This is a genomic window from Paenibacillus amylolyticus, from assembly GCF_050990605.1.
GTDB classification, from domain to species: domain Bacteria; phylum Bacillota; class Bacilli; order Paenibacillales; family Paenibacillaceae; genus Paenibacillus; species Paenibacillus amylolyticus_H.
In genome coordinates this window covers 749731-980416 of record NZ_CP158832.1, presented here as the reverse complement: position 1 = coordinate 980416, position 230686 = coordinate 749731, and the positions used below count along the sequence as shown (strand labels likewise).

The window sequence follows — 230686 nt, the reverse complement described above, 5'->3', positions numbered from 1 at the left end:
AAAACTTTGCCTCAGGATGGTAAAATTAAGATTCAGTCTGAGAACTCCGATTCTTTGCATCACATCAGCAGCTTCCGCGATTACCACCAGTATATCCAAGAGAAAATTCAAACTTTGAACAAGAATAATACTGATTTACACTAATCAGTAATAGCTGCTTACGCAAGTGACTTCAATCGATACAATTGTATGAACGAAGCAACAATAGTTAGATGGGAAGATTTCTTCCTATCTGACTATTTACTTGTGAGCAGATATAGATAATTACTGTATCCTGCTGCGGTTTCTTTGATCTTCTCTGTCTGCTTCCTCCATCTTGCGAATGTATCGCTTCAATTCCTCTTTATGAGCTTCAAGTTCAGTCAGTTTCACAGATGCTCCCTCTACAAAAGACTGCATTTTATACGTTAACTCATCTGCCGATTTTCCTACCCAATCCTGCTGCAGCCTTCCATGAATTGTACGCATCTTCTGTTCCTGTTGTACGAGCCGTTGCTGCAATTGTACGCATCTTCTGTTCCTGTTGTACGAGCCGTTGCTGCAATTGTTCGCATTGTTGAACAGCTCTTCGTAAATCTGACAGGGATACGGATATTCTGCCCATGTCCACTTTCCTCCTGTTAATCTATCTATATAAATTCCATTATTATTATTGCTGATCAGCGATTACAAAATCCTCTCTCTTTCGTTCAATATAATCTGCAATCTCACTTATGGACTCCTGGTACCAACGGTTAATTTGTTGCAAAGTAGCTGTTGCATTATAAGCAATCGGGGTAAAAGACTGACTTTCGCTCGTTGCTATATGGGTCTGGAACATCTGAATCGAAGCTTGTGCATCGTTGGAAAATCCGCTCAAGCTCAGTCTCATTTCCCGGGCAGACTGAGCTAATTCTTCCGGTGTTAATTGAATCTTACCACCACCAGAATTACCTACTCCCGATATAAACGAAGCTACTGCACCAGACATCACATTAGAGAACACAGCCATTGCTTTCTGGTGGGCAGTCCATCTTGGAGAAATATCAAGTGTCTTTCCCGTACTACGATCGATTAACGGACCAATTAAGTTGCCATCCTTATCAAACTCATAGTGCTTCATGGAATGGTAACCCTTGCCTTCGTCCTTCGAGAAGGAATCCAATAATCTAACGATATTTCCAATGTACAGCTTATCCAGATCTACTTCTACTCCAACGTCATGAACCAACATCGGCGAGCCTGCACCGAGAGGTTGAAAAGGGACCTTTAACTGTAATTGAAACTTCCAGTTCTGATACATCGCATTAGCGGTGTCAAAATCCTGTCCCTTGTACACCGTAAGTCCAACGTGCCTGTCATATTCACTTACTCCGCCAGCTCCTACAGAATCACTCGGATGAACCACATTAACCATTTTGTTGTCAAAGTGACCTTCATTCACCTTAGCCAAACTTATATCATCCAACAGATTCATTACACTTGGAGCACTGTATGTCATACCAGATACATCATGACGAGCAGCTACATATTGAGCCAAACCACCGCCAAGAGAATGGCCTGTTAGCGAAATATCTGAATCCGGGTATGCTTTCTGTACTACCTCATACAATTCTTCAGCTTGATGAAACTGATTGTTTTCCCAGCTTGAATTATCCATCATGAGTTTGAATGGACTATTTTTGAAGATATTATGACGCTCTGGATCGGTTATGGAATCTTCAAGCCTTCTCGTTCTGCCCCCTACGACATCCAAAGCATCCGTCTCCCAGTCCGCGATTTTATCTGTCAACTTCCCTTCCGGTTCAGTCCCGCGATAACCGATGACAATCTGATCTGTAAGATCATTCTTTAAAACAACTGCGTCGAACCCAGACTTTCTATGCAATTTTGCTCCATCTGGCTCAATCACTTTCCAATTAGCCGAATCCAATGTATCAGGGTAATCTCCTTCATTCAAATTAAGATAGGCCAGTTCTGAAATTTCCTTATATGTTTTATCAGTTATATAGGTATCCATAAAAACTCCTCTCTGTTTACTGAACTAAAAAGTTAAAGTATATTTATAAAGTGTTAAGTTCACATATATAGGAGGTTGAAGAATATTTTTAAAAATATTCAATTTGTATCTATTTCACTTATAATCTTAGCCCTTATATTGGGAGGATGTAATTCTATGCCGAATCAAAACAAAATTATTGAAGAAGCAACTCAAGTGGGTCATCAATACTTTATTGATCACTATAATACTGAAGTGGAATTCACTGATCATAAATTTATGCCAAAAGATCTTAGTCACAATATCAGTTTGAGTGGTCATGTTAAAAATAATAAAGAAACCGAAATCACCATCCTCATTGATTATGACACGTTTGAAGTCCAAACAGCCGTTGTACCGAAAGAGCTACTTGACCAAAAAATCAAGTAGGTTCCAACAAGGAGTAGTAGATATGCTTATTATTAAATATCGTACACCTCTAACCCTATTAATATTGATTAGTATAAGTATCACTGTATTTTGCGGTTGTATGTCGAACGAGCAAAAAGAAATTGTACAACAAGCCGAAATCGCAAGCATAACTTATTTTAAAGAAACCTATGGAATTGAGGTTGAGTTTACAGGTCACAAGTTCATTCCGTCTGACTTGTCTCATACGGTGTCACTGACAGGGTACGTAAAGGGAAATAAGACCCAAGAAATATTCTCAATGGTTGATTATGATACTTATGAAGTCAAAACAGGCTCAGTGCCCGAAGACATCAAAACTCTTAAGTAGTTTATAAGAAATTTTAACTTTTGAAACTTTAGGGCCTTGTACAGATACATGGCTCTTTCATATGTAATAATAGGGATTTCATAGCCTAATCTCATCCTCTTTTTTCCAAAGAAGTAGAATCATTATAGTCCATCTTCTGTTAATCGTGTATACGACATATAAGAAATGAGCACAAAGTCTTTATAAATTTCAGGCATTAAATCTTACACATTATTAGTTATAGGACGTTGTTACCAGAATAATTTCAGCAATTTGCATAAATATGTGAAAGTAATGTTTTATAACTTTGTCAGGCAGCGACGCTTCATATACATTTTTACACTCGTCACCGCCTCTACACTCATAATGCTAGCTCCTCACTCGAACCAGATACGTGAAATACGAAGCCCTCCTGATTCATGATTGGATTACGAGTAGCAGACACAGTAATTCACCGTACACCACCGCAGTCAGCGATCTTTCTTTCACACTTTTCCCTCTTCGCTACAGCTTCATTCCACCCACAACGATACCCAAATGAACATGCTAAATAATAAGACCGGCGCAAGTGCGCCTGTGGCTAGGATAATCCATAGTGTCGCGGGCTTGATCTTTTGGCAGTATGCATCGACTTTGCGCATCCGATCTTTGCGCCACTTGGCGAACCTGAGCTGTTTGATCATCCGATTGAGAACGATTTTCCGCTGCTCGCCCTCTTCGAATTCATCGATCGCACGCCGCAACTCCTCGTATAATTGAGTCTCTTCCTGACCAGCCATTGTAGGTTTAATCACCTGATCCTTCCTCCCATGAGAACATTATTGAGATACAGCCACTACTTAATTAACACGGTAAGAACATTCAAAGTTTGGAGTTTTATCGAAAATTAAAAAACCAAAAAGCCCGAGCTTAGCCCGGACTTCGTAGAATCATGTTAGAACTATTTAACTGAGTGCCGTTTAGCCAGCGTTAGCGATCAATGCATTCAGACATACGGCACCCTGGGCACGCACATTAACGACAATAATTGGCGTATCCAGCATGTCGTGCATCCAGGACATATACTCTTCTACTTTTTCGTTTGGAAGAATCGTCAGAATAACCCCTGCGAATCCACCACCATGAATACGACAAGCGCCATCACCCAGGTTTTGCAGATAATTCTCGGTCAGTGCCAGCGCGATGCCAATCTCTTGCTCCTTCATAGCACCACTCTGATATACATTCTGCAGCCACTTCCATGACGAGTTACCGGACGCTGTAATCAGTTTCAGGAAATCAGCAAAACGTCCATCACGCAACGCCTGAACCTGACCATCTACACGATTGTTTTCCTCCAGGAAATGAAGCGCACGCAGCACGGCACGATCCCCAGCAGCTTCACGAACCTTCTTGAGGTTGGCATAGATGGCGTCTGCTGTAATTTCCCGAACATACTCACTGCCCAATACCTGAGCAACCGCTCTCATCTCATATGGCACAGCAGCGTAATCTTCCGTCAGATCGGCGTGGTTGCCACCTGTATTCACAATGACCAATGAGTAGCCGTTTTGTTGGAAATCCCATTGAACAGGCTCAATGACAGGCTGTGCAGGACTTTCAAAATCAATAGCAATGAGTCCGCCATACGCACAAGCCATCTGATCCAGCAGACCGGAAGGTTTGTTCCAATAGTGATTCTCTGCATACTGACCGATTTTTGCCAAGGTCACAACATCCAATGCTCCATCATTATAGAAGTGATTCAAAATCGTACAGATCAGCATCTCAAATGACGCCGAGGAACTAACTCCTGATGCCGAGAACACGTTACTTGAGAGGTACGCCTGGAAGCCGCCTACCTTATATCCGAATTCTCCAAATCCCGCAGCCATACCGCGAATCAATGCTGTTGTGCCATCGTCTTCTGTATTTGGCGTGAGGTCCGTGAGATCGATTACATATTTCTTGTCATAACCTTCTGAGTAAAACGTAATAACCGACTCCGCAGTTGGGGCTGCCACTGCAATCGTATCCAGCGTAATGCTGCCCGCCAGCACTTTACCATGGTTATGATCCGTGTGATTGCCGCCAATCTCACTGCGTCCTGACGCGCTGAACAGCTTGCTTCCTTCTTGTGCGCCAAAGTACTCTTCGAACGTTGCGTTCAGCTTCGTGTAACGTGCAGTCTGTTCCGCTACTTGTGATTGTCCATACATCTGGGCTAGCAACGCTTGGCCCTCCGTGGATTGGATCAGATTCAATGGTTGTGTGGTCATTAATAATCCTCCTATGGATATGCAGCTTTTATTTTTGACTGTTGGTGAACATGGTTGTCGCGTCTGTTTCACGCCTTATTCCTCTCCCATTATCTCAGCTTCGCAGCGGAAAAGGTAGGGTAGAATTGAAAGTTTGTAAGCGTTTTGTGAAGTTATTTATTGTAAAAATAGGATTGAAAACCATTTTGTAATAACTTAAATTGGGTTTAAGTGAAAACACATTATTTTCCAAACTCAAAGTTGCTATGCTTTACATCTTATTGGTGGAGGGAACGATGAAAATTAAGTCGAACTATACCAAGTTATTCGGTGCATTTTCGCTGACATTTTTGGGTGATGGACTCACGCTTGCTGCGGTTCCTTGGCTCATATCCACACTTACCAGCGATACGCTGTATGCCTCTGTCACCATGACGGCACTTCGTTTACCCTGGCTTCTCTTCAGTCTGCCCGTGGGTGTTTTCATCGACCGGTACTCACGCAAACATATGCTTATTGGGGCTGGCTTTACACGAATGATCCTTCTGCTCGCTCTGACGTTATGTATCTGGGGAGGATGGGTGAGTATTCCGATTCTGGCTCTGTTCATGTTCGGGATCGGGCTTAGCCGGGTCGTATTCGACAGTACGGTGCAGACGGTGATTCCTCAACTGGTAGATGAGAGTAAGTTGGAAAAAGCCAATGGCCAGTTCACCGCCGGACAGTTAATCACAAGTGATATTCTGGGCGTTGCTCTGGGAGGGTTCATCATAACCCTGCATATTGTTTTTCCTTTTGCCATAGACGCGGTAACGGCTGTTATTGCTCTGCTCTTTTTGATCAGTTTGAAGGGAAACTTCTATCCAGGGGATACCGAAACAACCAAGAAGCAAGTTCGCCCGATGAAAAATTGGAAACGCGAGATGTGGTCCGGTATTCAATATGTCTATCATGATCGTTTTCTCCGCGGATTAGCCATTCTGTCTGTTACCATTACGCTGATGTATTCCATCATTCTGGCTACTCAGATCTTCTTTGTACGAGATGTGCTTCAGTTGGATGCTTTTGCATTCGGTATCCTCATCTCCATCGCAACGATCGGCAGCATAGTGGGGAGCCAGGCTGTTGCATATATGCGCAAGAAATGGAGTACAAAACAATTAATTATCTCCTCCATTCTGTGCATGGGAATCATCTACGGTGTGGTGGGTCTTACAACTAATGCGTACTTGGTAGGCAGTCTGTACTTCTGTGCTGCATTTTTCATCATTGTCTACAATGTTACCCGTTCCTCCATCCTGCAACGTACCGTTCCTAATGAGATGCTTGGCCGGGTTGGAAGTGTGTTTCGCTTTCTTTCCTTTGGCATTAGTGCTATTGGTACGCTTCTCGGCGGATTATTGGTGCGGGTTAGTGAAACGACGTTCGATCGCGTATTCTCGCTGCAACTCCCTTATCTCTTGCTAAGCTTGATCTATATCCTGTCTGGTCTGGTATTTACCATGAAGATGAAGAATCATGCAGAGAGCCAGCAGCGCAACATCAACGCTTGACTGTTACGTTAGGTCATACTTGATAATGGTCTCAAGCGAATAAGAAGGAGAGATCAAGGATGAAGATTACCGCGTTGCGTTCAGATCAAATCTATGAAGAGATCATCCAGGCTGCACCCGATGAGAAATTGGAGTTATACCGTGAGCGTATGATGAGTCCTTTTATGAACAAATGGAACATTCAACAGATCCCGTTTCGCTCTCATGAGCCTCACGGCTTCGACGTGATTATGATGAATAACTTGTTGAATATCGCTCCCGCAGATATTACACCTGAGATTAACGAATCGTTAGCAGCGATTTCGTCTGAAACATTTTGGCAACAGTGTCATGAAGCTGTTCATACGAGTCTATCCACCTTTACAGAGCACGGGATTGAGCTGTCGGTCTCCGAATATCTATACACGATTTTATTAGGCGATAAGAACAGTCCTTCACTCACGATGAACGAAGGCATCAGCGGAGATGGTGGAATCCCGGGTTATATTATTGCGAACCTGATTCCGAGTAGATATAATCTACCTCGTATGCAATCCGTGTTAGCCCATGAATGCAATCATAACGTGAGATATCAATATATCCAGTGGAATCCACAGATTACGCTTGGCGAGATGGTTGTTAGCGAGGGGTTGGCTGAGAGCTTTGCGACATCCCTGTATGGAGAAGAGTTGCTAGGCCCCTGGGTAGCCAAAACGGATATGGAGACTTTGAATAACGTTATCAAACCGAAGATGAAAGAGCAGCTGCATGTCACCGGTTTTGACCAGATTAATCCGTATCTATACGGCGATGAACTTGCCATCATGCAAAACTTCACGCCCGTAGGTATGCCCTATGCGGCTGGTTATGCTTGCGGTTATCACTTAATCCAACATTATCTGAACAAAACAGGTACACCGATTACCGAAGCAACCATTACTCCGGCAAGTGTCATCCTTGCTGAAACAAAGGAATTTTGGAATGAAGACACCCTATTTCACCGTTAAAGATATCATTCAGATTACAGGCGTCACCAAACGCGCATTACATTATTACGATAAAACGGATCTCTTAAAACCGAGTAAAGTCGAGGACAATGGCTATCGGTATTACGATCAAGAGGCACTGGGGAATCTGCAAATGATTCTCTTGTTCAAAGAAATGAATTTCTCATTGAAAGACATCGCAGCCATGATGCAACTTTCGAAAGACGTACAAAAAGTTATCCTAAGAGAGCACCGCAGTACACTCGTTCAACGAGAACAAAAGCTCGAAACCATCATCCATCAATTGGATGAGTATGTAGATGGGACGGATATCTCTCATCTTAATCTGTTTGACGACTCTTCCATTCTGTCCATTCAAGAACAATATGAATCCGAGGCGAGGTTTGTATATGGAGACACCGATAAATATCAGGAATTTGAAGCTAATGTGAGCAAGCTGTCTGCGGAAGAGCAAGAAAAAGCCTACCAGCAGTTCTCGGTCAACATAGAGCAGGTATTTCGGGAGTTGTCGAAGCATCAGGATCGGTCCCCTGCTTCTCGTGAGGTACAAGCGTTAGTGCGTAAATGGAAGAGTTGTCTGGAACAGTTTATGGTCTGTGATGACGAGATTCTGAGATGTATCGCGGAGACCTATACGACGGATCGTCGCTATGCGGGTTATTTTGATCAGTTTGGTGATGAGGATTTTTTGAGGTTTGTGTATGAAGCGATTATGATTTTTGTGTGGGATGAGGAACAGTAAACTTAGAGTACATTGTAGAATTGTCCACCAAGATTGCTCATCTTCTTTTTTTGTTCCTTCGCTGTCATGACCCCTTCCAGCTTCCAGTGCCGAGTCGATTTAAAATGATCTCTTTTCACTTTCAGCGTTGAAGGGGGTAACAGCCAAACTCCAATTTACTTTTGCTTAAAAACTTTTTTTAAGCTCCTGTTCAAATAATTCATAAAATTTCAATTGCTCTTCGACATAACTGGTTGTCTTTTTCTGGTATTGTGCTTCCGATTGATATTCTACCTGCTCAACAAAGTTAATTACGATCAATTTGTTTTTATATCTAAGAAAGTACTCGTCAATCATGGGTCTTTCAAGATCGTGATACTTTTCAATGACATTCTCATTTCTGGCTTGTGAGATCGTATTTATAGTAATAAATTCAGAATCTTCTTTGAACTCAGCACCATCCATATAGATGAAGTTGACTTTAACAATCATATTGGATTTTTCGGATTTGTAAAGGAGATCGTATTTGGTAGGAACTTCAGAGGTCAATGCATCTGTTTTCTCTTTATCTATGGTCACACTGTCTGGGAAAGATACCGTTCCTGCAGCGATGTAGTCATCTGGAGAAATAAGTTTGAACTGTGGCGATGGATCAAAATTTTCTTTGAAGGCGTAAAATTGATCTCTATACTCTGTATACTTATCTTCATTATTGGTTGTTGTAGTATTAATGTTAGTTGACGGTGCATTTTCCTCTTTCTTCGCTTGGGTATCACTACTACATCCTCCCAGTATGCACGCTGTTAATATCCATGCGGTAAAAATAACTTTGGCATTTTTCATTAAGTATCACTCCTACTCCTTTTATGAAAAAGAGGATCTTACGATCCCCTTCGAATACGTAATTGGATTATTGAGACCAAGACTTCGAATGAATATCCAAATTATCCGTTGGATAAACTTTTGCATTGATAGTAATCGTATTGTATGCCTTTTTATCCGGGTTGGCTGTACTATAGGTGTAGTAGGTTAAGCCTCCTCCGTTTTGGGTACCCGCATAAAACATATCAATATAGCCCCATTTTTTAGCTGGTACTGTTGCTTTAGTGGAAGCACCTACAGCTTCATTTGTAGCCCGTGTTTCTTTATAACCTATGGAATATTCGTTTTTGAGACCACCAAAAATCCCAGCTTTAATTTCCCCACTGAAACTTATGCTACCTGAGAACTCAGACCCAACTGATGATGATTTTGTTATGCTAACAACTTGGTCAGCTGGAGTAGTACTTCTTGTATTATCATGGGAGAACGAAACTATTTTTTTGAACTCAGGGACACGAGTTTTGTAATTGGGCTTATACGACACAAATTTAGTGACAATAACATCTTGAGTTGTAATAATTTCAGATTCTGGTATGCCATTAATGGTTGTTTCGTCCCCGGGGTAATATGTTGCGGTTGAACCGTTGTTGGAAATGGAGTCGCCAAGTTCAACTGCTTGTGCTCCTGCAGTAGCCGGAAGAAGTAAAGCCAAAGATAACAAACCACTTAAAATGATTCTACGTTTCATAACCAATTACCTCTTTCTATTTGAGTTTTATGAAAAGTTATGTAGTACATGATGTATGAATGATTCTTTTTCCTCCTTTTCTTATTGAATTAACAACACAAAGTATCACAAAGTTACACTATTTATAGAAAAATATTCAATAAAATATATTATTATGGTTTTTATTTTATAAAGAAGCAATGATTTCGGCAAAAAAAGGACCACCTTCCGATGCGAAAGTGGTTTATTGATCAATAGATATAAAATTAAATATGTACCCTGTTACTGTCCCCGCTCAAAATACGCATGCAACCGATACAGACAAATCTCCTTCGTCCAGCGATACAGCAGTTTCTGTTCCTCTGTATCCTTCACCTGCACATTCAGTGAAAACACGCCATCCTCGAATCGTGTCATACTGCCCTTCGCCCCACTCCACTTGGACATGGGCATTTCAATTATCAACTTCTCAATTTCCGTTGCCGTCTTCTCATTCCATTCCCAGATCGAAAGTTTGCCTTTGTCCGAAAAGTCCTTCCGTTTCCGGTACTCCTTCTCCGTCAGGTACGTATGGAAAAACCTTGCCATCTCCCCCGGTGTGATCGGGTCCATCCAGTGCGCTTCGCCTCGCTCCAGCATGTACAGCAGTACGATCATTTTGTAGCTTTTGTTCATAATCGTCTTCTCCACATCACGCAGCCAAGCCTCGTGTCGGATGTACATCTCTCCCTCATATGGGGGCAGCAGCTCTGCCCAATACAGAAACCCAACATAGGAGCCGAATTCGCTTCGATACCCGACACTCTTCGAACGCCCCATCAGGTGCAGTTCCAGATACGTCGGAATACGTCCCAGTTCTCGTTTTACACTCAGAAAATCCTGATGCAGCTTCTCGCGGCGCGGCAACCGTTTGCGGCTCAACTCCTGAAGCAGATCAACTACCCGGGTCTCCAGGTGAATCCCACAGTTAGCCGGAACCTCAGGCACAGCCGAATCCATCGCTTTTCCGCTTCGTTCCTCATATCCGTGTACGTCCAGAGGATTCAGCTTCACATCCGCATTGCGGTAGTTTCCGATTAGGTCGATGATGACACAATGCGATTTGCCCTCTGCCAGTCGTAGACCACGCCCCACCTGTTGAGTGAACACGGTTAGTGACTCCGTTGGACGCACGAACAGTAGCGTATCCACACGTGGAATATCCGTACCTTCGTTGAACAGATCCACCGTTAGAACAACCTCCAGTTCACCCGCATCAAGCTGGCGAATGGCTTCCTCCCGCGACATCTCCGATGTGCGCGAATGCAGACTGAGCACCTTCACTCCCTGACTGCGAAAATACGCAGCCAAATAGTCCGCCTGCCGGATCGAGGAGCAAAAGCCAATCGTTCTCGTCTGCTTGTGCCGCAGCCAGGCCGCATAGATCGTCTCTACATGCTCCTCTTGCAATTGAACGGCCATGAGCTGTTCTTCATCATACTTTGTCCCGATCCAGCGAATCTGCGAATAGTCCGTATCGTCGAATACTCCGTAATATTGAAATGGCACCAGCCAACCTCGCCGGATCGCTTCAATAAAATGCATCTGGTAAGCCACATTCCCGTCACAGAGCGCATACACATCCTTGCCATCCAGCCGATCCGGGGTAGCCGTGATGCCCAGAAGGAACTTAGGCTGAAAATGCTCAATCACCAACATATATGTCTTCGCCGCCGCATGATGGAATTCGTCTACCACGATCAGATCAAATGCATCCATCGCAAAACCATCCCGGTGCTTCTGCATACTCAGCGTAAAGATCGAAGCATACACACAATCCGCCGCCCCATCCTTATACTGACCGTTATATATCCCATGACTGCGCTCCGGCATGATCCGTTGAAAAGACCTCTTCGCCTGAAACAGAATCTCTTCCCGATGCGCCACAAACAACACCCGCTGGAACCGCTGGGCGAAGAAACCCGCCAGATACGTTTTGCCGAGCCCGGTCGCCATAACGACCATCGCCTTATCGTACTGCTCCTCCATCGTGCCATGAAGTGCTTCGAGGGCATCCAACTGCGCAAAGCGCGGCTGAATCGGGGCAAGCGACAGCTCGGCGGCTTCTTCCTCTTTGTCCTCAGGTAGCCCCGTCCCGAACTCTGCTTCTTCCATCTCCATGATCCGCTGGATCATCTCCGGGTTCTTCTGGTGATATTTGCGGTACTCTTCCTCATACAGCGCAATCGAATCCGGGTTCACCGGCAAGGTTGTCTCGTGGTAGAAGCTCTGCATGAACTTGTCCAAAGCCATCTGAAACGTATACGGCTCCGCCTCCGCATTCATCGCCAGATTCCATTCATACCCCGTCTTCAGCGCCGTGAAGGAAAAGTTCGAAGAGCCGACGATTAGTAGTCCTTCCCCGTTGTCATGATCGAACAAATACGCTTTCGGGTGAAAAGAAGTCCCCATACTTCGCCACAGCCGTGCTTCAATTCGTGGATGGACCTCTCAGAGCGCCCGAAGTCCTTCCGGCTGCGTGATATACAGATAGTCTCCCGCGAGCATTCGTACTTCTGCCCCACGCTCCGCCGCCCGCTTTAAATGCGGCGCAAGCAGCTTCACACCAGACTGCATAATAAAGGACGTCATAATATAAATCCCGGACGCATGCTGCATCCGGGAAATGAGTTCGTCTGCCAAGTTATCTGTAATGAGTTTAACGTTAAGCTTCGTCGACATCGATCAGATACACTCTCTCTTGGAATCCACCGCGTGCCTCAGCCTTATCCGCCCGTAGCTTGTCCAGCTGCTCCGCATTCACTCCATGCACCTCAGCCAGCGCCCGGATCACTTCGAGCATGTCGGCCAGTTCTTCCAGCGCTTCCTGATCGCTTCCTGCACTCATGTACTCATTCGATTCTTCTTGCAGCTTTGTTCTTAGTTCTTGCTTATACTCCTCCGGGTCCAGAATGCGTGTGCGACATTCCTTGCCACTGGATGTGATAATATGCGGAATCTTGTCCCGCACCAATTTGTTGTATGTAGGCATGTAGTATAACATCCTTTCTGCTGTGAGAGCCTTCAAGCCTAGCGCCAGAATCTCCCTTTTTGCCATTATACCATTTGCTATGGGGAGGGATGAGTGGATTTAATAGAAAATGATTAACAAACACACCAACGGGCACGACGTCAACAATGCCGCTGTCAAACTGATCTGTCCCGCGACTCTACCTCCGGTAAACTCTTGCCGTGAAAAGAACATCCAGATCGAGAGGTATATAGCGCCTAGTGGGAATGAAATTATCCCGCTAAACGTACTCGGTTCCATATACCCAGTCATCATGCTTTTACCAATTAGGATTAATGTAACCAATTCCATTATAGATAATATGAAAAACGCGATAGCAATTACTCTTTTCAAAATGTACACCTACTTTCCAGACGCAAAGCAAAGAGCATCCTCTGTATTCTTTGCATCTTACATCCTTTATTTGGATGATATCATCTTGTAAGCGTAACACAGATAAATCGAACATTTAACCCTAAGAAGCCACTTAAAAATCAATCCTACTCTGATGAATCATCCTTCATTCGAGTGGCTAACTCCTCCAATATCTCTTCTGTTCGTTGAAGAAGCTTTTCGATGTTGTCCAGTTCTAGTGGCTGGTCGTTCGGGTAATCTGCTAGGGATGACATATGTTGCATCGTACCGATGAACAAAGCGATATCCAATCCAGGTTCAGTGTCCGTATGCACTAAAGGCAAGATTTCGTTCATGGTGAGTTCCTTGGGTGGATGAACTGAATGATACTTATAGATATATAGCGCCTTGATCATGGAGGCTAAAGCCCAATCACATAGGATTAAGCAGGCTTTAAACTGATTGTGATTACGCATGATTGCGGCAAGTTTGAGATGATACTTAGCATGTTGGTGATAGTCCATTATTGTAGTACGTAGCATGTGGTTAGCCAGAGTATGTTTGGACTTGGCTAGTATGAAGTTATCATGGTCTTGCGAACGTGGGGTAAAATCTACTTGGTGACTACAATGTGCTTCGGTTATGGACCAATTTCTTGCCATTGTCATCCCTCCAAAGAGTTAATACCAGTATTATACAATGAATTGATACTTATAGTAATCAAATAAATTATTTGTATTCTTCGTTTGGTGTTTACCTTGAGGAAACTTGTCTACACTTTTGAACATAGAGAGGTGAATACCATGAACGAGGACAGAGAAGTTTTGAAGCTGGTCGGAGCCAGAATTCGCGCACTACGCAAAGAAAGAGGGTATTCACAGGAATCCCTCGGAGAAAAAGGCGGATTTCATTTTTCATACATAGGACAGATCGAACGTGGAGAAAAGAATGTTTCTTTGGTGAACTTAGCAAAGATCGCTGAGTCACTTGAAGTAAATTTAATGCAACTCTTCGCTTATGTTGATGAAGACATTCACTTCACAGAGTCAGAAGTAGTTATACAGGAGATTGTAGCCATGCTGAGAGATGCTTCCCCAGAGAGCATTCATCTAACCAGAAATGTGATACGTGAAATATTAAAAGGATCTTGAATAAATATAAAAAAACAAAGGCAAGGCGGCTTATTAGCTGCTTTGCCTTTGTTTTCCACGTCATTTTAGTGTCTTTACTCAGATAGCCCTTGTTTTTCGGCAATTCGGGAAATTGCTGCATCCCCAAAATTCCGCTCCAGCTTTATTCTTGCGTTTGACCATTGCAGCACCGCAGCTACACTTGATATTAGATACTGTTTTAGATGAAGGTTGCTCTTTCTTGGTCGTAGCAGTTTTTACTTTTCTATTGGAAGGTGTCCATTTCCCCCAACTGCGCAGCTTGCTGTCTACTAAACCTCCATGCCAGTAATCCACTTTGAATTGTTCGGCTTCTTTTCTTGCTGGACCCGTAAGATCAGATGTAGTCACGATTAGAGACAAAATACAGTCATGATTCCTTTTCGCACCTACCAGCTCACGAACAGTCATTACTTGCACCTTATTATGATCAGCATAGCATTTTGCCTGAACCGCTGTTTTTTCGCCACGCTTATCAGTGATAACTAAATCTACTCCACCATCCCTACCTCCAACGCCAACTTCTTTTACCGTATAGCCATTGTCTCTAAAATAAAGTGTCAATAGTCGCTCGAACTCTGCTCCCGTCATTTTATCTAATGGTAAAGTTAGAATTATTTCGTCAGATCTGCACGTAGAGGAGGCACGATTAAATCCATTATTCACTGGCTTTTTCGTTATTTTCTTATTCCTTGTGTTAGAACTTCTTCGTTTTTTCTTTTTAGAAGGTTGTAATAGTCCAGCAATAACTGATAATGTAACAACACCAATAACAAGCCATATAATTTCGTTCATTCACTAATCTCCTTAGATAGCTTTCATACTTTTAGCAATATGAAGTGTAGTTATTTCGTTTTCATTAAAAAAATCTTTTGATACTTTAACGTAGTAGATGTATTCAATTTTATCATCAGACATCCAGGATAACTCCAGTAAAACCATTCCATCCTCACAACCAACCCATATATCTGCCTTTACTCCGCTATCGAGTTTTAAACTTTGATATTTCTCGATTCTGATACTGAATCTTCTATACCTTCGAAAACGTGACTGCCATATGCTCGAATATCAATATCCGGTATATTATTCTCCTATCCAAATAGCTGTATAGCAATATACTCATATCTCTAGAATTAAGGAAGTCTAATAAAGAAGCGTTTTCCGAAACCCAATGTAGAAGTTTTTTCTGTTCCAAGCTCCATTTTGAAAACAGAACAAAATATTAGATCTTGTTGTTTAGTAACGCCATAGCTGGACTCCCAAACAAATTGATCCCTGCACTGATCCATTCATTATCTGACTCTTCTATTGAAGAGTTTACGACACACTAAACGAAATCTTCTATGCTTGGATTTGTCACGACAAGCAAAATCAATATAAATCCAATTAATATCCAAAATCTATAATTCCCACTTTTATTACTTGAATTATGTACTTCATCACTTTCCATGTCTTAATCACCTTTCTTATTTATCTTAATTTCTACATATAAGTCTAATGGACTAGATAATTGAACGAGAATCAAGCTTATAGAATCATTATCGAGCATAAATCCACTTATTTCCACTACTTTTCAAACTAAATACCTTTGTTAAATTAAAAACCTTGCAAGGCATTTGCCCTGCAAGGTTTAGATAATTCTACTTTTCTTTCTCGTAGAAGCGAACAATTTCATTTGGTGTTTGTGCTTCTAAGACAATCTGATTCTTTTCAAATACAATGATATGCGGATACGTTTGGATCTTGAAAATCTCCTTAAAATTATACTGTTGCTTCTCACTAATATCAATATAGCTCACATTCGCAATAGGATTATCTGTTTTCAAGTTCTCATTGATGAATTGGAGATCCTTTTGCAAATCTATGATGTAGGAACGCTCAGATGGCTTATCTCCAAAAACGATGACAGTCACATCATTGGTTTGATTCTTCACAAGATAATCTATTGCCTTTTCTCGATCATTTGAACTGCAACCAGAAATCAATGTAACTAGCAATGCCAAAAGCAAGAGTTTCTTCATACTTCCTCCTTAGAGCTAAAGCTCGTTAAGGTAATTATTGAACTTTAGCAGGTATACCATGTGTGTAAGTATCTGTAAAAAGGTTCCACTCCATACCACTGGTCAGCGCCGGGTTGGACAGGTTGGAAGAGCCGACATAGGCGGTGGTGAATCCGGTATCACGGTGGAAAATGTACGTATTGGCGTGCAGTCGGGTCACTTTGGTATCATACGAAATCTGGATCTCTGTGTTGGGCAGTTTGCTAAGTTCAGTAATGGCCTTGAGGTCGGTTGCTTCCATATAGGTGGTCGTGATGATCCGCAGCTTCCCACCGCCCGCTGAGTACATTTAACATTATTTATCTGTAATTCAGTTGTGAGGTTTCGTAAAAACCGAATACTCGATATTCTCAAGCAGTTCTCCATAATGCGTCTGGAGCAGTTCAAGGTATGTTCCGTTGAACGTATACTTTCCGTTTTTGAAGAGAAATATCTCTTCTCCAGAAGTATGATAGAATACACCATCTACTCTAAGTGATTCTAATATAGCGAAAGAAATTTCATACATTGTTTTATACCATAATTCATATTGTTGGTTATTCTCCAATTCATATGATATTGTTTGTTGATAAATAAAATCCTCTTCTTGGAACATCGTTTCATAAGTCGCTGCTGGATGATCAGCCGGAAAATTATTATCATAAGTAGTTATTTTCAATCCACCTTTTAGATCAAACTCATCAATGGACATTGAATTCTGTATTCGGTTCATATAATTCACTTCAAAATCCATGCTTTCAATTAATTTTTTCAACCATAACGCATCTTGTTTTCCATTCAACTTCAATGAATATTCCATAGACTTGCCTCCTCTACTTTAAGGGAATACCGATATGATCTTACCATCTTTTTTGATTGCGATAACTTCTTCTAAACCCTGGATTTCCCATTCTTTAAATTGCTTAAGCAACGCAGAATCATCTCCAGACCACTTTGTTAAATTAATCACCACATTCTTGGTTTGTTGTTTAATCACAACTTTTTCTTGAACCTCACTCCAAATACCTCTAATACCTTTATTTTCAGTTGGTGCATAACAGTCAAATATACGCCCTTCAATTCTAAAATCAGGATCTCTTTTGGAATCAATTCCATCACTTTCTAAAACTTTAGGGTTCTGTTCAATCCGATATCCACTTCTCGCCAATTGATCAGCAGCATCATTTTCTAGTTCTAAAGACTGTTTAGTCGCCTTATCCGCATTATTCGGAATTTTTGTTCTCGCTCCACTTGGTAAGGCTTCTGGATTAGGTGATCCACTTGGCTTTATTAGATCTCTGGCACTGTCAATTCCCTTTTGAGGCTCCTTCTTGCCTCCACCCGATCCACCCAGATCGGTATGCTTATCATCCATCGAACGAAAAGCTTTCCAAACAATACATACGCCAGAGCCTGACCTGTCATCGCCCCACCGTAATATCCTGCTCCACTCTCATCAATCTGCTTCTTCTGGTCTTCTACAAATTGCTCTATATCAGCCCTCGCCGTTCCCGTACCCCAGGCTGCATCCCATGCGAATCCAATGCCACGCCCAACGTCTACAACTTTCCCCACTGTCATCGCATATGCCACACTGCCTATTGTATTGAACGGGTTATCGAAGAAAGCTTCTGCCGTCTGGCCCATTCCCGTTACTGTGTCTCCTATTGATTTATCAAGCAGCCCCACAGCGAAATTTCGCTTTAGTTCTTCGGGAATGTATAGAGCAACCTCGCCTGAGCCGTCTGTTGTTCTGAAGTTCTTTGCGATATAAGTAAACTCTTTCTGGATTTCATCCAACATCCCGAGTGTAGTCGGGAACACTTCTTTTGCCTGCATAAAATCCCAGAAGAAACGCTCTCCGGTCACACCAGACCAATCGGATTGCAACATATAGATGGATTTCTCCAGTTCCCAGACCATTCGCTCCAGTTCCTGTTTCTTCTGCTGGACCAATCGAGCTTTCTCGTCTAATAGATCGGGATGTACCTCAATTCGCTGCATTTCCTTATCACCCGCCAACCTGACCGTAGTATATGTGCCTAAATTTTAACAAGTAAGAAGGGAGATTGGAATCAAACGGAAGGATCATTTCCTCGTTAAAGAGGCAGGAGGCGGGAAACGTTCATTAGCCGGATATTTTGCGTGTTAGTGCATTTTGTATTTGAGCGGAGATAACTGTTTTGCCGGCGTATAAAAGCCGATGAAACAATTAAGTGACTTCCACCCAGTTGATCCGGTCAGCTATGCGGATATTTCATCATTCGTACCTTGGATTCAAAGCCTCTCTCCAAACGTCATCATCAACGAAATCTACATTATTCTCTTGAAAATAATTTTGGGTCTCTTGCTCCAGATCATTCAAGATTTGGGGCCAATCATTTTTGTTAGTCTCCTTGGATTCAAAATCCCCAACAATGTTCAGCCATCGATGGTTTAACTGCTGGTACTCCTCGATCCTGGCTTTAAGTTCAGTTGTTACAGGATAACTGGTTACATCCAGCCTCTCGAACGTCATTCGCATACGGTGAAGTGTAGGAGGTAATATGTCATCTAGACCTAGATCGTTAGTGAATAAAGCTGGGGTTTTTACCAGCCAGTTGGCTTCTTCGGTGAAACTTAGATTCATCAAGTTATACTTATCCATAATCTGCGTCATATCTGTAAAGTTGTAATAGAGCTGGTTGCCCTGTTCTCCATCTTCAACCATCTCGTTTGTTATTTTCTCATTCTTAAGTATTCGGTTAAACAAAATATCATTATTGATAATCGCACTCTTCAGATCAACGAGATCTTGGCGGACATTCATCGTTAGATACTGTTCATACATTCTTTTCTCCTTATATTGGCTATAGGTTAGAACAATTAAGAATACTAAGCCAATACAGCATCCAATCAATAAAAGTTGTTTTTTTAGTATCATGACACGCTCTTCTCCTAATAATTTATAGTAAGAAGCACCTCTACGTTTGTGTGGTAGAAGTGCCTTTAAGTAGTGTCATTATTTAATTTACCTGCTGCTTCTTTAGCTTGGTAGCTCCCTTTTAATATAAGGACGGTCAAGTAGTAGAAGAAGCTTTGAAGTTAGATATTCTGTTTGATATTATATTCATACAACCGATTATTGACCGTCAACAGACCATTTTCCATTCTAAGCAGTTGTGTAGAACCATCTTCTAGGAATAAAAGATTACCCTCAGTATGTTTTATAAGCTTACTAATAATTCTGAACATATACCTTCTGAAAAAGTACTACCCAACAATTGAGTTCTAATGCATACATTCACATCTAAGTTATAATGCTTTTTAACAAAAGCGATATCAGAAATATCCTCTATCTCAAGTGTCAAAGAGAAAAAAACAGAACCAATTACAATTTCTTCAACGTTACTATTAAAAGAAGCCGATCCATTAACAAATTCAGTGGTATATCTTCGTAACAATTTCCCTAGAGAATTAAGATCTAAATTAGATCGTAGAAATAATTCGTAATCCATTTATTTATCTTCCCCAAACCCGAATTTGTAGCAAATGCAAACTTCACATAAGAGCAACAGCCGTGCCGTGATTAATTTCTCTATTACGAGTAATTATCCTAAAAAATTTAAATTTATTGCTAATGATTATTTATGTTAAAACATACTTATCGATCATTTATCATTATTTTGGTCTTGGTAACTAGCAAACCCCTCTTTGAGATGTACTTTGAGTATTCCTGAGTCTACTTTATCAAGATGCCACCACCAACTGTTAATAGGTAGGTCTCTATTCTCATCCCCAGCAGTAATCAATAATTTTTCATCATCTATGTCCAATAATCTCAATATCAGCTCATCTACATGATTTATCTTTTCTTCAAGAGATTTATTTATAAATTGAACTTTTAGGTCATCTCTCATCTCAAAGAGGTTCTTAAATAAATCTAAGTATTGCAGCTCCTCACCATCCCATCCACCATCTTCTTCGATACACTCTATTCCACCGACAAGCTCTTCGTTTAAACATTGGATAATACCTTCGATTACTTCATCATTTATTAGTCTGGAGTCATAAAATTGTTGAGTGTTTTTAAATTTCAGATTCTCTATCTCATCATTAACAAATAATCCACTATCACCATGATATATAAACACATTTTTGCTTTTATCAAGGATCGAGTTAATCTCTTTACAAAAAGATAACGCCAAAAAGTTAGCATTTCGATCCTTACTAGGTTGTATAAATAATGCAGTTTTCAGATCAGTATTGTTAACCTTATCCTTAGAAATATCAACCCACATATTCCTTATCTCATCAGCATCTTCAAGAATATAATAGTTAATCCATATCCAACTGTTGGATCTTTCTATTCCCCAAGAGGATATTTGATCTTTGGCACCAAACTCAGATAGCACACTGTTTAATTTTTCAATACTAAGTTCTTCTTCCATGTACATTACTATATTGGATTGTGACATTATTTTTTTCTCCTTTTAGGGTATTAATTAATTCTTCTGGAGATGTTACAATTTCAACACCAATTGAACTTATATTTTTTGCTTTCACACTATCAATACCATTTGGGGCATATAAAATAACTCCTTTATGATCAGGATTTATATGTGGCTGCTTCACATCGCCTTCAAAGTATTTATAAAAATCACTTATTGATTTTGATTTCCCCCCAGTAGCATTGAAGCATTCAATAATATAATTCGATGTCCCCAGATCAATCTCCCCTATCCTACCGCCTAATTCCTTTGCATTATAAGTTGTGCCTGCCTCTGTTATTTTAATTTTATTATCAAGTAATAACTTAGCAGTATCAGCTTCCAGTCTAAAACCTTCCCTACCGGATTTCGATCCTTCTTTTAAATTTTTCAGAATCTTTTTTAATGTGTCCTCACTGGCAAGTCCTGAACTTATAAGTTCATCCGGACTCACCCCAATGTAATCAGATATCTTTTTTTGTTGGATCTCAGTAAGTTTTAAATTTTCGTTATACTTAAAAATCCCACCATGCTCCTTCTTACCTCCACCAGATCCACCCAGATCGGTATGCTTATCATCCATCGAACGAAAGGCTTTCCCAAACAATACATACGCCAGAGCCTGACCTGTCATCGCCCCACCGTAATATCCTGCACCACTCTCATCAATCTGTTTCTTCTGGTCTTCTACAAATTGCTCTATATCAAACCTCGCAGTCCCTGTACCCCAGGCAGCATCCCATGCAAATTGAATGCCACGCCCAACGTCTACAACTTTGCCCACGGTCATCGCATATGCCACACTGCCTATTGTACTGAACGGGTTAGAGAAGAAAGCTTCTGCTGTCTGCCCCATTCCCGTTATTGTTTCTCCTATAGATTTATCAAGCAGCCCTACAGCGAAATTGCGCTTCAGCTCTTCTGGGATGTACAACGCCACCTCGCCTGAGCCGTCCGTTGTTCTGAAGTTCTTTGCGATATACGTAAACTCATTCTGGATCTTGTCCAACAGTCCGAGTGTGGTCGGGAACACTTCTTTTACCTGCATAAAATCCCAGAAGAAACGCTCTCCGGTCACACCAGACCAATCGGATTGCAACATATAGATGGATTTCTCCAGTTCCCGGACCATTCGCTCCAGTTCCTGTTTCTTCTGCTGGACCAATCGAGCTTTCTCGTCCAACATATCGGGATGTACCTGAATACGTTGCATCCTATCTTCACCGCCAACCTGACCATAGTTTATGTACCTAAATTTTAACAAGTGAGAAAGGGAATTGGAATCAAACGGAGGATTCATTTTCTTGTTAAAGATGCAGTAGACAGAAAACATTCATTAGCCAGATATTTGTGTGTTAATGCACTTTGTATTTAGGCAAAATGTCATCTTGGTCTAAGGCGCTAGTAAATAATGTTGCGGGTTTTACCAGCCAGTTGGCTTCTTCGCTGAAACTTAGATTCATCAAGTTATACTTATCCATAATCTCCGTCATATCTGTAAAGTTGTGTACCTTTCAAGGTACAATAATCTCATTACACGTTCGGATCTGCCCCAGCGCTCGCCGAGTCACCTCTGCCAAATACGTGGATAGCAGCTTACGTGCTTCCTCCGTAACCAACTTCTTGGTCCCAATGTGATACACATCCAGGTCCAGCGCCGAAATCTCATGTCTGGTGATGGTGTTGATAGCTGTTCATATATGCCTTGTTTCATGAAATTATCTTACGAGAGTTAGGTTGGTTGTGGATATGTAGGTGATTTCAGTTAGTTGATTTTTTCACAAATGTAAACCCAATATTAAAATGTAAATTTTTTGTAAAATTATTGTTTTTCAACTATCTTATAAGTTAATATTTGGATGTGGCCACAAATATATCAAAAGGAGTAGATTCAATAATCATGAAGAGTCTATTGAAAAAATCCATAATTACTCTTGCACTTACTGCATGTACAGTAGGAGCTATATCTGCGGCCTCATTTGCATCATTCAGTTTTGATTCGTACGCAACGACTACAGGTAGTGGCGGAAGATTTATCGTTACCGCGTACACTGCTCAAACCAACGAACCATTTATCAAATCAATACATGTCTCAGCCCGAACTAACGATGGTACTTATGAGTCTCGCAATAAAGAAGCTTCGCCAACGGATCAAGTAACTCTTATCATGACTACTGCTGGAGCTGCAACTAGCGGCACTTCCTGGCATGATTGGGTCAGCGCGGTGGATGAAGCAAACCGTACGAAAAGCATAAATTTCCGCTGATCCTTCCCGATCTTACTTCATAATATCCAAAACGTGAATAAGGCTGACACCTTATTCACGTTTTCCTTACTCTGGAGGAAAACATGCGACAGATTTTTAAAGATATATGGATTCACAAAAAGATTTTTGCGATGCTGTTTCTCGGCTTTGTATTAACTGTACTGCCGATCCTCATTGCTCTTTCAACTCAAGAATACTACGACAAGATTTTTTACTACTCCAAGAACGGAAAATATGAACATTACTACTCAGCAACTTTGACGAACATGAATCAAGTGAATTATGGCTCACTTCAGGCTATCGCTGAATCAAGTACTCCGAATACAAGTGTGATCACCCAGAACATAACCATATTTCATCCGGAATTAGGCAATGTTCAAGTCGTCGGAATGTTGAATCATAATTGGTCTCCTCCATTACTTGAAGGCACCGGAATATCTCCTGAAACAACCAGTGAGGTAATGACAGGAACCAAGATATCGGAACACGTTGGCCCACTGGAGCTATTCGATGAAAAATACAATGTCACGGGCATTGCGGGTGACAACACCGGAAAAGAATCTATATCGGTATTCAACTATACGATATTCACGCCCTTTGAGGGATTACCGGATGTTATTAAACGCGAAATAGAACAAAATAACTCTCTTGAACTTCTATTCAGATCGAATCAAGACACAACTAAAGAGATTCAGCAGTTTATTTCAGAGGTACAGCGAATTAGCCCTGAGGTTAGAGCAACGATTGAGGATATAACCAATTCTTATGAGGTAGAAAAAAAATCAAGGGCGGGTGTAAACGAAGTATTAAGTTATCCATATAAACTGTTTATCATTTCGCTCATTAACTGTATAAATATAAGCTATCTGTGGATTTACTTGAAGCGAAAAGAAATCTCGTTGCGCAAAGCTTTGGGAGCTAGCCATTTGCAAATTATTGCTCATCTGTTCAGTCAACTGCTTGTGTGCGCAATAGTCGCATCCTGCTTTTCATTTTGTATTCAATGGGCTCTCAGCCGTACCAGCTTCGCGATCATTGATGCCACAAGTTACGATGTGCAGTTGAATTACATGCATATCATTCTTGGCACATTCATTACCTTTGTTACGGCAATCATTACTGCCATGATTCCGCTACTGCTCATTCTCAGAACAGAGCCAGCGCAAGCCTTAAAGGAGTAGACCCTCATGTATAGAATCAAAGATGCGCTCAGAGCATTGAAAAACAGATGGGTGATATCCATACTTTTACTTATCCAGTTTACATATGGTTTGTCCACCATCACCGGAAGCAGCAATATCTTTTTGAATCTATATGACATGAACGTTAATTCCCTGCTAGATTTGAAAAGCACCTATGTTGTTGTCCCTGCAAAAGGAAGTGCTTCTGCTCATACACTATCCAAAGAACAAGTGGAAAACGTATATAGCCAATTGGAGCAGCATCCCGACGTCATTTCATTAGGTACGTACGCCGAGGAGATTTTATTACTGGATACGTCTTCGAACCCTGACCAAAGGTTAATGGAGCAGCTGACCCGGAGCTCTATGACATCGGGGCTGAACGAGCCCTTTATTACTGGAATCATGATTGATGAGCAATATAATGAACTTCTTAATCGGCAATTTGCAGCTGGCACCGGGTTTACTTCACAAGATTTCAGAAAAAGTAGCCAAGGACAAATGCCCGTATTGGTCGGCTCCTTCTTCAAGTCGTATTACAGCCTCGGTGATCTCATCAATGGTAAATACAAAATTGTCGGCTTCTTGCCTAATAAATACTTGGTGTATAGCAACACCTCCAACGTCTACTTAAAGCTGGACAAGGCATTCATAATGCCTATGCCCACAGATCGTTTTCATAGTGACGATGCCATCTCATCGAGATTACAACAGACAACCCTCCTCACGTTGAAGCCGGATGCCAATGTGAATGAGTTAAATAACATCTTCAGTTCAAATCAAGTCCATCTGATTCTAAAGAATTTGGGTGCATCCGTTCATGAAAACATCGAACAAAATATGTATCTGGAGACCTTTCAAACCATACTTGGATTGGCTTTTGTTCTGTTTTCAATCACTGGAATCGTGGTAACTACGATCGTCTCGCTGATGATCCGCAAAAGAGAATTTGGTATCAAACTCGCTTTGGGTGAACGTCCTTTAGGCATATTAGGCCAGATTACGATTGAAAATCTCCTGATCGGGATTGTAGGCTTCGGATTGTCTTTAATCCATTTTCAATGGAAATATAGAGAATTGCTCCAGATCTCCAAAGAGATCAATATGCTTAGTCCGTTAGACTTCAAATTAGATGGTTCCATTCTATTCATCATTTTTATCATCTTTAGTTTCATTATCGCCATTTCCAGTTTCATCATCTATTTATATATTCGAAAACAGGATGTAAAATCACTCATCGGAGGCATGGAATGATGGAACTTATTCAATTAAAAAACATCACTAAAGCATATCGCCGCCAATCCCCTGACGCCCCTGCCCTGGAAGATATCAATCTTACCATACACCGCGGGGAGTTGATTGCCATTATGGGACCCTCAGGTTCCGGTAAAAGTACCTTACTTAATATACTGGGGTTTATGGATCATCCTACCGAAGGCGAATATCTTTTTGACGGTCGACCTCTGCAACGGATCTCGTCTCGTCATATTCATAGGACAAGAAATCAAATGATTGGATTTGTTTTTCAACATTTTGCCCTGCTCAAAGATTACACGGTTCAGGATAATGTTATACTGCCGCTGACCTACAGAAAAGGAAAACATAAAGATAGAGTAGCTAAAGCCACACATTATCTTGAGAAAGTCGGGTTAACATCGCACCGACTAAAAAAGGCAAATGAACTCTCCGGGGGCCAACAACAGAGGGTGGCCATTGCCAGAGCCTTGGTGGGAGAGCCGGAATTGATCTTGGCCGATGAGCCCACTGGAAATTTGGATCGAAGAACCGGTGAAGAAATAATGGACCTCCTGCAACAATTACACCATGAAGGCAGAACGATTATCATCGTGACGCATGATGATGAGGTTGCCAAGCGATGTGAACGAATCATTAGACTAGTTGATGGAAAAGTGCTTACTGATCAAGCTCCAAGCACGGAGCCGCTTATAGTCGAAGGCAGAGATGACTGTTTTGCGGATGCATAGAGCCCACTGAATTCTTATAACTGACACCAACCAATTAATCCGGTCATCTATGGGGATATTTCATCATTCGTATCTTGGATTCAAAGCATCTATCCAAACGTCAGCCTCCACGAAATCTACTTTTTTCTCACTAAAATAAGCACGGGTCACTTGCTCCAGATCATTCAAGATTTGGGGCAAGTCATTCTCGTTCGTTTCCTTGGATTCAAAGTCTCCAACAATGTTCAGCCATCGATGATTTAACTGCTGATACTCCTCGATCCTTGCTTTAAGTTCAGTTGCTACAGGATAATTGGTTACATCCAGCCTCACGAATGTCATTCCCATACGGTGAAGGGTAAGTGGCATTATGTCTTCTAGACCTAAGCCAGCTGTGAATAATGCTGCAGGTTTGACCAACCAATTGGCTTCTTGACTGAAACTTAGATTCATCAAATTATACTTATTGATTATCTGTATCATATCTGTAAAGTTATAATAAAGCTGGCTAGCCTGCTCTCCATCCTCGACCATCTCGTTTGTTATTTTGTCATACTCCAGTATTCGGTTAAATAAACTATCATTATTGATAATCGCACTCTTCAGATCAACAAGATCTTGGCGGACATTCATCGTTAGATACTGTTCATACATTCTTTTCTCTTTATAAAAGCTATAGGTTAGAATAAGTAAGATCACAAAGGCAATACAACATCCGATCATTAAAAGTCGTTTTTTTAGTATCATGGCAAGCTGTTCTCCTAATTTTTTTATAGTAAGAAGCACCTCTACGTTTGTTTGTAGAAGTGCATTTAAGTAGTATCCTTTTGAATTTTAATGCACTAGAGTAATCCTCCACCCTCATATTTACATAACCTTTTCGCTGCACCACTTTGGGTTGTAAGGCATCTGACTTAATTTCAAGATATCGTCAGCTGTGTAATACCACTCAGCATCATCAAACCATAAGCAATCTTCCCTATTATGTTGAAAATACTCTACTACAAACCTATAAATAAATTCATATTCATGATTAATATTTACAATATCCACTGCCCAAAAGTAATCTGTTGATTGGGTGAGCCATGTAAAACTATCATATGAATCTTCAACAACTTTATTCACGTTAAAAGTGAAGTATCTAATCGTTTCTTCATCATCAGTATTTGAAAGGGTCTCCTCATTTACTTCAGATAGTGTGCCTTCTGCAGATTGAAAGTTGTTATCTGGATCAAGATCAACTGTTAAATGAAAACAATACATATTCGCTCTCTGTGCTGCATGCTTAAAGTTCTCAAGAGTCTGCTCCGGAGAATAATTTGTGATTTTTTTTAGAATGATTACTGAACTCATTTACTGATAACCTCCTTCAATTCCTCTAACGAGCAAATTAATTTTATATTCTGATCTTGTAATTTTTCAACTAAATCAGACTGAGTTTTATTTTTCACAGTTACATCTTCAATGTAATAAATAACTTCTCGATTGTCATAGTTAAAATAATTTTTATTTGATGGGTTGATCAACTTATCCAGTTGCTTTTCATCTAAGGCACTTAAAGACTTCTTGACTTCAATAATATGCGATTCTGTTAAAATATCGATATCGCCTGCTTTTAATTTATTTTGCAACTTCAACTCTATACCTGTACCTTCTAATCTACCAGTCTCTCTTATTGTCTCTGCCACTCGCCCCTCTAAAATATCACCAGGTTTTGAGCTTCTTAAATTTTTTTCGATAATTGCATCTATATCCTTAGGACCTTGATTAGTCCAAGATATTTCATTCCCGAATGAATTTGTGTATGTGGTTTTAGTACCTTCCGTTCTTAGCCTTCCATCATGGTTCAGACTATTTCCCTCACTCTTCTCCTTCTTACCTTCCATTGCTCCACCCGATTCATTGTGATCCTTTGAGTGCAAGGCTTTGCCAAAGAGAAAATAGGAGAAAGCCTGGCCTAACATGGCACCTTTATAATAACCCGACTTATCCTCATCAATTTGCTTCTTCTGCTCTTCTACAAATTGCTCTATATCAGACCTCGCCGTCCCCGTACCCCAGGCGGTATCCCATGCAAACTGAATACCACGCCCAACGTCTACAACTTTGCCCACGGTCATCGCATATGCCACACTGCCTATTGTACTAAACGGGTTATTGAAGAAAGCTTCTGCTGTCTGGCCCATTCCCGTCACTGTTTCTCCGATGAATTTGTTGATCAATCCAACAGTGAAGCTTGGTTCCAGTTCTTCTGGAATCCTCAAAACAGATTCACCTGAGCCATCAGTTGTCCTAAAATTTTTCGCTACATTGTGAAAATATTCCTGAATATCATTCAACCGTTTCAATGTAGTCGGAAACACTTCTTTTGCCTGCATAAAATCCCAGAAGAAACGCTCTCCGGTCACACCCGACCAATCGGATTGCAACATATAGATGGATTTCTCCAGTTCCCAGACCATTCGCTCCAGTTCCTGTTTCTTCTGCTGAACCAATCGAGCTTTCTCGTCCAACACATCGGGATGTACCTGAATACGTTGCATTCGATCTTCACCGCCAACCTGACCATAGTTTATGTACCTAAATTTTAACAAGTGAGAGTGAGGATTGGAATCAAACGGAAGGATCATTTACTCAGAGGTTATCCGGTAGTTGGGCAACATTCTTGGATAACTATTTTTGCACATTAATGCATGAATGAATACTGTTAAATCGCCAGGAGTCTTGTACAAAAAAAACGACTTCTATCTCAGATAGAAGTCGCACAAGATAACGATACAGCATAATTAACTCTTCTTTAAGACACTACAAATTGTACGACAATTGGAGTCCCTGCATTTAATGCATCTCCACCGGGAATTGTAATTGTAGTCGTCGTAGCCGAGGATGTATCTGCTGTTTGCATAAGGCCATTAATATAAAGATTGTAATAGTTGAACGTGCCTGGAAATGCCGTTGCAGCTACACCCGCATCATTTGTAAAAGCTGTCGCAGCAATGGCAAACGTTTCCCCAGTGCCGGTTCCATCACCAATAGTTGCAGCAAATCTTAAACTGTTCTGAAATGGTGTCACAAGTGGCATGTTTCTCACCTCCTACCTGACACAGTATATGTGGTAGATTCGAGCGCAGTGAGGGCAAAGCAACCCGTAAATAAAACCATTTTTATCCATTTATTATATTGACTGTTATTATAATTATCTCGATAATAATAGGTGTCCCTGCAAAGATCACACCGTTTTGTGACAAAAAAAACAACCTCTCCGCACTTACATTGTATGAGTTTCCCGGTTGGATGATCCCGTTTATATAAAGATTGTTGAAACTGGTAAATCCAACCCCGGCAAATTCGGTTATGCTGCCGCCATCGTCATTCGTGAATTCTGTGGCAGGAATGATAACCGAGGTCGACAAATCCAGATCGGTGTCCGGAAAATAGAAGTAACGGTTTGTCGTAGGAATGATTTCAATTCCGGGTACACTGCCCGGCGGACCAGGCTCACCCGGAGGACCAATGGGACCCTGCGCTCCCGGAACTCCCGGTTGACCCGGCTCACCTTGAGGACCAACGGGGCCTTGCGCTCCGGGAGTCCCCGGCGGACCTTGCTCACCTTGAGGGCCAACGGGACCCTGTGCTCCCGGAGCTCCCGGTTGACCCGGCTCACCTTGAGGGCCTGCGGGACCCTGTGCTCCCGGAGCTCCCGGTTGGCCCGGCTCACCTTGAGGACCAGCTGGGCCTTGCGCTCCGGGAGTCCCTGCTTGGCCGGGCTCACCTTGAAATCCGGCGGAGCCTTGGGCACCTGCTATACCTTGCGTTCCAGGGAGACTCACCATCTCCAATTCATGGTGTCTCAATGGAGGGAGCGGGGGGCCGGGCTCACAACATACCGGGTTGTTGACTCCCGCTCTCGGTAATGCAATGACTTTTTTGTCACGGGACATGTTCTTTGATCTTAATGGACGCTTCAAGGAGCGGTGCTTTCTTCGGCAGACTTTACGAATCATATAACATTTCCGTTTTCGTGGAAATTTGTTTTTGTATTTCAATCTGGCTCGTCTTGGCCTTAATTTGTTGAGGATAGCTGTCCTCTTGTTCAGATTCTTCAAAATTGTCACTCTCCTTAGGCCGGTGCATACAGTGTGTATGCCCTATGTATATGTCAGTGGCACGTTCGGAGAGTGTGCGAATAACTATAATGGAAGCCGTTTTGCGTCTTTAGTTCATGTTATGTAAATGCCTACTGGCTTGCATAAGGAAAGCAGGGGATGATCCATGAATACAAATATTGCCAAACCACACAAAAGACAAATTCCGTGATAAACTAACGCTATGCTTCATTACAGCATCGATGCGTTGCTTGATGATATTTAATATTAAAACTCGGAGGAATATGGATGAAAACGGTATTAATGCAATGGAACCGAATAAGTCTTATTAAACGAATTATGCTTGGAATTGTTGTGGGGATCATCTTGGCCCTGGTCGTGCCCGGTGCAACGGGGATTACGCTTTTCGGCACCTTATTTGTCTCAGCATTGAAGGCGGTTGCCCCGATATTGGTATTACTCTTGGTGATGGCCGCTATATCCAATCATCGAAAAGGTGTCCAAACCAATATGAAAAGGATTATCGTCCTTTACGTTATGAGTACCTTTCTAGCTGGGTTACTCGCGGTTGCGGCAAGTTACCTATTTCCGGTTACATTGACTTTGGTATCGGGCGTGCAAGAATTGACTCCGCCTAATGGCATAGTTGAAGTTCTGAAGAGCTTGTTGTTGAAGTTGGTTGATAATCCAGCAAGTGCACTGATGAACGCAAACTATATCGGTATTCTGGCCTGGGCGGTGCTGCTTGGTGTTGCTCTCAAAAGCTCCAGTGATAGCACCAAAAACCTGATTACTCAATTCTCGGAAGCTGTATCGAAGATTGTGAAGTGGGTAATTCAGTTTGCACCGTTCGGGATTATGGGCCTTATTTTTGACTCCATTACAACAAGCGGACTTTCGTCTTTGTTGGGTTACGGCAAATTACTTTCCGTTCTTGTTGGATGTATGTTGTTTGCAGCCCTTGTAGTCAATCCGCTAATCGTGTATCTGAACATTCGTAAGAACCCGTACCCCCTCGTCTTGCAGTGCTTAAGAGAAAGCGGGATCACAGCATTCTTTACACGAAGTTCTGCGGCGAACATTCCAGTCAATATGAGATTATGTGAAAAGTTAGGTTTGGATAAGGATACGTATTCTGTATCCATCCCGTTGGGCGCTACGATTAATATGGCGGGGGCAGCCGTTACCATATCGGTCTTATCCCTTGCGGCCGTTCATACGATGGGCATTCAAGTAGATTTTGGAACAGCGCTGATTCTCAGCGTGTTATCCGCTGTGGCCGCTACAGGCGCCTCGGGTGTGGCAGGTGGCTCTCTTCTGCTTATTCCTATGGCATGCAGCTTGTTCGGCATATCGAATGATATTGCGATGCAAGTCGTTGGTGTTGGCTTCATCATCGGAGTACTGCAAGACTCTTTTGAAACGTCACTGAATTCATCCTCGGATGTTTTGTTTACCGCTACAGCAGAATACGCTAAGAAACGTAAAGAAGGTAAGAAAACAGCAGTTCAGCTCTAGATTCAAAGCAGATGGCTATACCATATCCCCTCCTGGCTACAGTGAGAACGATCACATGATATCCTGTGATCCACACCGTAGACCCGAGGGGATTTCTTTATGACAACTGAACTGGGTTAACTGTAACAGGTGCAAATCATAAGTACATTCCCATCCGGGTCATTAAAGGTAAATTCGGATAGATCAGAATAGGTTTGAATTTGGGATATGTGCTCTGCTCCCAGTTCTTTCACATATTCATATGCAGCATGAATATCGCTTGTACTCAAGTTGTTGGCAATTGGACTTTTCAACATATGGCGCCTCCTTGTTCGATATCGCTAACAATACTTTACTCACATACCATTAATACATTTCCATATGGGTCCTTGATATTAAACCAATGATTATTCTGAATTTCGGTGATGATTTCCACATGTTGAGCTTGAAGAAGTTTATACGATTTCTCAATGTCGTCTGAAGCCAATTGGATCACGGGAACGTTATGTATGCTTTCCACTGAGTACATCTTGCTGTCGAGCACAATATTCGTTCCCCCTTCCATTGGCAACACGTAAATATGTCCGAAGAAAATCTCACCGTCTGTTGGCAACCCGAGCAATCGACAATACCAGTCCCTTGCATTTTCGATGTTACTTACCGGAATAAACACGCCTCTAACCTGGTTCAGCACTGGCTTTTCCATGCATCTTTGTCTCCATTCCATTTAGGGATTTTGATTTTACGACCAAGGCTCCTCCGATTGTTGCAGTTTGAAACGGGGCATTTAGCAAATGAACATCCCACCATATTCTTCTAATATTGGGCACATCTATATTTTACATCTGCCAGCATATAGGCACAAGTGTTCTTATTACTTTTCTTAAGACAAATTGTATGCATCTTATTTCCTCTCATCTTTTTGACAGGGTCGATGCTGCTCTCCATGTGCTACGCCAAAAATCCTGCAAAGCCTTAGGCCTCACAGGATTCTATCGTGTATAAGAATGATTACCGTATTACTAATGAGGATACAACGCCATGTGCCGCCTGCGGTCCCCTCATATGACTACTTCTCGAATCGGAACCAGCCTAAGTCAAACTGACTTCCCGGCAAGAAGATAAAGATTACCTTTTGCACACCTGTCACGCGTTCAAGCTCAAACACCCTTTCCTCATATCCACCCGACTGCGTGAACTCAACCAGCTGGTTGCTCTGTCCGTCCGCACCTGCAAAGCGAATATGAATCGTATTCTTATCAATCGGCGAATGACCATAAATAACAAGCTTCGACGCGCCTTCTGCCGTAAAGTCCATGTTTTCAAACTCCAGCGATACATTATTCCCGATGCCTTCTACTCGATCACCCTCGATTTTGAACGTATCTCCATAAAGATGGTCACAGGATGCAGCCGTATTCTGTTCAAAGGCCCGACTCTGACGTTCGAAGGAGAATCCTTTAATATGAATCTTCTGTTTCAGCACAAAACAGATCGACGTGATCCCGCTAAGGCGTTTGGACAATTGATACGTCTCTTCCTGGTATACATTCCAAATGGACTCTTTGTCATACACCACATCTGCGATCATCGTACTTCCTTCTTCATCCGGCATACCTTCCCAGATCTGAATGAAGTAGTCCTCCGTAGATAGCGTAAAAATTGGAATGGTAATCGTATCGGAGCCATATGGCCCGAAGTCAATATTACGGAAGCCTACATGCGTCTCCCCATCCCGACTTGTCGCTACCCCACGTTCATTGCCATTACCAACCTCACCTTTGGTGTAATCGTACAGCCCACCGGTGATGAACCCGTATGGATCTTTGTACGCTGTGCCGAGACCGTCCGCCTTGAATTCCAGCTGAGAGATTAGCTTGGTTTTGTCCGTACCGTTGGTACTTGTTGCGCGAAGCCGGAACTCCCCGTCACCTATAGCCGATACTTTCACCGCATGTTGATGCTCACCCTTGCCGCCCGTTTCCGCTTGAACAGCTTCCACCTTGGCTATGTTGGACTCGATCCCCGCATCATTTACAACAGCCCACTCGATATCGCGATAGGAGGTGTTCTCCGGATACAGCTTGGCAGTTACAACTAACTCCGGGTTGGACGGATCGAGCAACTGTCCTGCAGTACTGATAATCTCGATTTTCCGCAAAGGAATCTCCTGAGCATTTCCCGTCAGCACTGGACGTTCATCATTTTGCATGAAAACAGCTTGCGTTTGATTTTGATTATTAATTACACTGCTCACTTCAAGTTCCCCATCCACAACCCGCGATACGAACTCAGCCGTAGCCCCTTCCAACCCTTCGGAAGAAACTTCAATCCGTACTGTTCCAGGTTCATTTGTAGCTCCGATAATAGCCATCAGCTTGCCACTGAACATTCTTCTGCTCAACCCTTTGTATGGATCATAATCCGTGCTGTCACCGTTATCAAGACCCAGCAAACGTCCTGCGCCAGTCACCTGAACGTGTACGCGATTATTCGCATTGTGCACCGGATTGCCCGCTTCATCTTGCACATCAATTTCTACAAAAATGAGGTCTGTTCCATTCGCTTGTAACTGCTCCCGATCCGCTTGCAGACGAATTTTCTTCGCATCCGTATAGGATCTTTGCACATCGGTTGCAATGATCTGGCCGTTCTCATCGTAAGCGATTGCTATCAGCTCACCCTCTTCATAAGGCACTTTCCACCAGCCGGACAGTTGTGTTCCATTGGCATGATCGATATCGTACGTGCCAATCGTTTTGCCATTGAGTTGTAGCTCAATCTTCGGCGCGTTGCTGCACACGCGTACATCAATGATCTGACCCGGGCTGAAATCCCAGTAAGGGAACAGGTGAACCATCGGACTTTTCTTATAATCGGTCCAAGCCGCCTGATAGATGTAATAAGAGTCTTTCGGGAACGTTGCGGTATCCAGCTGTCCAAAATACGAATTCTTCGTATGATACGGTGTCGGCTCTCCAATATAGTCGAATCCGGTCCACAGGAATTGCCCCAGTGAATACGGCGTATCCCGCTCTGCCAGAATGCAGTATTCTGCCGACTTCGCGCCCCAGCTGGTCGTACTGTTACCCAAAGCCGAGCACTGCTCATCGTCATCTGCCAGAATTGGCTGTTCGAACGGGAAGTGATAGATGCCACGACTCTGTACCACCGAAGACGTTTCACTACCATAGATGATCCAGTCCGGATGTTCTTCATGATGTTTGTCGTAATATTTTTCCGCATAATTGTAGCCTGCCAGCTTCACGATATCCGCGCACTTTTGTGCATTTTCCCAAGGCATGTAGTTGGAACCGATGGTCACACCCGCATTGCCTTTTGGATCAAATTCCAGCACATAATCCATCAGCATCCGAGTCACTTCCTGTCCACGCTCATCCGCATGGGTATCATAGATTTCGTTCCCGATACTCCACATGATCAGACTGACATGGTTACGATCACGCTTCACCCAGCTCTTCACGTCCGTATGTGCCCATTCTGGGAAGAATCTCGCATAGTCATACGGTGTTTTCGCCCGTTCCCACATATCGAACGCTTCTGATACCACGAGCATGCCCATCTCGTCCGCAAGTTCCATGAACTCTTTGGCTGGCATATTATGAGCAGTCCGAATGGCATTAACGCCCATCTCTTTCAGCAGGATGAATCTTCTACGCAATGCCGTCAGGTTAAAAGCAGCACCCAACGCCCCGAGATCATGGTGTTCACAGACACCGTTCATCTTCGTGTGGACCCCGTTCAGATAGAAACCTTCACTCGGATCCAGCTTAACGTCCTTGAATCCAATACGTTGGGATACCGTCTCAATGATCTTCTCGCTCTGATCTTCCGAGATCAGTTTCAGTTCGGTGACCAGCTCATACAGATGTGGTGCCTCCGGGCTCCACAGGTTAGGATTCACAACAATAAGCTGTTGGCTATCTGTCGCTGCAACTGCTTTTTCAACCACCGAAGTCGTAACATTCGCTTGGCTGGATGCCACCACCTGACCTTCATACCGGATCGTATGCACCAGTTCTGCCTGCTGATTCTGTTCCAGGTTCAACTCCGTATCCAGTTCCACCTGCCAGCCACCTTGCTGTTGCTTGATGGATACGTAAGTTCCATCCGTAACAATATGGTTGCGGTCTCTCGTCTTCAGCCACACATGGCGATAGATTCCGGCCCCGGAATACCATCTGCTGTTCGGGCTCTGATGCACTACTTTGACCAGAATTTCATTCTCGCCTTCCACCAGAGCATTCGTGATCTCATGTTCAAAAGCAGAATAGCCATACTTCCACTCCCCAACCAACTGCCCGTTCACATACACCGAAGAGTCCATGTATACGCCATCAAAACAAAGCAGAAGCTGTTGCTCATCCTTCGTGTAATGGAACGTCTTGCGGTACCAACCAATACTGTCTTCATACAGATCAAGCGTATTATATATCAGCCAATCATGGGGAAGCTCCACAGGTTCATACACCAGACCCGCAGGTTCCGTAACATCCAGCTTACTTTTCGCAAATTGCCATCCATCATTAAAAAGTCTCTTCTGATTCATGGTAGATTCTCACTTTCTTGAAGTAAATTATGATTGCGGTTACAACAATAGATATCGCTTTTTACGAAAACCTTTTCGATAATACACAAGTATGACTATAACACATAACCCGATTATACCATCAGTCCTTTTCTTGTACCTCCATTTCATAAGTTTTTTAGCCAGATTGATGAACGTTTTACCCCTCCGAGCATTTCAACTCTCAGTGATAACAAACCAAAAGGCAACCCGACAAACGAGTCACCTTCTCTCTTCCATATCTATCCCTTGTAAAAAGGGTTCCACCCTAAGCCTTTGCCCGATGGCATCGCGCCAGGCACCCCGTCTGCTTCAAGCAGCGGACGGACAACTAACTTCACGGGCCACTCCTTGCTCTCAAATACCGCATGAGCAAGCGCGGCCCGGTCATGCTCGGGAAGCTGCACATGCGTCAGCGCTTCCTTCCAAGCCTGCTCCGTGATCTCCCATAACTTCGTTTCCGGGATGTGATACACCTCGCTCAGTACCTCCATGATCGCAGCCAGATTCACCTGCGTCCCGAGCGACTGCACATAGAAGATCAGCTTCTGAATCGTCTCGTTATACAGGCTGTTCGAGTAGCCCGGGCGAATATGATAGGCAGGGTCTGCAATGCCATGCTGATCCAGATAAGGCTGATGTAGACGCACGGAATCATGATCGCGGAACAAGAGCCCTATTACCTGATTATCCCGTAACACCAGACAGCAGTTCTGACCATGAATCTCAGGTACAACCCCCACCTTGAACAGACGCATCACGATGTCATAGAACGTCGTAGCTATACTCGTATAGAATTCCACCACATCCGTGCTACTCAGGTTATCCCCCAGAATCTCGGTTAATAGATGATGGCCATCCAGATTCACACCCAGTGCCGCCATGGGGATGACTTTGTAATCATCATCCAGCAACTCAGTGGGATACACACGAATCTGTGCAGCCAGATGCCGGGGATGATCATCGAACAGTCCCATGGATTCCGGCATGAAACCCCACCAGTTCTGCTCTTCGCACATATAAACCTTGTGCTTCAACGTCTCATCACAGGCAACCGCCTGTCGTAACATCCGTTCTCCGGCAAGACCATTCAACAGTTTGACCACCGGCAGATAACGAGCAGCCCCCAGAGACAGCACGCTAACCGGTAGCTTCAGCATTAGGGTGGATTCAGTTGATGGAGCCATCGAGCGCAGAGAGGATGTGGCCTGTACATCGCCCACTTCTACATCCAATACGACAATACTGCCTGCTTCAATCTCTCCCGTGAAGCGAGGCAGAATCACATGCTGCAATTGCCACGGGTGAACAGGCATTGGCAGATATTCGTAGAGCGTGATCCCTTTTCGGGCAAACTCGGCTTCCACCATTCCGCGCTGAACATCGTCTAACACGTCCAAAAGGGATAACCCATCTTCACAACCTTGCTGCACGGCATCCAGTCGTATAGCCACCCAGCGCAGTGAAATCCCCTTCCCGAACTCTGCTGCATACCGAGTTACATCTTCTGCGTTGAATCCCACCTTGGCTTTGGACGATGGGTGGAACGGACGATCCCGCAATGCAGCAACACGCTCACCTTTGATAAACCACTCATAAGCAGACACCGGAACGTTGGCGGACAGGTACTGGACTTGTTCCCAGCCCAGAGCATACTGCTCTAAAGCAATATCCAAACTAGTCAGGAATTCCGCCACTCCGGGTTGCCTATATTCTTCATCTGACACAGCCCTCTGTAACACCGCACGTCCAACCTCTGCCGGAGAATCAAGGAGAACCCAGCTTCCATCTGCTTTCTCTTCGTAGATCGGTGAACCCTGAACCCATTGAGTCCCCTGTCTTACTCCTGTTTCAACCAAACACAGCACGCCTTGAGTGTGTAATCTGAAATAAGAAGCTACATTCTGATTATGATTATGCTCTTCACTGTCATATTGCTTGTACAATCGACGGAATGGTGCAGGTGCCGTGGCAAAATCAATGAATGGGTGATTCTCCAGTGGAAGCAATTGCTCCGACAAAAATGAATTCATCAGATCCGCCATAATCCGGCGTTCAGCGGCTTGCAGACTGGAACGCTTCATCAGTGTTGACATGATTATTGTCCTCCGTTAGATAATGGAATGCCGGGTGCGGATGCCCCAGAAAATCATGATGCGAGATGGTCCAGCAATATGCTCCAGACTTTTCAAACAAAACAATATCTCCCACCCGCAGCAGTGCTACCTCCGCATCGGAATGCATGCGATCCTTGGGTGTACACAGCTCACCTACGATATGGACTCGACCATCCCTTACCTCTGGGCGGGCAAATGAATGCTTCCAGCGATCTGTCGTCATAATCTGAAACGGGTGGTTATGCCCCCATGAAGCAGGCAAACGATTGTGGTGCGTACCTCCTCTTAACACGGCAAAATACTGATCATGAGAAGTTTTGATATCCGTAACCTCTGCCGCGTAATATCCGTGGTCTGCCACCAGCAGACGGCCCGATTCGAAATATAACTCGCCTCCACGTGAAGCAAGGCGTTCTCTGGCTTCACTTTGCTCCAGCAGGGAAGTGAATAAGGGCCAGTCGAATCCGGAACTCCCATCATACGTAACACCAAACCCGCCTCCTGCATTCACCACTTCCACAGGAAGATCATAGTTGTGCCGCCACTGCTCCACCTTTTGCAAATACAGCTCAATCATCTCAGCGTGCAGTCTGGCGTCCATATTGTTGGACAAGGAGTGAAAATGGAACCCGCTCAACCGAACAATACCCGCGCCTTCCACATGAATAAGTTCGATCGCTTCTTCCACTACTTCTTCATCGATGCCAAAAGGACTTGGCCCACCGCCCATAACGATCTTCGTACGAGGTAACGCACTGCTTCGCAGATTGATTCGAAGAAGAATGCGCACGTCCTGCGCCTGTTGTTGCTTCTGCTGTTGCTTATGTTTCGGCTCATGCTTTTGATACATCGCTCTCTCTTTCGCAATCGCGATGATGCGGCGCAGCTCCAGCAAACTCTCCACATGAATGTAACTTACGCCATGCTCGATCGCCAGCCGCAGTTCGCTCTCCTTTTTCCCCGGACCGCCGAACAGAATCGGAACCTCTCGACTTACCGCTCTAACCTTGAGCAGCTCTCCAATCGAAGCCACCTCAAAGCCCTTCACAAATGGAAGCAACGCCTCTATGATCCGCGGATCTGGATTCGCCTTGATGGCGTAGAACAACTGTGTGTTCCCGGGCATGCTGTCCAGCATCTGACGTACCTGTTCCTGAATGCCTGCCAGATCATAGACATACGCACATACCGGGTCTTCCATTCCGCGTTGAAGTTCATCGATCGCTTGCCATACACTCGATTTCATAGTTGCCCACCTGCATTCCTGTAGTCGTTCCGTTTTTGGGCATACGCCCGAAACGCCGTATTCCGATCATCACCCAGCACGTATATATGTACTCCCCGCTCCGCCCACAGCGACATGTCATCCACACCTCTCGTGACCGTAGCATAAGGTACTTCGCACTGCTGCGCGGTAGCATGCAATTCATCCAGCGCACGTCTCACATCCGGGTGCTCGGTCTGCCATGGCACGCCGAGAGATTGCGACAGATCCGCTGCCCCTTCCAATACAAAACTCACCTGTGGGTGAGACAGAATCTGTGCACTTTGCCGAACGCCCTCCGCACTTTCGATCATGGGAACAATCATCACTTGTTCGTTTGCTTCCCCAATGTATCCCGTGAGCGGATATTTCCCGAATACACCAGGACGACCGCTATTCAAACTCCGCATGCCAACCGGATGATAATAGGCGTGACGAACCGCTTCCTCCACCTGCTCCAGTTGCTCGACATGCGGAATGACGATACCCTGTGCACCGCAGTCCAGCACTTTAAGAATCTCCGCTCGCTCCACCTTCGAGATACGTACAAGCGGAGTTAGGCCGACCAGTTCCGCAGCCCGAATCAACTCTTCCACCGATTCCATCGATGTTGCGGCATGTTCCAGATCAATGATGACAAAGTCATATTCCGCATGTCCGATCATCTCGATGATGACCGGGTGGGGTATGGATACAAAAAGGCCATACACGAGCTGTTTACGTGCAATCTTTTCCTTCAGCGTATTGATTCTCATTCGACAATTTCCTTTAATTCGGGTGTTCTCTTTGATTCAAGTACATCCTTCGATACCTTAAGCGGATTGATCGCCTTGCGGAAATACAACTCCCCATCCCCATACAGACGGCGCTTGGTCATCTCTTCGATCAGTGCATCTTCGGCAAAAAGGTCAAATGCAACGAACCGTTCCTCATACTCCGGGTGCTCTCGCTGATAATCCACAATTACCCCTGCGCACAGCTGCCAGAACGCTTCCTCCGACAGACCAAACTTCTCAAAGGCCAATGCAATATCTGTCATGCATATAAAAAAGAATGCGTCATACGTATAGTCACGAACTTCCGACACATCTCCCGCATAGATGAAGGAATACCGATTGAACTTTCGATGAGTTTCCGGCTCTGGATTCAGTTTTGGTGCTCTTTCCGGGTGCAACAGTTGATCTGGTACATAACGAACACCATCATGCAGATCCTTGATTATGATTCGTTTCGGAAGATCGTCTTCCAGTACCAAAATGATATTCTGAGCATGAGATTCCAGCGCAATCCCGTGTGCATAGAGCAGATGGATAATCGGCAGTGTAACCGTGCGAACGAGGGCCTCGCTCCATTTTTCCACACCATGTCGTTCTATAACATCCTGAATAAATGGAACGCCATCCGGCTGCACCAACATCAACGCATTCAGCGGCCACGCCGTCTCACCTTGCTTCAGGTGAACCGATACATTCTCCCGCCAGATGGCTCCGAGTGTACCGTAGGCCCGTCCATACTGCGTTGCAGGCAACTGCTCATAACGGAGCGACAGTCCCATGATTTCTTTTAGAATGCCAAACTGCGCCTGCTGCAACAGCTCATCATCACAAACGAGATTATCCAGCCAATCGCTGATCAGCGGTGCGTTCTGGGTTGTATGCTGTGCCAGAATCCGCGTGCTCGACGTGTTGGTGATGCTGAGGGCCAGCTTGATATAAGGGGCTTCCGGATTCACCCGGTTCGACAGTGAACGGATCGACTGCTGCGCACGATAGGGCGAAGACGATGGACCAAGATACACGATGTCTCCATCCATCAGCTGACGGGCATATACCGATTCCAACTGGTGCTCCCACTGCCACGGATGAACCGGAATGAATACATATCGATCACCTGCGTCAGAACCTATTTCTCCATCCACCTTGCTGCCTTTGCCGCCAACGCTAGAGCCTATTAAGCTCTCTTGAACAACTGTTATTTCACCAACCTCGGCACTGCTCCCAAGCTGATTTGCACTCGCCGCATATGCGTTGGTTTTCTCCACCATGTCCATTCGACCTTGGTGTTGCAGCATCTGATGGAATCGCTGTACGTCCTCCCCAGTCAGATGTTGCCCTATCAGTTCTTCAGAGCTATACCCCGCGGATACAGCGGTCTGAACAAATTCTTTTTTCACAGCCACCCAGACTAATGCAACCTCCGAGTTAAATTCAGGGCCATAGGCCAGATTGTCTTTCAAAGAAAATCCCAGTCTCGACTTGTAGCTCGGGTGGTACAGATGACCGTCGGTCATGTGACTTTCAAGCGCATCATAATGCCGATCCTCACTCGGAATGTTCAAGGGCAATATAGCTCGGCACTGACTATCCTTTGCCATCGTTTCGAGCAGTTCCTGGATAAAAGCCGTCACATTTGCACCCTTCAATGCGTTCAGCACGATTTCCTCCAAAAACAGATCCAGATCGGTGCAAGGTACGCCTTCTCTTTGGATCGAACCCTTCTTCACCTTCACCCGGCCAAATGAAAACTTCCGCTCCGCTTCACACGTGTACGCCACAGAATCGCCGGAAGATGTACGTCCCTCAGTTCGCCATTCGCTCCCACTTACATGACTGTCCAATATGCCTTCGAACCACATCGCCTCCAGCGTCTGCCGCATGATTCGTTCCTGTACATTCACGTAGACTGCTTCTGTCCTGCCGCTTGCTTCAGATCTGTATCCCACAACTCCCACGCACTTCACTCCCTATTCGTTTCATTACATTGCTCACTGGCACGTAGGCCGGGGTCTGGCTGATCCCTCTTAGACAACTCACCAAGTTTTGTTTGGCCAGAAATGCATCCGTTGTCAGCAGATGTTGCACATATGCATTGCCCGTTCGTTCCAGTTCCTCCACAAGTACCTCACGTACCTGCTTCCAGAAATGCTCCTCCGGGACGTTCACATCTCGCGCCATCGCATGAATCAGAGACCCCAGATGATTGACGATAAAGTAGTACGATGTCCGCGCCCAGGCTTTCTCTCGCGAATAAAATAATAAATCGGACGCAGCGCGATCCTGCCCACGGATAAGTTCCTCATCCACACTGACCCCTTCCAGATCGCGGACGATAAAATCAACAGGCAACCCATCCTTTAAGGTCACAAGGGTATTCTGCAAATGAGCTTCAAAATGAATGCCTTTCTCTCCCGCCGCCCGTACAATCGGCAACAGAGAACATTTGAGATATCGATTCAGCCATTGCTCCGCTATATCACGTCCACCACCCAGCATCGTCATCAACCTGGAACGCATCCCGGGAAGCGGTGCCTCAACCAGACTGGATAGTACATACGTATTCGCAGGGTCGAACTCAATTGGTCGATAAGCTATCGTAAACAGACTCGTTAACTCTTCATCTTCAAAAGCACATGTCGCTACGCCTGTCTCATACGCAATATGCGTGTTCGATTCAGCACCGAAGCAGTCATGCTGCCTGACGTACTTGGAGGCATCCAGTGTTCTGCGCATCTGCTCAGCACTATTGGTGCGAATCATGTTGGTGATCTGCATGTTCAGTGACAGCTTGATATTGCAGTTCCATGCGGGAACATACACCGTACGAACCGAAGAAGTTGGATAGACGGTTGGCCCCCTACTTCCGAGCAGAATTAATTTTTCATCTCGAAAATAGGACTGTATCTCGGTCAACCGTGATATGTATGCGTATTGCCATGGATGGACGGGCAGAAGCCCATACATTCCGCTCTTTTCTTTTAAAATAGGCTCCACATGGCTCTGCAGGAGGTCATGCAAATCCATTGCCGCCTCGTCATCCACCCATTCCTGCACGTAGACATCCTGCCTCACGGCGATATAACAGAGTTGAAATGATGTCCGTAACTCCGGACTGTACTTCTGTACATCCTGCTCGCTGAAGCCTTTGGAGTTCTTCGGAAACGGATGGAACGGATGACCATACAACAGTGACTGTTCAGATGTGCGATAGTCGTGGATGTCGAGACCGGCTGCTTGTTCGATATACAACGTAAGGTTGCCCACACTGTTATCTACCTTTTGTGCAAAATCTCTGGCATATGCCGCCTCGACACGATTCGTATTCTCACCCAATGGATGTACATTCTCCAGCTCAAGTGAACTCTTCATTTCCATCACACTTTTCTTCATTCCATGTTGAACCGAACTCGCTCCCTGTTCCCCATTCCCGCTTAGCTCAGATGTGATCCAACGCACCAGGTCGCCATAATGCACCGCTTCCCCGCCAGATTCCATGCTGAGGTATTCATGCTCCCCTATGGCAGAGTAATAAGACAAGCGTCCTGTCACCTTCACCCTACTGGCATGAAAAGCAACAGTGTACGACAGCGTATTTGGATTGATCCGAATATCGCTTTCCTTCTCTAGCGCAAGCTCACGGATGTAACAGTTCAACAGCAGCTTGCACGAATGTTCATGGGCCTGCTGCTCAGCCTCAGACCGGAGCTTGTTTTCCATCTCGAACAATGATGCCAACCTTCTTTCGGGTTATAAGTAAGACCAGGGGAAGTGTAAGCAGTATGGCGCAGCCAAGTCCGATACAGATCTCTTTGAGTGCTCCCCATTTTGCCATCTCCATGGACGTTCCTGCCCCGGCAAGCCATTGCCAACGCATATCGTAATACAGGGTCATGCCCATCACCGCAAACGAAGAAGCCAGCCGCTCAATCGTGGTTGATAACACCGACCCTTCGTGCATGTCTTCGTCCGGTAATGCTTGCAGACCAATCGCAGAGATACTCATGCCTGACAGACCAACGCCAATTCCACGGCATGCCATGAGCATCCCGATGATCCAGATCGATGCTCCCAGGGGCAGAACTGCAAACGACAAGATCGATATGGACACCAACAATGTGCCCCATGCGATAAAATGCATGGACCGACCACGATCCAGCAAGCTGCCGCCAATCCACATGAATAGACTTGTACTGATCGATAAGGGAATGAACAGTGCACCGGACAAAGCCGGTGACAGGTGGAAGACGTCCTGGAACAATAACGGCAAGGCAAAGATCACGCCAAACATGACACAATCCTGAATGGTCGAGATCAATACAGTCAGCGGAAAGACGGCATTACGCCGCAGCAACTGGTACCGGATCAGTGGTTCCTTGCGACCGTTCTCGGTCTGGACAAAACGAATGAGCAGCACCACACCGAGAGCAATCAGTATCCAAGGTACCCATACCGCCACGACAGGACTCGCATACAACTGTAATCCCAGACTAAGGGCACCTACTGCGCAGATCAGCAGCATGACACTGGTTGGATGCCATCGTTTCCTACGGGCAGGGATATAGGTTTGAATGACTCGACCGCACCCGATCAACGAGAATATAGCCAGTGGCACATTAAGCCAGAACAGCATTTCAAGCCGTCCATACTGAATGATGAAGCCCCCCAGCGTTGGACCGGCAGCCGGAGCCAGCATTAGCAGCAAGCCCCAAGCACCGGTAATTCGTCCTCTTACCTCCGGTCCGTAGACATCAAACAGCAGCACAAGTGATAACGGAATCATCAGCCCTGCGGCAACCCCATGCATGAAACGGACCAGTAACAGTACCTCAATAGAGTGATAAAATAGGGCACCTGCCACCGAGAACAATCCGTATAAACTGATGCCCAGCATATACGTCTGCTTACGGCCCAATCGATCCACAATCAGGGAAGCCAGCGGCATCGTTAACGTCATAGCCAGCATGTACAAGGCAATGATCCATCCGCCTGCTGTCGTAGAGATCTGATAATATTGCACAAAATAAGGCAGCAGCAGGTTAAATGCACTGTTGGTCAGCACCAGCGAAAAAGCACCGATCAGAATCGCGAGTAATACTGCATGCCTTTTCATCAGGGATAGATTCAACATGCAGCCGTTGCTAAGGCAATCGCTTCAGCTACCGATTTCTCAAAGATCGCAAGGATTGCGCCCGTTTCTTGCTCCGTAATATTCAGCGGCGGCAGAAAACGAACAACAGCTGAATGACGCCCGCCCAGTTCCACAATTAATCCATTCTTGAAACATTCACGCTGAATAGACTCAGCAAGTGCACCATTAGGCAGATAATGTCCCAGACGATCCTTGCGTCCTGCCGGATTAACCACCTCAACACCAATCATCAGCCCTCTGCCACGCACATCACCAATCTCTGCATATCGCTCTTTCAATGCATTCAGTTGATTCATGAACTGCTCACTGCGCAGATGTACGTTGTGTAGAACATCCTGTTCCCGAATATAACGAAGTGTCGCAAGTCCCGCTGCCATGGCCAGCTGATTGCCACGGAATGTGCCTGTGTGCGCTCCAGGCTGCCATTGGTCCAGCTCTTCCCGGTAGATGACAACAGACATGGGCAGACTTCCGCCAACTGCTTTGGAGCAGATGATTACATCAGGTACAATTCCGGCATGTTCAAACGAAAACATTCGCCCTGTCCGTCCGATGCCTGTCTGCACTTCGTCAATAATAAGCGGAATGCTTCGCTCTGCTGTGATTCGTCGCAGCTCCTTCAACCATTCAATGTCTGCCGGAATTGCCCCACCTTCTCCCTGTACCGTCTCCACAATGACCCCACACGGTGCCGCAATCCCACTCTCGCAATCATCAAGCAAGTTCTCGATATACTGTGAACTTAACCGGGCCGTCATGCCCTCACCAACACCAAATGGGCAGCGGTATTCATAAGGAAACGGAAGGAAATGAACATCCGGCAGCAGGCTTTGCAGATGTTGTTTCTTGCTCAGGTTGCCACTCATCGACATCGTCGCTTGTGTTGAACCGTGATAACCTCCCTGAAAGGCAAGAATAGACTTGCCACCTGTAGCATGTTTGACCAGCTTAATGGCTGCTTCTACTGCATCCGCTCCGGTTGGACCACAGAACTGGATTTTGGCTTTGTCTCGCATCTCTGCCGGAAGAATGGAGAATAGTTCTTGCATATATGAAAGCTTCAGCGGCGTTGCCAAATCCAGTGTATGAAGCGGAATCTGCTGATCCAGAACATCGCGAATGGCGTTGACCACCGTGTCATGGTTATGCCCCAGCGCCAATGTTCCTGCACCAGCCAGGCAGTCGTAGAATACGCGGCCTTCCGTATCGGTAATCTTCACCCCATGGGCCTTGTTAATGACAAGTGGGAAATGTCTGGGGTACGATCTTGCATTGGATTCCTTCTCATTTTGCATCTTCAGATATTCCGTCTGCACCTCTACTGACATAGCCCTCAAACGCTCCTTATAATCGATTCAGGCTGAACCTGCTGCCTGTGTTTCTTGTTCTGCATTTTGCATAAGACATAGTATTGGTTCAAAATCATGGTTAGTTCCGAATTATAAATAAGGGTATCCGTCATCTGTTATCCGTTATTTATTGTCATCTATGCGTTGTTATAAGTTATATCACTTATATTCACGTTGTTCCTGACACAAGTATTCCAGGTATAACCGAACCACATCACGAGTTGTCCCACCATGGGGAAAGACGTGGTGTGTCAGATCTGGCAAGGCGTTCACTTCCAGGATGCCTCCCTGATCTCTGGAGATCGGGGTGCGGATATCACGACAACGAACATCGACTCCTGCTACATCGATCTGAAGAGTCTTTGCCGCCTGAATGATCATTCGGGCATTTTCGGGATGAATGATTTCGGTACAATCCTTGTAGAATTCACTGATTTTTCCGGCGGCAGAATTGCGGAGATCATATAACTCGACTTCTTTACCAGCGGCAGGTACTTCATCCAGTGTTGTCCCTTGTGCACGTAATACCTCTAACAGACGTTCAGCTTCTGCATTAATCTTGGGAAACGCTTCATACTCGCCAATGGGTGTCATCTCGATTCGTTCCTGATTCAACTGCTCAATTAACGCCCGAACGGTTGAAATTCCGTCTCCCTCGACATAGACAGGCCGATACTCATTCACAGCCGCCACTTCACCGTTGATGATCAGCACTCTGTAATCGATTCCGGTCACATATTGCTGTAACATAATGCTGCTGCCGTGGGCACTCGCAAGACGAATGGCTGCCTCCAGTTCTTCTACTGTACGCACATCCAGCGTCACGCCCATGCTGCTGCTCGCATCCAGCGGCTTCACCACAATGGAGCCGTATCTATTCAGAAAAGCTACTGCTTCACTCCCCATCTCCGGGATCACGATAAATGACGGTACAGGCATGCCCTGTTCATGCAGCAACATATTACATGCCTGCTTGTTCTTCGCAAGCAGTCCAGCGATTAACGGCAGACGATGAGATCTGGTTTTGTTAATGATGATCTCTTTGTCCCGTACAGATAGCTTCAGAAAATCTTCGCATCCCTGAAGAAGTGGCTCACAGGAGATGCCCATTTCTCTCGCTTTGTTTATAATGAGTCGGTTTTGCAGATTATGAATCCCTTTCGGAAACACTGAAAATCCTCCTCGATCGAATGAAAGTACTCGCTCCTATATAAGTTGAAATAAAGATTATTTACGCTGACACTACACTGACAGAACAACCTTCCAATCACTGTTATCCCCAGATTTTTTGATTCCCTTTTCTCAAGGGAAAAATCCGGGGATAAAGGCGCAGCTTATGCTTCCGATGCAGCTTTCTTGCAGAAAGCTTTTAGCTTCGCTTTTTCAGGTTTTTTCTGTCCTCTCCGTTGCATGTAAATGATTAATTCAACTTATATTGCTCATACGTTCATCATTTTTTTGTAATTATAAATTGATAATGATTATCAATATCATATAAAATCTATTTTATGGCAATTCGAGTTATATTGTCAATAATAAACTTTTAAGGAAAAATAAGATTGAATTTAATGTAGGTTTGAGTCGATGCAGGTATGCTTTTATCGAATAATAGGCATAACAAACCGGGCAAGCCTGAGACATGGTTTTACCAACGGTTTGCCTAATTTGTCATCTGTATGATCATACAATGGAGTTGATTTGGAGTTTTGAATAACTATCGAACGAATCAAAAGCGGACTTTTTGATCCTCAAGCCAGCTGGGTGTACCGCTGTTCTCCATTCAGCTTCCTTCCCCTTCCGTGCGGGATACAGGTTGGTGTGCCAAAGAGTGGATCAACTGCAATCTCACACTCCATCTGGAAGACTTTACGGACCATGTCCTGTGTAACAATATCTTCCGGTTTACCTTCCGCGTAGATGGACTTGTTGTGAACAGCCACAATGTGATGCGCATAACGACATGCCAGATTCAGATCATGAAGTACCATGACAATCGTGCGTCCTTCCCGTTCGTTCAACTCAAACAGCAGATCAAGGATATCAATCTGATGTGTCATATCCAGATAGGTTGTAGGTTCATCCAACAGCAGCGTTTCGGTGCCCTGCGCAAGTGTCATGGCAATCCAGGCACGCTGACGCTGTCCACCGGACAGTGCATCCACAGGCCGATCCGCTAGGTCAGTCAGATGTGTGGATTCCAGTGCCAGCTTGACCATGCGCTCATCCTCTCGTGACCATTGCTTCAACCACGTTTGATGTGGATAACGTCCTTGCTTAACCAGTTGGTTCACCGTCAGGCCCTCAGGAGCAGTCGGACCCTGTGGCAGGATGGACATGCGTCTTGAAATTTCCTTGGTCGGCAACTTTGCAATCTCTTCTCCATCCAGCAGCACCGAACCGGAGCTGGATTTCAGCAACCGGGCCATCGTACGCAGCAGCGTAGATTTGCCACAGCCGTTGCTGCCAATCAGGACAGTAATCTGTCCCTTGGGAATGGTCAGGTTCAAATTTTCAATAATGGGATCTGCTCCATAGGAGATCGTAAGCTCCTTGGCTTCCAGAATACTCACAGCTCTCTCCTCCTCAAAACTGATTTCGATTCTTGAACAACAAATACAGGAAAAATGGTGCGCCTACGCCTGCGGTGAATACCCCTGCGGGAACATCAAGCGGTAGAAAGGCTGTACGAGCAATCAGATCTGCCGCAAATACAAGCAGAGCACCAACCAGTCCGGACACGATCAGCATACTGCCAAACATCCGGCCGACCAGCTTCCGGGCAATGTGTGGAGCGATTAGGCCAACAAACCCAACGGTTCCGGCAACCGCAACGGCAATTCCCGCCAGCAATACACTGCATAACAACAACGCTGAACGATGCCGCTGCACAGTTACCCCTAGCCCTGTGGCCAGATCATCCCCGAACTCCTGTGCATTCAGGCTGCGGGCGAACCAGATCGCCAGCGGTACAACAATCACGATAACCGGCAAAATCGTTCGGACATCGGTCCACGATGCTCCGTATATACTTCCTGTCAGCCAGATGTATGCTTGACTTGCCGTGTAGAACGGACTCAGGATCAGCATAAAGGTCGTTCCAGCTCCGGTAATGGCTGACACTCCAATTCCAATAAGCACCAGCCGGATCGGACTGACTCCCTTTTTCCAGGCAAGCACGTAGATGATTAATGCCGTCACAATTGCGCCAGCGATGGCGAACAGTGGTAACAACTTGATGCTCATCGCTCCGCCCAGCAATGTAACAAAACCTACAGCCGCAACGGCCGCGCCGCCGGTGATTCCGATGACATCCGGTGAGGCAAGTGGGTTACGGATAATACCTTGCAAGAGCGCACCTGACATACCGAGGGCTGCACCCACGAGCAGAGATAATAACACTCGTGGCAGTCTTAAGGTCAGCACGACGAAGTCATGCTCCCCTGCATTCAGACCAAATATCGTTCTGAGCACATCCAGCGGAGAAATAAAGTCACTGCCTACACTGGTACCGACCACTCCTGCCACCAGGAATAAGAGGATACACATGCCGATGACAACCAATGATTTTCGTTCCATTTGCACCGAGACGGTGTCTTTTTTGTTGCGAAAAGTCCACATCTTCCTCATATCTTCGTCACCCCCTTGCGGGCTATGTACACGAAGAAGGGTCCGCCAATCAATGCAGTCATGACACCAAGTGGAACTTCCTGCGGCATGATCACCAGCCGTGCGACCACATCCGCGGACAGCAACAGAATCGCTCCCCCTGCAATAGAGTAAGGAACGAGCCAGCGGTAATCATTGCCCACCAGCGCACGCATGATATGCGGGACAACCAGACCGACAAGACCGATCGAACCGGCTACAGCAACCGACCCACCCGCCAGCAACACAGTAACAACACCCATGAGCACCTTGACCAGAAGTACATTCTGCCCCATGCCTTTGGCGATATCGTCACCCGTCAGCAGCAGATTGATGGCTCTGCCCATGAACAGAGCGACAATAGCTGCGGCTGTCATGTACGGCAGAACAGGATATAACATATCCAGCGTCCGACCACTTACTGAACCGGCAAGCCAGAAGAGTACATCCTGCAATCCGGTTCCATCCAGCACCAGAATGGCCTGTGTGAAAGAGGCAAACAATGCTGAGATGGCCGTCCCCGCCAGTACAATTTTGATCGGTGTCAGGCCATCACGACCGAGGGAACCTAGCCCATATACAATTGCCGCGGCAACGGCCGCCCCTGCAAAACCAAACCACATCATGGTGGTTAGCGAGGATACGGACAATACCACAATGGCAACAACAATAAAAAAGATCGCACCGGAATTAATTCCGAACACACTTGGTGATGCCAGCGGGTTACGTGTCAATGCCTGCATTAGTCCACCCGCCACGGCCAAACTTGCACCAACGACAGCAGCGATAATTGTACGTGGCAGCCGCTCCGTCAGGAGCACCACATGTTCCACAGAACTCTCGTCATAGAATTGCAGTGCATCCCATGCCATCTGAAACGTGATATGGGTACGTCCCAGAATCATACTGGCTAGGCAAGCAAGTAGAAGTAATATGAATAAACCAACCAGTCCATAGATCTTGGCGCTTGCCTTTGTAAAAAGGGGAAACATACTCTCACTCTTTCATCTGTAAAATGACAAAAGACCTGCCTGCCCATACACTTCGTTAACGAATGTCCTGGTGCATGGCAGGTCCTGCTCCTGTTAGTTAGTTCAGGTTGAACTGCTTATATAGATCGTCCAGCATCATGTTGGCCGATGTGTATCCACCTGCCATGTTCCAGGCCACTTCATCGACCTGAACCAGTTGGTTATTCTTGACTGCATCAAGATTCTTCCACAGAGGACTGCTGGTCCAATCATCATAATTTTTCTGAATGGCATCGGTTTCGGTGCCTGAGTTAAAGTTAAAGATCATGTCTGCATTCATATCCGGAATGTTCTCTTTGGAAGTCAATTCTACTCCCCATGTATCTGCATCATGTCCAGCAGGTCTGGTGAATCCAAGCTCGTTCAGAATTTTACCTGCATAACCCATGTAGAAAATACGAACCTGATCGGCCCTAAAGTTCGTAATGGTTGCTTCAATCGGCAGACGGTCACCCATTTTCTCTTTGAAATCGGCTACACGGCCATCCCAATCAGACAACAGTTTATCCGATTGCTCGACCATATTCATCGCTTCACCCGCTATTTTCACCGTCTCTTTCCAGTCAAACAGGGTCTCCGTCACTACCGTTGGTGCGATCTGTGATAGTTGCTCATAGATTTCTTCATGTCTGATCTTCGTAGCAATAATCAAGTCCGGTTTCAACTTGTTGATCTCTTCCAGATTGGGCTGCGATTCCTGTCCTACTTGTGGAACTCCGTCCAGATCTGCTCTCAGATATTCATATACCGGCTGCTGAACCCATGATTCCACCACGCCTGTCGGTTTCACGCCAAGTGCAACAACGACATCATTTGCACCCTGGAACAGTGTCACAATCTTTTGCGGGGTTCCCTTGATTGTGGTTTCGCCCATGGCATGCTTGATCACTCGGGTCTGATCTTCAGTCCCACTGGCGGTTGTATCACTTTCAATATTGCTCTCATTGCTGCTTGCAGCTTGGCTGGACGTATTCGTTGTCCCGGCACTTCCACCCGAAGCACAACCAGCAAGTAGTGAAATCATCAGAATAAGTGCTGCATAAATGTATAGCTTTTTCTTTACTTTATACATGTAACCCGTCTCCCCTTTTTCTTCTAAATGATATTGAATCTCATTATCAATTGTATTGTAATGGAGTTGGAATCATTATACAAGCATTTATTTGGAAAAACTCCTCACTCTATCTCGAACTCTATTACTTCTTAAAACAACAATAAATAAAGACATTTTAGCTATACCTATATAATATATATCGATATCATTTGTTCCACACAAACCATATATGTAATTTTTTTCTTACCTGCTAAATATAAAAATCTCTCTTCTTACTTTTAACTTCATCTAATACATGTCCTTTTAGCTGGTGGATCATTATTCAATCATATGCATTCAATCAAGGGTTTTACTGTAAAACAATTCCTGTAATTTCTTGTCGCACTATGTTAGATTATCCATTGGAATAAAATCACATCTATAGATAGGGGAAATTAGCACGTGAAGAAATCTTGGGTACTATCATTCATTATGAGTTTTGTTTTGCTCGGCGGGGTATTCGCACCTGCAGGGTCATATGTCGCTGCTGCGGATGACTCAACCGCTACATATTCAGAAGACGAATACTATGAAATTGACACCTCAGAAGAAGAACCAGAACTTACAGCCGAAGAAGAAGACTTCTTGAACTATCTGAATCTATTGGATACGGCATCGGTATATGAGGAGAAAGCCTTCAATGCTTTGGGAGGTGGATTTTACATTACATCCTCCAATCGCAAGTCCGTGTTCCTGAAACTGACCAACACAGCGATTCCTAACTACACCAAATATGTATCCAAGCTGAAGCTGATTAAACCGCAAAATGCGGAATTGCAAAAAATCCATGCCAACCTGATCAAAGGTAGCTATACACAGCTGGAAGGATTCCAACTCGCTAAAAAAGCGGTCTCCAAAACAACGGTAAACAGCGCTGTCCTGAAACAAGCCAATGCCAAAATTGATGCGGGCAAGAAAAATATCGAGAAGTTTCACAAAGAACTGTCTGCTTATGCCAATAAACTTGGATATGATTTTTAAATACAATTTGAAATTTCAGGAAAAAAAGTGTTTTCTTTTGCTGAGTTAGTTCGTATAATAGCACTATAATCAAAAGGCTATGCTGCCGAAAGGTACAACCTCGTGAACAATTGAGGTTGTGCCTTTTTTGCGTTTAATGGCCGCTTTTATTTGAAATTCATCATCTGACGAGGAGTGATTTACATGATTCTTGAAGCCGTTTACCACCGCCCCAAACTCAATTGGTCTTATGCCTATGACCGCTCGACCATGCACCTGCGACTTCGGTCCAAACGCGGGGACCTGGATGCGGTGATTGCCATTACCGGAGACAAATATGCCTGGGATCGGACGATCACGCACATCCCCATGCACATCTTTGCCCGGGATGAAATGTTCGATTATTGGGAAGCCGAGACTTCACCTCCCTATCGCAGATTACGGTATGGTTTCCAATTGATTCAGGGAGAGGAATCGGTGTGGATGACGGAGCGCGGATTCGAGCAGGCACTGCCTGATCATCCACTTGAATTCTTTGATTTTCCATTTATGAATCCGGTCGACATTTTTGAACCGCCTGCTTGGGTTAAGGACGCTGTATTTTATCAGATTTTCCCTGAACGTTATGCCAACGGCGATCCCTCCATCAGTCCCAACAATGCAGAGCCCTGGGGAGGGGAACCCACACCGGTGAACTTCTTCGGCGGTGATCTCCAAGGTGTGCTTGATCATCTGGATCATATAAGCCAGCTTGGCATCAATGCCATCTATTTCTGTCCGCTGTTCGAGGCCACGACGAATCACAAATACAATACAGGCGATTATATGAAAGTTGATCCTCACTTTGGAACCAATGAACAGTTCAAGGCTTTCGTGGACGCCTGTCATCAGCGCGGCATACGTGTCGTTCTGGATGCCGTGTTCAATCATTCCGGCAGAGAGTTCCCTCCTTTTGTCGATGTCATGAAGAATGGAGCCTCTTCCCCTTACGCAGACTGGTTCTATATCAAGGACTGGCCGCCGCGTGTGGAGGATGGCATACCGACTTATGACACTTTTGCCTTTGAACCGCTTATGCCGAAGTTGAATACGGAACACCCTGAAGTGAAGGCATACCTGCTGGAGGTAGGACGTTTCTGGGTTGAGGAGATGGACATTGACGGCTGGAGGCTCGATGTAGCCAACGAGGTAGATCATCAGTTCTGGCGCGAATTCCGTCAGACGGTAAAAGCCATCAAACCTGATGCTTATCTGCTCGGTGAGATCTGGCATGATTCGCTCATGTGGCTTCAGGGAGACCAGTTCGATGCCGTGATGAATTATCCGTTTACCAATTCGGTATTAGACTATACAGTACATGGCAAGCTCGATGGACTTGGCTTCGCGAATGAGATCGGCAAACTGCTCGCAGCTTATTCACAGCCTGTAACGGAAGCGGCCTTCAATCTGCTCGGAAGTCATGATACACCCAGACTGCTGTCCTTGTGTGATGGAGATGAGCGCAAGATGAAACTTGCCGTTACGTTGTTGCTTACGTATCCAGGTGTGCCATGTATCTATTATGGAGACGAAGTCGGTCTTGACGGGGGATATGATCCGGGTTGCCGCAAGTGTATGGAATGGGATGAGAGCAAACAGAACCGTGAACTTCTGGAATTCTTCACTCGTAGCATTGCCCTTCGCAAACAGCACCCGGCACTGCGCAGCACGGAACTGAAGATTGTATATGCAAAAGCCGGAGACCCTTGTCTTGCCATCGAACGATTGGATTCGAATTCGGGCGAGCGCATTCTTCTTGTGCTGAATGCGGGTGATGAGCCGTGTACCCTTGAACTTCCTCTGGCAGAACGTAACATCTGGCGGAATCTGTTCACGTCGAACACCATGCAAGCTCAGCAAAATAAACTGACCCTCGATCTGGAACCATACGGATTCTCCTTGCTGCAAATGGAGGCCAAGCAACCTGCGAAAGCCTGATATGAATACGGCTAACAAGGGAATATAACTCCAAAGAGGCTATCTCCTAGGTCATATTGACTCAGGGACAGCCTCTTCTGTTTCTTATACGTCTTATGCATCTTATACGTCATATCCTAACGAACCTATTCCCTCAATACGATGTTTGAGGATCGTTAGCGATAGCGATTGGCAGCGACCTAATTCCCAGCCGAGGCGAAGGATATCGAAGTCATCGGTTTTCGTATTTTCTTCATTCTTGAACTTACGAGTTCTTTCTGTGTAATTACGATTTTCTGCGGAATCTTGTATGAAGGCAGCTTGTCCCGACAATATTCCCAGATGGATCGCCGCAGATCGGTGAGAGTACATTCTGTAGCCAGTCGTACGGTTACCTTCACCCTCTGACCGGTGATGCCGCTCTGCTCTCCCGAAACTACGGCTGCTTCAATACAACTCATCTGCTCCAAAACACCCTCAACTTCGGCAGGATACACTTTCCGTCCACCTACGTTAATGATCTCGGAACGACGTCCCAGAATTCGAATGTACCCTTGCTCCAACACAGCTTCATCCCCTGTACGCAGCCACCCGTCCTCTGTAAAGGGGGATGGTGCATTCAGATATCCGATCATCGCGGTTTCCGTATGAATCTGCAATTCTCCTTCCACGACCCGGCACTTGACCCCTTCATCTTGAATGGAGAATAGCAATGAGCCCGGCTCTTTGGAGCGCGTTGGCAGAATGCCAAGTTCAGACATGCCATAGGCTTGTATCGTCCTTAGTTGTGGAAACTTCCGGTTCCAGGCTGTCAGAACAGCTTCTGGCATTACTTCCGATCCGTACGACACCACTTCGAGACTGGACAGATCGTACCACTCATCATTTCTGCCCAGTAGCAACAGATTCATGAATGTTGGCGAGACTGGCAGGGCCTGAACACGAAACTTCTCAATCGTCCGGCACACTTCTTCAGGAGATCGATCCGCAATGATACACAGACAGCCCCCACTGGACAGGGTCTGCAGCATGGTATTCACACCGCCGATATGATCAAACATCATGAATGGAATCGTTCGCAAGGGCCGAACCTGTCGCCGAAAACCATGTAATAGCCGGTCTGCACGATGAACAGTCGCCTTGCTTACTCCGGTTGACCCAGATGAAAAGAGTATCAGTCCCCCAACGTTTTCCTGTTCAAGTGACGATAACAACAAAGGAACCTCTCCAGAGGAGTCACACGTTTGACGAATGCACAACTTGCCTTCTTCAATGCCCAAACGCCATTTCACCTGTGCCAGCAAGATGTATTCCTGTCGTTTGACTTCAACCAGATGCCGATCCATCGGAAGCACGATACAACCTTGTCCGAGCAAAGCAATCAATGCTGCTGCGGCATAAGGGGAATAGTCTTCCTCCAGCGTGACGAGTTGCCCCGTCAGCCCTTCTGCTGTAATCCACTTACTCATGATGCCAATCTGTTCCAGTAACCAACGGTAGCTGTACTCCCGATCCTTCCAGATCAGTGCAGGCTGCTCTCCCTGTTCTGCGAATCGCTCAAGCAAGAATTGGTTCACCATTCTGCATCCTCCTCACGGGCAGGCGCCCATTGCTGTGCGAGATAATCAACCAGGGAACCTACGGTCTGATAGGGGCTTTCCGGCATGGAAGCAGCAGCTATCTCCGACAGAGCAGCTCCCACTCCCGTACCCCATCGATCTTCGATTCCCTGCTCTACCACTGCAAGCAATGACACGAGTTCCAGCGAATCCAGTTGCCCACTTCGTCCGTACAGTGGAGCGTTACCACCCTCACCAAGTGGAATATTTGTATTATGGTACGCGTTTAACTCCCGGCAACTATCCAATACGATACGGAGCAAATCCTCCCTGTGTTCTTGTCCAATCATCGACACAGTCTGACGTGGGAAGCAATCTGCCTGAGGTATGGACTGCCGAAGTGACTCATACCAGTGCCATTCATCGGTGACCAACATTTTAATTACACCTGTTAACTGTACTTTCCACTGCTCACGCTGCTTTATCCGACTGACCTGAAGCATGCTGTATGCCTTCTCCCACCGTGCAATGATGTCGCTGAATTCTCTCGTATATTGATCAAGTGGAGAACCGAACCATAAGGCAGACTCCTGAAGAAAATCTCGAAGAAAATAGCGACTCCATCGCATATCAAACAGCAGACCGGATACCAGCATCTCATTGAATTGATCCCCTCCATTCGCCCCATGCAATGCATCTAAGAGCTGCAGAGACACCGCATGTCCAAAATAATAATTCCGCTCTCCCTGTGTAATCGTCCGGCCCGTCAGAAATTCTTCAATCTGCGTTGTTAACGCCTGAGTTAACATATCGCGATAACCCGCTGAATCAAGCTTCACAGTCGCCCGGACGTCCATGGTGCCAAACGTTCGGAGTTTTTCTTTGCGCTTCGCCTGAGCAAGCTCGGGTATGCTTCGGTTTCCTTTCCAGAAATCATGAAAGGCCCTTTGAGCAACCTTCCCCTTGTACTTGGAGGGCACGGGATCATAGACGTGAACATGCTCATCTTCCAGACCGTATACGGCAATCCAATGGTCTACCAGATGAAGTCGGGAACCTTGCTTCACGTGTTTGCGAATGTACTCGGGATTCTGATAATCCTCACAGTAAGGCAGATGATAACTGGTTCCTGTAGCCAAAAAAAGTCCGCCTTCACCGATATGCTGCCTGATCTGCGCCTTGCCTTCCTCGAAGCTGTCCAGCTCCCGCTGACCATACATCTCCCAGATCGGCTCTACATAATCCAGTTTGTGAAAGTAAGGCTTAACCAGTCCGTTGTCTCCGCACGAAGGGAGGCAGTACAATCGACTTGCGGCCAACAGTGCCAGACTTGTGATGGAACCTTGTCGATGGAGAACTTCATGAATCAGAGGGAAATTGCAGGGATAATAATAGGGAATGTCCAGCACTGGAGCGAATGAAGGAATGATCATTTTGGGCCTCCTGTTCCCGTTTTGGCAGACATCCTGCCCCAGGATTGGATTAGGTAATGCACAGTCATATCTTCTCTCGCTCGAAATACCCGATTGGCAATAGGTTTGCCATCCACATCGGTCTCGAAACGACGGAAACCACGTGTAAATCGGAAGGAGAACCCACTATCACGCGGGACTCGGTAACAACCTTCATATCGACCTTTACCGGAACGGACAAGCTTCATGCCCATGCCGCCATATATCGTTTCCTCCGAATCTTCGTCGGGAGCTACCTCTGCATAAATGCAAACCTCTACGTGCGTAGACAATTCAGGAACAACAGTGTAGATGCGTGTAGTAGACAGTTCTCCCACAGTCAGCGTGACGGATGCACTTCCAATACCAACAGGCACCAGCTCTCCGCTCGAACGAACCTGGATTACCTCCGGGTCACTTGAAGTATAATTGCCATGCAGCAGACTCTGAACCAATCCGTTCTCGTAGTGCATTTGTGCATTGATACACACGCTCATTCCACCCCGTAGTCCGATGACATCCCTTCCAAGCAGTTTGAGCGAAGAGGGCTTACCCACGTGGCCGAACATGTATAGTAACGGGAGATGAACGCGTGCTCCCCAGTCACCTTCCTGATGACAGGCACCCGGCTGTTGCAGAAATGCCAATTCCTCACCCGATCTGACACCACGTTCAAGTAATTGATGAGCTACCCTTCTGACCTGGGAAGGCAGAAACAGACCTTCCGTATCTCCAATATCCATCCACATTCGAACATCGGGTACCTCTTCTGGCAAGCGATACATGTTTTCTTCCAACAGTCCACTTTCCGATGTTTCGTCCAGCTGCACATCCACATAGAATGGTGACATCATGATCAATTTTCCGAAAACATCCGGATGTCGCATCCCCATGTGCAATGTACAAAGTGCCGCGGCAGATGAACCCAACAATCCGGTATTCTTCTTGTCCGGCAACGTCCGATAACGATGATCAATGATCGGTTTGAGCTCATGAATGATGAAATGCTCATAGTCGATGCCTGAGCAACCCACACTCACGGCCTCTCTCTCCGGAGCGATGAAGTGATAGAATTCGTTGTGCGTGACTGGACGGACATGCGTAATGCCGACAATAATCAATGATTCAATCTGCCCGGAAGAAATTAGACCGTCTGCTGCTTGATCCATATTCCATGTTTCATTGCCTGGCCCGGATGGACCAAAAGCCCGCTGCCCCGCATGTACGTACAGAACCGGATAATGGCGAGCTGTCTGCTCATGATAACCGGGCGGGAGGTACACATAAATGTTGCGGATATTGCCCAGCCGTGACGCCTGAATGCCTTCCAAACATTCAATGACAGAATGGGTACTCAACGATCATCAACCGCCTCTCTTCTCCCGATTCGACTGCATCATACAAATAACCCCGCCTCAGAAGAGACGGGGTTGTCCCAGAACACATGGAAGTGTCCCGGGATACATAGCCCTTATATTGTGAATCTGCGAATAGTTTAAATCCCCGGACATGCTTTTGTAAACATAAAAATAGAAAATAAATGCACCCAAAAAAGTTATTGACATAAGATCCAATATTTCTTACGATAACATTGTGATCATAACTCGAGGGCCATGCTTTTAAACCTGAGCGGTTTAGGACAACCCCGGTAACTCCCGAAGGAGATGCCGGGGTTGTTGGCGTGTCAAAAGGAGGGAAGTCTCAATCCACTGCGTATCATTCCATTGTATTGAAAGCGCTATTATTCAAGAGCCAGGTTGGTTGTTTATCTAAACTACTACATTCACGAGAAGGGTGGATTACTATGTTTCAAATGGCCAAACGCGTACTCCTCAGCACAACACTGACACTCAGTTTACTTGCAGGGGGTGCACTTCCCTATCTGCCTGCTTCCGCGATCCATGCCGATGCGGATACCGCGGTTACCAACAAGCAGAACTTTAGTACAGACGTCATCTATCAGATCTTTACGGACCGCTTCCTGGACGGCAATCCTTCCAACAATCCTACCGGAGCTGCCTACGATGCCACTTGTAGCAACCTGAAGTTGTATTGCGGCGGCGACTGGCAGGGTCTGATCGACAAAATCAACGATAACTATTTCAGCGATCTGGGCGTTACGGCATTGTGGATCTCCCAACCGGTTGAGAATATCTTCGCCACGATCACCTATGGCGGTGTGATCAACACGGCGTATCATGGCTACTGGGCACGTGATTTCAAGAAAACCAATCCTTACTTCGGAACCATGGCTGATTTTCAAAATCTGATTTCCACTGCTCATGCGAAAGGCATCAAGATCGTCATTGACTTTGCCCCAAACCATACGTCTCCTGCCATGGAAACCGACACATCCTTTGCGGAGAATGGCAAGTTGTACGATAATGGTAATCTGGTTGGTGGCTACACGAATGATACGAATGGCTACTTCCATCACAACGGCGGCTCCGATTTTTCCTCCCTGGAGAATGGTATCTACAAAAACCTCTATGACCTGGCTGACCTGAATCACAATAACAGTACCATTGATCAATATTTCAAAGATGCAATCAAGCTATGGCTTGATATGGGTGTGGACGGTATTCGTGTTGATGCGGTGAAACATATGCCTCTTGGCTGGCAAAAGAGCTGGATGTCCTCCATCTATGCACATAAACCTGTATTCACCTTTGGTGAATGGTTCCTGGGATCTGCTGCATCGGATGCGGATAACACGGAATTTGCTAATGAATCCGGGATGAGCCTACTCGATTTCCGCTTTAACTCTGCCGTACGTGACGTCTTCCGGGATAACACGTCCAACATGTATGCTCTGGATTCGATGATTACAGGCACAGCCGCAGATTACAACCAGGTGAATGACCAAGTCACTTTCATCGACAACCATGATATGGATCGGTTCAAAACAAGTGCCGTCAACAACCGACGTCTTGAACAAGCGCTAGCTTTCACGCTGACTTCACGCGGCGTACCTGCCATCTATTATGGTACCGAGCAGTATCTGACTGGAAACGGTGACCCGGACAATCGGGCCAAAATGCCTTCCTTCTCCAAAACAACCACTGCTTTTAACGTGATCAGCAAGCTGGCCCCTCTGCGCAAATCCAATCCAGCAATCGCCTATGGTTCCACTCAGCAACGCTGGATCAATAATGATGTGTACGTCTATGAACGCAAATTTGGCAAAAGTGTAGCTGTTGTTGCGGTGAACCGTAATCTCTCCACACCAGCGAGCATTGCGAATCTAAGCACTTCACTGCCAACTGGCTCATACACAGATGTGCTTGGCGGTGTCCTGAACGGCAATAACATCACTTCCAGTAACGGTAATATCTCATCCTTCACACTGGCTGCCGGAGCAACAGCAGTATGGCAATATACAACGAGCGAAACAACACCAACGATCGGACATGTAGGTCCGGTGATGGGTAAACCGGGTAATGTCGTTACCATTAGCGGACGTGGATTTGGCTCCACCAAAGGTACCGTATACTTCGGTACAGCAGCCGTTACCGGTGCTGCGATCACCTCATGGGAAGATACACAGATCAAAGTAACAATCCCAGCTGTTGCCGCAGGCAATTATGCTGTAAAAGTAGCTGCGAATGGCGTCAACAGTAATGCGTATAACAACTTCACCATCCTTACGGGTGATCAGGTCACAGTACGATTCGTCATTAACAATGCTTCCACCACCCTGGGTCAGAACATCTATCTGACAGGTAACGTGGCTGAACTGGGGAACTGGAGTACGGGCACAACAGCTATTGGCCCTGCTTTCAATCAGGTTATCCATGCCTACCCAACCTGGTACTATGATGTGAGCGTGCCAGCCGGGAAACAACTGGAGTTCAAATTCTTCAAGAAAAATGGAGCAACCATTACCTGGGAAGGTGGTTCCAACCATACGTTTACCACACCAACCAGCGGTACAGCGACTGTAAATGTAAACTGGCAATAGAATATTCAGTCCACAAGGTAACCCGGAGCATACGCTAACGTAGCGTATGCTCCGGGTTTTGCTGTACCTTGCCAGGTTGCTTGGATTGCTTAATGTCATTGATAGGTTCGAATCGACTTCAATGCTGTGGCTGCCAGAATACCTGTCGCCAGCAGCAGTATGCCCACGCCTTGCAGTACGTAAGCTGCCCCCCACTGATCTGCCAATACGGAGACAACCGTCAATCCCAGGATAGGCGCTGTGCTGGTGATTGTTCCAACCACGCCATAAACCCTTCCTTGTAGCTCGTCCGGAACGGCTGTCCTCAGCATAATCTGGGTGAGCATCGTACAGCAGGCAAACATCGCACCTCCGCCCACGATTAACGGTAATGCCATGATTGGCGAGGATACATTCGCCAAAAAAATATAGAGTGGCCCTAATACAATCAGACCGATAAATACCCATCTCCCTCTTCGCTTCAATCGTTTCCCCGAAGCAATTAGCAGTGCAGAGCCAATCATATAACCAAGTGGAATACAGGTCTCAATCAAACCAAACTGTACCGGATTCGCCTCCCATACCTTGACCGCCATCACTTGAACCAGCATCATGGCCGACATGAAAAATAAGATCAGCACCGGATTAAGCAATACAATCGATCGAATCAGACGATTCCGATAGATGTAGCCAAACGAACTGCGCCATTCCTGAGCAAATGTGGTCTGCTGATTAACGGATCGCTGGACCTCTGGAAAATGCCCCGCCATCAGCACACAGACGGCGGACAACAGAAAGGTTGCCCCTGTAATTAATATGGCGACGAATCCGCCAAATGCAGCAACAGCAACTCCTGCCGCGGCTAGTCCGCTGATCCGGGCAAGATTATCCACCATGTGAATGGTTCCAGTCGCTTGTTGAATATGTTCTCTGCCAACCATGCTTGCTACAGAGGCATGGAATGCAGGTGCCTGAAACAGACTTGAAAACATGGACAGTGAGAGCAACAGCAGCACCACCGGGAACGGTGCATGCCAACCGAATAAGCTAATCGCAATCAGCACAGCCATCACACCGCGAAATACATCCGAGGCAAGCATCAGCTTTCTGCGATCCAATCGGTCTGCAACCGTACCCGCAACCGATCCAAATAAAAAGCTGACGGCCATATTGCAGATCTGTACTGCCGCCATGCTCTTTGCACTCCCTGTGGTCTGTAACACCCACAGACTGATTGCAATCCCATTGAAGCAATCTCCAAAGACCGAGATGCCATAGCCGTACAATATCCTCCGAAAGGTAACATTACGCCAAAGAGTTGGCGGAGCCTTGGCACTCTGCAATGCAGCTTGTCCTGCTTGATATCCCATAACCTCGGGCTCACTGGACGGATTTATGCCCATACATCACGTTCCTCCCTAATCATGATTCGAGCCCATATAGAACCAGGCACTTCCGCAGCTCTGTCAGTCGACAAAGACATATATTACGGAAGTGCCTGGTTGGAATGTGCCGCAAGTAATGCGGCTGCCTATGTTGTTATGGCACAGGATTAACCTTTGGAAGCTCCTGCTGTCAGACCTTGAACAAGGAATCGTTGCAGGAAAACAAACAACAGTGTAATTGGAATGGCGATCAGAACTGCACCCGCGGCAAACATTGTAAAGTTACTGTCCTGATACCGGTTGACCAGATCCCACATGCCCACCGCAAGCGTCCAGTTCTCCTTCGTCCGCAGCACCAGCCGGGCAAAGATAAAGTCCATCCATGCACCGGTAAAGCTGGTCAATGCCACATAGGTCAGCATCGGCTTGGATAAGGGCAGGATGATGCTGGTGAATACCCGCAGGTGACTCGCACCATCCATGCGCGCAGCTTCATCCAGACTGCGCGGGATGGTGTCAAAGAAACCTTTGACGATAAAGCCGCCCAGTACCGCTCCTGAAGAATAGACCAGGATGAGCGCAGCATGGGTATCGAGCAATTTAACTTGCAGCAAAATGATATAAATTGCAATCATGCTCATGAAGCTTGGAAACATGCCAAGGATCAGCATGGTGGAGAGAATCGTTTTACGTCCACGGAACCGGAATCTGGACAGGGCATACATTCCAAGTGTCACCATCAACGTGGAGAAGATCATTGTGAAAAAGGCAATTTTCAATGTATTCATATACCATCTGCCGTACATAAAGGACGGGTTATTGAACAGTTCGCCGTAATGGGTAAGCGTGAAAGCTTCGGGCCATAACCGCTCACTGAACAATGCCGCACCGGGTCTCAGGGAAGAGAGAAAGATCCAGAGTACCGGATAGATGGAGACAACAGCGATGATCACCAACAACACATAACTCAGGGCCAAACGCAGCGGATTATTACGTGTCTTCATTGAATCATGTCCTCCTCCTTGAATGATTTGGAGCGGCGGAAGTTCCAGATGGAGAATGAAGCGATGATGAGGAAGATAATAATCCCTACCGCTGAAGCCATGTTGAACTTGTTATTGTCGAGCGTGAGCTTGTAGAGCCAGGTGACCAACAGGTCCGTCGCCCCTGCGTACTGATAGTCTCCCCGCAGCGGATTCCCGTTGGTCAGCAGGAAGATGACATTGAAGTTGTTGAAGTTTCCGGCAAACTGCATGATAAGTACCGGAGTTGTGGCAAACAGAATGAACGGCATCGTAATGATCCGGAATTTCTGAAATGCGGATGCTCCATCCACTTCGGCAGCCTCGTAGAGATCACGAGGGATGGCTGTTAATACACCCAGAATAAGCACCATACTTACGGGAATACCGATCCACATGTTGACGACAATGACGGTGACCTTAGCCCAGAACGGATCTGTGAGCCAAGGTAATCCTTCCAACCCAAACGCTCTCATGTACGTATTGATCGGACCAAACTGCCCATTAAATAGATTACGCATGAGCAGTAGGGAGATGATCTGCGGAATCGCATATGGCAAAATAAAAATCGTCCGCCACAGCTTTTTGAAGCGTATGCCCCGCTGTTCAATCAACAGTGCTACAAGTACGCCGCCAAAATAGGTGGTGACTGTCGCCAGAATGGCCCAGATGACCGTCCAGGTCAGCACACCGTAGAATGTCTGACTCCAGGATTTCAGCTGAATCAGATCGCTGAATGTCTTGAAGCCCACCCAGTCCACGAGTTTGGCTGGCGGAATATGGTCCGGTGCCGAGTAGTTGGTAAATGCAATCGTGATCGTAAACAGAATCGGCATAACGGTGAAGAAAAGAATGCCTAGTGCCGGGATGGACAGAAACAGGTAGGGAAAGTTTTTGTCCATCATGTTCCGAAGCGAAGCCGCTGCGCCCAGGGTCTTCTTCCCTTCCTCTCTTGCGACTCCCGTGACGTACGCATCCCGAATATTCAGGATGTAGATCAAGATAAACACAAAAAACACAAGCAATACGATAATGCCATCCAACAGCAAAAAGATGGAATGGTCTCCCCTTTGAAGTACGGTGGACCCATTCACTTTGACAAAACGCTGTGTATTTTCCCCCAGTGTCCATATGCCCCATACGGCCTGTGACAGGCGAGGAAGCAGGTACGCAAGCCCTGCCCCCTCCAGTAACAGTAGACAAATCCCCTTAATCCATTGTCGATTGTACAGCTGTCCAAGACCTTGCAGTATGATGGAACATATGGCCGCTGTCATCCGGTGTTGTCTTTCCCTGTTCGGTCCAACGGGCACCGGGACATGCTGCTGTTGCATTCGCTCTCTCCTCCCCGCCTATTGCTAACCTGTATGAATTGAACAATAGTGTACTTACACTGACCACTCCGATGACAGAATAAGCTTCCGATCGGTGTTAAAGGCGAGCCTATGCTTCCGAAGTAGCTTTCTTTCAGAAATCTTTTAGCTTCACTTCTTCAGCTTCCTTCTGTCCTCTCCGTTTTTGTGTAAATATTACGTTCAATTCATGCAGGCTTATGCATATCTTCGGAATCGTCGTTCGTCCTTATTGGACGGTTGCAAGGCTTTCCTGGATCTGTTTTACGGCGTTATCCAGTGATGCCTTCACGTCCTTATCGGCATCCCATATATCCGTAATGGCCGAAGTGATCGGTCCCCATACGCTGTCCATGGCAGGCAACGAAGGCATTGGTGTGGAGTTGTTGAACTGTTCCAGGAACGCCGTATTGATCGGGTCCTCCTGCAACTTCGGATCAGTAGCTACGTTTTTGTTCGCAGGAAGTGTACCATTTAGATCAAAGTTCTCCATCTGAGCCTCTTCATTGGAAAGGAACGCTGCCAAGAGCTTCGACGCATTCGGATATTGCGTAAATGCATTTACATAATAGGCTTTAACGCCTGAGAAGGAGGTCATCGGTTTGCCATCAATTGCAGGAAGCGGAGCAACCCCAAAATCAATACCTGCATTGCGATAATCGGCAATGGTCCACGGGCCATTAATGTCCATAGCGAGTTTACCGCTGGAGAATAATCCCTTTTTGATATCATAGTTCACGTCACCCATCTTGAGCGGCAGTACTTCCGACTTCAGCGTCTGCAAGAACTGTCCACCCTTCTGGGCTCCTTCGTTATTCAAACCGAGGTCCGTGCTATCCATCCCGTTATCCCCGAAAATATAACCGCCCTGTGAAGCCAGGAATGCATAGTTATAGTAAAATTGCTGCAATTCCCACATCAGCGCATATTGATTGGATTTCACGTTATTAAACGTCTTGGCGAAGCTGATAATCTCATCGAAATTTTTCGGAGCTTCTGGATACAGTGCTTTGTTGTAAAAAAGAGCATAGGTCTCCACGCTGTACGGATAGCCGTACAAGATATCCTTGAACGTCACCGCCTTCAGTGCATTATCGCTGGTGCTCTCTGCGGTCTCTGCTTCGAATATGTCATTGGGCAGAATAAGTCCGGCCTCTGAAGCACTACCAATCTTATCATGTGGAAAAACAACGACATCCGCCGCCAGACCCGCTGGGCCATCCGTCGTTAGTTTGGTTACCTGATCGGTTGGAGGTAATTCCTCCATTTTGACCGTTACCCCATACTTCTCTTCGAATTTTTTGGCTCTTTGCTCAATAAAACTGCTTTGATTTTTGTCCTCCCAGATGACCAGGGTTGCGCCTTCTTCCGGTTGAAGGTTCTCGGCTGTCAGCTCTACCACTTCCTCCGGATTCTCACCTGCCGTAGTTGGAGATGGACTTCCGCCTCCAGTCCCGCACGCAGCCAGTGTAAAAGCCATCATGACGGACAATGTTGCCCCTTGCCATTTTCTCATGTAAAATGTCCCCTTCCCTCTGCTTGGTCCAACAAAGTTCGCGCTTTTCACCCTTTGTACAAACGTTTGCCCAAATGGATACAAATTCACCTATTTGCTCAATATTCAGGGAGAATAAAGCTAAGAAGTATGTAAATCCACCGATGTAAGCGCTACAATAACAATCACATCATACAATACCAAACTTTATTTGCACAAACGTTTGCACAAGCCATATTTGCTCAATTTTAACCAATTTACCTCTTTTACCTACAGTAATTTCCTGTTTCCTTGTTCAGACTCTTTCTTCCTTTATTTTACTTCCTATGCATCTCCTACTTGGCAGTTAGCAATTGATTTATCGTATCCTTTGGATTACCATAGGAGAATATTTATACGATTGTTCAGAAGGGATTTTTTACATGATTACAATCAAGGATATTGCCAAATTGGCGGGTGTTTCCCCTTCTACAGTGTCACGGGTGATTTCCAACCATCCCAGAATCAGCACCAAGACGTCTCTCAAAGTGAAGCAAATCATGAAAGAATTGAACTATCATCCTAACATCATGGCGAAGAGCCTTGTTTCCAAAACGACACATACCCTTGGCATTATGCTTCCTCGTCCTGCAGAAGAGTTGTTTCAGAATTACTTTTTCGGGGAACTGCTGCGAGGGATTATTACACATGCCACCCGTATGAATTATGAATTGCTGCTAACGACCGAAACATCATCAGACAATGAATTGCATGCAATATCACGCCTTGTTCATGGCCGCAGAGTAGATGGCATTCTGTTGCTTGGGGCCAAACGAGACGATCCCATCATTTCATTTTTGGAAGCGGAAAAGTTTCCTTTTGTGTTAATCGGTCGTAGTGAAGCTCATCCAAATGCCCCCATGGTGGATAACGACAATGTGCAGACTGCTTATGATGCAACTCACCATCTGATCGCCCAAGGGCATACGCGAATCGGATTTGTCAGCGGCCCACCGGATATTACGTTATCGCATGATCGCATGCTAGGATACCAAAAAGCACTTGCCCAAGCCGGGCTGGATGCCGATAGTGACTGGATTGTGGAAGGCGAATTTCTACAGGAAAGTGGATTCAGGGCGATGTCGCTGTTCATGTCCTTGCCAAACAGACCTACCGCAATTGTTGTCATTGATGACAATGTGGCCTTCGGGGTACTGAGAGCTCTGGCTGAGCTTCATTATCTGGTGCCTGAAGATATCAGCGTAGTCAGTTTTAACAATATTGCGTTATCTGAACTGGCTTCACCCCCATTAAGCTCTATAGACATTGGAACCTATCAGCTTGGCTACACAGCCGTTCAGGTATTGTTGAAAATTCTAAGCGGGGAATCACAGCTTCATAATCCGGTCATTATTCCCCATCGTCTGATCGTGCGTGAATCCTCACTCTTTTCCAAGCCAAAGCCACCCTCAGATTGATTCATTTTGAGCAACCATGCAGTAATGCAAACGTTTGTCCTACGCCAGTGAAAATGCTGTTATTCACATTACGTCAACGCAAAAAAGAAGCCGCATATACTCATGCGGCTTCCTGACTTTACACACGATATCCATACTACATGCTTGATTGCATGAATGGATTAATAAGAGCTCCAACCAGCATCTGCTGTCACGACAGTTCCATTCACGAAACTGGACTCGTCCGATCCGAGAAATAAGGCCACCTTGGCGATCTCTTCGCTCGTCCCAATGCGTGGATTGATTGCCATGCCCAGCTGTTGTCGCCCTGCACCGTATGGGCTAATGCCAGTCATGGATGTGCTGATGTTGGTTGCCACGGCTCCTGGAGCAATCGCATTACAACGAATGCCTTGCTCAGCATACATATACCCTGTATTTTTGGTAAAGCCTACGACCGCATGTTTGGAAGCTGTATAGGCTGCTCCTGCACGTCCGCCGTGCAATCCACCTGCCGAAGCAATGTTCACGATGACACCTTTCTGTTTCTCCAGGAAGATCGGCAATACTTTACGCGTTGTCCGCATCACACTGGTTGTGTTCACAGCGAACAATCTCTCCCATTTCTCATCCGTTATATCCGCTGCAGGCTCCATGCCATCCATAATGCCCGCATTGTTAATCAGAATATCTACTGTACCGTATGTGCTTACCGTCGTATCAATCAGATTCTGCACATCTTCTTCTTTGGCTACATTGGCCAGAACAACAATCGCTTCTCCACCCTGAGCTTTAATATCTTGAACTACCGCTTGAGCGGATTCCTCGTTAATATCCGATACAACGACTTTCGCGCCTTCTTGAGCATACAACGTTGCAATTGCTTTCCCCATACCTGAACCAGCACCAGTAACAATTGCGACTTTATCTTGAAGTTTCATTCCATGTATCCTCCTTCATGAATTCGTTTACAATAAGTTAACAAACAAATGTTCATTAACTCTTATCCTTAGTATAATAAGTCATAGCGTTTCACTACAATCAGTAAAAGCTTGTCCAGTTGTACGTTAAACAACACTAATAAGCCCGAATGTACTTTAACTATAAAGTGAACTATAGAAATTGAACTAAACATTTACACAAAACGGAGAGGACAGAAATAACCTGAAGAAGCGGAGCGTTCGCCTTTATCCCCGGATTTACCCCTTTATAAAAGGAATCAAAAAAATCAGGGGATAACAGCGATCGGAAGGTTGTTCTGTCATCGGAGTGGCCAGTGTAAATATTCTTTAGTTCAACTTATATAGCGAGGAGGAAAATAGATGTCTGAAACTCTGAATTCAATGGACCGAAGAATCAAGAAATCAAAAGCTGCGATGAAGGATGCTCTCATCCATTTGATGCAAAAGCATCCCTTCAAAGAAATATCCATTACGGATATTGTCCAGCGCGCCGACCTGAATCGAGGTACATTTTACAGACATTATCAGTACAAGGAAGACCTGTTCAATGAGATCATCCATGATGTGATTCAGGATCTGGTGACTTCTTTTCGCAAACCCTATCAAGGGTTGAAAGAGTTTGAGGTCGGTCTAATGCCCTCTTCGGCCATCACCATCTTTGAACATGTGCACCAGCACGCACAATTCTACACACTGGTTGTACAGTCCGAGGCTTCTTCCAACTTTCAGCGCATGATCTGTGATGTTCTTCGCGATCTTTCCTTACAGGATCTGAACCACATCTTCCCAGAGCACATCAACCCTGAACTGCTGGCAAGTTACCAGTCTCATGCGATATTCGGCATGATCATGGAGTGGATCAGACAAGATTTCAAGCATAGCCCCGCTTACATGGCCGAGGAGTTGTTCAAGATCATTCATTACAGGCCTGGTCATGTTGTGTTGAACGAATGAAAATCCATGTTAGATTATCCAATGGAATATAAACAAAAGGAGGATGACAACACATTTGAAGAAGTCGTGGATTATATCATTGATTACCAGTTTTGTTTTGCTTGGCGGAGTGCTTCTCTCTCCAGCCGCTTCTGTCGATGCAGCCCAAATAGCAACCTCTACATATTCAGATTTAGATCAGAGTTATGCAGAATTTAAAGAGTACACTAATCAGTTATTTGCCCTTGAAACTTATGAGGCCAAAGCCTTCACAGCTTTGGAAAGCATCGACACCCAGGTAACTTCAACGAACCGCAAGTCCATGTATCTTAAACTTACGAATACGGTGATCCCCAATTATACAAAATTAGTATCCAAGGCAAAGCAAATCAAGCCTACCAACCCGCAAATCAAGAAAATCCACGCCACATTTGTTAAGGCAAGTTACACTCAGCTCGAAGGGTATCTGTTGTACCAAAAGGCGGTATCCAAGAACAAAGTGAATTACACGTTACTAAAACAGGGAAATGCCAAAGTAAACACTGCTGGTGTTCTAATGGATCAATGCGAACAACAGTTATACGCATATGCAAGAAGTTTGGGGTATGACAGTTAGTAACTATCTTCATAGAATTTCAAAAAGCGACCATTCCCATGCTTAATGGAGAACGGTCGCTTCTTCTAATTATAGAAATAAAGATAACAATATAATGCGTATTTTTTCTCTCTCTTCTGTTTACAGCCCCAGCTTCTGCCCTTTCTCCAAACGCTGAATCTGTTGCTCTCCAGTATCTGCAAGTTCACGGAACTGCGAGATAGTCTCCCTCATTCTTGGCAAAGCTTCCTGCTTATAAAGACTGATGGAATCGAGTGCAGACAACACATCAGTGAACGCCTGTTTCATCGTATCCACGGAGATGCTGGCTTCATATGCCTGCTTTTGGATGGCAATTCCCTGATCCTTGAGCATCTTGGATGTTCCGGCGATCAGATCGTTGGTTGTCTGGTTTAACAACTCAATTTTCTGTAATACAATCTTCTGATTATACAAAGCACTTGCTACCGTAACGGCAATCTTCAGTGCCGAGATCGTTACATTCTTCGCCCGGTCTACCCCGCGAATCAATTCTTTGTTGTTGCGGATTACCACTTCGATCGCCATGATACCCTGTTGGTTCACGACCAACATCTGCTGCAGATCCATGACCCGCTGACGGAGCGGGAACAATACTTCTTCCGTAATAAATCGGACTTTCTCGGGGTCCTCATTGCGGACCTTGGCCGCTTCAATCTGTGCATCGATAGACTCATCCATGAGCACGCCAAGCTGGATTTCCTTTTGCAGACGCTTGGTGAGTTCTCTCAGGTTCTGTTGTTCAATCTCCAGCGTTGTATTATCGTTACGCAGGGTGGATCTGCCTTTATCCAAGGAGGTTACGATGTCGGCAATGACTGCGTCAGCCTTCTGATATTTCAGGAAATAGGCGCGAAGCGGATTGAACAATTTTCCGAGGAAGCCCGTCTTGGCAAAGTCGACCACGCTCGGGTCGAGATCCTTCAGTTGCATATGCAGCTCGGTCAAACCTTTGGCGACCTGACCGCCCTCGTCTCCCGTCTTGGACAGATGTCCAACGGAGACTTGAAGCAAGGCGTTTTTCTCGGAAGAGGATCTCATCGTGTTCATGCCAAAGCCGTCAATGGATTGCAGAATCTCTTTGCGCTTCTCCAGGGATTCAAGGTCCAGTGTCATGATCATCTCTACGTTGGCATTGGCCACTTGTTGAAGCTCCGCGACCTCGGCGGGCACGGGTTTCACCTCTTCTTCAATCACTTTCTGAATTTCCTTCTGGCTCGGTATTTCCATTGAAAATGACATCTAAGTTCCCCCTTTAGATTACATCTGTACGTTAAACAGGTTCCCGATCTTGTACACGACATCGTCGGTATCGGCATTGATACTTGCCGCTTCGTTAATGCTGGAGATGCTCTCCAAAGCCTTGATGTCCGCGTTGTAGCCAATCGTATAGATTGGTACTTTGTACGTCTCAACCAGATCCCGAATATCCTTCAGGGTATGACCTTCGTTGGTCTCGCCATCACTCAGGACAAAAATCAGCGGCTTCACATTCGGATTAGCAGCCATATAATCTTCCAGCATCTTCATCGCCACCACGATCCCGTCAAACGTCGCCGTACCGCCGCCAGCTTGCAGACTATCCACTGTTCCAACAAACATGGACTGCTGGTTCGTATCATACTTGGCAATCGGCAGATTCACAGTTACCCCGCTGGAGTAAGAAACCAGGCCAATACTATTCTCTGTACCCAGGTACTTCTGACCTTTGCGCAGGGACTCCTTCAGTCGGTTAAGCGGTTCGCCGTCCATGCTTCCGGATACATCGGTCACGAACACAGCGGCAATCGGTTTGCTCCCATTCTTCTTCTCTTTCCAGACTTTCTGCGCGGACAGTAACGTGCCGCCATCCACGGTAGCCAGTTCGGATTTGTAATCCTGCAACCCGTTGAAGCCGAATTCTTCCGCCGATTGTTGGTACTTCGCCTGGGTTACGAATTCTGCAAACTTCTGGATAATCCCCTGTTTGTTCTGCGGCAATTGTCCCAATGCATACAGCGGGCTGTCATGTCTCACGCCAAATGGTGTAAAGACGTAACCACTCTTCAGATCGGCGGTATTCACATACGTCTGGTATTCGAGTACAAAGGCATCCAGTCTGCCTGATTTGGCCGCTTCCCGCATCTGAATGGTTGTCGACGCTGTAAACGGTACATTTGTCTGGAATTTCTCAAATCCCTCAATCGCCTTCTCTCCCAGCGGATTGGCGCTATCATACGTATTCAGTGCAGTCACCAGGAAGTTCAGTCCTGTAGAGCTGGCAAATGGATCAGTATATCCCATCGCGAGTTCATTGTTCGCAATCGCTTCGGTTACGGTCTTCACATTCACGGAGCCGTACGTATCAACCAGTGCATCATATTTGGCTTTCGAGATGACAATACCCGGAACGTTCCCGACCAGTCGCTCAGATACCATTTCTGTCTTTACCCCACTGGCCTCAACCATCTCGCCCCACAGTTCATTGGAAGGTGTGAATGCATCAGGTATATACTTGCCTGACTTGATATAATCGGTAGCCGTACCGGAGGCAATGTTGCGTATTTTGACCGATACTTGTTTCCCACCAACGGTAATATTCGCTTTGTTGAACTCTTCGCCCACTTCGGTTAACCAGCCGTCTACCCCGCTGCCCGACTTCTCTGTGGAAGAGAAGATTTCGACGTAATCATTTGTTGTATTCTCTACAGCGATTGCAAATTTGGAGATATCCGGCAGTGATTCCGCCACGTCAACCGGATCGAGATCAATCTGCCCTTTGACCGGCTCCGCTGTTGCTGGTGCAATATCCGCGTACAGTTTTCCCAGTTCCTTACCTGCATTCTCTGTGCTTACCTGTGTGGTCGATTTGCCAAAGTTCGATGTTAGTGTAATTCCTGCATAGACCAGACCGAATACGAGTACCAGCATTACAATCGATATGAAAAAAAACTTTCCCTTCTTGGCCATACGAGCAACCCCTCACTGTCTGTATAATTTGGTGTGCTTGATTAACTGATCAATCTCCTGCATACAAGGCATCTGTTCAATATCTCCGGCTTCAAAGCTGTCGAGGCGTGAAATCTCCAATAACAGCTGATCCAGCTTGAGCAGAATTTCCTCATTGGTGTGTAGTGCATTCTTCACATAAGACAGATAATCGTTATATACCTTTGTTTTTTCCTGAAAAAGCTTCTGGGGTAGTGTTGAGGATTTGGATTTCATCATGTTGGCATAGTCAGCTTCATCGAATACATTCAACCGGTTCAGCACACTGCGGATGTTCAGGTATAACAGCTTCTCCACTTCCAGCGTGACCGAAGCGAATTTCTTGTAGCTTAGTTCCCCGGGATCAAACCGCTGATGAAGCACATTCAGGAGTGTTTCTTTCTTCTTTTTCATCCGGCTCAGTTGGGACAGCCCCAGCGTAATATCTTCTTCGAGGACTTTGATGCGTCTATAAAAAGATAGTGCTTCCACATAATCTTCATGTGTTTCGATATGCTTCACGGGCAGGACTACCGGCTGTCTGAACAGCAAGGTGTAACTCCCATACAAGAGTGCCATTGCACTGCCAAACAACAGGGTAACAGATAGTGCAGTTGTGAACGCACCCTCCCCAAAATTCAGTCCGATAAAGCCGGGTGAGAATGCCAGAACATTCACAGTCACAATTCCGAAGATTAACCCCAGAAATTTTATGTACTTGATCATGTTCAATCATCCGACCTCCTTTCATGTTATATATTGAAGCTTTATGTCGTTATTTCCCTGTTTAACTTCTTCTTATTGTACATGATGTTAACGCTCTCAGGTGGATAACATTGGATATTTGGATACTCATACTATACGTGGTTTGGGCTTATCCCATTTCATATTTTCAGGGACAACGTGGAACTTGACAGGAAATGTTGTGGTCAATCCATAAAAGTTTATTTTTAAAGACAGGAGATTTTGGAGAAGAAATGTTATCAGGTAATACGTGGAAAATAGCTATGCGTGTCATTTTTTATATAAGACTTGTCTGAAAATAGTAATGCAAAAAGGACGAATCGGAGATCATCCGGTCTCGTCCCTTATGCGTTGGTTCACTTGTTTGGTTTCCTCTACCTGAGCTTGAACAACGATTCCAGCGGAATGTGCAAGTCAGGATATAGGACGGAAATAATCGTTTCCTGCTCTGTATACAGATGACGGGTCTGGTAACTGCCGTCCTCCAGCGTGTACACATGGACGGTTTGATTGCCGGGGTCCACAATCCAGTATTCGTTTACGCCGTATTTCTGATACAAGTTAAACTTTTCGTTGAAATCCTTTAGTGCAGTCGAAGGCGATAACACCTCGATAATTAAAGAAGGTGCACCGTGACAGCCACTTTTGGATATCTGGTCTTTGGAGCACACCACCGATAAATCAGGCTGTACAACTTGATCCGGTAGATCATATTGTTCATTTTCACTAAAATACACATCAAAAGGGGCAACAAACACGAAACATTTCCGATTCTGAAAAAAAGTCCGCAAAGAGAAGTGCAGCTCACCCACAATAAACTGGTGCAATGAAGTGGGTGCTGGCGACATATTAAAAGCTTTGCCGTTAATTAATTCCCATGCCCCCTCCCAAGTTAACCAATCCTGAAAGTTATAAGTACCTTTATTATCGGGTTTTGCCACACTTCCAACCTCCTCTTCCCAACTAACCGTAATTTATTTTCATTATAACATTGTGTTTGCGCCTTTTCACACCATGCCTCTTATCACGAAAAGAGTGATTCCGGTTTGCTTCGCGTGGTGCGTACCTCGACAACTTTCCCGGCACAGCCATTGTCGCCCTCCGCCTGGAACATGACCTCAACGCTGTCTTTACCTGATGTAACCGCCTCAGGAATATTATAGGTCACATAGAATACGTCGCCGATTTTGTTCATATGAATTCGCTGCTCTCCAATGCGTGTGCCATCCACAGTAATGGTGAATTGTCTCTCATACAACATACCTTCCCGTTCAAATGTGGAATAATCTCCACCCCAATAGGCCACACATAAATAATTGGTTGCGGCGCGATCCACCGCCAGTTGGTAACTGAAATAAGCCCCGCTGACGCCAAAAACCTCGCGCCACATATGCAACTTCTTACGTCCATCAGTGGTTGAACCGTTATATTGCTCCCCACGGCAGTTGCTATCCAGTTGATGTCCGATCTCATCCTGCTGACCGTCAGCCTGGACCCTGTCGATCGTGATATCGTTCAACTCTTTCTCCAGCGCATCACCTTCATCGTTAAACGGCCAATACACGGTATAAAATTCATGGTGTACATCATAGAACGGAATAAGCTTCACGGGTTCACCCGTGGAAGTGACATCCTTGCTAAGTTCAAATGTTAACGTGTCTGCATCCACGACCTTGATCCAATCCCGTACATCCTCCTGCTCCGTCCAGATCACAGGCACGGGTGCAGTCTTGGGATTCAGCGCGGTTTCGTCCACAATCGTATCTTCTGGCAGACCCTCGCTTCCAAGTGCACCGGCGAGTACAATCGGGCCATACAGGAAGGCTACTTTGTGCGCATCATCCCGGGAGGTGTACTGGCGAAGCGACATCGGCAGTGTGATTGTGATGACATCGCCCTTTGTCCATGTGCGGTCGATGGAAAGATAGCCGGGTTCCATCCGTGTATACGGATGTTCCGTATCCCCGTTAACCGTTGCCGTCATTGGCTCTTGCAGCCATGAGGGCACGCGTAATCTTAGATGGGCCGAGGCACTGCCTCCGGTGATCGTCAGGGTTACCTTTTCCGAATAAGGAAAGTCGGTTTCGAGCTTCAGGGATAATCCCTGTGACGTCCAGTCCAGCTGGGAAGCGATATACAGGTTGACGTACAGGTCTCGCTCGTCTTCGAAATAGATGGCCTCGGCATATTTACCCGGGTTCTCCATGCCTGATCCTGTACAGCACCACCAGGCCGTATCGTGTGTCCCATAGATTTTGTAGTGGCCTTGCAGCGTTGATGCAAAATATGTTTTGTTCCCCGTATCGGGGTCCTGCGTGCCGAGGATGTGATTGTAGATGGCGTTCTCATAATAGTCCATGTAGGCGCTATCGTGATTCCAGGCGAAGAGTTGCTTCGTTAGATGCAACATGTTATGAGTACAACAGCTCTCTCCTGTTTTGATGCCAAGACTCTCCATGCCCTTTGCTTCGTAATGCTCCGCAATGCTCGTCGCACCAAATACGTAAGAACGATGATGCACCGTGGTGTTCCAGAAAAACTCTGCCGCTGTCCGATAACGCTCATGGGTATGGTCCTGATTGTAGATTTCGGCAGCACCGATTACTTTAGGGATCTGCGTATTGGCGTGTTTGCCTTGAAGATCGTCCTGTTTGTGTTCCAAGGGTCTCAGGATCAATTGATGGGTAAACTTATTGGCGATCTCAAGGTATAAGGCTTTGCCCGTAATCCCATACAAGTGTGCAAATACTTCATTCATGCCCCCATGCTCACTCTGCAGCATCGTCTGGATCTGTTCTTCCGTCATCGGGAGCAAACCTTCTACCGCCCAGTCTGCAAATCGAGTAACCACCTCAAGTGCCTGTCCGTTGCCAGTCATTCGGTAGGCGTCAATCAGACCACGATAGATTTTGTGCACACTGTACCAGGGAACCCAGTATTCACCGATATTGAATCCACCAATATTCTCTGCTCGAAAAGCCATGTGGAAAGGTTCCTCGGACAAACCACCGATATACCCGCTCCCCGTGGTCTGCTGGATTCTCGCAAGTTCAGTGACAGCATAATCCAGTCTTTCTTTTAACGTGATATTCCCGGTTGCCTGATACGTCACAGCCAGGGCAGACAGATAATGTCCGAGGGAATGTCCACTGATGGTACGGGCCTCCCAACCCGCGTATCGTTCTTTTCGGGCAGGTAAACCATGAACCTCGAAGCACGGAGCCAGGAATCGATCAATATCCAGCGATAACAGGTAACGCTCCCCAACCTCTTGGGATGTTTGGAACACGCCATCCAACAACTCTACATGTTCCGGTCCCAGAAATCCTTTTTTCGTCTCAATCATGACACTCACTCCTTCTTGGGATGTAGTAGACAGATACCCACATGCACTTTCATCAATTAATTTTAAGGGGTAAAATCCGTTTTATTAGCTACAAGACTAATACTCAACAATCCACTCCATTGCTTGAATATCCCCATAGTATCAAATAAAATACAATTACATCAGACTCATAATCCAAGAAAAGGTGGATAAATCCGTCCTATGCAAAAGCCACTGGAACATTACCTGTGCGGCAAGTTCATTTCCGAGGGCAACTGGAGCCACATGAGACGCAGCATGCCTGTTCACGAGATCATTTTGATGCTGGAAGGTGAGATGTACATCGCGGAAGATGAGGAACAATATGTGGTTCGTGCCAATGATCTATTGTTTCTGCGCGCCGGTCGCACCCATTATGGCTACCAGATCAGCGACACACCCGTCAGTTTCTACTGGGTTCACTATGATGCCATGTTGCCAGAATTCAACCAGTTTAGGACACATGCCACCATTCAGGTACCTTCCATGGCCAATCAGTTATTTAAGCAATTGCTGCATGTGTCCTCTTTCTCTCCAGAGGAAGCTGACGCTGCTCTGCTGTTATTGTTCAGAGAACTGGAACGTAACATAGAGGCGGATTATCGCCCGCATAATGCGATTGTGGACCATATCTGCAAGTGGGTGGATATTCATCTGCATACAAACATCACGGTGAGTCAGATTGCGGAGAATTTTAATTTTAACAAAGACTATATTTCCAAAATGGTGAAGCGCGAGAAAGGTACTGGACTCAAAACCTATATCCTCACGGAACGAATTCGCCGGGCGAAACAACTGCTGCTCAACACCAATGCCAGTGTAAAAGAAATCGCCGGACAGTGCGGCTTCTCCGATTACAAGTTGTTCCTGCGTATGTTCAAGCAATACGAAGGCAATACGCCAACCGAATATCGCAATCATCTGTATTCCACACAACTCAATCGCTAACGCGCTTTGATCTATAGAAATAACTGAGTGAACTATAGAAAATTTGAATGAATCGGATGGAATCCGTTATGGTAAAATGCAAGAAAACTCTATATCATACTTAACCCATAAGAGAAGAGGAATTATAAGATGACAACGGCTGCCGTTACCATTCTTCCTGCCACAGAAACAGACCATCCAGAGATCGTAGATATCCTTGTTGCAAGTTATGCCGAGTATCGGGAGACATTTGAGCAAAATGAACGTTGGGAGGCCTACTTAAAAGACATTAGAGAGTCTGTGGTTAATCCGTACCTGACACAATTATGGGTCGCCAAGATTGATGATCAGATTGTTGGTACCGTGCAATTGTTCGAAACAGCGCATAAGGCTTATCCAAACTTTGAATTGCCGATCGATTATCCATTTATTCGACTGTTGGGTGTTGATCCAAGATGGAGAGGCCACGGGATCGCCAGAGCATTGCTCCAGCAATGTGTGGAATCTGCCAAAGAGATGGGCAAAAATACGGTGTATTTATATACGGGTGGTCAGATGGTCAATGCTATCCGTTTATATGAGCGTTTTGGATTCTATGAGGATGAGGAATTCAGCTCCGAGAGTAGCGGGGGTAAGGCGATTTGTTACCGCTATGATTCCTAGTTTAGGGTATTAGCTTAGCGAACCGCGATCAGCGGAATTGATTCATGAAGAGTAGCTAGTGAAAGATGCGTGTTCTACTTGAATAACGCGAAAAAGACCATTCATGCGGATGAACGGTCTTTTTCGCGTTCTAAAATTTATACTTCAATTGAAGAGAAAGGGTCCATGGAAATTATCGAAGATATTCGAAACAACAAAACTCATCTGGGCTTCATTGCGATCTATGCCAAGCAATTGCGGGAATTCGATGGACTTCACTTCAGTCCCATGTATTCAGGCAAGCTCGTGGTATGCACCCATCACCTGTCTGAACTTGCCAAGCACAGCCGCGTTACACCAGATCAATTAAAAGAACACAAGCTGGCCCTCTATCGAGACGGTTTCATCGAAGACTTTATCAAGGAATTTACCTATGATCATGGACCACTGTCCATTCTGTTCAAAACAAATAATTCAGAAGCCATCAACATGGTGTTACGAAACGATATTGCCGCCACAATTGGTCACGACTTCTCCTTTCCCCAGCATCCGCTGTGGAAAGAAGGCATGGTGAAGATGGTCGAGATCGCTGGAATTGATCAACCGAAAATGCAAATTGGCTTCGTGCAGACGGAATCCAAGGAGGCTGCCGTAGCCGCAGAACGATTCGCCCGACGCTTCAGACAGGCGATCGAGCTGGATCATCTATAAAAGTTATATAAAAAGCAAAAAGTGCTCCACGCCTCTGAAGGAAGTTTGGGATACACACCAACTTCTTCAGGAACGGAGCACTTTTTTTGCATTACATCGTTACACTGGGTATACAACAAAATCAAACTATAGAAACTATACTTTCACTTTACGCACGGCTTAGCTCATCTCGTTGGTCTGCTGCTCCAGCATGGTGGATCATGGCTGTGATAGCTTTGTTAGCAGAAACTACATCTAGGCATAAACAACTTACTATTGCCATAAGGAATTAATTCAGATATATTATTAATTAATTGATCAGTTAATTAATTAAATTGAAATGATGAGAGGAGAATTCATTTGGCCAGACCGGTTAATGAAGAAAAGAGACTCGAGCGGCGTAAACGAATCCTAAAAGAAGCCGTGATCCTGTTTGCCGAAAGTGGATATTCCAATACCACAACGGCTGTTATTGCAAAAACTGCAGGAGTAACTTCCGGAACCATCTTTCAATATTTCCCAAGCAAAGAAGCTCTGTTCCATGCCGCTGTACTTGAACCGCTTGATGATATTCAGAAGAAATCACTTGCTTCTCTACAACAAAAAGGAACACCAGGTACGTTGATTAAAAACATGGTAGAAGAACAATTCAGTCATATTTACTTCTACACCAATGAGTTGCGACTCGCTCAATCTGTCTTGGGGCAACGAACCAGATTCCCCGAACTTACACAGAAGGTTCTTGAAAGCATAAAAATAATGACCGATACGATTGAAGCTGTCTATGCAAAGGGGCAATCCATGGGGGAGTTCAACAAACGTTTCTCTCCAGCAATGATCTCTCGGAGCTATATCTCCTTTTTGAATGGAGTAGCCTTGACTCTCGGGGAAGACATTCTGCATCATCCTGAGTGGGAGAATCTGAAGGGTCATGCCTTTTATCTGTTTGCACCAATACAGCATGATGAAACACTGGAGGAATCTGAATGAGTCAACCACCTTTACCACCCGTTCTGACATTTAAAGGTCGCATGGAGAAACGCAAGAAACTGTTATGGGGCCTGGGGATAGCACTTGTGCTTATTGTCTCTCTTGTATTCTTTGTATCCTATAAAATAGTAGATACGTTGTTACATCATCCACGGGATACCAATGTCAGCTACGAATTGAATATGGAGAAAACACCTTACGAGGACGTCGAATTCAAGAGTTTGAAAAATGATAATACAATTCGAGGAACTTTCTTTCCAGCGAGTATATCTTCAGGCACAGCAAGTAACAAAACAATTATCGTCGTACATGGGTATACGAGCAATCGTTTAGTCAAAGGCCGTACTCCCAAGTTGGTAGAGCATTTCGTTCCAAAGGGGTATAACGTACTGGCCTTTGATCTCAGCTCACAGGGTAAGTCCGACGGAGATTTGATTACGCTGGGTCTACATGAGAAATACGATTTACTTGGGGCTGTAGACTATCTTAAATCCAGAGATCATGCGGGAGACCATATTGGAGTCATCGGCTTCTCTATGGGGGCTGCTACTTCTCTACTGGCCACAAGTGAAAGTGATGATATCCAGGCTGTAATTGCAGATAGTCCATTTCGTAATGCGGGTTTATTTCTGAGAGAGGGCCTGCCATTCTTCTCAGGTTTACCTGCATTCCCTTTCAGTTATACATCGACATGGATGGCGGATTGGGTCTTTAACGTTGATCTTGATTCCGTAACACCTATGGATGCGGTTAAAAAGATGCAAGACAAGCCCGTTATGCTCATTCACGGTACTGGGGATCAGCAAATAAGTTATAAAAATACAGAAAAGATCTATGAGTCCTTGAAAAATAATCCCAATGCAGAAGTATGGTATCCTCATAATACGGAACACATTGATGCGATTAATCATTATCCGACTGATTATTTCCAAAGAGTAGATCACTTTATGGATAAGTATGTAGGACAATAAATTGAATACCAAAAGACTATTAACACAAAGAACATCCCGGCTCGAGTTCCAACGCCGGGATGTTCTTTATTAGGCTTTATTATTCCTGAATCGAATCAGGGACCATATAATCAGCAACGCGAGTACGGCAAGACAGATGCTAATACTGAACCGATTACCTGCATCAAACACAAACATCACCGCAATCACACTGAGACATAGTACCACGATTCGGGTTATATAAGGGAATCCCCAAACTTTGAAGGTCGGTTGAACCGGATATCTCTTCCGCAGTTTCAACTGTGATGAAGCAATACAGATCCACACAAGGATGACCACAAACCCCGGAACGGCGAGCAATACACGGAACAGTTGATCCTGCGCGAACAGGCCAAGCATGGAACCTCCGAGCAAAACTACTGAGCACACCAGAAGTGTGTTAACAGGGCTACCGTTGCGATTCGTCTGTGACAGTGCCTTCGGCGCTTCCCCGCCCACTGCCATGGAGTGCATCATCCGAGATGCACCATAGATCCCTGAATTCGCAGCAGACAGAACTGCCGTCACCAAAATAAAGTTCATAATGTGTGCCGCTCCCGGCAGTCCCGTAGAGGCGAGCACCTGTACAAACGGACTGCTCTCCGGCCCGATCTCATTCCAGGGAATGAGACCACAGATGATGAGAATCGGCAACGTGAAGAACAGAATAATTCTGAGCATGAAATTACCCACGATTTTGGGCATCACTTTTTCTGCATTTTCCGTCTCAGTCAGGGTCAGCCCAATCAGCTCTGATCCCCCATAAGAGAACATGACCACAAGCAGTGCCGAGAAGATCGATGACCATCCGTTCGGGAAGAACCCGCCTGCTTGCGTGTAATTTTGAAGATATGGCGTGTTATCACTTGGGATAATGCCAAAGATCAACCCTGCACCCAGGAAGATAAAAATAATGATCATGGCAATTTTGATCCCGGCCAGCCAAAACTCAAATTCCCCGAATACACCTACACTTAATAGATTAACCAGTATAATGAACGCTGCACAAGCCAGACTCAGCATCCACAGCGGTACTTCACTAAACCAATACTGCAAAAAGCTCCCGGCGGCAATCACCTCAATGACACACACCGACAACCATAGAAAGCAGTACATCCATCCCATAACAAAGGACACTCTACTACCAAATGCTTCTTGTACGAAGTCTTTCATATTTTTGTTCTTGTACACCGTAGCCATCTCCGCCATCGCGGCCATAACAACCAGCAGCAATAATCCGGCAAAGATGTACGTGACAATCACGCCCGGACCTGCGAGTCCGATCGTCTCTGCACTGCCTTTGAAAATTCCTGTTCCAATGACACCACCCATAGCCATAAAACTGATGTGTCTTGGTTTAAGCTTCTTCTGTAGTGTTCCCTCTGTCTGAGCCAATTCAAGTCCTCCTGATGTAAAAAACGTCTGTAATGCTGTCTTGTTTCATAATTTTGAAAACATAATGTCCAGTATACCCTATTGTCCATCAATCAGCCCAGAAGTTCCTTATGGCCAATTCATCCCAAACGTATAAGGACATAACCTATGTTTTATACCCCACAATCGCATGAAGCAATCTGTATACAATCCAGCTGATCAAACTGTACGCTCCCCCATAGATGAACCAAGCGCCTATGTTACTACCCCATGTTGAAAGATCACTCGCGATATACAACAAAGGCAGCATAAAAGAAATAACCAGCGCCACCCAGAGTCTAAACCATTTGGCAAAATAACTGCCTACTCCAAGCACCACAGCAATTATAGGACATAACACCAAGACGGCAAACAGCGGATTCATCTGATCAAACCACCAATATATCATGCACGACTCCCTCCACATTCTTCGTCACAAGGCCAAGCTGCTTTATTGCTGGATTATTGAGTTTATTCTACTCTTTTTCCAACTTTCAAAATGTACGATATGTTGCAAAATAAAAAAACCAGCATCCTGTAAAAAACAGAATTCTGGTTTCTCATGCGAATCTATTAGATTTTTTTTGTCATAAACGTACTGTTCGGGTCCAATATATAATCTGCGAATGGTTCGCAATATTCAAATCCGAAGTCTTCATACAACTTCCGTGCCGGGATAAACGAATCCATTGAACCCGTCTCCAGACTGATTCGCTTATAACCACGTTCTACTGCAACCTCCATAATATGGGCCAAAATTTTTCTCGCTACGCCTTTTCTCAAATGTGCCGAAGCGGTACGCATCGATTTCAACTCTGCATGCTCTCGATCAAGTTCTTTGATGGCCCCGCAGCCGAGCAAGTCGTCCCCTTCCCAAGCACACCAGAATGTAATTTCGGGCTTCTTGAGTCCATCCAAATTCAACGCATGAATGCTCTCTGGAGGCGAATCCACCGCCATCCCTTGCAAGTGCTCTGCAATTAAAGCCTTAACTTGGACTCCACTCAAATCATCCACTTTGATCTCCAAAACGTATCACTCCTGCCGACATTTTTATTGTATCTGTCAATGAATGTATATCGATTATTTCATATTACTACCATGTCAGGTTTCATGACAAGAGGCCACTTATATCCACTGAAATACGCTATTGTGATTCACCTATTATTTCCATTATGATGGGGCTATCAGATACCAGAGGGGCGAGGTCTATTGCGAATTATACATAGAGTTAAATGTGGAACTAAGGTGAAGCAAGCTAATTATTTTAAAGGAGAACCCTATGACACTAACAACGGATAACCTGTTTTATAGCACACGATTGAAAATGACACCCCCACGTGCTGAGGACGTGCAGACCATGCTGCAATGGAACGAAGACCCGGAGTACCTTCGGAATGTGGATACTGATCTTGCCATTCCCTATTCAGAAAAACAGTTGGAAGATGAGGGCGAAACGAAGAACAAGGAAGTGTACTTCAGACTGCGCACGCATGAAGAGGATACGCTGATTGGTTTTGTCGTCATTCATAGCATTGAATGGAACAACCGCTGCGGACAGCTTGCCATTGGCATCGGACTTGCCGAACATCGCAACAAGGGATATGGCACTGAAGCGTTGAATCTTATTTTACGATATGCGTTCCACGAGATGAATCTGGACCGGGTTGGTCTAGATGTCATCGCCTACAATGCCAAAGCGATTCGCTCCTATGAGAAGGTTGGTTTTCAGTTGGAAGGTCGGGCACGCTCAGCTGTATTTCGTGATGGTAAGCGTTATGACCGCTTGATGATGGGAATCCTAAGACCAGAATGGGAAACACACAATCAGATCCATACGGAGGGTGAACAAGCATGACCAAGAATGCAGAAGTCACTGCGTTTATTGAACAGATTCAGATCCCCTGGCAAGTACAAATCGCTGAGCAACTGCGTCAGTTGGTACATGATTCCATCCCTGACGTGCAGGAACGTGTGCAATACAAGAAACCTCATTTTTTGAAAAACGGGAAGTACGCTGCGGTCATCTCGCCATCCAAACAGGCCGTGTCTTTCACCATCTTCCATGCAACCGAACTTGATCTACCCGATGGGATCTTCGAAGGCCCGGAAGAACGCAAAACGATCAAGCTCAAGGAAAAAGATATACCCGATTATGAATGGTTGGCTGGTTTGTTAAAGCAGGCATCTGCGGAATTGTAGACGGATATAAATTCGCCCAACTGTAGCAGAAGTCCCATCCATCCTGCGCAGGGCAAAGGGGCATCCCATGAAGTTCCAAGAACTTCGGGATACCCCTTGGTTATAGTCTGTCTACTACTGTCATTCCAACCTTAACAGCGGTGTAATAGTATAATAAGATGATTGCCTATAATGGTTTATACTAGCTTCCACCATCAAGATTGCTGGTACGATACGGCGGTCATCTGGCACGGCTCACATATGAACATGTAATACATGCCCTCACCATATTCCTCTACCTCGCCCCAATCCAGTTGTGCGACAGCCTTCATTCTCGCGGAACAGCGTGGACATCGTGGATAATCCGCATCCTGAACCCATCCCGGATGACCACCGACCTGAGATAGCGATGGTTCCATCGCCCACTCACTGGCATGGAAACCATGACGCGATGCATCCGCAATCCGAAACTGCCGGCCAGCATCCGGCGCAAGTTTACCATAGTCGTCCAAGTCAATCTCTTCTGCTCCCACAGGCATGACGTTATGTGAGCTCCATAACGGTTCCCCTGCTGCGTCCAGCTCCATGTAAACCACACCATAACTGCTGCATATCACGCAAGTCTGTATCCGAAGTCGCTGAGCATGCCAAGACACGTCCTTCAGAGCGGGATGCTTAACATCCAGATTAATTAAGATCGTTAACGCACCACCACACCATCGACAGCAATTGGTGCTCGGAGTGAGCATCGAGAGCGAATCTCCGGAAATTGCCACGTTAGTTTCTTCATTTTCTTTTACTTTATAGAGTGAATAACTTGGGGTGATGAATAATTCTCTGCGCTGCCCATCTTTTGTAAGCTCCCAACCCGCTTCCGTGGTGTAATGCTCAGGTGCGACGTACAACTCGCTCGACCAAGATGGCGGAGATTGTCTCCATTGCCGGAACTGCTGTACGACAACATCATCTCCGATATGAGCCAGTATGAGCAATATGTGGTTCCGATTCTCATCATCGGTGTTCACCTGCTGCAACAGACGATCACGAGCCTCACCCGAGGCACTTTTATACAAAATGGCAGGATAATAGATCTCTTGTTCCAGCAGCTCAGGAATTTCGGCAGTCAACGATATATCATGGTAGCAGACAAGGTATACCAGAATGTCTTTGCCTGTATCTTCATCACCTGTACGAATCTGTTGCATCGCATAATGCTTCATCTGATCTTGTTGTTCTACAGACAAGGATAGATATACCTGTTCTTCGGATTGTTCATAGGGTGTATAACGAATTAGTGGATCGCGAACCTGAGGTTTGTGCATGATTTTCAAAATTTCGACCGGATCTGTGATACCTGCATACAAGTTCACATCACGTCGATTCGCTTCAATGTATCTCTGGCGCTCCTCACGTTCCATCTCCTGCTTGCAAGGCATGCAATACCCACCTGTTCTGGCAGCCGTTGCTGGCAAAATGGTATTTGCACACCCCTCCCGTATACACGGAATTCGTTCTGTCATGTTCCAACCTCCTTCAACTATTGGCAATGGAAAACACGCCACAATGTGACGTGCTTGTCTCTTACTCCTATTTCAATACTGCCTGTCTCGTAAAAGAAGAGGCGAATCAATGATGTCCCAGCTGGTCCTTGGTGAATTCGTAAAAGGCAAGCGCATCTTCACTGCTGGAAAAGCCTGCCTGAGCCATTGTTTCACTACCTCCACCTTTGCCTTGATATGCTCCAAGATTGCCTTTGAAGAAAGGTCCACAAGCCCATTCGGGCGGTTGTCCGTTCTGTGCCAGAACAACTTTGGCCTCTGAGATACTGGCGAACAGTACAAGCCCCTCATGGTCTGCCGTCAGCTTGGTAGCCAGGCTCTGCATATCCTTAAGCGATTTGTTTTCAAAGACCTGAGCAATCACCAGCCCTTGTCGAGCGGCCAGAAGTTCCTTCGCATAATATGCATCGTTGGTTGTTTTCACTGCATTCAGCTCGGTTTGCAGCTGTTTTTGCTCCAGCTCCATTTTCTCAATACGCTCCAATAATTCGTCCTTGCTGGTCTTTAATTTAACCATGATACGATTGAGCACATGTTGTGTAGCTGTGAATTCATTCAGCGCCCTTGTTCCACATTTGAAATAAATGCGGGTGCCGCCCTTCACCTTTTCGGTTTTCAACAGTTTGATGATGCCGATCTCACCTGTCGCCGACACATGGGTTCCACCACAGGCGTTATACTCCACACCCTCGATCTCGACGATGCGAATATCCTCCGTTACCGTAGGCTGCTTCACCAGTGGTATATGTGCAGCCTCTTCTGCTGTAACCCAGGACGTGTTGATGCGAGCATTACGATAGATCTGACGATTCACTTCTTGTTCAATGGCAGTTAATTGATTCGCTCCCAGTTCAGGCGCAGCCACATCAATCGTGTCATACTCCGTACCGAGATGGAAACTGAGCGTCATCGCTTCAGCCATTTTCAACGTCATTGCCGATAACAAATGCTGTCCCGTATGCTGCTGCATATGATCGAATCTTCGCTCCCAATCCAGCTCACACTGCACCTTGGTCTGTTTAGGGGCGCGTTCCAGCTTATGCCATACTTCACCATCTTCAATGTTCACATCCAGAACAGCGATGCCGTCAATTCGTCCCAAATCACAAGGTTGTCCGCCTCCATGCGGGTAAAAAGCAGTCTCCGCCAGCATGATATATACGCCGTCTTCCTTGTCCATTTTGCCTGTAATTGTTGTATGCCACTCTCTTGTATAAGCAGAGTCATAATAGATTTTTTGAGTCATTGAATCATCCCGATCCCTTCTCGTATCAAATGGTTTTTACCGATCTGCACCTAACCTCCAGATTACACTATTTGGAACCGCTAATCCAATTTTCAAAGCACACGAGATCGCTCCTCCATATAAAAAAGACCACTCTGTAAGCCAAGCTACAGAGCGGTCTTCTTATCTATACCTTTATATTACCCATCTCACTTTTAATGCATATCACATTTCAATGCTGACGGGCTCAACTTTATTTCATCGACTCTGATAATTCTGTGAAAATAACACCCAGCGCATACGCGCCAGCATCCGGGTAGCCCAGACTACGATCGCCGACGGCACCTGCACGTCCCATACGTGCCACGATGTCTTCCGTTTTCTTCGCACCTTCAACAGCTGCTGCCGCCCCTTTGGCAAATGCGGTTTTGAAGTCATCGCCAGACTCCGCACTTTGTGTCCAGGAATCGGCACACGGAACGAGTGCATCGATCAAGGTTTTATCACCTACAACGGCGCCACGTCCGAAGGAACGTTCTCCTGTAGACTGAATCCCTTGCACCGCTGCATGGATCATCTCGGCGAATTCAGCAACGTTTAATTGCTGTTTATCCCCTACTGCTTTGCCAGCCGCACGGAATGCCGAACCCCAGATTGGGCCGGATGCGCCGCCACAATATTCCATGATGACCAAGGAACATGCATCGAGGAATGATCCGATGTCTTTCTTCTCTTCGTTAATGATGTGATTCCATTCGCGTTTCAACTGGCGGAAGCCTTTTGCCACACTCATACCGAAATCGCCATCACCGGCATGGGAATCCAGTTCACAGAATGGTACTTCATTCTTGATGATGATCTCACCCATTTTATCGATCAGATAGACGACATTGTCCAGTGAAAATTGATTGCCTTTGATTACCGCAGCGGATGCATCCGTCTCCACTTCGTAAGATACGGGAGCGTCTTCACCCACAACCGCTTCCAGTGCTTCGGAATACGCGACTTGTGCTACTGGAGGACCAGACACTTTAAATGCAGGTGTATCACTTTCCTTGAATAACAGTGTTTTCAGTTCATCATCCAGTTTCAGGATCGTAACCGATGCACCCGCCATATCGATACTTGTCATGTAGTTGCCTACAAACGTAGTAGCGACCTTTAGACCTGCATGTCCTGCAAGCTCACGTTGTACGGAATTGTTGAGCAGATACAGTTCTTGCAGTGGCGTTGCACCAAAACCATTCACGAGCACCGCAATCTCAGCGGATGCATCCTTATCCAGCTTCATGTCTGCGAGCAACGCTTCAACCATACGTCCTGCCAATTCATCCGCAGATACGATTTTCTCACGACGAATTCCTGGCTCACCATGAATCCCTACGCCGAATTCCATCTCGTCTTCAGCAATTTCGAAGGTAGGCGTGCCTTTGGCTGGCACGGTACAGGATGTGAATCCAAAACCAATACTGCGAACATTCTGAGCTGCTTTCTCAGCAACAGATTTCACATCTGCCAGGCTGCGGCCTTCTTCCGCTGCTGCTCCGGCAATCTTGTGAACCAATACAGTGCCGGCAACGCCGCGACGTCCAACGGTATACAAGCTGTCTTGTACAGCGATGTCATCCTCAACACGCACATACTGTACGTCGATGCCATCTTCTTCAGCCAGATGCGCTGCATTTTTGAAGTTCATCATGTCGCCGCTGTAGTTCTTGATGATCAGAAGTGTACCCTTATTGCTGGCTGTTGCCTTGATCGCTTGATACACCTGGATTTGGGAAGGAGATGCGAATACATCTCCACATACCGCTGCATCCAGCATTCCTTTACCCACATAACCAGCGTGAGCCGGTTCATGTCCGCTGCCGCCACCACTGATCAGGCTGACTTTATCGGCCTGAATCTCTCTGCGTTTGATGACTTTATATTTTTTCAGAAATTCAAGCTCCGGGTGTGCAAGCGCAATCCCGTTACACATTTCCATAACAACATGTTCAGCCTGGTTGATAATTTTCTTCATTATTTGGCCTCCCGGTGAGCTGCTTTGTACTCACGACCCATGCGGTCAGCCGCTGCAATGGCAGCAGCCACTTCAGGAACGGTGATTGGGAACGGCATCGCGTGAATGGATTCTTCCGGAATACAAGCGATCTCTGCCACTTTCAACAACTCTTCCTGACTAATCGTATCTACACCGATATCTGCCAAGCTGATCGGCAGTCCCACTTCGAGACAGAAGTCCATGACTTCATGCAGCTCTTCGGTTGGTGCATTTTCAAGCACGAGTTGTGCAATCGTACCGAAGGATACTTTTTCCCCGTGGAAGAAATGATGTGTACCCTCCAGAACAGTCAAACCGTTGTGGATCGCATGTGCCGCAGCCAGACCGCCACTTTCGAATCCAAGACCAGACAAGAGAATGTTCGTTTCAACGATATTTTCCAGCGCTTGGGTCACAACGTTGCTGTCACTCGCCACTTTTGCTTTTGCACCGTCAGTCAGCAGCATTTCATAACACAGTTTTGCCAATGCAAGTGCCGCATTGGTACCTACTGCAGATGGAGTGTAACCTTCACGGGAACCCATTGGCAGACTTGCGTTTACACGGGAATAGGATTTCGCTGTTGCTCTTGCTTCGAAGTATGTAGAGAGCGCATCTCCCATACCGGATACGAGGAAACGAGTTGGTGCGTTGGCGATTACCGTTGTATCGACGAGAACCACACTTGGGCTTTGTTTGAAGTAAGCATAGTCATCAAAAGAACCATCCGGTGTGTACAACACAGCGGAGTGACTTGTCGGTGCGTCTGTTGCCGCAATCGTTGGGCAGATGATCAGTGCTTCGCCTTCTGCTACACATTTGGCTGCATCAATGGCTTTACCGCCACCAAGACCGATGGTAGAGTCACATCCTTTTTCCTTCGCGATCGCTTGCAGACGAGCAACTTCCTCACGGGAACATTCCCCTTTAAAACCGCTTTCAACAAATGTAATATTGAATTTCTCTGCTGTTGCATCAAGCTTTGCTTTGACACGCTGTACATCATCCGGATGTGCAATCAGCAGGGCAGATTCTCCGAAGGATTTAACAAAGTACCCCAGGTTCAACAATTCGTCTTCGCCTTGTACATATTTGGTTGGGCTGATAAATGCTTTTCTCATATTAATATAGCCTCCTAAGGATATGGAATGGTGTAGTGAATACATTAAATTTTAATCTCTTGCAATTGACCTTAATATAACGCATAGCTAGCAGGTTTACAGTGGACTTTGATAACAAATTATTATAATTTACAATCGTAATTTTTTGCTTTTTGGTGCAATCATGGTATGTTATTGTCATGAGATGGTTGAATTTTGACCTCCCATCATACATTACCCGTCATCATTACATCTTAATATGTACAACTTGCTAACTTTTAACGGCCTAAATCATGAATCAGGTTAGCTATGGAGGTTTCATCGTATGATTAAAGAATATCTGCACATTAATAAAATACTCGACCTTAACAAATGGAAGCGTCTACAAGATTCTCTTGCCACAGTAACCAAACTTGCGATCCTCACCGTAGATTATAAAGGCATTCCCGTAACCAGCCACAGCAGCTGTCAGGCCTTCTGCCAGAATGTACGCAAAGACCCCGAACTTCTCCCCTACTGCCAAAAATGCGATTCTCGCGGTGGTCTGGAAGCGGTTCGGTTAAATGAGCCTTATGTGTATCTGTGTCATTTCAATATTATAGATATCGCAATTCCGATCACCATCGATGGCAAATATATCGGCGCCGTGATGGCAGGACAAGTGAAGCTCGCCGACCCGGAAAAAGGTAGCGATCTGGAGCAGATTGTCACATCCAAGAACGTGCCCATGCATGCAGCCAAGCTGGAGGAATTAAAGGACGATTACGCCCAGCTGCCTGTGATGACCTATGAAGAGATTGTGAAAATATCCAACATGTTATCCCTGCTCTGCAACTACATTGTGGAAGAAGCGCTTAACAAAAATCTGTTAGTGGAAATGTTCGAGAAAGCTTCAGGCAATCAGGAGTCTCTAAACCTCTCCACCATTCTGCCGGGGTACTCCATTCGTAATATTGAGTCGATCAAAAAAGAGATGACCAATGCGATTGCGGATGCTTATCTCAAGAACAGCCCAAGTGATGCGGAAAGCATCAGCCCGGTGCTTCAGCCTGCTTTTGAATACATTCACAGTCACAAAAGCGAACAAGCTTCACTCAAACAAATGGCCGATCTATGCCACCTGAGTCCGAGTTATTTCAGCAGATTATTTGCCAAGGAAACGGGCGAGAACTTCACCACCTACCTGGCAAAACTCAAAATTAAGTGGGCCAAGCAATTGCTGGAGGTCACTGACATGCCTGTCTCACAGATCAGTGATGAGCTGGGATTTAATGAATCGGGATATTTTATCAAAATATTTAAAAAGTTCGAGGAAATTACGCCTGCTCTCTATCGCAAATACATCCAGGAGAAAATGTAGATTCACTGATACTTTTTTCGTATCAAAGATGAGGTTAAAAGATATCTCACTCGGCAATTGGATCACGCAAATAACGGCTGAATCAAGACTTTAAGCCCTGGTCAGCCGTTGTGTATTTTATGCTTATCTCACCTGTTTACGCAACTCTTGATCCAGCCATTCCAGTGCTGCACGCAGCTTATCCTGGGGAAGTTTCTCATAACGATCACCCGTAGACAATTCAAAGGCACAGCTGTTCCCACTCGTCTTGTTCAGATAGGAAGTCATTCCTATGCCATACTGCTGCGCCATTTGCACAAGAATGGGTTCAACTTCCGGCGCAGCGAGTGCAAAGTGTACATGGAACATATTGGATACCGGCACCTCGGGCAAGGTATGTATCCCGTGACACGCATTCAATAGGGAGGCGATTTCTTGAGCCTGCTCGTAATAACGCTCCATTTTGCCAATCCGTTCATTGAAATAATACTGGGAACTCAGAATATACGGATACAGGCCGATCAGATCTCCGCCGTGCCGCCGTTTCCATACTTTTGACTCTTGCACCACATCCGTGTCTCCAGCCAATATGGCTCCCGCAATGCCCCCGACCCCTTTGTAAAAGGACACATACACCGTATCAAACAAACTGCAGATCTCCGCAGGCGTTTTCTGATAATAGGGAGTGATCTCGAACAGGCGCGCCCCGTCCAGATGCAGCTTAATCCCGCGTTCACGGCAATAGGCCGAGATCGCTTCCAGTTCTTCATACGCCGGCAATTGCCCACCAATCTCGCGTTGCGGCAGTTCCAACAACAGACAGGCAATGTCCTGATTAAGCGCTTGTACATCTTCCAAACGTATCAACCGCTCCTTGTCCGCGAGCAAAATCGATTCGATCTGATGCAACTCCTTCACTCCATCTTCTTCATGGATTTCCAGATGGCATAGAGGGTGATAGGCTACTCGCTTTATCCCTTTGCGATCACACCAGATCCGTAATGCAATCTGCTGCGCCATCGTTCCGCTTGGGAAAAACACCGCCGATTCCTTGCCGAGAACGTCAGCCATCTGTTGCTGAAATTCTTCGATGATGGGGCCGTTGCCGTAGTGGTCACTGAAGGTCTCCCCATCGACTTGTTGTAATACCTCTTGAAGCACCTTGACTTGGCGACTGCCATGACCACCAATAATAAAGTCTGCCTGATTAAATGCATCAGTCAATGTTAACGTAGTATCCTCCAAGATCAATCACTCCTTATATAGTGCGTGTTCTAAAGCGAACTTCTGAACAACCTCTTATAGTTCCGGTTCTGTAATGATCTGTACCAAAGCGCTCAGCGCACTAGATATATGTTCACCACGGGCATACACAAATCCTACTTCCAGACGGCAATAGGGATCTGGTAAAGGTAACACTGCAATCTCACCTCTTAATTCTGCTTTGGTAACTGAAGACCGTGGCAGCAATGATACACCGAGTCCAGCAGATACCCCATTCAGAATCGTGTCCAGTGTTCCATAGTCCATAACGTTTAGTGACGAGATACCCTGATCTTTCAAAAAGGCTTCCGCCTGAGTGCGATGTGTGCATCCAATCTCAAAAAATAACATCGGCCTGGACAATAACTCGTGTATCTCATGCACGCCAGGTTCAGCGATCAGCACCAATTCCTCGTCATACATCTTCATATAGTTCAGCTCAGGATGATCAATCGGGCCATATATTAATGCTCCATGCAATTCATGTTGGATGACTTTCTGATTCAGTTCATGGGTCCCACCCGTGACAAGTGAATGGTGTACCTCCGGGTAGCATGAACTGTATTCAGCCAGGAGCGGCGTGAGGAAAGTGGAAGCTGCTGTCTCAATGGCACCCAGACGAAGCATGCCGGACGGCGGGTTACCGACTTGTGTGGCCTGCTCTGCTTCATATAATAATTGCAATATTCTATCCGCATACACAAGCAGATTCTCGCCCGCTGGTGTAAGAGACATTCCCCGATTGGAACGATGAAACAGCGGTACTTGCAGCTGTGTCTCCAACTGTTTGATACGCGTGGTTACATTGGATTGTACATAATTAAGTGCGAGTGCAGCTTTACTGATACTACCTTCGCGGGCAACCGCCTGAAATATTTTCAAATCACCTGCATCCATATCCTGATCACCTGCTCGTCGTTATATCGGCATTCTGCATCATCCGATTCATGCAAAGTGCTTATCTATTATTTTTAATGATACTGACAATCATTTTTGTTCATTTTACGTGAATCTGCACCATCTGTACAATGAGGCTCAGTAGTGAAATGTGCTTACATCGACAGGAGGAATAATGAACATGAAATCTATCGTACATTCAGGCCAGAGCGGCCTTGCAGGTCTTCAATATACAGAGTCCACATCTCGGGTACCAGCAACCGGGGAAGTGCGGATCCAACTCAAATCCGCTGGAATTAATCACCGGGATCTTTTCATTATGGCAGGACGCACCAGTCAGGAAGCCCCGCTCATTCCCGGTTCCGATGGAGCAGGTATCATCGTTGAGATTGGCGAAGGTGTAAGAGGGTTCGCAATAGGTGATGAAGTCATTATCCATCCTACACTCGGTTGGGAACATGCATCTGAAGTGCCGACCGTACCCGATATTGTTGGTGGCCCTACGGATGGAACGCTGGCTCAATATATCACGTTACCTGCCGAAAATGCTCTGCCTAAGCCAGCCCACCTATCTTGGGAGGAAGCAGGCGTGCTGTCCCTTTCGGCGTTGACGGCCTACCGTGCTTTGTTCACTCGTGGTGAAATGAAACAAGGTGAACATATCCTCATTCCCGGTATTGGCGGTGGTGTAGCGACCTATGCCCTGCTCATAGCCGTAGCCGCTGGTGCCAAGGTGACTGTTACTTCCAGAAGTGAAGCCAAAAGAAATGAGGCACTGCGCTTGGGTGCTACCCATGCATTGGATAGTCATGCCGATTGGTGTTTGCAGAACGATCTGGAACCTGTGGATATCGTCTTGGATAGCATCGGACAAGCCATGTTCCCGAAATATTTTGATATAATCAGACCAGGCGGACGTATCGTGATGTATGGCGCAAGCTCGGGGGATAATCTGACCCTACCCATTCGCTCTATCTTCTTCCCGCAGATCAGTCTGATCGGCACCTCTATGGGCAGCCGTGAGGAGTTTATCCAGATGCTGCAATGGGTGGAGCAACATGATATACATCCTGTAATTGATGGTGTTTATCCGTTACAGGACGCAGCGAAAGCGTTCGAACGCATGGAAAAAGGCGAGCAGTTTGGTAATCTGGCTCTCCTTATGGAGTGACATCTATTTTGAGATGGGCCTTCATGAATTGTTAAAAATTGATAACGATAATGGGGTGAATCCATCTGACCCGTCTAGCTAAACGTATACTAATTTTTCTTGTTTCTATTATGCTTTTGGCCCAAATTCCTGTGTTAAAAGAAACCTTAGCCCGAGGAGTAACTACGTTATATGTGAAGATAAAGTATGCCGAACATTCCTTTGAATTCCAAGACTTTATCTACGAGTCTCATTTCGGGAACTATATCATTTCATATACTGATCAAGACGAAAAACACATTAGTCTGATGCTTGAGCCCAAATTTTTTCCGGTGCTCATTACGTATGATCCATTGAATCAGCCCATGAAAGACTAGTTGGTTCACTCTATGAATCATTCAGGAGGTATCGATATGAACAATAGATTACATTTGGTCGAATTGGTTCGCAAACTGATGGACGCCGAAGGAACCGAAGCCGAGTTGGATGACATGTTGACGGAGCTACAGCAGCAGGTGCCTCATGCAGAGATCAGTAATCTGATTTTCTGGGATGATCGAGACCTGACGCCTGAACAGATTGTGGAAGAAGCCTTGGCTTCCCGTCCGATCATTCTTCCGCCCCATTCTTAATATTCTTCCGGAGGTGAATGATAGCCAATGTCTGATATGAATCATTTGAATTATAACAACGATGAACACCCTGAGTTTAACGAAATTAGCGGTGAAGAGAAACTACAGGCGCTTCGTGACCTGATTGAGCTGACCGATAGCCTTCTTACTCAGCAAGTTCTCGCTATTGGTATGGATACACATGAAGAGGATCTAATCCGTATCGAAGCATGGAGAGCTTTAGGCATGGCAGGGTCTTCCCCACTTTTGGATGAGATCCAAGGGCTATCCTTGCGCTGGAATCGCTTCAATCTCATCCGAATTTGGGCGCTTCCGCCAAGCGAGAACTGCATTCCATATCAGGAAGTGATGTTTTATGAATCAGGACCATGAACCATTTTCACCGGGAACATCAGAAGCATCAGGAGAGCATACTACGAAACCCATTTACCTCACCCAAGGTGAAATCAACGCCCTACAGAAGGCTATTTTGTTCCTCAAGTTTGAATCTGAAGAGACGGCGTCCTTGCTCTATGCAGGCAGTCCTCTACTGAACAGTGTGCTAGAAAAGGTACGGGACGTCTGCGCATTTGGTGAGTACGCCAAAGAACTTCACTCTCGCCCGAACGAATATGCAGAACGTTTCATGCGCGCCAAGTTGGAGCGTTCATATGCAGAAGAATTGGCACCGCGTGAACGAACGGAAGAACAGAACATTGAGATTCTCAGATCCTGCATGCATCCCTATCCGGTTAAATGAAAAAATCCTCCATACTCTCTTTCAGAGCATGGAGGATTTTTATTTCGTTATTGGGACGTAACATCTGTTAAACTGAACGTCATTGTAGCAAATACAATTCTACGGTGTATGTCTACCCACGTACTGTAAAGTTCCTTTAGGGAACTCATTCCATTCACCGGTTAATGAGAACTGTTGTGAACCCGTATATATCCCGCGTTTTCGGATAAACGTCCCTCCAGCAGGCATGAATTGATCATGTGAAGTTGGATCTCCTAACACATCTACAATTCGTCCATCCTTTTTGAGAACCAAAGCAACGACATTATACTCATTCGGGTTATACAATTCCAATTCATCATTGTAATACTGGGCTGTAGTTATATCGAAAAAGTCGTAAAAAGTATAATTGATGTTTAAATAAGGTAACCCTGGAGTAACATCAAGTATGTTTTTGGTTGTCACTTTCATTGTGGATGTCTGTTTCATCCACTGATGAACTTCCAACTGATACCCGCTTGCTTTATGTGAGGGATCACCATCACCTGTGTAATAAAGTTGAACTACACTGCGTCCGTCCCCTGCATCAGCATACTGAGAAAAGAACAACTCTGACGTGCCCTGATTTTTCGAGTTTACCTGAACAACAACGGCCCTACCGTCATTCCCTATGATCCAGAATAATAATGGAGATACACTCAAAGGGATCTGGGAAGAATTAATCGGATCCGGCCCTGTAAACGTCGAATCTGGCGTACCACTATATACTTTAAAACTCGTCTGTCCAGGGAACCAATTGGACGCTGTAAAGGTCAGAGGATCTATGACACCGGACTTCGTATTGATCTGCATGACCCCACCGTTAACCAGAGAAGCAGTACGAACGTTGAAGGTGTAATCTACCTGTCCACCTTTTCCATCCTTTGCTGTTATGGTTAGAGGAGCGACTACATTCCCTGTTCCCGGTTTTAGTATGATCTGGTTACCATTAATGCTTGCATTCACTGCTTCGTTTGAGCTATTGCTTATCGTGAATTGCAACACATCTCCATCGGGGTCACTGAATAGTTGACTCAGATCATACATGCGCTCATTCGTTACATTAGGTGTCAATACTTGTTCGTAAATGGTACTTACTACCTCAGGGGCCAAGTTAGGACCAGTAGGCTCTCCTTGTATAGTCACGCCAAAGGATGCTTGTTCGCTACGACCTTTCTGGTCATATACCGTTAACGTGACTGTCGTATTTCCTGCAGCAACTGGAGCAACAGTTATCTGTGAACTATTGGTAGAGACTGTCGCAATATTGGGATCTGCTGAGGAAGCATCCACTGTTAACGTAGCTGTATCAAAATTCATCAAGTACGATGTCAGGTCAAGATTCAGAGTTGACCAAGGCCATGTTACCGTTTGATCCGGAATTGAACTGATATTCCCAGATTCAAGAACTTCAATGTCAATATAGGTTGACGCTTCTTTTCCATACATATCTTTTGCTTTGATGTTAGCTTGAAATTTACCAACCTGTCTTGGATGAATAATCAGCTTGTTTTCTTGAATATCCACCCCTGCGATCAGGAGATTATTGAAATCAAGTGGTGTATGGAACTCTAATGCATCTCCATCGGGATCATTAAAATAATCCGAGAGATTAATGATCGCATCTTCCTTGCCTACAAACACCGTTTGAGCAGGTAGATGCTGAGTAAGCACCGGAGAAGAATTAGGCTTAGGATTAACCCTTATCTGAAATGCAGTTGAAATGAGACCACCTTTTCCATCCTCAACTGAATAATAAATGATGTATTCTCCAAATTCTAGAGCGGTAAAGCTCAGTATACCCTCTTCCTCCTCAACAATTAAATCAGAATTAGAAGAGTATGCACTGAATGTGAGCGGGTCACCATCCGGATCTGTATAATAATTATTTAAGTTCACCGAGGGGATAGGATCTGTGAGGAAACCCAGATATGCTTCAACCCATCCTGGTGAGTTTCCTACCGGATTATGATTTGGTACTAATAGAATATCGATGTCAAAGGAATCTTCAGTGATTCCTCCGTTACCGTCATTCACTGTGTAAGAAATCGTATACGTCCCATTTTGCAGTGATGTTAACTTCAGTTCACCATTATTCTCCTCTACTGTTACCCCGTCTGGATTGGATGAAGTCGCTGTATACGTCAAAGAATCACCGTCTGGATCAGTATATATATCGTTCAATTTCACTACAGGGATATCATCCCCCAGGTATACCTCTATTTTCGATGGAGCTTCCCCCACAGGCGCACGATTGAGTGGTGGCAACACAACAACTTTCATGTCGAGTTCAGTAATTCCCGTACTGCCATCATCTGCAATTTGCCCATCATCCACCTTAATTTTAAGAATAACTTCCCCTGCCTTTTTAGGCGTTAACCTCAACACAGATTCAGCATAGTTCGATTTCACGATTTCAGTGTCCACGATTTCCGGGGCACTGTTTGTTACACTGTATAGCAACTCCGATTCATACTTCACATCATCCATAACATAGACCATGAGATCTACATCCTTGCTACCTGACTCAGCTATCAATTCCTGATCAGGAATTGGTGATGCAAGAGGAGGTCTATTCACGTAGACTTCGAATGTGGATCTCAGCCTTTTACCACGACCGTCATTTGAAGTTACTGTTATGGTAGCCGTGCCATCCTCCAAGGGAACAACATCCAATTGCGATCCATTCAGGATAACCTTTGCAACGTCAGGTTTGGATGAACTGATCGTATAAGTTACCAAGTCACCGTCCGGATCAGTCACATAATTGTTTAGGTTTAACGTTGCTCCTTGTCCATTCTGCGTAAACTTGCGACTTTCGAATGGTTTGAGTAATTCAGGAGCACGATTGGCAACAACAGGAGATGTTCCGCCTCCACTCCCCCCACTTACTCCCCCTAACGAAGGAGATACCGGATTTGGAGATGATGTTCCTGTATTTCCACTTACAACTGAAGACGAGACTCCAGCAGCCAAAGAAATCTCCGAAACTTTTACATTGTCCGCCACATTAACCTGCGCGGAAGGGTTATTCACTTGAAGCTGCTGAACGGAGCCTGCTGCATTAATGTTTACAGCGCCTGTCCCATCCACATTGAGTTGCTGTAAAGTAATGTTACCGTTGAGTTGCAGAGACTTGGATGTATTCACATGGACCGTCTCAATGGTTCCTTGTAGTTCCACTTTGCTTGCACCTTCGAGAATATTTAATAACGGGAGATTAGCCGTTTTCTCGATAACAAGCATACTGTCTGATCTAACGTTAACTTCTTGAGTACGGGTATTCCCTGTTAGTGCCACATGTACATCGCTTTTATCTACACCCACAGTATTGAGAATGGAATTTTCAAATACAACCGTATTATTATCGCCGCCATAAACGAAGACAGACTGTGCCACATTGATATTTTTGGCATAAAAATCATGTTTCACCTCGGGGGCAATCGTCAGTTTGCCCTTGACTGTAAGTCCTTGCACTGAAACAAAGTCTGCTTTCGTGGTTAGATCCCCCTGAATTACAGTGTCTCCGCCATCCAATAGCAGATTGCCGCTAAATTCAGCTTTTCCTGGGGCCGCATCCTGACCTCCCGTTCTAATTTCCAACCCGTTAATTTCGGTGAGCATATGATTTTGACGCTTAAACCGTATTCCAGCCTGAGCCAGTACAGCCTTATTGCGATGATTCAGAAGACCTGCCACTTGTTCAGAGATCTGATAGATAACACCGTTGATCTGAATCTGCTTTCCTTCGATGGACTGAATGACAGACAAGCGGTTTTCCGGGAACATGGCCGACAACAACATGCCTATGGCTTCGCCACGAACAAGTCCTTGTTTAACTTTATTCTCTCCCTGATATTCGCTTAGAAGTTCAGCCTTCTCAGCAGTTCGAATATATGGAGCAGCCCACGTACTCGCTCCTTCCCAATCTGAAGGAAGAGGATCTCCCTGAACTTCTTGTTTAGCCAAAGCCGTGGCTCTTACCAGAACTGTTACCAGTTCCTGTCCAGTGATCTGGGCCTGTGGACGGAAACTCCCTGTTGCATCTCCTTGCAAAATCCCCGCCTTCTTGACCGCCTGAATCGAAGGTGCTGACCAGCTAGTAGATTTCACATCCGTAAAAGATGCTGAGACTGACTTGTCCTGTGTGAGACCCAGAGCTTGAGCAAGAACAACTGCCAGTTCCTGACGGGTGATTGGGTCAGCTGCACGAACATTCCCATCTGGATCCCCTTTGATGAACCCCATGGTTACGGCCCTGTTCATAACTTCGTTTAATTTGCTATTCTTATTATCATCTGAGGATATGTCAGACACAGACATAGTCTGTGCCTCCGACTTATCATGTTGTGCAGATACAGGCACAGTGTTGGAAAGAAGCAACGCAATCAAAGCGAGCTGCACAGTCCTTCTTATTTTTGGCATAGAGGTTCTCCTTCATGATGTGAGATATTTCAAAATTAAGGAATGGAAGGTGAGGATGTGTAATTACCCAGACCGTTGTAGTAGTTCTCTCCTTGTTGGATCCACCGTGCCCCGTCATAATTTACATCACCATGAACATTACCTGACGTTCTTGTTAAAGATTGCGCAGGCTTCAAGATGGCTGTATCCATAGGTTCCCCATCGCTAATCTGATAGAGTATCAAAGTGATGTCTTGGGGTTGATCAATATCAAAATTAAAGGACACATAGTAGATTTCGTCCTCATTGATCGGGAAATCCGTAGAGTCATCGGCAATGACCAATGTTTTATAAGGTGCAATGGTTGTTCCGAAAGCAAACGTAATCGGATCATCAATATCACTACGTTTAATTTCAAACTGACTGAGTTCAATTGGTTTGGACGTTGGATTATACAATTCAATTGCCTGAGTAGTGTCTTCTCCCCAGACTACCTCGGAAATAAACATACCCTTTCCTTCATCCGGGTCCTCCACCTTAACCGTAAATGTCGTCTCGACATCTTTACCAGCGGGATCAGTAGCCTTAACGGTAACGGTTGCGGAACCAACAACGTTCTTGAGGTCTAAAGTCAATATATCTCCTTGGACACTCACTTCTACCACAGCTGGATCAGAAGATTGTGCTGTATACGTTAGAATGTCGCCATCCATATCTGTGAACACACCAGCCAAATCAACCGTCTTTCTCACGGTACCCAGTTCAACTCCAACAGTTGGCAGTGTTTTTACCACTTCAGGAACATGGTTGATTGGTGGTTGTGGAATGATGATTGGCGGAAATGGCGGAAATGGCGGTAAAGGTGGTGGAATTAAGACCGGTTTGACCACATAAATGAATGAAGCCGATACACTTCCTCCTTTTCCATCTGCAGCTTTCAACGTAACCGTTGTTTGGCCTATAGCAGTGGCCATAATTTTCAATTTTGAACCCTGAATATCCGCAGTAGCGATGTTAGGATCGATCTCCGTAATCTCATAGCTCAGCTCATCCGCATCCGCATCAGTAAATACAGCACTGAGATCAATCTCTTGCATGCCCTCTCCGAGATATACCATCATGTCAGAAATGCTAGACTGAACAACAGGCGGTTGATTCTCGGGAGACGGAGGTACAATAACCGGCGGCTCAGGTTCTGGAGTTGGTGTCGGCGTAGGAGTCGGTGTAGGAGCTGGTGTTGAAGATCCCGAGCCAGAATTGGAGTTGCTTGCCCCAGTATTGCTGGATGGTGTGGTCAGTGGCGGTGCACTGCGAATGATCTGTGAGGCTACGCCGCCCTTTGGAAGAATAACTGTATTCGTTTTCACACTTGCCGGTAATTGAATAATGGATTTCACGTCTTTCAACACAACTTCCTTCCACGTCCCACTTCCAAGAACAGTGACTTTGTCAGTCGTATCTACGGTTACCGCATCGATATCTCCATCAATCGTTATCGCACTTACGCCTGTTTTTAATACAACCTTGGACAAGGTATCGGCCTTGAGAGCAACATGATTTGAAGAGACTGTGACCATACCTTGATAGGAGGTACCGACCAAATTCAATGTCACGTAATTTTGAAGTGTGCCTTCTTGGGTAATCTGGATTTCTGATAAGGCAGACAGGTTACGTGTACGTGCATCATAAGTAATTACTGCGTTCTGCAATGCTTCTTTGTTCTCATCATTCAAAATCCTTTGCAATTCCTGACTGATCACAAAAGGACGTCCATCCATATAGGCAACGTCTCCGTCCAATGCAGTCAAAGAAGCTGCTCGTTCACCCGTCTGGAAAACATCTACGAGAACCTTCGCTATATCTTGTCGTTGTACCAGAGCTCTGGATTCAAATTTCCCCTCATTGGAATCCAATAACCCCAATTTCAACGCAGTATGTACCTGTTCTTTAGCCCAGCCACTCACCGTGGATTCATCTGCAAGCGTCTGTTGTTGTCCTCCTTTTGCTCCTTGTGTTCCTGTCACTCTTACCAAAATGGAAGCAAGCTCTTCCCGACGAATCGGATCGTTAGCACGGAAATTGCCTCTTGCATCTCCAGTCATCCATCCCTCTTGACGAATTGCTTCAATATAAGGAGTCGCCCAATCTGAATGTTTAAGTCCAGTGTTGGAAGTCTTATCAATCTCTAATTGTGATGCTTTGGCCAGCAACACGGCCATTTCTCTTCGAGTCAAAGGCTGGTCAGGGTGAAATGATCCATCTGGATAACCTGAGATCAACCCTTTCTCTACTGCTTCCTTTACCGCTTGAAGAGAGGTCGAACGGATATCGTTCTGATCTGTAAAAACCGATGATATGGAGTCTGTTGATTCTCCAGTTTGCTCTGCTGCGTTGACAAATTGAGTACCCCATAGCATTCCTACTACCAGTGAAGTCAGCAACACCTTTTTCCAATCCTGATTCATATTTGTTCCTCCCAATAAAACTTCATTTTCCGCACAAAGTTTATCAAGATGCTCTGAACAATTTCTGAACAAAACAACTAGTAAAAAACCCAGATAAAAGAAGATTATATCGATGTAACCCATACAAATTTCACTTAACATGGGGATACATTGTTCTATATAAATTTTGGAACGAGAAAAATATGCAAATAACTGATCAAAAAGTGCAAACAATATGAACACATATTATATGTTTACACCCAAAATAAACTTAAACTGGTTAAAGATATTCTTTTTCTGAAAAAGCGTGTTACTATCTCAAAAATCGTTATAATAAAAGGACCTTGGTGAGATTTGTAAGTTAATGCAATCATTCAACTTAACTATTGGAGGAGAATTATGGAAACGGAAGCTCTACGGAACGTGGAACAACTTGCTCTGAAGAAACACAAGATTTACAAACAAAGCTTAATCAGGTACCTTGCACGCTCCATGCTGGCCAGTATGTTTATCGGATTCGGCGTCATCGTGGCGTTTAAGACAGGTAACTTCTTTTATATGGAGCAGTCCCCGTTTACCTATCCGATGGCAGCCATTACGTTTGGCGCGGCCATCATTCTGATCGCCTATGGCGGGGGTGACCTGTTCACGGGCAATACGTTTTATTACACGTATGCGGCGCTGCGCAAGAAGCTGCGATGGTTCGAAGTGATCAAGCTGTGGATTGCGAGTTATAGCGGTAATCTGATGGGCGCAGCCGTGTTTGCCCTGTTAATCTACCTGACGGGATTGTTCGACTCGTCCCAGGTGAATGGGTTTCTGTTAAGCGTGGTGGAGCACAAGATGGAGGTCCCAACCATGCAGCTCTTTTTCCGGGGAATTTTGTGTAACTGGCTCGTATGTATGGCGTTCTTTGTGCCGATGTTCATGAAGGAGAATGGAGCCAAAATGTTTGCCATGATGCTCTTTGTGTTCTGCTTCTTCATCTCGGGATATGAGCACAGCATCGCCAATATGTGTACATTCGCGATTGCACTTGTGCTGAACCACCCGGGGACAATTTCATTTGATGGTGTGCTTCACAACCTGGTGCCAGTGACCTTGGGTAATCTGGTGGGTGGTGTGCTGTTGATGGGCTTTATGTATTACGCGGTGAACAAACCGTTTCTGGATGAAGAGACGCATTAATCTCCGGTAAAAAAGATCCCCTTCCGGCCCGGTCCATTGACCGTAGCTAATCGGTATGAGAAACGCAAAACACCCCAGCAACCTTTCCATCTCAGGGAGAAGGTTGCCGGGGTGTTTCTATTGGATCTCCAAATGCAATAGCGGAAACGGATTACCTGAACTATCCAATTCGGACCGCCCCATCTGTACAAATCCCATCTTTTCATAGAATTGGGCTGCCCCACTATTCTGCTCATTAACATCCACCTTGAGGTGACGGCCTTTGATTTTGAAGGTATGGTCTATTAGTAGACGTCCCAGACCCTGCCCGTGTTGGCTCGGATCTACAAATAACATCTCGATAAAGTTATCATCCACACCAATAAAACCCACGGGTTGTTGCTCCGTATTCAGCGCCTCCCAAACCTCAACTTGCCTGTGCTGCAACACATCACTCACCAATCCAATTTTGATATAACTCTACAAGTATTTTACCATGGCCATCCTTCAATCTGCACCTATAATTTCCAATCCTGAGTCAAAGCACTCCCACCGTTTTCGGCTTCCAGCGGAAAGTTGCTGCCGATTGGGAAGGCAGTACATATCGAAACGAATCTCCGTCCATGACTACATCAAAGGAAACTTCTGCCCCACCCGTATTAGCTGCAACCATCACCATAGTTGCATCCGGATTGCGGAAGGCTACGTTCTCGATCTGGCCCTGTTCATGCGTGGAATCAACTCTCACGGCTCCCGGACGTACATAACGGCTGATGTGGCCCAACGCATAATACTCGACATTTCTAGTGATTTCATCACTGTCCAGGTCAATCGTCACAATCCCACGGCAGTTCTCACAGCCGCCGTTCGTGGGTCCGCCTTGCGGATCGAGTGCGATGTTCCAGAGCAGTACATTTTTTGCCCAGTTGCGAGGTGCACCAATGATGAGATTGGACATCTGCCAGCTCAGATTCTCGCCAAAGTCAGGACTCCACTCCCCACCACTACATTCAGTAAAATAGATATGTTTGTCCGGGAAGCGCTTATGCACTTCCGACATGGCAGATGGATCACCTGCATAACAGTGAAAAGCAGATCCATCGATATATGAAGCAGTCTGCTCATCACCAAGTACCTTGCTGGTATATTCGAACGCCTGATCCCAGTTATGATCATACGCGATGATTCGCGTGTCCAGTCCCGCATCCTGTAGCGCCGGGCCGAGATAATCCCGAATGAACATGGCTTGTTCTTCGGCCCCCATACTCATACTCGGATATTTATCCGAGGTGAACTCCGGTTCATTTTGCAACGTGATCCCGTAGATGGGAATGCCCTTTGCTTGATAAGATTTGATATACTTCACAAAATAACTCGCGTACGCTTCATACACCCGGGGATCGTTATAATTCAGATACCAGCCGTTAGTGGTCTTCTCCCCATACTTCATCCAGGCCGGAGCCGTCCACGGGGTACCCAACACTTTAAGATCCGGTTTCAGCCAAGTCACACGCTCCAGCATATTCACAACTTCCTGATCTTTATCGATCGAAAAGTGTTCCATGTCATAATCCGTGCCAGACTCGATATCATCATAGGTATAACTTGAAGCCAAACCTGATTCATCCACTGAATAATCGGAAGCGCCAATTGTATGACGCACCATATCCATGTTTAGCCCTTCCATCGTAAACAGTTCCTTCAGCAGTTGCTCTTGTTGTTCCTCTGAAAGCTGGTTGATCAGATGTGCCGACGACCCCGTCATCGCTGCGCCAAATCCATCCATGGTCTGATACGTCTTGTCCGGGTCAATCTGTATGGTAAACTCCGACCAAGAAGTGCCTGACTCCTGCGTTGAAGAAACGGAAGAGCTTGTGTCTGTATCATCGTGCTCTGTCACTGGAATAGGCTTCTGAGGGGTAAGCAGATTTTGCTGATTGCCCGTCGTTAACCAGACTTCGGCCGTTCTCTGCTTCTCCACAACCGATGGAGGAACGGATTGTTCATTTCCGTTGAGAATAAGCCACACTCCTGCACCGATACAACAAACAGCGATGAACAGGATGCTCCATCGTTTGGGGTGCTCTCTCCAGCCTATGTTCATCACGTCTCCCTCTCCTTCCATTGTGGAAAAAGCCGCGGCCACTAGGCCACGACTCATTTTTGCGTTCTCCCTTATTGCACTTTATTTACCGGATTTGCTTCCGATATTCACACTGCCTGTCAGACGGATATCATCCGAGGCACTGCCGACATACACTTGAACTTTACCCTTAGGCATTACCCATTCATGCGATGCTTCATCCCAGTAGGACAATGCGCTGCGATCCAGTTGAATGTTGACCCGTTGCTGCTTGCCTGTCTTCAGATCAACCTTCGTCCAGCCAGCAAGCTGCTTCTCTGGTGTCTCCACTTTGGTTGGCAGATTGCCAACATAGACCTGTACAACTTCTGCACCGGAAACTTTACCGGTATTACGCAGGTTAAGGGATACTTCTACGGTTTCCTTATCGCCTTTACCTGTATTTTTCACATGCAGATTACGATAATTAAAATCGGTATAAGACAGTCCGTGTCCAAAGGCGAACGCCGGTGTCATGCCTTCTTTGTCATATCCTTTGTACCCTACATAGATACCCTCGGAGTAGTTACCCACCCCATTCACACCCGGGAATTGTTCCGCAGTGGATACCGGGGTCTGGGAATCATCTGATGGGAACGTCACCGGCAACTTACCGGATGGATTCACATCGCCGAACAGAACACGTGCCACTGCATTACCTTGTTCCTGACCTGCATACCAAGCCTGAACGATGGATGGCACTTCGTTTTGCCAAGAATCCATTTCTACGGCACGACCACTCATTTGTACCACGATCGTTTTGGGATTAGCTGCCGCTACTTTGCGGATCAGCTGCTCCTGGTTATTTGGCAGTTCCAAGTCGGAACGGTCCACGTAACCTTCACTGTCATACGTACGTGTTACCACCACGGCAACATCGGATTTTTTCGCCAGATCAACTGCTTTTTGCATTTTAATATCAACAGCCTCTTCTGGAGCTTCCCAGCCAAAACGAACCTGTGCACCCATATCATGATTGGTCTGTACCGGGAAAGCCGTACGATACTCAATTCGAATATTGTGGGACTCGCCTTCTTTAAATGTGACTTCTTTCTTCGTTGTACTCAGTGTTTCACCTTGATTGTCTACAAGTAACTCATCATCCACATACAGTTTCGCAGAACCGAGACTGGTCAGGGACAGTTTATATTCACCTGTTTGAGGTGCTGTGATTGCCCCTGTCCAACGAGCAGACATCTTGGCATTAAACTTCGTTGGTGTCACCGGAAGCTTGGAAGATTGTGCATTAAAACCTTCATAGTTGTAGAATCCAAGATTCATGTTGACCTGATTATCTGTACGGACCAGAGCAGGGTTACCCTCCATGTCTTTATTCGTCCAGTATTCAGCATGCAGACCATATTCGGCGCGCTCTGTACCATAGTCTCTTTCACTTTCCTGAGCATCCGCTGGTGATAAAAGAGTCGAAGGTACAGCCGATGGTCCATTAAATGCATCTCCTGCAGAGATTGGATCTGTTCCGGCTGCATATTTTACATCCACACCGTTACCTGCACGGTTACGAATGCCTTGCAGTGGACTTACGGTATACGTCGGATTAACCAGACTGCTACCTCCACCAGCAGCAGATGCGTTATCTGCATCCGGTCCAATGACCGCAATGGATTTCACTTTTTTATTGGACAGCGGCAGCGTATTATCGTTATTTTGCAAAAGAACCATGCTCTCTTCCGCAATTTCACGTGCTTGTTTGCCGTCTTTCTTGGCATTGATCTGTGTATTGGTTACAGGGTTGTCGAACAGCCCTTTATCAAACATTTGAAGCAAAATGCGTCTTACCTTCTCATCAATGGTTTGCTCGCTGACTTCGCCTTTGTTCACGGCTTCCAGCAATTTGTCTCCCCATTTGCCATACGGCTCTCCAGGTGTCTCCAGATCCAGACCCGCATTGGCAGATTTGGCTGTGCTGAAGTTTGCACCGTAATCACTCATGACGAACCCTTCGAAGCCAAACTGAACCCGAAGAACATCCGTCAGCATCTCCTTGTTCTCACAAGCGTATGTACCGTTCACCTGGTTAAATGAACACATGGCAGAACCGAGATCTGCTTTTTCAACCATCGCCTGGAACGGACGTGCATAGACTTCCTGGATCGCACGTTCGCTGGCCGTAGCATTGGTCGTGAAACGCTCCGTCTCCTGGTTGTTCAGGATGTAATGCTTCGCTGTAGCGATAACCGGATTGCTTTGAATCCCGTTCACATATGCTGCACCCATACCGGAAGCCAGCAATGGATCTTCCCCGAGCGATTCAAAGTTCCGGGAACCCCACGGTGTACGTGCAATATCCAGCCCAGGGCCAAGAACTACATTATGTGTTGTATCATGTGCTTCCTGACCGATCAGATCGCCATATTTCTTGGCAAGATTGGTGTCCCAGGATGCGGCTAATGCAATTGGTGCAGGCAGTGCAGTAGACTTTTTGTCCTGCACATCCGGATTGGCCACACGTACCCCCGCGGGCCCATCTGCCATCTGTAATGCCGGAATGCCGAGGCGCTCCAATCCATCATTATAGAAACCATAATAGTTATTTACTTTACCGGTTACGAATCCAACTTTCTCCTCCAGCGTCATCTCTTTGAGCAGCAGCTCGGTGCGCTCCTCCGCAGATAGAGATTTGTTCATCCAAGGCCGATTGGTCCCAGATTCCGCCTCCGCGGCGAAGGCGTGTAACGGCATAGCCGCAACCGCCACGATGATGAGTAGCATAAACCATCGTTTGAGGAAAATCAGATTGAGTCTTCTATTCATGTTGTAAGCTCTCCTTCTCTCTTGATCATTTTTCTCGTACACATCTTGAATACATGTATACAAGGGAATGCATACTGGCTTGAGTCCAGTCTTTCAAGCATTCAGGTCGTCCTGCACATGGCTTCTGAAACTGCAGCCTGCAAGCAAGTCAGCAGATTTCGCTTCCTAACGATAGCCGACCTGATTCCGAATTACATCCCCTTAAATTTGGTAATAGATCAATAGGAACGAGCCTAGTTCTTTGGCATCACCTCTATTTTAGTTCAGATAACAAGAAAAGAAAACGAATTATTTACATTTCCGTAACCACTTTCAAACAAATTCTTTACTTTTAAAAACAGTCAGTTCGACCCACTTCCGATCAACCAAATAATGAAATTAATTATCAGATTAAGGAAAATATTGAGACACTTTGGGTCGTAAGTCTATTTGAAACCGGAACCAATCCGGCCCATTGAAGTATCCGTAAATATAAAAGCAACTGAAGTCCCTTTTAACAGGTTCCTCAGTTGCCTTTATGATTTAGATAGTACGGTTCAATCGCTTACTAGTTCTGTAACTGTGCAAGAATCTGCGGGTCCTTGATCTTTTTGTCATCGGCGAGTAACATCACCTTGGACAGAATCTCTGCCGTTCTCGGATCTTCATCGAGGAATGGCAGGAAGATTCGGCCCCGATGCTGACTGTGCACTGGCACGATATGAAGGGCACCTGTGGCTTGTTTGAACACATTACCACTGCCCAGATGGACAGCATACTCACCCAATTCACCAACAATCCGGGCGTAATTCCCGTCCAGACGTACATTGTCGATCTTCAGCAGACGCAATGACTCGTTCACAATGACGTGACGCATCTCGATGGTGGTCAGGCTGGCTTCCGGATCTACGCCTCCCACATGTGCAACACTGACCACCAGATCAATATCACGCATGACTTCCGAGAAGAACGTCAGAGGCACATCTTGCAACGATACCGGTTTGTAGCTCTTGCGATCGTAGAACTGCACCGTCTCCAGCGTGGGCGCCTCGGTATCTGCCGGTGAGAACCAATCCGCCATAGCATAGAGATTTGCGATCAGATTGTGCTCGTAACTTACCTTCTGCAGACCTTCCTCATAACTGACAGTCCATTGGCGTCCTTTAAGCAGAGCTACTGCTTTTTTCGGTTGGATCTGATACCCGGCGTATCGGCGAGACACCGTACCATTAGCCAATTCGTCCTCGTTAGGAAGATATAACTCACGGAATACCTGCTTGAACGGCTGACGCTCCTGCCGGGTGAACAGATCCCGTTGGAACTCACTCCAGCTTCCACTCTGATACAGATGAAGCGGATGAGCAATCAACAATTGATCCTCTTCCGATAGAGCATGGATGGCACCCTCCGGCCCTGGAGCAACCAAACCGCTGGACGAAACATCGAATCTACCTGTCTTGTCACCTGATTGGAATACAAGCGTTCTTACCAGCGGATATATTACCGGATTTTGCATCAGACTGGCAATTTTCTGACGTGTAAAGGATGTTCCAGCAGTCATCGAACGTTCCAGTTCCTGCCTTGCCCGGCGATACTGATCCACCAGCTCCGATTTGAGCTCTTTCAGTTCAGCGATATATCCATCTTTTTTGAACCGGGCAGGTACAGATTTGAGTGTCTTTCCTTTGCTAACGATAACCATCTCGGGTTGACCTTCCTCATCAATGACCAAGTGTGCTGTCGTGTCAGCATCCAATGCATGAGGTTCAAAGAAGGATTTCATCTCATCGAGCTTACGTGCTTCCATGTCCCACATCAGCCGCGTAACATCGGCATAACCTGCATTACGGGCAAGGTTGCCCAGTGCAATCTGTGATGCCACACCTTCACTGGCACGGCGTTGTGCACCGAATTGCTTGCTCTGCGTCAGGAACTTCTGAATGAAGTCGTATCGCTCACGCAGATCCTGTTCCCGATTTTCAGCAAATGGAATCAAACTGTAGGTTAACAAATGATCTTTGTTTCGCTTGTCTGACACGGAATCACGCATATCCTCAAGTCGAAGCTTACCCAGTGCTGCATCCGCGAACAATTGGGATCTGCGATGATTGGCTCCCCCGGAAATATACTTGGCGCAATCGTATAACAGATTGAACCGTTCCTCCCCGACAGCAGCATAGGCTTCTTCAAACCAGGCGATATCAAACGCACCTTCATTAAATTCCTGTGGTGAGATTGGAGAATAGTGGGCCACAATGGTTTCTTTCTCCGCAGTAAAACGTTCATTGATATGAGCATGGAAGTACCATGCCGCACTGCGGAGACCTTCCCATCCCAGATGTTTTGCCACAATCTCCATCCACTGTGGTGCGTACATGGCTGCTTCCAGCAATTTTTTCTCTTTAATCGGATATTTCTGGAGCAACTCTCCGAGTTCTTTCTCATCTTCCCCATCCCGTGGATGACAATTCTGAATCAGATAACTGAACGTCTCTTTCCGTGTTGTGTTGTCCCCATAACTGTAGATATATCCACGGATAAATGTATCCTGATCCATCGCAGAGACCAGATGTACCCAGTGCTCCATGCCTTCAATTCGTTCCAGTTTCATGGCAAGTGTACTTACTTCTGTAGAGAGTTCTCCCCGGGTCAGCTCGATTTCCAGAATCCGATTAACGACCGTATCACGTAAATGAATCAGCTTCGGATCACTTGCAATCACTTCTGTGCGAGTGGATGTTAAGTCCCGAATAAACATCAGTCGATTCCCACCGACCAGAACCTGTCGATATATCTCCTGTTCATCAATCAAGTTCAACTGGTACGCACGCAGAAAATCTTCAAGGGACAGTAAAGACAGCGGATGACTACTCTCTACAAAACTGGTGAACTGGTAAGCTGTCTGGAAGAAACGTTTGAAGCTGTTATCGTCATGGATTTTGCCACGAACCACATAATTCCAAGGTCCAGTCAGAATATGAAGCATGCCCGACTCCTGCTCGAGTCGATCAACAGGCATACTCGAGATGATTGAGGCCCAGGTTTTCTCAGCTATCTCAAACGTGTCGATCGGGTCGCTATCCAGAAATGCCGCCGATATCAGCGCCACTACCTGATCCTTATACGGTAACGAATTCAGCATCTGCTGCAGTTTTTCGATATCGTCCAGTGGATAGATCTGTTCGGCAAACGTCTTGCGCCAGCCTTCCAGTAACGGAATCTTTTGCAGTTCTTCATAGTCATACTGATCATGGAAATAGCTGTAATGGTCGCTCAATTTTCCATTGAACTCCCGGAGCTGTATACCCATATACAACTGCATCAGTTCCACACTACTAAACCCGGCATGTTGAATAAAGTTTTCCCATACATCATATAGCGGGAACTGTTCCATCTGCTTCATTTCATTCCGCTCTCCATATGGAACCTTGGAGCGAAGACTCGCTCCGATTAACAACGTTTCTTTGTAGCCAGCGTAATATTCTACTTCATACTCATAATCCCTGTGTTCATGCACCAATCCACTAAGTCCCTCCAGGAATGGTCTGATCTTATCCAGAGAGAGTGTCAAGATATCCTTCGGAGTATGGCCTTTGAGATCACGCTCCTCATCCAGCAATGGCTCACGTCGCTTCGGATCAAATAAACCAAATCCATTAGCGGCCGTATAGCGACTCCCCTGATCCGTCAGCTTATCCAGCAGTTTCTGTTCCTTGGCAGTGGGTGTTTCAATCAGCTGCGCCAATGGTTGCAATGCCTCCTGCTGATCTGTCCGTCCTGGATCTGCCGCAATCTCGGTCAACAATTCAAGCGCGCCCAGACGTTGCAGTTCACTCTTGGCCTGCAAAAGCCGCTTCAGTGAGAACGTCAAATGGTCCACGGGTTGCAGTAATAATACATGGATGACCTTCTGACGAAGTGAACCTGTCTTGAGCTTCATCAATGCCTCCATCTGTTGCATCTCATCAACCGTCAACGTGAGCAACTTCGCCTTGGCGAGTGCACTCTCCCGGTTACTCATACTTTTATCAGACAAGCTCTCAAACACAAACTGTCTTTGTAACTCATTATCAGGATGCTGAACAAACTGGGACAACAGTTCTCCGCGCAGTTCCGGGCTTAAGAGGTCCTTGATTGCAATGACTTCGCCGATCCATTCCGGGTCCATATCATAAGCAGCCAGATATAACATTTTCTTGACCACATCATCCATACCAATCCGGTAGTGAACATACTCAAGTACACCCGACGGTCCACCTGACCCGCCTTTCGGAATGGCAGTGAGCATCTGTTTGAACCGATCAAAGTCCTGACGCCGCAAGGCCTTATCCTCAAGAGCAGGCAATGGCCACACGTAGACGCTACGCTGATTCTCTCCATTCTCGAAATTCCAGTTGTACATATACATGGCATCATAGTTCGTCACAATCCAGTGCATCAACTCGGTATCCTGCGCCTCCAGATAACGACGTGCAATGTCCAAACGAAGCTCTCTGTTCTGGCTGTTAGCCAGTACGTATTGGGCAACAACCTTCTGATATAATTGGCCTTGATCCATAATCTCGATGATCTTGCTCTTCAATTCATTCTCTTCAATGACCGCTGTCGCCCACAGGCTGATAAAAAGTTTGTTGGCGTTCGCTTCCTGCTGCCAGGCCTCGCGTACTTCGGGTTGAACAAGCGCCTCATGGGCCTGTTCAATGAGCTGTGCGGCAACACGTTGATTGGCTGCTTCGATGCCGATTCCTGTCCATACAGCCAGCGCTCTTACTACCGAACTAAAACGGATCAGGTTGTTGTCGATAATGATTTTTAATATGTAAGTATAGGCTTCCAACGTTCCTTCATCCATCCGCTCCACAATGCTTTGGCGCAGCCCTTCCTGCAACCTTGCTGCAACCAGCAGCTCACCAACCATCTGATAGGCATCCGCCTGATCGCTCATGAATATGCCTTTGATCATTTCATGGGTTAACAATGCATTCTGATTGTCACCATATATAATATCGTGTAGTGCCTGCTTCATCTCTCCGCCCTGACGATCCAGTTCATAAGCGATACAATCCGCCAGGACCCAACGAATCTCATGTAAATAATCCAGCTTGTACTCACGAAGTGACACATATTCTTCCAGGGAGAAATTCTTCATTTCCATTCGGAACAATCCCATCAGTTTACGGATGACCTGTGCTACGTGCTGTCCCGGATCGGACGTGCGGAAGGGCCGGCGTTCATAGTTGTTACTGTATGGAAAACGAATCGCACGCTCTGCGATATAACGGAATCGTGCAACCAAGGACTCGCTCGCCAGATGCTGGAGCACATCCAATAGTGGCTGGAATAACGGGTTCTGCGTTTCTGCAGCCAGCTTTCCAAGCAACTTTTCTGTATTCAAAAACATCTTTTCGTCTCCACGTAAATAAGTAGACCCGGCGATCTCCACAACATAACCTGCCAGCTCAAGCTGTACCCCTGTTAACGACTTTGCTTTTTCCTGCAATTCATCCATATACAACTGTACTTGATCTTCCTGATTCATCCTGTTCTCCTCCTTTATCACTCTCTACCACAGACGTCCGGCAAGCATTGTAAAACGGATAAACACCACGTTATCGCCGTCCTGTATCAAAATGGACTTGTCCAGTTCCTGTAATTCTTCATCGTTGTGAAACACTTTGTACAACCCATCCTCATAAGCGGTTATCGCCGTCTCCATCGCACCATTCACATCAGGAACGCCCTCATTGTATACTGCGCCAAATCCAACTTTTCCCGCTGCTCTCTGCACCTCAATATCATCCGGCATCAGGTAGGTGAGTAGTTCTGCCTGTTGCTTCTTCTCCTGAAGATCCTTAACTTGCAGAGCCACCATGTTCTCAATGAGCTGCCTTAGCGTATGAGTTGTTTCCGGAAGTTCGGCAGCTTGCTTGGCAAGTACCGGCTTGCGCTTACCCAGACTTTTTACCGTTATCCATACGTTCACTGTCTTGCTCCCCTCTGCCCTGCCTTATTTGAATAAGCCCCGATATCTGTACCACGATGATAATAACCTAAACTCGAGATGACGATCAGTCTCAAAACACAATCAAAAATACGTACATATGTACCCCTAATGAACATCATAACTAAAATTAAAGCCATATTCATGAGCCAATCCTCATGTTTACGTGAAACCACGGAACTATAACCTACTTGCATACATATACGCAAAAAAAGCCGCCCAGTCTCATATAACTATGGGACTGGGCGGCCACTTATCTACGATGAGAGCAGCTTATGACACCTGGTAACCTGTAATCTGAAACCTGTATGAATCATCTGACCAATCGTAACGGTCGAATGTTTACTGCCGCCGTCTTGAATCCAGGCATCCGGCAGAACGGATCTAGCTCTGGTCTGGTCGCCCGGTTCACATTCTGAACGCCGCCCCAATGCATCGGCACGAACAAGGTATCCTCCCGTATGGAATCCTTGATACGCGAACGAACCGTGAAGCTCCCATACATCGATTGAATCTCGACCCATTCTCCATCGTGAATACGATAACGTGCAGCGGTAGCCGGGTGAAGTTCAACAAAGTTCTCCAATTCACGGGCTGCAAGAGCCGGGCTACGATGTGTCTGCACCCCTGTAAGATAATGAGGAAGCACACGGCCATTGGTCAGAATTATAGGGAATTCTGGTGATATATCATTCCAGCCCGGACTTGATTCGAATGTAAACGCCGCTTTGCCGTCGGGATGAGCGAATCGTTCACCGAACAGTAACCCTTCTCCCTGCTCCTCCAGGGCAGAACACGGCCAGTACACCCCTTTCTCGTTACGCAAACGCTCATAGGTAATGCCATAATAATCAGCGACTCCGCCACGGCTTGCCACCCGAAGCTCATTAAAGATGTCCTCAGCACTGTCATATTCAAAGTACGAAGCTTTACCCAATTGCGCGGCAATCCGGCATAATATATCCCAATCATCGAGCGTTTCTCCTGGCGCAGGTCGTCCCTGTTCACGGAGCAGAACCCGCCCCTCCAGATTGGTCAGTGTACCTTCATTCTCCATATAAGAGGTAACCGGCAGAACCAGATCAGCCATTCGCGCTGTCTCGGACAGAAACATGTCTGCCACGATCAGAAAGTCCAGCTTGCGTAGACCTTCTTCCACCACACGCACATTGGGGTTGGATACGACCGGGTTGGAGCCCATTACGAGCAACGCCCGAATCTCCTGGTCATGGACCTTCTCCATCATCTCGTAGGCCGAGACTCCTTTACCTGGCAAACTTGCAGGGTCCACGCCCCAGACGGATGCCACATAGACACGATCGGCTTCATTTTCAATCGATCGATAGCCCGGCAGCTGGTCAGCCTTCTGCCCATGCTCCCGTCCACCTTGCCCATTTCCTTGACCTGTGATGGCACCATATCCACAGCCTTCTCGGCCAATTTTGCCAGTCGCGAGCACCAGGTTGAGAAAGTGCCTGACGGCCATATGCCCATCCGTCTGCTGCTCCACACCACGCGCTGTCATGATCATACCTGTCTCTGCCTCACCATAGGCTATCGCCGCCTGACGAATTAGGGACAGATCAACGCCACATGCTTGTGCCGCCTGTTCAAGTTGCAGATCAGCCAATCCTTGCATCAATTGCTCGTATCCATGCGTTCGTTCGCCTATAAAATGAGGGTCTATCAATCGGGCATCCATAATCACCTTCAACATGGTATCCGCCAACAAGGCATCCATGCCAGGCTTCACCTGTAAGTGAAGATCAGCAATGGCTGCGGTTGCCGTCTTACGTGGATCAATAACGATAATGAATGCTCCGTTCTCCTTGGCCTGATTGAAGTAGGGCAACAGGGTAGGTTGGCATTCCGCAATATTGGTACCTGCGAGTACAATGCAACCTGCCTTGGGAATATCGGACAGGCGGAACGTCAATCCACGATCCATCCCAAACACTTTGCTGCCAGCTGAGGCTGCAGCTGACATGCAGAACCGTCCATTATAGTCGATATACTTCGTCCCCAATGCAATCCTGGCGAATTTGCCAAGCAGATAGGCTGTCTCATTGGTCAAAGATCCGCCTCCGTATACTCCGACCGTATCTGCTCCGTATGAATCTTTCAAGTTCTGAAACCGCTCTACAATGGTCTGAATGGCCTCCTCCCAGGAACAGGGTTCAAGCTCGCCATTGCGCCGAATCAGCGGATGCATTAACCGTTGACTACTGAGCGCATGTTGATGAGCATTCATACCCTTGACACACAACCTGCCCTGAGAGGCTTCATTCGGAACACCCTGAACCATATACTCACCACGACGCTGGCCCGCAACAGGTGCAGCCAGTTCTTCAACAGTCATCTTGCATTGCACACTGCAATACGGACACTGGGTTTCCTTCACATAGAGCTTGGAGGCTGTTGGTTCTGAACTCACGGATAATCCCATCTTTCCATCCCCGCCTTTCATCTATATATCAGCTTGAAGTGTAGCTGCAAGTTCCTTCTGTAATTGGTCATCCAGCAGCGTTTCCCTGATCGACACGAATCCCAAACGCTCCGTCCATGCCCATACCGGCTCATCATACCAAGCCGTTTGGCGATACCATTGAAGGCAGGCTGATGCGAGTGCTGATGCTTGCATCTCCGTTTCAGCCACCCCGAGCAAGCCACCTTGCTTGACCGGATGTTCTGCGTGACCGCCTGCGTAGATCTCCCATCCAGCCGGTGAAGCCAGCAAGCCGATATCCTGCACCAGTGCGCTCACCAATGACCCGGGTCCTGGTGCGACTCCCATATTCACTGGCGACGGCATCGCTACGTCGATCCAACGCGCTTGAAGTTGTGCAGCCAAGCCACCTGCATTCCTCGCATAGGATAACTGTGGAATATGATCATCCCAGCGTACCTGAATCGCTGAGTGACCCTCGATCTCTTGATCCACTATTCTTCCATCAAATACCTGCAAGTAATAGTGGATCACTGGACGACATACCGCGCAGCCATGCTCCGTCCCCCAACCCAGTTGCTGCAGGATCAAGGGCAGGTCTGTCTCCCGATCAACCATATCAGCCAGCATTTCCTTCAGTTCTGCATGTCCAAGCTCCGTACAACTGCACACAGGCATTGGAACAGGTTTATCCGGTACGGCTTCCACTCCGGTACCTCCGTTATTTTTCAGATTATGCGTATATTTCAACAGAGCAGCCACCATCGGGCGACAGCCACCGCATGAGCCTGACGCCTTGGTCTGCTCCTTCACCTGATCTGCCGTTTCCAGTCCCTGTTCCTGAATCGCCTTCACAATGGTAGCCTTGGTCACATTGTTGCAGGCACATACCGTCTCCTGAGTCGGTAATGCGGCAGCAGCCATCTCAGCCGGGTCTGGGGCCCCTTCATGCGGAGCCAATTCCGCCACATCCGCCCCTCGTTGCACCAGTCCAAGCAATGCCGTTCCTTCGGCTGTATCTCCAAATAAAATGGCTCCGCGCACTTTGCCGGCCTTCATCAACACTTTTTTATATGTGCCTTGAATGCCATCCAGATGTTGAATCGCGGTCTGCATGCCTTCACCACTAATCTCGCCGGCCGAGAAAACATCAACTCCCGATACCTTCAACTGTGAGTAGGGAATCGATCCTTTGTATTCATGCGTTTCCCGTCCACAGAGCGTACGTGCGAGCACCTTCCCCTGTTCGTATAAGGGGGCCACCAGACCATAACTGATTCCCCGATGTTCTGCACATTCCCCAACTGCGTATATATCCGGTACATTGGTGCGCATATAGTCATCTACCACAATTGCCCGATTTGTGGCAATTCCACTTCGTCTGGCGAGATCCACATTTGGCCGAATGCCTACAGCGACAATGACAACCTGAGCTTCAAGCTTGGAACCATCTGTGAACAGAAGTCCCTGCGCCTGTGATCGTCCGGTAATTTTCTGCGTATTTTTGGACAAAAGAAAGGACATACCCTGCCCTTCAAGTTCCTGTTGAAGCATCGCGGCAGCCTTCTGATCCAACTGCCGGTTCATAATGTAAGGTGCGTTATGGACCACCACAGCTTCCATGCCCAGATGCAGCAACCCGCGTGCAGCCTCCAGTCCAAGTAATCCGCCACCAATGACTGCGGCCTTGCGATATGTTTTGGAATAATCAGACATGCGCGTACAATCATCAATGGTTCGGAAGGACATGACCCGCTCTTTATCCATTCCCGGAATCGGTGGGATAAAAGGGGAAGACCCTGTCGCCAGAATCAGGACATCATAGGTTTCTTTTAGTCCGGATTCAGTCTCTATATATTTTCCACGGGTATCAATGCGGTGTACCGTTTCACCTGTACATAGCCGGATATGATGCTCGGCGTACCAAGTCCAATCATTGATAATGATATCCTGTAACGAATGCTCCCCCTGCAATACTTTTGATAACATGATCCGGTTGTAGTTTGGACGGGGTTCATTGCCGTAGATTACAATCTCATACGTATCAGGCTCCAGTGCGATAATCTCTTCGACACACTTCACTCCAGCCATGCCATTCCCGATAATCACCAGTTTGCTTCTGCTCATGGGCTGCCCCCTTATCTCTCTCACCTGAAAATAAACAGAAAAATCCCTTCTCCATGATTCGGAAAAGGGCACCGTTGCCTCCGGAATCCACACGCCTTTGTGTGGATTCATATTAGATTCAGATTAAGGGAATCTCAATCTAATGTCAACTAAATTAACATTAAAAATGCGGATAATGATTAAAAAATGAATTATTTAAAGTTTCATGTAATTTTTGTTGACATATATATTTTCTCATGATTATAATTTGAATCAAAATCACAGTGCTGTGATCACTCAGATGCGGGAACACAATGACGTGTACCGCCTGTCGGCAACGGGGCCGCAAATCGTTCAGATCTGGACGAATTGCGGCCTTTTTCTGCCTTAACACGCACATAGACAAATCACGAAGATCTCAATTGGATGAGGAGCGATGATGAATGATGGAGAGCAAAAGTTTTTGGAAAAGCGGGCATAAGCCCACCCTCTTCGGGGCGTTTATGTATTTTGACATCAGTTTTATGATATGGGGGATGCTGGGTCCACTCGCAGTGGTCATTGCATTGGACTATCCGATGACTCCGCTGGAAAAGGCCAATCTGGTCGCGTTGCCTATCCTTGGTGGCTCCATCCTGCGACTTGTGCTTGGCTTCATGTCTGATTATATAGGTCCGAAACTAACCGCACAGATCGGGATGCTCGTCACCTTAGTTCCTTTATTACTCGGCTGGTTATGGGTCGACTCTTTAAGCCAACTGTACGTGGTGGCACTCTTGCTCGGTGTCGCAGGCGCCTCCTTTGCTGCTGCGTTGCCGCTGGCAGGCCAATGGTATGGCAAGGAGCATCAGGGTCTGGCCATGGGTATTGCCGGGGCGGGTAACAGCGGAACCGTACTCGCGACATTGTTTGCCAATCGCTTGGCAACGCATTTTGGGAGCTGGGAAGTTGTGTTCGGACTTGCGATTATACCCATCGCTATCGTATTCATTCTCTTTTCTATCTTTGCCAAAAATAGCCCTAACCGACCTGAACCCAAGAAATTGTCCCAATATGGAAGTCTGCTTAAACAAAAAGATGCCTGGGTATTCTGTGCCTTCTATTGTGTGACCTTTGGCGGCTTCGTTGGATTATGTAACTATCTCACCATCTTCTTCAACACCCAGTATGGACTCTCTCCTGTTCGAGCCGCAGACATTACCACCTTCTGTGTAATCGCAGGCAGTTTCTTCCGACCTGTCGGGGGTTATCTGGCTGACAAAATTGGTGGAACCCGCATGCTGACTTTCCTGTACACAGGAGCTTGTATTATGCTAATTGGCGTATCCTTCATACCACCTCTGCCTGTGGTCGTAGTCATGTTGTTCCTCGGTATGATGTGTCTGGGAGCCGGAAATGGCTCCGTGTTCCAACTGGTTCCCCAACGCTTCGGCAACGAAATTGGCCTGATGACAGGCATTGTAGGTGCCGCTGGCGGATTGGGCGGGTATGCACTGCCGCTGATTCTCGGTCAACTGTATAGCAGCTATCAATCCTATACACCAGGCTTTGTCATTCTTAGCCTGATTGCAGCAGCTTCCCTGTTCCTGGTTCTCTTCATGCAATCCCGCTGGCGTGTAAGCTGGCTGAGTCGAGGTAACAAAGGCATCGCCGATTCGACATCCCTCTCTTCCTGAGGTGTACAACCACTTGGCCGTTAACCAAAGTACAGTGTTTACGAGTGATCCAGAAGTAAGCAAAGAACAGCGCAGCCCCATCAGGGTGCGCTGTTCTTTTTACTTAAGATGAATATTTTTGAAGAACAATAACCGCATTATGACCGCCGAAGCCAAAGGAATTAGACATCCCAATCTGCAACTCTGCTTTTCTTGCCTCGTTCGGTACATAATCCAGATCACATTCGGGGTCCCTCTGCTCCTGATTAATGGTTGGAGGAATGATGCCATGCCGCAGACTTTGAATAAGCGAGATCGCCTCCGCACCACCTGCTGCACCAAGCATATGTCCCGTCATGGATTTATTCGCCGTAACTGGAATGTCATAGGCAGCTGTCCCGAAAAGTTGTTTAATGGCTCTCGTTTCGGAGAGATCACCCGCCTCCGTACTGGTGGCATGAGCATTAATCACATCAATATTTTCAGGTCCAATCTGAGCTTCTTTCAGTGATGCTTTCATCGCCAGATATGCACCCCGCCCTTCCGGGTGGGTAGCTACCATATGATACGCATCTGAACTGGCACCATATCCAATCACTTCAGCCAGAATATTTGCTCCTCTTCCCCGTGCATGAGACAGGGATTCCACAACCAGAATTCCAGCACCCTCCGCCATGACAAAACCGCCTCTCCCTGCATCAAATGGACGACTTGCTGTTTGGAACGCTTCATTTCTTGTTGATAACGCTGTTGCATTACCAAAGCTTGCCAGAGACACTTCGGTTACAGCCGCTTCTGTCCCGCCAGCAATAATGACATCAGCTCCGCCATGACGAATGACCCGGAAAGCCTCTCCAATAGCTGTATTGCCAATGGAACAAGCTGTTACTGGCGACAATGTCGGCCCCCAGCAACCAAACCTCATACTGACCATAGCCGCAGCCATATTGGATATCATCATGGGTACCAATGTTGGACTGACGCGTGCAGGTCCCCGATCGGACAGGACCTTGCCTTGTTCCATCAATGTCTGGATTCCGCCTATGCCTGAACCAATATATACACCTACCCGTTCACGGTCCAGTTCATCCATCACAAGACCCGATTGCGATACAGCCTGATCCGCAGCAGCAACTGCAAATTGAACGAATCGGTCCATACGCCTTCCTTCCTTGCGCCCAAAACGCTCTTCACCATTAAAATCACGGACTACGCCAGCAATTCTGGTTTTGTACAAAGCTGTATCAAAATGTTCTATAGGTGATACACCTGATCTCCCCTCAATTAATCCATTCCAGAATGTATGTACATCATTTCCCAAAGGAGAGATGACTCCCATACCTGTAATCACGACTCGTTCCATGTCCATCCTCCTTCAGCGCTGTTGTCTACCTTATCTTACGCTCTGCCACTAATAGTGCACTTTTGAATATCCTATTACAAGTTGTCTATTATAATAGTATAATGACTACTATGATAACGAGGATTGAAGGTGATGGATTGAACTACGATGTCAGGTTACAGGCATTGTCTACTTTTCTGAAAACACAGCGTTCCAAAATTTCTCCCGAATCGGTCGGTTTACCCACTGGAAGTCGGAGAAGAACGCCTGGGCTGAGGAGAGAAGAGGTTTCCCAACTGGCAGGAGTGAGTACAACATGGTATACCTGGCTTGAACAAGGTCGGGATATTCAGGTATCCCATTCCGTGTTGGATAACATTGCTTCAGCACTAAGGCTTACTGCAGATGAACGAAAGTATCTGTTTTCGCTCGCCATGGAGCATCATTCGGATCTGCCCACACTGGAAGAAGAACCGGTTCAACTTCACCCTTCCTTGCAGAAAATTTTGCAAGAACTGCATCATTGCCCTACCGTGATCTCGGATCGGCGTTGTTATATTGTCGGCTGGAATGATGCAGCCAAGCATGTTTTTATGGATTTCGAACAGATCCCCCCCGAACAGCGGAATATGATCAGTCTGTTATTTGATCGAAAGGAATTTCGCAGGCTCGCGGTGAACTGGGAGGATTTTGTTAGCGGATTTCTGGCGATTTTTCGTGCTTACTATGGTCAGTACGTTGATGATGAATGGTATAATTTATTTCTGGATGACATGATGAACAGACATCCCGATTTTCATACCCTTTGGAAACAAAGCAGCGTCAGCAGTGCCCCGGATGTATTAATCGAATTCAGGCATTCCAAAGCAGGCAAAATGTTGTTTGATCTGACTTCGTTGCAGGTTCAGGGTAATTCCGATCTGCGTTGCAGCGTCTACACCCCTGCGCCAGAGAGCGCTACTGAGCGCAAACTGATGCGCCTGATCGAGCGTGAAGCTGATCCACATGCTGGCAAGCATTAAATCGATTTTCTCACCTTCTTGGAGTCATGTTAGAGTCTTGACATCCTCATGTCGCATGTTTTAAATATCAGGTATATGAAGTTAATCCATGGATCTTAGTCCTTCTACAAGAAGGGGGTTCAGAAAGGAATATCATGACGAAAGTGCTTATCATAGAGGACGACAACATGTTAGGCGATACATTATCCTTGTATTTACAAGGTGAAGGGTATGATGTTATCCGTGTCGATAACGCAAGAGATGGTCTTCTACAGCTTCAAGCGCGGCCTGATATCCTGCTTCTTGACTTGATGCTCCCTGATTCGGGTAATAAGAATCCTTGTTCTCTCATGCGCCAACATACGGCAATCCCCATCATTGTCATCTCTTCGTTAACCGAAGTTTCTGAGCGAATTCAATCATTAACAGATGGGGCTGATGATTATGTATGTAAACCTTTCAGCATGCAGGAACTGAAAGCACGTATTGAGGCTGTATTGCGTCGTTACTCCATATTAAACAGCTCTGTTGTCACTGAACAGGAAACCGGAATATCTCTCGATCTGGCGCGAAGAACCGTTCTGTTGAATAACCAGCGCGTGGAGATGACGTTTTCCGAATTTGAGATCATGAAGCTGTTTGTCCTCAATCCTGGCAAGGTCTACAGTCGGTATGCCCTGATTGAAGCCATTCGTGGTATTGATGCCTACATTAATGACCGCACCATCGATGTGCACATTACCAAGCTTCGTAAAAAAATTGAAGACAATCCGAAAAACCCCCAATACATTCAAACCATCTGGGGGGTCGGATATAAGTTCACACCTTAAAATAATACAATTTTATTGAGATCACCATGGCAAAGACCCGGTAATTTTATCAATCTCCTGTTGCACCTTCTCTAATACCAAGTTTAGTGCCTCTTCTTTGTGTAACGGACCCGATAAGAGCAGCTCCAGCTGGAGAACCGCACACATCAGGTCCACTGCATGCAGATTCGCAGCTACGCCTCGAAGAGAATGGACACTACGGATTACATCAGCAATCTGCTGTTGCTGAAGCTGAATTGCTAGTTTTTTCTGGTACGAGCCATATTCCATTCTGAATTTCGTGAGCGCATATTGCAGAATATGCGGCTTGCCGTCCATCTGTCTGATCGCCTTATCTGCATCAATTCCATTGATCTCCCTTATGCCTTTTAGATCAATCCATTTTGCCAAAATGTCTTCGATCTGTTGTTCATGTAGGGGCTTAGTCAGGATGGCATTCATGCCTGCTTCAAGATATAATTCGTGGTCCCTTGTTAAACCATTCGCTGTAAGCGCGATAATGGGCGTACGATCATATTTCCTCATCTTGCGAATGTGCCTCGCTGCATCAATCCCGTTCATATCTGGCATATAGAGATCCATCAGAATCAGTTCCCATGTTTGTTCGTCCAATTTCTTCAAAACCTCTGTGCCACTGTTTGCCAGCGTCACCTTGAATCCGATATGTTCCAGCATGGCCCGAATAGCCAGTTGATTGATTTCATGATCTTCAGCTATCAGTATATGTCCTTTCAAGTTACATGAATAGAATTCGTCGACTTCTACCATCTGATGTTTCTCCAGCGGTCCTTCGCCCTGAAGTGCAAGTATGACTTCAAACAATCCCAGACGTGTAATAGGTTTGACCATCATCATATCCGGTTGAATGGATTTTTCCTCACTCCAGAGGGCATTCTCACTGAATGCATGCGTATAACCTACCACCTGAATTTTCGTTCGATCTAATCGCTTCATCAGGTTGTTCCAGGCCGAACCATTGTGTGCATGCTCTGCATCCATATTCATCATAAATAAGATTGAACTTATCCCCTCTGCATCAGGTACACCCCAATCACTTTCCATCATATGGTTCAACGAAGGATACAGCTTTGGCTTCATCCCGAATGAGTGGAGTATCTGCTTCAGATTTTTGCCCAATCGTTCATCTTCTTCAACGATAACCACATCATCCGCACAATAGAGAAGAGGGTATGTTTGCAGAAAGGAACTTTCTTCTTCCGAATCTGCAAGTTCAAATATCAAGTCGAATGAGAACAGACTGTACTCTCCCAACACACTATCCACCCGCAAGCTTCCTCCCAAGGAGGTCACCAGAAGATAACAGATGACCAGCCCAAGACCAGAACCACCATAGGTTCGATACGTTGAAGGTTCCGCTTGAGTAAACGGGACAAAAAGCCGTTCCAATTGTTCAGGTGACATTCCAATTCCCGTATCCTCTACCTCAAAACGCACCTGAACTCGCTCCGCCTCCAATGAAAGCACCTCTGCCTGTAATGTTACATATCCATGCTCCGTAAATTTAATCGCATTACTCAGCAGATTCAATAACACCTGTTCAAGTCGGAATGGATCACCAATTACCGTCAACGGCAGATCGGGATCGGTTGTAAAGATCACTTCGATATCTTTGTGCCCGATGGCCACACCGATCTGATCGGCCACACGTTTGATCACATCCTCTGGTGAAAAAGAGACCTTCTCTAATATCAGCTTGCCTGCCTCAATTTTCGAAAAATCAAGAATATCATTTACGAGGGCAAGCAATGTTTGGGAGGACGCGTTGATTTTACTCAAATAATCCTTTTGTTGTGGAGATAGAGCTGTCCGCTGAAGCAACAACGAAAAATTGATAATACCGCTCAGAGGGGTACGAATCTCGTGGCTCATGAATGCGAGAAACTCACTCTTCGCCTGGCTTGCTTTGTCAGCTTTAACACGTCTATAGTGATCCGAAATGTCATGAATGACTGCCTTAATTTTCTCACTCGAGTTTAATACTCTAACAGGGTATAGGTGAACACGAACCTGCTGCTCATGGCCTTCTCCAACAATGAAACTCAGTTCTGTATCCTGGGCTATATTGTGATGTAAAGCTTTTTGGAAAACGAACAACCAGTTCTCCAGCTGTTCAATGAACAACAATTCTTCAAGCTGACGCCCAATCACTTCCTGCCTGCCGAGACCAAGCACATCCAGAAATTTCTGATTTACCGACACAATACACCTGTTGCTGTCCATACCCACAAACCAGTCAGCCGACACTCGCTCAAGCGTTCGATAACGCTCTTCACTTTCTTGAATCCTTCGTTTAACTGCTCTGTGTTCCGTGATATCGAGTCCATATCCCACGACATATTTCACTACACCCTCTTCAAGCAGAGGGCGAACTTTCACCAGCGAATAGTACCCTTCATGTTCAATTTCGTAAAAAAAAGATTCCCCTTCCCATGCCCGGTTAAACTGCTTTCGCAGAAATTCTACCTTTTCCCGTGGTAAAATATCCAATGTGCCCAGTTTGTAATCTTGCTTCAGACTACTCATATCCAAGCCCAGTTGGGAGAGCATCTCTCCTTCAAGCACAAGATACTCGAATTTTCCGTTCTGTTTTCGGATTTTAAAAGTAAAACCGGGCTGCATACGAAGCATCTCCAGCATTTCCTGATCCCTTTGAATGACCAATCTCCTATATCGATGATTTTGGTTCAGGTAATACAGGAATAATATAACGGATAGCAGACAGATACATTGAAAAAGAAGAATCTGCCCCATCATTAGCAGAGAAGGAGAATGTGTCTTGAGTACAGTAAGTTCATACACAGTAATCAGCAGATACGCTCCGTACAACCACTTCTGCATAAATCCCCTGATATACTTAAAGATCAGACATATGGCTACAACAAATAACAACTCTGTCAACGCATACTGCCAGTTCTCCAACAAGGGATTACGCCCCATATTAATCCGAAAAATCCACATGAATACAAAAGTGACAAAAGCAGAGCCACTCCCACCAAAATAAGCAGCAAGCAGATACACACTGGCCCGGAAATTCAACAATGTACCATCCTCAAGCACAATAGAGAAATAATAGAGCGCCGTGCCCAACATGCTTAGTGTAATACCAATAATGATCCGGGTGGTGTTGGATGTTGAACGGGTAGCATTTGTATGGTTCAGATAGTGATGAATTAGGAAAATAAAGGTCAAAATTAGCGTGAAATTTAATACAAGATCGCGTAGCAAATGGTCACCGTCCACATTACGACTTCAGGATTTCATGCATTCAATGAATGTTGTCAGATTCACGGTCGCAGTTCCCCAGTACACAAATCATAGTATGCCAGGCTCCCTTATTCAATTGACGATATTGACCATTTTTTTGAAAATAATTACTGCTTTCACCTAACATACCCTTATCACGAAACAACGATTTTTTTCATGAAAATTCATCATTAAATATGCTGATATAAAAAAGAGAATCATCCAAATGAACCGATGTAATCGTAACTTGGGCTTCCCACACTTCCTGATCAGCCTTTATTAGTTTGGCTACGCCGGACCAGGTCTGATTACCTCTCCAGTGGGTATCCATTAGCAATCGGGCAGGCTGACCTATGGTGCTCTTCCGCGAGAATCCTGTTTTGGTTACATAAACGGAATTCACATCCAGAATCACACCCTCCTCATCTGTAATCATGACCGCATCCGTTAGCAGTAAGAAGGCTTTGAGTTCCAGTTGCATGGTTGTCCACTCCCTCTAATGAAACATGATGTGATGCTGTCTCTGTGTAACACTCTTTTTACGGTCACGTTTAATACTTAAACTTTCTAATTAGACTTTGAAGCTCTTCAGCCATGGTAGACAAGCCACGAGCCGAGGCAGAGATCTGCTCCATCGCTGCCAGTTGCTCCTCTGAGGAAGCGGCCACTTCTTCGGAAGTTGCAGCGTTACCTGACGCAATGCCTGCCAACTCATTGGATACAGCAGATACTTCCTGTACACCTGCTGTAATCTCTTGTGACGTAGCTGCAATCTCTTCAATCTGAGGGGTGGTTTCACGCATGCTATCCAGAATGCGTTCAAACTTCCGAATCGCTTCTGTAGAGATCTCCATGCCCTCTCCCACCTCTGAAGTCACTTTCTCCATCATACGAACGGAAGCAGCCATATCTTCCTGTACCGCCGTAGTCAGCATTGTAATTTCATTGACAGACTGCCCCGATTGCTCTGCCAACTTGCGAACCTCTGCTGCTACAACCGCGAATCCATTGCCATGTGTACCTGCACGAGCAGCTTCGATGGATGCGTTCAGCGCGAGCAGGTTTGTCTGTTTGGCTATGTTTCCGATTAACTCCGTGATCGCTGAAATTCGGTGTGATCGTTCATATAACGCCTGAATCAATTGATTTGTCTGTTCTACCGTCTCTTGAATCGATTGCATCTGACTCACCGTCTGCTTGACAGTGTTGCCGCCTTCTTCCGCTTGTACGGTTGTATGTTTTGCCAAATCAGCAACATGAATGGAACGTTCAGCGATTCTTGTAATGCCTATCGTAATTTCATTCATGGCCTGATGGTTATGTTCAATTCCCTCGGTCTGCTTCTCCGCACCACTCGCAATTTCCTGAATGGCTCGCGCTATCTGCTCACTGGCTGCACTTGTTGATTCCGCACTCTGAGACATCTCATCCGATGAGATGACTACCTGACTGGCGCTGTTCTCCACATTTTGAATCAACACACGCAGATTGCTCTGCATTTTGCCAAAAGCATCACTCAGTTCACCTATCTCATCATGACTTGTGCTTGTAATGGTCTGGGTTAGATCTCCTTCGCTCACCTGAATCGCCTGATCCTTCAACTGACGAATTGGTTTAACAATCGATCGCATCACCAGCCAGATGATCAAAATCCCGATAACCAGAAAAGAAACAATTACCATAATCGTTCGATTCAGAATAGGCGCAGCGGCATCCTCTACTTCAGAGGAGAACATGGTGCCTGCGACCTTCCATCCCGTGGATGGATTCGTGGCATAATACATGACCTTATCAACCTGATCAAAGGTATAGTTGAAGTTTCCGGATTCATTCGTATACACTTGTGTCCAAAAATCTTCTGTTGCATCTGTACCGGGTTGTACCGTTGGATGATAGATATACTTTTCGCTGGCATCCAGGAGAATCAGATACCCCTGTTCTCCTACTTTAATGCCACTCACCAATTCACTAATGTTCGTCAAATTAAGATCCAGCTGAACTACACCTGATTGGTCATTCAGTGCCTTGGCAATCGTGATGGTGATCTCATTCGTCTCGGCAGAAATATAAGGATCTGTAACAATTACCTGCTGTGGCGCACCCATTGCTTCCGTGTACCATGGTCTGGTTCGCGGATCGTAATCTTCAGGCATCTCCGCATCAGAGGACATCAGATACACTCCTGCCTCTGTGCCTACACCTATGGTGATGATATCTGTGTTCTGCGCAGCGTACCCCTTCAATTCGTTTACAACCCGAACCTCGGCATCTTCTTGACGCAATTGTTCCGCGAGTGTACTCGCATAATATTCAATGTGATTCCGCTTGGCATTAATTGAAAGATCGATGGTTGCACTGGCAAGGTTCACATTTTCCATCGCACTATGTAAAATTTGCTTCTTCACTTCATCTTTCGCACTGTTATACGATAAAACGCCAATACTTAACGAAGGAATGGCCAGGAAAGCAATAAAGGACACCACCAGTTTGGTCTTAAAGTTCTTATGCATCTTGTTGAACCAAGTCGATTTGCTATTTTTTTGGGACAAATTTCTCTACCTCTTCCAGATTAATTTTAGTTTTACTTGTTATAACTTATAACGAATAAACCATCTTTATAAAAACTAGGTCTCACTTCTTGTAAAAAACACTTTTTGCACTGAAAAAATCGAAAAAATCTCTTAATTTATAATCCTAAAGAACTATTTTCAAACAAATTATACGAAAAAACTATTAAATAAAGTGTTCCGGGGATATGACCAAATTGTTAACTTTCTAAATACTTGTTAATAAGCATGCGGATGATAAAAAAAAAGACCCAAGCGTTATCGCTCAGATCTAAAAGGCTATTCACATTCGATCAACGTATTCTCTATTGAAATGCCGGGATCGCAATATCTGCATATTTCTCTTCAAAGAAGGCTTTGACCTCTGGACCCGCCATAAGTTTAGCCAGCTTCTGGATCGCTTCGGAGTCCTTATTATCCTCACGGGCAACCAGGGTGATGGCAAAATGGGAATCATCCTTCTCGGTTAACAGAGCATCCTTCTTCGGTGTAAGACCGAGCGGACTGGCATATGCCGGTGTCATGGCTACCAGATCAGCATCATCCATCATGCGAGCCAGCATCAACAAGTCCACTTCCTTGAACTTGAAGTTCTTCGTATTCTCGGTGATGTCCGCCTGTGTGGCATTAAAACCTACGCCTTCTTTCAGCTTAATCAATCCATTTTGCTCCAGCATCACAAGAGAGCGCCCAATGTTGGAAGGATCGTTTGCAATTGCAATGGTTGCACCTTCTGGCAATTCCTCAATGGATTTATACTTTTTGGAGTAGCCGCCATAGATGGCATTATAGATGGGCTGCACAGCAACCAGATTCGCATTGTTTGCTTCATTATATTGGGTCATGTAAGGCACATGCTGGAAAAAGTTTGCATCCACTTCCTTGTTCGCAAGTGCTGTATTTGGTTGAACGTTATCCGACAACACGACAACTTCTAAATTGACGCCATCTTCTTTCAATAGTGGTTTAACAATATCCAGCACATCTGTCATCGGTGGAATCAATGTGGCCACTTTCAGCGTAACTTCTTGTGCAGCTTGTGTATCTTCTTTCGTTCCTTCAGCCGCAGGTGTTTCTTCTTTTTTGCCACAAGCAGCGACGACCAGCATTACTGCAAGCAACATAAGCATCATTTTTGCTTTCATTTTATGTCTACCCCTCATCCTATAATCTGTATTGGTTATTCGTGATACTGCACTGTCCATCCGCTTAAGATCTGTGATCCAGCCAGCGGGACAGTCTGCTGCCTGTGAATTGGATCATCTGTACCAGGATAATCATAATGATGATCGTAAATACCATAATCTCCGTTTCGAAGCGCTGATAACCGTAGCGAATGGCAAAATCGCCAACCCCGCCGCCACCTACAATGCCCATCACCGTCGAGTAGGAGATGAAGCTAATCGTAGCTGTCGTGAGTCCCAGTACAAGGCCAGATCGTGCCTCCACGTACAAGAATTTCACCACAAGTTGCATCGTCGATGCCCCCATGGAAGCAGCAGCTTCAACCACTCCCCTCGGTACATCCAGCAACGCTTGTTCCACCAGTCTGGCGTAATAGGCTATCGCAATGACCGAGAGTGGAACGGTTGCCGCCAATGTACCGATGGACGTACCCACGACAATCCGTGTGAATGGGATCATGAATACTACCAGCAGCAAGAACGGAAACGAACGAACGATGTTGACGATACTACCGAGTACAAAGGCGAGCGTTTGATTCTGATACCGCTGTCCTCTCCGGAATAGGTACAGCAGTGTACCCAGAGGTAACCCGATCAGAACAGCTGCCGCAATGGAGATGCCCACCATGACAAAAGTTTCTCCGATCGCCTGCCATATTTCATGCTGATACTTGAGCACTGATTCAGGTAACCTCATGACTTGTCCTCCTGGTCTGCCTGACGGACCAAAGACGAACCTGCTATCCCGTATTCGTCACCCGCTAGCAAGGAGGTCAGCAGATCCGGTTGCGGAGCGGGGATACTGCTCACTTCCACTTTAGACAATGTTCGAACAAGTCGCCCATCCTTCATGACGGATATCCTGTGACATAGTCTGCGAGCCACTTCCATCTCATGTGTCACTACAACAATGGTCACGCCCAGCGTTTCATTGATATGACGCAGCACATCCAGGATACCGTTCGTGGTCTGTGGATCAAGCGAAGATGTCGGTTCATCACAGAGCAGCACATCCGGACGACTGGCGAGTGCTCGTGCAATGGCCACACGTTGCTTCTGTCCTCCGCTAAGCTGGGCAGGATATTGATCTGCCTTTTCTTCCAGTCCAACAAACCTCAGCACCTCAAGTCCACGTTCGACTCGCTGTGTACGGGGCATCCCCGCCAGCTCCAGCGGCATGCAGACATTGCCACTCACCGTTCGGTTACTGACAAGATTGAAGTGCTGAAAGATCATGCCAATGGACCTTCGTGCCTGACGCAGACTCTGTTCATTCATCTGGGTCAGGTGCTGCCCATTCACAACAACCTCACCATCATCCGGCTTTTCCAATCCATTGAGCATCCGCAGAAGTGTGGATTTGCCTGCGCCACTCGAACCGATGATGCCGTGAATTTCGCCTTGTCCCACTTCAAGCGAGACCGAGCTTAACGCTTCGAATCCCTGATCTGCACGGGAACCGCGCTCGTTATAACGTTTGCTTACACCATATAATGAGATCATGGAGAGTCCTCCCGTGAATGATCATGCATGGTTCTTCAAGAACACATGAAGAAAGCCCGCACAGCCGATAACCGGAGCGCGAGCAATCCTGTTCATTTATAATAAATCAACATCCCTGATGAGACAAGCTTTTAAGGTGAGATTGCCTCCTGCAGGCGGCTGGCTTCATACATGCGAAAACGTCCGTTGGACGAACCCACATACACTTCATTGCCGATCCGGTTAATCATTCCATTCTTCGCATCCCGGTCCCGATGCTCCGGACTTCCCATCACAACGTCATATACACGACCCAGCAGCTCTCCACTCTTTTTATTCAATACTAACCAATTTTCGTCCATGGGCAACAGCAACTGATCATCAATGACCAGATAACTTCCCTGATTCGTTGGATACTTTAGCGTGGCAATCGTATCTTTGGCATTCCAACGCGTCTCCCCCGTATCATAATTCAAAGCCGCGGGGTAACCATTTTTAATCACATACAACTGATCCTCTTCCGTCAGTCCTCGTTCAATCTTGCCTTTGAGTGTCCAGCGTGTTTTGCCTGTCTTGGCATCGTACAGGGTAGTTGTAAAATCTTCATACTCTCCGTAATGATCGCCGTTTTTGTTCTCACGGATCAACAGCATGCCATCATTCAGCTCCTCAAATCTTTGTCCTACCCGTGCAGGAAATTGTGCAAGCTTTTTCCCCGTGTTCAGATCAAGCAGCAGCCACTGGTTATCTAACGATAGCCATCTTTCAGCATTCCTGGTTTCAAAGGGATCAAGACGTTCAATTCCATCAAAATATGGATTATTCACAAATTGTTCTATGGTGGATCGTTTGGCCTTCAAGCTCCATACGGTTCGCCCTGATCGAGGATCAGCTGCAACCAGTTCATTCTTTTCCCAATACAACACATAAGGGTCATCTGCACTCTTGTTCAATAATTCATAACCCGTAGCCAGTTTTCGCGTCCACAATGTTTTTCCGTTTGCACTGTCCAGAACCGTCAACCAACTGTTGCTTGAACCCTCCACAACGGGGCTATCCACAACCACAACGTTCTTCGCAGCGGTGATGCCATTCAGTCTGAATTTCTGCTTATGATTATACGTCCACGTGACCTGTCCGTTCTTCAAGTCCAGATGACGAATACGATCCACGTATTTTTTCTTGTCAGGGTCATAATCGGTGTAGATTGTAACATATCTGCGTTCTGCATCCACCTCTACCTGCTGTCTTCCATATCCCGCGTTAATCTCCCATAATTTCTTGCCGGAATTTCGGTCAAGTGCGTATGCTGAACTCTCATAATGAAACCCACTAAACCCACCGTCATCCCCCTTCATCAGGAGTACATCATCCGTGGCTACCTGTAAAAAAGTGTAGTTAATATCCCCCTGGTTAGTCCAGACCGGTTTCCAAGGGATTGTCGTCGGCAGCGTTGTGCCATAGATTTTTGTTGTGAACCCATATTCATCCGCCCGACTGATGTTCCAAGCAGAAACAACAGCATTTTGATCCTTCTGTGGTAGGTTCCAGCGAGTTCTCATCAGCTTGCCATTCTTGTTGAATGTGACCAGATATTGCGCATCTTCCCGCTCATATCTCCAGGTTTGGCCGATACTCATCGCATAACCTGTGTCATTTAGATTGCTTGAACTCTCTTTCCAATTCGGCTCGCCTAACCACTCAGCCACTTGTTTGGAGGTGGCTGCCTTGTTCAGCTTCATATCTGTCAGATGGCGTATAACCGAAGTTGGCAGCGATGCATCCTGTTGGAACCAACCATCCGCCACATTCATCCGCTGTTCAATAGTCTGTGCCTTGATCCAGAAGAGTCCTGGCCGATACGTGGAGGATTCTTTACTCCAGGTTCGTGGGGCAATGGAGACGCCATACCATCCTTTCCACTTTGCAACAATAACAGCTTTACTTGTTAACGCTTTCTCAAAAGTCCAGGTTGTAGCACTGTCTGGAGCCAGATACAGCTTGCTGCCCGATTGGATCTTGAGACTCTGCGGAGCTGTTTCCGTCATGCTTCTGCTCTCCTTCATTGCATACCAACTTGGCAGCCAAAAGTCTCCATGATCGGTTGACTTAAGCTGCACCCACTCGCCTCGAACCGAGGCCAACGTATACTTTTCGTTTTTTGTTGTATAGTATTCAATTCCCATCTGGTCAGCAGCCACACTGCCGTCCCTTCTGTTTTTGAACAGAGGGATGTCATTCATGAGTGTAACGGGTTCTCCTTGTTTGTAGGCCAACTGTGTTGATAAGACTTGAAAACTTGCCCCCAAAGCTTGTGGCGTTGTAGCCAAAGCTTGTCCTCCAAGCACTACCCTTTGTGAATCCAGCAGCATCCATCCCGTCAACAGTACAGCTGATAATCCAGTCATGGAAATGCACTTGTACCCCATTCCCTGCCAGTCAGGACCCGTCTTCACTCTCGTTCATCCCCATCCATTAGAAGTTATTTCCATATAGACGTTGTTTCACAGGAAAAAGTTACCGTGTACCTCAATATATTTCTTTCTATCTCCCAGTATTACCTTACATCTACCATCGTAGCATGATAAGGAAAGGTAACCCCGATGTAATAAGCAGCTGCTAAGGTGAGAATATAATAAAATACAAACCACAGATCAGCTCGGGAATAGTCCATCTGAATGTAATACGTTCGGCTCGCCCCATCCGTGAATCCCTTCGCTTCCATCGCTACCGCCATTCGCTGTGCACGGCGAATGCTCTGTGCCAGCAGCGGAATAGCGTAACGCTTCAACGTACCATACACATTCCAGCGAGAGCCGCGTTGTCTTGTTCCCCGAATACGAATAGCGTAACGGAGCGTCTGGAATTCATCCAGCAAAATGGGGATCATGCGCATCGCGGCCAGAAAGCTATAGGCATATTTTGCAGGAAGCTTCCACTGCTGCATCAGGGAATAAAACAGCCGTACAGGCTTCGTTGTCAGTCCAAACAACAAGCCAGCCGCTGCCATAGTCAGCGAGCGAAAACCCAAGTGTAGACCGCGATAAAAGCTCTCTTCGGTTATATGGATCAGTCCCCACTTATACCATGTGGTCTCGCCCTTCCCAAACATCATCATACCTGTAGACGTGGAGATAAACACCAGAATGAATGGTGATGCGTACAGCATCAATCTATACCACGGATGACCTGTCCAGCACAGTAACAGCATCATCGCCAACGCAACGTTGGCCATTACATTCAGATTGTGAATGAGAATAACGATGACAAACATCATCGTCAGGACAATCATCTTTAATCCCGGATTAACGGCATGAAGCCAGGTTTCACGGTGAGGAAACGACAGTTGCATCAGATAACCTCCCCTCATCCACGGCCCAGATTCGGGTGCAATATCTTTTTACAATTTCACGATCATGGGTAACCATAACAATGGCTGTTCCCTCTCTCCGCAATTGCTCCAGTTGGGCTAACATGGCAAACGTATTGCGGGCATCCTGTCCAAAAGTAGGTTCATCCAACAGCAGTATTCGCTGCTCTCTCACCAGTGCAGAGGCAACACTCAAACGTCGTTTCTGCCCCATCGATAATTGGTAGGGATGGCGCTCGGACAAGTCGATTAGTCCAAATTGGTTCAGCATATGATCAGTCCTGGCATGTCTTTCTTCCGTTGTAAGCCTGCCCCCCAGCAAGGAGAATTCCACTTCTTCCGCGACCGTGTTGGTCACAAATTGAAACTCCGGGTTCTGAAATACAAATGCAATTTGATCTGCGAGTTGCTTCGTTTTGCCAGAAGGCTGACCATCCACCTCATAATGACCTGTTGTTTTCAGGATATTCATCAGAGATAACAACAATGAACTCTTGCCAGCTCCATTAGCTCCGACAATACCAATCCAATCCCCATGCCATACTTTGGCCTTTTCCACCTGAATGAAGGGTGTTTTCCCACGCCATCCGGTGAACTGCTGCAAGTCCAGTGCCGGCCGTTGTGACAATGATGCAGACGATGAGGATGATACATGAGATATGGGGAATATCCCCGGTGTATCGGATAAACCAGACGATTGCTGCGCTTCCGAGCTTGAGATTCCCTCATTCTCATACACTTGAAGCTCGTCAGAAGTACTTCCTTCTTCTGCCTTAGTTGCCTGCTCTCGCTCCTCCCATATGCCTGGATACCAGATTCCATAATCCTGCAGCTTGCCCCGTTCATCCGTGAATACCTGCTGTGCTGGCCCATCCGCCACAATCTTTCCTTCAGGTGACAACACAATGATGCGGTCGACCATATCCACAATCTCGTTTATTTTGTGTTCAACGATAATGATCGTTTTGTCACTGGCGATCCGTTTGACGGTATCCCACACATGGGAAGTCCCCTCATCATCCAGCAGTGCAGTGGGTTCATCCAAAAATAATACCTCCGGGTCCATGGCAAGCATCGAAGCAATCGCAAGACGCTGCTTCATCCCCTGAGACATGGACTGGATCAATACACGATTCTGTTCAAAGGGTAACCCCACTTGTTTCAGATAATATTCAATCAGAGCAGGCATCTCTTCACGCGGTATATTTCGATTTTCCAGAACAAATGCAATCTCTTCATCCGAATAGGACATACAGAACTGGGTGTCCGGGTCTTGAAAGACCACTCCGGCTTTGCTAGGCACCTGAATATCATCACATTTCATCGGGATCTCAACCGAGCGTGGAATCAGACCGCTTAGGATTTGTAACAACGTCGATTTACCGGAGCCGCTCGGACCAAGCAACAACACTTTCTCCCCTTGACGCACAGAGAGAGACAAGCCTTGAAATACCAAGGCTTTCTCTCCCGGGAACTTGCATCTTAGATTCGTCACACTTACCACTTCCGAGTTTCCTTCTCCGCTCATCTAATCCAGCGCCTCATAATCCTGTTTGGATACCGGTCTGAGTGAACGTGTTACACCTGTCAGTTCCAATGCTTTGGCGAGATAATAAGCAAACATTCCTGCAATCAGGATACTTCCAATGAAACGGAATCCGATAAATAACGTATAGTTCCACGCCGAGAGTGAATCAATATACCCGTACTGGTAATCAAGCACAAGCGAAGCCGCCGCTGCACCTATGGCTGCAAGACAGGTGACAAACAGATTGGTTTTTCGATACAGAAATGCGGCGAAGAATATCTCGGCTCCCAATCCTTGCAACAGACCGTACACCAGTGTGGACATGCCCCATTCACTGCCCAGAAAAGCACTCACCGTTGAAGCTGCAACCTCAGCAAGAATCGCCACTCCCGGCTTACGAATGATAACAAAAGCAAACGTGCCCGCCATAAACCACATCCCGTAGATCATCTGCTCCGCATGAACGCCGAATGGTTTCATCAAGTCATATGTAGGCCCCCATATCTTGTAAATCACCCCAAACACCACTGCGATCACAATGGTTACCAGAATATCCGTTAGTTTCAATCGTTTGTTGCCTGCTGTTGTTGCCATATTCTCTACTTCCTTCCTCTGTTCCCTGTGGGGGTTGTAAAAGTGTGTGTTCAAAAAGACTTTTTGAACAACCTCTAAAAATAAACGAAAAAGCCTCCCCGGTTCCGGGAAGGCCTTACGCACAGGATACAATCCTCACAATAATGTATTGGATGAATGTCGAAAATACGGAATATCAACCATCCTTCTCCGCCCTGGCAGATACACCACCATAATTCAAAGAGATCTGTTGTTCATCCACGTTCATTCCCACAATTCACCCTTACATATTGCAAATCCATGTTCTCTACGCTGGCATTACCCAGATCAGATGTACGGTCAGCGACACAAGGCCACTCTCTCAGCCCAACTTCATTGAGCTCCCGGTTCACTTATTTCATTGCTTCTACTCTACATCAGATGGGTATTTATGGCAATCCCCCGAAGAATCATCATACTTCATTTGGGGTAATAGGGGAGAGTCATGTGATAGTGCACTTCCCATAATATGCAACATTTAGGTTATGTAGTGCGTCATAAACATTAGAAGGGAGATGGATAGTAATGAAAAAGTACAACTCTGTTTGGCAGCTCAAAACATGGAAAATGCTCCTTGCTGCTTCGATACTCACCGCAGGCACGGCACCTGCCTTACTCTCATCCACTGTGGCGGAAGCCGCAGCAACTAAACCTAAACCGACAGCTTATATTAACAATGTTCAAGCTCAATATGATGTTGTCATACGGCAGGGTATTACGTACGTGGCATTGACGGAGCTTCAATTCCTCGGCGACTATACGTTTGGCTACAATAACAAAACAAAAGAGATCAGCATTAGCACAGGCAGCGATAAGTATGTCCTTACACCGAACAGCAAAACAATGAAAAAAAACGGTCAGAATGAAACATTATCCTCCGCGCCGATTCTGGTGAATGGTAAAGCGATGCTTCCGCTCCGTGCCATCGGTGAAGCTTTTGGTGCCAAGGTGCAGTGGAACCAGAAGGCCAAGGAAGCCTACATTTATACTACCGATGCTACTATTGTAAAAGAATATAACAGTTCCGATCTGACTGTGGCGCGTGAAGCCGCACTGCATCTGCCACGCTTCTCTGAACTGGGACAAGCACGTCTGGACATTCGCAACCCTCTGGGTCCGGTGGATTCATCCATTGAATACATTTTTGAACAAGGCAAAAAAGATCGTTTCTTCGTTGTTGAGGATAACGATCTGATCAGTTATTACATCCTTAAAAATGGAAGTGCCCTGCTACAATGGCAGGCCAACATCAGCAAAAATGCCGGAACCATCGATGACCTGTTCTTTATTAAAACCAAAGCCGTTGCTGAAACAGGGACTCGTCCTTCTGTAGCAGGTCAAACACTCGTATCATTCAAGTACTCTCGCATGCTTGAAGAAACCTCTTACGAGATCATGAATAAGTTGGGCTCCATTGATACCGGTTCTGTGGTCCCCAAGAAAGGCAAAGTCATCGTTGAAGTTCCGGGAGAGAAATAATTTGAGCTTACGCTATAAAACATTGCTCAGCAGAACTATACTATGACATCTGCATTACAAAGAGCGTCCCTCAAAGTCAGTGTGGCAATGACCTTGGGACGCTCTTTTTGGCGTTATTCCACTTCCAGTCACAAGCGAAGCTTAAACTTTTACCAACTCCAGCGATTCAATCTCCTGTTTAATATTGCGTATTGCCGGATTGGCTGGTTTTACCTGAAGCAAAGCCCTTGAACAGGGTTGGCACTTTGGAATAACGGGTATTCGTAATTTTCCCTTGAGATACACTGCTGTCAGTACGCATAATAGCATCTTTCACATTGGAAATATTGGAGTTATCCAGTGTCATGTTAACCGCGAAGGTAGTTCCACCATTTTGGCGTACCAGCTTGCCGATATCATCTGCACGGAAATTTTTGATGTTAATCGTTCCCGCTGCATTGATCTGGAACACTTTATCATAGGCCTTATACGCTGCCCCTCCGGTAATGTTAACCGTTCCGGCCGACTTCAATGTCAGTGCATCCTCGCCTACATCCTGCCAGACCACATTGGATATATTACAGCTACCATAACAGTGAACACCATCGGCAGCAGGTGATCCGATATTTACATTTTTGAGCGTGGCCCCTGCCTCCAGGCGGAAGACTGGCTTCTGACCCTCTGCTTGAGACCCATCACCCAGTGTGGAAGGATTGGCTACATATGTTTTGCCTTGACCGTCATAGGTCGTACCCTTTGGAACCACAATCGTTGAATTAACAACTGTAGGGGCAGCAGCAACCGGAACTGCACCAAATATGGAAGCAACCAAACCAGCGGACAACAACAACGTCAATATTTTTTTCATAACTTTATTCCTCCCTTATTCTCTCGTTATTTGGTAGTGTACAAGCCTGAGCTTGTCCTGGGAGTTCGTCAGAGGTGCACCTCTGTCCGACTCGCAACCTAATCCTACCAAATAAGGAAGGTAACTAGAATAATCATTAGATCAGATATATCATGACATCGCGCAAACCTTGTCATATCAGCATTTTTTGCATGCCAGGTCTCTCAAGCAATATGCTCATATCAACCTCTGGTATGCTCATTTTGTAACGTATGTACCTCAAACTTTAATCTCCAGTAACCAAGAAAGACCACTACATTTGTCTCCAAATGTGTGATCTTGAATGTCTTCTCGCTTGCTGATATAAGATATCAGGCTCCGAATCTCTGACGATAACCGCACTTTCGACACAACTCTTCCACAGCTTCCCGCCTGGAGAAGCCATATACCAGATTATTCGCTCGCTCACCCTCAATAATCTCCGAGAATGACTTCTCGTGCACATTACCCAGGTTAATCACACCCTCGCCATCGAGACAGCATGGAACCACCGTTCCATCCACAAGCACTGCTGCCTGACTACGCAATGCGTGGCAGAAGCCTTTGCCATCATCTTCAGGTGCATCCAGACTTGGCCACTGGAACTCATGGTCCTGATTCAGGTATACATTTGGGGCAATTTTGATCCCACTGCCTGGAACCACTTTTTCCTCAATGCGGAAGTCCAGATTGAACTCACGTTCCAGCACTTCAAGAGTCTCCCGATTTCGATTCATCTGAGCATTTGTGAAGTTATCCTGCGTCAGATTCCACAGTCGGAATGAGATGATGACATTGTGTTTCACAGCCTCGTGTACAAAAGACAGAATGTTGCTCAGATATCCGTCACGGTCGGTTGAACCTTCATGCCCATCGAAGCTGTGCAGGGAGAAATTCATCTGCCGCAGCGCCGGTTTGCCAAGCAATTTATGCTGAGTCTTGGGCAGCAGTGTACCATTCGTTGTAATGTTCACCTTGAGTCCCTTTTCATGTGCGGAATCAAGCAGCAGATCTATTTTGGGATGCAACAAGGGTTCGCCTTTGACATGTAGATAGATATGGTTGGTATGTGGTTTAACTTGGTCCAGTATATTGTTGAAGACTTCAGGGTCAATGAATCCTTTGGCACGCTTCGTCTGCGGACAGAAGCTACAGGCCAGATTGCAGATACTTGTGATCTCAATATATACTTTTTTGAACGTTTTCAACTCGGGTCCCCATTCTGCCTAGGAGGGAGAACAATCCCACCTGCATTTTGTGATCCGGCCTATACGGGCCATCCCTATTATATCGGGTTCATGAGCCGAGGTAAATTGTTCAGTTATCACGCTGCCTCTTTACAGTTCATGTTCAAGTGATATATGCTGGACACACAACTGCATATCTTGAACAATGCACTAGGGGAGCCTTACGGCTGAGACGAATCGAATGATTCGGACCCTTTGAACCTGATCTGGATCATACCAGCGGAGGGAAGTGGAGCGGCCTTTTCGTAAGCGGAATTTTTCATGTATGTGAAGATAAATTGCGGATTTAACTTACAGACCCACTCATTTCTCCGGAAATGGGTGGGTCTTTTTTGTTCCTTTTGCAGAGTATATGATGCCGTTGTTATCCCAGCAGTCTGATATCAAGGGGGTGGAGGATCAGATGGACAACCATGTAACCATTCACAACGTAAACTTCGCTTTTCCCGAAAAAAAAGATTCACCCGTGCTCTCCAATGTATCACTTCGGGTTCAACAAGGAGAATTTGTCTCGCTCATCGGCTCCAGCGGATCAGGTAAAAGCACACTCTTCAAGCTGCTCGCAGGCTTGCATGAGCCAACCGTTGGCACCATCGATATTGCTGATGTACCACAAGGACAACGGCTCGGACGAGTCGCCTATATGCCGCAGAAAGATCTGCTGTTATCCTGGCGAACTGTCATGGAGAACTGCATGCTGCCTGCCGAGCTGGCACCAGGCAGACAGGACAAGAACAAGTTACGGGCCAACATCATGGCAGGATTAACAAGGTTCGGCTTGTCCGGTTATGAGCAGGCCTACCCAGATGAGTTATCCGGCGGCATGCGTCAGCGGGTGGCATTGCTTCGTACCTTGCTTACAGGCGGGCAGCTGATGTTGCTGGATGAACCCTTCGGTGCACTCGACGCCTTAACCAAACGAGACATGCATCGCTGGTTGCTCGAGCTGTGGGAGGACTTTGGCCAAACCGTGCTGTTCATTACACATGACATCGAAGAAGCCCTGCTGTTAAGTGACCGTATCATTCTATTAACTCCAGGGGGGCAAGGGCAGCATTTGCGGGAGATGACGGTTCCTTTACCACGCCCAAGGCATTCGGACATGATCTACGAACCGGCTCTTGTGCAGATGAGACGACAATTGGAGGAACAATTGCATGCAAAGCGATAGAGCTCAGGTTAGCGCCTGGACGTGGTTTTCAAAGTGGCTCTCGAGGTCGTTTTCCCAATATGGTTTGTTTATTCTGCTCATGTTCTTATTACTGGCGAGCTGGGAAGCGATTGTGCGTATGGGATGGGTGCCTTCCTTCATCATTCCTGCACCCACGGCCATCATAGGCTCACTGGTTGAGCATCGTCATCTGCTATTGACCATCCATCTGCCTGCTACCTTTATGGAGGTTGTTGTTGGTTTTGTCTTGTCCATAGTGACTGGAATTACGCTAGCGACAGGCATGCATATGAACCGATCGATTGAAAAGGCCATGTATCCCTTCATCGTGATCAGTCAGACCATCCCGCTGATTGCCTTGTCCCCGGTATTCATCCTGTGGTTTGGCTATACGTTGTGGAGCAAAGTCGCCGTCGTGTTCCTGATCGCGTTCTTCCCCATTGTGGTCAGTACCTATGATGGACTCCGCCAAGGCGATCCGGATCAGCGTGAACTGCTACTCACCATGGGTGCCAGCAAGTGGGATATTTTTTGCAAACTCCAGGTTCCACTGGCACTTCCCTCTTTTTTCTCGGGGCTAAAGATGTCTGTGGTGTACTGCGTGGTTGGGGCAACGATTGGCGAATGGCTCGGTGGCAGCAAAGGTCTAGGGTACTTCAGCCGTCGTATGTCCAGCAACATGAACACGGATGCGATGTTTGCCGCCATTTTGCTGTTATCCCTGCTTGGGATCGTTTTGTTTGTACTGATTGCCTGGCTGGAGAAACGGTTTAGCATACAGCGTCATGGAAAGAAAAAATAGCTGGATAAAAATTAGAGAGAGATTAGATGTAAACAAAACGATGAAATGAGGAACTTCATTTATGAATAACAAAGGTATATACTCCCTGCTTCCCATCATACTCATTAGCCTTTTGCTGATCGTTAGTGGATGCAGCACCACGAATACGAGCAAAAACACGCCAACAACAGACTCTGCAACCCCTGCACAACAAACAGACAAGTCTGCAACCGAACCAGCATCAGACGCCAAAGATAAACTGTCCATCATGCTCGACTGGTATCCGAATGCAGTACACTCGTTCATCTATGTGGCTCAGGAAAAAGGGTACTTCGCAGACCAAGGTCTGGATGTCGAAATTCAGATGCCTGCGGATACCAATGATTCACTCAAACTTGTTGCTGCCGGTAAAATTGATCTGGCTCTAAGCTACCAGCCCCAAATCTTGCTCGCGCGTGGCGAGAACATTCCTGTACGTTCGATTGCTGCTGTTGTTCGGCATCCGCTTGTTCATCTGTTGACCGAAGCAAATGGCAACGTGAGTACACCCAAAGATCTTGACGGAAAAACTGTCGGTTATTCTTCGATCCCGCTGTATGAAGCGATGGTGCGTACGATGATCAGCCACGATGGTGGCAACCCAGATAACATGAATCTGGTCGACGTTGGATTCAATCTGATTCCTTCGCTGGCTTCCCGACAGGCGGATGCAATTATGGGTGGTTTTATTAACCATGAACAATTGATTTTGGAGAAAGAAGGCCATGCCATGAAATCGATTAACCCCGTCGACTATGGTGTGCCTGATTATTATGAATTGGTCCTGACCGCAAGTGAAGCTGGCATTGAAGCAAAAAAAGAACAGCTTACCCGGTTTGTCAAAGCGATCCAGGAAGGACAGAAATATGTGACTGAGCATCCAGAAGAAGCCTTGAATATCCTGCTCGCTCATGAGAATGAAACGTCTCCGCTTGACCCGGAGATCGAAACCAAAAGCTTGGCTATTTTACTGCCACTTATGAATGAAGAAGGCCAACCGTTTGGTCGGCAGGAAATGGCGTCGTGGGAAAATGTACGTGCATGGCTCGTTGAAAAGGATTTGATTCCTGAATCAGTGAAAGCCAAGGATGCTTTTATTACTCTGCAAGGAGAGTAAGTAAAGGAACGGGAAGAAAAGTTGGCAAGAACGTGGGGATTGGATGTATTGGGATTCGCGAAATGTACATTAGCCCATATCTTCAAACCTACCGGGAGCTGAATCGCGCCTTAATGTGCGTGAAGCAGAGTATGGTTTATGAAATTGATTTATTTCTACATTTCTGCGTTGGCGCTGGTTTCATACCTCTTGTTGTCATTACACTCTGCGCCATACTCAGGCAAGGAGACTCATATCCTATTATTCTGCTGAGTGACTCCACATATCGGACTTTTGCCGATGAGGTTACTTCAAAACAAGGAGGAAATTATATGTCTTATTTGGAACGTGTTCGTACGCAAAATCCGCTCGTCCATAACATTACCAACCTTGTCGTTGCTCCCTTTACAGCCAATGGCCTGCTCGCACTTGGTGCGTCCCCCTTTATGGCTTATGCGCATGAAGAGGTCGCTGATGTTGCCAAGATGTCAGGAGCCGTGGTACTCAACATTGGTACACTCGATGACAAAGTCGTTCAGGCGATCCGACTTGCAGGCCAATCGGCTAATGCGCATCACGTGCCTGTGGTGCTTGATCCCGTCGGCGCAGGCGCAACCGCCTATCGTACAGAAACCGTGCAGATGCTCGTTCGTGAGCTTCGCCTCACGGTACTGCGCGGCAATGTGGCGGAGGTTGCCCATGTCATTGGTGAGAGCTGGAATATCAAAGGCGTGGACGCAGGAACAGGTGAAGGTGACCGGATCGGCATTGCCGAGCGGGCAGCGAATAAACTTGGCTGTGTCGTAGTCATTACGGGAAAAGAAGATATCATCACGGATGGACAATCCACATTCCTCACAAGTAATGGTCATGCCCTGCTCACTCAGGTCACGGGTGCTGGCTGTCTGCTCAGTTCGGTGATTGGTGCTTTTACAGCCATAGCAGAATCAGGAGCCGATCTTCTAGGCAGTGTTGTAGAAGCGCTCTCTTTTTATGGCGTAGCAGCTGAACTCGCGGCAGAGCGGACAGCTCATCAGGGGCCGGGCAGCTTCCAGATTGAATTGTTGAATCAACTGGCACAAGTAACACCAGACCTCTTGGTAGAACGCGCACAGATCCGTCAGATCCGTGGAGGTGCAGTATGAGCATTGCTCAAGCGATAACCATTGCAGGGTCCGATAACGGGGGCGGGGCAGGAATACAGGCTGATCTGAAAACGTTCCAGGAACTTGGGGTATACGGCATGACCGTTATCACGGCTATTGCTGCCCAGAATACAACAGGTGTACAGGGCGTCTTTCCCATCCCTTACGATGGCATTGCCCAGCAATTGGACTCGACCGGGGAAGACTTTCAGCCCACTGCGGCGAAGACTGGCATGTTATATAGTGCCGAGATTATTCGGCTCGTCGCTGAGAAATGGCAGCAATATCGTTGGTCTAATCTGGTCATCGACCCCGTGATGGTCGCCAAAGGCGGTGCCTCTCTGCTCCAGCAAGAAGCTGTACAGGCGCTGGTTACAGAGCTGTTGCCCCATGCCCTGATCACAACACCCAATATTCCTGAAGCGGAACTGCTTACCGAGATGTCTATCACGAATCTGAGTCAGCGGGAAGAAGCCGCAAGACGGATTGTACAGATGGGCTCAACGTATGCTTTGGTCAAAGGTGGTCATGATGAAGGAAGTGGCATGATCGTGGATGTGCTCTACGATGGGCAGTCTTTTCATTATCTGGAGAATGTTCGTGTGGTAACACGCCATACGCACGGAACAGGGTGCACATACGCTGCTGCCATCACCGCAGAGTTAGCCAAGGGTTCACCTGTTCTGGCTGCTGTCACGACTGCGCGAGCATTCATTCAGGCAGCCATTGAAGATGAGCTGGGGATTGGGGCCGGACATGGGCCAACGAATCATTTTGCGTATCAGCGCAGACAGCGGGGTGAGCAGTGATGCGCGCTTGGGATGCAGAAGCAGTACAACACATGATGCAGGTGTATTTGGTTATGGGTAGCGTCAATACGACGCAAGACCCGATGGAAGTGCTGCGCCAAGCTATTGCTGGCGGCATTACGCTGTTCCAGTTCCGCGAGAAGGGAACTGGCGCCCTGATCGGCGAAGCTCGCATCACACTTGCGATGCGGCTTCGCGAGGTGTGCAGCCAGCACGGGATCCCGTTCATCGTGAACGATGATGTGGAGCTGGCTGTAGCGGTGGAGGCCGACGGCGTGCATGTCGGCCAGGATGATGCGGACGCGGCGCTGGTACGCGCCCGCATTGGAGATGGGCGGATGCTTGGCGTATCCGCCCACTCTGTGGAAGAGGCGCGCCGTGCGGTGCAGGCGGGCGCCGACTACCTTGGCGTCGGGCCCATGTACCCGACGCGCTCCAAAGCGGATGCCCACGCTGTGCTGGGCCCCGCCGTGGTGGCGGAACTGCGCGCCGCAGGCATCGCAGTTCCGGTTGTGGGTATCGGCGGCATTACGCCCGATACCACGGCCGCCGTGATGGCGGCTGGAGCCGACGGCGTAGCCGTCATCTCCGCCATCGCGGGCGCGGCCGACGTGCGCGCAGCGGCTGCGCAGTTCGCTGCGGCAGTGCGCGGGATGCAGGCGTAGCCCTGCTCTCCCTGCCTGTATCGAAAGCATACGCTTCGCCTTTATCCCCGAATTTTCCCTTGAGAAAGGGGAATCGAAAAAATCGGGGATAACAGCGTTTGGAAGGTTATTCTGTCATCATTGTATCTGTGTAAATAATCTTTAGTTCAATTTATATAGTCAACTTAGCCATCAATCCATGATCAAGATGCAGCCTCCATGCTCGCATCTTATTTTTTTCATTTTCGCTGTTGACTCTCACGTAACGTGACACTGTACAATCGGTGTTGTAAGGAGGTTTCACTCATGGCCATGAAGGTAAAAGAAGTTGCCGAACTTGCCTCGATCAGTGTGCGCACACTGCATCACTATGATGAGATCGGACTATTAACCCCGGACGAAGTAACTGCTGCCGGCTATCGATTATATTCAGATGCCAATCTGGAACGACTGCAGCAGATATTATTTTTCAAGGAACTCGACTTCTCTCTGAAGGAAATCAAAAACATCATAACCAACCCCTCCTTCGATCCGGAAGAAGCACTAAATTTGCATCGACTTATTCTGCTGGAGAAGCGCCAACGCTTGGACCAAATGATTGCTACCATTGATAAAACGGTTTTACACATGAGAGGAGAACTTAAAATGACAGCCAAAGAACAATTCGAAGGATTTGATTTTAGTCAGAATCCGCATGAACAGGAAGCGCGGGAGCGCTGGGGAGACCATACCGTTGATCAGGCAAACCAGAAGCTGCACAGTAAATCAACCACGGATCAGAAAGCTCTATCCGATCAAATGAACGAAATCTACAAACATCTGGCTTCACTTCGTCACACAGAACCAGCATCTGCGGAGGCACAGGCAGGCATCAAAGAGTGGTACACTTGCTTAAATCAAATGGGAAGCTACTCACCTGAAGCCTTTAGAGGACTTGGTCAGATGTACGTAGACGATGAACGCTTCACTCGTAATATTGATCAGTTTGGCGATGGATTAGCGGTATTCATGCGAGATGCTATGGCTGTATTTGCTGACCAAAACAAATAATATAACCCTGTCTTCAAACGCACACAGTATTATTCAACTCTCATTGCCGTAAGATATGCGCTGTAAATGAGAGCTTGGAGTTAACCCCTTTATTCTGTAGAAGGTAAAAATTTTCACTTCATCAGGTTTATTCGGTGTAAATGACCATCCGGACATTTGAACCTTCCTCCTATAGCGACCATATCCTTCTTGAAATTCACCTTGTGAATAAGCCGATTATCTACCTTGGGTTACGTAGTGACTTATTTGAAACGATCCGAGTTATTACATCAGTTATGAGCATGTCCCGCCTTCTACCTAGTGCACACACAAAAGGGACGTACGCCCTCAGGCGTATCGTCCCTTTTGTGTGTGCAAGTAACTCAGCCGCAATGTGAACAAGCCTAACCGCTGCTCACTCTGAGTACTTTATAAATATCTTCTAAAGTTAATGCTCGTTACTAGGTTTTTCTTCTGCTCCCAGTCCTTCGATGTAACCATTTCACCAGATGCTTAGGCTGATGAGCATTAAGTTTCTTCTGTCAAACGTTCTTCATTTTGCTGCCAGCGTCCACCGTCTATCCGATTAAGCTCTTGGTGCGTGATCCGATGCAGAGGCATCCGTAGCTAGACTGGTTCTCGCCATCCGGCCAGGAATCTGCCATGCAGACACAATTGCCAGCACAAGGAATAACAAATCAATTGGTTGGCTGAAATACTCCTGGAAGGTTTCTACAAACGCACTGATCATTTCGCTATCAAACACGAGTTCCATCACACCTACATCATCAAACAGTTCGGAAGTAAAATATACCACCGTCAGATATTTCCCCAGCAAAATGCCGACGAGCGCAAACAGTACGGCAATAATCTTATGTACTGTTGCAATTCGTTTATTGGAGAACAACACAACTGCATAACCCGTGAGTGCTCCAATCAAAATCGCAATTAATCCTACCTCATACTCAGTCATTGCAGCAATAGCTGCCCACATGATGCCTCCCACAATGGCTGCAATTAAGCCACCAATGATCGGCAGACCGATTTTAACTCCTTGTTTCTCTTCCATGTTGTCTTTCCCTCCTGAGTCATGCATATGCTTCTTTTCCAGAATTCACCTTTCTTATAAAACCACAAAAAGGCCTATTATTCAACATTTTTCTACTGTGAGAAAAATATTTATATATCAGAAAAGATATAATAAGTGTCCATTTCCTAATTCGCTCCAATAAATCATTTTAATTTTATCCACAAACATCTCATAAGCTATCCCTTGGTGCACATAAAAAAATATCCCTTCCAACAGCATAATAGCCGTAGAAGGGATGTTGTCCGTATCTATATCGTAGATATAACCACTGTAAACCAGAAAACTACATTGGAAAACTCGCTCTATCTTATCTTTGCACTTCCTTGGAAGGCTGAATGACAGCTGCAATCTGTGCCAAAATGGCATCCACCGATGCCGGATCATGCACATCATACTCATCAATGTTCAGACGCAGCACAGGGCAAGCCGTAAACTGATCGATCCACACGGAATAGCGCTCATGCATGTGTTCCCAGTACGAACGATCCGTCTGAATCTCCATCTCGCGTCCGCGTTCCGTAATTCGGTTTAAAATCGAAGGCAGACTGCCTTCCAGATAGATCAGCACGTCTGGATGCGGGAAATACGGTGTCATCACCATCGCTTCAAACAAACTGCTGTATGTCTCGAAATCTGTAGCAGACATGGTTCCTTGATCTGCATGCATTTGTGCGAAAATGCCCGTATCTTCATAGATGGAACGATCCTGTACGAATCCTCCGCCCAGTTCAAAAATCTTTTTCTGTTCCTTGAAGCGCTCTGCCAGGAAATAAATCTGCAGATGGAAGCTCCAACGCTCGAAGTCATGATAGAACTTCTCCAAATATGGATTATGATCAACTTGCTCCAGAGAAGTCTTGAAATTCAAACGCTGTGCAAGCGCAGCCGTTAACGTGGATTTGCCCACTCCAACCGTTCCTGCTACCGTAATTAATGCATTCGATGGAATGCCATAGTTATTCATATGATATACTCCTTTACCTGATTAACAATTTGCCTGAAGTGTTCAGGATGTTCCACAAAGTCGATTTGCTCTGCATTGACCTTAATGATTACTGGCGGATTTGAGCTATTCGCCAGATAGTCCATGCCTGTTTTGTAATCAGCAATCAATTGTTCCATATATGCCGGATCCATGTCCTGCTCAAATGAGCGTCCACGCTTGTTAATGCGGTACATCAACGTATCGAGTTCAGCTTCAATATAAAGCACCAGATTGGGCTTTGGCAGATCATCTGTTAACAGATGATAGATTTGACGGTATTTATCACGTTTCGTGCCTTTTAAGGTACGATCGGCAAAAATCAAATTTTTATAAATATGGTAGTCCGAAATGACTGGGGTATTCTGCTCTACATAATGAGCACCCGTGTCTTCCAATTGTTTAAAACGATTACACAGAAAGAACATTTCCAATTGGAAACTCCACTCGTCAATATCCTGATAAAAGGAAGCCAGAAATGGATTCTCTTCTACGATTTCTTTCACTAACGGAAGATTCAATTCATGGGAAAGCATCGTTGCCAGCGTTGTTTTCCCCGCTCCGATCGGACCTTCCACGGCAATAAACGGGGCTGATTTCATCGTGTTCACTGTTCCTCCTCGTACTTATGCGTGTTTCCGTTTTCTATATAGACCTCACCTATTGTATCACAGCTTCAAGGATTGGAACGCCAGTATTTTATGTATATAACAAGTCAAATCAGAACGAATGAATTACATTAAAATAAAAAAGACACACTCGATATGATCAAGTGTGTCTTTCAATTGCTTGGCGGCGTCCTACTCTCCCAGGACCCTGCGGTCCAAGTACCATCGGCGCTAGAGGGCTTAACGGTCGTGTTCGGGATGGGTACGTGTGGAACCCCTCCGCCATCGCCACCAAACGCGATTTGTCGAAGCATCGCTTCTTGAAATCAGATATGGAACTGAAAATCATACACACGTTCTGTGATGTACCGATTTTCATTTCAGAGATCATTCTCTGAAAACTAGATTCGAAACGAAACATGCGAATTACAACTTGCTATTGGATAAGCCCTCGACCGATTAGTACTGGTCAGCTCCATGCATTGCTGCACTTCCACCCCCAGCCTATCTACCTCGTCGTCTTCAAGGGGTCTTACATACTGGGAAATCTCATCTTGAGGGGGGCTTCACGCTTAGATGCTTTCAGCGTTTATCCCGTCCGTACATAGCTACCCAGCGGTGCTCCTGGCGGAACAACTGGTACACCAGCGGTACGTCCATCCCGGTCCTCTCGTACTAAGGACAGCTCCTCTCAAATTTCCTACGCCCACGACAGATAGGGACCGAACTGTCTCACGACGTTCTGAACCCAGCTCGCGTACCGCTTTAATGGGCGAACAGCCCAACCCTTGGGACCTACTTCAGCCCCAGGATGCGATGAGCCGACATCGAGGTGCCAAACCTCCCCGTCGATGTGGACTCTTGGGGGAGATAAGCCTGTTATCCCCAGGGTAGCTTTTATCCGTTGAGCGATGGCCCTTCCATGCGGTACCACCGGATCACTAAGCCCGACTTTCGTCCCTGCTCGACTTGTAGGTCTCGCAGTCAAGCTCCCTTATGCCTTTGCACTCTTCGAATGATTTCCAACCATTCTGAGGGAACCTTTGGGCGCCTCCGTTACTCTTTAGGAGGCGACCGCCCCAGTCAAACTGCCCACCTGACACTGTCCCCGCACCGGATTACGGTACCAGGTTAGAACCTAGATACGATCAGGGTGGTATCCCAACGTTGCCTCCACGCAAGCTGGCGCTCACGCTTCAAAGGCTCCCACCTATCCTGTACAGATCGTACCCAAATTCAATATCAAGCTGCAGTAAAGCTCCATGGGGTCTTTCCGTCTTGTCGCGGGTAACCTGCATCTTCACAGGTATTAAAATTTCACCGGATCTCTCGTTGAGACAGCGCCCAAGTCGTTACGCCATTCGTGCGGGTCAGAATTTACCTGACAAGGAATTTCGCTACCTTAGGACCGTTATAGTTACGGCCGCCGTTTACTGGGGCTTCGGTTCACAGCTTCGGGATTGCTCCCTAACCACTCCCCTTAACCTTCCAGCACCGGGCAGGCGTCAGCCCGTATACTTCGCCTTACGGCTTCGCACAGACCTGTGTTTTTGCTAAACAGTCGCTTGGGCCTTTTCACTGCGGCCCCCTCGTGCTATTCACACTACCGGGGCACCCCTTCTCCCGAAGTTACGGGGTCATTTTGCCGAGTTCCTTAACGAGAGTTCTTCCGCGCGCCTTAGAATACTCTTCTCGCCTACCTGTGTCGGTTTGCGGTACGGGCACCTTCACCTGGCTAGAGGCTTTTCTTGGCAGTGTGAGATCATGACCTTCGCTACTACAATTTTCGCTCCCCATCACAGCTCAGCCTTACGATGTGCGGATTTGCCTACACATCAGCCTCACTGCTTAGACGGACATCCATCAGTCCGCGTCACTACCCTACTGCGTCCCCCCATTGCTCATAACGGCTTACGGTGGTACAGGAATTTCGACCTGTTGTCCTTCGACTACGCCTTTCGGCCTCGCCTTAGGTCCCGACTTACCCTGAGCGGACGAGCCTTCCTCAGGAACCCTTAGGCTTTCGGCGGATCAGATTCTCACTGATCTTTTCGTTACTCATACCGGCATTCTCACTTGTATAATGTCCAGCGCTCCTTACGGTACACCTTCAACCCTTATACAACGCTCCCCTACCCCTGGATCGACTTCACTCCAGCTTCGAAGCCCTGTGTTTATCCCCTGGGAAGCATTTGGTCATCCAAGAATAGAATCTCTTGTCAGACAAAAATGTCCTTGTGGACAACACGCCTCAAAGAAGCAGTGAAGTCGATCCAAGCCATAGCTTCGGTGGTGTGTTTAGCCCCGTTACATTTTCGGCGCAGAGTCACTCGACCAGTGAGCTATTACGCACTCTTTCAATGGTGGCTGCTTCTAAGCCAACATCCTGGTTGTCTGTGCAACTCCACATCCTTTCCCACTTAACACACACTTGGGGACCTTAGCTGATGGTCTGGGCTGTTTCCCTTTTGACAATGGATCTTAGCACTCACTGTCTGACTCCCGGAAGTAAGTCTATGGCATTCGGAGTTTGACTGAGCTTGGTAACCCTTGCGGGCCCCGCACCCAATCAGTGCTCTACCTCCACGACTCTGTTTTCCGAGGCTAGCCCTAAAGCTATTTCGGGGAGAACCAGCTATCTCCGAGTTCGATTGGAATTTCTCCGCTACCCCCACCTCATCCCCGCATTTTTCAACATGCGTGGGTTCGGGCCTCCAGTGCGTGTTACCGCACCTTCACCCTGGACAGGGGTAGATCACCCGGTTTCGGGTCTACGTCCACGTACTAACTCGCCCTATTCAGACTCGCTTTCGCTGCGGCTCCGGCTCTTCACCTTAACCTTGCACGGGAACGTAACTCGCCGGTTCATTCTACAAAAGGCACGCCATCACCCCTAAAACGGGCTCTGACTTTTTGTAAGCACACGGTTTCAGGTTCTATTTCACTCCCCTTCCGGGGTGCTTTTCACCTTTCCCTCACGGTACTGCTTCACTATCGGTCGCTAGGAAGTATTTAGCCTTGGCAGATGGTCCTGCCGGATTCATACGGGGTTTCACGTGCCCCGCACTACTCGGGATCCGTCTCGGAGGGAACCAACTTTCAACTACAGGGCTTTTACCTTCTTTGGCGGGCCTTTCCAGACCTCTTCGCTTAACCGGTTCCTTTGTAACTCCATGTGAGACGTCCCACAACCCCAGAGAGCAAGCTCTCTGGTTTGGGCTTCTCCGCGTTCGCTCGCCGCTACTGACGGAATCACTATTGTTTTCTCTTCCTCAGGGTACTTAGATGTTTCAGTTCCCCTGGTATGCCTCTACACAACCTATGTATTCAGTTGTGAGTAACTGGAAATTACCCCAGCTGGGTTTCCCCATTCGGACACCCCCGGATCAAAGCTTGCTTACAGCTCCCCGAGGCAGTTTCGTTGTTCGCCACGTCCTTCATCGGCTCCTAGCGCCTAGGCATCCTCCGTGTGCTCTTAGTAGCTTAACCAAATTGCTCCGGTTTCGATCGCTCGCTTCCCTTGTTTTGCTTACGCAAAGCCAAAAGTCGCTCCCACTCGATACCATCGCAACAGCAATTTAACTACCGTTTTTATTGAAACTTGTTTTAACACAAGTTCAGCTAAAAAGGAATGTTCTAATTCGCGTTTGTTTCGTTTCGATATCTAGTTTTCAAAGAACAAGCTCCATGCAAAAGCAAGCTGTTTGAGAGTTTGAGCTCTCAAAACTGAACAACGAGTGAGTAGTTTGTGCTCTTCATTTCATCCACACCGAAGTGATGGACCGAAATGAATTGCTGTCGCAGGTTCTGAGAACCTGCGTATTTGAATGTTTCCGTTACAGGAAACGATTCTCCATAGAAAGGAGGTGATCCAGCCGCACCTTCCGATACGGCTACCTTGTTACGACTTCACCCCAATCATCTATCCCACCTTCGGCGGCTGGCTCCTTGCGGTTACCCCACCGACTTCGGGTGTTATAAACTCTCGTGGTGTGACGGGCGGTGTGTACAAGACCCGGGAACGTATTCACCGCGGCATGCTGATCCGCGATTACTAGCAATTCCGACTTCATGCAGGCGAGTTGCAGCCTGCAATCCGAACTGAGACCGGCTTTGTTGGGATTGGCTCCATCTCGCGATTTCGCAGCCCGTTGTACCGGCCATTGTAGTACGTGTGTAGCCCAGGTCATAAGGGGCATGATGATTTGACGTCATCCCCACCTTCCTCCGGTTTGTCACCGGCAGTCTATCTAGAGTGCCCACCCGAAGTGCTGGCAACTAAATATAAGGGTTGCGCTCGTTGCGGGACTTAACCCAACATCTCACGACACGAGCTGACGACAACCATGCACCACCTGTCTCCTCTGTCCCGAAGGAAAGGTACATCTCTGTACCGATCAGAGGGATGTCAAGACCTGGTAAGGTTCTTCGCGTTGCTTCGAATTAAACCACATACTCCACTGCTTGTGCGGGTCCCCGTCAATTCCTTTGAGTTTCAGTCTTGCGACCGTACTCCCCAGGCGGAGTGCTTAATGTGTTAACTTCGGCACCAAGGGTATCGAAACCCCTAACACCTAGCACTCATCGTTTACGGCGTGGACTACCAGGGTATCTAATCCTGTTTGCTCCCCACGCTTTCGCGCCTCAGCGTCAGTTACAGCCCAGAGAGTCGCCTTCGCCACTGGTGTTCCTCCACATATCTACGCATTTCACCGCTACACGTGGAATTCCACTCTCCTCTTCTGCACTCAAGTCACCCAGTTTCCAGTGCGATCCGGGGTTGAGCCCCGGGATTAAACACCAGACTTAAATGACCGCCTGCGCGCGCTTTACGCCCAATAATTCCGGACAACGCTTGCCCCCTACGTATTACCGCGGCTGCTGGCACGTAGTTAGCCGGGGCTTTCTTCTCAGGTACCGTCACCTTGAGAGCAGTTACTCTCCCAAGCGTTCTTCCCTGGCAACAGAGCTTTACGATCCGAAAACCTTCATCACTCACGCGGCATTGCTCCGTCAGGCTTTCGCCCATTGCGGAAGATTCCCTACTGCTGCCTCCCGTAGGAGTCTGGGCCGTGTCTCAGTCCCAGTGTGGCCGATCACCCTCTCAGGTCGGCTACGCATCGTCGCCTTGGTGAGCCGTTACCCCACCAACTAGCTAATGCGCCGCAGGCCCATCCCCAAGTGACAGATTGCTCCGTCTTTCCAGTTTCCTTCAGGCGAAGAAAACAACTATTCGGTATTAGCTACCGTTTCCGGTAGTTGTCCCAAACTTGAGGGCAGGTTGCCTACGTGTTACTCACCCGTCCGCCGCTAAGCATCAAGGAAGCAAGCTTCCTATCAACTCCGCTCGACTTGCATGTATTAGGCATGCCGCCAGCGTTCGTCCTGAGCCAGGATCAAACTCTCCAATAAAGTATTGAAAAGAGCGATAAGCTCATTTTGAATCTGACGAGATTAAAAATCTCATTTATGCTCCAGCCGATTCAAGCCAAGGCTTGTTTCAAACTTTTGCGTTCATTCTGCAAGCAGAATGTTAACTCACTCGTTGTTCAGTTTTCAAAGATCAAACTCGTTTTGTTACCGAACGTTGTTCTCTTCAGCAACTCTTATATAATATCATGTCCGAACCAACTTTGCAAGCTCTTTTTTAAGTTTCTTTCGAAGCTTATTTTTGATTTGCTTGCCGCACCAGTATTCAACTGTGTTTTCTTGGCCGGACTAATAATATATCACGCATAGATATTAATTACAATACTTAATTTAATAAAATTGATTTACTACAAATCAACTCCCCTCACTGCGTTGCTCTCATCTATGGTTTTTATTTTAACTTCATTAATATGCTCAATTATGCTTATACCCCATATCAACGTCTTTCAAGATTACCGAGGTGCACTGCGAGTCACTACGAGTATAAGTAGAAGTACTATAGAAGATAAACAAAAAAAGTGATGCACGCATATCACTATACGTGAACCACTTTCTTCGGTGTTATTACATTATATATAGAAGGAAACTCTTAATGTTGTGCCTGTGCTGATGCTGGAGGCGTTATCGTCATTTGTCCATTACCTGCTTTTTGCATGCCAACTCGTAGCACCGTAATCCCCCACGTAATAATCGAGATCAACAGAAGATGAACCATGTATCCCCCCACTGCTTCTCCACTATAGATCAAACGCATAAATCCCTGTACCCCATTGGAAGCGGGCAGAAAGTTACCGATATAACGGTAGAATGGCGCCAGCATCTCGGCTGGAATGATATTTCCTGCTGTCATCAACTGGAGTGGAACCATCGCTACATTAAATAGAGGGCCTGCATTGCCAAACAGGGCAAAACTCATTTGTGTAAAACAGATACACGCCAGACTCACCAGCACATGATACAGATACAACGTGCCGAAGGAGCTCGCCACATCCGTGAACAGAAGAGCAACTGTGTCCACAATTAGAGGAACAATCACTGCTATACACAGTAACAACATTTGCCGTCCCCAGAAGATTTCCCATTTGGAATGGGTACGCTTCATCATATTCGACGTAATATTGAACTGAATGTTCATGGTCATTGAAGCAATGTAGGTGATAAAACCCAAAATCATCGGCAGCATTGATGTAGCAAAATCACTTACACTGTTTGTTTTATTAATCTCAGCCTTCACAGGCCCTTCATTCATCTTTGCCATTGCTTGTCCAATAGCTGCACTCAGCTCATCATTGTTAGTACCATTCTGGTTAAGTTTCACTTGAACCTTGGACTCCAAAATCCCTTCACCCATCTGTGTAGTCATTCCAGTCGCCGCGTGTTCCACAATGGATTTGGCTACATCAGCATTCCCCTGATTAATATAGAAGGACAAACTCGCCTCGGTACCTGCTTCAATCTGGTCAGTGAATCCTTCAGGAATAACAATAACCATCGCATAGTTACCTGCATTCATCTGCTGATCAGCTTCCTCGGCAGAATCCAGTACATTGACATGAAAAGGCGCGAGCGTTTCAATGTGCTTCTGCACCTCTGTCCCCTGTGTCCCGTCTTCGTTCACCAGAGCAACTTGAAGTTGATCCACTCTCTCCGTGGCTTGATGATAACCCGTCATCCAGATCACAACAAATAACAGTGGAACAATCAATGCAAAAACTAACCCTATTTTTGTCTGTGGCACTTTAAGAAAATCTTTGAAGCTTTTCATTCTTTCACGACTCCCATTAGTTAAAATTAAAATAATTGCACTACATATATATGCACATGCATATATTGGACCAAAAAAAATTTATTTCATCTTTTCATAGATCCGATTCATTACATTCATGAATGCTTCAAGCTCTTCAGGGGAACATTCGGCGAGTGCCTCTTGCTCTTGCTGTTTTGCCTTAGGTGTCAGAACGTTATTCATGTCCAGTCCTTCCGCCGTTAAACAAAGCAAAACCGCTCTGCGATCCTCTGGATCTTCTTCTCTTGTCACCAGACCTTTGCGAATCAACTTGTCTATAATTTTGCCTACCGTTGTCTGATCCCGAACTGTTAATTCAGCCAGCTTTTTCTGTGATATAGGGCTTCCAGCCTTGCTCAATTCATTCAGAACTGCAAATTGTTCCGGCGTAATATCCTGTTCGCTCAGATTTCTGGTTGTTGTTTTTTTGTATGCCAGATACGTCCGTGACAGAATCAGTCCAAGTGGATTTTCATCCATATTAACGGGCATGCTGATGCTCCTTTCTCTATATAGTAGCACTACCATCTAATTTGCGTAAGCACTATTTTATTATCAGATCTACACTACTGTCAATTTAATTTTTTTATCTTTTCAAGCAAAAAGAGACCCACCCGATAGTCAGGCAGCTCTCTCCTCTGGCATCGTCAAGCCATACTTACTCGGGCTTGCCACTTGAAGTTTCGGTATCGTCCTTCTTCTTTGTGCCTTTGCTTTTATAAGGCTTCGGGGCACTTTTCGCCCGGTTAGCAGCGGCTTGCCAACGGTTCCAGCCTTTTTTTCCCGTACCACGGCCGGTGCCGCCTTTTCCCTTTGCATTGCTCATGTTATCACTCCAATAATCCTGTATATGCTTAAAAATGACCGTCCTCGGTAACTTATTATGCAACCCAGCCCATCTAATTCACTTCCAGCATTTCTTATTATACCAAAAATCAATGCTCTTACGTCTTTTCCGAACAATTACATTTCAGTCTTCGGTTGTTTCACCGCTTTGGTCCCTCTGAGTACCCGCAGGGATAACAGGAAACAGATTGCCAGAACGGCAGCTGCCGAAACGTAAGGATAGTTAATATTCACATCGAACAGTGCTCCAGCCACAATTGGACCTGCAATATTCCCCAAACTGGTATACGCTGAATTCAATCCGGCCACAAAGCCCTGTTGTTCCTCTGCCAGTTTGGACATCTGTGTACTGATCGCCGGACGTAAAATGTCCATCCCCAGAAAGACGATAAACGTTACGACAAGAATGAGCCAGTACGTGTGCACAAACAAGGTCAGCAGTACAAATACGGCCACAAATAACAGACAGACTGAAATGACCATCTTTTCACCAAACCGATTGAGCAACCAACCGATCAGCGATACTTGCACAACAGCACCTGCGATGGAACCAAATGTAATGATAAATGCAATGTCTTTGGTCGTGAAGCCAAACTTGTGATCCACAAACAGTGAAAATACCGTCTCATAGTTCGCCAGACCAAATGCCATAACAAACACGATAATCAAGCTGAAAAAGTACGGTTCACGGTACGAATTCAGTAATTGGGATACCATACCCGGAGCTTTGACCTTCTCTGTACCAGCCACAGGTTTACTCTGCTCACCTGTGCTTCGCGTGGATTCCGGCAAAATAATCAATGTAATGATGGATGCCAGCAAACCGGCAACCCCAGCGGCGTAGAACGGAATTCGAATACCAAAGTCGGCAATGTATCCACCAATTCCCGGACCGATGATAAACCCGGTTGTAATCGCTGCATTAATCAATCCCATACCTTTGCCGCGTTCTTCCTCTGTTGTAATATCTGCGGTGTAAGCCATAACCGCCGGGAAGATCATCGCCGCACCAATACCACCAAGCATCCGGGCTGCGAAGAGCAAGGCTGGCGCATTGACCGCACCAAACATAAACTCCGATACGGCAAAGATCAGCATACCGCCAACGATAATTTTTTTACGTCCCCACGTATCCGACCATCGACCCGCAAGCGGGGAGAACAGAAACTGGGTGAAGGAAAATGCCGCTACCAGCAATCCAACCGTAAATCCGGTGATATGCAGGAGATCCATATACGCAGGCATGATCGGCACAACAAGACCAATACCCGTAAAAACAAGAAAAATATTAAACATTAACAGCAGCAATGCGCCCCTGTTCCGTGTTAGTAATGCCATGATTCCATCCTCCGTAGTTGTCAAAATGTTGCTTAAGCTTTATCTTTTGCAATCCCATGTAAGAATACACTGGCAGCCTGGCGGTATAATGCGAGAGCCTGATCAGGCTCCATCCCCCGCGACATCTGGCTGAGACCAATAATGGTGCTTTCCAATATCAGTGCGAGATGCTCTACGTTACCCTCTTTGAACTCTCCGCTCAGTATGCCTTCTTCCACCAGTTGTTTGTTAAATTGGATGTGACGTTCAAACATCACAGAGATACGTTCCTCAATATCATTTTCTTTCTTCTCCCCAGTGAAGAACTCATCTGCCGCCTTCGTTAGCGGGTGATTCATATCATCCAGTACCAATTGCTCTGCCAAGCCATAAATCTTCTCCGTAGAGGTGCGGTAGAGATGTTCTTTGGCCGCCCAGCTCGCTTCCCACTCCCGGTCCCACTCATCGATTAGATAGAGGAATAGACCTTCCTTACTTTTAAAATGGTAATAGATATTACCTTTACTGCTGCCTGTCGCAGCTACAATATCTTCAATTGACGTTGCTTTATAGCCTTTTTGTACAAAAAGGGCTTTGGAAGCATCCGCAAGTTTCTTCTTGGTCTGCTCGGTTTGAAGTTGCTTTTTATTCATATTCATTCCATTTCACTCCGTCCCATGCATACTGAACATTCGTTCTGTATTTTAACAGATGCATCGAATATAAGCAATCAAAAAGGAGAGTGGTACATCAGCCCACTCTCCTTTGATGATATATTTTATGTTATTTTCTTACCTTTACCATGCAGTATTTTCAATTGACCATTCTCGGAAGCAACCTGATATGTAACCTTATACTTCGTCGTTACATATTCGCCATCCCTGCGTTCATCGGCTGTAATCACTGCAGTCACTTCCATTCCATCATTGCCCTTGTCTACAGAAGAGACCTCTCCAATCGTCACATAACTCGTATTAAGGTAACCCTCACGAAATTTGGCATAACTTGTGCCGCTCTGCCATTCACTGCCGAGCAAAGCATAAGCTGTAACATAGTCACCTAGATTCAAACTGTTGTAAAACTCGGTCACCACCCCTTCTGCTTTTGTAGAAGCAGAGGTCGATCCCGATCCATTACCACCAGCCGTCTGAACCGCCGTTGTGCTGGATGGTTTCTTGGACCAGGCTTGCACTTGCTTCAGTACGGTAGTGATAGGAATACTGAACCCAATCCCACCCTCCTGCTCCACAACGGCTGAGTTAATACCAAGTACTTCGCCCGTCTCTGCGTTGATTAGTGGTCCGCCACTGTTGCCATGGGTAATTGGCGCCGAGATCTGATACAGATTGCTGTAAATGTAAGGCGGAATCTCGAAACTGCGTCCAACACCGCTGATAATTCCTGTAGTTACCGTGTTTTCCAACCCCAGCGGGCTCCCCAGAGCCAGGATTTCATCTCCAGTCTCGGCTTTAGATTTGGCGATAGCCAGCGGTTTCACCTTTTTCAGATCAGGTACTCGGACGACGGCAATATCTGTTTCTTCCCCGATTCCGATTACGGTTCCTTTATATTCCTCATGATTCAGGGTACGTATCGTCACTTCCTTCGATCCTTCTACCACATGAGCATTGGTTACAACATCTCCCTGATCATTATAGAGAAAACCGGAGCCTAGTCCGCTGCTGCTCTCGATCGTAACCACTTTCTTCTGACTCTCTTCAATAATCTGTTTACGTGTTTTCTTCACGACGGTCTTGGAGGAGGGGGTGGATGCAGCGTTTTCTGTTTCCTTTGCATTAACAACAGCCAATCTCGGCTCAGCCTGCAACTGATCTGCTGTATAACTGTGAATCCAGAACACGCCTCCTGCTCCGATTCCTATAATGATTGCACTCGATATAATGCTGCTCCATATTCGTTTGCTCATTCCAACCTGTCCTCCTATTCCAGATACCACGTTGCATTCACAACAGATACTTCTGCTTCTTCGTATACACCATAGTAATACGTCTCAAAAAATCCTTCTTCACCCACTTCAAGCCAGCTTGGATACACATCCACATAGGTTTGACCCAGATAAGTGCCGTCTGTACCATATATATCAACCATGACGGTGACGGAAGAGATCGGCCGGGTCGCATTGTTTATGATTGAACCGCTAATATACAGGTCACCATACATATCCAACGTTGCTTCGACATTCACAATGCTCACTGCCGACGTTCGATTCTTCAGATCTTCTTCTGCTGCCTGTTGTTCTGCAAGTTGAATCCGTTCGGCTTCCGCTTTCTCGAAATTCTTCTTCTCACTTAGCACCCGATCACGATACGCTGTCAGTTTGTCATCCTCCGGCGCATAAGACAGCCCTTGATCGACCGTTTGCAATGCCGCTGTAAAATCCTTTGTCTTGACTTGCTGCTCAGCCTGCTTGTAGCTAATCCCTGCCAGCTTATCAACAATTTGCTTCTCTACTGCTTCGGCTTCCTTGCCCTTCAAGTTCGATATCGTATCCAGCTTCTCAGCCAGTGCCTCTACTGTCGTCAAACTATCGATTTCTTTTTTCACCTTCAGTACAGCCAGGGTAACCTTTCTATTACTTAATGTGGCACGCACTTTGGTGAAAACGGGCTCTTCTCGCTCTTTCAGTACTTTCGCTACTGCCTGAATGGATTTGTCTCCTTCTGAGAGTTTTCCGGTTTTCAGACTTGTGGCAGCCTCATTCAACTGATTCATCAGATTGAACGCTTTCGCCGTAATTTGCCGATCCTGTATAAGTGCATCATAGTTCGGCCGTTTCGTTAGCGCGCTGTCCAGCAGTTGAAGAGCCTCTTTATATTTCCCCGCTAGTGCAGCTTGTTCCGCCTGTTGATGCAGAGATTTCACCTCCGCATTAATACCCATCTCCTGCTTGTAGTAGAACGTTAGCAACGCCCCCATCATGGCTGCCAGTAGCAGTGGAACGATCCAACTAAATACGCGGCCTTGACCGGTGTTGCCCTGTCTGGGTGCAGGCTGTTGCTGCCGGGATAATAATTCGGCTGTTTCCCCAGTTCTTTTTTCCAAACCCACAGCTGTTTCCGCCCAGATCTGTTCCTCTGTGGAGCTTGCATCTTTCAGTTTGGTGTTACACTTTCTGCACGTACTATCCCCAGGACTACTTTTGGTCCCACATATGTGACAATACATCCCAATCCCTCCATCAAAAAGAAACGTATGTATACTTAACTTCTAACTTTCTAGTACATGAGCTTATGGCATCTTTCGATACAAAACGTCAACATGAATCGACACTTATCATATAGCAAAAAGGTAAATTGCACCATATGTTAACCGGATAAATTTGGTGCGTGTTTTCCATAAACGAAAAAGGAGATACCGACACGCGGTATCTCCTCCTGTTCAGCCCTGCTGTCCTGCACGCACCCGGATGTTGCCCAGTTCGTTGGCATTGATCGCAAATGCATTACCGCCCTGTCCAACCGAAGCTTTGGCTGACTGTCGCGCCTTGAATTTCAAACGGCTTTTGTCCACGTCCACCCGGTTAACCTGTTTTGCTTTCTTTTTGCGTGTACTCATCATTCATTCCCCTCCCCACTTCTCTTTTCTGCTGCCAGACTAACGTTTGCGAGAAGAACGGCGACCTTTCTGTTTCATAATCTGCACGTTAACTGCATTACTTGCAAGTACGTTCCCTGACTCGGCATAGCCCTTCGCCGTCTGGTGAATCTGGATTACGATATATTGCTTTTTACCTATCCGATAGCGATAACTTTTCACATTTGAACGGGTCATGGTCATCTCCCTGTGATCGTTTTTTAACAAGCTCGGGTTATCCTATTCATGTCCATGTGCATGGGGATGTGTGAATGCATACTTCCGATAATAAATGGATGCAAAAAAAACCTTCCTATAAACTATAGGAAGGCTCTGGTTATTTTCATTTTGTCACTCCGAAGGAAAAGCACTTAGATCCATATAGGAGACTTCCCACAGATGATCATCCAGATCCTGAAAACTCCATCCGTACATGAATCCGTGATCCTGTGGTTCGTTGGATGGCTTCGCTCCTGCATCAAGGGCAGCTTGTACAATCACATCGACCTGCTCACGGCTATCTACAGACAGGGCAACGATAACTTCGGTTGTATCGGCAGCATTGGAGATTTTTTTCGAAATGAAGGATTGGAAACGTTCCTTTACCAGAAGCATGGCGTAAATATTTTCCCCGATGATCATACAAGTAGCAGACTCGTCCGTAAAATTGGCGTCAAACTCAAATCCCACTTTGGTAAAAAATTCAACGGATTTCTTCAAATCTTGAACAGGTAAATTGACAAAAATCTGCTTTGCACGAATAGCCACCATGGATCACCTCGAACTCATAGAATAGATTCCACCTCAAAATAACACCTCGCGAATACGCTGTCAATTGAATAAAATAGAACAAAAAAAGTCCCGGTCACATGTGAGAACCATAACATAGTGACCGGGCTATTTATACGCTTGTGAAGCTAGACATTAAATCGGAGTTACTGCGGAATCTCGAGCTTTTCCAAAAAGGGCTTTAATTTATCCACAACATAATGGCTTCCGCCCCTGCCGTTCACTTCTTCAATTACAGCGGTTAACAGATAGGTCGGAGAGTCGGTATCAAACACTACGAAAAATCCGTTCTCCTGCCCCTTCTCTCCCTTTTTCGCTTTCAGTTCCGCTGTTCCCGTCTTGCCCGCGAGTCCTCCAGGAATTGAATTCAAGGTATGGGCGGTGCCTCCCTGCCGGGAAACCACTTCTCCCAAAGCATTCTTAACCGTATTTGCGGCTTCCGGAGTAATAATTACCTCAGGGTCAGTGCTTTCTTTTCCCTCGATCAGAACAGGTTTCACCAGCTTCCCTTCATTAATAAAAGGTGTAAATGACGCTGCCAGATGAATCGGGGACATTAACATCTCCCCTTGCCCGTAGGACGTATCCGCGAGTAACACCTCGGAAGATAAATCCAGATGTGCTTCATTGGCATATTGGCTTGGCTTCAGATACAGTTCATCCAGTCCAAAGTTATCACCAAAACCAAACTTCTGGATCCCTTCAATAAACTTGGCGCTACCCATCTCGATTGCTTCCATGGCAAAGTAAATATTGTCCGAGTACACCAGTGCGTCGACCATGTTAACCGGAGATAAACTCTTCACACGTTTGACATAATAACCGCCCCAGCTATCGTCTTTACGCCATTGCAAGCCAGAGATATCATGGGTTTTGTCCGCTGTCGTCACCTTCTCCATCAGTCCCGCTGCGGCTGTAATCGCTTTGAAAGTTGATCCTGGTGCATATCGGGTCGTGACTCTGTTGATAAAAGGAAGCTTCTCATTCGCCGAATACGCATCCCACTCTGCCTGTGTAAGTCCTGTAACCATCTTGTTCGGGTTATAAGAGGGCGAACTGACCAACGCCAGCAGGTTGCCGTCCGTTGGATTCATCAGGACCATCGCACCGGCGTCTCCACCGCTCGATAATGTCTGATATAATTTCTTTTGCTGCTTGGAGCTAATCGTCAGTTGAATATTCTGTCCATCTACAGCATCCTTGCGAATAAGCTCAGAACGGGAGTTACCGGATTCATCCGTGATTTCAATCAAACCACCACGCTCACCGCGCAGCTGTTTCTCCATGGACTGCTCCAAACCCGCTTTACCAATCCAATCCTCTGCGCGATAATACCCTTCCGTATCTTTATCCAAATCTTCCTTGGTGGCTTTGCGCACGTAACCAATCAGGTGCGCAGCCGCCTCACCGAGTGGATAATAACGGATCTCCTTACTTTGCATCGTAACCCCGCTTAAAGATTCTGGCACGTCAAATTCCTCCGTTGAACCAATCGGAACAAAATACCCCGGCTTCACCCATGTCTGCGCAAGCGCTTTGTGAATGGCATCTTCCGAAACCTGATAATGGCTCGCGATTCGGGCTATCATCTGGTCCGGGTTATCACCAAGTTTCTCAGGTACAATGCCCCATTCATTCATCGTGCCCTTGGTAGCGAGCGGCAAACCATCACGATCCACAATGTCTCCACGCTCCGGGAACAGTGTCCTCACTCGTACCTTACTGCCCTTAACCATGTCATTCAGGATCAGCGAAGGCTGCCAGTTAATTTGCCAGTTTTTTCCCCCGTCCTCAAGCTCCTGCCGGACCAGTTTTAATGTATGCGTCTCACTGACTTCTCCCAAAAAAGTTGTCAGCTGCAGGTTGTAATCCACCTCATACGTATCCGGGTTGGGTTTCTCTGTGTCGGTCTTATTGTCATCGGAAGCCGTTTCGGCAACATCCACAGGTTTAACCTCCGCTTTGATGGTGGATACTTCCATACCCGAATAGATTGCATTGTATTTCTCAACAAATTGTTCCTTGTTCATGCCAGACTCTTGCAGCGAAGCAGACGTCATCAAGGTATACAGCTGGTCAAACTCTTTTTTTTGCAGATGCTCTATGTACTGATTCACGGTAGTTTGGGGCTTGGCCTCTGCTTCTTTGTTATTCTGCATGTATAGATACATTCCGATTCCACCTGCAAACAAGATGGGCAGCAGTCCGTACATTAATTTACGTTTGGATTTCATGGTTACATCACCTCTAATATACACTATAGATTTCCAGCGCCATTTAAACAATGAAACAAATCTGACGAATTTATCATTAAAAATAGCCGAAAGCTCACATAATATGTTTAAATAAGGATAGTGAGATTACATACTAAAGCTTTTTTGCTATGCAAAAGGCTGAAAAGGAGCCCGATGATGGAAATCAGCTATTTTTTACTCCCCAAAGCCGAAGTGGCCTATATCAAGTCTACCGCTTCCATGAAAGATGCTATTGAGCAATTGGAATCGCACCACTACACCGCCATTCCCGTGATTGACCAGGATGGAAAATATGTTGCTACCCTGTCCGAAGGCGATTTGTTATGGAAAATGCGAAATACACCCGGATTGACTTTTGATACGATGGATCAGGTTCAGGTCCATGAGATTAACAATCGGGTATATAATGAATGTGTATTCATTGAGGCTGAAATGGAGGATATGCTGACACTTGCAGCAGACCAAAATTTTGTGCCCGTGGTGGATGTCGATCGTGTCTTCCTCGGTATTATCCGTCGTAAGGATATTATTGAATACTATACGCGCAACATTTCGGACTAGATGAAGTCGAACGTTCCGTAATAATCGAAAGGGTACTCCTGTGGTCATGTTTTGGCCAAACCGGGGTACCCTTTTCGTTGCATGGTATGGTCGGAATCACGCTACGTACGCTTGGCACGCTCTTCCTTATAATAACTCAACACGTCCCTCGGTCTGCCCTGAAATGCATGCTCTTTGCCGAACGCATACGCCTGATGCAGGTACGAAAACGCCTCGTCATGCTGCTGTGTCTCATCCAGTACATTACCGGCTTCTACCGTTTCTATAATTTGTTGCTCCAGTTCGGCATGTTCCGGTGTTAGATCTTTCATTGCACGGTCTCCTCCTCCAGAACAAAATACCACTCCAGAAAAGCATTGAAATCAGCCCACTGCGGTTTACTCTCGCCATTGAGAAAGCGTTCGATGGACTCCCCCAGTTCCACCAGCACCACTTCTCCCGTCTGACGGTTGTAGAAAAATCCACCTTCACCTTCAAAACTATCCATTGGAATATACGCCTCGGGAAGTCCCAGAGTAAGCTGTGCTACATTCATGTCTTCCATATATACGGTGTTCTCCATAAACCAGCAGATCTGATACAACTCCTGATGCCTGCTGTAAAAAGTCGGTCCATCCTCTGCATGTAGATAAAATTGTGCAAAATCCGATTGAAGATCAATCCCAAGCTTCTGTAATGCTTCTTCATATGATGCTGGAACATCTTCATGCCACCAGCCTTGCTCCTGGCAGTGATCAATCACTTTATTGGATAACATCATTAGCCTCCTAATTCAATTTTGCTCACACAGATTTTACAGGTATCCAGACTTGGGGAGGTGTGCCGTGACCTCTGTACACTTCAAGTTCTGGAATACCTGTATGCTGATAGGAAGTGGAAGGAAACCACTCTGTCATAATATGGAGCCACAACCGTTGTATCGCCTCCGGCTTTAATTCATCCGCTTTTAATAACATGATATCCTACAGATACTGTATCAAAAGAGCAGGACGATTGGAAATAGTGCCTTATTGTGGTGCAACTTTCTTCTTACTCGTTCGTCTAACTACTGACCAACACCGAAGGAGATGACTATGCGAATAACTTGTAGCCCCGGCTTTCCTGGAAGCATGATCGGATCAATTGATCTTAAGCCATCAAAGTATTACAGCACACCTTCCATGAACAGTAAGATCACTGATCATGTTGATCCTGAACTCGTTACCATTCCCTATGTGGAAGATCCGGAATTCGGATCACACTTTGATGCCATGAAGGTCATGAAAGGAACTTATAAAGATGAAATGCATGTGAGCTATGATGTGGAGTTTACGATTGATGTAGATAAAAAAGGTTATATTACGCAATTCGAGCATACGTTCCAGCTGGAACGTTATTTGGATCTGGTGCGAACGCAGTCCTATAAAGTGATCAAGACAAACTGGCGCGGACAAACCTTTCATGTGATGACATACAGTTACCTGGAGGAAGTCATTCATCCGAAGAATGTTCTGTTTAGATGTAACCTCGCAGAAGACGTGTTTGTGGTAGCTGAACTTGTCTCCAATCACGCCGATGGTAGCGCAACTGAGCACAGTATCAGGGATCTTCATTTCCGTGCATTAATCTCGGCACGAGATGATCTGTACCCATTAGATTATATGTGTGAGCCTGATTTCGACCTAAGTCTTGACTAAAAAAGTAGATACATATGTAGAAAGAGCATAAGCTGTCCCGTATCAGTAGGGGGAGCCTGTGCTCTTTTTTTTCACAAATGAACCTCCCATTCTACTTATTCAATGACCCTCATTCACAAGCTCGCCTTATGCTCCCCATGTCTGCCTCTAAGCAAAATCAGCTGCAATGTCGATGAATATACCATAATGCTGAACATGCATATGTTCTTCGTACGTTCAGAAATGAGAGGGGTTGGAAACATGGTTTACCGGAAAAATAAAATGCATTCACTGTTCACTCTGCCCTTGGCAGGACTGCTGTTTCTGTTATGGGGTTCTCAAGCGGCACATGCAGAACAGATCGACAGTTTGCTGCCAGAGCGAAGTCAGCAGGAGATTGTCCAGAAGTGGAATCAGTGGATGAATGGCAATGATGCATCTCCCCTGTATACAGAGACACCTTCGACAAGTGCTCCCTACTCTGCTGGTGTGGTAAGTGACGCCTATCTGAAACAAGGGCTGAACGCAGCCAACTTTTACCGCTTTATCACGGGTCTACAGGGCGATCTTGTTCTTGACCCGACATTGAATCGTCAAGCCCAGCATGGGGCTGTTGTGGTCTCCACGGGTGGATACCTGTCCCATTATCCAGAGCAGCCAGGAGATATGCCAAAGGATTTCTTTGACACCGGTTCAAAATCTGCCAGCAGCTCCAATCTGTACCTTACCAGCAGTGCCAAGGATAACGTCCTGACAAAAAGCATTCAGGCCTACATGAATGATTCAGATGCCTCCAATATTGATCGACTGGGTCACAGGCGCTGGATTTTGAGTCCACAACTGCAACGAATCGGTTTTGGACTTGCCACTCGTAGTCAAGCAGGCAAGACATATGATCAGTACTATAGTGCCATGCAGGTATTTGATAAAAGCAGAACTGGGGAAACTTCGTTCAACTACAGCCTGTTCCCGAATCAGGGAGCTTTTCCAATCGAAGCCTTTGGCAGTACACAGGCCTGGTCTGTTCAACTGAATACCGATGTATTCGCTAAACCATCGCTATCTGAGGTACAGGTCGAGATGATTCGAACTTCAGATCAACGTACATGGACCTTTAATGCCAAGAATCAGAATAGTGGCTTTCCAACCGGTTATTACAACGTGGACCCTGCGGATAAACAATGGTTTAATCAGGCCTATTTCAATGTAGAGACAGGTGGATATGGATATGGCTACGCCATCATCTTCCGTCCTGACGATGTGCAATTGTTGAAGAACGGCGATACGTTCAACATCCGAATTACAGGTCTTCAAAAGAAAAACGGTACAGCAGCGGAGATCTCATACTCCACGCGTTTCTTCCATGTGGACGGTGCACAAGATGCAACTCTTACTCGTATAACGCCAGGACAACAGAACCTGAGCGTTCGAGCAGGAGAACAGATTGATCTGCCTTCGATCACTGCCGTGAATGATAACGGAACATCCTATGTTCCACAGTCTAACGTTTCCTTCACCACGACGTCAGATCGCATTGCCATCAAGGATGGAAAAATCCTTGGACTTCAGGCTGGTAAAGCCGAAATTCGGATTCGTTTTGAAGGGAAAGAAGCGGTTGTCTCTGTTACGGTAACAGGAATCCCCCAATTAACTGATATCCGCACACATTGGGCGAAAGATGCCATTCAATGGGCCGTTCAACAGGGGATGGTCAGTGGATACGAGGATGGAACATTCAAACCCAATAATCAGGTAAGTGAAGCCGAATTCCTCTCCATGTTGTTCAAGCTGTATGCGGATTCCCATGTTATTCAGAGCATTGATGCTGCGGAGGGACAAGCTGCCAAAGGTAACTTCTGGAGTGATCGTTATTATACCTATGCTTCAGCGTTGAATCTGAATCTGGATGCCAGCAAGCAGAATTCGAAGCTGCGCAATCATGCCTTGAACCGAACAGAAGTAGCCGTAATCGTGGCAGGGCTTGGAGGTAAAAATTATACCCAGGACGAAGATGCCATCCGGTATTTGCTGAACATGGGATACTCTTCCGGCAAAACGGCAGCTACGGTGCAAGGTTATGCGGGACAAGAATCCTTGACCCGGGCTGAGGCTGTTGTTTTTCTGCAGATCCTGAAGGAAAAAGGCTTCGAATTATGGAGCAGACCAAAGAAGGCTACTGAAGCTACCGAGAATGAGAAAAACGGCGGACTCCCCGATCAGACCATGAAAGCAGTATATTCTGCCGATCACACACTGGTCCTTCAAGGTACGTTCCCGGCGTATGCCAACCAGACGATGCCGATCAAAATCCATGGTCCTTCGCCTGCTGCAGAGCACATCCAAACGCAGCAGGTTACAACAGATGTCTATGGTAATTTTAAGCTAACGGTAAGTAACCTTGATGCGAAGGAACTTAACCTCTACGTGGACGTACGCGAAGACTATTCCTACTGGATCAGTGTAGAAGCGGGGCGTACTGCGATAAGTGATTATACGGAGTAACATATTAAAAACCAGCTTGGGATGCTACATTCGATTTCCCAAGCTGGTTTGTTTTTTCTCGAAACATATTATTTCTGGTGTGAACATGAAATATTTATATTGAATTGAGAAGCGTCGGTCTACACTAGAAATTAAATCGGATGACCGAATTGCTCTGCCTTTTCTGTCATTAACTTCGCTAACCTCACTCTTAGTCCGCTCATCCACTCCGGCTCATATGACCACTGCTCTGCAACAGATCGAAGCACACGCACATAGCCGTACAAGTTGGCAAACCGGCGACATGCGGGGAACATGCTCTCCAGATCATAACGTTCTCCCGCCTTGGACCAGTAACCGTTCAGGAACCATTGCTTCTTCTGCTCCCAGTGCTCAGGCTCAATTTCCTCACGCAGACTATCCAGACTTTGCTCCACATCCATCGCGTACCAGTGATACATCGAGTCATCAAAATCAATGACATAACAAGACTGGCTACCCTCGTCATAGAACACATTGTCCAGTTCAAAATCATAGTGGATGAGTCCGAAATTCTGCTGGGTCATAGGCCAAGTCGCAAAATATGTTCGGAGAAGCGCTATCTCGTTCAGAGCAGCCCTTTCACCAGGAAAACCCTTAAGGATCTCCAGCATCCAATCCAAAACATCTGTATAGGTCCAGCGCTGCTTCTCCTTTTGCTCAGGTATGAATGATTGTGATAGTTGATGTAACTCTCCCAAGGCCTGACCATAGCTGTACAGGATGGAGTCATTCAGATCAATGCTTCCTAACGGTGAACCGGGCACTCTCTTGAACACGGAAGCGTAGTACGTCCCCCATGGCGTGTGAGCCTCTACAAGTTCTGTTCCTGAATGGGCAGGTACAACCTCCATGGCTCCATAATGATTCGTTCGAAGATAACGGAGGAACTCCAGTTCAGCGCCAAGATTGATTTGATTTTTCTCCTCTACCGGGGCAAAACGAAGCAATCGAACTTCCCCCTGCTCTCTGAACGGGTACACGGCATTGGAGGATATGCGATAATACTGAAACATGTCCAGCGATTCGGGATCATAGCTCCAATTCTTCAGAATCATCTCGGCAAGGTCGTTATTTTGAAATAAATATTTTAATGTTAACATGGGCAGTTCTCCTTTTGGATCGTTTCATATGCATTGCTTACAACCATCGAATACCTGTTTTTGGGCGCAAAAAGCCGCAGGCTATGCCTGCGGCTTTAAAAAAAACTGAGTGTATGAGAAATTTGCACAAGCAAATAAACCTCGCATACGCCAGAAACTGAGCAGTTATATCCCTATAGATCGGCAGATCTCAGATCAGACTGGGAAACAAAATGTGTTTTTCCCTTCGTCGGATGGTCTGCCGGCATTATTCAGTTCATGCTTCCCTTTATTGTAGTAATCGAGCATTCCATCTTAGACCGTCGTTTCATGACGCTCACTCCCTTCGAAAAACCAGTTGTTTCCATAATAGCCGATAAGCCCAATGTAAGCAATTACAAAATGACGATAATCCCATCATCTTTTACTGCACAACCATCATCCGTTCCACCGTCTCGGTGTTGTCCTTATACCACACCATCACGATGTTTTCTTTTTGAAGATCAGACACTTGAATGGACGAATTCGCAGTTGGGCTGGAATTGCCCGAGCGCGGCGTTCCCATGCCTTCCGTGATAGTGACATCATCACTTATATTCAATTGCATCTCCATTCCGGTATCCTTCCATTCCATGCTTGGAGATGCGCTGTCCTGCTCCTCAAGTAACGCCAGCGTAACTGTGTTTCCCTTTACGGAAATGACTCTGCCCGTAATGTCGGCATTCATCATCCTCTGCGTCATATCCGGACTGCCTGTTCGGTCATTCATGCCCGGGGTGCCTCTTCCACCTCTCGGTGCTCCTCCGTTCATGCCCAGACCACCACCATTCGGCATGCCGCCACCGTTCATGCCTTGCATGGAACTGGTGTTGATAATATTCTGGGCAGTTATAACATCACAGGCCGTAAGCATAACCGAGCAACCCAACAACAGGAGTATTGTAACCGATGTGAAATATTTATTTTTTCGCATATGATCACCTATTTCTCAGAGAATATTGCTCCAGGGTACCTTTACGATGGAATATGAAGTCATACGTGTCTTTGAACCCCATGTAGGACAGCACAACCAAGAGTGGATATACGGGGTAGATGTATCTGGACTTAATCTCCCAGAGAATATAAAATCCGATGAATCCGAGAACGACCAGGATCAATGAAACTTCGTCATACCGTTTACGACGAATTCCACCGACCAACCGGATGAGGATAAAACAGTACATCAGGAAATTCATCACATATACGATCCAGAGTAACCCCGTACGATACCCCGAATCCCCTTGCAACAGCTCTGTTATTGCATTGGTATAACTATATGAGCCTGCGATTCCGCCTCCCCTTCCTCTTCCGGCACCGATGGAACTTTCATTGCCGATACCGTACCGGTCCATCTGGTATGTGCCTTCGGTCCAGGTCCATATGATCTTTTTGTAATACATTTTCACCAAGTCACTCTTACTTGCTTCAGACAGCTTGTTGGCAATCTCCTGTTTGAACAATGTTGTGCTCTCGGCCTTATTGTAGTTGGCCTGCCTCTGATAGATCTGATAACTCTCCATATTGTCCCAGAAACCAAAACGCTCCAGATTGATCCCCATATTCAGCCACATATAGACCGGTGCGGCATTCTCTCCAACAGGTTCGCTCACGGCACCGGAGGATTGAAGAACCGCATTCTGAGTCCAGGTTGGTACATTAAACAGCATACCCAGCACAGCGATGGAAAGGACAACTCTCTTCGTTCCGAGGCTCCGCATATTTAGCAGAATAGAGATGATGGCCGCGATCAGCACGATCACACCGATGCTTCGAAAGTAGTTTCCCATCGCAAGAAAAACAGCGGCAATGACGATGGTTTTCCATGACTTTTCACGCACAAAACGAATGATAAAGTATAAACACGATGTCAGAAATGCTGTGGCAATCACATCGTTATAGATCAGGTTGTTCAGGAACAAGGACGGCAGGTACGTTGCTGCAAAGATCAACACACCGTAATCACGTTCTGTGGATCTGTCATTCACTTGTTTATAAATAACTGTACTTGCCAATAATCGCTTCAAATATTTGTAAGTTAAAAAGCCTGACAGTATCCTTATGCCACTATGAGGCGCGTTTTAATTTGGTCTAATGTAGCTCCGCTTTGGGTTTGGTTGTAAATATACTCAATCATGTCATGCTTTTTCTGAATGTGGTAGCGATGTAGCCCATCAATCAAGCTTCCATGGCTACCATAACTGCAGCATAGCGCGGCAAACAGGAGCAGGGCCAAGTAACGGTCAATCGCCTGAGTCGATCGAACCTGGTAACGATCCATAGCCAGCCTAACCTTCGCTGTCCGAAAATACGTTTCAATCGCCCAACGTTTGCTGTAATAGCTCAGAATTTCTTCATTACTTAGGGAAACATCCGTACTTAAAAAGGCTTTCATTTGCTTGGGATCAAAGCCTTCTCCATCTTTCCAACAGAGGAGCAAAGCGGCGTTCTCTACGACATTGAGCTTGCCTTCATAGCGATATACCCGGTAATCGGAAGAGCCGATGGTCACCAGATCGGTATCCGTTTTCGAGATGTAGGAAGCAAAGCTTTTGAGCGATTGTCGGATGCCTTGCGGATAGAAGATACGGTTGGTTTTTAAACCACTAATGACGTGAAATCCACGCTCCGCACTCGTTTGAAGCACGGAAGCCGACGGATACCAAGAATCCATCAGGACGTAGGTTCGGTAGGAAGACATCGGAACGGCCTGAATCAGATCACAAGCCAGATCGATTTTACTTTTCCCTTGCGGATCGTAACGTTCTGAAGCAAAAGGAAACACCTGCTCACCCGAGCGGAGTAGCGTTTGAACCACAGCATGCCCGTAAACATGCCGCCCCTTGAGATGAGAATGCTGAAACGAAGCGCCTTGAATCGTGTGGGTAGCCTGTGACGAAGGCTTGGTTTTTTCACACACGGTATCATCCAGAATCACGAAAATGGGACTGTGATCACGCTGAGCACACGCTTTAATCTGCTGAAAAGCGACACGTTGAACGATGCGTTTGAGGTACGAGCTGTCCCAGTTCCCATGAGTTAAGAAATGGCTCAGGGTTCGGCGATCTCGCTCTTGCAAGCTTTCGCGATGAATATCCGTTAACGTACCTGTAAAACCAGTCGAAAGCATGCCATCCACGAAGTGTTTGATGTGGTGAAGAGCAGGCTTGGAGAAATAGAGCGGAAGTTTCCACTCGTCTAACCGATTGTTCCAAGGATTTGATTGTGATAAAGTATACGTATGAGACATGTCTTTTCTCTCCTGCGTAGGGTATTTGGTGGTACTTCTATTTTACGCAGAGAGTCAAGTTTGTCTCTTTTTCTATTTATTGGAACTGATTTTGAGCAAGTACAGTAAATAAGATAAATCATGAACGTTGTTAAAGTTGAAAACAAAATATTAAATAGTTTGATGACCAGATAGTTGTCCGGGAACAGGTACAGCAACGTCTTCAGGTACAGTACGATCGAGTAGTTAAACGGGAACATGTGCAAATAACCACCCGTTTCAAACGAGGAGTAATCCTGGTCATATAGCATGTTCATGGCCAGTGAAAGAACGGTCTGCGAATCATCGGTCGGCACTCTCGGAAATACGAAAATGATAATGATCTGAATGACCAGAGAACATAACAGCACAATCGGAATAACAACCTTCGGGCTGTATTTGTTCAGTTTCAGACACAGAGCGTATAACCCCACACCTGAACCAAGAAGCAAAAGAATGACCGGGAGAAAAATACTCCACTGCTGCATGCCCAAAATGGGATTGTCCCCATACAAGGCGTAGTTATACTGTGCCCGAACCACCAAGGACGAAGCAATAAACACCGCAACAAACACCAGCAAAATGAGATAAAACGACTTATGCAGCATCTTAGACATGCCAAAACTCCTTTTCGATTACATGATTCCGTGAGTATTATAATGGCTCTGGCTGAAAAATCGCTGAAAGGGAGTAACGCTTGCAATCGGTGCTGATCAGCATTTGTATACAAACAGAAAAAGACCGTCCCTTCGAAAAGGTAACCGGTCTATATGTCCAATTTTTTTAAAGTATAGGGCCTTAAGCTAATTTTGAAGATCACTTCTCTTCCTTAATAAACTCAATGATATCCTGAATCTCACAATCCAAAGCCTCACATATTCGATTCAGCGTATCAAACTTCACACCATCGGTTTCTTCATTATATAATTTGGCAATCCCATTTCTATGTAATCCGGTTAGTCGGGATAAATCAGCAATATTAATTCTTTTCTCACCCATAATACGAGATAAATGAACCTTGATCATACGATTTCTCCTCCAAACTAAAATGCACACTGTAGCGTTGACAAGGGATGCCTGGTGACAGTATTTGAAGCAATTATGTTGATGCTTACCTTTGGTTTGCTCATCGTTGCCATTCTGTCCGATAAACGCAAATAGACCGCCCCCGTAGCAAAGGAATGCGGTCTATTTCATCGTGCCCTTATGTTACCGAAGCCCACCGCCCTTAAAAGCGGCTATTGCTCGGAGGAGTCGTGTTACCAGCACGGCTCTCTTTGCATTTTACGTCTAATCTGCTCTTATTATACCATACTCAAATCTCAGGCGTCACATGTAAACCACGCTAGATACGATACATTTCTTTATACTCATCCACATATAAAACTTCAATACAATTCGACCAATTCAGAATCGAACCGACAAAATCCTGAATGTCCAGACCCGGCATCTCATACGTCTCCGCTGTGTTCACCGAACCTGTTGCGTCCTCAATCAAGGTTACCTTAAACCCTTCGTGTTCCGCAGTAATTGCCGTAAACAGACAACAATATTCCATGTTGAATCCAACAATAAATACATGTTCTACCTGATGCTCTTGTAGCCAAGTTCTTAGCTCCGGATTGCTGAAGGCACTTGGTTTGCTTTTCTCCATAACGGGATACTGACCGGTACCCATTATAATTTCCAGGTTCTCAACATTTTTATAGAACAGTGAAGAACCCTCCTGATCGTAATCTACATGTTTCATGTATATGATTGGCTCATGTTGCTGTTCAAAATCAGCGATAACCGCTTCAATCTTGCCCAACTGAACTGTGAAATCCTTCAATAATGTAATACCATACTGCACATCCAACACGATTAGTGCTTTGTTCATCTGCACTTCCCCTTTAGTAGACTAACAGGTTTTTATCCATCATTACCTACTTCTTTTGCTTCTTCTCCCGAGCTTTTTCCACATTTTCTTTCACCCGATACTCCACAATTCGGCGGATCAGATCCTCCGGCAATGGCTGATCCAGCGGAAACTGCACAGATCCCTTGGCGCCTTTATACTTGGAGAGTTCCTCCTTGAATGCCAGAATGCCACTGGCGGCAGGGTAAAAGCCAATATGATGCTGATATGCGGCAAAATGAACCAGATTCCCATGCTGCGCATACGTGGGCATCTTGTAACTGATCTTCTCTTCGGCATTCGGAGCCGACTCGCGAATAATCTGTCTTAACGCCTGTAATCTGACCTGTACATCGGGTGCAAACTCCGAGATATATTCATCTACCAGCACAGAATAATGGTTACTCTCAGCCATCTGGGACTCCTTCCACCACGGATACATCAATGGATTCGTGGTACGGATATTTGTTTATATTGTACTTCAAATGGACAAACAGAACAGCTATTTTACTGCAACTAGGGATGTATCGTTTGTGCAAGCTTAAGCCTGAAATCACAACGTCATGGCCCGACCATTACGCATCAGATAATCTTCTTTCACTTTGTAATCCGGCATAATGCTGCCGATCCGCCGCCAGAAAGAGCGATCATGATTCATGTGGTGAATATGGCAAAGTTCATGAATGATGACATAATCGATTACTTCGATTGGCGCCATCGCCAGGCGATAATTGAACGTCAGCTTTTTGTCCCAACTGCAACTGCCCCACTTGGTGGGAGAATCTACGATCTCTACTGACTTCGGCTTCACCTTCAACTCCTGCTGATAACGACCGATGCGCTCTCCAATCATGCGTTTACACTCGGTAAAGTAAAACTTCTTCAGATTCGCTCGCAGCTCTTCTTCTGTCAGACCCTCTACAGGAATTAATTCATGCAATGCGTGCTCCTTGCCAAAAAGCAAAAACTTCCCCTTGCCCTCATCTTCGTATTCCTTGGCTTGAGGACCATCGAGCGCCCGCTGCATCAGAGCGGATTTCTTCAAAATCACATCCCCATGCTGCTCCACAAGTTGCCGGATCATATCTTCACTGGTACCATTGGGTGCTTTGATCGTTACCATATAAGGCAAGTCCATCGTGATGGACACTTTCTTGCGTTTGCCGTATTCAATATGACAGTTAATGTTGTGATTATTTAATTCTATAGTTAACATAATGCGCTCCGCTTCTGAAGTTATTCATTCAATCAAATCAAATTGTATACCATCTCCGACCATAATGCATGCTGTTGGGCGATATATGTGTCCATGTTGTATTTTTATACATTATTATGTATTATTATTAAATTATAAAATCGGAGGTTAGATATGACGCATATAATGAAACCAGAATACAAAACCATTGAAGAACTATCTCTTAACCACTGGCAGCCCTTGTCTACCTTACTATATGACGGCTGGGTACTACGTTTTGCCAAAGGATATACCAAACGTGCCAACTCCGTTCAACCTATCCACTACTCGACGCTGGATGTGCATGAAAAAATTGAGGAATGTGAGCGTATCTATGCTTCCAATCAGTTAAGTACCATATTTAAAATCACTCCGTTTATTCAGCCGGATCATCTTGACCAGCTTTTGCAGGACAAAGGGTATAGCGTGGTTGATCTGACCCGTATCCAAACTCGGAGTCTGGAATATATCAAAGAGCCTGTGCACCAAGCTGTACAGATTGACGAACAGTTGACCACAACATGGCTTGATCACTTTTGTCGACTGAACAAGGTGAATGATCTGCAACGGGAAACGACGGAACTTATGTTGAACAATATTCGTACAAAGGCAGGTTTCATCTCGCTGTTAATGGACGGCCAAGTCGTCGCTTGTGGATTTGGTGTAATCGAACGTGGCTATATCGGATTATTTGACATCATTACTGACGCTAACTTTCGGAATCAGGGACTTGCTGAACAGATGATCCTTCACCTCCTGCATTGGGCCAAAGAGAATGGTGCTACGTCCAGTTATCTGCAAGTTGTTGCGAATAATGCACCTGCATTAAAGCTCTACGCCAAACTAAGTTACTCGGAGATATACAGCTATTGGTACAGAGTCAAAGAATGGAGTGAGTCCTGATCAAGCTGAAACCAAAAACTGCCCTCCTCCGATTTAAGGAAAGGCAGTTTTTAATGCGGTTTCTGTATTGTACAAAACTCTTCACACCGTACAACAGCTACTCCGTACGATTTTCTACAAAGGCAGCTTCACCAGCACCTCATATTTCACGCCGGCTTGGATATTCTTGATGATGTCACCTTCGATCCGTTCACCGTCAACGTACACTTCAAGCGTCTGGATAGTTGCATCCTTCTTCATGTTTACGTTCAGTTCAGCCCCGCGGAACAACCGCGTAACCGATGCCTCGTTCCAATCGGCAGGAAGTTGCGGACGAACCTGAAGCCCTTGTGCGTGACCTTGCAGGCCAAACAACCCATCGATCAGGCAACGATACACCCAAGGCACTGTGCCCGTGTTGAACAGATGACTGGAGCGCCCCGCTGTACGAGGGAATTGACGATAAGCTCCGCGGTAATAATTCGGGATAAATACGGGTAGTTGTCCCCGTTGGAGAATATCCTCGCCATCAGGGCCAGGAATCATTTTACGCAGCAGACGATACGCTTTCTCCTTCTCACCCACCAGATACAACGCATAGATGTAAAAAGCCGCAGCGTGGTTATACACAGCTCCATTCTCTGCACTTCCGGGATGTTTCTGCGTGACACGGCCTACATCTTCCCGCATTGCTGTGAAAGAGGGCGCGAGCTTTTCGACACCGTATGGCGTCTCCAATTGCTCTTCTACCGCGCGAATTAACTTCTCCTGTTTCTCCTGATCCGCAGCACCACTCATGAGTGCCCAGCTCTGAGGATTGATATAGATGCGCCCCTCCACGTCCTTGCTCACACCGAACACTACGTTATCATCCGTGATGCCTCGGGCATACCAGTCTCCATCCCACAGGTACTCATTCGCTACCGCATTCGTCTGATTGGATTCCTGACGGAATTCCGCTGCAACCTCCGCATGCCCTGCCTGTTCAGCAAGATCTGCCCACACATGAAAAGCATATGCCGTCGCAATGGTCAGCCAGCCGGATACGCCTTTGCCTTTGTATCCCACCATGTTCATCGGATCACACCAGTCACCCTGATTGATATAGTTCAACCCACGCTCATCCCGCTCATGGATCAACCAGCGCATCGCGAGATTCATATGTTCCAGTACGGAGACCTTCTGTTCACTGTCTGTAAAAGGAACCTGTTCCTCCAGAATGCTATAGTCATTCGTTTCATCCAGATAAGTCTTCATACAGACCGGAAGCCAGATACAGTGATCGGTATGAGGAATCTGGTTAATATATTTCAATTCGGCGTCCGGGTGCAAAATAATTCCGTCTGGCATAGCTCCGCTAATATGCTGTTGAGACAAAGCGGTCAGGAACGCTGCCCGCGCAACCTGCGGCTGAATGTAACTCATCCCCATGTTATCCTGCAGATAATTCCGGGTCTGTGGATCGGTCGACAGACGGTTTGTTTTCCCGTGATAATACATCTGACGAGGCAGCCAATGATTCACGACATTATCCAGCCAGCCATCCGATGTCTGGATCTGAATGTTCCCTTGCCCTTCCGCAATATAATCAGCATACTCCTGCTCGGCAGCCGTGAAACCATTCTGTCCTTCCTCATTCTGCTTCACAAAATAATGCTGACGGATGCCCTCAATCTCTGCCTCATCATGAGCCGGACCAAAGATGAATCGATACGCCTGCTCAGCACCAGCCTCCAGCTCTACTCTGTATTGCAATACAGCCACAGGAGTCTCATAGCGTGCATCTCCACCAGCAAGGATCTCCGACTGAAGTGCGGAGGGATTATGAAGTCCGCCTTCCCCTTCAAAGCTCTCCTGATTCACTTCCCAGGCGGTTGGTTGGTGATCTGCAAGCAGATAGGTTTTGTCGCTGTAGTTTTTGATTTTGCTATAATCCTGATATTTCTGATACGGCGTAACCGCTGAGCAGACAATGCCCTGCACATCTTCCACATATGAACCGGACTGGTTCATCCATGACATATAGCCGACCGTATAATACGGGTAGATACTCAGCTTGCGTTTTCTCGAAGACAGATTGGTTACCTTTACACGCCACAGCTCCATGACATCTTCCTTCGGCAGACGCAGGGACATCTCGACGCAGATGTCGTCCTGAATCACTTTCCAGTGAATATCATGTTTACCCACAGCGAACGTATAGCTATCCGCCTGCTTGCGAACCGGTTCATACGGCGCGGAGAAGATCTCCCCACTTTCTTCATCTTTAATGTAGACAAACCGTCCCGGATGATGGGCATAGTATGGTTGCTCCGGTTGCATAAACGTCTTTGCTTCCAGGTTGGGCGCATACGAATATTTGGCAGGTTCGGGCTGCATGAATTGGGCCACAGCATATCCCCGGCAATTCACATGAATCATCATCTTTTCATTCCAAAGAAATCCGGATGCCTTTGGTAAACTTGTCGGGCTGGTCAGTTCAACATATTGATTATCTTCCGTTGCTTTAATCATCACTGAACCTCGCTTTCAGAATATGAAATCAAAAGGCAGAAAACGTTTTAGGTAACTTGTATACAACTTGGACCATTATAACACGAGAACGCTTACAGAAAATGAAAAACTAAAAAAGAGCTGAAAAAATCAGCTCCGATTCCGTTCCAATTGTTTCTCTATGCCCAACCTGTCGATCTGTATCCAATACTCTGCAATTCGTTCGTTTTCCACTCGGTATACCGCACTGGCAATTTCAATCACTGGCAGATTCGTTGGTGTATGTCCGTCCACGTCGCCAACATGGGTACCCGTTTGTCTCCAGCGCACATAGACTTTATCCCCTTGCGTCAGCAATTCCTGGATTTCAAGTGAGAACTCTCCGTAAGCTTCGATCATCTCTCGCACATGATCCGCATAATCGGAGGGCGTTCGGGTCACCGTGACCTCTTCTTCGGATATCACTTGATGGGCCAGTACCTGTTCTGCCATCACGCTGCTTGCATAATCCGGATTCCGACCTGATCGAACCTCTTCAAAAAAGGTTCTGACAATCTGTTCTGCTGTCATCTGAGCCACTCCAGTCTATTCAAATTATCGGCTTATATATATGAATATGTAGTAACTCTTGTATTTTAACATGGAACACACGCTACGGAATTACATCTGTTCTATTGTTCTACAGGACTTGAACTAGTAAAGGATATTAGAATTAAAAACTTTCTATACAACCTACTTTAGAGATAACGCTGAGCCCAAGAAATAAATCCATAACAACAAAGAACTCCATTCACCTTCATCGGGAATGGAGTCTTTTGCTTAAATTTCCTATGATTACTGACCTATAGCCCATAGGCCTTTTTATATCCAAACTTTACGGACTAACCGTACCGCCATTCGCATTCAATGTTTCGCCGCTCACATAGCTGGATTCCTGGCTCGCCAGGAACACAAAGGCTGGAGCCATTTCGGCAGGTTGTCCTGCCCGACCAAGCGGTGTATTGGAACCAAACTCGGCCAATTTTTCGACGGGTTGTCCACCCACGACTTGCAACGGTGTCCATACCGGTCCTGGTGCAACCACATTGACACGAATCCCTTTGCTACCCACCTGTTGGGCGAGCGCTTTGCTGAACGTGTTAATCGCTGCCTTCGTTGTCGCATAATCCAGCAGGATAGGTGAAGGTTTGTACGCCTGAATCGATGATGTATTGATAATGGAGCTGCCCGGCTTCATGTGTTTCACAGCTGCTTTGCAGAGCCAGAACATGGAATAGACATTTGTTTTGAACGTTGCATCGAATTGCTCGGTGGTCAGATCCGCGATCTGCTCGACAAACTGCTGTTTACCTGCGACGTTAGCAAGGATATCAATCCCGCCAAGCTCTTTTACCGCAGATTCAATGAGTTCTTCACAATATTTCTCATCCTTCAGGTCACCTGGCATCGTGATAGCTTTCCGTCCAGCCTCCTCAATCAGCTTCACAACTTCCTGCGCATCTGCTTCCTCTTCCGGCAGATAGGCCAGAACGACATCTGCACCTTCACGAGCAAACGCAATCGCAGCCGCCCGGCCAATTCCGCTATCGGCTCCGGTCACAACCGCTTTGCGTCCCGTTAAACGTCCGCTGCCTTTATAACTTTTCTCACCCGCATCGGGAACAGGAGTCATCTCACGCTGAAGTCCCGGCTCATCCTGTTGCTGTTTCCACTCCGTTGTAGCCTTCGGATATTGTGTCGTTGGATCTTGCATGGTGTGCTGATCTTGATTAGCCATGTTCAATTCCTCCTCGTTATCATGTAAATGTTAAATTTATTATCAGAAGTTGTTTTATAGATGTTGCACTCTTTTCTTTGTAACCGAGATTGGTCAACTTTAAACTGGACCTGCCCCATTTTCGTTGGCAACTGTCTAGGCATTGAATCTCCAGAGATTAGCTGAACGCCAGCGCGAACCATGGAACCATGCTGAAAAAGATGAGCCCAGTGCCGATCACGATCATGGCTACAATAGACGTCACCTTAATCATCGCAAACCAGAATTCAAATTCCCCATAGAACTTCACAGCCGCCAGATTCGCCGCCGCAATGATGAGCACCCTGGCAAGTGCCGGCAGCCACTGCGGAATATCCTGGAACCAATAACTCCAGAGCAAATGTAGCAAATGAACCGGTTATCGGCTCCTGGATCAACAGTTCCCCCATAATACGCATGACAAAAAAGATAACGATACCGGCCAGTAAATAGGCCAGCAGCACGGGTGGTCCTGTCCATTTGATCGTACTCGCTGATCCCATGACCAAACCAACGCCAATAGTACCTCCAAGTGCAATCAGCTCTACATGGCGGGGCTTTAGCCCTCTAGCTAGTTGCTTTGATTCCAAACGATTCTCCCCATTTCACACTCGCATTAACGCAATGCAGAATTACTTTACCAAGTTGTACGAGATGTGCCGCAGAAATGCAACAAGGAATGTGAGGAAACGCAAGCAAACAGAATTTCAACTAAAAAAGGAGGCCTCCTCCTCATGCCGTCACCTGACATGATTAGGATAACCCCCGATGATTTTTTACAATTAGATTAATCCTGATTTTTGGAGAAGTCGCTCAACAATTGTAGCCACCTCAGCCCTTGTAATATGTGCCTTGGGTGCGAGCTTACTATCACTTCTACCTGAGAAAATACCCGCTTGTATGCTTTCAGCTATACCCTTGTTTGCCCATACAGACGAGTCTGATATATCGATATACTTTTGAAGCTCGGTTGATCCGGATTGAACGGGAAGCTTTTCTTTTAGCCCTGTAATATCCATGGCTCTTGCTATAATATTCATGGCCTGCTCTCGTGTGATTTTGTCGTCAGGACGGAACGTTCCATCTCTGAAGCCATCTAGTAATTGATATTCATAGGCCGTATTGATTGCGCGACTGTACCATGCATCGGCAGCTACATCCGAGAATGCGTTGTTGGATGAATCCAATTTCAATCCCAGGCCACGAACCAATACCATTGCAAATTCTGCCCGGGTAATATCTCGATCTGGGTTGAACATACCCTCGCCTGTCCCTTCCATCACCATGCGAGACCCCATATCATTCACTTCGGCTTTAGCCCAGTGAGTTCGGACATCCTGGAATTCAATCGGATTCCATACAATGGAGTAAGTACTGTTGGATAGACTGTTTACCTTCGCATAATAATTCGCACCATTAACAACGACTTGAGTCGGTACGTGACGAACTGATCCATCCGTGTCAATGACTATACCTGTCGTGATTCGGTTGGGATCTACTCCCTCGGGAATCGCAATCGTTCGTTCAACATATGCATTGTAATGGGTAATGTTAATCGTACGATTAAGATAAATGCCGCGTACTTCAAAATTATATGTTGGGGCAACAAGCGTAAATCTGTTTTTTTCAGTCGCATCTGTTACTACCCTCAACATCTCTGCTCCAGGAGTCGAAATCTCAATCTGGATCTGAATATCTTTGAGATTAATCGACTGCCCCAGTTGATTGGACAGCGCTTGGATATTAATTTGCTGAGAAGGTAGTGTGTAGGTTGCAGAAGGCGTTTGAATTTTCAGAGTTGCTTTTTTATCCTCCATATTCTTGATCATCTGACCATTAAGTTCCCCAATGACAACATCAGATTGTGTATTCAGCAGAATGGTGACCGTAGCCCCATTTCCTTCTGTGGAGAGCTTTTCATCCAGTTTCACGGAATCTACCGTTACTGTGGTTACACTTTGACTATTTCGCTCACTTGAAGTTGCTGATCCTATGTTTTCGACTTTCCCGTTGACCATTACATCCACACCTGAATTTCCTGGGTTCGGAACTTGAGTTCCTGATGTAGGTGGCTGGCTTGGAGTCGTATTGCCTCCACTACCCCCAGTAATTCCTCCTCCGCCACCGGTATTGCCGTCATTTCCTGTTGGTGCCAACGGGATGATCGCATTGGATAGTAATGAAGACTCACTACCTCCTACTTGGTTCTTTGCTTTCACTGTAAACGTATAGCTCGTTCCGTTGGTTAATCCCGTGATGATTATTGGGCTACGTGTTCCAGTCACGACTCTATTATCTGGTAGAACATTCACCTCATATGCCGTTACGGCACTTCCTCCATTGTCTGCTGGAGGATTAAAGCTAAGGGTAGCCTGTCCGTTACCAGCGACTGCTATTACGAATGATGGTGCTTCTGGAACCGTTAATGGAGTTGCACTTGCCACATTAGACTCCGCACTCAAGCCACCCAATCCTCCTGCTTTCACCATAAAGAAATAAGTAGTTCCATTAATCAGATTTTCCACACGATAATTCCCATCCGTCACGGTGGTGATGGCGTTACTGCTAAATTGACCGGATACTGTTGATAAATAAACTTCGTAGTATGTTGCTCCCGGCACGTTACTCCAAGTCAGCTGAGCCTGACGATCTCCAGAGGTTACTACCAAATCCTGAGGATTGGCCGGCGCATTTGGCAAGTTGACCGCTTGAACAACTTGGAATGTCTGGTCCAGCATATTGTCCGCAGATATAAGAACCGTCGCAGTATAAGTGCTTGCTGGCAAACCATCCTTAACCGCTACAGTGAAGCTGGTTTCAGCCCCTGGGTTAAGGGTAGACACTGTAGGTTGTGTTACTTCAAAATCCGACCCATTCGTCCCACCAGATGTTACCTCCAAGTTAGTCAATGTACCAGTACCAATATTTTTCACGGTATTGGTTAATGTTTCTTGACTACCCAAGGCATAGCCCTGAATCAATGCTGCTGGGGTTTGATCCGCAATATTCTCAATGATATACGTTAGTGCTGGTTGAATGGCAACTACAGCAACATTGCTCGTCGTCGTTGCGGTCTTCGTTCCATTTACGCCATTGTTCGTGTTAGTCACGATCACGTAATAGTAGGTCGTTCCTGCACTCGTGGTTTGCACTGCATACGTTGAGCTTGTTGCCCCGTTAATCAACGTACCACCCGTGGTGCTGTTAGTAGCGTTGCTATACCATTGGTAGCTTAGCGTTCCTCCATCACCGACCGTAGCGCCTACGCTCAGCGTTGGACTGTTGGCTCCCTCGTCAACTGTAGCACCCGCTGGTTGTGTGTTAATCGTTGGCGCTGTTGCATGAACCAGCACATTTACCGTTACTTGTGCCACATTGCTCGTAGCGGTTGCGGTCTTCGTTCCATTTGCGCCATTGTTGGTGTTAGTCACGATCGCGTAATAGTAGGCCGTTCCTGCATTCGTAATTGGCGCATCATACGTTGGGCTTGTTGCCCCATTGATCAACATGCCACCCGTGGTGCTATTGGTAGCGTTGCTATACCACTGGTAGCTTAACGTTCCTCCATCACTGACTGTAGCACCTACGCTCAGCGTTGGACTACTCGCCCCCTCGTCAACTGTTGCACCGACTGGCTGTGTGTTAATCGTTGGCGCTATCGCATGAACCAGCGCATTTACCGTTACTTGTGCCACATTGCTCATTGTCGTTGCGGTCTTCGTCCCATTTACGCCATTGTTGGTGTTGGTCACGACCGCATAAAAGTAGATTGTTTCCGCACTTGTGGTTGGCACTGCATATGTTGAGCCTGTTGCCGCATTGATTGGCGTGCCTCCCGTGGTGCTGTTAGTTTCGTTGCTATACCATTGATAGCTTAACGTTCCTCCATCACTGACCGTAGCGCTTACACTCAGCGTTGGACTATTTGCTCCCTCGTCAACTGTGGCACCCGTTGGCTGCGTGTTAATCGTTGGCGCTACTGCATGAACCAGCGCATTCACGGTGACTTGTGCCACATTGCTCGTCGTCGTTGCGGTCTTCGTTCCATTTACACCATTGTTGGTGTTAGTCACGATCGCGTAATAGTAGGTCGTTCCTGCATTCGTGGTTTGCACTGCATACGTTGAGTTTGTTGCCCCATTAATCAACGTACCACCCGTAGTGCTGTTGGTAGCGTTGCTATACCATTGGTAGCTTAGCGTTCCTCCATCACTGACCGTAGCGCCTATGCTCAGCGTTGGACTGTTGGCTCCCTCGTCAACTGTGGCACCCGCTGGTTGTGTGTTAATCGTCGGGGCTGAAGCAGAAACGATGGCATCATCAAGCACAATGTCATTAATACCATGCCAACTACCTTTATCAGTTGAATATAAAAGAACCATATCCACATTATCGAAGTCTTCATTTAATAAAACATGTTTAGAGTGATAATCTGCAATTACTTCGTCATTTTGAAATGAATGGGTAGCAACCACAGCCCCATCCCGATACCCTTCAACTTTAATATTTATTGGTCCTTCACCCCAGTTTGAATAGAAGAATCCGTTAATTTGAAACTCAGATGCATCACTCGTTCTAATCCCCATTCCTTTCCAACCATAATTAATGTCCGTTTCATAAGTAGTCAGAAAGGGAAACCAACCATCTACCTCTGTATTTGCATAGATGAGAGTTCCCGGCATCATTGTTCCACTAACATCACTAATATTGTAAAATTGAAAAACCTTTTCAGGGATATTTATTGAGCCACCATCGCCATCTTCAGCAATTCCATCAGCCCAGACACTACTATCCGTTGTAGAAAACGTTACTGTTGTTGGGGCCGCTGCTGATGCAGTTCCCAACCATTGACTCCCGATAAATCCATTGGCTACAACTAATGTAAGGCATAAAAACATGAATGAAACTTTCTTGAACATGATCACTGAACTGTTAATGGTCATCAGTTCCTTCCTCATTGTGGAGTAGCTACTGTCTAAAGCAACGCTTATCTGATCATCAGCCTCCCATGATTCAAAATACCTATCAATTGACATTATTCGAAACTTCACACCAAAATCCTTTAGTACATTAAATAATGAAAATATTTATTTTTTAAAACAGCCCCTGAAACTGCGATCATCCAATTATTAATTCTCCCCGGGATTTTCTCTGTCAATAGATATGCCTGAAACCATCAAAAGGCTATTTCGTATTGATTATCTTGATCATAGTACATTGATAAATGGGGAGGCTTCACATGCCAGACTTCTTACTGGTCTTATTTGTATTCAACCTGTCTCTCTTCCTGCTTCACGAAATGGATGCCATCCGGCGGTCCGAGTGGAAATTGTTTATGGTGTTAAAAGATATGGAAGATGATAAAGCCTATAGGTATTTCACTTGGATTCACTTGCCAATGTATACCGTCATCCTCTCTCTTCTTTTTAGCACGTATCAGACCATTACATTTTGGGTTCTGGATATCTTTTTCATCATACATACCGTATTACACTTCTTTTTCGAAAAACATCCTCGAAATGAGTTTAAAAATGGGTTCTCCAGATCAATGATCTACCCTATGGGAATAATCGCTTTAATTCATTTGACATTCCTAATCATCTAATCTGTTTACACCGACGGAATGAAGGAAGCTGGAAGGGTATTGTTGAATAACAGTGAATATGGAGGTGTGTTTATGCAACAACATCATGCAGAACGAGTTGAATTATTCGTTTCTAACACTCAAATCATCAAGAAGTCGTTCAAATGGCAACATGGGATGATTCACCGTCTGGCCGCCTTGCTCTATGCAGCGGAGAATAAAGTTGCTGATGCGGAAGCCATTCGCCAAAGCCAAGAGTTGATTAAGCAAAACACAAAACTCTTCTCTGCATTCAGAGGTAATTCTGCCATTAGCATTGCTACCATGCTCTCCCTTACAACGGATGAGAACACAAAGCTGGCAGATACCCTGCATGTCTACGACCTGATGAAAGAGATCAGATTCCGCACCTCCGATTATCTCGTTATTGCCGCCTATCAGATCGCTACTCAGGTATCACCTGAGCAGTTTCAACCTACGGTGGAGCGAGCCAAATCATTCTATGACAGTATGAGAGCAGAGCATCGCTTCCTTACTGGTCAGGATGACTACATTTTCGCTGCTATGTTAGCCCTTTCCGATCTCGACGTGGATACTGGTGTGGCAAGGATGGAACAACTCTATAGGGAATTAAAACCAGAGTTCTCTTCCAGAAACAGTGTGCAGGCGTTAACACAGGTACTGGTTCTTGGAGAGGATACCCCGGATGCAGGTGCTCGTGTGATTGCCTTAAATGAAGCTTTCCGCAAAAGAGATCTCCGAATGGATAAAACGTATACATTACCTTCTCTCGGGATACTTTCTCTACTGCCTTCGGACAGAGACGCGTTAGTGGATGAAGTCGCGGAAACTAATGACTGGTTACGGACTCAAAAAGGCTTCGGTGCTTGGTCAATCGATAAACAGGAGTTGCTCCTGTTCTCATCCGCATTGATAGCCATTCAACATGTGGAGAATCTGCGAAACGGTGTGCTTACGACAACGATCTCAACCAGTATCACAAATATTATCATCGCGCAACAAGCAGCCATGGCCGCAGCTACCGCAGCATCGGCTGCTGCTGATTCTTCATCATCATCGAACTAACAAGTAACCATGTTACCTTCAATATGAGTTGAAAAAGACCCTCACGAGTTCGAGTTCACTCGGAAGGGTCTTAAAGCTTTCAAACCTATATCTAAAATAATGTTCATCATTCGCTATGATACAATCCCTGTATCCCGGAACTCTTCCACGAAACTATCCAGCCAATCCGAACCATAGTCCAACGCACCCATATCACTCTCAATAAAAGCAACATCCAAACCCATCACCCAGAATCGGCGAGCGATAATAAAGAGATCAACCGCCTGTTCGTCTGCATCCGTAAACTTCCGAACCGACCGGTATCCTTTCATCAACGCATCCCATAGTCTTTGTTTATGCGCTGAATCACCAGACTGCCGTTTTCGAATTTTCACTTGAGCCAGATCATACGCACGCCAGCTTTTGGCAGCCCACTCGAAGTCATAATGGATAAACAATTGCTCCTGTTGAAACGCATTGTTATTTCCATGCATATCACCATGGCACAGACCAAAGTCCAGATCTTGTCTGGAAGCGGCAACGATGCGTTCTTTTAATGCTGCTGCAAACGTATGGAGAAATACTGCTGCTTCATGGTTCACACCGATATACTGGATGATTCTTTCTAAGGATTCGTCGATGAGAAATTTCAAATCAAGCTCATATCGCGGCAGCTCCACGCTCACCTGATCCATAGCCTTATGCAATTCAGCGGCAGATTGACCAAAGGTGTAACAAGACTCCTCATCCTCCAGATTGTTCTCCGTACCCTCAATATACCGAAACATCACAGCAACTCGCCTGCCTTCCGCAACCTCCAGCACAGTATAATCAGACTGATCTTTCTTCTTGATGTATTCCCCAATGTCGGTGTGTTCCGCAGAAGCTAGAACGTTCTTCAGTTGAGATAATAACGATAGTTCGTATTGAACATCTGCCTCCGTAATTTCAGTACGGTAGATACGAAGAATATACAAACCTGTCGAAGTGCGTACCCGGTAGGTATCATTTAATCCTCTAAGCCAAAACAAACATTCTTCCCATGTTCCAATGTCATACTGATTGCTCAATGCAGACTCCAGGTACTTGGGATTTAGCACTGAACGTAAAGCAGTCGGTTGAATGGACATATGGTTGCTCCTTCGGTTTTAATATGATTATTTCTCATCTGATGAACGATGTAATCCTTTTCACCTATCAACCTATAACATAGTATATTTTTTATTTATTTTCCAGAATATATATTTTGATGAGTAAATACTCTTTAGACTCCTATAGTTTCATCTCATCTCCGCGGGATTATATAAGGTTATTTGCATTGGCCCGCTTTCCAGATTTCAGTAGATTATTGCGTTCTGAATCGGTACCAGTGCTCGACAATGCAGCACATTCACGAAAGGCAAAATGTTTGCACCCCCTACATTTCTGAACATCCAGATGCTGCAATGCATAATTGATAGCTTCACCCGTGTGCTCAAACATATGATCCAAACCAATCCGTTCAATCAAACCTGTTTTTTTCAGCATCTCCAACGGTTGCGCCTGTATGCCTGAAAGTAAAACCCTGCCCCCGGATCTCTCCATATGTTTAACAACACGGGCCAGATTGGATTCACCTGTCGTATCCATAAACGGCACCTTGCCCATGCGCAACAGCAGAGTGCCTGGTCGCCGATGAATGGAATCCATGACCGACTTCTCGAACATATCCGCTGCGCCGAAAAAAAGTGGCCCTTCAATTGTATACAGGCTTATTTGCGGACAGTCATGTCCTTCCCGAACCATGTGGGCCATGACTTTCTCATGTTTATGCTCGGGATCGGGCAGTACTTTGGCAACCTTCAACATCTCACTCATCCGCTTCACAAATAAAAGAACAGCCAGAATCAACCCCACCTCTACAGCCGTTGTTAAACTTGTAAATACGGTAAGCAAAAAGGTAATAAGCAGAACGAGTGAATCGCTCGTTTTGGTTTTCATAACATGTACGAAGGATCTCCGTTCACTCATATTCCAGGCAACCAGCATGAGAACGGGAGCCATACTGGCAAGAGGAATATGGGATGCATATGGCGCAAAGAGAACAAGTACCAGCAAAACCACCACACCGTGAATCACGCCAGACCATGGCGATACTGCGCCGGATTTGATATTCGTTGCCGTACGTGCAATCGCTCCTGTTGCAGGAATACCCCCAAATAACGGCGTCACCATATTAGCAATCCCCTGCCCAATCAACTCCCGATTACTGTTATGCCGACTTCCGGTCATGCCATCGGCAACAACAGCCGACAGCAGCGATTCAATTCCCCCCAGCATGGCGATGACAAAAGCGGGTTGCACCAAGTTCAGGATACGCTCCCAAGTGATCTCTGGTATATGAAACTGAGGCAAAGCGTTAGGAATTGCGCCAAAGGACGAACCGATCGTAGCCACCTGTCCTTCAAAAAAGAGCGCTGCGACCAGCGTCGAAAGAACAAGCCCCACCAGTGATGCAGGCACCTTTGGTGCAAACTTGGGCACAAGCAGAAGAACAGCCAGACAGATTCCAGCTGTAAGCACACTGTATATATTAATTGTCGAGATATGCATCCCGATTTCTTTCATATTGGACCAGAAATCCTCGTGTTTCTCGATGCCCCGAAGTCCCAGGAAGTTTGTAATTTGTCCGCTAAAAATAATGACGGCGATCCCCGCCGTGAATCCGATCGTCACCGGCCTAGGAATAAACTTAATGAATGCCCCAAGCTTGAATAAGCCCATAAGTACAAGCATCAAACCGGCCATCATTCCGGCGATCAGCAGATTCTCATATCCATACTGCATTACAATGGCGAAGAGGATCGGAATAAATGCCCCCGTTGGCCCGCCAATCTGGAACCTGGACCCACCCAGCAAGGAAATGAGAATCCCTGCGATAACTGTGGTATATAATCCATACTCCGGTTTGACCCCTGAAGCAATGGCAAAGGCCATACCGAGTGGAATTGCAATGATACCTACAATCAGCCCTGATAACAGATCCTTGCGAAAAGCCGCAGCATTGTAACCTGCATATCTCCCCATCCATCTCATGTACAAAAACCTTCTTTTCTTCATATATTTAAATATTTGAATATATACAAAAGACTACTCCCCTGCACACGTCCTGTCAATCGGATTACACACAATTCCAGCAGGAAACCAACACAAAAAAACAAGAACCGCCGGTCATTACACCCCGTTGCTCTTGTTTATTGTGTCAGGACTCTTTACGAATGTCTTCCAACATGGAAATGGTATCAACCAGGTGATTGTCAAAAATCTGTTTGGTGACTGCCAGCAGGTCCTTAATCAGCGGATCACGCAGCGAATAGGTGACGGTTGTCCCTTCTTTAATTCCCTGAACCACATTTTTGCTGCGCAGTACAGCCAGTTGTTGTGAAACAGCAGAGCCTTCCGATCCCAGAATGCTTTGCAATTCATTCACGTTCTTGGCTCCTTCACTCAGCAGTTCCAGAATCTGAATCCGCATCGGGTGTGCCAACGCTTTGAAAAAATCCGCTTTAAACTGTTGTATGCTCTGATTCATACGCTATGCCCCTTCAATCGAACTTTTGAAGATGCAAATATCATAACATAGAACGGGTACCATGCTTTACTCTAACCGTAAACGGTTTGACGGAAAAATTAAGATTGACCTTGAAGTACACTTCAACCTTTATACTTGCCTTATAGTCTCCACAGATCGTATATCTGAACTCCATCAGGAAGGGTGATTCCTCAATGAACATGTATATCCATAATCACAAACGCTCGTTGACGAGCTTTCTATTTGAGAAATATATCGGAACGTTAGATACCAAGAAATTTTTTTCAACACGGGAGCTTACCCGCAAACACCTGGATCATATGGGCCTGGAAAACATTAAACCTTATACCTTGGGTAAAACAAAACTGTCATCTTCCATCAAAGAGCGTTCCCATGAAGACATGCAGGTATTCACATTAAACGATCAGCATTCCCGTGAACAGAGGGTCATTCTCTACATTCATGGCGGGGCGCATACACACCAGCCGCTATCATTACACTGGAAATTCATGGACCGCATGGCTCAGGCTCTAAATGCCAAAGTTGTTGCTCCCATCTATCCAAAGGTTCCGCATTTTAATTATCAGCACACGTATCCGAAGTTGCTCAATCTATACCGGGATCTGCTTGCCTCCGTAGACGACCCGGCAAAACTCACCATTATGGGGGATTCCGCAGGCGGGAACATATCCCTTGCCTTGGCCCATTATCTGAAGCTGCATAATCTCTCGCAGCCCAAAGATATCATCTTGTTATCACCTTGTGTGGATATGGTGCTGGACAATCCGGTCATATTCGATTACGAGACCCGCGACCCTATGCTCGCTGTGGAAGGGTATGATGTCATCCGGCGGATCTGGGCAGCTGACAAACCGTTGAACGACCCGTTAATCAGTCCAATCTACGGAGATTTCACCGATCTGGGTAAAATCAGCATCTTTATCGGGACTCACGAGGGCTTGTTTCCTGATAATATGAGGCTCGACAAGCTGCTTACGGATCAAAGAATCGATCACCAAACGTACGTTTATCCCAAAATGAACCATGTCTTCGTCCTCTATCCGATTCCGGAAGCGAGGGATGCTCAACGTAAAATAGTTAACATCATTAAAAACTCAACATATGAAACGAATCAGTAAGCTGTAACATGTCCCACACTCTCCCACAGTTTTCCCTTTGAAAAAAGAACGAAAAAAGCTCAATCCCTGGACTACCGCCACCGGATTGAGCTTCTTGCTGTTATTCTGTCATCTAAATATCATATGAACCATATTCGAACCAGTCAAAGTCCGCTACCTGATCCGATGAAGTACCGTTGCTGCTGCTAAACATTCCGATACAGCAGCCTACAAAACCGCCGGCTACTTCGGTGCTCAAGCTGCTTGTATCCACCTGTTCCGCCACCAGATGATACTGACTTCCATCCGTGCTGTAATAGAAGTTAAGTTGCTGACCTGTCGCTGCCATTTTGATATACACTCGCGATACATCACCCTCCAGCGCGATTTGCGCAATGTGGGTATCCTGACCATCTATACAGGTCACCACACGCAGTACCTGCTGATTCTCGACCAGAGCACGCTCAATCCGTATGTGATACAGATCGTTCTGAATGACGACAAGACCAGCCGTTTCGTTTGCATTCCCGGGCACAAATTCCATCGCTGTAGCTGCGACATAATCCATATGCCTTTGACGCAGACAAACAAAGCTGGAATTTTCTTTTTCCTTCAATGTTTGCGGTTTCAGCTTCAATCGCAGATATCCTTTTCGCTCGCTTAATGAATACAGGTCTTTCTGGGGATTCCGCAAAAACATCCATTGCAAGCCCAGACGATCGCTGTCAAAATGGTCAAAACGCAGTTGCGGCTCTACCGGAACAGGCTTCAAATCCAACGTGCCCTGCTCCTCCAGGATTCCGCGGCCCTCGTTGACAACAGGCCATCCGTCCTCCCAAACAACAGAAGCAAGGAACGTCTCCCGCCCCAGATTGCTAAAGCTCCCTCCATATGGACGCGAAGCAAGCATGACCATGAACCATTGACCATTCGCAGCCTGCACCAAATCGGCATGTCCTACATTAACAACAGGGTAACGTTTACCCAAATGACGATGTGTAATGATTGGATTATTCGGATTCCCGACGTATCCTTCAGTCAAACTTTTGCTACGAGCAATGGTCACGGCATGGTTTGGCCCTGTGCCTCCCTCTGCAATCAATAAATAGTAATATTCATCGATCTTATACAAATGCGGGCCTTCCGGCCAGATCACATCCACCATCGCCCCGCGCCACAGAACGTGGCTGTCTCCCACCAGCTTCATATGGGTCAGATCAAGCTCTCTCAACCATACTTCCCAATTGCCATTATAACGAACGCCTTCAGAGCAAGGACGGGTACCAAGGTAATACGCTTTGCCCTCATCGAAGAAAATCGTCGGATCGATGCCTTCTGCACCTTCGATAAAATAAGGATCAGACCATGGTCCAGCTGGATCGGTAGCGGTTACAACAAAATTGCCGCCATGCGATACGTTGGTTGTAATCATATAATAGGTGCCTTCATGATACCGAAGCGTTGGCGCGAATATCCCCTGTGAATGGCCTGCCCCCTGAAGATTTAATTGCGAAGGGCGGTCCAGCACATTGCCAATCTGTTCCCAATGTACAAGATCACGACTGTGAAAGATCGGAACGCCAGGAAAATAGGCAAATGTCGATGTCACCAGGTAAAAATCTTCACCCACCCGACATACGGACGGATCTGGATAAAATCCAGGCATAATCGGATTGTTAAACGTGCATTGTTCGCTTTGATTTGCAATCTTCATTCTTTTACCCCTCCAATGGTTAGTCCAGTCACAAAGTATTTTTGCAAAAACGGATACAGTAAAACGATCGGCATGGCCGTCACAACTGTGATCGCTGCCCGAATGGATACAGGAGTCACCATGTTGGTCACATTTTTGTATGAATCCACATTGACCGTTCCACCCTGTGAGGTCGCAGAGGATAACAGCTTCATAAGCTCATACTGCAAGGTGGTCAAATTCCGATTTCCCGCCGTGTACAACATGGAGTCAAACCAGGAATTCCACTGACCTACAGCAATGAACAAGGCGACCGTAGCCAGCACCGGCTTGGATAGGGGAAGTATGATACGCATGAAAATCCGAAAATCTCCGGCTCCATCCATCTTCGCTGATTCAATTAATCCCTCCGACAGTCCCTGAATGTAGGTACGAATGACGATCATGTTGAACACCCCGATCAAGCCGGGAATAATGTATACCCAGAAGCTGTTCAGCAGCCCCACTTGTTTGATCAGCATGTATCCCGGAATTAAGCCGCCGCTGAAATACATCGTCATTACGAACAGCGTTGTGACCAATTTATTAAACATATACTCCTTGCGGCTCAGCACATAGGCCAGCATGGCTGTACAGAACAGCTGTACAACCGTTCCAATCACAGTTCGGGCAACCGAAATAAATGCAGCTTGTGTCAGATTGGGATTCTGGAATACGGAGACGTAATTTTGCAGCGTCCACTCCCTCGGCCAGAGATAGATTCCCCCACGGATCGTATCCAGCCCGTTATTGAAAGATACGGCAATGGTGTTTAAAAAAGGATATAACGTAACAACCATGACAAGCAACATAAATATGCCATTGGTGATGGAAAAAATTGAGTCTCCCAGGTTTCGTTTTCTACTAAATCGCTTCACGCTTCTGCCCCCTTATCATATCAATCGCTCTTCACCAAGAGACTTGGCAATCCCGTTGGCGATGAATATGAGCACCAGACTGACCACACTTTTGAAAATGCCTGCTGCGGTGGCAAGGGAGTAGTTACCAAGATTAATCCCGTATTTCAAAACAAAAATGTCGATTGTCTCGGATACATCCTGCACAAGTCCGTTCCCGAGCAAGTATTGAATCTCAAAACCTGCGTTCAGTACGTTACCAACGTTTATGATAAGCAGGATAATGATCGTTGGTTTGATGCTTGGAAGCGTGACATTGAACATTTTGCGAAATCGCCCGGCTCCGTCGATGGAAGCTGCCTCGTACAAGCTCGGATTAATCGACGCCATGGCCGCCAGATAGATAATCGTGCCCCAGCCAATTTCCTTCCACATGCTGGACAGACCTACGATCCCCCAGAAGTATTTGGGTTCAGCAAAAAAATTGATCGGTGCATCAATCAGGCCCAATTTTGTCAGCAGTACATTCACAATTCCTGTTTCCGTTGATAATACATTCGCAACGATACCTGTTACGATGATCCACGACAGGAAATGCGGAAGGTAGGAAACCGTCTGTACCACGCGTTTGAATAATATCATCCGCAGTTCATTTAATAAGAGCGCCAGACCAATCGAGCCGACAAATCCCAGAAACAGACTGATCAGGCTCATCGCCAGCGTATTGCGAATGACACGTAAAAATGTAGGGTCCGTGAATAACGTTCGAAAATGATCCACCCCCACCCAATCCTGCTCCATAAAACCAATGCCCGGTCTATAATTCTGAAACGCCATCAACCAGCCCCATAATGGTCCATACGCAAAAATAGCGATAAACGCAATAAACGGAAATGACATCCACATTAATTGTCGCTGACTTTTCATTCTGGACAGGTTGTACCCGATCCAGCTTGTTCCCGCTGGGATATGGCTGGTTTTTAACGAAGGCTGCAGCTCCTTTTTGGCCATGTTTTTTCTCTCCTTGCTTTTTATCCCCACAGTTCCATACGTCTGCGGACCTCTTCCGTCAGCGCATCTTCATACGCTTTAATATCTGCACTTTCCTTGAGCGTGGCTTGATACTCTTCCCAAGCCTTATCAAATTCGGCTGGTGAAGTCATAATCACTTTTGGCAGCCATTTGCGTTTTACATCGTCCATTTTCTGTCTGGCGATGGTCTCCGGTTTATTCGGTTCAAAATTATAGGTATAGATTGGGAACCACGGTTCATTTTCCTCCGCAGGCTCAAGGAAGTCGGTAAACTTCGTGTATCCATATGCCTTCAGCACTTTTTTGTCGATGTCATTCAATGTGGCAAGGTATTCCTCAGGCTGCTCTTTAGGGTCAAGGGCATTTTTCCCATCAGCGGTCATGCCTTCATGATGCGGGAAATAGACCAACGGGCTTCCCGTATTCGCCAGCACCCAGTCCGGATCTTTGGAATTGGCACGTTGCTCTTCATTCCTGGAGAACACGCCTTTGTCATCGACTTGGTAATCCACGCCTTCCTGTCCCCACGTTCTCAATACCTCCATCTCAGGGTCCAGCAAATCATTAATATATTGAAGTGCTCCCTCGATATCCTCGCAGCTCTTGGTAATGGCCAAACCGCCATTTACGTTAAGGATTGGATTGTTCTGATAACGCCCTTTAACATCCTCGGAGAGTGTAATGGACAACGGTACATAGGTTTTGTCATACAATTTTTGCTTCACGAGTGATGCCTCGGCGTCAAGGAACTGCCATCCTTGATCCACCATGCCCAGCACACGTCCGGTTGAAATTTTGGATATATATTGATCATAGTTTGCTGTAAAGGTCTCGTTATCGACAAGGCCTTGATGATATACCTCATTGATCTTTTTGAAATATGCCTTCGCTTCCGGAATGGTATTGTAGTTTTTGGCCGTCAGCGTTTCTTTATCAACGATGGCTGCGCCTTCGTTCGGATAACCAGCCATGAAGAGCGGAGGGTTCTCCAGTGCGAAATAACGCCAGTCATAGGAGATAATTTCAAATCCAATTGTTGGCTGACCATCAACGGTCGGGTGAGCTGCTTTGTAACGTTCAATCAAGTCAAAGTATTGGTCAAGTGTTTTGATCGTCGGATAATTATCCCACTCCAGTACCGCCTTCTGAATCCAGAACGCTTCTCCATCATGGGTCACTTTCATCGACTTTTCTTGTATATTGCCGAATTGAGGAATGAAGTAGATATGTCCATCCGTCGTATTTTTCATCTTCTTCCAGTCTTCGCCCAGGTAATTTTTGATGTTTGGATATTTATCGATGTAATCCTCAAGTGGTACTAAGGCCCCTGCTGCTACCAGTTGCTGAGTGCCATCACTCCCATCGATAAAATCGGGATATTCGCCGCCTGCAATGAGTACACCAATCCGCTCTTTGGCTGTTTGGCCCGTAAGCCAGTCCATCGTGACTCTGACACCTGTTTTCTCCTCAATAGCCTTTAACACCCGATTATCGTCAGGCGCAATTTTTCCCGGTACGGCAAAAAATGCGGAAAATTGTTTCAATTCCCTTCCATCTGCTGTCTTTTCCCCTTTCGAGGACGATCCCGGTGTACATCCAGCGAGTGCGATGACCAGTATTAAAGCTAGCAGAGCACTATACTTGATTCTTTTTCTAACATCCTTTTTCATCATGACCCCTCCATCGATTATATTGACAGAAGCTTTTTGGAAAGCGCTTTCCAAAGGCTGACTTAAAATTATCATGCTTCCATGCCCCTCTCAACGGGATAAACTATAGATGGAATCCCACTAATTCCAGCATCTGCGAAAAAAAATATCCCGCTGCTCCGTCAAGGAGTGCAGGATGTTAATCAAGAGAGTACGCAGCATGGGCACTTTTACGATATTGTGCAGGAGTCTCCCCCATGAGTTTCTCGAACCGGCTAATAAAGTAATCGGAGTCCCGATATCCCACCATTGTTGCAATTTCATATACTCTTTGATCTGTTCTGCGCAACAGCCGGGCGGCTTCCTCAATACGCAATTGATTCAAATAATCACTGAAGCTGATCGAGTAATGCTTTTTGAAAATTTGGCCCAGATACGCACTGTTCATGTAAAACTGCTCTCCCAGCAATTTTAGGCTGATATTCTCTCTGTAGTGCTCGTGAATGAATGGCTCAATTTTGGCTAATACGCCCATTGCATTCGACTTTTGCTGCTCCTTCAGTTTCTCTGCGCACATGAGCGAGAACTCGCATAAATGATCAATGTTTTCCTCCATGGATAACATCGCGAAGTTCACCTTCAGAAATGTCGATTCCATCAGCCCGGAATCTGGAGTGAGCGTATCGTTATTCACAAGATCCAGCAAATTGTATGCCAAATAATTCAAGTGGATTCGAACCATACCAGGCTCGATTCGCTCATCCAGAAAAAATTGAAAAATTGCCTTTGCATGGCTGTAAAGCTCATCCGTCTGCTGTTCCTCAATAGACTTGACTAGCCCATCGAACAATTGTTTTTCGGACTGTCCCGGCCGATGAATAAATAGGGTTGTATCCATAAGCTCAAAGTAATATATAGGCCCAGAAGTGGTGAAAAAACGTAAGCTTTTCATTATGCCGCAGGATTGATAAGACTCGTGCAGTGCCTCCAAACTATGTACTTCCTTCCCGACATAACAAGCAATAGCTGCCTCTTGGACTTGGCTCAGCTCGGCATATAATCGGGTCAAATATTGTTCCAACTCCACTCCCTCACGGTTCACCATCAGGTCCGTAACAATGAGCAAAACTGCATTTTTATCACCTGTGAACGGCTTCAAAACTTGTCCCGGAAAGGGCTTGCCCACCCATGCTTCAACCCGAGCGCACCAATCCGTTCCCTGTTCTGGACCGCCTTCCGTCTCAATCAGGATACAACGCAGTATGCCGGCATCTTGATAGCGGGGCTGCAGACTTGTAATAGCCTCCTCCTCGGCTGTCCCAAGCAAGATTGAATGCATATGCTGGGCCATAATCATTCGATCCTTTTTTTGCTGATATCGCTTCTCTTCCATCCGTGCATTAAATGCGTCCCTGAACTCCTCAAGCACCTGAACCAGTTCGGTCTTCACAATAGGCTTGAGAATATAATCATCCACTTGATATTTAATTGCCTGTTTGGCGTATCCAAACTCATAGAATCCACTAAGAAGAATCAGCTTGATGTCACCGCTATATTGCTCGTATAAGGTTTTGGCAAGCTGCATGCCGTCCATTTCCGGCATCTTGATGTCGGAAATGACCAGATCAGGCTGTACAGCGCGTATACACTCCAAGGCCTGCATGCCATTGGAAGCCTGACCGCAAATCTGAAATCCATAAGACTCCCAATCAATTAACAATAGAAGTCCTTGGCGAATAAATGGCTCATCGTCCACAATCAGCACGTTGATCATATCCTCGCTCCTTATTCTTGAGATGCCTGCATAAGAGGAATTTGAATGCCAATCGTTGTCCCCTTCCCCTTCTCACTGAATATATGCACCTGAACGAAATCATCAAAATACATCCGCAACCGAATATATGCGTTCATCATACCAATGCTGCTAAGCTCGCTCATCCGATCCATACTCGGGTCTTGCATCATTTTGCGGAGCGAGGACAGCTTGTCCTGCTCCATACCGACGCCGGTGTCTCGAATGGAAATGTACAGCTCATTACTTCGAGTTTCAAATAATACCTCCACGACCCCATCATTCGACGTCCCCTCAATGCCATGGATGCAAGCATTCTCCACAAAGGTGAGAACGCTTAGCTTGGGTATCATCATCGCAGCAATGGATTCTTCTGTCATTCTGATTGCAAATTGCAGCTTTTCGCCAAATCGATACTGCTGAATACTCAGATAACTCTCCACAAAATGGATTTCTTCTGCGATTGTAATCAGATCGTCGCCCCAATTGATCGTCTGACGCAGCAACAGGGCCAGTCTATGAATGACATCGGAGGTCTCAAGCTCTTGCTTGATCAAACTCCGCATCCGGATCGTTTCCAGTGTATTGAACATGAAATGGGGATTCACCTGACTCTGAAGGGCTTTTAGCTCCGCCTGCTTCTTGGATAGCTCAAGGGCTTGCCGCTCCACCTGACCCTTAAATACAATCTCAATCAGATTCTTGATCTTGATGACCATCATGTTATAACTATGGGTCAGGCTGCCGATCTCGTCCTTGCCCACAGGTCCAGATATCACCTCAAATTTCTCATGTTTCACTTGATCCAGATGCTTCGCTATCCGATCCACTCTGATGACCAGTGATCTGGATATCAACCAGATCAGAAGTGTCGGTACCAAGAGATTAAGAATGATCAACAAAGTCAAATTAAGCTTGGAATTAATAATCTCCGACAGAACGTCCAATTTCTCCGTGCTAACGATAATCTGCCAATCCTCAGATACAACAGGAATCGATTGCATGGATTGAACAGGGTCAATTGGACTGTTTGCAATCAGATTAAATGGCTGGCGCGTTTGATTCATTTTTGAATCGTTCGAGAAAATGACCCTGCCGTCCGAAACGACATACACCTTCCCATTTGCTCCCTCATTTTTAAGCGATTTGTTGATGAAAGCGTAGTCCAGATCAACCTTTAACACCTTCTCAACCTGCTGCTCCCCAAAGTAATCCAGCCTACGAATAATGCTTACTTTGCGTCCACCCTGACTTTGCGACATCTCCGCCTGCTGTTTGTCAAAATACGAATAGATCATGATATGATCGCTCGTGTTCATCAGCGCTTGATACCAATCACTTTTCTTCACCTCATCATCCAGCTTAATGAAGTTTCCTCCATTGACGAAGGTATCATTGCCAATATAAAACGTAATTTGGTTCACCTGCTGGTAGCTGTAGTAGTACCTGACCAGATTGTTGTTGCTAAGCATATCATAGTAAGCAGAGTAATAGTCTTCCTGATCGCGATACTTGAACTCCATGAACCGGTTCAGCGTTCCATCGGTATAGAGAAAATTGGACACATACAAGCTATTGTCTATACTGTTCCGCAGGTTGAACTTGATCCTCTGCTGCATTTCATTGAATCGGCTATGCTCCTTCTCCTCAATGTTACCTTTGATGCTTAGGTAAAACACGGTATTTGTGACCAGGACCGGGACCAGCACACAAAAAATGAACAATATGTACAACTTCGTTTTGAGACTCCAATCATCCAGAAACTGAATACGCTTACAGTCTGTCTTGCGGCTCATGTCTTATCGTTGTCTCCTCTTACATTGACATCCATATTATTATAACGAGTGGGAGAACGATTGGGTACTCAAATCCAGGTAATTCGGGAGGCCTTTAATTCAACCTCCTGATCGACTGGCCCAACAGGAAAGATACGAATATCTCACATATTTTCGTATGAACCCGATTTGATCCTACGTCGAAACGACGATCACGTTATAATTTCAGGAGCATTTCATACTGGACAACATGATACGTAAAACCTGATTTGACCAGGAGGAAATCTTCCATCGGTTTGAGATGAGATTCCACATTGAGGACACTGATTCTAGGCGATTCTGTGCGCTTGACCATCTCTGTCAGGATGCTGCTTGCAATACCTTTGCCCCGATAATTTTGGTTCACTGCAAGCTGTGGAATATCACCTGTTTTTTGATCTATAATGCCATAGCCAACAATTTTGTGGTCCTGACGTGCAACCACATAGCTAAAAGCTTCTGGTACAGCGTAAATGGAATCCATTGAATTTTGCCAGGAGGGCTCCACATCCCAAAATTCCTTGAACTGCTCCAAATCAATTTTCTCCACACATTCCACCGTGCAGGTCGTTTTCGGTATGAATTTATCTTTTTCCAGCTGGAAACATGCGAATTCCCTTTGAATTTTGAAGTTTTGTTTACTGTAAAGCTGAACTGCAGATTCGTTGGACTGGATGACTTCCAGCAGATATTGCGGTATATTTTTTTCTTTTAGCAGCTTTTGAATATTCAAGAGCAGATGGCTTGTAATGCCCTGCCGTCTGCAATCTTGTACAACGCCTGTCCCAAGGTCATATGCAGTTGCCTTTCCATTCCAGCTTCGAAGTCCATTGATAACAAATCCGACCATTCTCCCATCCTTAAAGGCTCCCATAGATATTTCGGGGTGATACCCTCTTCGTTGGAGCATTTGTTGAAACTTCCAAAAAGGCAGATCCATTTTAACCTGATAGTCGGAGAACGCATCCACAAACGCTTGGTGAAGTGTTTCCGTGCTTATCTTGTCCAACAGTTTATAACTGTACATTAGGGCACTCTCTCTCCTTTGAAAAGATGAAAACAATAATATATTAGGGCTCATGATCCCTATCCTTATTTAAATATTCTACTAGGGCGTGTCTTCAAACTCAGGCAAGCCACACCATAATGGATGCCAGAGTCAAAAAAGCCTTAAATGTACACGCTAATTTATCGTAGCGAGTCGCGAGACGACGATAGTTTTTCACTTTATTAAAGAAGCATTCAACTAAATGACGTTCTCTGTAAATATCTCGATCATAAGGCTGAATCTTTCGGCGATTCTTCTTGCTTGGAATGACTGAAATAGCCTGTTGCTCGTCCAAAAGCGCTCTGATCGCATTCGTATCATACGCTCGATCGGCCAATACCTGTTTCATTGTCAGTTTCATCGTTTGCAGAAGATCATAGCCTTGGACAGAGTCATGAGCTTCACCACCCGTTAATTCGAAACAAAGTGGATTTCCGAGCGCATCGACTACAACATGGATTTTGGTGCTTAGTCCACCGCGGGAACGTCCGATCGCTTGCTTGCTTTGCCCCCTTTTGCGCCCGATCCATGCTGATGAACGCGCACAATCGTGGCATCAATCATAACGCTTTCGTCATCCACTTCCAGGGAGACACACTTCAGCACGTCATCCCAAATCCCTGCTTTCTGCCAACGTCGAAAGCGAGTGTAGACGGATTTCCAATGAGGAAAGTAGTCAGGTAGATCACGCCAAGGGGCACCTGAACGTGCAACCCAAAGCATCGCATTTAGCATGATTCGGTTATCTATTGCGGGACGTCCTCCTTGTGGTTTTCGTTCAGGTGGAAACAGATCTTGGACTCGCTGCCATTGTGTCTCTTTTATTTCGTATCTTATATTCATCTAATATATTAACCCATGTATTACCATTTAAACGATTTGAAGACACGCCCTAGATAGTGTCAACATTATACAGTAATATCCGTACTATAAATTCTGCTTCCTTGAGAGTTTTCAGACACGCCCTAATCACTAAATAGACCGCTCCCTGGTTAAGGGATACGGTCTATTTAATCATTATTCTATGGGGATACCGATTTTGTTAAACCTATTTTGGTGATCACCGTATCATACGGGTCCAATTCCATGGTCTGTTCTCCATGCTCTGTATGGATCGTCGTGCACTGAACCTGATCGCTATTATTGATCACAACCAATATGTTGCTCTCAGAGTAGTAGGCGCACTCGGTGTACAAGTTATCCGTAATGTACTTTGTTTGATGGAATTCATTGCCCGCAAATCGAATCAAATTCAGAAGTAGTCTTGTATTTGCCCAGCTGAATTTAAAGGAAGGCAGGTAAATCCCTTTTCCTTTTCCAAAAGCATGTGTGGACAGTGTGATCTGACCATCCGTTTCACTCACTACAGCTGCTGATCCATCAGTAAGATAGATGTTATTTTTCGGAAGTATGCTGGCCCCCTCAGGCACCAAACCATACTCATCACTAACCTCATACGACCATTTTCCATGAACAACTCTGGCGCCTGTATCCTCATCTACCCCAAGCACATGCGCCATTCTGAAAAAGGTGTCGTACCCGTGGACCGCTGAAGGCTGGTTGATCCCCATAAAGGTACCGCCTTCGTACACCCACTGGGTCAGAATGTCTACACATTGGTGGTCATTCCAGTGTGCTCCACCACTCCAGGCAGTACCAGCGGAACCCGCATTAATGACGACATCCACATCCTTCAATACGCCCCGACGAATATCATCAAAATCAATGAACTGCACGTCAATCGGCAACCCGGATAAGGCCTCATTCACATGAATCAGATCATGCATATATGTTTCATGAAAATGACCGGATAAGGTCCACGATCTTAACTTGCCCCAGCTATGCAGCACGGCTACCTTTGTCTTGATCTGATAAGGCTTTCCAGCCTGATGCAGAACCTTCATTCCCCTGAATTCATGGGCAATCTTCTCGATGTAATCCACAAAGTCCGGGTAAGGCTCAACCAGATGTAAGTATCCACCCAGTCCAATCCGGTCAATCGGTTCCCGAAGCAGTGCACGCCGGATATTAATCCAATATTTCTTCGCATCCAGGGTAGGGTCTCCGCCCTCCTTGAAGGTAGGAAGTCCGCCTAAACCAACGGGGAACAAATATGGATGCAAGCGAATCTCATGGGTATCAACCTTAACGCCTGAGCACATTCTTGCTTCATAACCAGAGAACACACATTTGATCATGCCGTCGAATCCAAACTCCTGAAAGCGATCATTGTACGGCTCCATGCCTACCCAGCTGTCATCATAGAAGACATACGCCAGCTTGTCATACTTGTGCACGATATCAATTAATTTTTCACCGAATTCAATCACAAAATCATTGATAAATGCCATCCAATCCAGCTTTCGCTGATCCGCAGGCATATGAGTGACCTGATATTTACCACCATTTACAAAGTCCTCGGCTAAGAGTGAATACCCATATTTCTGAGCAAACAGATCCAGCGCTCTCGAACTTACCGTGAAATCGTATGAACCCCAATCCGAGAACAGATGGCGATTTCGCTCGTCGCTGCCCCAGATCCAGGCGAAGTTATAAAATAGGGATGTAAAACGTACAACCGTTGTTTCCGGATGATTTTGGCACCACTTTTCCATCCAATCCAGCAAATAGGTTTGTGTGTCCGTATAGATCGGGTCTATCTGCATCAGATGCTCTTTGTCCCAGTTATTCGTCGTATGATTGTACATGGAGATCTCTTCCCAGATCCGATAGACCATGAAACTCACCGTGTATTTATGCCAAGGAGCAACGCCAGTGATCACAACATTGCCAGATTCCCTTTCATAATTCCACTGTCCTCTAGGAACTTCTTCTCCAGTCGTTCGATCATAAACCTGCCAGTACTTAAACGCTTCTTTGGAATCATTTACCTTGAATTGCTCTGCAAAAAAATCCTCCATCAGATAGATGGATACATAATCTTGTACAGCGACCTTCGGATTTGTAATAAGAAAGCTTTGCTGCAGCTTATCCAGATTACGGGATGCCCACTCATTATGATCCCGAATAATGCAAATGGTTGAATAGATGCCGTATCCGGCATTGATAATCTCATCGGACAATTTCGTACCGTCACTGTCACGGATCACATCGGCACCCCAGCGATCGGCAAGTTCCAGCGTCAGTGCCTCATAGCCGGACTCTCCCGGTAGTGTAAAGGAGCCTTTGGTTGGTTTGGACAATTGGGTTCCCTCCCTATCTCAACATATCGGACAGAAAAGCGAGTGCCAGGCCCTGACCCCAGCCCTGAATCCAGTCTTTTGGAATATTACGATAGCCATACCGATCCTTCATCACCGCTGTACCGCCAGATACTCCAAGCACACGTCCATCTTCGCTGATGTTGTTCAGGATGCCTTCCAGTGCCTTTTGCACGTATTTGGTATGCAGTGGATTACCGTTATTAATCATGGCTGCTGCAATACCCGCGGAAGCGGACACCTCTTCATACGATTCTTCGTCATCCAAAACTGTACGCCACAAGCCGTTCTCGGTCTGCACCAGCTTGAGAGCCGCCAACTGATCGCGAAGTGCACATTCTACATCCATACACTGCGGATACAAGTACCAGTCGTTCAGTTGAGGCTTCACTTGAGACATCGTATAGGCTCCCCAAGCGTTTGCTCTTCCCCAGTAAAATCCGGACATGTGGTCCTTGTTGATATTGTTATAGCCGTGATACCACAGACTGCTGCTCGGATCTTGCAGGTATTTGATATGCCAGTAATACTGATTCAGCGCATCCTGAATCATGGCCTCATCTTTTAATTTGCTACCTACGCGGAGCAGGAAAAATGCCGCCATAAACAAGGTATCCGCCCAAGCCTGTTCCGGAAAATCATTGGAAACCGATACCGTATGCTGAAGCACATTGTCTCCAAAGCGAAGCGCATGATTCTGGAGATAATCAACCTTGCTGAGGACAATATCCCAATATTTCTGATCCCCGGTCTCTTCATATAAAGTGATGAGCACATGGCCCATCGCACATGTATTTACCGTCCAACTTGGCAGCCCCAGCTCGATGTATTCGTCTGCCCACTTCACCAGCCTGTCCAGAATCTCTTGGTTGCCTGTCGTCTGATAGGCTCTGGATACCCCATAATAAGCCACACCGCCGGGCCAATCCCATGTCAGATCCATATCCAGTGTTTTCTTGGTAACGTTCTCGATTACGTGTAGAATCTGTTCCCTGTCATATTTCACTTGAAGCATTGTTATTCCCCTCTCAGGGCGCACACGCCCCCAAGTGCGCCCTGAGAGGTGTCCGTCCATTTTTGTAAACGCTTTACTTATTCCATTGTACGCAGTAAAATAGTCTCAATCTAAGCATATTCACAACAAAACTGCGCAATTTCAATCATTTATACATAGGAGCCCTCGACAATGCCCAAACCGAAGAAACCTGTCATTGAATATCGTCATTACAGCCTGCCCATTGATTTCCCTGTCCTGTTACTCAGTGGAGACCGCTGGAGAATATCCGATATCAAGAGTGAGCATCTTCATTTCCATAACCACATGGAGATTGGCATCTGTTATTCAGATGAGGGAATCATGGAGATTAAGGGGGAATCTGTGCCTTTTCGTGCAGGCGACGTCACGTTCATTCCCCGCTATCTTCCGCATACCACATACAGTTCACCTAATAACGCCAGCCTGTGGGCTTATATCTTTTTTTCACCGGAAGAGCTCTTCCGTCATTCACTCAAAACATCCTCAAGTCACATGGAACCGAATTTATGGGCTATTCAAGGAACCAATTGTATTCTGAACAAGGAACAGTATCCCAAAATTCACACACTCGCAACATCAGTGGTAGAAGAGATAAAGCAGCAGTCCCCCTATTATCGGGAGAGCGCGTACGGTTTGTTGATGTCTCTATATATCGAACTGCTTCGAATTCATGCGAGCAACAAGAGCTGGTCAGCACAAGATCAGGAACGGGAACGAGACCTCCAAGGTGACCTTGTCATCTCACCCGTGCTGGAGTTTATCACCAAAAATTACATGATGCCCGTGTCCATCGATTACCTCGCGGATCTGTGTCATCTGAGTACAACGCATTTTCGACGCAAGTTTCATGAAATTATGGGAACCACGCCGCTTGATTTTCTGAACAGCACCCGGATTGAAGAGGCATGCAAACGATTGAAAAGCACGGAAGCATCCATTCTGTCCATCTCCGAGCAAGTCGGCTTCCGCTCCATCTCCAGCTTTAACCGCTGCTTCGCCAAACTGATGGGAGAATCACCCAAAGCCTGGCGCAAAGGGGCTCATACGGAAGCACAGTCTGCCAAAGCGTCGATATTGGAATTTACAGGGTGGGTGTAACATCTGAAGACTATTTATCAAGCAAAAAAAAGACCACAATCCAACAGAGGGATTGCAGTCTGTTCCATTCTTCCAATTGTTTGCAAAACATCATTGCAGCATTGTCCTTCGAGTGAACGTATTTTAACTTAAAGCGTCTCCGTACTAAGGGTAAACCCTTCAATCACGACATCTTCGTCCACTTCAATCATGATGCACCGTCTGCCTTGATGATTGACCTGTTTCACATATCTCAAGTCTTGCGGGCTAACTGAAATCGTAGCAACCTTGGTTTCGATCTTAATGGACTTGGAAGTAAACTTCGGCATGACACTGGTCGCTTTCATCTCATAATTCTTGTTGTCGACAATGGTTTCGAATGCCCGTTCCACTTTCTCCGTAGTCAGGTCCTCAACACCGCTTGCGGTCAGTACCCGTTCCAGATCTTTATAATCCAGCTTCGGAGGTTCTTCCTCATGGGATTCTTCATTAATTTCAATGACGCGGTTGATCTCCTCGTATACATGTGCAATGGTGGCTGAATCGAGCTGTTCACCGGCCACTTCCTTGACGATATCTTCAAAGATCGCCCGTTCTTCCAGTGCGGTTACGGATCTTTCTCCATTCAAAACATTTTCAACAAAATGCGGATCCGGGAAATTGGATTTCCCTGTGCAATAAAGTACACGATTCACATCGGAGTAGTTGTCCGTCACGCTGGGGTACAAGAATCCTTGCTCTGGCGTGCTTAATTTGATAATCGGATCAACAATAACGTTGTATTTGAATTCTCTCTCCACGTAATCAAACAAGAGCGTTTTCCGCTGTTTCTCCGTGGAATTCACGCTGCACAGAATGAACGGATGGGCGAACACCTCATTCTTCTCACTCTCTTCTGTGGCTTCGTTTCTAGCCTTGGTCGGCAGGTAGTACTGTCCACGCACGAACGTAGCTACCATATCCCGCTCATACTTCGCATCCACCAGCATTCGATCCACGAGCAGCAGCATCAGATCCTGCCATTCATCCGGATCACCTGTAACCAAAGCCTGGTGAAGCAGCACCTGCGCCGGGTCCTCCGCCGCTTCCTGGAACTTCAACTCAAATAACTTCTGATCCAAATCACCTGTCAGCAATTTTTTGAAATTGCCCATGTACAGCTCCTGCTTCTCTCTGTCCACCAGTTCGAACGGGTGACGCTCCCAGTGATAGACCTCATTGCTTTCCTTCGTAATATAGACGTTGAGAATATCGTAAATATTCAGTAGATCGTGATCGAGTTTAAACTGCTTTCGTATATGCGCGACTTCTTTTTTATTCATGATTCGTTAGACAACTCCTCAAGTAAATTGGCCTTACAAGTATAAACGATATAAAAAACCTTCGCTATATAAGTTCAACTAAAGAATATTTCCACTGGTACTCCGATGACAGAACAACCTTCCGATCGCTGTTATCCCCTGATTTTTTTGATTTCTTTTTTATATGGTAAAATCCGAGGATAAAGGCGAACGCTTCGCTTCTTCAGATTATTTCTGTCCTCTCCGTTATCTTGTAAATGTTTAATTAAACTTATATAAAAGGATCTTTATCGTTAAATGTCATCTGCAGTAATAAAAAGGAAAGACGCAACAGGAATGACTCCCGTGCGTCTTTTTTCGTTGTTTAACGTCTCTTAAATAATTAACTACTGCTCGGCAATATATCCGTATTCAACAGGGGTGCTCTGCTGGAAGAAACTTTCCTTGTTTCCCGCAAAAACAGTAATCCCATGAACAAGGACACTCCGCCAATAATAATCAACAATGCCCCCAACTCCTGACTGTAGGCTGTCAGCGCCCCGTCCCGAAACGCCATTCCACGAATCAGACGGTTAAGCCAGTTCATCGGTAATGCCCATGCGAACATTTGGAACGGTTCTGGAAACGCCAGTGGCGTTAATTGAATTCCCGTAGCCAGAAAGGAGGGATACAATACAAAGCTGGTTCGTAGGCTGACTTTGGACATGTCTTTGGCAGTGTATCCAATCAGCATACCCATGAGTGACAAGGCAAAAGCATAAACAACCAGCGGAATGATGAAAAGATACGGCTCTGCTTCAAACCGCATTCCCCCCACCTGCTTTAACAATCCATAGGATAGAAGCAGCGAAAGTGAACTCAACACAGCGTAAGGTACGCACCGAATCCATAGCTGGAAAGGTGACCTTCCGTTTGCAAACAGTTTCCCATCCTGACGAAGCCGATGTGCAATTGAGCCCGCCGCACTTGTTGTAATCATCAATACTACGATATTCACAAATCCAAGCACCATAAAACCGACATAACTGGAGGTTGGATTAAACAGCATCCGCTGCTGAAGGGATAACGGTGACACGATTCCTTTAACTGTCTCGGCATCCATCCCTTTTTGGATCAGACGTGTCATGGAAAGGGTCATATTCTCTGTCTGGATGATCTCCTGAATCGCAATGCGAATACCGGTTAACCCCGAGGGCATCGTGTTATCCATCAAGATACCGATATTCGTCGATTTCCCTTGTTGTTGACGCAATCCCAACTGATCGGGAAGCATAATGACCGCTACAGCCTGCTCGTTGGCAAGCAATGTTTTAGGACTCATTCGGCTCGTATATACGCTTTTGACGCTCATGTATTGTGACGCATTTATTTTGGAGATCAATTGCCGTGAATATTCGCTATGATCCTCATCAATGACCACAACTGGTGATTTATTAAGTTGATTCTGCGAGAACATTAATCCGAAAAATAAGGCTGCAATCATTGGCCCAATAAAAATTAGCCGTATATACTTACTGTCCGCGACGTACTTCCATTCGTCAATCAGTGATTTCATCAAGTTTCACCTCTGCCGTCATCCCCGGAAGCAAATCGGTATTTGAATCCATCGAAATTCGGACCAGAAACATACTTAAATCCGCTTGCCCTTTTTCACGAGACATCCGCAAGTTCGCAAACTGAGGAGCAGTTGAGATGGAAGTAACGCTCCCCTTCACCTGCGTTGGCTGATCCAAATACGGGAAATGAACATCAATGCTTTGATTCACTTCAAGCTGTTGAATTTCACTTTCCTGTATGTAAAGGTCGGTGTAATACGTATTCTTTTGTACAACTGCCAGCGGGACTCCTGCTTGAACTTGATCTCCCTGCTTTACAGCAACTCGGTCAACCAACCCGTCATACGGTGCGAGTACATCCACATCTCCCTCCCCGGCTGATTTCACTTTGAAAAGTACTTCTCCATCTTTCACGGAGTCACCTGCAGACGCACCAACCTCTGCAATTGCTCCGGGGCTATTCTGATAAATTAAAGTCGTTTGCTCTGCCTCAAGTATGCCTTGTTTCCGGCTCTCGGCCTGACTTACAGCATCCTTCCCTTTAACAGCCAAAAGTGAACCTCCAATAATAAACACCATCGCAATTCCGATATACAAACTCGCTTTTATCTTCATTCTTGTATCTCTCCCATTCTCAATCCTCGTGTATGGCTAAATTTGCTGACTATTTTGCTTTTTCATTTTGGTGACCGCGTTCTCGGCTGCCTCCATGATCACTTCTCCCAAAGTCGGATGAGGATGAATCGTCATGGCCAGATCTTCCACGGTTGCCCCCATCTCAATGGCGAGTGCGAGCTCCGATATCAGTGTAGATGCCTCCACGCCAACGATTTGTGCGCCAATGACAATTCCTGTTGTCGGGTCAGCCACTATTTTCACAAAACCTTCGGTTTCCCTTAACGCCAACGCTCTTCCATTGATTCCGAAAGAAGATTTCCCAATATCCACCGGAATGGCCTGTGCTTTTGCTTCCGTCTCATTTACCCCAACACTGGATATCTCCGGATCAGAAAAGACAACAAGCGGAATCACCTTGTAATCCACTTTGGAGGTAAGACCCGCAATGGCTTCTGCGGCTACTTTGGCTTCATAGGATGCCTTGTGGGCAAGTGCCGGACCGGCTGTAATATCTCCAATGGCATAAATGTGCGGGATAACCGTTCTGCACTGTTCATCCGTCTCAACCAGTCCTTTGTTCGTTACGGGCACACCTATGCGTTCCAGTCCTAACTGGCCGTCTGTATTGGGTTTCCTGCCGATCGTAACCAATACATATTCTGCCGTAACTTGTTGTTGCTCCTGGTTTTTCGAATAATGCAGTGTAACGGAATTTGCATTCTGCTCCACCTTTTCAGCAATCGCTCCGGTTACGATCTGGATGCCATCCGCCTTCAATTGTTTGACTACAGGGGCTGCAAGTTCCGCCTCGAATCCGGGCAATACTTGTGCGCCACCCTCAAGAATCGTTACCTTTGTTCCGAATTTGGCATACATCTGTCCAAGCTCCACCCCAATATAACCTCCGCCGATCACAATCAGACTACTCGGAACCTCCTGTAGAGATAATGCTTCAGTGGAAGATAAGATACGACCTTCAACTGGAAATGCTGGCAGCTCAATCGGACGAGACCCCGTTGCCAGTATGAGATTTTCAAAAGAAATGCTATGCTCCTGTCCAGCTTGCCGGATCAGCGCTGTGTGCTCATCCACCAGACTGGCTTCTCCTTCAAGAATGGTCACACCCGCAGTTTTTAACAAATAGTGCACACCACCTGCCTGTTTGTTCACAACCCCCTGTTTAAAATGCTGAGCAGTCTTAAATGTCGCTGCCGCGTCAGCTTGATTGAACTGTCTAAGCCAATCATAGCGATGCGATTCCGCAATTAAGGCTTTGGATGGTATGCAACCCACATGTGTACAGACCCCGCCAAGCTGTTTACGTTCAACAATCGCCGTCTTCATCCCCAACTGCGAAGAACGAAGCGCCGCCACATATCCCCCTGAACCTGATCCAATAACTAACGTATCCACAGATTCAAGCTTGCTCATATTCCGATCCCTCCCGATTTGAAGTCATTTTAAAATATGATGACCGTAATATATTATAACCATCATATTTTAAGGCCGTCAACAACCGTATTTGGTCCTTTTGTAAATTAACTGATATTCATTCGCCAAATTGACAGGCTTTATTATGATGACTATAATATTTTGAAAGTATAGAAATTGAACTATAAATTCACATGAGAACGGAGAGGACAGAAATAACCTGAGGAAGCGAAGCGCTCGCCTTTATAACCGGATTTTCCCTTTTGGAAAAGGGAATCAAAAAAATCTGGGGATAACAGCGATCAGAAGGTTGTTCTGTCATCGAAGTGGAAGGTGTAAATATTCTTTAGTTCAATTTCTATAGAATGATGAAACTATGGAGTGAATGATCATGCCCTATCCCAAAGGACATAAAATAAAAGTACGAGGTAAGATTGTTGAGAGTGCGGCTCGAGCTTTTCGCACCAATGGTATCCAGGAGGTGAGTGTCCCGTTTATTATGAAGGGAGCTGGATTAACTCACGGAGGGTTCTATTCACACTTTGACAACAAGGAACAATTGGTTGCCGAAGCCTGTGAATATGCCATTAGTGATACCATTGCGCTTTTACAGAACGTGGCTGATCAGGAAGAGCAGAATCCCAAAATTAATAAAGTAATCGATTATTATTTGAGTCCGTATCACCGCGACCAAACGGAAATGAGCTGTATTTTCCCCGCCCTTTCCAGCGAAATATCCCGTTCGTCCGAAGAGGTTCGGCAGGTATTTACCCATGAATTGGAGCGGATGATCGCTTTTATCTCCAATCTGGCTGAGATTGATGTGTCCAGAGGTCGTGCACTGTTCAGTACAATGGTTGGCTCGCTTGTACTTGCACGCTCTGTTAGTGATCCTGAGCTTAGCGACAGCTTTCTCTCGGCGGGCAGGCAGCAAGCCAAAGAAATGGTTAAAAGGAACGATCTGTAGCCTTGATGTTGCTATATCAAGCTGAAAACACAAGTAGACCGCCCACCCTTGCAAAGGTCGCGGTCTACTTGATCGTGTATCCTCTTGTTAAGCCCACCGCCCTTAAAAGCGGCTATTGCGTCAGAGAGTCGTGTTACCGCACGGCTCTCTTTGCATTATAAGCTGTTTCTGTCCTATAACATAGAGCTTGTGGATTTCAATCCCACGATAACCATATAATCCGTATGTTAAAACTGACGATACGGCAAAAATTTCAGCATCTTACATATTTACGCTTGAAGCCTGTCCGCCCTTTTTCCACTGCCTTTTGGATATTCTCAGAGGCATTCAGCAGCTTGCTCTTGGGCATGTCCTTGTTCACTTCGACAGGGCCAACGGCCTTGGCTGTCTCCACCGCCAGATCGTGCAACGGTTGATAGGATGTTGCGACGGTATACAGGAAGTTGTTCATCGAATATTTCGTTCGTTCCGGAGATTCGTGAATCGTCTTTTTGACCTGTTCCAGCATCTCCATCAGTTTATTCTCCGAAAATTCAGCATCCTTTCGACTGCCGAGCAACCAACAGTAACAGCTCCATCCTGCTGACATTTTCAATTCATCTCCGCTGGCGATCCACTTATCCGAAACTTCTTGAGCAATATCCGTCTCCGCCAGCGTAACGGCAACGATGAAGTCAGAGATCATGTAAAAATACGCAGCGTCAATCCAACGATCAAAATCGGCTTCCGTCATCGCTTGAGGATCAGCTATCACACCCGCAAAGTACATCGCATCATAATTCCCCGTCTCATATAGTTGCTCCGCCAAAGGTTGATCCTTTTTGATCCGCTTTGCCATTGGTTTCATCGCCCCGGTTGCCACGCCAAATAATGGTTCATGCGCACCGTTGGAAATATAGATTTTTTTCGTTCGTTCTTTGCCCAACGCCTCTAACTCTTGCATCACTTCATCTAGATTCATTTGGCAACACTCCAATCCTATAAATTTTATATCTGATCATATCAAACAGACACTTATGTTTAACGAATAACCGATGAAATATCACACATTATCCTATTCGAGCATTATTACCGATCATAACATCTATATCATCGTTTCGCACAGATCCCTGAAAAGATAGATATACCTTCTTCGCGGACAGACATTTTTCCTTTTTAAGATTCTACCGGCAACTTCTGAATACCTGCCCAGAGTCTGATTGGAAGAGATCATTCCCCAGCATAGCAGAGCAACATATGTCCATGTCCAAGCAACGTTAAGCTATGGCAGGAAACGTCGCTCATCGTTTATGTTCAGTTTAGTATGGTTAACAAAACCGAGATGAGGAAGGATGCGTGAGCATGAGCAGCAATCAAGTGTTAGGCTTTGCCCCTGCCCTGGGCTGGAATTCGTGGAATACCTTTACGTGGGATATAAACGAACAATTAATTCGGGATGTCGCTGATGTGTTTGTATCGGAAGGTTATCTGGCCGCTGGTTACGAGTATATTGTCATTGATGATTGTTGGAGCCTGAAGGAACGTGATGCAAACGGCAATCTGGTGGCTGACCCGGAGAAATTCCCGAGTGGAATGAGAGCGCTTTCTGACTATATCCATAGCAAAGGACTAAAGTTCGGCATGTATTCATGCGTAGGTACACATACATGTGCCGGATATCCAGGCAGCTTTGAGCATGAATTCCAGGATGCTGCCCTTTTTGCCGAATGGGGCGTTGACTATTTGAAGTATGATTACTGCTTCAAGCCGCGTCATATTTCAGGAGAGCTGCTGTACAAACGCATGAGCCTTGCGCTCAAAAACTGCGGACGCGATATCCTGTTCTCCGCCTGCAACTGGGGAGCCGACGATGTATACGATTGGATTCGGGAATCGGGCGCTCATATGTACCGCTCCACCGGCGATATCCGTGACAATTGGGATTCAGTGAAGGAACTTGCCCTGTCTCAACTGGGTAAACAAAGCTACACTGGCTCCTTCTGCCATAATGACATGGATATGCTGATTGTTGGGATGTACGGTGGAAGCAACAATGATTATATTGGCAGCATCGGCGGATGCAACGACATCGAATATAAAACCCATTTCTCACTCTGGTCCATCATGGGTTCCCCATTAATGATCGGATGTGACGTGCGCAAGGCCAACCAGATCACAAAGGATATTCTCCTGAATCCTGACCTGATCGCTATCAATCAGGATGTAGAAGCACGCGGAGCTTACCGCATTAAACCAGAACCGCAATGGTTTCATACAGACGATGTATTTATGCTAGTGAAGGTACTCACAGATGGTGATCTAGCTATTGGTTTCTTCAACCTGAGCGACAGCCAGCGGGAATTGTCTTTGCAATTTTGGGATATGGGTCTGCCTTACGCTGCCGGTTATGCCCTGTCCCTGTATGACTGCTGGGAACACAAAGAGCTTGGCGTATTCCGTGAACGCTTCGCTCCCGTTGTCGCAGCACATGATTGTTTAGTTGTGCGTGCCAAACTGGTGAAATAGATGGCTCAACATCGCCTGTGCACCTCCTGTCAGGTTCCGCTCTCTTCAGACGATGTGGGCATCTATCTCAAATTGATCTCACGCTCTGCCCAGCAATTTCTGTGCATCGATTGTATAGGAGTGAAGCTGAACTGTGGACGCGAGCCTATTGAGAAGCTGATCCGTTATTTCCGCGAGTCCGGGAACTGTGCCCTGTTCCGTTAACGTTATGCCTTGGTCCGGTGCACCATCATGTACGCTGTTGGCGTGTGTGAAGTTGCTTTCTTGAATACTTTGGAAAAATATAACGGATCATTGTAGCCGACAGAATAAGCTACCGATTGAATCGGCAGGCCCGACGTCTTCAGCAGTTCACAGGCGCGATCGATTCGGCAGGAGGTAATATACTCCATAACAGATTTGCCGGTTGCTCCCTTAAACAGCCGAAACAAATAGCTGCGCTCCAGATTAACTGCCTTTACAATCTCCGTGACGGTCAATGTCGGCTTCCAGTAGTTCTGCTCGATGTACTTTCTCGCCAGCCAGACATAATCCTTGGCGTCCACCTGCGGCTCCTTCGGATAATATTCCATATAGTAAGAGAGCAGCAGACGCAAACGTGCATCCGCCCGCAGCAATTCATAGGATGATGCACCTGCGTTCCAGGCAAGGTGGAAATAAGGCTGCAGTGTCTCCGGTGAGATCGACACCACGGGTTGTACCTCTGAAAGCTGCGTCAGACCCAGCAACCGCCTGGCATCTTCACCGCTAAACTCCACCCAGACGTACTCCCATGGATCTTGCGGGTCCGGATAATAATAAATCTCCTTTTGCGGAAATATGATAAAGCTTTCCCCCGTAACGAGCCGAAAAACGCGGCCACCCGTCACCAGTGTCCCTTGGCCGCGGATAATATAGTGCAGCGCATAAACGTCACGCACGCCTGGCCCCCATTGGTGAGCGTTGGCCGGCTTGTGACCACCGCTGATAAAATACAAATTACTGGCTCTACTGCTCTCATGCCAAATCGGATTCAACCTTGATTCCCCCTTTCTAATGCCATGTTGATCAGATGTTCGGTAACGCTTACACGCTAAATCCAGAGAGGAGAATGTTGTGATGCTTAGAATGGTTACGGTAGAAAATGGTCAAGTTCAGGGGTTGCCTGCAGCAGATCCGCGGATTACCAGCTTTAAGGGGATTCCTTTTGCTGCACCTCCTGTAGGTGAGAACCGCTGGCGTGCTCCGCAGCCGCAGTCGAACTGGCAAGGTGTACTGCAAGCTTTTGATTTTGCCCCCATCTCCATGCAAGCTCCAACAGTCATTGATGATAACAATATCTACACCCGCGAATGGGCCGTTGATCCCGACCTGCCCATGGACGAGGATTGTCTGTATCTGAATGTCTGGACACCCGCCAAGCACACTGACGAGAAGCTGCCTGTCTTTGTCTGGTATTTTGGCGGTGGCCTGCAAGTCGGCCATACGGCCGAAATGGAGTTTGATGGCGAGCGAATCGCTCGTAGAGGTATCATCGTTGTGACGATTAATTATCGGCTGAATGCCTTCGGCTTCCTGTGCCATCCTGAGATTAGTGCCGAATCCCCCCATGCACCCGCCAACTTCGGTCATCTTGATCAGCAAGCAGGCACCCAGTGGGTCAAACGCAACATTGCCGCCTTTGGCGGTGACCCAGACCAGATCACCATCGGCGGACAGTCTGCAGGCGGAGGAAGTGTACTCAGCCACATTACCTCTACGCAAAATAAAGGCATGTTCCAGCGAGCCGTCATCATGAGCGGTATGGCTACCGAGTTGTACCCGAAGGTCCGCGTACCTTCTGTCCGTTCCACTCTGCGAGATGCAGAGCAGGCAGGGGTTGAATTTTTTGACTTCCTGGGCGTATCTTCCCTGGCTGAAGCGAGACAACTGGATGCTGAATATCTCCGTGACAAAACACTCGAATACAAAAGCTTCTGGGGAACCGTCATCGACGAGCAATTCTGCACAAGCGATCCATTTACTTGTTTTGTTCAGCAGGAGCGCGAGCCAATCCCCGTAATGCTGGGGCATACGTCTTCCGAATTTTGGACCCGTCCCTCCGCAGCCAATCTGGAAGAACTGAAGCAGATGGCTGTGGAGCTGTTTGGCGAGGATGCTCCTGCCTTTTTGCAGCTATGTGAGGCTGATACCGGCCAAATCGAGCATGCTCTGCAACTAGCATCGGTCCGCATGATCCAACATGCCATACTGCTCGCCATCCGCGCGAACAGCGGCCATCCGTCTGAAACGCCTCTCTACTATTATAACTTCGACGCCGAGATTCCGGGATGGGACCAGCCGGGCACTTTTCACTCCGTCGACCTGTGGTTCTACTTCGAAACACTCGCTAAATGCTGGCGGCCTTTCACAGGCAAACATTATGATCTGGCCCGCCAGATGTGCAATTATTTATCTAATTTTATTGCTACAGGTGACCCAAACGGCTCGGACTCCACCGGAAAGCTGATGCCTCATTGGACTCCTTGTACTACGGAACAACCGTATCTCATGGAATTTGGCGATCAGGCTCAATTACAGAAGGCTGAACCCGGACCGATGCTCGCGTTTCTGATTGAACAATATTTCAAGAAACAGAGTGCACCTGTTGTTTAAAACATGAGGTTTGCCCTCTCACGATATATGTAAGAGCCATGCTGATGCATGGCTCTTTGGTATAGTGTGAATGGTAGATCGATGTTCATTCGCCTATGCCGATTTAGCAAGCTTCTCCACTACATGGAAGACAATCAGCATCATTCAAGAGATTCGTTATATATGAGTCATTGTTGGTTTGTTGAAGATGACAGGTAGCTTAATCTGTAGTGAGAAGATATCTTCTTCCTGTGACACCGTCAACGTCCCGTTATGCTGCTGAATCATTTTCTGACAACTAACGAGCCCAATTTCGTTGCTATCTTTCTTTTTGCCAACATGTTTAATCTTATTCTCCACCCCAAGAATGACCCATTGTTGCTTTACAGAAATCTGGATATGAACGGGATGCACTGGATCGGCGTATTTTCGAATATTTGAAAATATGTTATCCATTACGCGACGCATGGCGACCAGATTAATTTCCAGCAAAAACTCCTCATGATGTGCATCTGTTTGAACCTGCACATCTATATCGTCCAAAACCCCTAATTGCTCATCTATGAGTTGATCGATAAGCGCTCTGCCCTCATACATTTCAAATTCTACTTCCTCTTCTTCAGCAGCAGAGGATACCGTAAAATATTCGAACAGTTTGTCCGACAGCACTTTGATCTGATAAGCCTTCTCCCGGCTATTATGAATATACTGCAACAGATCCTCATGTGTCTTATATTTGTTGAGCTCTATGATATCCATATATCCTAATAGAATCGTGAGTGGTGTTCGCAAATCATGGGAAATCGCCGTGATCAATTCACGGTTGGCCATCCTGACCCTCTCCTCGCTGTCCAACCGCTCCACAAATGATTTCCTCATCTCATCAATACTCTGGGCCAGAGATGACAGTTCATCCTTTCCGGATATCGTAATCGAATAATCCAAATTTCCACCTTCGAGTATTTTGATCTCTTGTTCAAGCACGCCAATATAAGATGTCTTCTTATTAATCATCAGCAGAAAGGAAACAAGGAATACAATGGCCGCTATGAAAACACCAATAATCAGAATGAGGTTGTAATATTGATACTCATAAAAGCTAACCAAGTATATCTGGGCATCCTGATCTGCAAAACGGATGGTGGTGATGGGTATTTTCGATGGCACGAATTGAGTTAACAGCTCTTCATTAATGGCCGGATCAACTTCCGTGTTGGAGGAAAATATCAATTTGTCTTTTGCAAAAATATACAGATTTAAGTAGCGCTCATGTCTTATCCAAGCAGACAATTGCTCATGATCACGGGTTGACACGTTCTGGTTATCCACAAATGCTTCAAATCGATCCAGCGCATCTTGCTGCCTGTTCTCTACAAAAGTGGATTTGCTTAAATAACTATCCAATACCGTCTCGCCAACAACTTGTAAAATAACGAGTGAACTTATGGAAATGACCAAAGAAATGACAACCGCCAGAACCAGTTTAATCTTCAGCTTTTTTCCGATTAATAATCTATTCAATTTTGTACCCCTTCCCCCAAACGGTCTTCACATATTTAGGGTTCTGCGGGTCATCCTCCAGTTTGCCTCTCAAGTTACGAATATGAACCATGACCGTGTTATTACACGTATAAAAGTAGGATTGCCCCCAAACACTCTCATATATATTTTCTGCCGAGAATACCTTTCGTCGCTTCTTAGCGAGCAGCAGCAAAATCTGATATTCAATCTCAGTCAGAGCAATTTCCTTCTCCCCAACAAACACGGCTTTTGAATCCTGATGGACGGTAAGATCGTTAACAATAATCCGGTCCTTTTCTTCGGTCTTCTCCTTGCCCCGATATACATAATACCTCCGCAGTAAAGCCTTCACCCGCGAAACGAGTTCTGTATAGGAAAAGGGTTTGGACAAAAAGTCATCACTGCCTGAGGAAAAGGCCAATTGTTTGTCAGAATCCTGCGTTTTCGCTGTGAGAAACAGGATCGGTGCGCTTGTTTTTTCACGAATTTCCAGACACGCCTTCAGCCCCGATTTATTGGGCATCATCATATCCAAAATAATGAGATCCGTCTCTTCGTTCACTTGATCAATCGCATCTTGACCATCTATCGCTTCAATCACTTCATAATTCTCGCTCTCTAACAAAATCCTTACAATTTCACGAATTTCACTGTTATCATCAGCAATTAGAATTTTCTTGCTCATCTGATCCCTCCGTCTAATTTCAGTATAATATGCGCTATTAGCGACTACCAGCAAATACAATTGACTTAAGAATTCTTCAGAAGTTATGTAGGTATCTCTTAATAATTTCGTCTTATACTGTAAATATGTAGAAGTTATTACACAAAGGGGTCGTCAGGAATGCCACAAACTTCAAAAAGAGTAATGATTAACATATTGTTGGGTCTGTTCATCATGTTGTCCATTGGTCTACTGGTGTATTATTCTCCTGCTATTATTAAAATCATGTCTTCCATGGACAATTTCAGAGCGTATATTCATTCAACAGGCCATTGGGGTCCGGTCATGTTTATTTTATTCCAGATTCTTCAGATCGTGGTTGCACCTATTCCAGGAGAAGTGGTACAGATTGCAGGCGGTTATATCTATGGGGTTACCATTGGGTCCTTGTATACTACAATAGGCTTGATTATAGGCTCAGCGATCGCCTTTTATTTCACCCGTTACATCGGTCGCGCCTATATTTCACGGCTAATGCAAAAGAAAAATAATAAGTGGATGTCGTTAATTCATGATGAGAAGAAGTTCTCCGCTTTTTTATTTATCTTTTTTGTGATTCCTGGCTTGCCCAAAGACATGCTTGTATTTCTCGCCGCTCTTACATCAATTAGTTCGTTTAGATTCTTCACGATCCTTATCGTCGGTCGTCTGCCGTGGATCATCGCATCTGCCGTTGTAGGGTCCACAATTCATATGCAACAATACACGATCGCCATTATTATTTCTGTTATTGCTGTGATCGGGTTCGTACTCGGCTATATCTATAGGGAGAAATTGGTGGGATTGTTCGCCCTGTCAGATAGAACCAAAGCCAAAGTCAAGCCTAAACCCAGTTATAGTACGAATAGGGAATCTCGTAAAATAAAAAGAGATACAACCTGAACAAAGCCCATCTATTGATATGAAAACCGGAGGTATATCATCTTATGCAAATACTTGAAACCAATCGATTAATCCTGCGAAATTTCACCGTAACGGACGCAGCCGGACTGTTGGAATACACAGCAAATCCCAGAGTGAATTGTTTTATGGATCAACGAATTTCCACATTGGAAGATGCGGCGGCAGAGGCCGCAAAAAGAAGCAGTGACGATTCCCACATCGCGGTCTGCCTGAAAGACAGTAACGAGTTGATCGGTGAGCTGTTTGGTATGAGAGAAGATCGGGATTCCGATACGGATAAAGATTCGAATTCAGATACGTATAGTATTGGTTGGAATTTTAATGGCAGATTTGAAGGGAAAGGGTACGCCAGTGAGAGCGCCAGTGCTTTCATCGAAAATCTCTTTATGGAACAGGGAATAAGAAGATTGTACGCTTATGTCGAGGATGATAACTTCCGTTCCCAGAAACTGTGTGAGAAGCTGGGCATGCGTCGGGAAGGTCTTTTTTTGGAGTTCATTTCATTTGTCAAAAATGAGGATGGCACCCCGAAATACGAGAATACGTATCAATATGCTTTGTTGAAAAAGGAATGGCTGGCACAACGTGAATCGCAGAAATAAAGAACGAAATGCCTTATCAATAGTTTAAAAAGTTATAGACATGAGAACGTACCATACGTACGTTCCACAACAAATACGGCGGCTTCTCCCTGGATAGATTCCAGAGGAAAAGTCGCCGTTTCATTATCGCACAGAACACTATTGATCGGGCTTGAATCCTAGACGGTACTGCCCCAATATTGCTTTGCAATCTTCTGCCCTTGATCAATCTTCGCCCATTGCTGAGCTTCGCTTAATTCGTTACCGCCATCACAGGATGCAAAGCCGCATTGGTGAGACAGCAGCAGCCGATCCTTATCGATAATTTTGGATGCTTCGTCCAGCAAACGAACAACACGTGCTTCATCATCGAGTGTACTTGTTTTGGATGAAAGCAAACCTAATACCACTTCTGTTTCAGGTCTGTCCTTGAACACTTCCAACGCTTCAAGTGAACCCGCACGATCATCATCCCACTCCAGGAAGAAACGGTCATACTTCAATTGCTTCAGGAACAGATTAGCGATTTTCACATATGATCCACCGCCCATGTTGCGGGAATCATAGTTGCCGCGGCAGTTATGTGTCCACATTTTCAAGCCAAGGCTATGACCGAAGTCAATCACGGTATTGTTAATATCAATGAATTCAGTAGCCAGACCCTGTACTTCCTCTTGATTGATATGCTCCCCTGTAAACGGAGAGTTCGGGTTGTCGTCTGCAAACAGTTCCCACAAGCAATCATCGAATTGCAGGATTTTACCGCCTATAGCAGCGAATTCTTCGACGAATTCCTTATACGCGATCACAAGACCCTCTTTGAGCTCCTGTTTGTTCTGATAAACGGAATCCGCACCGCCAATGTTATCCGACCAGGAAAGCTCACCGAAAATATGGGAAGGCGATGGCACGCAAAGTTTCGTTTGTTGCTCGCCAGCCGTGTCTTGCAGTTGTTGGAACAACTGAATGAAATGATGATTTTTTCCGCTCAATTTGTCCGTGATGCGCAGTCCAATATCTTTGCGTGTTTCATATTTCGAAGTTCCGTCCATATCTCTGAAAAAATAACCATGATCCGCGATATAACGTTTCACTCCGCCAAATCCCCATACAAAGTCCAGATGCCACATCGATTTGGAGAATTCGCCATCGGTAACCACGGACAAGTTATGTTCGATTTCCTTGGCGACAACTTGTTTGATAGCCTCCGTCTCGCACTTCTCATATCCTTCGTAATTTTCATAGAACGGATATTGGATATCATCATTATGTTCAATTTGTGTTTTATATTTCAGCAGCTCATCCGGCCGCAATAAACTTCCTACGATCTGGAACTTGTCAGTCATGTAAATTACCCCCTCGTTGTATACCATGATCATATCACGCCGAGAGCAGTTAGAAGGGATACTTAAAAACCATAACTGGCTATAGTTAAAAGCTATATCAAAAGCTATTCCATTTCACAACGTACTACGCCGTATTTCATAGAAATACTGAACGGCTGAATGCTTTAATTGGATCTGCTCGGACATGTTCAGAATTCGCTTTTTGCCAACTCGTCTGTCCATTAAAGCCAGAATATTAAACAAGATATCCTTGCTCTCCAGATTATCCTCTATAGAAGTAGATAAATATGTGGTAGCTGCAACGGTAAAATTCGATTTACTGAGTGCGGTCTGTGCCGCTAAAAGCTCTTTGGCATGTACAGAGATTTTTCTACTTCTCGCCATAACTTGAAGACGATCCTCGGGAATATTACCTTTGAACTCTAGGCGGATAACTTCAATCTCTTCATCGCTCACAGGAATCACGATATTCGGA

At 46.1% G+C, this 230686-nt stretch carries 188 protein-coding genes, 3 rRNA genes, 6 pseudogenes and 1 riboswitch (2 of these 198 running past the window's edge); of the genes and pseudogenes, 57 read left to right on the top strand and 140 right to left on the bottom strand.

Translation table 11 applies throughout. The features are described from left to right. Positions 1–144: the final stretch of a hypothetical protein gene (locus tag ABTV53_RS04440; RefSeq protein WP_433751095.1), read on the top strand. The gene continues 390 nt to the left of window position 1, outside the view; only the last 144 of its 534 coding nucleotides appear in the window; the start codon falls outside the window, past its left edge; it ends in the stop codon at positions 142–144. A 120-nt stretch (positions 145–264) separates the two neighbouring features. Here the strand turns inward: ABTV53_RS04440 and ABTV53_RS04435 are convergent, their stop codons facing one another. Genes ABTV53_RS04435 through ABTV53_RS04425 form a run of 3 tightly spaced genes read right to left on the bottom strand, consistent with a single transcriptional unit; the run spans position 265 to position 1999 of the window. After that, on the bottom strand, positions 265–468 hold the full coding sequence (locus ABTV53_RS04435) for a hypothetical protein (RefSeq protein ID WP_433751092.1): 204 nt from the start codon (positions 466–468) through the stop codon (positions 265–267). Then, positions 413–604, bottom strand: coding sequence for a hypothetical protein (locus tag ABTV53_RS04430; protein ID WP_433751086.1), 192 nt, complete (start codon positions 602–604; stop codon positions 413–415). The genes ABTV53_RS04435 and ABTV53_RS04430 overlap by 56 nt, the downstream gene beginning before the upstream one ends. A 45-nt stretch (positions 605–649) precedes the next feature. Beyond that, on the bottom strand, positions 650–1999 hold the full coding sequence (locus tag ABTV53_RS04425; RefSeq protein ID WP_433751083.1) for a lipase family protein: 1350 nt from the start codon (positions 1997–1999) through the stop codon (positions 650–652). A 156-nt stretch (positions 2000–2155) separates the two neighbouring features. Between ABTV53_RS04425 and ABTV53_RS04420 the strand changes: the two genes are divergently transcribed. Both ABTV53_RS04420 and ABTV53_RS04415 read left to right on the top strand, forming a co-directional pair. Continuing rightward, positions 2156–2407 carry a hypothetical protein gene (locus tag ABTV53_RS04420; protein WP_339303820.1) on the top strand — a complete coding sequence of 84 codons (252 nt, stop codon included), beginning with the start codon at positions 2156–2158 and terminating at the stop codon, positions 2405–2407. A 22-nt stretch (positions 2408–2429) separates the two neighbouring features. Next, positions 2430–2756 carry a hypothetical protein gene (locus ABTV53_RS04415; protein WP_433751080.1) on the top strand — a complete coding sequence of 109 codons (327 nt, stop codon included), beginning with the start codon at positions 2430–2432 and terminating at the stop codon, positions 2754–2756. 491 nt (positions 2757–3247) lie between these two features. On the opposite strand, the gene ABTV53_RS04410 is transcribed toward ABTV53_RS04415, so the two are convergent. Together ABTV53_RS04410 and ABTV53_RS04405 are read right to left on the bottom strand one after the other, a co-directional pair. Then, positions 3248–3529 carry a hypothetical protein gene (locus ABTV53_RS04410; RefSeq protein WP_433751077.1) on the bottom strand — a complete coding sequence of 94 codons (282 nt, stop codon included), beginning with the start codon at positions 3527–3529 and terminating at the stop codon, positions 3248–3250. 165 nt (positions 3530–3694) lie between these two features. Continuing rightward, the gene (locus ABTV53_RS04405; protein WP_433751074.1) at positions 3695–4993 is read right to left on the bottom strand and encodes a galactokinase; all 1299 of its coding nucleotides are present in this window, start codon (positions 4991–4993) and stop codon (positions 3695–3697) included. A gap of 275 nt (positions 4994–5268) precedes the next feature. Here ABTV53_RS04405 and ABTV53_RS04400 point away from each other — a divergent pair, with 275 nt between their 5' ends. The 3 genes from ABTV53_RS04400 to ABTV53_RS04390 are packed head-to-tail and all read left to right on the top strand — an operon-like array spanning position 5269 to position 8253. Continuing rightward, positions 5269–6525 carry an MFS transporter gene (locus ABTV53_RS04400; RefSeq protein WP_433751071.1) on the top strand — a complete coding sequence of 419 codons (1257 nt, stop codon included), beginning with the start codon at positions 5269–5271 and terminating at the stop codon, positions 6523–6525. Positions 6526–6584: 59 nt separating this feature from the next. Further along, a complete protein-coding gene (locus tag ABTV53_RS04395; protein ID WP_433751068.1) occupies positions 6585–7511 on the top strand; it encodes a DUF2268 domain-containing protein in 927 nt (308 codons plus the stop codon). Next, a complete protein-coding gene (locus ABTV53_RS04390; protein WP_433751066.1) occupies positions 7486–8253 on the top strand; it encodes a MerR family transcriptional regulator in 768 nt (255 codons plus the stop codon). Before ABTV53_RS04395 ends, ABTV53_RS04390 begins: the two co-directional genes overlap by 26 nt. A gap of 165 nt (positions 8254–8418) precedes the next feature. Here ABTV53_RS04390 and ABTV53_RS04385 read toward each other — a convergent pair whose 3' ends face one another. The 5 genes and pseudogenes from ABTV53_RS04385 to ABTV53_RS04365 all read right to left on the bottom strand — a co-directional run bounded on the left by ABTV53_RS04385 (position 8419) and on the right by ABTV53_RS04365 (position 13846). Then, complete coding sequence (locus tag ABTV53_RS04385) at positions 8419–9075, bottom strand: hypothetical protein (RefSeq protein ID WP_433751063.1); 657 nt, start codon at positions 9073–9075, stop codon at positions 8419–8421. A 67-nt stretch (positions 9076–9142) separates the two neighbouring features. After that, positions 9143–9802: a hypothetical protein gene (locus ABTV53_RS04380; protein ID WP_433751060.1), complete on the bottom strand. Its 660-nt coding sequence runs from the start codon at positions 9800–9802 to the stop codon at positions 9143–9145. Between the two features lie 261 nt (positions 9803–10063). Next, positions 10064–12502 (bottom strand): annotated as a pseudogene (locus tag ABTV53_RS04375) (DEAD/DEAH box helicase family protein). Next, a complete protein-coding gene (locus tag ABTV53_RS04370; protein WP_433751057.1) occupies positions 12486–12812 on the bottom strand; it encodes a nucleoside triphosphate pyrophosphohydrolase in 327 nt (108 codons plus the stop codon). Before ABTV53_RS04370 ends, ABTV53_RS04375 begins: the two are co-directional and overlap by 17 nt. 518 nt (positions 12813–13330) lie before the next feature. Further along, positions 13331–13846 (bottom strand): HEPN domain-containing protein, encoded by a 516-nt coding sequence (locus ABTV53_RS04365; protein WP_433751054.1) that lies wholly within the window; start codon positions 13844–13846, stop codon positions 13331–13333. 141 nt (positions 13847–13987) lie between these two features. Here ABTV53_RS04365 and ABTV53_RS04360 point away from each other — a divergent pair, with 141 nt between their 5' ends. Then, positions 13988–14335 carry a helix-turn-helix domain-containing protein gene (locus ABTV53_RS04360; protein WP_433751051.1) on the top strand — a complete coding sequence of 116 codons (348 nt, stop codon included), beginning with the start codon at positions 13988–13990 and terminating at the stop codon, positions 14333–14335. Between the two features lie 78 nt (positions 14336–14413). Here ABTV53_RS04360 and ABTV53_RS04355 read toward each other — a convergent pair whose 3' ends face one another. From ABTV53_RS04355 to ABTV53_RS04310, 10 genes and pseudogenes are all read right to left on the bottom strand, one after another. Continuing rightward, positions 14414–15148, bottom strand: a complete 735-nt coding sequence (locus ABTV53_RS04355; protein WP_433751048.1) for a restriction endonuclease — start codon at positions 15146–15148, stop codon at positions 14414–14416. A gap of 845 nt (positions 15149–15993) precedes the next feature. Then, positions 15994–16374, bottom strand: coding sequence for a hypothetical protein (locus tag ABTV53_RS04350; protein WP_433751045.1), 381 nt, complete (start codon positions 16372–16374; stop codon positions 15994–15996). 79 nt (positions 16375–16453) lie between these two features. After that, positions 16454–16699 (bottom strand): annotated as a pseudogene (locus tag ABTV53_RS04345) (restriction endonuclease PLD domain-containing protein); the annotation flags it as partial. Between the two features lie 24 nt (positions 16700–16723). Then, positions 16724–17212: a hypothetical protein gene (locus ABTV53_RS04340; RefSeq protein ID WP_433751042.1), complete on the bottom strand. Its 489-nt coding sequence runs from the start codon at positions 17210–17212 to the stop codon at positions 16724–16726. Positions 17213–17230: 18 nt separating this feature from the next. Further along, complete coding sequence (locus ABTV53_RS04335) at positions 17231–17767, bottom strand: hypothetical protein (RefSeq protein ID WP_433751040.1); 537 nt, start codon at positions 17765–17767, stop codon at positions 17231–17233. Then, positions 17683–18396 carry a WXG100 family type VII secretion target gene (locus tag ABTV53_RS04330; RefSeq protein WP_433751037.1) on the bottom strand — a complete coding sequence of 238 codons (714 nt, stop codon included), beginning with the start codon at positions 18394–18396 and terminating at the stop codon, positions 17683–17685. Before ABTV53_RS04330 ends, ABTV53_RS04335 begins: the two co-directional genes overlap by 85 nt. Positions 18397–18652: 256 nt before the next feature. Further along, positions 18653–19315, bottom strand: coding sequence for a hypothetical protein (locus ABTV53_RS04325; RefSeq protein WP_433751034.1), 663 nt, complete (start codon positions 19313–19315; stop codon positions 18653–18655). Positions 19316–19598: 283 nt separating this feature from the next. Next, positions 19599–19889: a hypothetical protein gene (locus ABTV53_RS04320; protein WP_433751032.1), complete on the bottom strand. Its 291-nt coding sequence runs from the start codon at positions 19887–19889 to the stop codon at positions 19599–19601. A gap of 153 nt (positions 19890–20042) precedes the next feature. Then, positions 20043–20849 (bottom strand): hypothetical protein, encoded by an 807-nt coding sequence (locus ABTV53_RS04315; protein WP_433751029.1) that lies wholly within the window; start codon positions 20847–20849, stop codon positions 20043–20045. Continuing rightward, positions 20806–22074: a WXG100 family type VII secretion target gene (locus ABTV53_RS04310; RefSeq protein ID WP_433751027.1), complete on the bottom strand. Its 1269-nt coding sequence runs from the start codon at positions 22072–22074 to the stop codon at positions 20806–20808. Before ABTV53_RS04310 ends, ABTV53_RS04315 begins: the two co-directional genes overlap by 44 nt. 687 nt (positions 22075–22761) lie before the next feature. Between ABTV53_RS04310 and ABTV53_RS04305 the strand changes: the two genes are divergently transcribed. From ABTV53_RS04305 to ABTV53_RS04290, 4 genes and pseudogenes are all read left to right on the top strand, one after another. Beyond that, the gene (locus tag ABTV53_RS04305; protein ID WP_079695017.1) at positions 22762–23127 is read left to right on the top strand and encodes a hypothetical protein; all 366 of its coding nucleotides are present in this window, start codon (positions 22762–22764) and stop codon (positions 23125–23127) included. 83 nt (positions 23128–23210) lie between these two features. After that, positions 23211–24308: an ABC transporter permease gene (locus ABTV53_RS04300; RefSeq protein WP_433751022.1), complete on the top strand. Its 1098-nt coding sequence runs from the start codon at positions 23211–23213 to the stop codon at positions 24306–24308. Positions 24309–24314: 6 nt separating this feature from the next. Beyond that, on the top strand, positions 24315–25562 hold the full coding sequence (locus tag ABTV53_RS04295) for an ABC transporter permease (protein WP_433751019.1): 1248 nt from the start codon (positions 24315–24317) through the stop codon (positions 25560–25562). Continuing rightward, positions 25562–26224, top strand: a pseudogene (locus ABTV53_RS04290) (ABC transporter ATP-binding protein); the annotation flags it as partial. The gene ABTV53_RS04295 and the pseudogene ABTV53_RS04290, both read left to right, overlap by 1 nt. 132 nt (positions 26225–26356) lie before the next feature. Here ABTV53_RS04290 and ABTV53_RS04285 read toward each other — a convergent pair. The 5 genes from ABTV53_RS04285 to ABTV53_RS04265 all read right to left on the bottom strand — a co-directional run bounded on the left by ABTV53_RS04285 (position 26357) and on the right by ABTV53_RS04265 (position 30213). Continuing rightward, the gene (locus tag ABTV53_RS04285) at positions 26357–27019 is read right to left on the bottom strand and encodes a hypothetical protein (protein ID WP_433751016.1); all 663 of its coding nucleotides are present in this window, start codon (positions 27017–27019) and stop codon (positions 26357–26359) included. Positions 27020–27139: 120 nt separating this feature from the next. After that, the gene (locus ABTV53_RS04280) at positions 27140–27625 is read right to left on the bottom strand and encodes a hypothetical protein (protein WP_433751013.1); all 486 of its coding nucleotides are present in this window, start codon (positions 27623–27625) and stop codon (positions 27140–27142) included. Then, on the bottom strand, positions 27622–28815 hold the full coding sequence (locus tag ABTV53_RS04275) for a WXG100 family type VII secretion target (RefSeq protein ID WP_433751011.1): 1194 nt from the start codon (positions 28813–28815) through the stop codon (positions 27622–27624). Before ABTV53_RS04275 ends, ABTV53_RS04280 begins: the two co-directional genes overlap by 4 nt. A 254-nt stretch (positions 28816–29069) precedes the next feature. Beyond that, complete coding sequence (locus ABTV53_RS04270; protein ID WP_433751008.1) at positions 29070–29354, bottom strand: DUF4183 domain-containing protein; 285 nt, start codon at positions 29352–29354, stop codon at positions 29070–29072. An 82-nt stretch (positions 29355–29436) separates the two neighbouring features. Further along, complete coding sequence (locus ABTV53_RS04265; RefSeq protein ID WP_433751006.1) at positions 29437–30213, bottom strand: DUF4183 domain-containing protein; 777 nt, start codon at positions 30211–30213, stop codon at positions 29437–29439. Between the two features lie 453 nt (positions 30214–30666). On the opposite strand from ABTV53_RS04265, the gene sstT reads away from it, so the two are divergent. Beyond that, the gene (gene sstT / locus ABTV53_RS04260) at positions 30667–31896 is read left to right on the top strand and encodes a serine/threonine transporter SstT (RefSeq protein ID WP_433751003.1); all 1230 of its coding nucleotides are present in this window, start codon (positions 30667–30669) and stop codon (positions 31894–31896) included. Positions 31897–32012: 116 nt separating this feature from the next. Here the strand turns inward: sstT and ABTV53_RS04255 are convergent, their stop codons facing one another. The 15 genes from ABTV53_RS04255 to ABTV53_RS04185 all read right to left on the bottom strand — a co-directional run bounded on the left by ABTV53_RS04255 (position 32013) and on the right by ABTV53_RS04185 (position 52866). Beyond that, positions 32013–32192, bottom strand: coding sequence for a VOC family protein (locus ABTV53_RS04255; protein WP_433751001.1), 180 nt, complete (start codon positions 32190–32192; stop codon positions 32013–32015). Positions 32193–32227: 35 nt separating this feature from the next. Next, a complete protein-coding gene (locus tag ABTV53_RS04250) occupies positions 32228–32581 on the bottom strand; it encodes a VOC family protein (protein ID WP_433750999.1) in 354 nt (117 codons plus the stop codon). Between the two features lie 363 nt (positions 32582–32944). After that, positions 32945–36445 carry a glycoside hydrolase family 2 TIM barrel-domain containing protein gene (locus tag ABTV53_RS04245; RefSeq protein WP_433750996.1) on the bottom strand — a complete coding sequence of 1167 codons (3501 nt, stop codon included), beginning with the start codon at positions 36443–36445 and terminating at the stop codon, positions 32945–32947. Between the two features lie 260 nt (positions 36446–36705). Further along, the gene (locus tag ABTV53_RS04240; RefSeq protein WP_433750993.1) at positions 36706–38559 is read right to left on the bottom strand and encodes an IucA/IucC family protein; all 1854 of its coding nucleotides are present in this window, start codon (positions 38557–38559) and stop codon (positions 36706–36708) included. Further along, the gene (locus ABTV53_RS04235) at positions 38519–39826 is read right to left on the bottom strand and encodes a type III PLP-dependent enzyme (RefSeq protein ID WP_433750990.1); all 1308 of its coding nucleotides are present in this window, start codon (positions 39824–39826) and stop codon (positions 38519–38521) included. The genes ABTV53_RS04240 and ABTV53_RS04235 overlap by 41 nt, the downstream gene beginning before the upstream one ends. Then, complete coding sequence (locus ABTV53_RS04230; protein ID WP_433750988.1) at positions 39823–40599, bottom strand: HpcH/HpaI aldolase family protein; 777 nt, start codon at positions 40597–40599, stop codon at positions 39823–39825. Before ABTV53_RS04230 ends, ABTV53_RS04235 begins: the two co-directional genes overlap by 4 nt. Further along, entirely contained in the window at positions 40596–42575 is a 1980-nt protein-coding gene (locus ABTV53_RS04225; RefSeq protein WP_433750985.1) for an IucA/IucC family protein, read from the bottom strand. Before ABTV53_RS04225 ends, ABTV53_RS04230 begins: the two co-directional genes overlap by 4 nt. Continuing rightward, entirely contained in the window at positions 42550–44337 is a 1788-nt protein-coding gene (locus ABTV53_RS04220) for an IucA/IucC family protein (RefSeq protein ID WP_433754044.1), read from the bottom strand. The genes ABTV53_RS04225 and ABTV53_RS04220 overlap by 26 nt, the downstream gene beginning before the upstream one ends. Beyond that, positions 44315–45730, bottom strand: a complete 1416-nt coding sequence (locus tag ABTV53_RS04215) for an MFS transporter (protein WP_433750982.1) — start codon at positions 45728–45730, stop codon at positions 44315–44317. Before ABTV53_RS04215 ends, ABTV53_RS04220 begins: the two co-directional genes overlap by 23 nt. An 11-nt stretch (positions 45731–45741) precedes the next feature. Continuing rightward, a complete protein-coding gene (locus ABTV53_RS04210) occupies positions 45742–47097 on the bottom strand; it encodes a diaminobutyrate--2-oxoglutarate transaminase (protein ID WP_433750979.1) in 1356 nt (451 codons plus the stop codon). Positions 47098–47277: 180 nt separating this feature from the next. Then, positions 47278–48288, bottom strand: a complete 1011-nt coding sequence (locus ABTV53_RS04205) for a hypothetical protein (RefSeq protein ID WP_433750977.1) — start codon at positions 48286–48288, stop codon at positions 47278–47280. Positions 48289–48866: 578 nt separating this feature from the next. Continuing rightward, positions 48867–49688, bottom strand: coding sequence for an ABC transporter ATP-binding protein (locus tag ABTV53_RS04200; RefSeq protein WP_076213318.1), 822 nt, complete (start codon positions 49686–49688; stop codon positions 48867–48869). 13 nt (positions 49689–49701) lie between these two features. Further along, positions 49702–50745 (bottom strand): FecCD family ABC transporter permease, encoded by a 1044-nt coding sequence (locus ABTV53_RS04195; RefSeq protein ID WP_433750973.1) that lies wholly within the window; start codon positions 50743–50745, stop codon positions 49702–49704. Next, complete coding sequence (locus ABTV53_RS04190; RefSeq protein WP_433750970.1) at positions 50742–51755, bottom strand: FecCD family ABC transporter permease; 1014 nt, start codon at positions 51753–51755, stop codon at positions 50742–50744. Before ABTV53_RS04190 ends, ABTV53_RS04195 begins: the two co-directional genes overlap by 4 nt. Before the next feature lie 97 nt (positions 51756–51852). Next, positions 51853–52866, bottom strand: a complete 1014-nt coding sequence (locus tag ABTV53_RS04185; protein ID WP_433750968.1) for an ABC transporter substrate-binding protein — start codon at positions 52864–52866, stop codon at positions 51853–51855. Between the two features lie 423 nt (positions 52867–53289). Between ABTV53_RS04185 and ABTV53_RS04180 the strand changes: the two genes are divergently transcribed. Then, the gene (locus ABTV53_RS04180; protein WP_433750966.1) at positions 53290–53868 is read left to right on the top strand and encodes a hypothetical protein; all 579 of its coding nucleotides are present in this window, start codon (positions 53290–53292) and stop codon (positions 53866–53868) included. 183 nt (positions 53869–54051) lie between these two features. Beyond that, positions 54052–55824, top strand: a complete 1773-nt coding sequence (locus ABTV53_RS04175; protein WP_433750963.1) for an alpha-glycosidase — start codon at positions 54052–54054, stop codon at positions 55822–55824. Positions 55825–56003: 179 nt separating this feature from the next. On the opposite strand, the gene ABTV53_RS04170 is transcribed toward ABTV53_RS04175, so the two are convergent. Genes ABTV53_RS04170 through ABTV53_RS04160 form a run of 3 tightly spaced genes read right to left on the bottom strand, consistent with a single transcriptional unit; the run spans position 56004 to position 60171 of the window. Next, entirely contained in the window at positions 56004–57383 is a 1380-nt protein-coding gene (locus ABTV53_RS04170; RefSeq protein WP_433750960.1) for an ANL family adenylate-forming protein, read from the bottom strand. Further along, on the bottom strand, positions 57377–58795 hold the full coding sequence (locus ABTV53_RS04165; protein ID WP_433750957.1) for a hypothetical protein: 1419 nt from the start codon (positions 58793–58795) through the stop codon (positions 57377–57379). Before ABTV53_RS04165 ends, ABTV53_RS04170 begins: the two co-directional genes overlap by 7 nt. Further along, positions 58792–60171, bottom strand: a complete 1380-nt coding sequence (locus ABTV53_RS04160) for an alpha/beta hydrolase (RefSeq protein ID WP_433750955.1) — start codon at positions 60169–60171, stop codon at positions 58792–58794. The genes ABTV53_RS04165 and ABTV53_RS04160 overlap by 4 nt, the downstream gene beginning before the upstream one ends. Positions 60172–60617: 446 nt before the next feature. Here ABTV53_RS04160 and ABTV53_RS04155 point away from each other — a divergent pair, with 446 nt between their 5' ends. Continuing rightward, positions 60618–62774, top strand: a complete 2157-nt coding sequence (locus ABTV53_RS04155) for an alpha-amylase family glycosyl hydrolase (protein WP_433750952.1) — start codon at positions 60618–60620, stop codon at positions 62772–62774. A 95-nt stretch (positions 62775–62869) separates the two neighbouring features. Here the strand turns inward: ABTV53_RS04155 and ABTV53_RS04150 are convergent, their stop codons facing one another. The 4 genes from ABTV53_RS04150 to ABTV53_RS04135 form a co-directional block, all read right to left on the bottom strand. Further along, positions 62870–64156, bottom strand: coding sequence for an MFS transporter (locus ABTV53_RS04150; RefSeq protein WP_433750950.1), 1287 nt, complete (start codon positions 64154–64156; stop codon positions 62870–62872). 149 nt (positions 64157–64305) lie between these two features. After that, positions 64306–65142 (bottom strand): sugar ABC transporter permease, encoded by an 837-nt coding sequence (locus tag ABTV53_RS04145; RefSeq protein WP_339259029.1) that lies wholly within the window; start codon positions 65140–65142, stop codon positions 64306–64308. Beyond that, positions 65139–66494 (bottom strand): sugar ABC transporter permease, encoded by a 1356-nt coding sequence (locus ABTV53_RS04140; RefSeq protein WP_253430654.1) that lies wholly within the window; start codon positions 66492–66494, stop codon positions 65139–65141. Before ABTV53_RS04140 ends, ABTV53_RS04145 begins: the two co-directional genes overlap by 4 nt. Before the next feature lie 247 nt (positions 66495–66741). Then, positions 66742–68028, bottom strand: coding sequence for a sugar ABC transporter substrate-binding protein (locus ABTV53_RS04135; protein ID WP_433750946.1), 1287 nt, complete (start codon positions 68026–68028; stop codon positions 66742–66744). A 401-nt stretch (positions 68029–68429) separates the two neighbouring features. Between ABTV53_RS04135 and ABTV53_RS04130 the strand changes: the two genes are divergently transcribed. Further along, positions 68430–69464: a LacI family DNA-binding transcriptional regulator gene (locus tag ABTV53_RS04130; protein ID WP_433750943.1), complete on the top strand. Its 1035-nt coding sequence runs from the start codon at positions 68430–68432 to the stop codon at positions 69462–69464. A 161-nt stretch (positions 69465–69625) separates the two neighbouring features. On the opposite strand, the gene ABTV53_RS04125 is transcribed toward ABTV53_RS04130, so the two are convergent. Then, positions 69626–70384 (bottom strand): SDR family oxidoreductase, encoded by a 759-nt coding sequence (locus ABTV53_RS04125; protein ID WP_433750940.1) that lies wholly within the window; start codon positions 70382–70384, stop codon positions 69626–69628. A 381-nt stretch (positions 70385–70765) separates the two neighbouring features. Here ABTV53_RS04125 and ABTV53_RS04120 point away from each other — a divergent pair, with 381 nt between their 5' ends. Together ABTV53_RS04120 and ABTV53_RS04115 are read left to right on the top strand one after the other, a co-directional pair. Further along, the gene (locus ABTV53_RS04120) at positions 70766–71359 is read left to right on the top strand and encodes a TetR/AcrR family transcriptional regulator (protein WP_433750938.1); all 594 of its coding nucleotides are present in this window, start codon (positions 70766–70768) and stop codon (positions 71357–71359) included. A 43-nt stretch (positions 71360–71402) separates the two neighbouring features. Continuing rightward, positions 71403–71954 carry a hypothetical protein gene (locus ABTV53_RS04115; RefSeq protein WP_433750936.1) on the top strand — a complete coding sequence of 184 codons (552 nt, stop codon included), beginning with the start codon at positions 71403–71405 and terminating at the stop codon, positions 71952–71954. Between the two features lie 120 nt (positions 71955–72074). Here ABTV53_RS04115 and ABTV53_RS04110 read toward each other — a convergent pair whose 3' ends face one another. The 5 genes from ABTV53_RS04110 to ABTV53_RS04090 all read right to left on the bottom strand — a co-directional run bounded on the left by ABTV53_RS04110 (position 72075) and on the right by ABTV53_RS04090 (position 79029). Further along, positions 72075–73214, bottom strand: a complete 1140-nt coding sequence (locus ABTV53_RS04110) for a toxic anion resistance protein (protein ID WP_340015816.1) — start codon at positions 73212–73214, stop codon at positions 72075–72077. 18 nt (positions 73215–73232) lie between these two features. After that, a complete protein-coding gene (locus tag ABTV53_RS04105; protein ID WP_433750933.1) occupies positions 73233–74921 on the bottom strand; it encodes a VWA domain-containing protein in 1689 nt (562 codons plus the stop codon). A 12-nt stretch (positions 74922–74933) separates the two neighbouring features. Further along, positions 74934–75665, bottom strand: a complete 732-nt coding sequence (locus tag ABTV53_RS04100) for a hypothetical protein (RefSeq protein ID WP_433754042.1) — start codon at positions 75663–75665, stop codon at positions 74934–74936. A gap of 392 nt (positions 75666–76057) precedes the next feature. Further along, positions 76058–76624, bottom strand: coding sequence for a Uma2 family endonuclease (locus ABTV53_RS04095; protein ID WP_433750929.1), 567 nt, complete (start codon positions 76622–76624; stop codon positions 76058–76060). Positions 76625–76707: 83 nt separating this feature from the next. Further along, entirely contained in the window at positions 76708–79029 is a 2322-nt protein-coding gene (locus tag ABTV53_RS04090; protein ID WP_433750926.1) for a beta-L-arabinofuranosidase domain-containing protein, read from the bottom strand. A 201-nt stretch (positions 79030–79230) separates the two neighbouring features. On the opposite strand from ABTV53_RS04090, the gene ABTV53_RS04085 reads away from it, so the two are divergent. The 5 genes from ABTV53_RS04085 (at position 79231) to ABTV53_RS04065 (ending at position 83267) form a co-directional block, all read left to right on the top strand. Continuing rightward, the gene (locus ABTV53_RS04085) at positions 79231–79995 is read left to right on the top strand and encodes an AraC family transcriptional regulator (protein ID WP_433750923.1); all 765 of its coding nucleotides are present in this window, start codon (positions 79231–79233) and stop codon (positions 79993–79995) included. 129 nt (positions 79996–80124) lie between these two features. Continuing rightward, positions 80125–80637, top strand: a complete 513-nt coding sequence (locus ABTV53_RS04080; RefSeq protein WP_433750920.1) for a GNAT family N-acetyltransferase — start codon at positions 80125–80127, stop codon at positions 80635–80637. A 69-nt stretch (positions 80638–80706) separates the two neighbouring features. After that, positions 80707–81327 carry a substrate-binding domain-containing protein gene (locus tag ABTV53_RS04075; RefSeq protein ID WP_433750918.1) on the top strand — a complete coding sequence of 207 codons (621 nt, stop codon included), beginning with the start codon at positions 80707–80709 and terminating at the stop codon, positions 81325–81327. 339 nt (positions 81328–81666) lie between these two features. After that, on the top strand, positions 81667–82296 hold the full coding sequence (locus ABTV53_RS04070) for a TetR/AcrR family transcriptional regulator (protein WP_433750915.1): 630 nt from the start codon (positions 81667–81669) through the stop codon (positions 82294–82296). Further along, the gene (locus ABTV53_RS04065; RefSeq protein WP_433750912.1) at positions 82293–83267 is read left to right on the top strand and encodes an alpha/beta hydrolase; all 975 of its coding nucleotides are present in this window, start codon (positions 82293–82295) and stop codon (positions 83265–83267) included. The genes ABTV53_RS04070 and ABTV53_RS04065 overlap by 4 nt, the downstream gene beginning before the upstream one ends. A 69-nt stretch (positions 83268–83336) precedes the next feature. Here ABTV53_RS04065 and ABTV53_RS04060 read toward each other — a convergent pair whose 3' ends face one another. The 3 genes from ABTV53_RS04060 to ABTV53_RS04050 form a co-directional block, all read right to left on the bottom strand. After that, entirely contained in the window at positions 83337–84680 is a 1344-nt protein-coding gene (locus ABTV53_RS04060) for an amino acid permease (RefSeq protein WP_433750909.1), read from the bottom strand. 145 nt (positions 84681–84825) lie between these two features. Beyond that, complete coding sequence (locus tag ABTV53_RS04055) at positions 84826–85107, bottom strand: hypothetical protein (protein WP_433750906.1); 282 nt, start codon at positions 85105–85107, stop codon at positions 84826–84828. 164 nt (positions 85108–85271) lie between these two features. Beyond that, positions 85272–85727, bottom strand: a complete 456-nt coding sequence (locus tag ABTV53_RS04050) for a GNAT family N-acetyltransferase (protein ID WP_433750903.1) — start codon at positions 85725–85727, stop codon at positions 85272–85274. A 253-nt stretch (positions 85728–85980) separates the two neighbouring features. Here ABTV53_RS04050 and ABTV53_RS04045 point away from each other — a divergent pair, with 253 nt between their 5' ends. Both ABTV53_RS04045 and ABTV53_RS04040 read left to right on the top strand, forming a co-directional pair. After that, a complete protein-coding gene (locus ABTV53_RS04045) occupies positions 85981–86556 on the top strand; it encodes a GNAT family N-acetyltransferase (RefSeq protein ID WP_433750900.1) in 576 nt (191 codons plus the stop codon). Next, complete coding sequence (locus ABTV53_RS04040) at positions 86553–86900, top strand: DUF1801 domain-containing protein (protein WP_433750897.1); 348 nt, start codon at positions 86553–86555, stop codon at positions 86898–86900. The genes ABTV53_RS04045 and ABTV53_RS04040 overlap by 4 nt, the downstream gene beginning before the upstream one ends. 194 nt (positions 86901–87094) lie before the next feature. On the opposite strand, the gene ABTV53_RS04035 is transcribed toward ABTV53_RS04040, so the two are convergent. From ABTV53_RS04035 to ABTV53_RS04020, 4 genes are all read right to left on the bottom strand, one after another. Then, the gene (locus ABTV53_RS04035; RefSeq protein ID WP_433750894.1) at positions 87095–88399 is read right to left on the bottom strand and encodes a DUF1963 domain-containing protein; all 1305 of its coding nucleotides are present in this window, start codon (positions 88397–88399) and stop codon (positions 87095–87097) included. A gap of 106 nt (positions 88400–88505) precedes the next feature. After that, positions 88506–89684 carry an alanyl-tRNA editing protein gene (locus ABTV53_RS04030; RefSeq protein WP_433750892.1) on the bottom strand — a complete coding sequence of 393 codons (1179 nt, stop codon included), beginning with the start codon at positions 89682–89684 and terminating at the stop codon, positions 88506–88508. A gap of 232 nt (positions 89685–89916) precedes the next feature. Continuing rightward, on the bottom strand, positions 89917–91686 hold the full coding sequence (gene dhaK, locus ABTV53_RS04025; RefSeq protein WP_433750890.1) for a dihydroxyacetone kinase subunit DhaK: 1770 nt from the start codon (positions 91684–91686) through the stop codon (positions 89917–89919). Further along, the gene (locus tag ABTV53_RS04020; protein WP_433750887.1) at positions 91686–92828 is read right to left on the bottom strand and encodes a glycerol dehydrogenase; all 1143 of its coding nucleotides are present in this window, start codon (positions 92826–92828) and stop codon (positions 91686–91688) included. Before ABTV53_RS04020 ends, dhaK begins: the two co-directional genes overlap by 1 nt. Before the next feature lie 304 nt (positions 92829–93132). Between ABTV53_RS04020 and ABTV53_RS04015 the strand changes: the two genes are divergently transcribed. Beyond that, the gene (locus ABTV53_RS04015) at positions 93133–94167 is read left to right on the top strand and encodes a PocR ligand-binding domain-containing protein (RefSeq protein WP_433750885.1); all 1035 of its coding nucleotides are present in this window, start codon (positions 93133–93135) and stop codon (positions 94165–94167) included. 123 nt (positions 94168–94290) lie between these two features. On the opposite strand, the gene ABTV53_RS04010 is transcribed toward ABTV53_RS04015, so the two are convergent. Both ABTV53_RS04010 and ABTV53_RS04005 read right to left on the bottom strand, forming a co-directional pair. Next, a complete protein-coding gene (locus tag ABTV53_RS04010) occupies positions 94291–95391 on the bottom strand; it encodes a threonine aldolase family protein (RefSeq protein ID WP_433750882.1) in 1101 nt (366 codons plus the stop codon). Positions 95392–95445: 54 nt separating this feature from the next. Beyond that, positions 95446–96306 carry a LysR family transcriptional regulator gene (locus ABTV53_RS04005; protein ID WP_433750880.1) on the bottom strand — a complete coding sequence of 287 codons (861 nt, stop codon included), beginning with the start codon at positions 96304–96306 and terminating at the stop codon, positions 95446–95448. A gap of 181 nt (positions 96307–96487) precedes the next feature. On the opposite strand from ABTV53_RS04005, the gene ABTV53_RS04000 reads away from it, so the two are divergent. The 4 genes from ABTV53_RS04000 to ABTV53_RS03985 all read left to right on the top strand — a co-directional run bounded on the left by ABTV53_RS04000 (position 96488) and on the right by ABTV53_RS03985 (position 98827). Then, positions 96488–97477 carry a quinone oxidoreductase family protein gene (locus ABTV53_RS04000; protein WP_433750877.1) on the top strand — a complete coding sequence of 330 codons (990 nt, stop codon included), beginning with the start codon at positions 96488–96490 and terminating at the stop codon, positions 97475–97477. A gap of 392 nt (positions 97478–97869) precedes the next feature. Further along, positions 97870–98088 carry a bacteriocin immunity protein gene (locus ABTV53_RS03995; protein ID WP_433750874.1) on the top strand — a complete coding sequence of 73 codons (219 nt, stop codon included), beginning with the start codon at positions 97870–97872 and terminating at the stop codon, positions 98086–98088. Positions 98089–98115: 27 nt separating this feature from the next. Then, complete coding sequence (locus tag ABTV53_RS03990) at positions 98116–98460, top strand: hypothetical protein (protein ID WP_433750872.1); 345 nt, start codon at positions 98116–98118, stop codon at positions 98458–98460. After that, complete coding sequence (locus ABTV53_RS03985) at positions 98444–98827, top strand: hypothetical protein (RefSeq protein ID WP_433750870.1); 384 nt, start codon at positions 98444–98446, stop codon at positions 98825–98827. The genes ABTV53_RS03990 and ABTV53_RS03985 overlap by 17 nt, the downstream gene beginning before the upstream one ends. Before the next feature lie 99 nt (positions 98828–98926). Here ABTV53_RS03985 and ABTV53_RS03980 read toward each other — a convergent pair whose 3' ends face one another. Both ABTV53_RS03980 and ABTV53_RS03975 read right to left on the bottom strand, forming a co-directional pair. Beyond that, entirely contained in the window at positions 98927–103270 is a 4344-nt protein-coding gene (locus ABTV53_RS03980; protein WP_433750868.1) for an Ig-like domain-containing protein, read from the bottom strand. Positions 103271–103305: 35 nt separating this feature from the next. After that, the gene (locus ABTV53_RS03975; protein WP_433750865.1) at positions 103306–105714 is read right to left on the bottom strand and encodes an S-layer homology domain-containing protein; all 2409 of its coding nucleotides are present in this window, start codon (positions 105712–105714) and stop codon (positions 103306–103308) included. A gap of 378 nt (positions 105715–106092) precedes the next feature. Here ABTV53_RS03975 and ABTV53_RS03970 point away from each other — a divergent pair, with 378 nt between their 5' ends. Beyond that, positions 106093–106881 carry a formate/nitrite transporter family protein gene (locus ABTV53_RS03970; protein ID WP_433750862.1) on the top strand — a complete coding sequence of 263 codons (789 nt, stop codon included), beginning with the start codon at positions 106093–106095 and terminating at the stop codon, positions 106879–106881. 117 nt (positions 106882–106998) lie between these two features. On the opposite strand, the pseudogene ABTV53_RS03965 reads toward ABTV53_RS03970, so the two are convergent. The 7 genes and pseudogenes from ABTV53_RS03965 to nirB form a co-directional block, all read right to left on the bottom strand. After that, a pseudogene (locus ABTV53_RS03965) lies at positions 106999–107298 on the bottom strand (GNAT family N-acetyltransferase); the annotation flags it as partial. 100 nt (positions 107299–107398) lie between these two features. Next, positions 107399–109021, bottom strand: a complete 1623-nt coding sequence (locus ABTV53_RS03960; protein ID WP_433750860.1) for a glycoside hydrolase family 30 protein — start codon at positions 109019–109021, stop codon at positions 107399–107401. A 24-nt stretch (positions 109022–109045) separates the two neighbouring features. Beyond that, the gene (locus tag ABTV53_RS03955; protein WP_433750857.1) at positions 109046–111757 is read right to left on the bottom strand and encodes a glycoside hydrolase family 3 C-terminal domain-containing protein; all 2712 of its coding nucleotides are present in this window, start codon (positions 111755–111757) and stop codon (positions 109046–109048) included. 547 nt (positions 111758–112304) lie between these two features. Then, positions 112305–117275, bottom strand: a complete 4971-nt coding sequence (locus ABTV53_RS03950; protein ID WP_433750855.1) for a DUF4132 domain-containing protein — start codon at positions 117273–117275, stop codon at positions 112305–112307. Positions 117276–117299: 24 nt separating this feature from the next. Continuing rightward, positions 117300–117719, bottom strand: coding sequence for a hypothetical protein (locus ABTV53_RS03945; RefSeq protein WP_433750852.1), 420 nt, complete (start codon positions 117717–117719; stop codon positions 117300–117302). A gap of 331 nt (positions 117720–118050) precedes the next feature. Next, positions 118051–120183 (bottom strand): assimilatory nitrate reductase catalytic subunit NasC, encoded by a 2133-nt coding sequence (gene nasC, locus ABTV53_RS03940; protein WP_433750850.1) that lies wholly within the window; start codon positions 120181–120183, stop codon positions 118051–118053. Positions 120184–120204: 21 nt separating this feature from the next. Further along, positions 120205–122310 carry a nitrite reductase large subunit NirB gene (nirB, locus tag ABTV53_RS03935; RefSeq protein ID WP_433750847.1) on the bottom strand — a complete coding sequence of 702 codons (2106 nt, stop codon included), beginning with the start codon at positions 122308–122310 and terminating at the stop codon, positions 120205–120207. Between the two features lie 425 nt (positions 122311–122735). Here nirB and ABTV53_RS03930 point away from each other — a divergent pair, with 425 nt between their 5' ends. Continuing rightward, a complete protein-coding gene (locus ABTV53_RS03930; RefSeq protein WP_433754040.1) occupies positions 122736–123965 on the top strand; it encodes a nitrate/nitrite transporter in 1230 nt (409 codons plus the stop codon). A gap of 103 nt (positions 123966–124068) precedes the next feature. Here ABTV53_RS03930 and fabF read toward each other — a convergent pair whose 3' ends face one another. Next, positions 124069–125307, bottom strand: coding sequence for a beta-ketoacyl-ACP synthase II (gene fabF, locus ABTV53_RS03925; RefSeq protein ID WP_433750844.1), 1239 nt, complete (start codon positions 125305–125307; stop codon positions 124069–124071). A 137-nt stretch (positions 125308–125444) separates the two neighbouring features. Here fabF and ABTV53_RS03920 point away from each other — a divergent pair, with 137 nt between their 5' ends. Then, positions 125445–126308 carry a helix-turn-helix transcriptional regulator gene (locus ABTV53_RS03920; protein ID WP_421888251.1) on the top strand — a complete coding sequence of 288 codons (864 nt, stop codon included), beginning with the start codon at positions 125445–125447 and terminating at the stop codon, positions 126306–126308. 134 nt (positions 126309–126442) lie between these two features. Beyond that, complete coding sequence (locus ABTV53_RS03915) at positions 126443–127117, top strand: response regulator transcription factor (protein WP_421888254.1); 675 nt, start codon at positions 126443–126445, stop codon at positions 127115–127117. A 21-nt stretch (positions 127118–127138) separates the two neighbouring features. Here the strand turns inward: ABTV53_RS03915 and ABTV53_RS03910 are convergent, their stop codons facing one another. From ABTV53_RS03910 to ABTV53_RS03865, 10 genes are all read right to left on the bottom strand, one after another. Continuing rightward, on the bottom strand, positions 127139–130378 hold the full coding sequence (locus tag ABTV53_RS03910) for a response regulator (protein WP_433750840.1): 3240 nt from the start codon (positions 130376–130378) through the stop codon (positions 127139–127141). Between the two features lie 178 nt (positions 130379–130556). Further along, positions 130557–130862, bottom strand: a complete 306-nt coding sequence (locus ABTV53_RS03905) for a PAS domain-containing protein (RefSeq protein WP_433750837.1) — start codon at positions 130860–130862, stop codon at positions 130557–130559. 70 nt (positions 130863–130932) lie between these two features. Further along, positions 130933–132891: a methyl-accepting chemotaxis protein gene (locus tag ABTV53_RS03900; RefSeq protein WP_433754038.1), complete on the bottom strand. Its 1959-nt coding sequence runs from the start codon at positions 132889–132891 to the stop codon at positions 130933–130935. A 362-nt stretch (positions 132892–133253) separates the two neighbouring features. Continuing rightward, positions 133254–134093 (bottom strand): MetQ/NlpA family ABC transporter substrate-binding protein, encoded by an 840-nt coding sequence (locus ABTV53_RS03895; protein ID WP_433750835.1) that lies wholly within the window; start codon positions 134091–134093, stop codon positions 133254–133256. 64 nt (positions 134094–134157) lie between these two features. Next, positions 134158–134829, bottom strand: a complete 672-nt coding sequence (locus ABTV53_RS03890) for a methionine ABC transporter permease (protein ID WP_433750833.1) — start codon at positions 134827–134829, stop codon at positions 134158–134160. Next, entirely contained in the window at positions 134826–135635 is an 810-nt protein-coding gene (locus ABTV53_RS03885) for a methionine ABC transporter ATP-binding protein (protein ID WP_433750830.1), read from the bottom strand. Before ABTV53_RS03885 ends, ABTV53_RS03890 begins: the two co-directional genes overlap by 4 nt. A 131-nt stretch (positions 135636–135766) precedes the next feature. Further along, on the bottom strand, positions 135767–138070 hold the full coding sequence (locus ABTV53_RS03880) for a PQQ-binding-like beta-propeller repeat protein (RefSeq protein ID WP_433750827.1): 2304 nt from the start codon (positions 138068–138070) through the stop codon (positions 135767–135769). Positions 138071–138171: 101 nt separating this feature from the next. Next, on the bottom strand, positions 138172–138966 hold the full coding sequence (locus ABTV53_RS03875) for an energy-coupling factor transporter transmembrane component T family protein (protein WP_433750824.1): 795 nt from the start codon (positions 138964–138966) through the stop codon (positions 138172–138174). Beyond that, positions 138941–140512, bottom strand: coding sequence for an ABC transporter ATP-binding protein (locus ABTV53_RS03870; RefSeq protein ID WP_433750821.1), 1572 nt, complete (start codon positions 140510–140512; stop codon positions 138941–138943). Before ABTV53_RS03870 ends, ABTV53_RS03875 begins: the two co-directional genes overlap by 26 nt. Continuing rightward, positions 140513–141106 (bottom strand): ECF transporter S component, encoded by a 594-nt coding sequence (locus ABTV53_RS03865; RefSeq protein ID WP_433750819.1) that lies wholly within the window; start codon positions 141104–141106, stop codon positions 140513–140515. 543 nt (positions 141107–141649) lie between these two features. On the opposite strand from ABTV53_RS03865, the gene ABTV53_RS03860 reads away from it, so the two are divergent. Next, entirely contained in the window at positions 141650–142603 is a 954-nt protein-coding gene (locus ABTV53_RS03860) for a copper amine oxidase N-terminal domain-containing protein (protein WP_433750816.1), read from the top strand. 178 nt (positions 142604–142781) lie between these two features. On the opposite strand, the gene ABTV53_RS03855 is transcribed toward ABTV53_RS03860, so the two are convergent. Together ABTV53_RS03855 and ABTV53_RS03850 are read right to left on the bottom strand one after the other, a co-directional pair. Next, the gene (locus tag ABTV53_RS03855; RefSeq protein ID WP_433750813.1) at positions 142782–143450 is read right to left on the bottom strand and encodes a pectate lyase; all 669 of its coding nucleotides are present in this window, start codon (positions 143448–143450) and stop codon (positions 142782–142784) included. Between the two features lie 350 nt (positions 143451–143800). Further along, positions 143801–144676, bottom strand: coding sequence for a radical SAM/SPASM domain-containing protein (locus ABTV53_RS03850; RefSeq protein WP_433750810.1), 876 nt, complete (start codon positions 144674–144676; stop codon positions 143801–143803). A 181-nt stretch (positions 144677–144857) separates the two neighbouring features. Then, a riboswitch (TPP riboswitch) is annotated at positions 144858–144960 on the top strand. A gap of 158 nt (positions 144961–145118) precedes the next feature. On the opposite strand from ABTV53_RS03850, the gene ABTV53_RS03845 reads away from it, so the two are divergent. From ABTV53_RS03845 to ABTV53_RS03815, 7 genes are all read left to right on the top strand, one after another. Beyond that, on the top strand, positions 145119–145886 hold the full coding sequence (locus tag ABTV53_RS03845) for an ABC transporter ATP-binding protein (RefSeq protein WP_433750807.1): 768 nt from the start codon (positions 145119–145121) through the stop codon (positions 145884–145886). Beyond that, positions 145873–146688 carry an ABC transporter permease gene (locus ABTV53_RS03840; RefSeq protein ID WP_433750804.1) on the top strand — a complete coding sequence of 272 codons (816 nt, stop codon included), beginning with the start codon at positions 145873–145875 and terminating at the stop codon, positions 146686–146688. The genes ABTV53_RS03845 and ABTV53_RS03840 overlap by 14 nt, the downstream gene beginning before the upstream one ends. A 61-nt stretch (positions 146689–146749) precedes the next feature. Then, a complete protein-coding gene (locus ABTV53_RS03835) occupies positions 146750–147823 on the top strand; it encodes an ABC transporter substrate-binding protein (RefSeq protein ID WP_433750802.1) in 1074 nt (357 codons plus the stop codon). A gap of 311 nt (positions 147824–148134) precedes the next feature. Beyond that, entirely contained in the window at positions 148135–148947 is an 813-nt protein-coding gene (gene thiM / locus ABTV53_RS03830) for a hydroxyethylthiazole kinase (RefSeq protein WP_433750799.1), read from the top strand. Further along, a complete protein-coding gene (gene thiD, locus ABTV53_RS03825) occupies positions 148944–149756 on the top strand; it encodes a bifunctional hydroxymethylpyrimidine kinase/phosphomethylpyrimidine kinase (protein WP_433750797.1) in 813 nt (270 codons plus the stop codon). Before thiM ends, thiD begins: the two co-directional genes overlap by 4 nt. Further along, a complete protein-coding gene (gene thiE, locus ABTV53_RS03820) occupies positions 149756–150421 on the top strand; it encodes a thiamine phosphate synthase (RefSeq protein WP_433750794.1) in 666 nt (221 codons plus the stop codon). The genes thiD and thiE overlap by 1 nt, the downstream gene beginning before the upstream one ends. A 285-nt stretch (positions 150422–150706) precedes the next feature. Beyond that, complete coding sequence (locus tag ABTV53_RS03815; RefSeq protein WP_421888307.1) at positions 150707–151450, top strand: MerR family transcriptional regulator; 744 nt, start codon at positions 150707–150709, stop codon at positions 151448–151450. Positions 151451–152015: 565 nt separating this feature from the next. On the opposite strand, the gene ABTV53_RS03810 is transcribed toward ABTV53_RS03815, so the two are convergent. The 17 genes from ABTV53_RS03810 to ABTV53_RS03730 all read right to left on the bottom strand — a co-directional run bounded on the left by ABTV53_RS03810 (position 152016) and on the right by ABTV53_RS03730 (position 170105). Further along, positions 152016–152498: a hypothetical protein gene (locus tag ABTV53_RS03810; RefSeq protein WP_433750792.1), complete on the bottom strand. Its 483-nt coding sequence runs from the start codon at positions 152496–152498 to the stop codon at positions 152016–152018. A 328-nt stretch (positions 152499–152826) separates the two neighbouring features. Next, positions 152827–153483 (bottom strand): deoxynucleoside kinase, encoded by a 657-nt coding sequence (locus ABTV53_RS03805; RefSeq protein ID WP_192132572.1) that lies wholly within the window; start codon positions 153481–153483, stop codon positions 152827–152829. Next, on the bottom strand, positions 153480–154103 hold the full coding sequence (locus tag ABTV53_RS03800) for a deoxynucleoside kinase (RefSeq protein ID WP_421888316.1): 624 nt from the start codon (positions 154101–154103) through the stop codon (positions 153480–153482). Before ABTV53_RS03800 ends, ABTV53_RS03805 begins: the two co-directional genes overlap by 4 nt. 185 nt (positions 154104–154288) lie before the next feature. Continuing rightward, a 5S ribosomal RNA gene (gene rrf, locus ABTV53_RS03795) occupies positions 154289–154405 on the bottom strand. Between the two features lie 143 nt (positions 154406–154548). Beyond that, a 23S ribosomal RNA gene (locus tag ABTV53_RS03790) occupies positions 154549–157598 on the bottom strand. A gap of 370 nt (positions 157599–157968) precedes the next feature. Continuing rightward, a 16S ribosomal RNA gene (locus tag ABTV53_RS03785) occupies positions 157969–159521 on the bottom strand. Together the 16S, 23S and 5S rRNA genes form the textbook arrangement of a ribosomal RNA operon. 607 nt (positions 159522–160128) lie before the next feature. After that, a complete protein-coding gene (locus ABTV53_RS03780; protein ID WP_433750788.1) occupies positions 160129–161304 on the bottom strand; it encodes a YhgE/Pip domain-containing protein in 1176 nt (391 codons plus the stop codon). Between the two features lie 81 nt (positions 161305–161385). After that, entirely contained in the window at positions 161386–161817 is a 432-nt protein-coding gene (locus tag ABTV53_RS03775; RefSeq protein ID WP_433750785.1) for a MarR family winged helix-turn-helix transcriptional regulator, read from the bottom strand. A gap of 166 nt (positions 161818–161983) precedes the next feature. After that, positions 161984–162151: a DUF3934 family protein gene (locus ABTV53_RS03770; RefSeq protein WP_074093608.1), complete on the bottom strand. Its 168-nt coding sequence runs from the start codon at positions 162149–162151 to the stop codon at positions 161984–161986. Between the two features lie 137 nt (positions 162152–162288). Then, a complete protein-coding gene (locus ABTV53_RS03765; protein WP_421891257.1) occupies positions 162289–163509 on the bottom strand; it encodes an MFS transporter in 1221 nt (406 codons plus the stop codon). Positions 163510–163541: 32 nt separating this feature from the next. Then, positions 163542–164141, bottom strand: a complete 600-nt coding sequence (locus tag ABTV53_RS03760) for a TetR/AcrR family transcriptional regulator (RefSeq protein WP_421891558.1) — start codon at positions 164139–164141, stop codon at positions 163542–163544. Positions 164142–164266: 125 nt separating this feature from the next. After that, on the bottom strand, positions 164267–165415 hold the full coding sequence (locus tag ABTV53_RS03755) for a S1C family serine protease (RefSeq protein ID WP_433750782.1): 1149 nt from the start codon (positions 165413–165415) through the stop codon (positions 164267–164269). 14 nt (positions 165416–165429) lie between these two features. Next, the gene (locus ABTV53_RS03750) at positions 165430–166674 is read right to left on the bottom strand and encodes an FxLYD domain-containing protein (protein ID WP_433750779.1); all 1245 of its coding nucleotides are present in this window, start codon (positions 166672–166674) and stop codon (positions 165430–165432) included. 213 nt (positions 166675–166887) lie between these two features. Continuing rightward, a complete protein-coding gene (locus ABTV53_RS03745; RefSeq protein ID WP_433750776.1) occupies positions 166888–167067 on the bottom strand; it encodes a hypothetical protein in 180 nt (59 codons plus the stop codon). A 36-nt stretch (positions 167068–167103) separates the two neighbouring features. Then, on the bottom strand, positions 167104–167280 hold the full coding sequence (locus ABTV53_RS03740; RefSeq protein ID WP_433750773.1) for a hypothetical protein: 177 nt from the start codon (positions 167278–167280) through the stop codon (positions 167104–167106). 153 nt (positions 167281–167433) lie between these two features. Beyond that, complete coding sequence (locus ABTV53_RS03735) at positions 167434–167850, bottom strand: VOC family protein (protein ID WP_433754036.1); 417 nt, start codon at positions 167848–167850, stop codon at positions 167434–167436. A 167-nt stretch (positions 167851–168017) separates the two neighbouring features. Then, entirely contained in the window at positions 168018–170105 is a 2088-nt protein-coding gene (locus ABTV53_RS03730; protein WP_433750771.1) for a penicillin-binding transpeptidase domain-containing protein, read from the bottom strand. Between the two features lie 177 nt (positions 170106–170282). Here ABTV53_RS03730 and ABTV53_RS03725 point away from each other — a divergent pair, with 177 nt between their 5' ends. Further along, positions 170283–170687 (top strand): CBS domain-containing protein, encoded by a 405-nt coding sequence (locus tag ABTV53_RS03725; protein WP_074093601.1) that lies wholly within the window; start codon positions 170283–170285, stop codon positions 170685–170687. Between the two features lie 101 nt (positions 170688–170788). On the opposite strand, the gene ABTV53_RS03720 is transcribed toward ABTV53_RS03725, so the two are convergent. Both ABTV53_RS03720 and ABTV53_RS03715 read right to left on the bottom strand, forming a co-directional pair. After that, positions 170789–170998 (bottom strand): hypothetical protein, encoded by a 210-nt coding sequence (locus ABTV53_RS03720; RefSeq protein WP_433750768.1) that lies wholly within the window; start codon positions 170996–170998, stop codon positions 170789–170791. After that, the gene (locus ABTV53_RS03715) at positions 170995–171447 is read right to left on the bottom strand and encodes an SMI1/KNR4 family protein (protein WP_433750765.1); all 453 of its coding nucleotides are present in this window, start codon (positions 171445–171447) and stop codon (positions 170995–170997) included. The genes ABTV53_RS03720 and ABTV53_RS03715 overlap by 4 nt, the downstream gene beginning before the upstream one ends. A gap of 313 nt (positions 171448–171760) precedes the next feature. Here ABTV53_RS03715 and ABTV53_RS03710 point away from each other — a divergent pair, with 313 nt between their 5' ends. Continuing rightward, positions 171761–172363: a hypothetical protein gene (locus ABTV53_RS03710; protein ID WP_433750762.1), complete on the top strand. Its 603-nt coding sequence runs from the start codon at positions 171761–171763 to the stop codon at positions 172361–172363. Positions 172364–172603: 240 nt separating this feature from the next. Beyond that, positions 172604–174844, top strand: coding sequence for an S-layer homology domain-containing protein (locus ABTV53_RS03705; protein ID WP_433750759.1), 2241 nt, complete (start codon positions 172604–172606; stop codon positions 174842–174844). Positions 174845–174975: 131 nt separating this feature from the next. Here ABTV53_RS03705 and ABTV53_RS03700 read toward each other — a convergent pair whose 3' ends face one another. From ABTV53_RS03700 to ABTV53_RS03675, 6 genes are all read right to left on the bottom strand, one after another. Further along, complete coding sequence (locus tag ABTV53_RS03700) at positions 174976–175965, bottom strand: phosphotransferase enzyme family protein (protein WP_433750757.1); 990 nt, start codon at positions 175963–175965, stop codon at positions 174976–174978. A 403-nt stretch (positions 175966–176368) separates the two neighbouring features. Next, positions 176369–176917 carry a hypothetical protein gene (locus ABTV53_RS03695; RefSeq protein WP_433750754.1) on the bottom strand — a complete coding sequence of 183 codons (549 nt, stop codon included), beginning with the start codon at positions 176915–176917 and terminating at the stop codon, positions 176369–176371. Positions 176918–176921: 4 nt separating this feature from the next. Next, positions 176922–177995 (bottom strand): glycosyltransferase family 39 protein, encoded by a 1074-nt coding sequence (locus ABTV53_RS03690; RefSeq protein WP_433750751.1) that lies wholly within the window; start codon positions 177993–177995, stop codon positions 176922–176924. 44 nt (positions 177996–178039) lie between these two features. Further along, positions 178040–179230: an IS701 family transposase gene (locus ABTV53_RS03685; protein WP_433749661.1), complete on the bottom strand. Its 1191-nt coding sequence runs from the start codon at positions 179228–179230 to the stop codon at positions 178040–178042. Further along, positions 179179–179865 (bottom strand): hypothetical protein, encoded by a 687-nt coding sequence (locus tag ABTV53_RS03680; protein ID WP_433750749.1) that lies wholly within the window; start codon positions 179863–179865, stop codon positions 179179–179181. Before ABTV53_RS03680 ends, ABTV53_RS03685 begins: the two co-directional genes overlap by 52 nt. A gap of 199 nt (positions 179866–180064) precedes the next feature. Next, a complete protein-coding gene (locus tag ABTV53_RS03675) occupies positions 180065–180274 on the bottom strand; it encodes a helix-turn-helix domain-containing protein (RefSeq protein WP_192136072.1) in 210 nt (69 codons plus the stop codon). Between the two features lie 54 nt (positions 180275–180328). Here ABTV53_RS03675 and ABTV53_RS03670 point away from each other — a divergent pair, with 54 nt between their 5' ends. Beyond that, a complete protein-coding gene (locus ABTV53_RS03670) occupies positions 180329–180409 on the top strand; it encodes a putative holin-like toxin (protein WP_363928414.1) in 81 nt (26 codons plus the stop codon). 184 nt (positions 180410–180593) lie between these two features. Here the strand turns inward: ABTV53_RS03670 and ABTV53_RS03665 are convergent, their stop codons facing one another. The 3 genes from ABTV53_RS03665 to ABTV53_RS03655 all read right to left on the bottom strand — a co-directional run bounded on the left by ABTV53_RS03665 (position 180594) and on the right by ABTV53_RS03655 (position 182361). Then, entirely contained in the window at positions 180594–181127 is a 534-nt protein-coding gene (locus ABTV53_RS03665) for an isochorismatase family protein (protein WP_433750745.1), read from the bottom strand. Positions 181128–181173: 46 nt separating this feature from the next. Next, complete coding sequence (locus ABTV53_RS03660) at positions 181174–181560, bottom strand: iron chaperone (RefSeq protein WP_433750742.1); 387 nt, start codon at positions 181558–181560, stop codon at positions 181174–181176. A gap of 138 nt (positions 181561–181698) precedes the next feature. Then, positions 181699–182361: a M48 family metallopeptidase gene (locus ABTV53_RS03655; protein WP_433750740.1), complete on the bottom strand. Its 663-nt coding sequence runs from the start codon at positions 182359–182361 to the stop codon at positions 181699–181701. A 153-nt stretch (positions 182362–182514) separates the two neighbouring features. Between ABTV53_RS03655 and ABTV53_RS03650 the strand changes: the two genes are divergently transcribed. Further along, positions 182515–183282, top strand: coding sequence for a GNAT family N-acetyltransferase (locus tag ABTV53_RS03650; RefSeq protein WP_433750737.1), 768 nt, complete (start codon positions 182515–182517; stop codon positions 183280–183282). Between the two features lie 114 nt (positions 183283–183396). Here the strand turns inward: ABTV53_RS03650 and ABTV53_RS03645 are convergent, their stop codons facing one another. From ABTV53_RS03645 to ABTV53_RS03625, 5 genes and pseudogenes are all read right to left on the bottom strand, one after another. Further along, positions 183397–185775, bottom strand: a complete 2379-nt coding sequence (locus ABTV53_RS03645) for a GH36-type glycosyl hydrolase domain-containing protein (protein ID WP_433750735.1) — start codon at positions 185773–185775, stop codon at positions 183397–183399. Between the two features lie 129 nt (positions 185776–185904). Continuing rightward, positions 185905–186324: an ester cyclase gene (locus ABTV53_RS03640; RefSeq protein WP_433750732.1), complete on the bottom strand. Its 420-nt coding sequence runs from the start codon at positions 186322–186324 to the stop codon at positions 185905–185907. Positions 186325–186628: 304 nt separating this feature from the next. Next, the gene (locus tag ABTV53_RS03635; protein WP_433750729.1) at positions 186629–187531 is read right to left on the bottom strand and encodes an SDR family oxidoreductase; all 903 of its coding nucleotides are present in this window, start codon (positions 187529–187531) and stop codon (positions 186629–186631) included. Between the two features lie 187 nt (positions 187532–187718). Further along, positions 187719–188139, bottom strand: a pseudogene (locus ABTV53_RS03630) (amino acid permease); the annotation flags it as partial. Positions 188140–188331: 192 nt separating this feature from the next. Continuing rightward, entirely contained in the window at positions 188332–192492 is a 4161-nt protein-coding gene (locus ABTV53_RS03625; protein WP_433750727.1) for an S-layer homology domain-containing protein, read from the bottom strand. Between the two features lie 296 nt (positions 192493–192788). Between ABTV53_RS03625 and ABTV53_RS03620 the strand changes: the two genes are divergently transcribed. Both ABTV53_RS03620 and ABTV53_RS03615 read left to right on the top strand, forming a co-directional pair. Further along, positions 192789–193154 (top strand): DUF6713 family protein, encoded by a 366-nt coding sequence (locus tag ABTV53_RS03620; RefSeq protein WP_433750724.1) that lies wholly within the window; start codon positions 192789–192791, stop codon positions 193152–193154. A 72-nt stretch (positions 193155–193226) separates the two neighbouring features. Next, entirely contained in the window at positions 193227–194219 is a 993-nt protein-coding gene (locus ABTV53_RS03615) for a DUF4003 family protein (protein ID WP_433750721.1), read from the top strand. A gap of 113 nt (positions 194220–194332) precedes the next feature. Here ABTV53_RS03615 and ABTV53_RS03610 read toward each other — a convergent pair whose 3' ends face one another. From ABTV53_RS03610 to ABTV53_RS03600, 3 genes are all read right to left on the bottom strand, one after another. Beyond that, positions 194333–195328, bottom strand: a complete 996-nt coding sequence (locus ABTV53_RS03610; RefSeq protein ID WP_433750718.1) for a phosphotransferase — start codon at positions 195326–195328, stop codon at positions 194333–194335. Positions 195329–195497: 169 nt separating this feature from the next. After that, positions 195498–197273, bottom strand: coding sequence for a SulP family inorganic anion transporter (locus ABTV53_RS03605; RefSeq protein ID WP_433750715.1), 1776 nt, complete (start codon positions 197271–197273; stop codon positions 195498–195500). 166 nt (positions 197274–197439) lie between these two features. Next, positions 197440–197769, bottom strand: a complete 330-nt coding sequence (locus tag ABTV53_RS03600; protein WP_421891344.1) for an ArsR/SmtB family transcription factor — start codon at positions 197767–197769, stop codon at positions 197440–197442. 194 nt (positions 197770–197963) lie between these two features. On the opposite strand from ABTV53_RS03600, the gene ABTV53_RS03595 reads away from it, so the two are divergent. Beyond that, positions 197964–198908, top strand: coding sequence for an alpha/beta hydrolase fold domain-containing protein (locus ABTV53_RS03595; protein WP_433750711.1), 945 nt, complete (start codon positions 197964–197966; stop codon positions 198906–198908). A gap of 112 nt (positions 198909–199020) precedes the next feature. Here ABTV53_RS03595 and ABTV53_RS03590 read toward each other — a convergent pair whose 3' ends face one another. The 10 genes and pseudogenes from ABTV53_RS03590 to ABTV53_RS03545 all read right to left on the bottom strand — a co-directional run bounded on the left by ABTV53_RS03590 (position 199021) and on the right by ABTV53_RS03545 (position 213047). Further along, on the bottom strand, positions 199021–200601 hold the full coding sequence (locus ABTV53_RS03590) for a glycoside hydrolase family 43 protein (protein ID WP_433750709.1): 1581 nt from the start codon (positions 200599–200601) through the stop codon (positions 199021–199023). Then, positions 200598–201497 (bottom strand): carbohydrate ABC transporter permease, encoded by a 900-nt coding sequence (locus ABTV53_RS03585; protein ID WP_433750706.1) that lies wholly within the window; start codon positions 201495–201497, stop codon positions 200598–200600. Before ABTV53_RS03585 ends, ABTV53_RS03590 begins: the two co-directional genes overlap by 4 nt. Positions 201498–201512: 15 nt before the next feature. Further along, positions 201513–202487, bottom strand: a complete 975-nt coding sequence (locus ABTV53_RS03580; RefSeq protein WP_253430302.1) for an ABC transporter permease — start codon at positions 202485–202487, stop codon at positions 201513–201515. Positions 202488–202507: 20 nt separating this feature from the next. Next, positions 202508–204181, bottom strand: coding sequence for an extracellular solute-binding protein (locus ABTV53_RS03575; RefSeq protein ID WP_433750702.1), 1674 nt, complete (start codon positions 204179–204181; stop codon positions 202508–202510). A 175-nt stretch (positions 204182–204356) separates the two neighbouring features. Next, positions 204357–205931: a response regulator transcription factor gene (locus ABTV53_RS03570; RefSeq protein WP_433750700.1), complete on the bottom strand. Its 1575-nt coding sequence runs from the start codon at positions 205929–205931 to the stop codon at positions 204357–204359. A gap of 11 nt (positions 205932–205942) precedes the next feature. Next, the gene (locus ABTV53_RS03565; protein WP_433750697.1) at positions 205943–207745 is read right to left on the bottom strand and encodes a cache domain-containing sensor histidine kinase; all 1803 of its coding nucleotides are present in this window, start codon (positions 207743–207745) and stop codon (positions 205943–205945) included. Positions 207746–207941: 196 nt separating this feature from the next. After that, positions 207942–208790 carry a GNAT family N-acetyltransferase gene (locus tag ABTV53_RS03560; RefSeq protein ID WP_433750694.1) on the bottom strand — a complete coding sequence of 283 codons (849 nt, stop codon included), beginning with the start codon at positions 208788–208790 and terminating at the stop codon, positions 207942–207944. Positions 208791–208890: 100 nt separating this feature from the next. Continuing rightward, positions 208891–209654: pseudogene (locus ABTV53_RS03555) on the bottom strand (IS5 family transposase). A gap of 179 nt (positions 209655–209833) precedes the next feature. Then, positions 209834–212014: a 1,3-beta-galactosyl-N-acetylhexosamine phosphorylase gene (gnpA, locus tag ABTV53_RS03550; protein ID WP_433750691.1), complete on the bottom strand. Its 2181-nt coding sequence runs from the start codon at positions 212012–212014 to the stop codon at positions 209834–209836. Positions 212015–212027: 13 nt separating this feature from the next. Further along, a complete protein-coding gene (locus ABTV53_RS03545) occupies positions 212028–213047 on the bottom strand; it encodes a glycoside hydrolase family 88/105 protein (RefSeq protein ID WP_433750688.1) in 1020 nt (339 codons plus the stop codon). A 171-nt stretch (positions 213048–213218) separates the two neighbouring features. Between ABTV53_RS03545 and ABTV53_RS03540 the strand changes: the two genes are divergently transcribed. Next, positions 213219–214166 (top strand): helix-turn-helix domain-containing protein, encoded by a 948-nt coding sequence (locus ABTV53_RS03540; protein WP_433750686.1) that lies wholly within the window; start codon positions 213219–213221, stop codon positions 214164–214166. A 128-nt stretch (positions 214167–214294) separates the two neighbouring features. Here the strand turns inward: ABTV53_RS03540 and ABTV53_RS03535 are convergent, their stop codons facing one another. The 4 genes from ABTV53_RS03535 to lpdA all read right to left on the bottom strand — a co-directional run bounded on the left by ABTV53_RS03535 (position 214295) and on the right by lpdA (position 219051). Further along, the gene (locus ABTV53_RS03535) at positions 214295–215467 is read right to left on the bottom strand and encodes a DUF4317 domain-containing protein (RefSeq protein ID WP_433750683.1); all 1173 of its coding nucleotides are present in this window, start codon (positions 215465–215467) and stop codon (positions 214295–214297) included. 361 nt (positions 215468–215828) lie between these two features. Then, on the bottom strand, positions 215829–217001 hold the full coding sequence (locus tag ABTV53_RS03530) for an ABC transporter permease (RefSeq protein ID WP_433750680.1): 1173 nt from the start codon (positions 216999–217001) through the stop codon (positions 215829–215831). Beyond that, positions 216985–217617, bottom strand: a complete 633-nt coding sequence (locus ABTV53_RS03525; RefSeq protein ID WP_433750677.1) for an HlyD family efflux transporter periplasmic adaptor subunit — start codon at positions 217615–217617, stop codon at positions 216985–216987. The genes ABTV53_RS03530 and ABTV53_RS03525 overlap by 17 nt, the downstream gene beginning before the upstream one ends. A 36-nt stretch (positions 217618–217653) precedes the next feature. Next, on the bottom strand, positions 217654–219051 hold the full coding sequence (gene lpdA, locus ABTV53_RS03520; RefSeq protein ID WP_433750675.1) for a dihydrolipoyl dehydrogenase: 1398 nt from the start codon (positions 219049–219051) through the stop codon (positions 217654–217656). 391 nt (positions 219052–219442) lie between these two features. Between lpdA and ABTV53_RS03515 the strand changes: the two genes are divergently transcribed. After that, complete coding sequence (locus ABTV53_RS03515; RefSeq protein ID WP_433750672.1) at positions 219443–220018, top strand: TetR/AcrR family transcriptional regulator; 576 nt, start codon at positions 219443–219445, stop codon at positions 220016–220018. A gap of 253 nt (positions 220019–220271) precedes the next feature. Here the strand turns inward: ABTV53_RS03515 and ABTV53_RS03510 are convergent, their stop codons facing one another. Continuing rightward, positions 220272–220979, bottom strand: a complete 708-nt coding sequence (locus ABTV53_RS03510) for a DNA alkylation repair protein (RefSeq protein WP_433750670.1) — start codon at positions 220977–220979, stop codon at positions 220272–220274. Positions 220980–221359: 380 nt separating this feature from the next. Here ABTV53_RS03510 and ABTV53_RS03505 point away from each other — a divergent pair, with 380 nt between their 5' ends. Beyond that, complete coding sequence (locus ABTV53_RS03505) at positions 221360–222523, top strand: glycoside hydrolase family 27 protein (RefSeq protein WP_433750667.1); 1164 nt, start codon at positions 221360–221362, stop codon at positions 222521–222523. Then, positions 222524–222727, top strand: coding sequence for a hypothetical protein (locus tag ABTV53_RS03500; RefSeq protein WP_074093540.1), 204 nt, complete (start codon positions 222524–222526; stop codon positions 222725–222727). Between the two features lie 2 nt (positions 222728–222729). Here the strand turns inward: ABTV53_RS03500 and ABTV53_RS03495 are convergent, their stop codons facing one another. Continuing rightward, entirely contained in the window at positions 222730–223539 is an 810-nt protein-coding gene (locus ABTV53_RS03495; protein WP_433750664.1) for a helix-turn-helix domain-containing protein, read from the bottom strand. An 82-nt stretch (positions 223540–223621) separates the two neighbouring features. Here ABTV53_RS03495 and ABTV53_RS03490 point away from each other — a divergent pair, with 82 nt between their 5' ends. Then, the gene (locus ABTV53_RS03490; RefSeq protein ID WP_433750661.1) at positions 223622–225157 is read left to right on the top strand and encodes a carboxylesterase/lipase family protein; all 1536 of its coding nucleotides are present in this window, start codon (positions 223622–223624) and stop codon (positions 225155–225157) included. 156 nt (positions 225158–225313) lie between these two features. Here the strand turns inward: ABTV53_RS03490 and ABTV53_RS03485 are convergent, their stop codons facing one another. Then, entirely contained in the window at positions 225314–226657 is a 1344-nt protein-coding gene (locus ABTV53_RS03485) for a histidine kinase dimerization/phospho-acceptor domain-containing protein (RefSeq protein ID WP_433750659.1), read from the bottom strand. Next, positions 226650–227342 carry a response regulator transcription factor gene (locus ABTV53_RS03480; protein WP_433750656.1) on the bottom strand — a complete coding sequence of 231 codons (693 nt, stop codon included), beginning with the start codon at positions 227340–227342 and terminating at the stop codon, positions 226650–226652. The genes ABTV53_RS03485 and ABTV53_RS03480 overlap by 8 nt, the downstream gene beginning before the upstream one ends. Positions 227343–227501: 159 nt before the next feature. On the opposite strand from ABTV53_RS03480, the gene ABTV53_RS03475 reads away from it, so the two are divergent. Further along, positions 227502–228263, top strand: a complete 762-nt coding sequence (locus ABTV53_RS03475) for a TVP38/TMEM64 family protein (protein ID WP_433750653.1) — start codon at positions 227502–227504, stop codon at positions 228261–228263. Between the two features lie 44 nt (positions 228264–228307). Then, positions 228308–228886: a GNAT family N-acetyltransferase gene (locus tag ABTV53_RS03470; protein WP_433750651.1), complete on the top strand. Its 579-nt coding sequence runs from the start codon at positions 228308–228310 to the stop codon at positions 228884–228886. Between the two features lie 158 nt (positions 228887–229044). Here the strand turns inward: ABTV53_RS03470 and ABTV53_RS03465 are convergent, their stop codons facing one another. Next, the gene (locus ABTV53_RS03465) at positions 229045–230211 is read right to left on the bottom strand and encodes a cobalamin-independent methionine synthase II family protein (protein WP_433750648.1); all 1167 of its coding nucleotides are present in this window, start codon (positions 230209–230211) and stop codon (positions 229045–229047) included. Positions 230212–230325: 114 nt separating this feature from the next. Continuing rightward, positions 230326–230686, bottom strand: partial view of an SF0329 family protein gene (locus ABTV53_RS03460; protein ID WP_433750646.1) — the 3' portion only. Its footprint extends 209 nt past the window's final position; 361 of the gene's 570 nt are visible here — the last part of the coding sequence; its start codon lies off the right edge, out of view; its stop codon occupies positions 230326–230328.

Coding starts and splice junctions, on each gene's coding strand:
- ABTV53_RS04190 (WP_433750970.1), bottom strand. CDS start 51,755: ATGTTTCCCCTTTTTACAAAGGCAAGCGCCAAGATCTATGGACTGGTT.
- ABTV53_RS04285 (WP_433751016.1), bottom strand. CDS start 27,019: ATGATACTAAAAAAACGACTTTTAATGATCGGATGTTGTATTGCCTTT.
- ABTV53_RS03875 (WP_433750824.1), bottom strand. CDS start 138,966: ATGCAACTGTCGTTTCCTCACCGTGAAACCTGGCTTCATGCCGTTAAT.
- ABTV53_RS04415 (WP_433751080.1), top strand. CDS start 2,430: ATGCTTATTATTAAATATCGTACACCTCTAACCCTATTAATATTGATT.
- ABTV53_RS04360 (WP_433751051.1), top strand. CDS start 13,988: ATGAACGAGGACAGAGAAGTTTTGAAGCTGGTCGGAGCCAGAATTCGC.
- ABTV53_RS04115 (WP_433750936.1), top strand. CDS start 71,403: ATGACAACACATTTGAAGAAGTCGTGGATTATATCATTGATTACCAGT.
- ABTV53_RS04330 (WP_433751037.1), bottom strand. CDS start 18,396: ATGCAGCGAATTGAGGTACATCCCGATCTATTAGACGAGAAAGCTCGA.
- ABTV53_RS03650 (WP_433750737.1), top strand. CDS start 182,515: ATGACGCATATAATGAAACCAGAATACAAAACCATTGAAGAACTATCT.
- ABTV53_RS04165 (WP_433750957.1), bottom strand. CDS start 58,795: ATGATCATTCCTTCATTCGCTCCAGTGCTGGACATTCCCTATTATTAT.
- ABTV53_RS04040 (WP_433750897.1), top strand. CDS start 86,553: ATGACCAAGAATGCAGAAGTCACTGCGTTTATTGAACAGATTCAGATC.
- ABTV53_RS03975 (WP_433750865.1), bottom strand. CDS start 105,714: ATGAATCAGGATTGGAAAAAGGTGTTGCTGACTTCACTGGTAGTAGGA.
- ABTV53_RS03685 (WP_433749661.1), bottom strand. CDS start 179,230: ATGTCTCATACGTATACTTTATCACAATCAAATCCTTGGAACAATCGG.
- ABTV53_RS04230 (WP_433750988.1), bottom strand. CDS start 40,599: ATGAGAATCAATACGCTGAAGGAAAAGATTGCACGTAAACAGCTCGTG.
- ABTV53_RS03500 (WP_074093540.1), top strand. CDS start 222,524: ATGGCTCAACATCGCCTGTGCACCTCCTGTCAGGTTCCGCTCTCTTCA.
- nasC (WP_433750850.1), bottom strand. CDS start 120,183: ATGGGATTATCCGTGAGTTCAGAACCAACAGCCTCCAAGCTCTATGTG.
- ABTV53_RS03970 (WP_433750862.1), top strand. CDS start 106,093: ATGGAAACGGAAGCTCTACGGAACGTGGAACAACTTGCTCTGAAGAAA.
- ABTV53_RS04125 (WP_433750940.1), bottom strand. CDS start 70,384: ATGAAACTTCAAGATAAAGTCGCAATTGTTACTGGTGCTGGTTCAGGT.
- ABTV53_RS03995 (WP_433750874.1), top strand. CDS start 97,870: ATGAACAATAGATTACATTTGGTCGAATTGGTTCGCAAACTGATGGAC.
- ABTV53_RS04385 (WP_433751063.1), bottom strand. CDS start 9,075: ATGAAAAATGCCAAAGTTATTTTTACCGCATGGATATTAACAGCGTGC.
- ABTV53_RS04395 (WP_433751068.1), top strand. CDS start 6,585: ATGAAGATTACCGCGTTGCGTTCAGATCAAATCTATGAAGAGATCATC.
- ABTV53_RS03770 (WP_074093608.1), bottom strand. CDS start 162,151: ATGAGCAATGCAAAGGGAAAAGGCGGCACCGGCCGTGGTACGGGAAAA.
- ABTV53_RS03860 (WP_433750816.1), top strand. CDS start 141,650: ATGAAAAAGTACAACTCTGTTTGGCAGCTCAAAACATGGAAAATGCTC.
- ABTV53_RS04150 (WP_433750950.1), bottom strand. CDS start 64,156: ATGGGCATAAATCCGTCCAGTGAGCCCGAGGTTATGGGATATCAAGCA.
- ABTV53_RS03720 (WP_433750768.1), bottom strand. CDS start 170,998: ATGAAAGATCTAACACCGGAACATGCCGAACTGGAGCAACAAATTATA.
- ABTV53_RS04280 (WP_433751013.1), bottom strand. CDS start 27,625: ATGAGTTCAGTAATCATTCTAAAAAAAATCACAAATTATTCTCCGGAG.
- ABTV53_RS04265 (WP_433751006.1), bottom strand. CDS start 30,213: ATGTCCCGTGACAAAAAAGTCATTGCATTACCGAGAGCGGGAGTCAAC.
- thiE (WP_433750794.1), top strand. CDS start 149,756: ATGCGCGCTTGGGATGCAGAAGCAGTACAACACATGATGCAGGTGTAT.
- ABTV53_RS04030 (WP_433750892.1), bottom strand. CDS start 89,684: ATGACTCAAAAAATCTATTATGACTCTGCTTATACAAGAGAGTGGCAT.
- ABTV53_RS04020 (WP_433750887.1), bottom strand. CDS start 92,828: ATGAGAAAAGCATTTATCAGCCCAACCAAATATGTACAAGGCGAAGAC.
- ABTV53_RS04090 (WP_433750926.1), bottom strand. CDS start 79,029: ATGATTGAGACGAAAAAAGGATTTCTGGGACCGGAACATGTAGAGTTG.
- ABTV53_RS03535 (WP_433750683.1), bottom strand. CDS start 215,467: ATGAATAAAAAAGAAGTCGCGCATATACGAAAGCAGTTTAAACTCGAT.
- ABTV53_RS04405 (WP_433751074.1), bottom strand. CDS start 4,993: ATGACCACACAACCATTGAATCTGATCCAATCCACGGAGGGCCAAGCG.
- ABTV53_RS03490 (WP_433750661.1), top strand. CDS start 223,622: ATGCTTAGAATGGTTACGGTAGAAAATGGTCAAGTTCAGGGGTTGCCT.
- ABTV53_RS03695 (WP_433750754.1), bottom strand. CDS start 176,917: ATGCGAAAAAATAAATATTTCACATCGGTTACAATACTCCTGTTGTTG.
- ABTV53_RS04430 (WP_433751086.1), bottom strand. CDS start 604: ATGGGCAGAATATCCGTATCCCTGTCAGATTTACGAAGAGCTGTTCAA.
- ABTV53_RS04245 (WP_433750996.1), bottom strand. CDS start 36,445: ATGAATCAGAAGAGACTTTTTAATGATGGATGGCAATTTGCGAAAAGT.
- ABTV53_RS04000 (WP_433750877.1), top strand. CDS start 96,488: ATGAAATCTATCGTACATTCAGGCCAGAGCGGCCTTGCAGGTCTTCAA.
- ABTV53_RS03980 (WP_433750868.1), bottom strand. CDS start 103,270: ATGCCAAAAATAAGAAGGACTGTGCAGCTCGCTTTGATTGCGTTGCTT.
- ABTV53_RS03590 (WP_433750709.1), bottom strand. CDS start 200,601: ATGAAGATTGCAAATCAAAGCGAACAATGCACGTTTAACAATCCGATT.
- ABTV53_RS03740 (WP_433750773.1), bottom strand. CDS start 167,280: ATGACCCGTTCAAATGTGAAAAGTTATCGCTATCGGATAGGTAAAAAG.
- ABTV53_RS04295 (WP_433751019.1), top strand. CDS start 24,315: ATGTATAGAATCAAAGATGCGCTCAGAGCATTGAAAAACAGATGGGTG.
- ABTV53_RS03705 (WP_433750759.1), top strand. CDS start 172,604: ATGGTTTACCGGAAAAATAAAATGCATTCACTGTTCACTCTGCCCTTG.
- ABTV53_RS04255 (WP_433751001.1), bottom strand. CDS start 32,192: ATGTTGAAAAGTCCAATTGCCAACAACTTGAGTACAAGCGATATTCAT.
- ABTV53_RS04365 (WP_433751054.1), bottom strand. CDS start 13,846: ATGGCAAGAAATTGGTCCATAACCGAAGCACATTGTAGTCACCAAGTA.
- ABTV53_RS03990 (WP_433750872.1), top strand. CDS start 98,116: ATGTCTGATATGAATCATTTGAATTATAACAACGATGAACACCCTGAG.
- ABTV53_RS03655 (WP_433750740.1), bottom strand. CDS start 182,361: ATGTTAACTATAGAATTAAATAATCACAACATTAACTGTCATATTGAA.
- ABTV53_RS04300 (WP_433751022.1), top strand. CDS start 23,211: ATGCGACAGATTTTTAAAGATATATGGATTCACAAAAAGATTTTTGCG.
- ABTV53_RS04085 (WP_433750923.1), top strand. CDS start 79,231: ATGCAAAAGCCACTGGAACATTACCTGTGCGGCAAGTTCATTTCCGAG.
- fabF (WP_433750844.1), bottom strand. CDS start 125,307: ATGGAACGAGTCGTGATTACAGGTATGGGAGTCATCTCTCCTTTGGGA.
- ABTV53_RS03505 (WP_433750667.1), top strand. CDS start 221,360: ATGAGCAGCAATCAAGTGTTAGGCTTTGCCCCTGCCCTGGGCTGGAAT.
- ABTV53_RS03620 (WP_433750724.1), top strand. CDS start 192,789: ATGCCAGACTTCTTACTGGTCTTATTTGTATTCAACCTGTCTCTCTTC.
- ABTV53_RS04195 (WP_433750973.1), bottom strand. CDS start 50,745: ATGAGGAAGATGTGGACTTTTCGCAACAAAAAAGACACCGTCTCGGTG.
- ABTV53_RS04235 (WP_433750990.1), bottom strand. CDS start 39,826: ATGAAATCGAGTGTATGGCAAGCGATCGATGAACTTCAACGCGGAATG.
- ABTV53_RS04275 (WP_433751011.1), bottom strand. CDS start 28,815: ATGCAACGTATTCAGGTACATCCCGATGTGTTGGACGAGAAAGCTCGA.
- ABTV53_RS03765 (WP_421891257.1), bottom strand. CDS start 163,509: ATGGCATTACTAACACGGAACAGGGGCGCATTGCTGCTGTTAATGTTT.
- ABTV53_RS04315 (WP_433751029.1), bottom strand. CDS start 20,849: ATGTCACAATCCAATATAGTAATGTACATGGAAGAAGAACTTAGTATT.
- ABTV53_RS04035 (WP_433750894.1), bottom strand. CDS start 88,399: ATGACAGAACGAATTCCGTGTATACGGGAGGGGTGTGCAAATACCATT.
- ABTV53_RS04080 (WP_433750920.1), top strand. CDS start 80,125: ATGACAACGGCTGCCGTTACCATTCTTCCTGCCACAGAAACAGACCAT.
- ABTV53_RS04170 (WP_433750960.1), bottom strand. CDS start 57,383: ATGGTGAACCAATTCTTGCTTGAGCGATTCGCAGAACAGGGAGAGCAG.
- ABTV53_RS03475 (WP_433750653.1), top strand. CDS start 227,502: ATGCCACAAACTTCAAAAAGAGTAATGATTAACATATTGTTGGGTCTG.
- ABTV53_RS03700 (WP_433750757.1), bottom strand. CDS start 175,965: ATGTTAACATTAAAATATTTATTTCAAAATAACGACCTTGCCGAGATG.
- ABTV53_RS03760 (WP_421891558.1), bottom strand. CDS start 164,141: ATGAATAAAAAGCAACTTCAAACCGAGCAGACCAAGAAGAAACTTGCG.
- ABTV53_RS03470 (WP_433750651.1), top strand. CDS start 228,308: ATGCAAATACTTGAAACCAATCGATTAATCCTGCGAAATTTCACCGTA.
- ABTV53_RS03895 (WP_433750835.1), bottom strand. CDS start 134,093: ATGAAAGCAAAAATGATGCTTATGTTGCTTGCAGTAATGCTGGTCGTC.
- ABTV53_RS03640 (WP_433750732.1), bottom strand. CDS start 186,324: ATGACAGCAGAACAGATTGTCAGAACCTTTTTTGAAGAGGTTCGATCA.
- ABTV53_RS04135 (WP_433750946.1), bottom strand. CDS start 68,028: ATGAGAAAATGGCAAGGGGCAACATTGTCCGTCATGATGGCTTTTACA.
- sstT (WP_433751003.1), top strand. CDS start 30,667: ATGAAAACGGTATTAATGCAATGGAACCGAATAAGTCTTATTAAACGA.
- ABTV53_RS03815 (WP_421888307.1), top strand. CDS start 150,707: ATGGCCATGAAGGTAAAAGAAGTTGCCGAACTTGCCTCGATCAGTGTG.
- ABTV53_RS04390 (WP_433751066.1), top strand. CDS start 7,486: ATGAAGACACCCTATTTCACCGTTAAAGATATCATTCAGATTACAGGC.
- ABTV53_RS04220 (WP_433754044.1), bottom strand. CDS start 44,337: ATGGAAAACAAGCTCCGGTCTGAGGCTGAGCAGCAGGCCCATGAACAT.
- ABTV53_RS03680 (WP_433750749.1), bottom strand. CDS start 179,865: ATGTCTAAGATGCTGCATAAGTCGTTTTATCTCATTTTGCTGGTGTTT.
- ABTV53_RS04145 (WP_339259029.1), bottom strand. CDS start 65,142: ATGAAGACACGTAATAATCCGCTGCGTTTGGCCCTGAGTTATGTGTTG.
- ABTV53_RS03595 (WP_433750711.1), top strand. CDS start 197,964: ATGAACATGTATATCCATAATCACAAACGCTCGTTGACGAGCTTTCTA.
- ABTV53_RS03530 (WP_433750680.1), bottom strand. CDS start 217,001: ATGAAATCACTGATTGACGAATGGAAGTACGTCGCGGACAGTAAGTAT.
- ABTV53_RS04270 (WP_433751008.1), bottom strand. CDS start 29,354: ATGCCACTTGTGACACCATTTCAGAACAGTTTAAGATTTGCTGCAACT.
- ABTV53_RS03510 (WP_433750670.1), bottom strand. CDS start 220,979: ATGAATCTAGATGAAGTGATGCAAGAGTTAGAGGCGTTGGGCAAAGAA.
- ABTV53_RS04015 (WP_433750885.1), top strand. CDS start 93,133: ATGATTAAAGAATATCTGCACATTAATAAAATACTCGACCTTAACAAA.
- ABTV53_RS03635 (WP_433750729.1), bottom strand. CDS start 187,531: ATGGCTAATCAAGATCAGCACACCATGCAAGATCCAACGACACAATAT.
- ABTV53_RS03840 (WP_433750804.1), top strand. CDS start 145,873: ATGCAAAGCGATAGAGCTCAGGTTAGCGCCTGGACGTGGTTTTCAAAG.
- ABTV53_RS03580 (WP_253430302.1), bottom strand. CDS start 202,487: ATGGCCAAAAAGGAGCTGCAGCCTTCGTTAAAAACCAGCCATATCCCA.
- ABTV53_RS03930 (WP_433754040.1), top strand. CDS start 122,736: ATGGAGAGCAAAAGTTTTTGGAAAAGCGGGCATAAGCCCACCCTCTTC.
- ABTV53_RS03600 (WP_421891344.1), bottom strand. CDS start 197,769: ATGAATCAGAGCATACAACAGTTTAAAGCGGATTTTTTCAAAGCGTTG.
- ABTV53_RS04420 (WP_339303820.1), top strand. CDS start 2,156: ATGCCGAATCAAAACAAAATTATTGAAGAAGCAACTCAAGTGGGTCAT.
- ABTV53_RS04340 (WP_433751042.1), bottom strand. CDS start 17,212: ATGGAATATTCATTGAAGTTGAATGGAAAACAAGATGCGTTATGGTTG.
- ABTV53_RS04355 (WP_433751048.1), bottom strand. CDS start 15,148: ATGAACGAAATTATATGGCTTGTTATTGGTGTTGTTACATTATCAGTT.
- ABTV53_RS04155 (WP_433750952.1), top strand. CDS start 60,618: ATGTTTCAAATGGCCAAACGCGTACTCCTCAGCACAACACTGACACTC.
- ABTV53_RS03605 (WP_433750715.1), bottom strand. CDS start 197,273: ATGAGATGGATGGGGAGATATGCAGGTTACAATGCTGCGGCTTTTCGC.
- ABTV53_RS04325 (WP_433751034.1), bottom strand. CDS start 19,315: ATGATACTAAAAAAACAACTTTTATTGATTGGATGCTGTATTGGCTTA.
- ABTV53_RS03780 (WP_433750788.1), bottom strand. CDS start 161,304: ATGAAAAGCTTCAAAGATTTTCTTAAAGTGCCACAGACAAAAATAGGG.
- ABTV53_RS03775 (WP_433750785.1), bottom strand. CDS start 161,817: ATGCCCGTTAATATGGATGAAAATCCACTTGGACTGATTCTGTCACGG.
- ABTV53_RS04215 (WP_433750982.1), bottom strand. CDS start 45,730: ATGAAAAGGCATGCAGTATTACTCGCGATTCTGATCGGTGCTTTTTCG.
- ABTV53_RS04250 (WP_433750999.1), bottom strand. CDS start 32,581: ATGGAAAAGCCAGTGCTGAACCAGGTTAGAGGCGTGTTTATTCCGGTA.
- ABTV53_RS03730 (WP_433750771.1), bottom strand. CDS start 170,105: ATGAAATCCAAACGTAAATTAATGTACGGACTGCTGCCCATCTTGTTT.
- ABTV53_RS03870 (WP_433750821.1), bottom strand. CDS start 140,512: ATGAGCGGAGAAGGAAACTCGGAAGTGGTAAGTGTGACGAATCTAAGA.
- ABTV53_RS04130 (WP_433750943.1), top strand. CDS start 68,430: ATGATTACAATCAAGGATATTGCCAAATTGGCGGGTGTTTCCCCTTCT.
- ABTV53_RS04175 (WP_433750963.1), top strand. CDS start 54,052: ATGATTCTTGAAGCCGTTTACCACCGCCCCAAACTCAATTGGTCTTAT.
- ABTV53_RS04110 (WP_340015816.1), bottom strand. CDS start 73,214: ATGTCATTTTCAATGGAAATACCGAGCCAGAAGGAAATTCAGAAAGTG.
- ABTV53_RS03615 (WP_433750721.1), top strand. CDS start 193,227: ATGCAACAACATCATGCAGAACGAGTTGAATTATTCGTTTCTAACACT.
- ABTV53_RS04105 (WP_433750933.1), bottom strand. CDS start 74,921: ATGGCCAAGAAGGGAAAGTTTTTTTTCATATCGATTGTAATGCTGGTA.
- ABTV53_RS04065 (WP_433750912.1), top strand. CDS start 82,293: ATGAGTCAACCACCTTTACCACCCGTTCTGACATTTAAAGGTCGCATG.
- ABTV53_RS04120 (WP_433750938.1), top strand. CDS start 70,766: ATGTCTGAAACTCTGAATTCAATGGACCGAAGAATCAAGAAATCAAAA.
- ABTV53_RS04350 (WP_433751045.1), bottom strand. CDS start 16,374: ATGAAGAAACTCTTGCTTTTGGCATTGCTAGTTACATTGATTTCTGGT.
- ABTV53_RS04185 (WP_433750968.1), bottom strand. CDS start 52,866: ATGTATAAAGTAAAGAAAAAGCTATACATTTATGCAGCACTTATTCTG.
- ABTV53_RS03575 (WP_433750702.1), bottom strand. CDS start 204,181: ATGATGAAAAAGGATGTTAGAAAAAGAATCAAGTATAGTGCTCTGCTA.
- ABTV53_RS03545 (WP_433750688.1), bottom strand. CDS start 213,047: ATGCTTCAAGTGAAATATGACAGGGAACAGATTCTACACGTAATCGAG.
- ABTV53_RS03755 (WP_433750782.1), bottom strand. CDS start 165,415: ATGAGCAAACGAATATGGAGCAGCATTATATCGAGTGCAATCATTATA.
- ABTV53_RS03675 (WP_192136072.1), bottom strand. CDS start 180,274: ATGATCAAGGTTCATTTATCTCGTATTATGGGTGAGAAAAGAATTAAT.
- ABTV53_RS03745 (WP_433750776.1), bottom strand. CDS start 167,067: ATGATGAGTACACGCAAAAAGAAAGCAAAACAGGTTAACCGGGTGGAC.
- ABTV53_RS03915 (WP_421888254.1), top strand. CDS start 126,443: ATGACGAAAGTGCTTATCATAGAGGACGACAACATGTTAGGCGATACA.
- ABTV53_RS03800 (WP_421888316.1), bottom strand. CDS start 154,103: ATGAAATCAGCCCCGTTTATTGCCGTGGAAGGTCCGATCGGAGCGGGG.
- ABTV53_RS03810 (WP_433750792.1), bottom strand. CDS start 152,498: ATGGAAGAGAAACAAGGAGTTAAAATCGGTCTGCCGATCATTGGTGGC.
- ABTV53_RS04435 (WP_433751092.1), bottom strand. CDS start 468: ATGCGTACAATTCATGGAAGGCTGCAGCAGGATTGGGTAGGAAAATCG.
- ABTV53_RS03660 (WP_433750742.1), bottom strand. CDS start 181,560: ATGGCTGAGAGTAACCATTATTCTGTGCTGGTAGATGAATATATCTCG.
- nirB (WP_433750847.1), bottom strand. CDS start 122,310: ATGAGCAGAAGCAAACTGGTGATTATCGGGAATGGCATGGCTGGAGTG.
- ABTV53_RS04100 (WP_433754042.1), bottom strand. CDS start 75,665: ATGATCAAGTACATAAAATTTCTGGGGTTAATCTTCGGAATTGTGACT.
- ABTV53_RS04310 (WP_433751027.1), bottom strand. CDS start 22,074: ATGCAACGTATTCAGGTACATCCCGATATGTTGGACGAGAAAGCTCGA.
- ABTV53_RS04370 (WP_433751057.1), bottom strand. CDS start 12,812: ATGCCTACATACAACAAATTGGTGCGGGACAAGATTCCGCATATTATC.
- ABTV53_RS04240 (WP_433750993.1), bottom strand. CDS start 38,559: ATGTCAACACTGATGAAGCGTTCCAGTCTGCAAGCCGCTGAACGCCGG.
- ABTV53_RS04380 (WP_433751060.1), bottom strand. CDS start 9,802: ATGAAACGTAGAATCATTTTAAGTGGTTTGTTATCTTTGGCTTTACTT.
- ABTV53_RS03525 (WP_433750677.1), bottom strand. CDS start 217,617: ATGAAGATAAAAGCGAGTTTGTATATCGGAATTGCGATGGTGTTTATT.
- ABTV53_RS03610 (WP_433750718.1), bottom strand. CDS start 195,328: ATGTCCATTCAACCGACTGCTTTACGTTCAGTGCTAAATCCCAAGTAC.
- ABTV53_RS04055 (WP_433750906.1), bottom strand. CDS start 85,107: ATGATATATTGGTGGTTTGATCAGATGAATCCGCTGTTTGCCGTCTTG.
- ABTV53_RS03570 (WP_433750700.1), bottom strand. CDS start 205,931: ATGATCAACGTGCTGATTGTGGACGATGAGCCATTTATTCGCCAAGGA.
- ABTV53_RS03865 (WP_433750819.1), bottom strand. CDS start 141,106: ATGGCAACAACAGCAGGCAACAAACGATTGAAACTAACGGATATTCTG.
- ABTV53_RS03950 (WP_433750855.1), bottom strand. CDS start 117,275: ATGAATCAGGAAGATCAAGTACAGTTGTATATGGATGAATTGCAGGAA.
- ABTV53_RS04005 (WP_433750880.1), bottom strand. CDS start 96,306: ATGGATGCAGGTGATTTGAAAATATTTCAGGCGGTTGCCCGCGAAGGT.
- ABTV53_RS03805 (WP_192132572.1), bottom strand. CDS start 153,483: ATGAATAACTATGGCATTCCATCGAATGCATTAATTACGGTAGCAGGA.
- thiM (WP_433750799.1), top strand. CDS start 148,135: ATGTCTTATTTGGAACGTGTTCGTACGCAAAATCCGCTCGTCCATAAC.
- ABTV53_RS03665 (WP_433750745.1), bottom strand. CDS start 181,127: ATGAACAAAGCACTAATCGTGTTGGATGTGCAGTATGGTATTACATTA.
- ABTV53_RS03900 (WP_433754038.1), bottom strand. CDS start 132,891: ATGCATAAGAACTTTAAGACCAAACTGGTGGTGTCCTTTATTGCTTTC.
- ABTV53_RS03955 (WP_433750857.1), bottom strand. CDS start 111,757: ATGAATAGAAGACTCAATCTGATTTTCCTCAAACGATGGTTTATGCTA.
- ABTV53_RS04140 (WP_253430654.1), bottom strand. CDS start 66,494: ATGCAACAGCAGCATGTCCCGGTGCCCGTTGGACCGAACAGGGAAAGA.
- ABTV53_RS03710 (WP_433750762.1), top strand. CDS start 171,761: ATGCGAATAACTTGTAGCCCCGGCTTTCCTGGAAGCATGATCGGATCA.
- ABTV53_RS03540 (WP_433750686.1), top strand. CDS start 213,219: ATGCCCAAACCGAAGAAACCTGTCATTGAATATCGTCATTACAGCCTG.
- ABTV53_RS03565 (WP_433750697.1), bottom strand. CDS start 207,745: ATGAGCCGCAAGACAGACTGTAAGCGTATTCAGTTTCTGGATGATTGG.
- ABTV53_RS03960 (WP_433750860.1), bottom strand. CDS start 109,021: ATGAGTCGTGGCCTAGTGGCCGCGGCTTTTTCCACAATGGAAGGAGAG.
- lpdA (WP_433750675.1), bottom strand. CDS start 219,051: ATGAGCAAGCTTGAATCTGTGGATACGTTAGTTATTGGATCAGGTTCA.
- dhaK (WP_433750890.1), bottom strand. CDS start 91,686: ATGAAGAAAATTATCAACCAGGCTGAACATGTTGTTATGGAAATGTGT.
- ABTV53_RS03985 (WP_433750870.1), top strand. CDS start 98,444: ATGAATCAGGACCATGAACCATTTTCACCGGGAACATCAGAAGCATCA.
- ABTV53_RS04400 (WP_433751071.1), top strand. CDS start 5,269: ATGAAAATTAAGTCGAACTATACCAAGTTATTCGGTGCATTTTCGCTG.
- ABTV53_RS03715 (WP_433750765.1), bottom strand. CDS start 171,447: ATGATGTTATCCAATAAAGTGATTGATCACTGCCAGGAGCAAGGCTGG.
- ABTV53_RS03515 (WP_433750672.1), top strand. CDS start 219,443: ATGCCCTATCCCAAAGGACATAAAATAAAAGTACGAGGTAAGATTGTT.
- ABTV53_RS03885 (WP_433750830.1), bottom strand. CDS start 135,635: ATGATCTCATTATATGGTGTAAGCAAACGTTATAACGAGCGCGGTTCC.
- ABTV53_RS03645 (WP_433750735.1), bottom strand. CDS start 185,775: ATGATTAAAGCAACGGAAGATAATCAATATGTTGAACTGACCAGCCCG.
- ABTV53_RS04425 (WP_433751083.1), bottom strand. CDS start 1,999: ATGGATACCTATATAACTGATAAAACATATAAGGAAATTTCAGAACTG.
- ABTV53_RS04045 (WP_433750900.1), top strand. CDS start 85,981: ATGACACTAACAACGGATAACCTGTTTTATAGCACACGATTGAAAATG.
- ABTV53_RS03845 (WP_433750807.1), top strand. CDS start 145,119: ATGGACAACCATGTAACCATTCACAACGTAAACTTCGCTTTTCCCGAA.
- ABTV53_RS04335 (WP_433751040.1), bottom strand. CDS start 17,767: ATGGATGATAAGCATACCGATCTGGGTGGATCGGGTGGAGGCAAGAAG.
- ABTV53_RS03750 (WP_433750779.1), bottom strand. CDS start 166,674: ATGTATTGTCACATATGTGGGACCAAAAGTAGTCCTGGGGATAGTACG.
- ABTV53_RS03855 (WP_433750813.1), bottom strand. CDS start 143,450: ATGAAAAAAATATTGACGTTGTTGTTGTCCGCTGGTTTGGTTGCTTCC.
- ABTV53_RS03905 (WP_433750837.1), bottom strand. CDS start 130,862: ATGCAACTGGAACTCAAAGCCTTCTTACTGCTAACGGATGCGGTCATG.
- ABTV53_RS03480 (WP_433750656.1), bottom strand. CDS start 227,342: ATGAGCAAGAAAATTCTAATTGCTGATGATAACAGTGAAATTCGTGAA.
- ABTV53_RS04305 (WP_079695017.1), top strand. CDS start 22,762: ATGAAGAGTCTATTGAAAAAATCCATAATTACTCTTGCACTTACTGCA.
- ABTV53_RS04210 (WP_433750979.1), bottom strand. CDS start 47,097: ATGTCAGTAGAGGTGCAGACGGAATATCTGAAGATGCAAAATGAGAAG.
- ABTV53_RS03725 (WP_074093601.1), top strand. CDS start 170,283: ATGGAAATCAGCTATTTTTTACTCCCCAAAGCCGAAGTGGCCTATATC.
- ABTV53_RS03835 (WP_433750802.1), top strand. CDS start 146,750: ATGAATAACAAAGGTATATACTCCCTGCTTCCCATCATACTCATTAGC.
- ABTV53_RS03465 (WP_433750648.1), bottom strand. CDS start 230,211: ATGACTGACAAGTTCCAGATCGTAGGAAGTTTATTGCGGCCGGATGAG.
- ABTV53_RS03560 (WP_433750694.1), bottom strand. CDS start 208,790: ATGTACAGTTATAAACTGTTGGACAAGATAAGCACGGAAACACTTCAC.
- ABTV53_RS04320 (WP_433751032.1), bottom strand. CDS start 19,889: ATGGATTACGAATTATTTCTACGATCTAATTTAGATCTTAATTCTCTA.
- thiD (WP_433750797.1), top strand. CDS start 148,944: ATGAGCATTGCTCAAGCGATAACCATTGCAGGGTCCGATAACGGGGGC.
- ABTV53_RS03625 (WP_433750727.1), bottom strand. CDS start 192,492: ATGACCATTAACAGTTCAGTGATCATGTTCAAGAAAGTTTCATTCATG.
- ABTV53_RS03890 (WP_433750833.1), bottom strand. CDS start 134,829: ATGAGGTTACCTGAATCAGTGCTCAAGTATCAGCATGAAATATGGCAG.